194 protein-coding genes, 2 tRNA genes and 4 pseudogenes are annotated in these 230,686 nt (G+C 60.3%); 115 read left to right on the top strand and 85 right to left on the bottom strand.

Annotation, left to right across the window (positions count from 1 at the left end; genetic code table 11):
• Positions 1-184 precede the first annotated feature (184 nt).
• Positions 185-4,138 (top strand): trifunctional transcriptional regulator/proline dehydrogenase/L-glutamate gamma-semialdehyde dehydrogenase, encoded by a 3,954-nt coding sequence (putA, locus tag MRY17_RS02180; RefSeq protein WP_181285853.1) that lies wholly within the window; start codon positions 185-187, stop codon positions 4,136-4,138.
• Positions 4,139-4,357: 219 nt separating this feature from the next.
• Positions 4,358-6,160, top strand: a complete 1,803-nt coding sequence (locus MRY17_RS02175; protein WP_181285852.1) for an acyl-CoA dehydrogenase — start codon at positions 4,358-4,360, stop codon at positions 6,158-6,160.
• Here the strand turns inward: MRY17_RS02175 and MRY17_RS02170 are convergent.
• Positions 6,157-6,447, bottom strand: coding sequence for a cell division protein ZapA (locus MRY17_RS02170; protein ID WP_057724383.1), 291 nt, complete (start codon positions 6,445-6,447; stop codon positions 6,157-6,159). The two genes, MRY17_RS02175 and MRY17_RS02170, sit on opposite strands and share 4 nt — an antisense overlap.
• Positions 6,444-6,674 carry a hypothetical protein gene (locus MRY17_RS02165; protein ID WP_057724384.1) on the bottom strand — a complete coding sequence of 77 codons (231 nt, stop codon included), beginning with the start codon at positions 6,672-6,674 and terminating at the stop codon, positions 6,444-6,446. Before MRY17_RS02165 ends, MRY17_RS02170 begins: the two co-directional genes overlap by 4 nt.
• A gap of 275 nt (positions 6,675-6,949) precedes the next feature.
• On the opposite strand from MRY17_RS02165, the pseudogene MRY17_RS26535 reads away from it, so the two are divergent.
• The 6 genes and pseudogenes from MRY17_RS26535 to trxC all read left to right on the top strand — a co-directional run.
• Positions 6,950-7,720 (top strand): annotated as a pseudogene (locus MRY17_RS26535) (MCP four helix bundle domain-containing protein); the annotation flags it as partial.
• The gene (locus MRY17_RS26530; protein ID WP_375154691.1) at positions 7,703-8,575 is read left to right on the top strand and encodes a methyl-accepting chemotaxis protein; all 873 of its coding nucleotides are present in this window, start codon (positions 7,703-7,705) and stop codon (positions 8,573-8,575) included. The pseudogene MRY17_RS26535 and the gene MRY17_RS26530, both read left to right, overlap by 18 nt.
• Positions 8,576-8,901: 326 nt before the next feature.
• Positions 8,902-10,644 carry a potassium/proton antiporter gene (locus MRY17_RS02155; protein ID WP_181282823.1) on the top strand — a complete coding sequence of 581 codons (1,743 nt, stop codon included), beginning with the start codon at positions 8,902-8,904 and terminating at the stop codon, positions 10,642-10,644.
• A gap of 49 nt (positions 10,645-10,693) precedes the next feature.
• A complete protein-coding gene (gene mscK / locus MRY17_RS02150; RefSeq protein WP_181282824.1) occupies positions 10,694-14,071 on the top strand; it encodes a mechanosensitive channel MscK in 3,378 nt (1,125 codons plus the stop codon).
• A 48-nt stretch (positions 14,072-14,119) separates the two neighbouring features.
• Positions 14,120-15,583: a protein adenylyltransferase SelO gene (selO, locus tag MRY17_RS02145; RefSeq protein ID WP_243353220.1), complete on the top strand. Its 1,464-nt coding sequence runs from the start codon at positions 14,120-14,122 to the stop codon at positions 15,581-15,583.
• 93 nt (positions 15,584-15,676) lie between these two features.
• Positions 15,677-16,111: a thioredoxin TrxC gene (gene trxC / locus MRY17_RS02140; RefSeq protein WP_181282826.1), complete on the top strand. Its 435-nt coding sequence runs from the start codon at positions 15,677-15,679 to the stop codon at positions 16,109-16,111.
• Positions 16,112-16,240: 129 nt separating this feature from the next.
• On the opposite strand, the gene MRY17_RS02135 is transcribed toward trxC, so the two are convergent.
• From MRY17_RS02135 to MRY17_RS02125, 3 genes are all read right to left on the bottom strand, one after another.
• Positions 16,241-16,462, bottom strand: a complete 222-nt coding sequence (locus MRY17_RS02135) for a DUF6124 family protein (RefSeq protein WP_191952727.1) — start codon at positions 16,460-16,462, stop codon at positions 16,241-16,243.
• Positions 16,463-16,911: 449 nt separating this feature from the next.
• On the bottom strand, positions 16,912-17,130 hold the full coding sequence (locus MRY17_RS02130; RefSeq protein ID WP_057724392.1) for a DUF6124 family protein: 219 nt from the start codon (positions 17,128-17,130) through the stop codon (positions 16,912-16,914).
• A gap of 484 nt (positions 17,131-17,614) precedes the next feature.
• Positions 17,615-18,385 (bottom strand): ParA family protein, encoded by a 771-nt coding sequence (locus MRY17_RS02125; protein ID WP_243353219.1) that lies wholly within the window; start codon positions 18,383-18,385, stop codon positions 17,615-17,617.
• Between the two features lie 316 nt (positions 18,386-18,701).
• Between MRY17_RS02125 and MRY17_RS02120 the strand changes: the two genes are divergently transcribed.
• From MRY17_RS02120 to MRY17_RS02025, 20 genes are read left to right on the top strand one after another with little or no spacing between them, the layout of a single operon-like run.
• Positions 18,702-19,421 carry a beta-ketoacyl synthase chain length factor gene (locus MRY17_RS02120; protein ID WP_243353218.1) on the top strand — a complete coding sequence of 240 codons (720 nt, stop codon included), beginning with the start codon at positions 18,702-18,704 and terminating at the stop codon, positions 19,419-19,421.
• On the top strand, positions 19,397-20,209 hold the full coding sequence (locus MRY17_RS02115; protein ID WP_191952725.1) for a lysophospholipid acyltransferase family protein: 813 nt from the start codon (positions 19,397-19,399) through the stop codon (positions 20,207-20,209). Before MRY17_RS02120 ends, MRY17_RS02115 begins: the two co-directional genes overlap by 25 nt.
• Positions 20,187-20,456, top strand: coding sequence for a phosphopantetheine-binding protein (locus MRY17_RS02110; RefSeq protein WP_124422092.1), 270 nt, complete (start codon positions 20,187-20,189; stop codon positions 20,454-20,456). Before MRY17_RS02115 ends, MRY17_RS02110 begins: the two co-directional genes overlap by 23 nt.
• Before the next feature lie 9 nt (positions 20,457-20,465).
• Positions 20,466-20,720, top strand: a complete 255-nt coding sequence (locus MRY17_RS02105; protein ID WP_003209389.1) for an acyl carrier protein — start codon at positions 20,466-20,468, stop codon at positions 20,718-20,720.
• Positions 20,717-21,262 (top strand): hypothetical protein, encoded by a 546-nt coding sequence (locus tag MRY17_RS02100; RefSeq protein WP_191955919.1) that lies wholly within the window; start codon positions 20,717-20,719, stop codon positions 21,260-21,262. The genes MRY17_RS02105 and MRY17_RS02100 overlap by 4 nt, the downstream gene beginning before the upstream one ends.
• Positions 21,259-22,929, top strand: a complete 1,671-nt coding sequence (locus MRY17_RS02095) for an acyl-CoA synthetase family protein (RefSeq protein WP_243353217.1) — start codon at positions 21,259-21,261, stop codon at positions 22,927-22,929. The genes MRY17_RS02100 and MRY17_RS02095 overlap by 4 nt, the downstream gene beginning before the upstream one ends.
• Positions 22,922-23,656, top strand: a complete 735-nt coding sequence (locus tag MRY17_RS02090; RefSeq protein WP_243353216.1) for a glycosyltransferase family 2 protein — start codon at positions 22,922-22,924, stop codon at positions 23,654-23,656. The genes MRY17_RS02095 and MRY17_RS02090 overlap by 8 nt, the downstream gene beginning before the upstream one ends.
• The gene (locus MRY17_RS02085; RefSeq protein WP_181282834.1) at positions 23,653-24,588 is read left to right on the top strand and encodes a glycosyl transferase; all 936 of its coding nucleotides are present in this window, start codon (positions 23,653-23,655) and stop codon (positions 24,586-24,588) included. Before MRY17_RS02090 ends, MRY17_RS02085 begins: the two co-directional genes overlap by 4 nt.
• Positions 24,572-26,113, top strand: coding sequence for an HAL/PAL/TAL family ammonia-lyase (locus MRY17_RS02080; protein WP_243353215.1), 1,542 nt, complete (start codon positions 24,572-24,574; stop codon positions 26,111-26,113). The genes MRY17_RS02085 and MRY17_RS02080 overlap by 17 nt, the downstream gene beginning before the upstream one ends.
• Positions 26,106-26,531: an acyl-CoA thioesterase gene (locus MRY17_RS02075; protein WP_243353214.1), complete on the top strand. Its 426-nt coding sequence runs from the start codon at positions 26,106-26,108 to the stop codon at positions 26,529-26,531. The genes MRY17_RS02080 and MRY17_RS02075 overlap by 8 nt, the downstream gene beginning before the upstream one ends.
• On the top strand, positions 26,528-27,211 hold the full coding sequence (locus MRY17_RS02070; protein ID WP_243353213.1) for an outer membrane lipoprotein carrier protein LolA: 684 nt from the start codon (positions 26,528-26,530) through the stop codon (positions 27,209-27,211). Before MRY17_RS02075 ends, MRY17_RS02070 begins: the two co-directional genes overlap by 4 nt.
• Positions 27,183-29,513 (top strand): MMPL family transporter, encoded by a 2,331-nt coding sequence (locus MRY17_RS02065; RefSeq protein WP_243353212.1) that lies wholly within the window; start codon positions 27,183-27,185, stop codon positions 29,511-29,513. The genes MRY17_RS02070 and MRY17_RS02065 overlap by 29 nt, the downstream gene beginning before the upstream one ends.
• 33 nt (positions 29,514-29,546) lie before the next feature.
• On the top strand, positions 29,547-30,794 hold the full coding sequence (locus tag MRY17_RS02060) for an NAD(P)/FAD-dependent oxidoreductase (RefSeq protein WP_181282839.1): 1,248 nt from the start codon (positions 29,547-29,549) through the stop codon (positions 30,792-30,794).
• Positions 30,791-31,540 carry a class I SAM-dependent methyltransferase gene (locus MRY17_RS02055; RefSeq protein ID WP_243353211.1) on the top strand — a complete coding sequence of 250 codons (750 nt, stop codon included), beginning with the start codon at positions 30,791-30,793 and terminating at the stop codon, positions 31,538-31,540. The genes MRY17_RS02060 and MRY17_RS02055 overlap by 4 nt, the downstream gene beginning before the upstream one ends.
• On the top strand, positions 31,537-32,019 hold the full coding sequence (locus tag MRY17_RS02050) for a hypothetical protein (RefSeq protein ID WP_243353210.1): 483 nt from the start codon (positions 31,537-31,539) through the stop codon (positions 32,017-32,019). The genes MRY17_RS02055 and MRY17_RS02050 overlap by 4 nt, the downstream gene beginning before the upstream one ends.
• Positions 32,016-33,182 carry a beta-ketoacyl-[acyl-carrier-protein] synthase family protein gene (locus MRY17_RS02045; protein ID WP_243353209.1) on the top strand — a complete coding sequence of 389 codons (1,167 nt, stop codon included), beginning with the start codon at positions 32,016-32,018 and terminating at the stop codon, positions 33,180-33,182. The genes MRY17_RS02050 and MRY17_RS02045 overlap by 4 nt, the downstream gene beginning before the upstream one ends.
• Positions 33,179-33,640 (top strand): hotdog family protein, encoded by a 462-nt coding sequence (locus tag MRY17_RS02040; protein ID WP_181282843.1) that lies wholly within the window; start codon positions 33,179-33,181, stop codon positions 33,638-33,640. Before MRY17_RS02045 ends, MRY17_RS02040 begins: the two co-directional genes overlap by 4 nt.
• A complete protein-coding gene (locus MRY17_RS02035; RefSeq protein WP_243353208.1) occupies positions 33,637-34,365 on the top strand; it encodes a 3-ketoacyl-ACP reductase FabG2 in 729 nt (242 codons plus the stop codon). Before MRY17_RS02040 ends, MRY17_RS02035 begins: the two co-directional genes overlap by 4 nt.
• Entirely contained in the window at positions 34,365-35,591 is a 1,227-nt protein-coding gene (locus MRY17_RS02030; protein ID WP_181282845.1) for a beta-ketoacyl-ACP synthase, read from the top strand. The genes MRY17_RS02035 and MRY17_RS02030 overlap by 1 nt, the downstream gene beginning before the upstream one ends.
• Positions 35,592-35,617: 26 nt before the next feature.
• Complete coding sequence (locus MRY17_RS02025) at positions 35,618-36,013, top strand: hypothetical protein (protein WP_243353207.1); 396 nt, start codon at positions 35,618-35,620, stop codon at positions 36,011-36,013.
• A gap of 425 nt (positions 36,014-36,438) precedes the next feature.
• Here the strand turns inward: MRY17_RS02025 and MRY17_RS02020 are convergent, their stop codons facing one another.
• Positions 36,439-37,332: a LysR family transcriptional regulator gene (locus tag MRY17_RS02020; RefSeq protein ID WP_243353206.1), complete on the bottom strand. Its 894-nt coding sequence runs from the start codon at positions 37,330-37,332 to the stop codon at positions 36,439-36,441.
• Between the two features lie 172 nt (positions 37,333-37,504).
• Here MRY17_RS02020 and MRY17_RS02015 point away from each other — a divergent pair, with 172 nt between their 5' ends.
• On the top strand, positions 37,505-38,725 hold the full coding sequence (locus MRY17_RS02015) for an MFS transporter (protein WP_431768383.1): 1,221 nt from the start codon (positions 37,505-37,507) through the stop codon (positions 38,723-38,725).
• A 120-nt stretch (positions 38,726-38,845) separates the two neighbouring features.
• Here the strand turns inward: MRY17_RS02015 and hemE are convergent, their stop codons facing one another.
• From hemE to pilM, 10 genes are all read right to left on the bottom strand, one after another.
• Complete coding sequence (gene hemE, locus MRY17_RS02010) at positions 38,846-39,913, bottom strand: uroporphyrinogen decarboxylase (protein WP_243353204.1); 1,068 nt, start codon at positions 39,911-39,913, stop codon at positions 38,846-38,848.
• A gap of 243 nt (positions 39,914-40,156) precedes the next feature.
• Positions 40,157-41,575, bottom strand: a complete 1,419-nt coding sequence (locus tag MRY17_RS02005) for an FAD-dependent oxidoreductase (protein ID WP_243353203.1) — start codon at positions 41,573-41,575, stop codon at positions 40,157-40,159.
• Between the two features lie 32 nt (positions 41,576-41,607).
• Entirely contained in the window at positions 41,608-46,053 is a 4,446-nt protein-coding gene (gltB, locus tag MRY17_RS02000) for a glutamate synthase large subunit (RefSeq protein ID WP_243353202.1), read from the bottom strand.
• A 350-nt stretch (positions 46,054-46,403) separates the two neighbouring features.
• Positions 46,404-47,978: an SPOR domain-containing protein gene (locus MRY17_RS01995; RefSeq protein WP_191952715.1), complete on the bottom strand. Its 1,575-nt coding sequence runs from the start codon at positions 47,976-47,978 to the stop codon at positions 46,404-46,406.
• Positions 47,979-47,988: 10 nt separating this feature from the next.
• Positions 47,989-49,089 carry a 3-dehydroquinate synthase gene (gene aroB, locus MRY17_RS01990; RefSeq protein WP_191952714.1) on the bottom strand — a complete coding sequence of 367 codons (1,101 nt, stop codon included), beginning with the start codon at positions 49,087-49,089 and terminating at the stop codon, positions 47,989-47,991.
• A 125-nt stretch (positions 49,090-49,214) separates the two neighbouring features.
• Positions 49,215-49,733 carry a shikimate kinase AroK gene (gene aroK / locus MRY17_RS01985; RefSeq protein WP_124356688.1) on the bottom strand — a complete coding sequence of 173 codons (519 nt, stop codon included), beginning with the start codon at positions 49,731-49,733 and terminating at the stop codon, positions 49,215-49,217.
• Between the two features lie 4 nt (positions 49,734-49,737).
• Positions 49,738-51,063 (bottom strand): type IV pilus secretin PilQ, encoded by a 1,326-nt coding sequence (locus MRY17_RS01980; RefSeq protein WP_243353908.1) that lies wholly within the window; start codon positions 51,061-51,063, stop codon positions 49,738-49,740.
• A 69-nt stretch (positions 51,064-51,132) separates the two neighbouring features.
• Entirely contained in the window at positions 51,133-52,104 is a 972-nt protein-coding gene (locus MRY17_RS01975; protein WP_243353201.1) for a pilus assembly protein PilP, read from the bottom strand.
• Positions 52,101-52,652, bottom strand: a complete 552-nt coding sequence (locus MRY17_RS01970) for a PilN domain-containing protein (RefSeq protein WP_181282854.1) — start codon at positions 52,650-52,652, stop codon at positions 52,101-52,103. Before MRY17_RS01970 ends, MRY17_RS01975 begins: the two co-directional genes overlap by 4 nt.
• Positions 52,649-53,305 (bottom strand): type IV pilus biogenesis protein PilM, encoded by a 657-nt coding sequence (gene pilM, locus MRY17_RS01965; RefSeq protein ID WP_243353200.1) that lies wholly within the window; start codon positions 53,303-53,305, stop codon positions 52,649-52,651. The genes MRY17_RS01970 and pilM overlap by 4 nt, the downstream gene beginning before the upstream one ends.
• A gap of 218 nt (positions 53,306-53,523) precedes the next feature.
• Between pilM and MRY17_RS01960 the strand changes: the two genes are divergently transcribed.
• Positions 53,524-55,986 (top strand): penicillin-binding protein 1A, encoded by a 2,463-nt coding sequence (locus MRY17_RS01960; protein ID WP_431768382.1) that lies wholly within the window; start codon positions 53,524-53,526, stop codon positions 55,984-55,986.
• Positions 55,987-56,186: 200 nt separating this feature from the next.
• On the opposite strand, the gene MRY17_RS01955 is transcribed toward MRY17_RS01960, so the two are convergent.
• The 3 genes from MRY17_RS01955 to rpmE all read right to left on the bottom strand — a co-directional run bounded on the left by MRY17_RS01955 (position 56,187) and on the right by rpmE (position 58,690).
• Entirely contained in the window at positions 56,187-57,455 is a 1,269-nt protein-coding gene (locus MRY17_RS01955) for a malic enzyme-like NAD(P)-binding protein (protein WP_243353198.1), read from the bottom strand.
• 177 nt (positions 57,456-57,632) lie between these two features.
• Positions 57,633-58,442 carry a thermonuclease family protein gene (locus MRY17_RS01950; RefSeq protein ID WP_191955927.1) on the bottom strand — a complete coding sequence of 270 codons (810 nt, stop codon included), beginning with the start codon at positions 58,440-58,442 and terminating at the stop codon, positions 57,633-57,635.
• A gap of 14 nt (positions 58,443-58,456) precedes the next feature.
• Positions 58,457-58,690 carry a 50S ribosomal protein L31 gene (gene rpmE, locus MRY17_RS01945; RefSeq protein ID WP_005784030.1) on the bottom strand — a complete coding sequence of 78 codons (234 nt, stop codon included), beginning with the start codon at positions 58,688-58,690 and terminating at the stop codon, positions 58,457-58,459.
• A gap of 212 nt (positions 58,691-58,902) precedes the next feature.
• Here rpmE and MRY17_RS01940 point away from each other — a divergent pair, with 212 nt between their 5' ends.
• Positions 58,903-61,122, top strand: coding sequence for a primosomal protein N' (locus tag MRY17_RS01940; protein ID WP_181282859.1), 2,220 nt, complete (start codon positions 58,903-58,905; stop codon positions 61,120-61,122).
• Between the two features lie 54 nt (positions 61,123-61,176).
• Here MRY17_RS01940 and MRY17_RS01935 read toward each other — a convergent pair whose 3' ends face one another.
• Entirely contained in the window at positions 61,177-61,374 is a 198-nt protein-coding gene (locus MRY17_RS01935) for a hypothetical protein (protein WP_122463934.1), read from the bottom strand.
• On the opposite strand from MRY17_RS01935, the gene argS reads away from it, so the two are divergent.
• From argS to MRY17_RS01890, 9 genes are all read left to right on the top strand, one after another.
• Positions 61,345-63,081 carry an arginine--tRNA ligase gene (gene argS / locus MRY17_RS01930; RefSeq protein WP_243353197.1) on the top strand — a complete coding sequence of 579 codons (1,737 nt, stop codon included), beginning with the start codon at positions 61,345-61,347 and terminating at the stop codon, positions 63,079-63,081. The two genes, MRY17_RS01935 and argS, sit on opposite strands and share 30 nt — an antisense overlap.
• A 1-nt stretch (position 63,082) precedes the next feature.
• Positions 63,083-63,784 (top strand): SPOR domain-containing protein, encoded by a 702-nt coding sequence (locus tag MRY17_RS01925; protein ID WP_124356680.1) that lies wholly within the window; start codon positions 63,083-63,085, stop codon positions 63,782-63,784.
• Between the two features lie 256 nt (positions 63,785-64,040).
• Complete coding sequence (gene hslV, locus MRY17_RS01920; RefSeq protein ID WP_003171209.1) at positions 64,041-64,571, top strand: ATP-dependent protease subunit HslV; 531 nt, start codon at positions 64,041-64,043, stop codon at positions 64,569-64,571.
• 37 nt (positions 64,572-64,608) lie between these two features.
• Entirely contained in the window at positions 64,609-65,946 is a 1,338-nt protein-coding gene (gene hslU, locus MRY17_RS01915) for an ATP-dependent protease ATPase subunit HslU (protein ID WP_181282862.1), read from the top strand.
• 148 nt (positions 65,947-66,094) lie between these two features.
• Complete coding sequence (locus MRY17_RS01910; RefSeq protein WP_243353196.1) at positions 66,095-66,472, top strand: gamma-butyrobetaine hydroxylase-like domain-containing protein; 378 nt, start codon at positions 66,095-66,097, stop codon at positions 66,470-66,472.
• Between the two features lie 247 nt (positions 66,473-66,719).
• Positions 66,720-68,399, top strand: coding sequence for a class II poly(R)-hydroxyalkanoic acid synthase (phaC, locus tag MRY17_RS01905; protein WP_243353195.1), 1,680 nt, complete (start codon positions 66,720-66,722; stop codon positions 68,397-68,399).
• Positions 68,400-68,485: 86 nt separating this feature from the next.
• Complete coding sequence (gene phaZ / locus MRY17_RS01900; protein WP_057724434.1) at positions 68,486-69,331, top strand: poly(3-hydroxyalkanoate) depolymerase; 846 nt, start codon at positions 68,486-68,488, stop codon at positions 69,329-69,331.
• 89 nt (positions 69,332-69,420) lie between these two features.
• Positions 69,421-71,103 (top strand): class II poly(R)-hydroxyalkanoic acid synthase, encoded by a 1,683-nt coding sequence (phaC, locus tag MRY17_RS01895; protein ID WP_191955929.1) that lies wholly within the window; start codon positions 69,421-69,423, stop codon positions 71,101-71,103.
• Positions 71,104-71,130: 27 nt separating this feature from the next.
• A complete protein-coding gene (locus MRY17_RS01890) occupies positions 71,131-71,751 on the top strand; it encodes a TetR/AcrR family transcriptional regulator (RefSeq protein ID WP_181282865.1) in 621 nt (206 codons plus the stop codon).
• Between the two features lie 114 nt (positions 71,752-71,865).
• Here the strand turns inward: MRY17_RS01890 and MRY17_RS01885 are convergent, their stop codons facing one another.
• From MRY17_RS01885 to MRY17_RS01875, 3 genes are all read right to left on the bottom strand, one after another.
• Complete coding sequence (locus MRY17_RS01885; RefSeq protein ID WP_181282866.1) at positions 71,866-72,744, bottom strand: phasin family protein; 879 nt, start codon at positions 72,742-72,744, stop codon at positions 71,866-71,868.
• Between the two features lie 12 nt (positions 72,745-72,756).
• The gene (locus MRY17_RS01880; protein WP_243353194.1) at positions 72,757-73,179 is read right to left on the bottom strand and encodes a phasin family protein; all 423 of its coding nucleotides are present in this window, start codon (positions 73,177-73,179) and stop codon (positions 72,757-72,759) included.
• Between the two features lie 104 nt (positions 73,180-73,283).
• Entirely contained in the window at positions 73,284-73,559 is a 276-nt protein-coding gene (locus tag MRY17_RS01875) for a polyhydroxyalkanoic acid system family protein (protein WP_181282868.1), read from the bottom strand.
• Positions 73,560-73,703: 144 nt separating this feature from the next.
• On the opposite strand from MRY17_RS01875, the gene ubiE reads away from it, so the two are divergent.
• From ubiE to MRY17_RS01820, 12 genes and pseudogenes are all read left to right on the top strand, one after another.
• On the top strand, positions 73,704-74,474 hold the full coding sequence (ubiE, locus tag MRY17_RS01870; protein WP_003171186.1) for a bifunctional demethylmenaquinone methyltransferase/2-methoxy-6-polyprenyl-1,4-benzoquinol methylase UbiE: 771 nt from the start codon (positions 73,704-73,706) through the stop codon (positions 74,472-74,474).
• A complete protein-coding gene (locus MRY17_RS01865) occupies positions 74,474-75,097 on the top strand; it encodes a ubiquinone biosynthesis accessory factor UbiJ (RefSeq protein ID WP_243353193.1) in 624 nt (207 codons plus the stop codon). The genes ubiE and MRY17_RS01865 overlap by 1 nt, the downstream gene beginning before the upstream one ends.
• Positions 75,094-76,698 carry a ubiquinone biosynthesis regulatory protein kinase UbiB gene (ubiB, locus tag MRY17_RS01860; RefSeq protein ID WP_243353192.1) on the top strand — a complete coding sequence of 535 codons (1,605 nt, stop codon included), beginning with the start codon at positions 75,094-75,096 and terminating at the stop codon, positions 76,696-76,698. The genes MRY17_RS01865 and ubiB overlap by 4 nt, the downstream gene beginning before the upstream one ends.
• Positions 76,699-76,739: 41 nt before the next feature.
• Positions 76,740-77,132, top strand: a complete 393-nt coding sequence (gene hisI / locus MRY17_RS01855) for a phosphoribosyl-AMP cyclohydrolase (protein ID WP_057008528.1) — start codon at positions 76,740-76,742, stop codon at positions 77,130-77,132.
• A 2-nt stretch (positions 77,133-77,134) separates the two neighbouring features.
• On the top strand, positions 77,135-77,467 hold the full coding sequence (locus tag MRY17_RS01850) for a phosphoribosyl-ATP diphosphatase (protein WP_057724443.1): 333 nt from the start codon (positions 77,135-77,137) through the stop codon (positions 77,465-77,467).
• 25 nt (positions 77,468-77,492) lie between these two features.
• Positions 77,493-77,771, top strand: coding sequence for a twin-arginine translocase TatA/TatE family subunit (locus tag MRY17_RS01845; RefSeq protein WP_057724444.1), 279 nt, complete (start codon positions 77,493-77,495; stop codon positions 77,769-77,771).
• 10 nt (positions 77,772-77,781) lie between these two features.
• Positions 77,782-78,186, top strand: a complete 405-nt coding sequence (gene tatB, locus MRY17_RS01840; RefSeq protein ID WP_243353191.1) for a Sec-independent protein translocase protein TatB — start codon at positions 77,782-77,784, stop codon at positions 78,184-78,186.
• The gene (gene tatC, locus MRY17_RS01835) at positions 78,183-78,974 is read left to right on the top strand and encodes a twin-arginine translocase subunit TatC (RefSeq protein WP_065885722.1); all 792 of its coding nucleotides are present in this window, start codon (positions 78,183-78,185) and stop codon (positions 78,972-78,974) included. Before tatB ends, tatC begins: the two co-directional genes overlap by 4 nt.
• On the top strand, positions 78,971-79,678 hold the full coding sequence (locus tag MRY17_RS01830; RefSeq protein ID WP_181282872.1) for a 16S rRNA (uracil(1498)-N(3))-methyltransferase: 708 nt from the start codon (positions 78,971-78,973) through the stop codon (positions 79,676-79,678). The genes tatC and MRY17_RS01830 overlap by 4 nt, the downstream gene beginning before the upstream one ends.
• Positions 79,679-79,864: 186 nt before the next feature.
• Positions 79,865-80,923, top strand: a pseudogene (locus tag MRY17_RS26525) (methyl-accepting chemotaxis protein); the annotation flags it as partial.
• On the top strand, positions 80,909-81,781 hold the full coding sequence (locus MRY17_RS26520; RefSeq protein WP_411566707.1) for a methyl-accepting chemotaxis protein: 873 nt from the start codon (positions 80,909-80,911) through the stop codon (positions 81,779-81,781). The pseudogene MRY17_RS26525 and the gene MRY17_RS26520, both read left to right, overlap by 15 nt.
• Positions 81,782-81,914: 133 nt before the next feature.
• Entirely contained in the window at positions 81,915-83,822 is a 1,908-nt protein-coding gene (locus tag MRY17_RS01820; protein WP_243353189.1) for a methyl-accepting chemotaxis protein, read from the top strand.
• 119 nt (positions 83,823-83,941) lie between these two features.
• Here the strand turns inward: MRY17_RS01820 and MRY17_RS01815 are convergent, their stop codons facing one another.
• The 20 genes and pseudogenes from MRY17_RS01815 to hutC all read right to left on the bottom strand — a co-directional run bounded on the left by MRY17_RS01815 (position 83,942) and on the right by hutC (position 108,417).
• Positions 83,942-84,676, bottom strand: a complete 735-nt coding sequence (locus MRY17_RS01815) for an amino acid ABC transporter ATP-binding protein (protein WP_243353188.1) — start codon at positions 84,674-84,676, stop codon at positions 83,942-83,944.
• On the bottom strand, positions 84,669-85,628 hold the full coding sequence (locus MRY17_RS01810) for an amino acid ABC transporter permease (RefSeq protein WP_191955935.1): 960 nt from the start codon (positions 85,626-85,628) through the stop codon (positions 84,669-84,671). The genes MRY17_RS01815 and MRY17_RS01810 overlap by 8 nt, the downstream gene beginning before the upstream one ends.
• Positions 85,629-85,751: 123 nt before the next feature.
• Entirely contained in the window at positions 85,752-86,549 is a 798-nt protein-coding gene (locus MRY17_RS01805) for a transporter substrate-binding domain-containing protein (RefSeq protein ID WP_104501345.1), read from the bottom strand.
• A gap of 218 nt (positions 86,550-86,767) precedes the next feature.
• A complete protein-coding gene (locus MRY17_RS01800) occupies positions 86,768-87,568 on the bottom strand; it encodes a transporter substrate-binding domain-containing protein (protein WP_191952701.1) in 801 nt (266 codons plus the stop codon).
• Between the two features lie 183 nt (positions 87,569-87,751).
• Positions 87,752-90,324: pseudogene (mdoH, locus tag MRY17_RS01795) on the bottom strand (glucans biosynthesis glucosyltransferase MdoH); the annotation flags it as partial.
• On the bottom strand, positions 90,317-92,068 hold the full coding sequence (locus MRY17_RS01790; RefSeq protein WP_057724514.1) for a glucan biosynthesis protein G: 1,752 nt from the start codon (positions 92,066-92,068) through the stop codon (positions 90,317-90,319). The gene MRY17_RS01790 and the pseudogene mdoH, both read right to left, overlap by 8 nt.
• A 267-nt stretch (positions 92,069-92,335) precedes the next feature.
• Positions 92,336-92,773, bottom strand: coding sequence for a D-aminoacyl-tRNA deacylase (dtd, locus tag MRY17_RS01785; protein WP_057724454.1), 438 nt, complete (start codon positions 92,771-92,773; stop codon positions 92,336-92,338).
• Entirely contained in the window at positions 92,770-93,741 is a 972-nt protein-coding gene (gene pip, locus MRY17_RS01780) for a prolyl aminopeptidase (protein WP_181282880.1), read from the bottom strand. Before pip ends, dtd begins: the two co-directional genes overlap by 4 nt.
• Before the next feature lie 121 nt (positions 93,742-93,862).
• Positions 93,863-94,663, bottom strand: coding sequence for an N-formylglutamate deformylase (gene hutG, locus MRY17_RS01775; protein ID WP_243353187.1), 801 nt, complete (start codon positions 94,661-94,663; stop codon positions 93,863-93,865).
• A 39-nt stretch (positions 94,664-94,702) separates the two neighbouring features.
• On the bottom strand, positions 94,703-95,908 hold the full coding sequence (hutI, locus tag MRY17_RS01770; RefSeq protein ID WP_243353186.1) for an imidazolonepropionase: 1,206 nt from the start codon (positions 95,906-95,908) through the stop codon (positions 94,703-94,705).
• Positions 95,909-95,923: 15 nt separating this feature from the next.
• Positions 95,924-97,333 carry an amino acid permease gene (locus tag MRY17_RS01765; protein ID WP_191952697.1) on the bottom strand — a complete coding sequence of 470 codons (1,410 nt, stop codon included), beginning with the start codon at positions 97,331-97,333 and terminating at the stop codon, positions 95,924-95,926.
• Positions 97,334-97,494: 161 nt separating this feature from the next.
• Positions 97,495-99,072 (bottom strand): histidine ammonia-lyase, encoded by a 1,578-nt coding sequence (hutH, locus tag MRY17_RS01755; protein WP_243353185.1) that lies wholly within the window; start codon positions 99,070-99,072, stop codon positions 97,495-97,497.
• On the bottom strand, positions 99,062-100,570 hold the full coding sequence (gene hutH / locus MRY17_RS01750) for a histidine ammonia-lyase (protein WP_243353184.1): 1,509 nt from the start codon (positions 100,568-100,570) through the stop codon (positions 99,062-99,064). The genes hutH (MRY17_RS01755) and hutH (MRY17_RS01750) overlap by 11 nt, the downstream gene beginning before the upstream one ends.
• A 143-nt stretch (positions 100,571-100,713) precedes the next feature.
• The gene (locus MRY17_RS01745) at positions 100,714-101,538 is read right to left on the bottom strand and encodes a quaternary amine ABC transporter ATP-binding protein (protein ID WP_057724461.1); all 825 of its coding nucleotides are present in this window, start codon (positions 101,536-101,538) and stop codon (positions 100,714-100,716) included.
• Positions 101,535-102,386 carry an ABC transporter permease gene (locus tag MRY17_RS01740; protein WP_057724462.1) on the bottom strand — a complete coding sequence of 284 codons (852 nt, stop codon included), beginning with the start codon at positions 102,384-102,386 and terminating at the stop codon, positions 101,535-101,537. The genes MRY17_RS01745 and MRY17_RS01740 overlap by 4 nt, the downstream gene beginning before the upstream one ends.
• Positions 102,387-102,457: 71 nt before the next feature.
• Positions 102,458-103,423 carry an ABC transporter substrate-binding protein gene (locus tag MRY17_RS01735; RefSeq protein WP_065893718.1) on the bottom strand — a complete coding sequence of 322 codons (966 nt, stop codon included), beginning with the start codon at positions 103,421-103,423 and terminating at the stop codon, positions 102,458-102,460.
• 68 nt (positions 103,424-103,491) lie between these two features.
• A complete protein-coding gene (locus MRY17_RS01730) occupies positions 103,492-104,937 on the bottom strand; it encodes a purine-cytosine permease family protein (RefSeq protein WP_243353183.1) in 1,446 nt (481 codons plus the stop codon).
• Positions 104,938-105,059: 122 nt separating this feature from the next.
• Positions 105,060-106,748 (bottom strand): urocanate hydratase, encoded by a 1,689-nt coding sequence (gene hutU / locus MRY17_RS01725; RefSeq protein WP_243353182.1) that lies wholly within the window; start codon positions 106,746-106,748, stop codon positions 105,060-105,062.
• A gap of 401 nt (positions 106,749-107,149) precedes the next feature.
• Positions 107,150-107,710: a HutD/Ves family protein gene (locus tag MRY17_RS01720; protein ID WP_243353181.1), complete on the bottom strand. Its 561-nt coding sequence runs from the start codon at positions 107,708-107,710 to the stop codon at positions 107,150-107,152.
• Complete coding sequence (gene hutC / locus MRY17_RS01715; protein WP_173668614.1) at positions 107,707-108,417, bottom strand: histidine utilization repressor; 711 nt, start codon at positions 108,415-108,417, stop codon at positions 107,707-107,709. The genes MRY17_RS01720 and hutC overlap by 4 nt, the downstream gene beginning before the upstream one ends.
• A 147-nt stretch (positions 108,418-108,564) precedes the next feature.
• Here hutC and MRY17_RS01710 point away from each other — a divergent pair, with 147 nt between their 5' ends.
• Positions 108,565-109,929: a formimidoylglutamate deiminase gene (locus tag MRY17_RS01710; RefSeq protein ID WP_243353180.1), complete on the top strand. Its 1,365-nt coding sequence runs from the start codon at positions 108,565-108,567 to the stop codon at positions 109,927-109,929.
• A gap of 111 nt (positions 109,930-110,040) precedes the next feature.
• Here MRY17_RS01710 and MRY17_RS01705 read toward each other — a convergent pair whose 3' ends face one another.
• From MRY17_RS01705 to MRY17_RS01690, 4 genes are all read right to left on the bottom strand, one after another.
• The gene (locus tag MRY17_RS01705) at positions 110,041-110,610 is read right to left on the bottom strand and encodes a lipocalin family protein (protein WP_065885743.1); all 570 of its coding nucleotides are present in this window, start codon (positions 110,608-110,610) and stop codon (positions 110,041-110,043) included.
• A gap of 30 nt (positions 110,611-110,640) precedes the next feature.
• Positions 110,641-110,895, bottom strand: a complete 255-nt coding sequence (locus MRY17_RS01700) for a lipoprotein (protein ID WP_033897714.1) — start codon at positions 110,893-110,895, stop codon at positions 110,641-110,643.
• Between the two features lie 206 nt (positions 110,896-111,101).
• On the bottom strand, positions 111,102-112,109 hold the full coding sequence (locus MRY17_RS01695) for a class 1 fructose-bisphosphatase (RefSeq protein WP_124422028.1): 1,008 nt from the start codon (positions 112,107-112,109) through the stop codon (positions 111,102-111,104).
• A gap of 248 nt (positions 112,110-112,357) precedes the next feature.
• Positions 112,358-114,808 (bottom strand): glycogen/starch/alpha-glucan phosphorylase, encoded by a 2,451-nt coding sequence (locus MRY17_RS01690; protein WP_181282892.1) that lies wholly within the window; start codon positions 114,806-114,808, stop codon positions 112,358-112,360.
• 228 nt (positions 114,809-115,036) lie between these two features.
• Between MRY17_RS01690 and MRY17_RS01685 the strand changes: the two genes are divergently transcribed.
• On the top strand, positions 115,037-115,471 hold the full coding sequence (locus tag MRY17_RS01685; protein ID WP_003187815.1) for a YkgJ family cysteine cluster protein: 435 nt from the start codon (positions 115,037-115,039) through the stop codon (positions 115,469-115,471).
• A gap of 193 nt (positions 115,472-115,664) precedes the next feature.
• Here the strand turns inward: MRY17_RS01685 and typA are convergent, their stop codons facing one another.
• Complete coding sequence (gene typA, locus MRY17_RS01680; protein ID WP_032890153.1) at positions 115,665-117,485, bottom strand: translational GTPase TypA; 1,821 nt, start codon at positions 117,483-117,485, stop codon at positions 115,665-115,667.
• Between the two features lie 139 nt (positions 117,486-117,624).
• A complete protein-coding gene (gene thiI / locus MRY17_RS01675) occupies positions 117,625-119,079 on the bottom strand; it encodes a tRNA uracil 4-sulfurtransferase ThiI (protein WP_243353179.1) in 1,455 nt (484 codons plus the stop codon).
• Between the two features lie 333 nt (positions 119,080-119,412).
• Between thiI and glnA the strand changes: the two genes are divergently transcribed.
• Positions 119,413-120,819: a type I glutamate--ammonia ligase gene (glnA, locus tag MRY17_RS01670; protein WP_003187811.1), complete on the top strand. Its 1,407-nt coding sequence runs from the start codon at positions 119,413-119,415 to the stop codon at positions 120,817-120,819.
• Between the two features lie 72 nt (positions 120,820-120,891).
• On the opposite strand, the gene MRY17_RS01665 is transcribed toward glnA, so the two are convergent.
• Positions 120,892-121,128, bottom strand: a complete 237-nt coding sequence (locus MRY17_RS01665; RefSeq protein ID WP_243353178.1) for a DUF6124 family protein — start codon at positions 121,126-121,128, stop codon at positions 120,892-120,894.
• A 425-nt stretch (positions 121,129-121,553) separates the two neighbouring features.
• Here MRY17_RS01665 and MRY17_RS01660 point away from each other — a divergent pair, with 425 nt between their 5' ends.
• The 3 genes from MRY17_RS01660 (at position 121,554) to ntrC (ending at position 124,994) form a co-directional block, all read left to right on the top strand.
• The gene (locus tag MRY17_RS01660; protein WP_243353177.1) at positions 121,554-122,090 is read left to right on the top strand and encodes a chorismate mutase; all 537 of its coding nucleotides are present in this window, start codon (positions 121,554-121,556) and stop codon (positions 122,088-122,090) included.
• A gap of 385 nt (positions 122,091-122,475) precedes the next feature.
• Positions 122,476-123,561 (top strand): nitrogen regulation protein NR(II), encoded by a 1,086-nt coding sequence (glnL, locus tag MRY17_RS01655; RefSeq protein ID WP_005783937.1) that lies wholly within the window; start codon positions 122,476-122,478, stop codon positions 123,559-123,561.
• Positions 123,558-124,994, top strand: a complete 1,437-nt coding sequence (ntrC, locus tag MRY17_RS01650) for a nitrogen regulation protein NR(I) (protein WP_181282896.1) — start codon at positions 123,558-123,560, stop codon at positions 124,992-124,994. Before glnL ends, ntrC begins: the two co-directional genes overlap by 4 nt.
• 450 nt (positions 124,995-125,444) lie before the next feature.
• Here ntrC and MRY17_RS01645 read toward each other — a convergent pair whose 3' ends face one another.
• Positions 125,445-125,885: a hypothetical protein gene (locus MRY17_RS01645; protein WP_243353176.1), complete on the bottom strand. Its 441-nt coding sequence runs from the start codon at positions 125,883-125,885 to the stop codon at positions 125,445-125,447.
• Here MRY17_RS01645 and MRY17_RS01640 point away from each other — a divergent pair.
• Positions 125,884-126,339: a tRNA (cytidine(34)-2'-O)-methyltransferase gene (locus MRY17_RS01640; RefSeq protein WP_057724495.1), complete on the top strand. Its 456-nt coding sequence runs from the start codon at positions 125,884-125,886 to the stop codon at positions 126,337-126,339. The two genes, MRY17_RS01645 and MRY17_RS01640, sit on opposite strands and share 2 nt — an antisense overlap.
• 120 nt (positions 126,340-126,459) lie before the next feature.
• Here MRY17_RS01640 and secB read toward each other — a convergent pair whose 3' ends face one another.
• Genes secB through MRY17_RS01625 form a run of 3 tightly spaced genes read right to left on the bottom strand, consistent with a single transcriptional unit; the run spans position 126,460 to position 127,643 of the window.
• On the bottom strand, positions 126,460-126,939 hold the full coding sequence (gene secB / locus MRY17_RS01635) for a protein-export chaperone SecB (protein WP_057724496.1): 480 nt from the start codon (positions 126,937-126,939) through the stop codon (positions 126,460-126,462).
• Between the two features lie 34 nt (positions 126,940-126,973).
• Entirely contained in the window at positions 126,974-127,228 is a 255-nt protein-coding gene (grxC, locus tag MRY17_RS01630; protein WP_181282898.1) for a glutaredoxin 3, read from the bottom strand.
• 1 nt (position 127,229) lies between these two features.
• Entirely contained in the window at positions 127,230-127,643 is a 414-nt protein-coding gene (locus MRY17_RS01625) for a rhodanese-like domain-containing protein (protein WP_124356635.1), read from the bottom strand.
• Positions 127,644-127,794: 151 nt separating this feature from the next.
• Between MRY17_RS01625 and gpmI the strand changes: the two genes are divergently transcribed.
• From gpmI to MRY17_RS01605, 4 genes are all read left to right on the top strand, one after another.
• Complete coding sequence (gene gpmI, locus MRY17_RS01620) at positions 127,795-129,321, top strand: 2,3-bisphosphoglycerate-independent phosphoglycerate mutase (RefSeq protein ID WP_124356634.1); 1,527 nt, start codon at positions 127,795-127,797, stop codon at positions 129,319-129,321.
• A gap of 259 nt (positions 129,322-129,580) precedes the next feature.
• The gene (locus MRY17_RS01615) at positions 129,581-130,876 is read left to right on the top strand and encodes a murein hydrolase activator EnvC family protein (RefSeq protein ID WP_124431144.1); all 1,296 of its coding nucleotides are present in this window, start codon (positions 129,581-129,583) and stop codon (positions 130,874-130,876) included.
• Between the two features lie 30 nt (positions 130,877-130,906).
• Complete coding sequence (locus MRY17_RS01610; RefSeq protein WP_065885757.1) at positions 130,907-132,214, top strand: S41 family peptidase; 1,308 nt, start codon at positions 130,907-130,909, stop codon at positions 132,212-132,214.
• 1 nt (position 132,215) lies between these two features.
• Positions 132,216-132,989: a divergent polysaccharide deacetylase family protein gene (locus MRY17_RS01605; RefSeq protein ID WP_181282900.1), complete on the top strand. Its 774-nt coding sequence runs from the start codon at positions 132,216-132,218 to the stop codon at positions 132,987-132,989.
• A gap of 109 nt (positions 132,990-133,098) precedes the next feature.
• Here the strand turns inward: MRY17_RS01605 and MRY17_RS01600 are convergent, their stop codons facing one another.
• From MRY17_RS01600 to MRY17_RS01570, 7 genes are all read right to left on the bottom strand, one after another.
• Positions 133,099-133,854: a substrate-binding periplasmic protein gene (locus MRY17_RS01600; protein ID WP_191952689.1), complete on the bottom strand. Its 756-nt coding sequence runs from the start codon at positions 133,852-133,854 to the stop codon at positions 133,099-133,101.
• Positions 133,855-133,920: 66 nt separating this feature from the next.
• Positions 133,921-134,691, bottom strand: a complete 771-nt coding sequence (hisF, locus tag MRY17_RS01595; protein ID WP_191952688.1) for an imidazole glycerol phosphate synthase subunit HisF — start codon at positions 134,689-134,691, stop codon at positions 133,921-133,923.
• 9 nt (positions 134,692-134,700) lie between these two features.
• Entirely contained in the window at positions 134,701-135,438 is a 738-nt protein-coding gene (gene hisA / locus MRY17_RS01590; RefSeq protein ID WP_065885760.1) for a 1-(5-phosphoribosyl)-5-[(5-phosphoribosylamino)methylideneamino]imidazole-4-carboxamide isomerase, read from the bottom strand.
• Between the two features lie 39 nt (positions 135,439-135,477).
• The gene (locus MRY17_RS01585) at positions 135,478-135,735 is read right to left on the bottom strand and encodes a DUF2164 domain-containing protein (RefSeq protein WP_191952687.1); all 258 of its coding nucleotides are present in this window, start codon (positions 135,733-135,735) and stop codon (positions 135,478-135,480) included.
• Positions 135,735-136,373: an imidazole glycerol phosphate synthase subunit HisH gene (gene hisH, locus MRY17_RS01580; RefSeq protein WP_181282904.1), complete on the bottom strand. Its 639-nt coding sequence runs from the start codon at positions 136,371-136,373 to the stop codon at positions 135,735-135,737. Before hisH ends, MRY17_RS01585 begins: the two co-directional genes overlap by 1 nt.
• On the bottom strand, positions 136,373-136,966 hold the full coding sequence (hisB, locus tag MRY17_RS01575) for an imidazoleglycerol-phosphate dehydratase HisB (protein ID WP_003237513.1): 594 nt from the start codon (positions 136,964-136,966) through the stop codon (positions 136,373-136,375). The genes hisH and hisB overlap by 1 nt, the downstream gene beginning before the upstream one ends.
• A gap of 268 nt (positions 136,967-137,234) precedes the next feature.
• Positions 137,235-138,896: an OFA family MFS transporter gene (locus tag MRY17_RS01570; RefSeq protein WP_065950073.1), complete on the bottom strand. Its 1,662-nt coding sequence runs from the start codon at positions 138,894-138,896 to the stop codon at positions 137,235-137,237.
• A 325-nt stretch (positions 138,897-139,221) separates the two neighbouring features.
• Between MRY17_RS01570 and MRY17_RS01565 the strand changes: the two genes are divergently transcribed.
• From MRY17_RS01565 to MRY17_RS01520, 10 genes are all read left to right on the top strand, one after another.
• Positions 139,222-141,438 carry an AsmA family protein gene (locus MRY17_RS01565; RefSeq protein ID WP_181282905.1) on the top strand — a complete coding sequence of 739 codons (2,217 nt, stop codon included), beginning with the start codon at positions 139,222-139,224 and terminating at the stop codon, positions 141,436-141,438.
• Complete coding sequence (mutY, locus tag MRY17_RS01560; protein ID WP_243353175.1) at positions 141,435-142,502, top strand: A/G-specific adenine glycosylase; 1,068 nt, start codon at positions 141,435-141,437, stop codon at positions 142,500-142,502. The genes MRY17_RS01565 and mutY overlap by 4 nt, the downstream gene beginning before the upstream one ends.
• Complete coding sequence (locus MRY17_RS01555; RefSeq protein WP_057724507.1) at positions 142,499-142,771, top strand: oxidative damage protection protein; 273 nt, start codon at positions 142,499-142,501, stop codon at positions 142,769-142,771. Before mutY ends, MRY17_RS01555 begins: the two co-directional genes overlap by 4 nt.
• Positions 142,772-142,874: 103 nt before the next feature.
• A tRNA-Phe gene (locus MRY17_RS01550) sits at positions 142,875-142,950 on the top strand.
• 463 nt (positions 142,951-143,413) lie between these two features.
• Positions 143,414-144,781: a TolC family outer membrane protein gene (locus tag MRY17_RS01545; protein WP_191952740.1), complete on the top strand. Its 1,368-nt coding sequence runs from the start codon at positions 143,414-143,416 to the stop codon at positions 144,779-144,781.
• Positions 144,782-144,993: 212 nt separating this feature from the next.
• On the top strand, positions 144,994-147,153 hold the full coding sequence (locus tag MRY17_RS01540; protein WP_191952686.1) for a type I secretion system permease/ATPase: 2,160 nt from the start codon (positions 144,994-144,996) through the stop codon (positions 147,151-147,153).
• A gap of 92 nt (positions 147,154-147,245) precedes the next feature.
• A complete protein-coding gene (locus MRY17_RS01535; RefSeq protein WP_191952685.1) occupies positions 147,246-148,661 on the top strand; it encodes an HlyD family type I secretion periplasmic adaptor subunit in 1,416 nt (471 codons plus the stop codon).
• 99 nt (positions 148,662-148,760) lie between these two features.
• Positions 148,761-149,567: a hypothetical protein gene (locus MRY17_RS01530; protein WP_191952684.1), complete on the top strand. Its 807-nt coding sequence runs from the start codon at positions 148,761-148,763 to the stop codon at positions 149,565-149,567.
• Positions 149,568-149,578: 11 nt separating this feature from the next.
• Positions 149,579-156,184: a S8 family serine peptidase gene (locus MRY17_RS01525; protein ID WP_191955952.1), complete on the top strand. Its 6,606-nt coding sequence runs from the start codon at positions 149,579-149,581 to the stop codon at positions 156,182-156,184.
• 259 nt (positions 156,185-156,443) lie between these two features.
• Positions 156,444-157,115: a hypothetical protein gene (locus tag MRY17_RS01520; protein ID WP_181282906.1), complete on the top strand. Its 672-nt coding sequence runs from the start codon at positions 156,444-156,446 to the stop codon at positions 157,113-157,115.
• Positions 157,116-157,135: 20 nt separating this feature from the next.
• On the opposite strand, the gene MRY17_RS01515 is transcribed toward MRY17_RS01520, so the two are convergent.
• Entirely contained in the window at positions 157,136-158,743 is a 1,608-nt protein-coding gene (locus MRY17_RS01515) for a hypothetical protein (protein ID WP_181282907.1), read from the bottom strand.
• A gap of 86 nt (positions 158,744-158,829) precedes the next feature.
• Positions 158,830-159,795 (bottom strand): arsenic resistance protein, encoded by a 966-nt coding sequence (locus MRY17_RS01510; protein WP_243353173.1) that lies wholly within the window; start codon positions 159,793-159,795, stop codon positions 158,830-158,832.
• Between the two features lie 140 nt (positions 159,796-159,935).
• Between MRY17_RS01510 and MRY17_RS01505 the strand changes: the two genes are divergently transcribed.
• Positions 159,936-160,349: a hypothetical protein gene (locus tag MRY17_RS01505; RefSeq protein ID WP_191955955.1), complete on the top strand. Its 414-nt coding sequence runs from the start codon at positions 159,936-159,938 to the stop codon at positions 160,347-160,349.
• 462 nt (positions 160,350-160,811) lie between these two features.
• Here the strand turns inward: MRY17_RS01505 and gabP are convergent, their stop codons facing one another.
• The gene (gene gabP, locus MRY17_RS01500; RefSeq protein ID WP_124425799.1) at positions 160,812-162,203 is read right to left on the bottom strand and encodes a GABA permease; all 1,392 of its coding nucleotides are present in this window, start codon (positions 162,201-162,203) and stop codon (positions 160,812-160,814) included.
• Positions 162,204-162,758: 555 nt separating this feature from the next.
• On the opposite strand from gabP, the gene MRY17_RS01495 reads away from it, so the two are divergent.
• The 7 genes from MRY17_RS01495 (at position 162,759) to MRY17_RS01465 (ending at position 168,096) form a co-directional block, all read left to right on the top strand.
• Positions 162,759-163,532, top strand: a complete 774-nt coding sequence (locus MRY17_RS01495; protein WP_065932620.1) for an ABC transporter ATP-binding protein — start codon at positions 162,759-162,761, stop codon at positions 163,530-163,532.
• A 13-nt stretch (positions 163,533-163,545) separates the two neighbouring features.
• The gene (locus MRY17_RS01490; RefSeq protein WP_005783892.1) at positions 163,546-164,298 is read left to right on the top strand and encodes an ABC transporter substrate-binding protein; all 753 of its coding nucleotides are present in this window, start codon (positions 163,546-163,548) and stop codon (positions 164,296-164,298) included.
• Positions 164,299-164,372: 74 nt separating this feature from the next.
• Positions 164,373-165,068 (top strand): ABC transporter permease, encoded by a 696-nt coding sequence (locus MRY17_RS01485; protein ID WP_181282910.1) that lies wholly within the window; start codon positions 164,373-164,375, stop codon positions 165,066-165,068.
• A gap of 38 nt (positions 165,069-165,106) precedes the next feature.
• The gene (locus MRY17_RS01480) at positions 165,107-165,796 is read left to right on the top strand and encodes an ABC transporter permease (protein ID WP_057725488.1); all 690 of its coding nucleotides are present in this window, start codon (positions 165,107-165,109) and stop codon (positions 165,794-165,796) included.
• On the top strand, positions 165,777-166,964 hold the full coding sequence (locus MRY17_RS01475; RefSeq protein WP_243353172.1) for a methyltransferase: 1,188 nt from the start codon (positions 165,777-165,779) through the stop codon (positions 166,962-166,964). The genes MRY17_RS01480 and MRY17_RS01475 overlap by 20 nt, the downstream gene beginning before the upstream one ends.
• Before the next feature lie 545 nt (positions 166,965-167,509).
• Positions 167,510-167,585, top strand: a tRNA-Thr gene (locus MRY17_RS01470).
• 22 nt (positions 167,586-167,607) lie between these two features.
• Entirely contained in the window at positions 167,608-168,096 is a 489-nt protein-coding gene (locus MRY17_RS01465) for a hypothetical protein (protein WP_191952678.1), read from the top strand.
• A gap of 52 nt (positions 168,097-168,148) precedes the next feature.
• On the opposite strand, the gene MRY17_RS01460 is transcribed toward MRY17_RS01465, so the two are convergent.
• Positions 168,149-168,913 carry a DNA adenine methylase gene (locus tag MRY17_RS01460; protein WP_243353907.1) on the bottom strand — a complete coding sequence of 255 codons (765 nt, stop codon included), beginning with the start codon at positions 168,911-168,913 and terminating at the stop codon, positions 168,149-168,151.
• 320 nt (positions 168,914-169,233) lie between these two features.
• Here MRY17_RS01460 and MRY17_RS01455 point away from each other — a divergent pair, with 320 nt between their 5' ends.
• From MRY17_RS01455 to MRY17_RS01445, 3 genes are all read left to right on the top strand, one after another.
• Positions 169,234-171,360, top strand: coding sequence for an S-type pyocin domain-containing protein (locus MRY17_RS01455; protein ID WP_191955958.1), 2,127 nt, complete (start codon positions 169,234-169,236; stop codon positions 171,358-171,360).
• Positions 171,360-171,623, top strand: a complete 264-nt coding sequence (locus tag MRY17_RS01450) for a bacteriocin immunity protein (protein WP_124360831.1) — start codon at positions 171,360-171,362, stop codon at positions 171,621-171,623. The genes MRY17_RS01455 and MRY17_RS01450 overlap by 1 nt, the downstream gene beginning before the upstream one ends.
• A 263-nt stretch (positions 171,624-171,886) precedes the next feature.
• Entirely contained in the window at positions 171,887-173,035 is a 1,149-nt protein-coding gene (locus MRY17_RS01445; protein WP_191952676.1) for a site-specific integrase, read from the top strand.
• Between the two features lie 12 nt (positions 173,036-173,047).
• Here MRY17_RS01445 and MRY17_RS01440 read toward each other — a convergent pair whose 3' ends face one another.
• From MRY17_RS01440 to MRY17_RS01430, 3 genes and pseudogenes are all read right to left on the bottom strand, one after another.
• On the bottom strand, positions 173,048-173,365 hold the full coding sequence (locus tag MRY17_RS01440) for a hypothetical protein (RefSeq protein ID WP_110622833.1): 318 nt from the start codon (positions 173,363-173,365) through the stop codon (positions 173,048-173,050).
• Positions 173,366-173,858: 493 nt separating this feature from the next.
• A pseudogene (locus tag MRY17_RS01435) lies at positions 173,859-174,501 on the bottom strand (BRCT domain-containing protein).
• Positions 174,502-174,613: 112 nt separating this feature from the next.
• Complete coding sequence (locus tag MRY17_RS01430) at positions 174,614-175,189, bottom strand: TetR/AcrR family transcriptional regulator (protein WP_124422000.1); 576 nt, start codon at positions 175,187-175,189, stop codon at positions 174,614-174,616.
• Positions 175,190-175,335: 146 nt separating this feature from the next.
• Here MRY17_RS01430 and MRY17_RS01425 point away from each other — a divergent pair, with 146 nt between their 5' ends.
• From MRY17_RS01425 to MRY17_RS01415, 3 genes are read left to right on the top strand one after another with little or no spacing between them, the layout of a single operon-like run.
• Complete coding sequence (locus tag MRY17_RS01425) at positions 175,336-176,436, top strand: alkene reductase (RefSeq protein WP_243353171.1); 1,101 nt, start codon at positions 175,336-175,338, stop codon at positions 176,434-176,436.
• Positions 176,437-176,494: 58 nt separating this feature from the next.
• On the top strand, positions 176,495-177,277 hold the full coding sequence (locus tag MRY17_RS01420; protein WP_243353170.1) for an SDR family NAD(P)-dependent oxidoreductase: 783 nt from the start codon (positions 176,495-176,497) through the stop codon (positions 177,275-177,277).
• Positions 177,274-178,272, top strand: a complete 999-nt coding sequence (locus MRY17_RS01415; protein ID WP_243353169.1) for an NADP-dependent oxidoreductase — start codon at positions 177,274-177,276, stop codon at positions 178,270-178,272. The genes MRY17_RS01420 and MRY17_RS01415 overlap by 4 nt, the downstream gene beginning before the upstream one ends.
• Positions 178,273-178,349: 77 nt before the next feature.
• Here MRY17_RS01415 and MRY17_RS01410 read toward each other — a convergent pair whose 3' ends face one another.
• On the bottom strand, positions 178,350-179,636 hold the full coding sequence (locus tag MRY17_RS01410) for an OprD family porin (RefSeq protein ID WP_065883187.1): 1,287 nt from the start codon (positions 179,634-179,636) through the stop codon (positions 178,350-178,352).
• A 408-nt stretch (positions 179,637-180,044) separates the two neighbouring features.
• Between MRY17_RS01410 and MRY17_RS01405 the strand changes: the two genes are divergently transcribed.
• Positions 180,045-182,132 (top strand): TonB-dependent receptor, encoded by a 2,088-nt coding sequence (locus tag MRY17_RS01405; protein WP_243353168.1) that lies wholly within the window; start codon positions 180,045-180,047, stop codon positions 182,130-182,132.
• Between the two features lie 26 nt (positions 182,133-182,158).
• On the opposite strand, the gene MRY17_RS01400 is transcribed toward MRY17_RS01405, so the two are convergent.
• From MRY17_RS01400 to MRY17_RS01390, 3 genes are all read right to left on the bottom strand, one after another.
• Positions 182,159-182,374, bottom strand: a complete 216-nt coding sequence (locus tag MRY17_RS01400; RefSeq protein WP_181282920.1) for a hypothetical protein — start codon at positions 182,372-182,374, stop codon at positions 182,159-182,161.
• Between the two features lie 235 nt (positions 182,375-182,609).
• A complete protein-coding gene (gene aguA / locus MRY17_RS01395) occupies positions 182,610-183,716 on the bottom strand; it encodes an agmatine deiminase (protein ID WP_181282921.1) in 1,107 nt (368 codons plus the stop codon).
• A 123-nt stretch (positions 183,717-183,839) separates the two neighbouring features.
• Positions 183,840-186,749, bottom strand: coding sequence for an aminotransferase (locus tag MRY17_RS01390; protein ID WP_243353167.1), 2,910 nt, complete (start codon positions 186,747-186,749; stop codon positions 183,840-183,842).
• A 151-nt stretch (positions 186,750-186,900) separates the two neighbouring features.
• Between MRY17_RS01390 and rfbB the strand changes: the two genes are divergently transcribed.
• The 7 genes from rfbB to MRY17_RS01355 are packed head-to-tail and all read left to right on the top strand — an operon-like array spanning position 186,901 to position 193,984.
• Positions 186,901-187,983: a dTDP-glucose 4,6-dehydratase gene (gene rfbB, locus MRY17_RS01385; protein WP_032894082.1), complete on the top strand. Its 1,083-nt coding sequence runs from the start codon at positions 186,901-186,903 to the stop codon at positions 187,981-187,983.
• The gene (gene rfbA, locus MRY17_RS01380) at positions 187,980-188,855 is read left to right on the top strand and encodes a glucose-1-phosphate thymidylyltransferase RfbA (protein ID WP_057725455.1); all 876 of its coding nucleotides are present in this window, start codon (positions 187,980-187,982) and stop codon (positions 188,853-188,855) included. The genes rfbB and rfbA overlap by 4 nt, the downstream gene beginning before the upstream one ends.
• Positions 188,852-189,397, top strand: coding sequence for a dTDP-4-dehydrorhamnose 3,5-epimerase (gene rfbC / locus MRY17_RS01375; protein WP_124421991.1), 546 nt, complete (start codon positions 188,852-188,854; stop codon positions 189,395-189,397). The genes rfbA and rfbC overlap by 4 nt, the downstream gene beginning before the upstream one ends.
• The gene (gene rfbD / locus MRY17_RS01370; protein ID WP_243353166.1) at positions 189,394-190,275 is read left to right on the top strand and encodes a dTDP-4-dehydrorhamnose reductase; all 882 of its coding nucleotides are present in this window, start codon (positions 189,394-189,396) and stop codon (positions 190,273-190,275) included. The genes rfbC and rfbD overlap by 4 nt, the downstream gene beginning before the upstream one ends.
• A gap of 36 nt (positions 190,276-190,311) precedes the next feature.
• Positions 190,312-192,120: a sensor histidine kinase gene (locus tag MRY17_RS01365; protein ID WP_243353165.1), complete on the top strand. Its 1,809-nt coding sequence runs from the start codon at positions 190,312-190,314 to the stop codon at positions 192,118-192,120.
• Positions 192,117-193,502, top strand: coding sequence for a sigma-54-dependent transcriptional regulator (locus MRY17_RS01360; RefSeq protein WP_181282925.1), 1,386 nt, complete (start codon positions 192,117-192,119; stop codon positions 193,500-193,502). Before MRY17_RS01365 ends, MRY17_RS01360 begins: the two co-directional genes overlap by 4 nt.
• A gap of 26 nt (positions 193,503-193,528) precedes the next feature.
• The gene (locus tag MRY17_RS01355; protein ID WP_243353906.1) at positions 193,529-193,984 is read left to right on the top strand and encodes a thioesterase domain-containing protein; all 456 of its coding nucleotides are present in this window, start codon (positions 193,529-193,531) and stop codon (positions 193,982-193,984) included.
• A gap of 129 nt (positions 193,985-194,113) precedes the next feature.
• Here the strand turns inward: MRY17_RS01355 and cysQ are convergent, their stop codons facing one another.
• Positions 194,114-194,950 carry a 3'(2'),5'-bisphosphate nucleotidase CysQ gene (gene cysQ / locus MRY17_RS01350; RefSeq protein WP_181282926.1) on the bottom strand — a complete coding sequence of 279 codons (837 nt, stop codon included), beginning with the start codon at positions 194,948-194,950 and terminating at the stop codon, positions 194,114-194,116.
• Positions 194,947-195,513 carry an ADP compounds hydrolase NudE gene (gene nudE, locus MRY17_RS01345; RefSeq protein ID WP_057725448.1) on the bottom strand — a complete coding sequence of 189 codons (567 nt, stop codon included), beginning with the start codon at positions 195,511-195,513 and terminating at the stop codon, positions 194,947-194,949. The genes cysQ and nudE overlap by 4 nt, the downstream gene beginning before the upstream one ends.
• A gap of 87 nt (positions 195,514-195,600) precedes the next feature.
• Here nudE and yrfG point away from each other — a divergent pair, with 87 nt between their 5' ends.
• Positions 195,601-196,263, top strand: coding sequence for a GMP/IMP nucleotidase (gene yrfG / locus MRY17_RS01340; protein ID WP_181282928.1), 663 nt, complete (start codon positions 195,601-195,603; stop codon positions 196,261-196,263).
• Between the two features lie 170 nt (positions 196,264-196,433).
• Here the strand turns inward: yrfG and lysM are convergent, their stop codons facing one another.
• Positions 196,434-196,874 carry a peptidoglycan-binding protein LysM gene (gene lysM / locus MRY17_RS01335; RefSeq protein ID WP_191952666.1) on the bottom strand — a complete coding sequence of 147 codons (441 nt, stop codon included), beginning with the start codon at positions 196,872-196,874 and terminating at the stop codon, positions 196,434-196,436.
• Between the two features lie 197 nt (positions 196,875-197,071).
• On the opposite strand from lysM, the gene fdhD reads away from it, so the two are divergent.
• From fdhD to MRY17_RS01320, 3 genes are all read left to right on the top strand, one after another.
• A complete protein-coding gene (fdhD, locus tag MRY17_RS01330) occupies positions 197,072-197,911 on the top strand; it encodes a formate dehydrogenase accessory sulfurtransferase FdhD (RefSeq protein ID WP_191952665.1) in 840 nt (279 codons plus the stop codon).
• On the top strand, positions 197,908-200,256 hold the full coding sequence (locus MRY17_RS01325; RefSeq protein WP_124356588.1) for an FdhF/YdeP family oxidoreductase: 2,349 nt from the start codon (positions 197,908-197,910) through the stop codon (positions 200,254-200,256). Before fdhD ends, MRY17_RS01325 begins: the two co-directional genes overlap by 4 nt.
• A 418-nt stretch (positions 200,257-200,674) precedes the next feature.
• Complete coding sequence (locus tag MRY17_RS01320; protein WP_104501295.1) at positions 200,675-201,163, top strand: glycine zipper domain-containing protein; 489 nt, start codon at positions 200,675-200,677, stop codon at positions 201,161-201,163.
• A 113-nt stretch (positions 201,164-201,276) separates the two neighbouring features.
• Here the strand turns inward: MRY17_RS01320 and MRY17_RS01315 are convergent, their stop codons facing one another.
• The 3 genes from MRY17_RS01315 to MRY17_RS01305 form a co-directional block, all read right to left on the bottom strand.
• The gene (locus MRY17_RS01315) at positions 201,277-201,708 is read right to left on the bottom strand and encodes an acyl-CoA thioesterase (protein WP_124356587.1); all 432 of its coding nucleotides are present in this window, start codon (positions 201,706-201,708) and stop codon (positions 201,277-201,279) included.
• A 23-nt stretch (positions 201,709-201,731) separates the two neighbouring features.
• Positions 201,732-203,669, bottom strand: a complete 1,938-nt coding sequence (locus MRY17_RS01310) for a RecQ family ATP-dependent DNA helicase (RefSeq protein WP_243353164.1) — start codon at positions 203,667-203,669, stop codon at positions 201,732-201,734.
• A 286-nt stretch (positions 203,670-203,955) separates the two neighbouring features.
• On the bottom strand, positions 203,956-205,131 hold the full coding sequence (locus tag MRY17_RS01305; RefSeq protein WP_191952663.1) for a tetratricopeptide repeat protein: 1,176 nt from the start codon (positions 205,129-205,131) through the stop codon (positions 203,956-203,958).
• A gap of 286 nt (positions 205,132-205,417) precedes the next feature.
• Between MRY17_RS01305 and MRY17_RS01300 the strand changes: the two genes are divergently transcribed.
• The 3 genes from MRY17_RS01300 to MRY17_RS01290 all read left to right on the top strand — a co-directional run bounded on the left by MRY17_RS01300 (position 205,418) and on the right by MRY17_RS01290 (position 207,118).
• Positions 205,418-205,741, top strand: a complete 324-nt coding sequence (locus MRY17_RS01300; protein WP_181282933.1) for a hypothetical protein — start codon at positions 205,418-205,420, stop codon at positions 205,739-205,741.
• 263 nt (positions 205,742-206,004) lie between these two features.
• On the top strand, positions 206,005-206,487 hold the full coding sequence (locus tag MRY17_RS01295) for a hypothetical protein (RefSeq protein WP_181282934.1): 483 nt from the start codon (positions 206,005-206,007) through the stop codon (positions 206,485-206,487).
• Positions 206,488-206,761: 274 nt separating this feature from the next.
• Entirely contained in the window at positions 206,762-207,118 is a 357-nt protein-coding gene (locus MRY17_RS01290) for a DUF1493 family protein (protein WP_181282935.1), read from the top strand.
• 203 nt (positions 207,119-207,321) lie between these two features.
• On the opposite strand, the gene MRY17_RS01285 is transcribed toward MRY17_RS01290, so the two are convergent.
• Both MRY17_RS01285 and hslO read right to left on the bottom strand, forming a co-directional pair.
• Positions 207,322-208,863 (bottom strand): phosphoenolpyruvate carboxykinase, encoded by a 1,542-nt coding sequence (locus MRY17_RS01285; protein ID WP_104501290.1) that lies wholly within the window; start codon positions 208,861-208,863, stop codon positions 207,322-207,324.
• 179 nt (positions 208,864-209,042) lie between these two features.
• Positions 209,043-209,945: an Hsp33 family molecular chaperone HslO gene (gene hslO / locus MRY17_RS01280; RefSeq protein ID WP_065884633.1), complete on the bottom strand. Its 903-nt coding sequence runs from the start codon at positions 209,943-209,945 to the stop codon at positions 209,043-209,045.
• Positions 209,946-210,068: 123 nt separating this feature from the next.
• Between hslO and MRY17_RS01275 the strand changes: the two genes are divergently transcribed.
• A complete protein-coding gene (locus MRY17_RS01275; RefSeq protein ID WP_191952661.1) occupies positions 210,069-210,872 on the top strand; it encodes a phosphatase PAP2 family protein in 804 nt (267 codons plus the stop codon).
• Positions 210,873-211,008: 136 nt separating this feature from the next.
• Here the strand turns inward: MRY17_RS01275 and MRY17_RS01270 are convergent, their stop codons facing one another.
• Positions 211,009-211,416, bottom strand: coding sequence for an RNA-binding S4 domain-containing protein (locus MRY17_RS01270; RefSeq protein WP_191952660.1), 408 nt, complete (start codon positions 211,414-211,416; stop codon positions 211,009-211,011).
• A gap of 115 nt (positions 211,417-211,531) precedes the next feature.
• Between MRY17_RS01270 and MRY17_RS01265 the strand changes: the two genes are divergently transcribed.
• Genes MRY17_RS01265 through rimK form a run of 3 tightly spaced genes read left to right on the top strand, consistent with a single transcriptional unit; the run spans position 211,532 to position 213,707 of the window.
• Positions 211,532-212,311 carry an EAL domain-containing protein gene (locus tag MRY17_RS01265; protein WP_191952659.1) on the top strand — a complete coding sequence of 260 codons (780 nt, stop codon included), beginning with the start codon at positions 211,532-211,534 and terminating at the stop codon, positions 212,309-212,311.
• 29 nt (positions 212,312-212,340) lie between these two features.
• Positions 212,341-212,805, top strand: coding sequence for an ATP-dependent zinc protease family protein (locus MRY17_RS01260; protein WP_173667503.1), 465 nt, complete (start codon positions 212,341-212,343; stop codon positions 212,803-212,805).
• Complete coding sequence (gene rimK, locus MRY17_RS01255) at positions 212,802-213,707, top strand: 30S ribosomal protein S6--L-glutamate ligase (protein ID WP_007903081.1); 906 nt, start codon at positions 212,802-212,804, stop codon at positions 213,705-213,707. The genes MRY17_RS01260 and rimK overlap by 4 nt, the downstream gene beginning before the upstream one ends.
• Before the next feature lie 138 nt (positions 213,708-213,845).
• On the opposite strand, the gene MRY17_RS01250 is transcribed toward rimK, so the two are convergent.
• Entirely contained in the window at positions 213,846-215,159 is a 1,314-nt protein-coding gene (locus MRY17_RS01250; RefSeq protein ID WP_181282939.1) for an ATP-binding protein, read from the bottom strand.
• A 116-nt stretch (positions 215,160-215,275) separates the two neighbouring features.
• Complete coding sequence (gene ompR, locus MRY17_RS01245) at positions 215,276-216,016, bottom strand: osmolarity response regulator transcription factor OmpR (RefSeq protein WP_015373500.1); 741 nt, start codon at positions 216,014-216,016, stop codon at positions 215,276-215,278.
• A 356-nt stretch (positions 216,017-216,372) separates the two neighbouring features.
• On the opposite strand from ompR, the gene MRY17_RS01240 reads away from it, so the two are divergent.
• The 9 genes from MRY17_RS01240 to MRY17_RS01200 all read left to right on the top strand — a co-directional run bounded on the left by MRY17_RS01240 (position 216,373) and on the right by MRY17_RS01200 (position 227,388).
• A complete protein-coding gene (locus MRY17_RS01240) occupies positions 216,373-218,697 on the top strand; it encodes a Tex family protein (RefSeq protein ID WP_191952658.1) in 2,325 nt (774 codons plus the stop codon).
• Positions 218,697-219,080, top strand: coding sequence for a PaaI family thioesterase (locus tag MRY17_RS01235; protein WP_243353163.1), 384 nt, complete (start codon positions 218,697-218,699; stop codon positions 219,078-219,080). The genes MRY17_RS01240 and MRY17_RS01235 overlap by 1 nt, the downstream gene beginning before the upstream one ends.
• Positions 219,081-219,294: 214 nt before the next feature.
• Positions 219,295-220,878, top strand: coding sequence for a glutamate--cysteine ligase (gene gshA / locus MRY17_RS01230; protein WP_181282942.1), 1,584 nt, complete (start codon positions 219,295-219,297; stop codon positions 220,876-220,878).
• A 234-nt stretch (positions 220,879-221,112) separates the two neighbouring features.
• Positions 221,113-222,090, top strand: a complete 978-nt coding sequence (tauA, locus tag MRY17_RS01225) for a taurine ABC transporter substrate-binding protein (RefSeq protein ID WP_243353162.1) — start codon at positions 221,113-221,115, stop codon at positions 222,088-222,090.
• Between the two features lie 17 nt (positions 222,091-222,107).
• Positions 222,108-222,887 (top strand): taurine ABC transporter ATP-binding subunit, encoded by a 780-nt coding sequence (gene tauB / locus MRY17_RS01220; protein WP_243353161.1) that lies wholly within the window; start codon positions 222,108-222,110, stop codon positions 222,885-222,887.
• Positions 222,884-223,720, top strand: coding sequence for a taurine ABC transporter permease TauC (tauC, locus tag MRY17_RS01215; protein WP_243353160.1), 837 nt, complete (start codon positions 222,884-222,886; stop codon positions 223,718-223,720). Before tauB ends, tauC begins: the two co-directional genes overlap by 4 nt.
• A gap of 14 nt (positions 223,721-223,734) precedes the next feature.
• Positions 223,735-224,571, top strand: a complete 837-nt coding sequence (gene tauD, locus MRY17_RS01210) for a taurine dioxygenase (RefSeq protein WP_191955974.1) — start codon at positions 223,735-223,737, stop codon at positions 224,569-224,571.
• A gap of 231 nt (positions 224,572-224,802) precedes the next feature.
• Positions 224,803-226,434 (top strand): hypothetical protein, encoded by a 1,632-nt coding sequence (locus tag MRY17_RS01205; protein WP_191955975.1) that lies wholly within the window; start codon positions 224,803-224,805, stop codon positions 226,432-226,434.
• A gap of 36 nt (positions 226,435-226,470) precedes the next feature.
• Entirely contained in the window at positions 226,471-227,388 is a 918-nt protein-coding gene (locus MRY17_RS01200; protein WP_191955976.1) for a hypothetical protein, read from the top strand.
• Between the two features lie 64 nt (positions 227,389-227,452).
• On the opposite strand, the gene mgrA is transcribed toward MRY17_RS01200, so the two are convergent.
• Both mgrA and betT read right to left on the bottom strand, forming a co-directional pair.
• A complete protein-coding gene (gene mgrA / locus MRY17_RS01195) occupies positions 227,453-228,490 on the bottom strand; it encodes an L-glyceraldehyde 3-phosphate reductase (RefSeq protein ID WP_181282949.1) in 1,038 nt (345 codons plus the stop codon).
• A gap of 151 nt (positions 228,491-228,641) precedes the next feature.
• The gene (gene betT / locus MRY17_RS01190) at positions 228,642-230,603 is read right to left on the bottom strand and encodes a choline transporter BetT (RefSeq protein ID WP_164484677.1); all 1,962 of its coding nucleotides are present in this window, start codon (positions 230,601-230,603) and stop codon (positions 228,642-228,644) included.
• Between the last annotated feature and the right edge of the window lie 83 nt (positions 230,604-230,686).

Here is a 230,686-nt window from a genome sequence, read left to right as displayed (position 1 = left end):
ACTCAATCTCAGAAGCAAATGCACCGACAAGGGGCCGATTCGGTAGAAGGCCGAATTTTTTCCGATCAAGCGTCAAAAATTTCATGAACAAAAAGGGTTGCACCCGGTTGCACCTCTCCATGGGCAAAGTTAATCTTGCCGCCAGCAGATGCCACTCGGTAGTGGCACCCATGAGGATAAGAATATGGCTACGACCACCCTTGGGGTCAAACTCGACGACCCGACCCGCGAACGCCTCAAGGCCGCCGCGTCCTCCATTGATCGCACGCCGCACTGGCTGATCAAGCAGGCGATTTTCAATTACCTGGAGAAACTCGAGGGTGGTGCAACCCTGTCCGAGCTCAATGGCTTGAGCAGCAAGGAAGCCGACGACGCGGGCGAGGTCCAGGCCGACCACGCGCACCAGTGCTTCCTTGAGTTCGCCGAGAGCATCCTGCCGCAGTCCGTATTGCGCGCCTCGATCACCGCCGCTTACCGTCGCCCCGAGCCGGAAGTGGTGCCGATGCTGATCGAGCAGGCTCGTCTGCCGGCAGACATGGCCGAAGCCACCAACAAGCTGGCCGCCACGATTGCCGAAAAACTGCGCAACCAGAAGAGCGCCGGCGGGCGTGCCGGTATTGTTCAGGGCCTGCTGCAGGAATTTTCCCTGTCGTCCCAGGAAGGCGTGGCGCTGATGTGCCTGGCCGAAGCGCTGCTGCGCATCCCGGACAAAGGCACTCGCGATGCGCTGATCCGCGACAAGATCAGCACCGGCAACTGGCACCCGCACCTGGGTAACAGCCCGTCGCTGTTCGTCAACGCCGCCACTTGGGGTCTGCTGTTGACCGGCAAACTGGTCGCCACCCATAACGAAGCCGGTTTGACCTCGTCCCTGAGCCGCATCATCGGCAAAAGCGGCGAGCCGATGATCCGCAAGGGCGTCGACATGGCCATGCGCCTGATGGGCGAACAGTTCGTCACCGGCGAAACCATCGCCGAAGCCCTGGCCAACGCGAGCAAGTTCGAAGCCAAGGGTTTCCGCTATTCCTACGACATGCTCGGGGAAGCCGCGCTTACCGAACACGATGCGCAGAAGTACCTGGCCTCGTACGAACAAGCCATTCATTCCATCGGCAAGGCGTCCCACGGCCGTGGGATCTATGAAGGCCCGGGCATCTCCATCAAGCTCTCCGCCCTGCACCCGCGCTACAGCCGTGCGCAGTACGAGCGGGTAATGGACGAGTTGTACCCGCGCCTGCTGTCACTGACCTTGCTGGCCAAGCAATACGACATCGGCCTGAACATCGACGCCGAAGAAGCCGACCGCCTGGAATTGTCGCTGGACCTGCTGGAACGTCTGTGTTTCGAACCGCAACTGACCGGCTGGAACGGTATCGGTTTCGTGATCCAGGCCTATCAGAAGCGTTGCCCGTATGTGATCGACTACGTCATCGACCTGGCCCGCCGCAGCCGCCACCGCCTGATGATCCGCCTGGTAAAAGGCGCGTACTGGGACAGCGAAATCAAGCGCGCCCAGGTCGAAGGCCTGGAAGGCTATCCGGTGTACACCCGCAAGGTGTACACCGATGTTTCCTACATTGCCTGCGCACGCAAACTGCTGTCGGTGCCGGAAGTCATCTACCCGCAGTTCGCCACGCACAACGCCCACACGTTGGCAGCCATCTATCATATTGCCGGTCAGAACTATTACCCCGGCCAGTACGAATTCCAGTGCCTGCACGGCATGGGTGAACCGCTGTATGAACAGGTTGTAGGCAAGGTTTCCGAAGGCAAGCTGAACCGTCCGTGCCGCGTGTACGCGCCGGTCGGCACTCACGAAACACTGCTGGCGTACCTGGTGCGCCGCCTGCTGGAAAACGGCGCGAACACCTCGTTCGTCAACCGCATCGCCGACCAATCCATCTCGATCCAGGAGCTGGTGGCCGATCCAGTGGCGAGCATCGAGCAGATGGCGACCGTGGAAGGCGGCTTCGGCCTGCCGCACCCACGCATCCCGCTGCCGCGAGACCTGTATGGCCGCGACCGCGCCAACTCGGCCGGTATCGACCTGGCCAACGAGCATCGCCTGGCATCGCTGTCCTGCGCCCTGCTGGCCACCGCCCACAACAACTGGAAAGCCGCGCCGATGCTGGGTTGCGCCTCCAGCGAACAACCGGCCGCGCCGGTGCTGAACCCGTCGGACCTGCGCGATGTGGTCGGTCATGTTCAGGAAGCCACGGTCGAAGACGTCGACAATGCGATCCAGTGCGCCATCAGTGCCGCGCCGATCTGGCAGGCCACCCCGCCTGCCGAACGCGCCGCGATCCTGGAACGCGCCGCCGACCTGATGGAAGGCGAAATCCAGCCGCTGATGGGCCTGCTGGCCCGCGAGGCCGGCAAGACCTTCGCCAATGCCATCGCCGAAGTGCGCGAAGCCGTGGACTTCCTGCGCTACTACGCAGTGCAGGCACGCAACGATTTCACCAACGACGCCCACCGCCCGTTGGGCCCGGTGGTATGCATCAGTCCATGGAACTTCCCGCTGGCGATCTTCAGCGGCCAGGTCGCTGCTGCATTGGCCGCCGGTAACCCGGTACTGGCCAAGCCTGCCGAACAAACGCCGCTGGTCGCCGCCCAAGCCGTGCGCATCCTGCTCGAAGCCGGTATTCCGCAAGGCGTGCTGCAATTGCTGCCGGGCCAGGGCGAAAGCGTCGGTGCGCGTCTGGTCGGTGACGAGCGCGTCAAAGGCGTAATGTTCACCGGTTCCACCGAGGTTGCACGCTTGCTGCAGCGCAATGTCGCCGGTCGCCTGGACGCCCAGGGGCGTCCGATTCCGCTGATCGCCGAAACCGGTGGTCAGAACGCGATGATCGTCGATTCGTCGGCGCTCACCGAACAAGTGGTCATCGACGTGGTGTCGTCGGCCTTCGACAGCGCCGGCCAACGCTGCTCGGCCCTGCGCGTCCTGTGCCTGCAGGAAGATTCGGCAGACCGCGTCATCGAAATGCTCAAGGGCGCCATGGCCGAATGCCGCCTGGGCAACCCGGAGCGCCTGTCGGTGGATATCGGCCCGGTGATCGACGCCGAAGCCAAGGCCGGCATCGAGAAACACATCCAGGCCATGCGCGACAAAGGCCGCAATGTGTATCAGGTGGCGATTGCCGATGGCGACGAGATCAAGCGCGGCACCTTCGTGATGCCCACCCTGATCGAGCTGGAAAGCTTCGACGAGCTGCAACGGGAAATTTTCGGTCCGGTGCTGCACGTGGTGCGCTACAAGCGCAAAGAGATCGACCAACTCATCGGCCAGATCAACGCATCCGGCTACGGCCTGACCCTGGGCGTGCACACTCGCATCGACGAGACCATCGCCAAGGTGATCGACAACGTCAACGCCGGTAACGTCTACGTCAACCGCAACATCGTCGGCGCCGTGGTCGGCGTGCAACCGTTCGGCGGTGAAGGCCTGTCGGGTACCGGCCCGAAAGCCGGTGGCCCGCTGTACCTGTACCGCCTGCTGTCGACCCGTCCTACCGATGCGATCGAGCAATCGTTCGTACGGGGCGACAAGTTGGCGGCGCCGGATGTGCGTCTGCGCGACGCCATGAGCCAATCGCTGACCGCCCTGAAAACCTGGGCCGACAGCAATAAGTTCAGCGAGCTGAGCGCACTGTGCACACAGTTCGCCGCACAGTCGCAAAGCGGCATCACCCGCCAACTCGCCGGGCCGACCGGCGAGCGCAACAGCTATGCGATCCTGCCGCGCGAACACGTGCTGTGCCTGGCGGAGGTGGAAGGTGACCTGCTGACCCAACTGGCCGCAGTGTTGGCGGTAGGCGGTTCGGCGGTATGGCCGGAAACCGAGCTGACCAAGGCCTTGTTCCCACGCCTGCCCAAAGATATCCAGGCGAAGATCAAGCGCGTGGCCGACTGGACCAAGGACGACGTGGTGTTCGACGCGGTCCTGCATCACGGTGATTCCGACCAACTGCGCGCGGTGTGCCAGCAAGTGGCGCAGCGTGGCGGGGCGATTGTTGGCGTGCATGGTCTGTCCCAGGGCGAAACTGCCATTGCCCTGGAGCGCCTGGTCATCGAGCGCGCATTGAGCGTTAACACCGCTGCGGCGGGCGGCAACGCGAGCCTGATGACCATCGGTTAAACGCGGTAAAAATGTGGGAGGGAGCTTGACCCCGATTGCAGTGGATCAGTCAGCTTATGTTTGGCTGACACACTGCTATCGGGGGCAGGCCCCCTCCCACATTTGGCCTCATTGCAAATCGCAGCCTGCGTTTTGCCCCTCCATCACCCAGATCAATCTTGCTATCCAGCCTCTATTCGCGCACTTAGACTCAGGGCAATTCCTTAAAGGTATGCCGCCATGTCCGAGACGCTGCTCAGTTCCCGCAATCTGGCTTTCGAGCTGTACGAAGTCCTCGATGCCGAGGGCCTGACCCAGCGCGAGCGGTTTGCCGAGCACACTCGCGAAACCTTCGACGCCGCCATCGGCACGGCGCGCACCATCGCCGAAAAGTACTTCGCGCCCCACAACCGCAAGAACGACGAAAACGAACCGCGCTACGAAGACGGCAAGGCGATCCTGATTCCGGAAGTAAAGCCGGCTGTGGACGCGTTTCTCGAAGCGGGTTTCCTCAATGCCGCGCGCAGTTTCGAAGCTGGCGGCATGCAGTTGCCGACCTTGCTGTCCCAAGCCTGCTTCGCGCACTTCCAGTCCGCCAACGCCGCATCCACGTCCTATCCGTTCCTGACCATGGGCGCCGCCAACCTGATTGAAAGCTTCGGCACCGAAGAGCAAAAACAGCGTTTCCTGCAACCGATGATCGACGGACGTTTCTTCGGCACCATGGCCTTGACCGAGCCACACGCCGGCTCATCCCTGTCGGATATTCGTACCCGTGCAGAGCCTGCGGCTGACGGCACCTATCGCCTGAAGGGCAACAAGATCTTTATCTCCGGCGGCGACCACCCGCTGTCGGAAAACATCGTGCACATGGTGCTGGCCAAGCTGCCCGACGCACCGGCCGGGGTGAAGGGTATTTCGCTGTTTATCGTACCCAAGTTCCTGGTCAACGATGACGGCAGCCTGGGTGAGCGCAACGATGTATTGCTGGCCGGGCTGTTTCACAAGATGGGCTGGCGCGGCACCACGTCCACCGCACTTAACTTCGGCGACAACGGTAACTGTGTCGGCTACCTGGTGGGCAAACCGCACCAGGGGCTGAGCTGCATGTTCCAGATGATGAACGAAGCCCGCATCGGTGTGGGCATGGGCGCGGTGATGCTCGGTTACGCGGGCTACCTCTATTCGCTGGAGTACGCCCGCGAACGTCCGCAAGGCCGCCTGCCGGACAGTAAAGACCCTAGCACCGCGCCGGTGTCGATCATCCAGCACGCCGACATCAAGCGCATGCTGCTGACGCAAAAAGCCTACGTGGAAGGTGCCTTCGACCTGGGCCTGTACGCCGCCCACCTGTTCGACGACACCACCACCCTGGCAACCGAGGACGAACGCAAACAGGCCCACGAGCTGCTGGACCTGCTGACCCCCATCGTCAAATCCTGGCCGTCGGAGTTCTGCCTCAAGGCCAACGAACTGGCGATCCAGATCCTGGGTGGCCATGGCTATACCCGTGAATACCCGGTGGAACAGTACTACCGCGATAACCGTTTGAACCCGATCCACGAAGGCACCCATGGCATCCAGTCCCTGGACCTGCTCGGGCGCAAACTGGCGCAGAACGGTGGTGCCGGTTTGAAGCAGTTGATTCGCTTGATCGCCGAGACCGGGGGCCGTGCGCAAAAGTACCCCTCACTCACAGCGCTGCGAGAACCCTTGGAGCAACTGGTCAATCGCCTGCAAAGCGTCACCCTCGGCCTGCTGACCGATCTTGCCCAAGGCAAGGTCAACAGCAGCCTGGCGAACTCGGCGCTGTACCTGAAGGTGTTCGGGCATACGGTGATTGGCTGGCGCTGGCTGGAACAGGCGATTCGCGCCGAAGAAGGGCTGGCCGGGGGCAATGCCGCCGATGTGGCCTTCTATAAAGGCAAGCTCCAGGCCGCCCGGTACTTCCTGACCTGGGAAGTACCAGGCTGCCATCATGAACTGGCGATTCTGGAGGCACGTGACGATACGTGCCTGGGGATGCAGGATGCGTGGTTTTAAGGCTGGATCGCCTTGGAAATCACTTCGACCGTGGCGCTGACTTGCTCTTGGTAACGGTCGAGTTCCTGTTGGTGAGCCTGCTGCATTTCGATCTGCTCGGCGCACAGGTTCAGCGCGGCCAGTACCAATAATTTGTCGCCGATCAGGGTCGGGTACTTTTTCTTGGTGGTGGCCAGGGAGGCCTTGAGCATGGTCACGGCGTGCATCAGGGTCTGGTCTTCCCCGGCCGGCGCCTTGATCGAGTAATCCTCTCCGAGAATCGAAACGACCTTTATCCCTTCGTTCATGCGCTGACAGGCCCTGCGCTCACACGCTCAACCAGTGCCTGGATGCGCGCGGCGGTGGCGCCGTGTTTTTCTTCCTGCTCCATCAGGTTCAGTTGCAGGCTGTCGTTTTCGTCCCTGGCACGGGCAAGCTCCGCCTTGAGGGATTCGTTGCTGCCCAGCAGGTCCTGATTCTGCTGTACCAGATCGCTGACCAGTTGTTCCAGTTGGCTGAGGGATGCTTCTAACATTTTGATTTCTCGAGCTTTTAAAAGGGCGGTGACGATAAAGAAAATTCACCTCGGATGCCAGGGTTATCCCCGGCGCGCAGCCCGATTCCTAAGGGTCGGGCCGCACTTTCGAGCCTTAGTGACTGCAATTACCCGATCTGGTTCCTGAATCGCTGCAACCCCTGGTCAGATGCGACAAAAACGCGCAGCCCCTTAAGACTTTAGTCGAATGGCCGATACGCGATGCACACCCCGTCTCATGGCCGCACGGATCGCGCTCCCCCCAGGATTCCAGCATGTCTCTTCGTAATATGAATATCGCACCGAGGGCCTTCCTCGGCTTCGCGTTTATCGGCGCCTTGATGTTGTTGCTCGGCGTGTTCGCGCTGAACCAGATGAGCAAGATCCGAGCGGCCACCGAAGACATCACCCTGGCCAGCGTACCCAGCATCCGCGCCCTCGACGAGTTCACCCAGCTCACATTGCGCCTGCGTGTGTTGTCGTACCGCTTGCTCACCAACCGCGAGCCGGACGTGCAGCAAAAGACCCTGGAAGCGTTCGATGTGCGCAACCAGCAGATCCGCACCGCCCAGGGCGTGTATGAAAAGCTGATCGAGAGCAGCGAAGAGCGCTCGACCTACAATGAATACGTGCGCTTGCTGGCTCAGTATCATCAGATCGAAGAGCGCATGAAGAGCCTGTCCCGGGCCAATCAGGTCGAAGAGCTGCGTGCCCTGCTCAACACCGAACTGCTGACCAACTCCGAGCAGGTCAACGCGGTACTCAACCGCCTGCTGGAAATCAATAACGCCATGGCCCTGGACACCAATCAGCAGGCCGAAGACCAGTACCACCTGGCCTTCAACATGGTGATAGGCCTGCTGGTGATCGCCACCGCGCTGACCCTGTTGTTCGCCTGGCTGCTGACCCGCAGCATCACCGTGCCGATCTCCCAGGCCCTGGAAGCGGCGGAAGAAGTGGCCGAAGGCAACCTCACGCGTCCGATCAAGGTCGACGGCAACGATGAAGCCGGGCGCCTGCTGGCCGCCATGGCCAAGATGCAGGACAAGCTGCGCGACACCCTGCAACGCATCGCCGGCTCGGCCACGCAACTGGCGTCCGCCGCCGAAGAGCTCAACGCCGTCACCGACGAAAGCGCGCGCGGCCTGACCCAGCAGAACAACGAAATCGAACAAGCCGCCACCGCCGTCAACGAGATGACCAGCGCGGTCGAGGAAGTCGCACGCAATGCCGTGAGCACCTCCGAAGCCTCGCGCAACGCCACCACCTCTGCAGGTGACGGGCGTGACCTGGTGCAGGAAACCGTCAGCGCCATCGAACGCATGAGCGGCGATGTGCAAGCCACCGCGACCTTGATCGGTGAGCTGGCCAATGAATCGCGCGATATCGGCAAGGTGCTGGACGTGATCCGTGGCCTGGCCGACCAGACCAACCTGCTGGCCCTCAACGCGGCGATCGAAGCGGCGCGGGCCGGTGAGGCCGGGCGTGGTTTTGCCGTGGTGGCGGATGAAGTTCGTGCGTTGGCCCATCGCACCCAGCAGTCCACCAGCGAAATTGAACGCATGATCGGCAGCATCCAGACCGGCACCGAGCATGCGGTGGATTCGATGCGCAACAGCACCGAGCGCGCCGAATCGACGCTGAACATCGCCAAGGGCGCGGGGCTGTCGCTGGACACCATCAATACCGCGATTGTCGAGATCAACGAGCGCAACCTGGTGATCGCCAGCGCAGCGGAAGAACAGGCCCAGGTCGCACGGGAAGTCGACCGCAACCTGGTGAATATCCGTGACCTGTCGGTGCAATCGGCGACCGGCGCCAGCCAGACCAGCGCGGCGAGCAGCGAGCTGTCGCGCCTGGCGGTGGACTTGAACGGGATGGTAGGCCGCTTCCGCCTCTGACTGACCACACACTGGCTTGAAAATGTGGGAGGGAGCTTGCCCTGATGCCAGTCTGTAGGAGCGAGCTTGCTCGCGAAAAACGTCAACGATAACGCGTGCTTCCTGACTGACCGCGGCGCCTGTGAGTTTTTCGCGAGCAAGCTCGCTCCTACACTGGCATCAGGGCCTGCCCCCCTCCCACATTTGGAATGGGGTGGAAATCTTTATTATGGGATTCCCCCCACAAAAGCTTTTTGACAGCACAGCAATTCAACAGGTTAGAATCCCTGGCACGCAGACTGCATGGTCAGTTTGCGTCCTGTCTTTCATGCTCTGGAGTACTGCCTTTGAATGCGACGACCATCAACAGCCTGTTCTTGATCGGCGCGTTGCTGGTGAGTGCGAGCATTCTGGTGAGTTCTCTTTCGTCGCGCCTGGGGATTCCGATCCTGGTGATCATCCTGGCCGTGGGCATGCTCGCTGGCGTCGATGGCGGCGGCATCATCTTCGATAACTACCCGACCGCCTACCTGGTGGGCAATCTGGCGCTGGCCGTGATCCTGCTTGATGGCGGTTTGCGCACGCGGGTGGCGAGTTTCCGTGTGGCACTGTGGCCGGCCTTGTCCCTGGCCACGGTGGGCGTGTTGATCACCACCGGCTTCACGGGCATGGCGGCGGCCTGGCTGTTCAACCTCAATATCATCCAGGGCTTGCTGATCGGCGCCATCGTCGGCTCCACGGACGCGGCAGCGGTGTTCTCGCTGCTGGGCGGCAAGGGCCTGAACGAGCGGGTCAGCGCCAGCCTGGAAATCGAATCGGGCAGCAACGACCCGATGGCGGTGTTCCTCACAGTCACCCTGATCGACATGCTCGCCAGCGGCCAGACCGGCCTGCACTGGAGCCTGCTGACCCACCTGATCCGCGAATTCGGCATCGGCGGCCTGGTTGGCCTCGGCGGCGGTTGGCTGATGCTGCAGATGGTCAACCGCATCAACCTGGCCAACGGGCTTTACCCGATCCTGGTGATCGCCGGCGGCCTGTTTGTGTTTGCCCTGACCAACGCCTTGCACGGCAGCGGCTTTCTCGCCGTGTACCTGTGCGGCCTGGTAATCGGCAACCGCCCGGTGCGCAGCCGCCACGGCATCCTGCATATGCTCGACGGCATGGCCTGGCTGGCACAGATCGGCATGTTCCTGGTGCTGGGCCTGCTGGTCACGCCCCATGACTTGCTGCCCATCGCCCTGCCCGCCCTGGGCCTGGCGCTGTGGATGATCCTGTTCGCACGGCCGCTGTCGGTGATGGTCGGCCTGCTGCCGTTCAAGGCCTTCCACGGTCGCGAAAAAGCCTTTATTGCCTGGGTCGGCCTGCGCGGTGCGGTGCCGATCATCCTCGCGGTGTTCCCGCTGATGGCCGGCCTGCCCCATGCGCAGCTGTACTTCAACCTGGCGTTCTTTATCGTGCTGGTCTCGCTGCTGGTGCAGGGCACCAGCCTGCCGTGGGTGGCCAAGTTGCTCAAAGTCACCGTACCGCCGGACCCGGCGCCGATTTCCCGCGCCGCCCTGGAAGTGCACGTCACCAGTGAGTGGGAGCTGTTCGTCTACCGCCTGGGCGCGGAAAAATGGTGCATCGGCGCCGCCCTGCGCGAGCTGAAAATGCCCGAGGGCACGCGGATCGCCGCACTGTTCCGAGGCCAGCAACTGCTCCATCCGTCGGGTAGTACGGTGCTGGAAGTCGATGATCTGCTCTGCGTCATCGGCCATGAACACAACCTGCCGGCCCTCGGCAAACTGTTCAGCCAGGCCCCGCAACGCGGCCTCGACCTGCGCTTCTTCGGCGACTTCGTACTGGAAGGCGACGCCCAGCTGGGCGCGGTGTCGGCGCTGTACGGGCTCAAGCTGGAGGGTATCGACCCGGACATGCCATTGAGCCGCTTCATCACCCAGAAAGTTGGCGGCGCGCCAGTGGTGGGCGACCAGGTGGAATGGAACAACACCATCTGGACCGTCGCAGTCATGGACGGGAACAAGATCGGCAAAGTCGGCGTCAGATTCCCCGAAGGAAGTCGCCCGGGCCCCGGGCTCTTCCTCTAAACTGCGGGGCGACAACGCCCCGATTCTTCACCTTGCTCGACCGGTCTCTATGCCAATCCTGCGCACTTTTCTCGCTACTGCCCTGCTGGGCCTGACCCTTTGTGTCGGCACCGTCCACGCCGCCGACCCGCCCAGCGCCGACGCTGTCCAGCAATCCCTGGACAAACTGCCCGACCGCAAGCTGCCCGACGCCGACATGAAAGCGTTGCAGGGCGTCCTGCAACAGACCCTGACGTTCCTGGCCAGCAAGCAGGATTACGAGCAGCGCCTGGCCGACCTCAAACGCCAGCTTGAGGACGCGCCGCGCCAGACCGTCGAAAACCAGCGCGAGTTGACCCGGCTCAAGGCCACCAAAATCGTCCCGGTGGCCCAACGCTACGCCAGCCTGCCCGTGCCGCAGCTTGAGCAATTGCTGGTGCAGCGCAGCACCCAGCAAGGCGACCTGCAAAAAGAGCTGGCCGATGCCAACAGCCTGACCATCGCCGCCCAGACCCGGCCCGAGCGCGCCCAGACCGAAATCAGCAGCAGCCAGACGCGCATCCAGCAGATCAATGCGACCCTCAAGACTGGCAAAGACAACGGCAAAGCCATCAGCGGCGACCAGCGTAACCAGCTCAACGCCGAACTCGCCGCCCTGAATGCGCTGATCCCCCTGCGCCGCCAGGAACTGGCCGGCAACAGCCAGCTGCAAGATCTGGGCAACAGCCAGCACGACCTGATCCAGGAAAAAACCGCGCGCCTGGAACAGGAAATCCAGGACCTGCAAACCCTGATCAACCAGAAACGCCTGGCCCAGTCCCAGCAGACGGTGACCCAACAGTCCATCGAAGCGCAGAAAGCCGGCGGCAGCAGCCTGCTGGCCACGGAAAGCGCGGCCAACCTGAAGCTCTCCGACTACCTGCTCAAAAGCACCGACCGCCTCAACGACCTGACCCAGAAAAACCTGCAGACCAAGCAGCAACTGGACACCGTCACCCAAAGTGATTCGGCGCTGGACGAGCAGATCAACGTGCTCAAGGGCAGCCTGCTGCTGTCCAAGATCCTCTACAAACAGAAACAGGCGCTGCCGCGTTTGACCGTCGACCGAGATCTCGCCGACGACATCGCCAACATTCGCCTGTACCAGTTCGAGGTCAACCAGCAGCGCGAGCTGATCAGCTCTCCCAGCGCCTATGTGGATAACCTGCTGGCCAACCAGCCGCCGGACGACGTCACCCCGCAATTGCGCCGCACCCTGCTGGAACTGGCGATCACCCGCAGCGACCTGCTGGAGCGCCTGAGCCGTGAATTGAGCGCGCTGCTCAACGAATCCATTACCCTGCAACTGAACCAGAAACAACTGCTCAGCACCGCCACCACGCTGCGCGCCACGCTCGATGAGCAGATGTTCTGGATTCCGAGCAACAAACCGCTGGACACCGAGTGGCTGGAAACCGTACCGGCGCACCTGAGCAAGCAAATCACCACCCTGCCCTGGGCCTCCAGCGTCAGCGAGCTGTATGACGGCCTGACCCAGCGCCCGCTGCTGTTCCTGCCGCTGCTGCTGTTGATTGGCGCGCTGCTGTGGCGGCGCAAGGCGCTGTATCAGCGCCTCAATAAAGTCCATCTGGACATCGGTCACTTCAAGCGCGACAGCCAGTGGCACACGCCGCAGGCGATCCTGATCAATATCCTGCTGGCGATGCCGGTGTCCCTGGGCCTGGCGCTGTGCGGCTATGCACTGCAGATCGACGCCCGTGGGCAAAACGCCAACCTGGGTTCGGCCCTGCTGCAGATCGCCCAGGCCTGGCTGGTGTTCTACACCGCCTACCGCATCCTGGCGCCCGGCGGCGTGGCCGAGTTGCACTTTCGCTGGGAAAAACCCCAGGTGGAATTCCTGCAGGGCTGGGTGCGCAAGCTCGGGCTGGTGGTACTGGCCCTGGTGGCCGTGGTTGCCATCGCCGAACACCAACCGGCGGCACTGGCCGAAGACGTGCTGGGCATCGCCGTGGTGCTCACCTGCTACGCCTTGATGGCGTGGTTGCTCAGTCGCCTGCTGCTGAACAGTCCCACCCATGAAAAAGCCTCGCTGTTTCGCAAGACGATCGGGCTGGTCTTCACCGCCCTGCCCGTCGCATTGTTTATTGCCGTGTGCTTCGGCTACTACTACACCGCCCTGAAACTCAGTGACCGCTTGATCAACACCCTGTACCTGCTGATGTTCTGGCTGGTCATCGAGGCCACCTTCGTGCGCTGGCTGAGCGTGGCCGCCCGGCGCCTGGCCTATGCTCGCGCCCTGGCCAAACGCCAGGCGGCCAAGGACGCCGGTGAAGGCGAAGCCGTGGTGGAAGAGCCGACGCTGGACATCGAAAAGGTCAATGAACAATCCCTGCGCCTGATCCGCCTGGCCCTGCTCGGCGGGTTTATTGCGGCCCTGTACTGGGTATGGTCGGACCTGATCTCGGTATTTTCCTACCTGGATAACGTCACGCTGTACGAATACACCAGCGGCACGGGTGCCAATATCAGCATGGTGCCTATCAGCATCGGCGACCTGCTCGGTGCATCGATCATCATTGGCATCACCTTCGCCCTGGCGCGCAACCTGCCCGGCCTGCTGGAAGTCCTGGTGCTGTCCAAGCTGGACCTGGCCCAAGGCAGTGCCTACGCCACCACCACCTTGCTGTCCTACATCATTGCCGGCGTCGGGTTTGTTACCACGTTGTCCACCCTGGGTGTGAGCTGGGACAAGCTGCAATGGCTGGTCGCGGCGCTGTCGGTAGGCCTGGGCTTCGGCATGCAGGAGATCTTTGCCAACTTCATCTCCGGCATCATGATCCTGTTCGAGCGCCCGGTGCGCATCGGCGACACCATCACGATCGGCAACCTGTCCGGCACGGTGAGCAAGATCCGCATTCGCGCCACCACCATCACCGACTTTGACAACAAAGACATCATCGTCCCGAACAAGACCTTCATCACCGGACAGCTGATCAACTGGTCGCTGACCGACACCATCACTCGCGTCACTCTGAAGCTGGGCGTGGACTACGGCTCCGACCTGGACCTGGTGAAGGAATTGTTACTGAAGGCTGCGCGGGAAAACCCACGGGTACTGAAAGAACCGGAACCTCATGTGTACTTCCTCAACTTCGGTGAAAGCACCCTGGACCACGAACTGCGCATGCATGTGCGCGACCTGGGCGACCGCAACCCGGTGCTGGACGAGGTCAACCGTTTTATCAACCGTGAGTTCAAGAAGCAGCACATCAACATCTCGTTCAGGCAGATGGAGATCTACCTGAAAAACCTCCACGGCCAGGAATACAAATTGGTGCCGGCCGAAGACGAGCGCAAAACCATCGTCGCGCCCGAGCAGGATGCCCCTGAGCCGCCCGCCGGAAAGGTCGAGGATGCGCCTGAACCACCGCCGAGCAAACTCGACTAACGAACTGAGCCCCAGCCAAATGCTGGGGCATCCTGCTGGAGATGCCCGGTGAAAGCTCTCGACGAACTGACCTTCGACAACCGCTTCGCACATCTGGGCGATGCGTTCTCAACCCACGTGTTGCCCGAGCCCCTCGACGAGCCGCGCCTGGTGGTGGCGAGCGCCGCCGCCATGGCCCTGCTCGACCTCGACCCGGCCGTGGCAGAAACACCCGTGTTTGCAGAACTGTTCGGCGGCCATAAGCTGTGGGCCGAAGCGCAGCCGCGGGCGATGGTCTATTCCGGGCACCAGTTCGGCGGCTACACCCCGCAACTGGGCGATGGCCGTGGGTTATTGCTGGGCGAGGTGTATAACCAGGCCGGCGAGCATTGGGACCTGCACCTCAAGGGCGCTGGCATGACGCCCTACTCACGCATGGGCGACGGGCGCGCAGTATTGCGCTCCTCGATCCGTGAATTCCTCGCCTCCGAAACGCTCCATGCACTGGGCATTCCCACCAGCCGCGCCTTGTGCGTGATCGGCTCCAGCACGCCGGTGTGGCGTGAGAAGCAGGAGCGCGGGGCCATGGTGTTGCGCCTGGCGCCCAGCCATATCCGCTTCGGGCATTTCGAGTACTTCTATTACACCCAGAAGCTCGATCAACTGGCCGAGCTGGCCGAACACGTATTGAACCTGCATTACCCCGAGTGCCGCGAACAGCCTGAGCCGTATCTGGCGATGTTCCGGGAAATCGTCGAGCGCAATGCCGAGATGATCGCCAAATGGCAGGCGTATGGTTTCTGCCACGGCGTGATGAACACCGACAACATGTCGATCCTGGGCATCACCTTCGACTTCGGGCCGTTTGCGTTTCTGGACGATTTCGACGCGCACTTCATCTGCAACCATTCCGATCACGAAGGGCGTTACTCCTTCAGCAATCAGGTACCGATCGGGCAGTGGAACCTCAGCGCGCTGGCCCAGGCGCTGACGCCGTTTATCAGCGTTGACGCACTCAAGGAAGCCCTCGGCCTGTACCTGCCCCTGTACCAGGCGCATTACCTGGACCTGATGCGTCGCCGGTTGGGCCTGACCACCGCCGAAGAGGATGATCAGAAGCTGGTGGAGCGCCTGCTCAAACTGATGCAGAACAGCGGCGTGGATTACACGCTGTTCTTCCGGCGCCTGGGCGATGAATCGGCGGCGCTGGCCGTGGCGCGTTTGCGCGACGACTTTGTCGATCTCGCCGGTTTCGATGCCTGGGCCGAGCTGTACAAGGCCCGTGTCGCAAGGGACGGGGACTGCAGCGAAGCGCAGCGCCGTGAGCGGATGCATGCCGTGAATCCGCTGTATATCCTGCGCAATTACCTCGCCCAAAACGCAATCGCCGCCGCCGAGTCCGGGGACTACAGCGAAGTGCGGCGGCTGCATGAAGTGCTGACCAGGCCGTTCGAGGAACAAGCGGGGATGGAGCAGTACGCACAGCGGCCGCCGGATTGGGGCAAGCATCTGGAGATCAGTTGTTCGTCGTAAGTCTTTTATGACAATTAAATTGTTCTGTGATGAGCAGGGTCACCACAAAAGCAAGTTTTGCATGAAGCCAATAGCCGCCCCGAGGAGCCCCTGATGTCCGAATCTCTTGTAATCCCCTGCCCTCATTGCAACGGTCTCAACCGCATCCCCGGCGCACGCCTGGGTGATGCACCCAAATGCGGGCGCTGCAAGCAGCCGGTGCTGTTGAACAAGCCCTTTGAATTGAAACAGGGCGACTACGCCAGCCAGATCAAGGGCGACCTGCCGTTGCTGGTGGATGTGTGGGCCGACTGGTGCGGGCCGTGCAAGTCGTTTGCGCCGGTATTCGAGCAGGCCGCCGGGCAGCTTGAAGGCAAATGCCGGTTGGCCAAGCTGGACAGTGAGGCTAACCAGCAGTTGTCGGCGCAGTTGGGGATTCGCTCGATTCCGAGTTTGATTCTGTTCAAGAACGGCCGGGAAGTGGCGCGCCAGAGTGGGGCCTTTCCGTTGCCGCAGTTGATGAGTTGGTTGCGTAGTCAGGGGGTGTAACCCGATCAGGAAAGCACCACAGGACAGTGTGGGAGGGGGCTTGCCCCCGATAGCAGTGGGTCAGTTGCCAAGTGCATGACTGACACACCGCCATCGGGGGCAAGCCCCCTCCCACATTTTGACCGTGTTTCAGCCTTGGGCCAGCGGGGCTTGGCGGTCCATCATCTGGCTGACCAGCATGACGCCAAGCTCGCTCAGTTGATGGATAGCCAGAGCCACATCGCGGTGTTCACCGGTGAGGTCGTTGGATAGATTGAGCAATAAGGTGCGGACCGAAGAGAAGGTTTCGTAGCTGTTGATGACCAGCGCTTCGGTGGGGAGGTTGGGTGTGACGGTATAGAGGTTAACCATGGATCGTCTCCGGGTAGATGAGCCGCAACCAACGCGCTACTAAACGGAGGGTGGCAGCTGTACGCAGGTTAGTAGACCGGGGAGACGCAACCGGCGCGCTCGAAAGCGCCCTCCGTACAGCCACCATCAATTACTGATAATTTGCCGTACGTCTCACCACGGGCTACTAAACCCGATCACTGAACATTCAGCGACCGGCAAACCTTAGAGACGCCCATCCAGACGCACAAGCCGGCGGATTCTGGCGTAGCTGTAGGCAAGGTTACAAGGCCAATCCCCTGCTGCCAGACGCTTCCTACAGACCCTGTGGGAAAAATCCAAATCCCTCTGCCGGAACGCTATCCAAATGTGGGAGGGGGCTTGCCCCCGATAGCGGTGGGTCAGCTACAAATAAGCTGGCTGACATACCGCCATCGGGGGCAAGCCCCCTCCCACATTTTGTCCGCGTTTCAGCCTTGGGGCAGCGGGGCTTGGCGGTCCATCATCTGGCTGACCAGCATGACGCCAAGCTCGCTCAGTTGATGGATAGCCAGAGCCACATCGCGGTGTTCACCGGTGAGGTCGTTGGATAGATTGAGCAATAAGGTGCGGACCGAGGAGAAGGTTTCGTAGCTGTTGATGACCAGCGCTTCGGTGGGGAGGTTGGGTGTAACGGTGAATAAATTCATATTTTCGTTCTCTGCCAGGGCCATCGCCTGCTTGCTACTAAACAAGGGGCGGCAGCTGTACGCAGGTTAGTAGACCGGTAGAACGAAAGCAAAACCCGGCGCACCCGAAGGTGCCCTGCGCACAGCTACCATCGACAGGCAAAAACGCCATGCTTTTGGAACGGTGCACATGCTTTCGTCTGAGCGGGCTACTAAACCCGATCACTGAACATTCAGCGACCGGCAAACCTTAGAGACGCCCATCCAGACGCACAAGCCGGCGGATTCTGGCGTAGCTGTAGGCAAGGTTACAAGGCCAATCCCCTGCTGCCAGACACTTCCTACAGACCCTGTGGGAAAAATCCAAATCCCTCTGCCGGAACGCTAGCCAAATGTGGGAGAGGGCTTGCCCCCGATAGCGGTGGGTCAGCTACAAATAAGCTGGCTGACATACCGCCATCGGGGGCAAGCCCCCTCCCACATTGAAACTGTGTACCGCTTGAGGTCAGGCATTTTCCAGCAGGTTATGCAGTTCCACAAACTGCTGGGTCAGCTTGTGCCGTGGGTCCAGATGAATCAGCGGCTTGCTCTCCTGATGCGACTCGCGCATGCGCACGGAGCTGGCCAGGTACACCGGCAGCACCGGCAGCCCTTCGGCAATCATTTCATCGAGTATCTGCTGCGGCAGGCTCGCCCGGGCCTGGAACTGGTTGACCACGATGCCTTCGACTTCCAGGCCTTCGTTATGGTCATCCTTCAATTCTTCGATTTCAGCCAACAGCACATACAGGGCCTGGCGCGAGAAGCTGTCGCAATCGAACGGAATCAGCACGCGATCAGCGGCTATCAGCGCCGAAACCGCATAAAAATTCAGAGCCGGCGGTGTGTCCAGGTAGATACGGTCGTAATCCTCGCTCAACTCATCCAGCAGCTTTCGCAGCTTGTTGATCTTGTGCTTGGCCTCGAGCTTGGGCTGCAGATCCGCCAGTTCCGGGGTGGCGGTGATGACGTGCAGGTTGTCGAAGGGCGTCTCGTAGATATCCACCTTGTTCTTCTTGGAAAACGGCCCGGAAGACAGGGTCTGCTTGAAAAAGTCGGCGATCCCCATGGGAATGTCGTCACCGGTAAGCCCGGTGAGGTACTGGGTGGAGTTGCCCTGTGCATCGAGGTCCACCAACAGGGTTCGATAACCTTCGCTGGCGCTGACCGCCGCCAGGTTGCAGGCGATGCTGGACTTGCCCACGCCGCCTTTCTGATTGAACACCACGCGCCGCATGGAAAAGCCTCCGTGTCTCAATGAATAACCCGAGTGTAGAGCGCAAAAGCGCCGGTTAGCTACCTCGTTCATCCATCCCCTGTGTCTGGCTCACAAATGAATGGGAACGCTCCCACAATCCGGTTCGACCCTCAGTCGCACACAGCGCGTAAATTTCAACGACTTATTTGTAATCAATAGCGAACAAATTTTAACCAATATTTGCTAGAACCCCACGGCACCGGGATAATGCGCGCCATTCGGCCTTTGTCCTCTGTCCCGGAATCCGGGGCCATTGGCCGCACATGGAAGCCCGCAGGGGCGGGATAACTTCTCAGTGATCAACTTCAACATCGCCCAATGGCGCGCCTGGGCTCCTGGCCTTGAGAGTGCGCACGACTGGCACGCCTGGTGCCGGGACCCGGTGTTGCTGCCTGTCAGCGACGCGTCTCCCGATGTGTCATTTTTGCCAGCTATGCAGCGCCGGCGCCTGAGCCGTCTGGCGCGTATGGCGTTCAGCGTCGGCTGGCCGCTGGCCGAAGACCTTGAAGAGTTGCCGCTGGTGTTCATTTCCCGCCACGGCGAAACCCCGCGCACCCTCGACATCCTCAGTGACCTGGCCAACGAGCAGCCACTGTCGCCGACCCAGTTCAGCCTGTCGGTGCATAACGCAGTGATTGGCCTGTGGTCGATCCTGCGCAATGAAACCAGCGAAATGACCGCCCTCGCCGCCGCCGGTGATGGCCTCGAACACGGCCTGCTCGAAGCCGCCGCATTGCTCAACGAAGGCGCCCCGACCGTATTGCTGGTGATTACCGAAGAACAACCGCCCGATGCGTATGCCAGTTGGATCACCGACGTGCCCTTCCCCTATGCCCTGGGCCTGTTGCTGACGCCGGGCGACGAGTGGCAACTGGAACTAAACAGCAGCGCTGTCCAACTCACTCACACCCAGTGGCCCCACGCCCTGAACCTGCTGCGCACCCTGCTGACCGAACAGGGCGCCTGCCAACATGCCTGGAAGAACCGAGTATGGAACTGGCGACGCAAGTCCTGAACGACAAACCACGGCAGGCCTATTACTGGCGCCTGTTCGCCACGGCCGCCAGCTTCTTTGTGTTCGGCGTCGGCGGGCTGTGCCTGCGCCTGCTGGTGTTCCCGCTGCTCAGTTGCCTGCCGGGCGACGCCGGGCAGCATCAACGACGTGCGCGCCACACCATCAGTTGTCTGTTCTGGTTCTTCATTCGCCTGATGAAAGGCCTGGGCATCCTCACGTACAGCGTCGAGGGCGCGGAAAAACTCGGTCGCCCTGGCCAGATGATCGTCGCCAACCATCCGTCACTGATCGACGTGGTGTTCCTGATCGGTCTGATGCGCCAGACCAACTGCGTGGTCAAGCAGAGCCTGTTCCAGAACCCGTTCACCCGCGGCCCGGTGCGCGACGCCGGCTACATCAGCAACGATGGCAGCGCCGACATGCTCGATGCCGCCGCCGATGCCCTGCGCGCGGGGCAGACCCTGATCATCTTTCCCGAAGGCACCCGCACCACACCCGGCGCGGCACCGGCCTTTCATCGCGGCGGCGCAGCCATTGCGCTGCGCGGTGCGACCCTCATTACCCCGGTGGTGATCAAGGTCAGCCCCACCACTTTGACCAAGGCCGAGCCCTGGTATCGCATTCCCAAATGCCGATTCCACTTCAGTTTGCGCGTGGGGGCCGATATAGAACCACACGCGTTTGCCGCATTGGGCCCCGCGCCCCAGGCGTCACGCAAGCTCAACGATTACCTGCATCACTATTTCATTAAGGAGCTCGCCGAAGATGAGCGACCAACACCGCCTTGAGCACGACATAAAGCTGCTGATCATCGAGGCCCTGGGCCTTGAAGACATCAGCGCCGATGACATCGGCAGCGACCTGACCCTGTTCGGCGAAGGCCTGGGCCTGGACTCGGTCGACGCCCTGGAACTGGGTCTGGCCATCCAGAAAACGTACGGCATCAAGATCGATGCCGACGCCAAGGACACGCGCAATCACTTCACCAACGTGGCCAGCCTTGCGGCATTCGTCACAGCCAGACAGGCAGCTTGAGACCGGACCATGCAAACTCGTGACGATATTTTCAACACCCTGCGCGACGCTCTGGTGGAACTGTTTGAACTGGAACCCGAGCGCGTCACCCTGGACGCCAACCTGTACCAGGACCTGGAAATCGACAGCATCGATGCCGTGGACCTGATCGACCATATCAAGCGCCAGACCGGCAAGAAAATCGCCGCCGAGGAATTCAAGGCGGTGCGTACCGTCAATGACGTGGTTGAGGCGGTGTACCGTCTGGTCCAGCCCGCCGCATGAGCCGGCTGATCGGCCTTGGCCTGTTGCTGGCGGGGCTGCTGTACCCCTTTGCGGTGTATTACGGCACCGAGCATTTTGCCCCATGGCAATTTGGCCTGCTGCTGGGCAGCCTCTGGCTGCTGCGCGCCTTCACCGCCGCACGACGCCCCGGCAGTCGCTGGATGGCGCTGGTGGTGATTGTGTTTTGCCTGGCCCTGGCCTGGTTCGATAACCCGCAATGGCTGCGCTGGTACCCCAGCCTGGTCAGCGGGTTCATGCTGGCGCTGTTCGGCCTGAGCCTGAAATACGGGCCACCGATGGTCGAGCGCCTGGCACGCATGACTGAGCCGGACCTGCCGTCGAATGCGGTGCTGTATACACGTCAGGTCACCGTGGTATGGAGTGTGTTTTTTCTGTGTAATGGCCTGCTCGCCGGCGCCCTCACCCTGTGGGCGCCGCTGAGCTGGTGGACGTTGTACAACGGCTTGATCGCCTACGGGCTGATGGGGCTGTTGTTTGCCGTGGAATGGCTGGTACGACAAAGGGTTCGAGGCCGCGTATGAAAGGTTTGAAACTTGAGCATCTGCTGCTCGAGCCGCTGGAACAGCGCCGGGTCACCACCGATCCCGCGCTCGATCATGCTCAATTGGTGGAGCAGTCGCTGCGCCTGGCGGCAGGCCTGCAAGCGCGCGGCATCCAGCGCCTGGCGGTGCACCTGGAAGACGCCGGGGTGCTGGCGATTGCCTTGCTCGGCGCCTGGCGTGCCGGGGTCAGCGTATTGCTCCCCGCCGACCTGCAGCCGCAAACCCGTCAGCGCTGGGACGCCGTCGTCGATGCCTGGCTGACGCAAACTGCGGACCTGGAAGCGCTGTACCAGGCACCACTGAGCCCTGCCGCCCTCGACCTCGATAGCTGCCAACTGAGCCTGTGCACCTCCGGCTCCAGCGGGGAACCCAAGCGTATCGACAAGTCCCTGCGCCAGCTGGCCAATGAGGTCCAGGCGCTGGAGGCATTGTGGGGCGCGGACCTGAAAGACGCCTGCATCATCGGCAGTGTCGCCACCCAACATATCTACGGGTTGCTGTTCCGCGTGCTGTGGCCGCTGTGCGCCGGTCGCACTTTCTTGCGCAGGCAACTGGCATTCCCCGAGGACATGCAGCGCGCCAGCCGCGAACACGCGCAATTCGCCTGGGTCGCCAGTCCGGCGCTGCTCAAGCGCATGGGCGACAACCTCGACTGGCCGGCGCTGAGCCAGGTCTCTCGGGTGTTTTCTTCGGGCGGCGCCTTACCTGTCGAAGCCGCCGGCAGCCTCTATGACCGCTTGCAGCAATGGCCGACGGAAATCCTCGGCAGCTCGGAAACCGGCGGCATCGCCTGGCGCCAGGGCGCACAACCGTGGCAGCCGTTTGCCGACGTGCAACTGAGCCAGGATGCCGACGGTGCCCTGCGCATTGCCTCGCCCTACCTGCCCGCCGGGCATATCGAACAGACGGCCGACGCCGCACGCATCCATGCCGATGGCCGTTTTGAGTTGCTGGGCCGCCTGGACCGTATCGTCAAGCTGGAAGAAAAACGCATCGCCCTGCCGATGCTTGAACAGGCGTTGATGAACCATCCATGGGTCGCTGAAACCCGCCTGGGCGTGGTGCAGGAAAACCGCGCTTCACTGGGCGCTCTGGTGGTACTGAGCGCCGAGGGTCTGCAGGCGCTGCGCAATCAGGGCCGGCGTACGGTCACCCAAACCCTGCGCCAGCACCTGAGCCAACATTGCGAAGCCCTGGCGTTGCCCCGCCGCTGGCGTTTACTACGTCAACTGCCGCTCAACAGCCAGGGCAAGCTGCCCCAGGCCGATATCGAAGCCTTGTTGCTCGCGCCCCGCCCCAAGTCGCCGGAGGTGCTGGAGCAGGTCGAAGCCGACGGCGAATGGACTTTGCAACTGAGCGTCCCACCGGACCTGGCCTATTTCAGCGGGCACTTCCCGGTCACACCGGTATTGCCCGGCGTAGTGCAAGTGGAATGGGCGTTCAACCTGGGCCGGCACCTGCTCGACTTGCCGAGTGCCTTTGCCGGTATGGAAGTGCTCAAGTTCCAGCAACTGGTACGCCCCGGTGATCACATCCAACTGCACCTGCGCTTTGATCGGGAGCGTGGCAAGTTGTACTTCGCCTATCGCAATGGGGATGCGGCATGCTCAAGTGGCCGGATAGTACTGGAGGCCGCGCATGCATAATCCCTGCGCCCTGATCCCGGTCTACAACCACGAAGCCGCCGTGCCCGCCGTGGTGCGCAGCCTGCTGGACAGTGGCCTGCCCTGCCTGCTGGTGGACGACGGCAGCAGCCCGGCCTGCGTGGCGGTATTGGCGCAGCTTGCCACCCTCGATAACGTCACCCTGCTGACGCTGCCCCGCAACCAGGGCAAGGGCGCCGCTGTCATGGCGGGCTTTCGCGAAGCCGCGCGCCTGGGCTACAGCCACGCCCTGCAAGTGGACGCCGACGGCCAGCATGACCTGCGCGAAGTCGAGACCTTTATCGACACGTCCCGCAGGCACCCCGACGCAGTGATCTGCGGCTATCCCGAATACGACGAAAGCGTGCCCAAGGGCCGTCTCTACGCACGCTACCTGACCCATGTGTGGGTGTGGATCAACACCCTGTCGTTGCAGATTCGCGACTCGATGTGCGGCTTTCGCGTGTACCCGCTGGCCCCCACGCTGGCGCTGATGAACTCGGCCTACATCGGCACGCGCATGGATTTCGACTCGGACATCCTCGTGCGCCTGGCCTGGCGCAACCAGCCGATGCGCTGGCTGCCGACCCAGGTGCATTACCCCGCCGACGGCCTGTCGCACTTTCGCCTGTTGCGCGACAACGTGCGCATCAGCGCCATGCATACGCGGCTGTTCTTTGGCATGCTGGTGCGCGCGCCCGCCATCCTGTGGCGCCGGTGGCAGGCATGAGCGAGCGCAGCAAACACTGGGCCGACCGCGAGGAGCGCGGCAGCTTCTGGCTGATGAAACTCACGGCGTTCGCGGCAAAGGTCCTTGGCCGGCGCCTGTTGAGCCCGCTGCTCTACAGCATCGTGTTTTACTTCTTCGTGTTCGGCCGCACCGCGCGCCACAGCGCCTGGCAATACCAGCAGCGCCTGGCGCAGTGGAGCGGGCGTGAAGAGCTGCTGCCGACCCACGCCAGGGTCTTCGGCCAGTTCATGGCCTTCGCCGACTCCCTGCTCGACAAGCTCGACGTGTGGAACGGCAAGCTGCGCCTGGAGCAGATCGAAATCAACGACCCTGCGCAATTGCGCGGCCAGTTGCGTGGCGAGCGCGGGCAGATGCTGGTGGGCGCGCACCTGGGCAACCTGGAAGTGTGCCGCGCGCTGGCGGAGATCGGTGAGCAGGTCACCATGAACGTGCTGGTGCACACCAAGCATGCCGAGCGTTTCAACCGCCTGCTGGGCGAAGCCGGCGCGACCCATTTGCGCCTGATCCAGGTCAGCGAGCTGGACCCGGCCACCATGCTGCTGCTCAGCCAGCGCCTGGACGACGGCGAATGGCTGGCGATTGCCGGCGACCGCATTCCGCTGCACGGCGGGCGCACAGTGCGCGTGGATTTCCTCGGGCATCAGGCCGCGTTCCCCCAGGGCCCGTGGCTGCTGGCCGGCCTGCTCAAATGCCCGGTCAACCTGCTGATGTGCCTCAAGCACCAGGGCCGCTATCGCCTGACCATCGAGCCCTTCGCGCCGTTGGTCGAATGGAAGCGCAGCACCCGCGAGCAGGTCATCGCCCTGTGGGCCGCCCGCTACGCCGCCCGCCTGGGCCAGTTCTGCCTGCAAGCGCCGCAACAATGGTTCAACTTTTACCCTTTCTGGAAGACCGATGACCACGTCTCTTGAGCCGATCACCTTTGGCGAACGCCCCCTGCGCATCGAAGACGTCCTGGCCCTGGCCAATCGTCAGGCGCCCACTCGCTTGCAGGACGATGCCGCGTATTGCCGGCGCATCGCCAAGGGCGCGCAGTTTCTTGACTCGCTGCTGGACAAGGAAGGCGTGATCTACGGCGTGACCACCGGTTACGGCGACTCGTGCGTGGTGGCGGTGCCGCTCGAACACGTCGAGGCGTTGCCGCGTCATCTGTACACCTTCCATGGTTGCGGCCTGGGCAAGTTGCTCGACGCCCAAGCCACCCGCGCCGTGCTGGCGGCGCGCTTGCAGTCGCTGTGCCACGGCGTGTCCGGGGTGCGCGTGGAACTGCTGGAGCGTCTGCACGGGTTCCTCGAACATGACGTGCTGCCGCTGATTCCGGAGGAAGGCTCGGTGGGCGCCAGCGGTGATCTGACGCCGCTGTCGTATGTGGCGGCCACCTTGTCCGGCGAGCGTGAAGTGCTGTTTCGTGGCGAACGCCGCCAGGCCGCCGACGTGCACCGCCATCTGGGCTGGGAACCGCTGGTGCTGCGCCCCAAGGAAGCCCTGGCATTGATGAACGGCACGGCGGTAATGACCGGCATTGCCTGCCTGGCCTTCGCCCGCGCCGACTACCTGCTGCAACTGGCCACGCGCATCACCGCGCTGAATGTGGTGGCGTTGCAAGGCAACCCTGAACACTTCGACGAACGCCTGTTCGCCGCCAAGCCCCATCCCGGGCAGATGCAAGTCGCCGCCTGGCTGCGCCAGGACCTGGCCATCGACACACCGACGGCCCCGCTGCACCGCCTGCAGGATCGCTATTCGCTGCGTTGCGCGCCCCACGTGCTCGGCGTGCTGGCCGACAGCCTGAACTGGCTGCGCGCGTTTATCGAGATCGAACTGAACAGCGCCAACGACAACCCGATCATCGACGCCGAAGAAGAACGCGTGCTGCACGGCGGGCACTTCTACGGCGGGCACATTGCCTTTGCCATGGACAGCCTCAAGACCCTGGTAGCCAACGTCGCCGACCTGCTCGACCGCCAGCTCGCGCTGCTGGTGGACGTGCGTTACAACCACGGCCTGCCGAGCAACCTGTCGGGCGCGCCGGCCGACCGCGCAATGCTCAACCATGGCTTCAAGGCCGTGCAGATCGGCACCAGCGCCTGGACCGCCGAAGCGCTGAAAAACACCATGCCGGCCAGCGTGTTCTCGCGCTCGACCGAATGCCATAACCAGGACAAGGTCAGCATGGGCACCATCGCCGCCCGCGATGCGATCCGCGTTCTGGAGCTGACCGAACAGGTCGCCGCCGCCACCCTGCTCGCCGCGAACCAGGGCGTGTGGCTGCGTGCCCAGGCTGACGATGCACGACCGTTGCCACCGGCACTGGCGGCGATGCACGAAGAGCTGGCCCGGGACTTCCCGCCGGTCATCGAAGACCGCGCCCTGGAAGGCGAACTGCGCCTGTGCCTGCAACGCATCGCCGAGCAACACTGGAGGCTGCATGCGTAGCCCCGGCGTGTTGCACTGCGACACTCACATCCTCGTGCCGTTTTTCGACATCGACACCATGCACGTCGTATGGCACGGGCATTACGTGAAGTACCTGGAAGTGGCGCGCTGCGCGTTGCTGGACAAGATCGGTCATAACTACACCGCGATGCTCGACGCCGGCTATGCCTGGCCGGTGATCGACATGCAACTGCGCTACGTGCGCGGCGCCACCTTCGGCCAAACGATCAACGTGCGCGCCAGCCTGGTGGAGTGGGAGAACCGTTTGAAGATCAATTACCTGATTACCGACCTGGCCAGCGGCGAACGCTTGACCCGCGCCAGCACCGTGCAAGTGGCGGTAGAAATCGCCAGCCGCGAAATGCAGCTGGCCTCCCCGACAATATTCACCAACACCGTCGAAAGGGCCCTGAAATGAGATCCCCTGTAGGAGCGAGCTTGCTCGCGAAGATCGCCAACGATAACGCGGGGCGCCTGACACCCCGTGGGGCCCTCAGGTTTTTCGCGAGCAAGCTCGCTCCTACAGTGGCAGCCACATTGCTGAGCTTCAGCGCCCACGCCTTCGACCTGCAACAACTCAGCGATCAACTGGCCAAACCCAGCGTGATCCACGGCAACTTTACCCAGGAAAAACACCTGCGCGCCCTGCCCCAGCCGCTGGTCAGCAAAGGCACCTTCGTGCTCGCCAAGGACCACGGCCTGTTGTGGCTGCTCAAAACCCCGCTGCAACAGGACTATCGCATCACCAGTCAGGGCATCGCCCGGCGTGACGCCAACGGCTGGCAACTGCTGCCGAACAAGAGCGCCGGCGCCGAGCAGAACCGTCTGTTCCTTGCCGTGCTCCAGGGCGACAGCAGCGGCTTGCAACGTGACTTCGATCTGCAGCTGCAAGGCCAGGCGCAAAACTGGACGCTCACGCTGATCCCGCGCTCACTGCTGCTCAAGCAAGTATTCACCCAAATCAATATCGACGGCGGCGCGTTGGTGAACACCATCGAGCTGCTGGAAACCCAGGGCGACAGCACCGTACTGCGCATGCAGGACAGCAGCGCCGACCAACCGTTAAGCGATGCGGAGCAACACGACTTTGCCCAGTGAGCGCCTGCTGCCGCGCCTGTTCCTGATCCTGCTGGTGGCGGTATTGGCCCTGGCCGGCTGGCAGTGGCGCGCGGGTGCGCCGCTGTCGGCCAACCTGATGGAGCTGGTGCCCGGCAGTACGCCGGACGCCCTGGAGCTGCAAGCCGAGCAGCGCATGCAGGAACCGCTGAACCGCGAGATGCTGGTACTGGTGGGGCACGCCGACCGCCAGCAAGCGCTGACCGTGGCGCAGCAACTGGCCGAGCACTGGCAGGCCAGCGGTCTGTTTGAAAAGGTGCAGTGGAACCTGCAGGCCGATTTGCCGGCGCTGCGCGAACAGCTGCTGCGCGGCCGACTGGCGATGCTCTCGCCCAGGGACCGCGAGCAACTGATCGAACACCCCGACGCGTTCATCCAGCAGCGTGTGCAGTCGTTGTTCGACCCCTTCACCGGCTTCAGCCTGGTGCCGAGCCAGGACGATTGGCTGGGCCTGACCGGGCGCATCCAGAACAGCCAGCCGCAACACGGCGCGGTACAGCTGGATATCGGCAGCGGCGCGTTGATCGCCGATGCCGACGGCAAAAGCTGGGTGCTCCTGCGGGCGCGCACCACCGGCAATGCATTCGATATGAAACTGCCGCTGCAAGTGGCGGATCTGCTCCAGGCCGGCCGCGCCGAGGCCGGCGCGCAGGGCGTGCAACTGCTCGCCGCCAGCGGCTTGCTCTACGCGGCCAGCGGGCAGCAGCAAGCCACGCGGGAGATCACCTGGGTCGGCGGCGGCGCAACCCTGGGCATCCTGCTGTTGCTGCTGCTGGCGTTCCGGCGCTGGCGGGTGCTGCTGGCGTTCGTGCCGGTTGTGGTCGGCATGCTGTTTGGCGCAGTGGCCTGTGTGGCGCTGTTCGGCCATATGCATGTAATGACCCTGGTGCTGGGCTCAAGCCTGATCGGCGTGGCGGTGGATTACCCGCTGCACTACCTGTCCAAAAGCTGGAGTCTGCAACCGTGGCGCAGTTGGCCGGCATTGCGCCTGACCCTGCCGGGTTTGAGCCTGAGCCTGGCCACCAGTTGCATCGGCTACCTGGCGCTGGCCTGGACGCCGTTCCCGGCGCTGACGCAAATCGCGGTGTTTTCCGCAGCCGGTCTGGTCGGTGCTTATCTATGCGCCGTGTGCCTGCTGCCGGCCCTGCTCAGCGGTGTCGAACTGCGCCCGGCGCAATGGCCGCTGCACATCGCCGAACGCTTGTGGCAGTGGCGGGCGGCATTGATCAAGCGCGTGCCCGGCGCGGTGTTGCTGGTGTGGGTGTTGTTGTTTTGCACAGGTGGCCTGTGGCAATTGAACAGTAAAAACGATATTCGCCAGTGGATCGGCGCACCGCCGCAATTACTGCAGGAAGCCCAGGCCGTGGCGCGCATTACCGGGTTCCAGCCCACCAGTCAGTTCTTCCTGGTGCGCGCCGACAATCAGCAGCAGTTGCTGGAGCGCCAGGCCGCCCTGGGCCAGCGCCTGGATCAACTGGTAAATATGGACAAGCTGCAGGGTTACCTGGCGCTCAATCAACTGGTCAACCTGCCTGCCGAGCAGCAGCAACTGCGCGATGCGCTCAATAACCTCGCGCAGCATTGGCAACCGTTGCTGGAGCTCGGCGTTCCCGCCGACGCGCTGCGAGCCGAAGTCGCACAGTTGCAGGCGCTGCCCACCGAAGACATCGACGCCGCGCTCAAAGGCCCTCTCGCGGAGCCATGGCGCACGCTGTGGCTGGGCCCGGTAGACGGCGGCGTGGCGGCGATGGTCAGCCTGCAAGGCCTGAACAACCCGGCGCTGCTGCGGGTGCAGGCAGTGGATTTGCCCGGCGTGCAACTGGTGGATCGCCTGGGTGATTTGAACCGTGTGTTTGCCGACACCCAGATCAGCGCGGCCGAATTGAAATTGCTGTCCTGTGGACTGATCGTGCTGCTGTTGATGCTGCCCTTCGGCTTCACCGGCGCCTTGCGCGTCGTCGCGCTGCCCTTGCTGGCGGCGCTGTGCAGCCTGGCCAGCCTCGGTTGGCTGGGCCAGCCGCTGACCCTGTTCAGCCTGTTCGGCCTGCTGCTGGTCACGGCCATCAGCGTCGACTACGCGATCCTGATGCGCGAGCAGATCGGCGGGGCCGCCGTCAGCCTGCTGGGAACCTTGCTGGCCGCGCTGACCACTTGGTTATCGTTCGGCCTGCTGGCTGTCTCCAGTACCCCGGCGGTGAGCAATTTCGGCCTGTCGGTCAGCCTTGGCCTGGCCTTCAGCTTTATGCTGGCGCCCTGGGCCGGACAACAAAAGCACGCCTTATGAATGTGAATATCGCCAAAGTGGCAAGGAGCCTTCGTGCCCACAGTTGAAATGGAACGTCGCCAGGTGGTGGTGATCGGTGCCGGGCCATCCGGAGCCATCGCGGCCGCGCTGCTCAAGCGCAAAGGCCATGATGTATTGATTATCGAGCGCCAGCATTTTCCGCGCTTCTCGATTGGCGAAAGCCTGCTGTCGCACTGCATCGACTTTATCGAAGAAGCCGGCATGCTCGACGCCGTGCTGGCTGCCGGCTTTCAACTGAAAACCGGTGCTGCGTTCGCCTGGGGCGAGCGCTACAGTGCGTTCGATTTCGGTGACACCTTCAGCAACGGCAAACCGACCACCTTCCAGGTGCAGCGTGCCGAGTTCGACAAGCTGCTGGCCGACCAGGCGGCGTTGCAGGGTGTGGAAATCCGCTACGGCGAAAGCATCGTCGGCGTGGACTTTGCCGGCGGGAATCGCTACCTGCACGTACGTCGCGAGAATGGCAGCGAGTACCACCTCAAGACCACCTTCGTGCTCGATGCCAGTGGCTATGGCCGCGTGCTGCCGCGCCTGCTGGACCTTGAATCGCCGTCCGGTTTCCCGCTGCGCCAGGCCGTGTTCACCCATGTGGAAGACCGCATCGAACACCCAGGCTTCGACCGCACCAAGATTCTGGTCACCACCCATCCCGAGAAGCGCGATATCTGGTTCTGGACCATCCCGTTCAGCAATGGCCGCTGCTCGGTCGGCGTGGTCGCGGCCAAGGAACATTTCGACGGCCGTGACCACGATCTGGATGCCTGCCTGCGCAGCTTTATCGAGCAAACCCCAAGCCTGTCCGGCGTACTGCAGAACGCCGTGTGGGACACCCCGGCGCGCAGCATCGGCGGCTATTCGGCCAACGTCAAAACCCTGCATGGCCCGGGCTTTGCGCTGCTGGGCAACGCGGCGGAATTTCTCGATCCGGTGTTCTCCTCCGGCGTCACCATCGCTATGCGCTCGGCAAGCATGGCCGCCGGCGTGCTGCACCGCCAACTGCAAGGCGAAGCGGTGGACTGGCAAACCGAGTTTGCCGAACCGTTGAAGCGCGGCGTCGACACCTTCCGCTGCTACGTCGAAGGCTGGTACGCCGGGACGTTCCAGGACGTGATTTTCCACGCCGGCAGTTCGCCGCAGATTCGCCGCATGATCAGTTCGATCCTCGCCGGCTACGCCTGGGATGAACGCAACCCGTTTGTCAGCGAGCCCAAGCGGCGCCTGCGGATGCTGTCGCAAATCTGTGCGAGTGAGCCGGTATGAGCAGCCCCGCCGCTGAAAAGAACTACCTGAGCAAAAACTACGTCGAAGAAACCCGCTTCGGCTTCTGGTTCCTGCGCAGCCATACCTGGCAGCATCATGTGCTGCGCGTGGCGATCAATGACCTGCGCAGCCTGTTCAGCGAACCGCTGCCGGTGGCGCCGGTCTTGCTCGACGCCGGCTGTGGCCAGGGTAAATCGTTCAAGTTGCTGCAGCAGGTGTTCGCGCCCTCGCGCCTGATCGGCGTGGATGCCGACCCCCACAGCCTGGCACTGAGCCGCGAGGAAGCCACGCGCCAAGGCCTGGCCGTGGAGTTGATCGGCAGCGACTGCGCCACCCTCGAGGTGCCCGACGCCAGCGTCGATATTGTGTTTTGCCACCAGACCTTCCACCACCTGGTCGAGCAGCATCGCGCCCTCAAGGAGTTCTATCGGGTCCTCAAGCCGGGCGGCTATTTGTTGTTTGCCGAATCCACCGAAGCCTATATCGACACCTGGGTGATTCGCTGGCTGTTCCGCCACCCGATGCATGTGCAAAAAAGCGCCGAGCAATACCTGGACATGCTGCGCGAGCAGGGCTTTGAATTCGGCGCGCAGAACGTCTCGTACCCCTATCTGTGGTGGAGCCGCTCCAGCGATTTCGGCCTGCTGGAACGCTGGGGCCTGCGCAGGGCGCCGCCGGTGGGCCAGCGCGAGGAAACCCTGGTCAACTGCGTGGCGCGCAAGCCTATGGAGATCGTGAGTTCATGATCCGCCTGCTGTTAATGGGTTGCCTGTTGCTGCTCGGCGCGTGCGCCAGCCAGGCGCCGTTGCCGCCCACACTTCCGGCCCTGAACTTGCCGATGCAATTGCATGTGCAACGCCTGGAGGGCGACCGCAGCCAGGATTGGTTGCTGGTGATCCAGCGTGAAGGCGTCGCGATTCGCTGGTCGATGATGGACCCGCTGGGCATTCCCCAGGCCCGGCAGAAGTTGATCGACGGCAAGTGGGAGGCCGATGGCTTGCTGCCGCCCAATCCCCAGGCCCGAACGTTGTTCGCCGCGCTATTGTTTGCCCTGGCCTCGGCGGATGACCTGCGTGCGCTGTATCCTGCGGCCCAGGCCAGGGACCTTACGCGAACGCTGCCGGGCCATTGGCAAATCGTCTATCAGTCTTCAGAGGTGTTCAGCGTGAACATGGCGGGCCAACCGTTGAGCTATCGCATTACCCCGCTGGGCGTCGGCCAATGAGCGCCTACCTCAACGCCCTGGGCGTGATCTGTGCCCTCGGCCGCAGCCAGGCCGAGGTCAGCCGCAGCCTGTTTGCCGGTGACTGTCGCGGCATGCGCGCCGAGAGCGGCTGGGTACCGGAGCGCGTGGTGCCGGTGGCGGCGGTGCGTGGCGAACTGGCGCCCCTTCCTGCACAGTTGGCCGGCCAAAGCAGCCGCAATAACCAGTTGCTGCTGGAAGCGGCGTTGCAGATCGAAGACCCGATCCGCCAGGTGATCCACACCTACGGCCCCTCACGGGTTGGCGTTGTGCTGGGCACCAGCACCTCTGGCATCGACGAAGCCAGTCGCGGCATTGCCCACTACCTGCGCGATAACACCTTTCCTGGCGACTACGACTACCAGCAGCAGGAACTCAGCGCCCCGGCGAATTTTCTCGCCGATTGGCTGCAATTGAGCGGCCCGGCCTATGTGATTTCCACCGCCTGCACCTCCAGCGCCCGTGCGCTGATGAGTGCCCGGCGCCTGCTCGACCTGGGCCTGTGCGATGCGGTGATCTGCGGGGGCGTCGACAGCTTGTGCAGGCTGACGCTGAACGGCTTTACCGCCCTGGAGGCGGTGTCTGCCGAGCGCTGCAATCCGTTCTCGGTGAACCGCAACGGCATCAATATCGGCGAAGCGGCGGTGGTGTTCGTGATGAGCCGTGAGCCGGCACCGGTCGCCCTGCTGGGCAGCGGCGCCAGCAGCGACGCGCACCATATCTCCGCACCCGAGCCCACCGGCAAGGGTGCGTTGCAGGCGATGCGCAAGGCCCTGGCCCAGGCGAAACTTGCGCCCGAGCAGATCGGCTACCTGAACCTGCACGGCACCGCCACCCAGCACAACGACGCCATGGAAAGCCTGGCGGTCGCCAGCCTGTTTCCGGGCGGCGTGGCCTGTTCGTCGACCAAACCCATGAGCGGCCACACCCTCGGCGCAGCGGGTGCACTGGAAGCGGCATTCTGCTGGTTGAGCCTGATGCACGGCCGTGTCCCTCCCCATGTGTGGGACGGTCACGTCGACCCGGCGCTGCCCGCCTTGCAGTGGGCACACAAGGACGACACCTTGAAAAAACCTTATTTGATGAGCAACTCGTTTGCCTTTGGCGGCAACAACGTCAGCCTGATTATTGGAGAGGCCTCATGATCGCTTGGCCACTCGCCGAACTGCTGCCCCATGCGGGCGACATGATCCTGATCGACCAGGTGCTGTCGTTCGATGAAGAGCAGGTGCACACACGTCTCACCGTCAAGCCCGGCGGCCTGTTCAGCCAGGCTGACGGCAGCCTGCCGGCCTGGGTCGGTATCGAGCTGATGGCGCAAAGCGTCGCCGCCTATGCCGGGTGCCGCGCGCGCCAGCAAGGCCAGGCGGTGGAACTGGGCTTCCTGCTGGGCACGCGTAAATTCGAGTGCAATGTGGCGCACTTTCCCGCCGGCGCCGAGCTGACTATCCACGGCCTGCGTTCCCTGGAGGACGACAATGGCATGGGGGTGTTCGAATGCCACCTCACCGGCGACGGTATCCAGGCCAGCGCACGCTTGAACGTATTTCGACCGCCCCAGGCGGCCCACTATTTAGATGAATCGAAGGACCAAACGCCATGACTGAATCCGTACTGGTCACCGGCTCCAGCCGTGGCATCGGCCGCGCCATTGCCCTGCGCCTGGCCCAGGCCGGGCATGACATCGTGCTGCATTGCCGCAGTGGCCGTGCCGAAGCCGACGCGGTACAGCTCGAGATCGAGGCCCTGGGCCGCCAGGCGCGTGTGCTGCAATTCGATGTAGCGGATCGCGTGCTGTGCAAGCAGATCCTGGAGACCGACGTCGAGCAACATGGCGCCTATTACGGCGTGGTGCTCAATGCCGGCCTGACCCGCGACGGCGCATTCCCGGCGCTCTCGGAAGACGACTGGGACGTGGTAATGCGCACCAACCTCGACGGGTTCTACAACGTGCTGCACCCGGTGATGATGCCGATGATCCGTCGTCGCGCCGCCGGGCGCATCGTGTGCATCACCTCGGTGTCCGGGCTGATCGGCAACCGTGGCCAGGTCAACTACAGCGCCTCCAAGGCCGGCCTGATCGGTGCCGCCAAGGCACTGGCCATCGAGCTGGGCAAGCGCAGGATCACGGTCAACTGTGTGGCACCGGGTTTGATCGACACCGCCATGCTGGACGAAAACGTGCCGGTCGACGAGCTGATGAAAATGATCCCGGCGCAACGCATGGGCACTCCCGAAGAAGTGGCCGGCGCGGTGAACTTCCTGATGTCGGCCGAAGCCGGCTATATCACGCGCCAGGTGTTGGCCGTGAACGGGGGCCTGTGCTGATGAAGCGCGTTGTCGTCACCGGCATGGCCGGCATGACCTCCCTGGGCAGCGACTGGGACACCATCGCGGCCAACTTTCGCGCCAACCGCAGCGGCATCCGCCGCATGGATGAGTGGGACCGCTTTACCGAATTGAACACGCGCCTGGCCGGGCCGATTGATGATTTCGTGGTGCCCGCGCACTGGACGCGCAAGCAGCTGCGCAGCATGGGCCGCGTCTCGCGCCTGGCGGTATGGGCGGCGGAGCAGGCGCTGCAGGATGCCGGCTTGCTCGGCGACGCGTCGATCAAGGACGGGCGCATGGGCGTGGCCTGTGGCTCGTCCACCGGCAGCACCGATGAGATCAAGGCGTTCGGCAATATGCTGCTGAACTCGGTGGCCGAGGGGCTGAATGCCAACTCCTATGTGCGCATGATGCCGCACACCACGGCGGCGAATATCAGCATCTTCTTTGGCCTGACCGGGCGCCTGATCCCCACCTCCAGCGCCTGCACCAGCGGCAGCCAGGGCATCGGCTATGCCTATGAGGCCATCAAGTTCGGCCGCCTGCCGTTGATGCTTGCCGGCGGCGCCGAAGAACTGTGCCCCACCGAGGCCATGGTGTTCGACGCGCTCTACGCCACCAGCCTGAAAAACGATGCTCCCCAAACCAGCCCCCGCCCCTACGACAGCGGCCGCGATGGCCTGGTGATCGGCGAAGGCGGCGGCATGCTGGTGCTCGAAGAGCTGGAACACGCATTGGCGCGGGGCGCGCATATTCACGCCGAACTGGTCGGCTTCGGCAGCAATGCCGACGGCCAGCACACCACCCGCCCGGAGCAGAAAACCATGCGCCGCGCCATGGAGCTGGCGCTGGAAGACGCCGGGCTTGAGCCGTCCGCCATCGGCTACGTGAACGGCCACGGCACCGCCACCGACCAGGGCGACATCGCCGAAACCCTGGCCACCAGCAGCCTGTTCGGCAGCCATATGCCCATCAGTTCGCAGAAGAGTTTCCTGGGCCACACCCTGGGCGCGTGCGGGGCGCTGGAATCGTGGTTCAGCATCGAGATGATGAACCGCGACCAGTACGTGCACACCTTCAACCTGGACTCGGTCGACCCGCACTGCGGTGAGCTGGACTACCTGCAAGGTGGCTTTCGCCAGATGCACAACGATTACGTGATGAACAACAACTTTGCCTTTGGCGGCGTCAACACTTCGCTGATCTTTCGCCGCTGGTCCTGACTTTTTAATCGATTGGAGAAAACGGAATGTCCTCCCTGCTACGCGCCACCCTGATCGCCCTGGCCCTGTTGACCACCGCCGGTTGCACCAGTAAACCGGTGCTCAACACCCAGCACGAGCTGCCGGCCACAACCCAGCGCAGCGAAGAAACAATGAAACAGGTAATCGTCAGCGCCCTGCAAAAACGCGAGTGGGCGGTACAACGCCTGAGCCCGCAGTTGGTGCAGGCTGACATCACCGTGCGCGGCCAGTTCTATGCGGCCATCGACATCCGCTACACCCGCAACAGCTACGCCATCACCTACCGCGACAGCCGTGAACTGGGCTACAAGGACGGCAAGATCCATCGCAACTACAACCGTTGGGTGAGCATGCTGGACCGGGATATTCTGGCGGGTTTGCGCTCGGCGGGGATGCAGTAGGCCAGAAACGACAAAGGGCGCCTTTCGGCGCCCTCTTCACAAACAGGTTGGCTTGTCATCGCCGCTTCCTGCCTGGCTCTGCAATGGCTGGTTACCCAGGATCCTCAGAGTCTCACAAGCCCCTTTCGGGAACTCGGTCAGTATGCCTGAAAACAGATTGCCTGCAATCAGTGGCAAAACGCCGGCCATTCAGAGCCTGCTTTATCGCAAGCCGAGCGCACTGCGCACCGCCGCTTTTATCGCCACATACTGGTCATGGGTAAGTTCTGCAATTTTGTAAGTTCGTTTGCCATGACGATCTTTACTTTTTATTCGGTCCAATCAGCCCAGACTCACTGTCGCGACAATGTCGCATTTAGCCCAGCACGTCGGACTCGCCCCTGCCAATCACTAAGCTGGTTGCGTTACCTGATATGTGAACATGCCTACGCCCCCGCCCTACGCGTCAACAATTCCACAAACGCCCTCGCCATCGGCGTCTGCGCGCCCTTGCGCTGCACCAGCCATACCGCGGTCACCGCTTCCGGATCCAGCAACGTGCGATACACCACACCATCGATCCGTATCCGTTGATACGACGCCGGCAGCACCGAGACGCCCAACCCCGCCGCCACCAGACCGATGATGGTCATCGCCTCCCCCGCCTCCTGGGCGACATGCGGGCTGAACCCGGCGTCACGGCACAGGCTGAGCAGTTGCGCATAGAGACCGCTGCCGTAGGTGCGCGGGAAAAACACGAACGCCTCTTGCGCCAATTGCGCCAGGTGCAAGCCGCGCTCGCTGTTCTGGGCCAAAGGGTGCCCGGCGTTCAATACCGCCACCAGGGGCTCGCGCATCAGCTCGACCACACACAGTGATTCGGGCAACGGCAAAGGCCGCATCAGCCCGACCTGGATCGATTCATCCAGCAGCGACTCGGCCACCTCGGTGCTGCTCATTTCCTGCAGGCTCAAGTGCACGGCTGGAAAGGCTTGGCGAAACGCAAAGATCGCCTGCGGAATGCTGGCATTGAAGGGCGCCGACGAGGTGAAGCCGATTTTCAGCTCTCCCAGCTCTCCCATCTGCGCCCGCCGTGCGACGTCCGCCGCTTTGTCCACTTGCGCCAGCACCAGGCGCGCCTCATGCAGAAACAGGCGGCCCGCTTCGCTCAGCTCGACCCGACGATTGGTACGCTCAAATAGCCGTGCGCCCACGTGATGTTCCAACGCCTGAATCTGCTGGCTCAACGGTGGTTGCGAAATGCCCAGCACTTGCGCGGCACGGCCAAAGTGCAGCTCCTCGGCGACGGCGATGAAGTACCGCAGATGACGTAATTCCATGCCAGCCTCATTAGGTCGTTAAAGCTATCAAACAGGTCGAACAATATATTGGAAAGAATCATTAGCCAGCTATATTCTTTTTTGCATTGTCGGTCCTGGCAGTCTTTGCTCCCCCGAGGTTCCCGTGAATCCTGCTGTTGCTCCACTTGCCCAACAAACCACGCCGACCGCCATCGATGAAGTGGTGGCGCAGCTCAATGACGCCTACATCGAAAAAGGCACGCCGATGTTCATGCGCACGGTGCTGGCGCTGTTCTCCGGCGGGTTTGCCACCTTTGCCCTGTTGTATTGCGTGCAGCCGATGATGCCGGCCTTGTCCCACGAGTTTTCCATCAATGCGGCGCAGAGCAGCCTGATCCTGTCAGTCGCCACGGCGATGCTTGCCTTCGGCCTGCTGATCACCGGGCCGATTTCCGACCGACTGGGGCGCAAGCCGGTAATGGTCGCCGCACTGTTCTGCGCGGCCCTGGCCACTATTGCCAGTGGTTTGATGCCGAGCTGGGAAGGCATTCTGTTCATGCGTGCACTGGTGGGCTTGTCCTTGAGCGGCCTGGCCGCCGTAGCCATGACCTACCTGAGCGAAGAAATCCACCCGCAGCACATCGGCCTGGCCATGGGCCTCTACATCGGCGGCAACGCGATTGGCGGCATGAGCGGACGGTTGATCATCGGCGTATTGATCGACTTCGTCAGTTGGCACACCGCAATGCTGATCATCGGCGGCCTGGCGCTGATCGCCGCGACCGTATTCTGGAAAATCCTTCCCGAATCGCGCAACTTCCGCGCCAGCAGCCTCAAGCCGCGCAACCTGCTCGATGGCTTCGTGATGCACTTCAAGGACGCGGGCCTGCCGTGGTTGTTCCTTGAAGCCTTCCTACTGATGGGCGCGTTCGTGACGCTGTTCAACTACATCGGCTACCGCCTGCTGGCCGATCCGTATGACCTCAGCCAGGCTGTGGTCGGCCTGCTGTCGCTGGTGTATCTGTCAGGCATCTACAGCTCGGCGAAAATCGGCTCTCTGGCTGACCGCCTGGGCCGCCGTCGCGTGCTGTGGGGCACCATTGTGCTGATGCTCGCCGGCATGACCCTGACCCTGTTCAGCCCGCTATGGCTGGTGGTGCCGGGCATGCTGATCTTTACCTTCGGCTTCTTCGGCGCCCACTCGGTAGCCAGTAGCTGGATCGGCCGGCGTGCGGTGAGGGCCAAGGGACAGGCATCGTCGCTGTATCTGTTTTGCTATTACGCAGGGTCAAGCATTGCCGGGACGGCGGGCGGGTTCTTCTGGCACTTGGGCGGATGGAACGGGATTGGCGGGTTTATCGTGGCGCTGTTGATTGGCGCGTTGCTGGTGGCGTTGAAGCTGGCGAAGCTGCCGCCGCTGGGGCAGGTCTGAAGGTTTCTGGCTTTTAATGTGGGAGGGGGCTTGCCCCCGATAGCGGTGATCCAGTCAATGAATCTGTTGACTGACACTCTGCTATCGGGGGCAAGCCCCCTCCCACATTGGTTTTGTGTTTTATTCGTGATACTGGGCGGACAGTTCATGCACCGCGCGCAGGAAGGCGCCTGCGTGCTCGGGGTTCACTTCCGGGGTGATGCCATGGCCGAGGTTGAACACGTGCCCGGTGCCCTTGCCGTAGCTGGCGAGGATGCGGCCGACTTCGGTGCGGATCGCTTCCGGCTTGGCGTACAGCACGGTCGGGTCCATGTTGCCTTGCAGTGCAACCTGGCCGCCAACGCGACGGCGGGCTTCGCCGATATCGCAGGTCCAGTCCAGGCCCAGTGCGTCGGCGCCCGCGTCGGCGATGCTTTCCAGCCACAGGCCGCCGCCTTTGGTGAACAGGATCACCGGCACCTTGCGGCCTTCCTGTTCGCGAATCAGGCCGCTGACGATCTTGCGCATGTAGGCCAGGGAGAACTCCTGGTAGGCCGCCGCCGAGAGGTTGCCGCCCCAGGTGTCAAAAATCTGCACCGCTTGCGCGCCGGCCATGATCTGGCCATTGAGGTAGGCGGTGACCGACTGCGCCAGCTTGTCCAACAGCAGGTGCATCGCTTGCGGGTTGTCGTAGAGCATGGCCTTGGTCTTGCGGAAGTCTTTCGACGAGCCGCCTTCGACCATGTAGGTAGCCAGGGTCCACGGGCTGCCAGAGAAGCCGATCAGCGGCACGCGACCATTGAGTTCGCGGCGGATGGTGCTGACGGCATCCATCACATAACCGAGGTCTTTGTGCGGATCGGGGATCGGCAGGGCTTCGATATCGGCCAGGGTGCTGACGACCTTCCTGAAGCGCGGGCCCTCGCCGGTTTCGAAATACAGGCCCTGGCCCATGGCGTCGGGGATAGTGAGGATGTCGGAGAAGAGGATGGCCGCGTCCAGTTGGGGGTAGCGGTCCAGCGGCTGCATCGTGACTTCGCAGGCGAACGCAGGATTCATGCACAGGCTCATGAAGTCGCCGGCGTGAGCGCGGCTGGCGCGGTATTCCGGCAGGTAGCGACCGGCCTGGCGCATCATCCACACGGGGGTGACGTCCACGGGTTGCTTGAGCAGGGCACGCAGGAAACGGTCGTTCTTGAGGGCAGTCATGTCGGCATCCGCAAAAAAAGTGCGGGCATTTTCTCAGAGCGCGACGCAAAAGGCACGGAGTGAGCCGTGCCTTTTGTCTATCGGGTCAATTTGTCGCGGACTTAAAAGCGCTGCAAAACAAATGTGGGAGGGGGCTTGCCCCCGATGGCGGTGGGTCAGTCAATGAATCTGGTGACTGATACACCGCTATCGGGGGCAAGCCCCCTCCCACAGTTTGATCCCGTTTCAACTCGGGATTTGCGGTCAGACCTGCAGGTAATCCAGGATGCCTTCGGCGGCGTTGCGGCCTTCGAAGATCGCGGTTACCACCAAATCAGAACCGCGCACCATATCGCCACCGGCGAAGATCTTCGGGTTGCTGGTCTGGTGTTTGTACCGGCCCTGTTCCGGGGCGACGACGCGGCCCTGGCTGTCGGTCTGGATCTGGAACTGCTCGAACCACGGCGCCGGGCTTGGGCGGAAGCCGAAAGCGATGACCACGGCGTCGGCCGGGATGATCTCTTCGGAACCCGGGATCGGCTCGGGGCTGCGACGGCCACGGGCATCCGGTTCGCCGAGACGGGTCTCGACCACCTTCACGCCTTCGACGCGGTCTTCACCGACAATCGCGATCGGCTGGCGGTTGTAGAGGAATTTCACGCCTTCTTCCTTGGCGTTCTTCACCTCTTTGCGCGAGCCCGGCATGTTGGCTTCGTCACGACGATAAGCACAGGTCACCGACTTGGCGCCCTGGCGGATCGAGGTGCGGTTGCAGTCCATCGCGGTGTCGCCACCGCCGAGCACTACGACCTTCTTGCCTTTCATGTCGACGAAATCTTCCGGCGACTTTTCAAAGCCCAGGTTGCGGTTGACGTTGGCGATCAGGAAATCCAGCGCGTCGTACACGCCCGGCAAATCCTCACCGGCAAAGCCGCCCTTCATGTAGGTGTAGGTGCCCATGCCCATGAACACGGCGTCGTATTCAGCGAGCAGTTGCTCCATGGTGATGTCTTTGCCGATCTCGGTGTTCAGGCGGAACTCGATGCCCATGCCGGTGAAGACTTCGCGGCGATTGCTCAACACGCTCTTTTCCAGCTTGAACTCGGGGATGCCGAAGGTCAGCAGGCCGCCGATTTCCGGGTTCTTGTCGAACACCACCGGGGTCACCCCGCCGCGTACCAGCACGTCGGCACAGCCCAGGCCCGCCGGGCCCGCGCCAATGATCGCGACACGCTTGCCGGTCGGCTTGACCTTGGACATGTCCGGGCGCCAGCCCATGGCGAACGCGGTGTCGGTGATGTACTTCTCCACCGAACCGATGGTTACCGCGCCGAAGCCGTCGTTAAGGGTGCAGGCACCCTCGCACAGACGATCCTGGGGGCACACCCGGCCGCAGACTTCCGGCAGGGTGTTGGTCTGGTGCGACAGCTCGGCGGCGGCGAGGATGTTGCCCTCGGCCACCAGCTTGAGCCAGTTGGGAATGAAGTTGTGCACCGGGCACTTCCATTCGCAATACGGGTTACCGCACCCCAGGCAGCGGTGGGCCTGGTCGGCCGAGTGCTGGGGCTTGAAGGGTTCGTAGATTTCCACGAACTCTTTCTTGCGTTGACGCAACAGTTTCTTCTTCGGATCTTTGCGCCCGACATCGATGAACTGGAAGTCGTTATTCAGACGTTCAGCCATGTTAAAACCTCATCAAACTCTTCAGGCGCATATCACTGCGGGTTGGCACGGATGCTGGAAAGCAACGATTTCAGGTTGGCAGCCTTGGGCTTGACCAGCCAGAAACGACGCAGGTAATCATCCAGGTTTTCGGCGAGGTTACGACCCCATTCGCTGCCGGTCTCCTCGACATACTCGTCCAGCACGTGCTGCAAGTGGTTGCGGTAGGATTCCATGGCTTCGCCGCTGATCCGCTGGATCTCGACCAACTCGTGGTTGACCTTGTCGACGAAGGTGTTGTCCTGGTCGAGCACGTAGGCGAAACCGCCGGTCATGCCCGAACCGAAGTTGTAACCGGTCTTGCCCAGTACCGCGACAAAGCCCCCAGTCATGTACTCGCAGCAGTGATCGCCGGTGCCTTCCACAACCGTGTGGGCCCCGGAGTTACGCACGGCGAAACGCTCACCGGCGGTACCGGCGGCGAACAGCTTGCCACCGGTGGCGCCGTACAGGCAGGTGTTGCCGATGATGGCACTGTCCTGGCTCTTGTACACGCTGCCTTCAGGCGGAACGATCACCAGCTTGCCGCCGGTCATGCCCTTGCCCACGTAGTCGTTGGCGTCGCCTTCCAGGTACATATGCAGGCCGCCGGCGTTCCACACGCCGAAGCTCTGGCCCGCAGTGCCCTTGAAGCGGAAGGTGATCGGCGCTTTCGCCATGCCCTGGTTGCCGTGCTTGCGCGCGATTTCCCCGGAGACGCGGGCGCCGATGGAACGGTCGCAGTTGCAGATATCCAGGGCGAATTCGCCACCGCTGGCATCGTTGATCGAGGAACCGGCCATCTCGACCATCTTCTCGGCCAACAGGCCTTTGTCGAACGGTGGGTTGCGGTCCACCTGGCAGAATTGTGGCTTGTCTGCCGGGATGTGGTCGCTGCCCAACAGAGGCGTCAGGTCCAGATGTTGCTGCTTGGCGGTCTGGCCTTCGAGGATTTCCAGCAGATCGGTGCGCCCGATCAGCTCTTCCAACGAACGCACACCCAACTTGGCCAACCACTCACGGGTCTCTTCGGCGACGTAGGTGAAGAAATTCACCACCATGTCGACGGTGCCGATGTAGTGATCCTTGCGCAGCTTCTCGTTCTGAGTCGCCACGCCGGTGGCGCAGTTGTTCAGGTGACAGATGCGCAGGTATTTGCAGCCCAGGGCAATCATCGGCGCAGTGCCGAAGCCGAAGCTCTCGGCGCCGAGGATCGCAGCCTTGATCACATCGAGGCCGGTTTTCAGGCCGCCGTCGGTCTGTACCCGCACTTTGCCGCGCAGGTCGTTGCCGCGCAGGGTCTGGTGGGTTTCGGCCAGGCCGAGTTCCCACGGCGCACCCGCGTACTTGATCGAAGTCAGCGGCGAAGCGCCGGTGCCGCCGTCGTAGCCGGAGATGGTGATCAGGTCAGCATAGGCCTTGGCCACACCGGCGGCGATGGTGCCCACGCCGGCTTCCGCCACCAGTTTCACCGAGACCAGCGCCTGCGGGTTGACTTGCTTGAGGTCGAAAATCAGCTGCGACAAGTCTTCGATCGAATAAATGTCGTGGTGCGGCGGTGGCGAAATCAGGGTCACGCCCGGCACTGCATAACGCAGCTTGGCGATCAGGCCGTTGACCTTGCCGCCTGGCAGCTGGCCGCCTTCGCCGGGCTTGGCGCCCTGGGCCACCTTGATCTGCAGCACTTCGGCATTGACCAGGTATTCAGGGGTCACACCGAAACGGCCGGTGGCCACCTGCTTGATTTTCGAGCTCTTGAGCGTGCCGTAGCGCGCCGGGTCTTCACCGCCTTCGCCGGAGTTGGAACGCGCGCCCAGGCGGTTCATGGCTTCGGCCAGGGCTTCGTGAGCCTCGGGCGACAAGGCGCCCAGGGAAATACCGGCGGAGTCGAAGCGCTTGAGGATGGATTCCAGCGGCTCGATTTCGCTGATGGCCAATGGCGTGTCCAGGGTTTTCACCTTGAACAGGTCACGGATCATCGACACCGGGCGGTTATCCACCAGCGCGGTATAGAGCTTGAACTTGGCGTAGTCGCCCTGCTGCACAGCGGCTTGCAGAGTGCTGACCACGTCCGGGTTGTACGCATGGTATTCGCCACCGTGCACGAACTTGAGCAGGCCGCCTTGCTGGATCGGCTTGCGCGCGCTCCAGGCTTCGGCCGCCAGGGCTTTCTGTTCGGCTTCGATATCGACGAAACGCGCGCCCTTGATGCGGCTCGGCACGCCACGAAAGCTCAGCTCGCAGACTTCTTCGGACAGGCCGATGGCTTCGAACAATTGCGCGCCGCGATACGAGGTGACGGTGGAGATGCCCATCTTCGACAGGATCTTCAGCAAGCCCTTGGTGATGCCCTTACGGTAGTTCTTGAACACCTCGTAGAGGTCGCCCAGCACTTCACCGGTGCGGATCAGGTCACCCAGCACTTCGTACGCGAGGAACGGATAAACAGCCGACGCGCCGAAACCGATCAACACCGCGAAGTGGTGCGGATCGCGGGCCGTGGCGGTTTCCACGAGGATGTTGGAGTCGCAGCGCAGGCCTTTCTCGGTCAGGCGATGGTGCACCGCGCCGGTGGCCAGCGAGGCGTGGATCGGCAACTTGCCTGGCGCAATGTGGCGGTCGGTCAGCACGATCTGGGTACGACCGGCGCGCACGGCTTCTTCGGCCTGGTCGGCGACATTGCGCACAGCGGCTTCAAGGCCCAGGCTCTCGTCGTAGTTCAGGTCGATGATCTGGCGTTCGAAGCCCGGCCGCTCCAGGGTCATCAGCGAGCGCCACTTGGCCGGGGAAACGACCGGCGAGCTGAGGATCACGCGGGAGGCATGCTCCGGCGATTCCTGGAAGATATTGCGCTCGGCACCGAGGCACACTTCCAGCGACATCACGATGGCTTCGCGCAGCGGGTCGATCGGTGGGTTGGTCACCTGGGCGAACTGCTGGCGGAAGTAGTCGTACGGCGTGCGCACGCGCTGGGACAGCACGGCCATCGGCGTGTCGTCGCCCATGGAGCCGACGGCCTCGTAGCCTTGCTCGCCGAGCGGGCGCAGCACCTGGTCGCGCTCTTCGAACGTGACCTGGTACATCTTCATGTATTGCTTGAGCTGATCGACGTCGTAGAACGCCGAACCGTGGTCGTTGTCTTCCATGGTCGCCTGGATGCGCAGGGCGTTCTTGCGCAACCATTGCTTGTACGGGTGGCGGGACTTCAAACGGTTGTCGATGGCGTCGGTGTCAAGGATCTGCCCGGTTTCGGTGTCCACGGCGAGGATCTGGCCAGGGCCGACACGGCCTTTGGCGATCACGTCCTCGGGCTTGTAGTCCCACACACCGATTTCCGAGGCGAGGGTGATAAAGCCGTTGGTGGTGGTCACCCAACGCGCCGGGCGCAGGCCGTTACGGTCGAGCAGGCAGACGGCGTAGCGACCGTCGGTCATGACCACGCCGGCCGGGCCGTCCCACGGTTCCATGTGCATCGAGTTGTATTCGTAGAACGCCCGCAGGTCCGGGTCCATGGTCTCGACGTTCTGCCACGCAGGCGGAATGATCATGCGCACGCCACGGAACAGGTCGATGCCGCCGGTGACCATCAGTTCGAGCATGTTGTCCATGCTCGAGGAGTCGGAGCCGACGCGGTTGACCAGCGGGCCGAGCTCTTCGAGGTCCATCAGGTCGTTGGCGAACTTGGTGCGACGGGCCACGGCCCAGTTGCGGTTGCCGGTGATGGTGTTGATCTCGCCGTTGTGGGCGAGGAAGCGGAACGGCTGGGCCAGCGGCCATTTCGGCAGGGTGTTGGTGGAGAAGCGCTGGTGGAACACGCAGATGGCGGTTTGCAGGCGCTCATCGCTCAGGTCCGGATAGAAGGCGGTGAGGTCCGCCGGCATCATCAGGCCTTTGTAAATGATGGTCTTGTGGGAAAAGCTGCAGATGTAGTGGTCGGTGTCGGCGGCGTTGAGCACCGACGAACGACGACGCGAGGTGAACAGCTTGATCGCCATGTCCTGGTCGCTCAGGCCGTCGCCGGCGATGAACACTTGTTCGATCTGCGGCAAGCGCTCGTTGGCCAGGCGGCCGAGCACGCTGGTGTCGATCGGCACTTTGCGCCAGCCGATCAGTTGCAGGCCGGCGGCGATGATCTCGCGGTTCATGTTCTCGCGAGCGGCTTGGGCTTTGACCGGGTCCTGGTGGAAGAACACCATGCCCACGGCGTACTGCTTGGGCAGTTCGACGGCGAAATGCTCTTTGGCGACAGCGCGCAGGAACAGGTCGGGCTTTTGAATCAGCAAGCCGCAACCATCACCGGTCTTGCCATCGGCGTTGATCCCACCGCGGTGGGTCATGCAGGTCAGGGCCTCGATGGCCGTTTGCAAAAGGGTATGACTGGGCTCGCCCTGCATGTGGGCTATCAGGCCGAAACCGCAGTTATCCTTGAATTCATCGGGTTGGTACAGACCTGCTTTCATAGACACTTTCTCACCAGGCTGCCTCTTTTCTCGAGGCAAATTTCTTTTCAATTCAACCGGTTACCTTCCACGCCGAACGTACGCCGGCTTAGCGGGGGCAAAAGGGAGGTCATTGTACACACCGACACAGACGCTCACAAATTTAGCGACGAAATGTCGCAAATCTATGTCGCATTTATGAAAGGTTTAAAGCGATATGCTGTGCTAGTCAAAACTTTTTTAATTCTGACCGCTACGACTCAAAAGCTACCGTGACGCAGACACCACAAAGCGCGCGGCCTTCAGGGCTGCACGCTGTTGTAGTTTTTTGAGGTGCCGGGAGGGGCGGCCTGGGTAAGGCCGCCGGATCTTCAGCGAGCAGTTGCGAGTTCTTGTTGAACGCTGGCAACAGTGCGAGGCCAAGGTTTACCAGCCTGAACCTTCGCTGGCAAGGCCTTGATGGCAGAATCGGCTGCGGCGCGGCTTGGGAAGCTGCCGTAGGTGATCACGTAGAGCGGCTTGCCGTTGAGCACTTTCTTGAAATAACGGTACTGGCCGCCCTGCTCTTTGACGAACGCCTGGGCGTTGGCCTCGGAGCTGGTGCCGAGGATCTGCACCACGAAGTTACCGGTGGGCTGGCTGCTGTACCAGCTGCTGCCGGCGGCGCCGGTCTTGGCGACGGTGGCGGCAGGTTTTTCAGCAGGCTTGGCCGCGGGCGTAGGCGCCGGAGTTGGTTTGGCAACCGGTGCAGGCTTGGCCGTGGCAACCGTCGGCGCTGGCGTCGGCTTGGCGGCCGGGGCAACGGGTGTGGCGGGCGTCACTGGGGTAGCTGGCGTGCCGGCCGGTACGCCAGCAGGCGGCGCAGTGGTGGTCACGGTTGGCGGCGTGGCGCTGGAGCCTTCCACCGGCACACCGTCGTCACCTTCGGAGATACCACCGGCTTCTTCGGCCAGCGGGCCGCGCATGACAGGTTGGCCGACCATCGGCAGGTTGGTCGGTTGGCCGGAATTGGCGAATTCGACATTCGGCGTGGGCTTGCCCAGTGGCAACTGCGCCTGTTCGGTTGGCGCGCCGGCGGTGGTCGGCGCCTTGCTGCGACCTGGAATCAACCAGGCGGCGGCAACAGCGACCACGACAACGGCGGAAATAGCCAATACGTGCTTCTTAGGCATAGTAAACCCCATCTTTGGACGCTTGACCGCGGAGCGGCTGGCAATCATGGCTTCGATCATTGCATCGCGGGCAACCTGATTGATGTTGCCAGGCCAGCCATCGGAGCTTTCGTGAATATCAGAGATCTGCGCAGCGGAGAAAAGTTCGATACCGGCCCCCGCGCCCTCGAGGCGCTGAGCCAGGTATTCGCGGGTTTCTTCTTCTTCGTACGGCTGCAATTCGATGACGTGAAACAGTTCCTGATCACCGCTGATCTGTTCCAGATCGGCGATCAGCGACGACTCGCCGAACAGAAACACATGGGGACGCCCTTCCGGCGTACCCGCCGCCAGCGCCAGCAACGCTTCCAGGGCGGACTCGTCGAGTTGCTCGGCGTCATCCACCAGCAGATAGACTTCCTGGCCGGTCAGGCCCAGTTGCACCACCTGCTTGAGGATCGCGTTCGGCTCAGCGTTGGCGACATCCAGCGCCTGCGCCACCTGGCGCAGCACGCCGGCCGCATCACCGGCACCACGGGCCGAGACCACGACACTCTGCACCGATTGTTTGTTGGTACTGGCGACCAGCGCCTGGCGCAGCAAGGTCTTGCCGCTGCCCAACGGCCCCGTGACCACCAGCAGCAACTGGCTGTAGCGCGCGAGATGGTGCAATTGTCCCAGTACCGGCTTGCGCTGGGCAGGGAAGAATTTGAAGCCAGGCACCCGTGGAGCGAAAGGGTCATGGCTCAAGTGATAATGGCCGAGGAACGCCTCGTCGGCATGCAAACTAGTCATCGGGATCTTATTAACCTTTAAGCTGGGCCAGGGCGCGGTAATCCGCTCCCAGCGTGGCCTGTAAAATCTCTTTCGGATAATCGTCGGTCACCACCGCTTCGCCCATGTGGCGCAACAGCACCAGCCGCAGCCGACCGTCGATCACTTTCTTGTCTATTGCCATGTGCTCCAGGAAATCCGCCTCGGTCATTTCAGACGGCGGGATCACCGGCAGACCGGCGCGCTGGAACAGACGGATACCGCGATCACGCTCCTGGGCGCTGATCCAGCCCAGGCGCTGCGACATGTCCAATGCCATCACAGTGCCAGCCGCGACGGCTTCCCCATGCAGCCACACACCATAGCCCATGTGGGTTTCGATCGCATGGCCGAAGGTATGGCCCAGGTTCAGGGTAGCCCGCACCCCGGACTCCCGTTCGTCGGCATTCACCACCAGGGCCTTGGCCGCGCAGGAGCGGGAAATGGCTTCGGTGAGTGCCACCTGGTCGAGGGCGCGCAGGGCGTCCATGTGTTCTTCCAGCCAGGTCAGAAAGGGCTCGTCGCAGATCAGCCCGTATTTGATGACTTCCGCCAGCCCTGCCGACAGTTCGCGCGGTGGCAGGGTGTTGAGGGTCGCGGTGTCGATCAGCACGGCCTGGGGCTGATAGAACGCGCCGACCATGTTCTTGCCCAGCGGATGGTTGATGCCGGTCTTGCCGCCCACCGACGAATCGACCTGGGACAGCAGCGTGGTCGGCACCTGGATGAAGTCCACGCCACGCTGGTAACAGGCGGCCGCAAAGCCGGCCATGTCGCCGATCACACCGCCGCCCAGGGCGACCACGGTGGTGCGGCGGTCATGCCGTGCGCTCAGCAAGCCATCGAAGATCAGTTGCAGGGTTTCCCAGTTCTTGTGAGCTTCGCCGTCGGGCAGGATAACGGAGATCACCGAGTACGCCGCCAGGCTGCGGCTCAGACGCTCAAGATACAGCGGCGCCACTGTTTCGTTGGAGATGATCGCCACTTGCCGACCGGCAATATGCGGCGCAAGCAGCTCGGGCAGGTCCAACAGACCTTCGCCAATATGAATCGGGTAGCTGCGCTCGCCTAGATCGACCTTAAGTGTCTGCATGTGTCCCCGCGTTGAAGATGTAGTGACAACCGGTAACGCCTGAATCAGACGTTGCCTGATAACTCTACGCCACACCTCGCAAGGTCATGGCGCGCCGCCGAGAATAGCGCATTTGCGGCCAGGCTTTAACGGGGCGGTAGCCGTTGCAGGCGCTCAAGAATATCGAGTACCACCATTCGAGGTGGCCGTTCATCGGTTTCCACCACCAGATCGGCGATCTCCCGATACAGCGGATCGCGCAGCGAAAGCAGGTCCCGCAGGGTTTTCTCCGGGTTGGCCGTGCGCAGCAGCGGGCGATTGCGATCACGGGCGGTGCGGCCCACCTGCTGCTCAACCGAGGCATGCAGATACACCACCCGACCGCCGGCATGCAGAGCGCGGCGATTTTCGTCGCGCATCACCGCGCCACCACCGGTGGCCAATACCACGCCATCGCAGCCGCACAGTTCGGCAATCATTGCCTGCTCGCGGTCGCGAAAGCCCAGTTCACCTTCCTTATCGAAGATCCATGGGATATTGGCACCCGTGCGCAATTCAATTTCCTTATCGGAATCTTTGAACGGCAGGCGCAGCTCTTTGGCCAGCAAACGGCCGATGGTGCTTTTTCCAGCCCCCATCGGCCCTACAAGAATCAAATTTCGCACAGAATCAACGACTCGCAGCAATCGCCTGGTTATTCATGATACGCGGAGTCAGGAATACCAGCAGCTCGGATTTTTTCTCCGCCCGCACATCGCGCCGGAAAAGGCGGCCAAGATACGGCACATCGCCCAAAAATGGCACTTTATCTACCACTTTGCTTTGGGTATTGGAGAAAACCCCGCCGATGACAATGGTCTCGCCATTCTTGACCAGGACCTTGGCGTTGACCTCGTTTTTCTTGATCGGCGGAACGTCGTTGAGTTTGTTCAGGTAGTCGGGCTCGTCCTTGGTGACTTTGACCACCATGATCACATGATCGTCGGGGGTGATCTGCGGTGTAACCTCCAATGACAGCGAGGCTTCCTTGAACGACACCGAGGTGGCGCCCTGGGACGTGGATTCCTGATAGGGAATCTCGGTGCCCTTGAGGATGCGCGCGGTTTCCTTGTCCGAGGTGACCACCTTGGGCTGTGAGACGATTTCGCCGTTGCCGGACTTTTCCATGGCGGTCAGCTCAAGGTCCAGCAACAGGTTGTCGGTGATAAAGGCCAGACCCAGGCCGGAGGTGCCGGTCAGCGAGCCCAGGTCGACAAAGGGTGAGCTGGGCGGGCCCTGTGCGGGCTGAGCACCGTCTGCCAATGGTTTGGAAATTCCCCCGGCGCCCCAATTGCCGCGATGGAGCCGGCCGCCCCAACGCACCCCCAGGCTTTTGTCGTAATCGACATTGGCCTCTACAATGCGCGCCTCGATCATCACCTGGCGTACCGGGACGTCCAGTTGCGCCACGATCCGCCGCAGTTCTTCCAGGCGCTCTGCGGTCTGGTAGGCGATGATATTGTTGGTACGGTCATCCACCGCCACCGAGCCGCGCTCGTCGGTCGCGCCTTCAAAGCCGGTCACGGACTGGAACAGCTTGGCCAGGTCCGCCGCCTTGGCGTAATTGACCTGCAGCAACTCACGGCGTAACGGCGCCAGCTCAGCCATCTGCTTGCGCGCCTCCAGCGTCAGCAATTCGCGTGCGGCCAATTCATCGGCGGGGGCCACCAGCAAGACGCCGGCCTTCACCCGCTTGTCCAGCCCCTTGGCTTGCAACACCAGGTCCAGTGCCTGGTCCCAGGGCACGTCCTTGAGCCGCAGGGTGATCGAACCCTGTACCTCGTCACCGGCCACCAGGTTCAGGCCCGCGACGTCGGCGATTTGCTGCAATGCCGCGCGCAATTCGATGTTCTGGAAATTAAGGTTCAGTTTGTCGCCCGTATAGCTGGCCAATGGCTTACTTTCGGGCGGCGGCAGATGGATAAGGTCGACGCGATTGGGTACAGCGGCAGCCATCGGTGCCGTGAACGCTATCCATAGCGCCACACCGAAGGACGAGAAAATCCTTTTCATTGTTTGATTCCGTTATGAGTTGACGTTCAATACCAGGGTTCGCGGGCGCTCCAGCCAGATGCCCCTTTCATCGGGAAAGCGCTCGAGCAGTTCCACATGACTGTCTTGAATGGACGTGACCTGACCGTGATCCGGCCCGAGGTAGTCGCCGACCGCCAGCCGATACACCGTTGATCCGGCACGCAACAATGCGAAGCTTTGCCCGCCGCCCGACAGCGTACCAACCATGTCGAACCGGTCGATTGCGATGCCCTCCAGCACCCCACGGGGCCGCGTGGGATCCGGAGCAAGGGCGGGCCGCCCAGGCGTGTGCTCCGGCTGCAAGGCCTTGAGTTGAAACGGGTCGCGCAAGGACGCTGAGTCATAAACAAAGCGCGGCCCCTGGACGACCGTCTGTGGCGCGCGGGCCTCGCGGGACGCACTTCGATAGGTCTTGGCAAGCAGGTCAAGACGCAACAAAGCCCCCTCGGGCCGCAACGCCAGGTCATGCACCGTGACGATAGGCCGCAAGCTACCCAGGGCACTGACGAACGCCGCCAGGTCGTGATAGGCCCCTGTCACGTCAATCTTCAAAGGTTGCTCGATATGGAACGACTGCGGCGCCTCATCCAACACTGCGATGCCTTCGACCCATACGCCCTTGGCAACCGCCAGCCGGGCGATGTCTTCGAGCAAGGCCGGCACTGCCGAGTCACCGGACAACTGTCCCTGGAGATCCGCGACGGTCTCTTCCAGCACCCTGACGTGCTCGGCGTAAACCTCAAGGTCGGCGGCCACACGGGCTTTCTCTTCAAGCTGCTCGCGCAGTACCTGTTCCCGCGCCTCCAACCCGTGCAGTCGCTCCCGCGCAGTCCCAAGGTACGACACCTCCCCTACCAACAGCACCAGGCCGCCCAGCGCGCAGCCAAGCAGGACCCTTGCAGGCCAGGGCCATTTTGCAGCGTTGTAGGAGAGTGCGGAAAAGTCGAGCCTGGACAGGCTCACGGCTGCGCCTCGATGGTTTCCCCCTGGCGCACCATCAACTGAAACTGATGATCGCCGCGCTCACCGCCTGTCTGAACACGTTCGAGCCGCGCGGAATGGCCGCCTTGCGACGCCTCCAACCCACGCATCAACTGGGCGATATCCTGGTTGCTGTCCGCACTGCCACGGATGCTGAGCGTATCGCCGTTCGCGACCACCTCATGCAGGTGAACGCCATCGGGCATCGCGCGAGCCAACTGATCGAACAGCCTGGCGCCGGAAGAGCGAGCGTCGTGCAGATCCTGCATCACCTTCATGCGCTGCGCCAATTGCTGGCTTCGTTCCTGCAGGTCGTCGATGGTCTTGATCCGTGAGTCATGCTCGGCGACATTCCCGTCCAGGCGCACGTTGCGGGTTACCTGCCGGTCTATCGCCTGGTCGATCACTTGATCGGCCAGCCACACCGCCGCGAGCGCGAGGCAGGCGAACGCCAGCAGAAGCCCAAGGAAATACTTGCGACGCCGCTCCGCCAGCGCCCGGCGCCAGGGCATAAGATTGATTCGTGTCATCCAGCGAAACTCCTCAGGGCCAAACCGCAAGCCACTCCCATCCCGTGGGCATCGACGGCCCATTGTGCGCCATCGACTCGATGACCTGGCGTGAAGCTGGCAAAATCCTGACGGCAAGCGCGCTCCAATGCAAATGCTTCGACATCCACCACCCGCGTCACCAGCCCCGCCAGGCCCAGGACCGCCTCGCGCGCCTCGACCTGCTGGCGCAGGCACGCGGCCAACGATACCTCGACCCGCCCCGCTCCCTGGGGTGACGGGCCGCGCACCTGGAAATCGATGGCGACCTCATCCAAAGGGTATGGAATGTACTGGTCGGCCTCCATTTGTATCTGCCAGGCCATTTCCTCGTCGCTGAGGCCTGCATCCATTTCAATCACCCGCGTAATCACCGATGGGCCGGATACCGCCACGGCTGCCTGCCTGGCGCGGCTACGCAGCCGCGACAATGCCTGCTGCAGCGCCCGCCCCGCGCCTTCGAGGTCGAGCACTGTGCCGTCGACCACCGCCTGCGCCGGCAGGCACTGCGTGACACAGCCCTCAATGCTGAAACCCTGCGCCGAACGGCCCAGTTCGATCAGTTTGATACCTTGGTCGTTGATGTCAACGCCGAGGAGGATGTCGTGTTTGCGCCTGAAAAATCCCTTTTCCATAAAACTCCCTGAAGCTTTGCCTGTCTGACCGCCTGGTTGCCTGCGGGCCATGCATTCGGTCGACTTGTTTGAGCCGTGCGAATGACGCCCGGAGGCGAAAATGCTTTAATGCCCAGCGTTTTTTCCCGCTTTTTATCTGCCGCCCGGGTCGATCCATCATTTGCCATGCATGCCCCGACGCGTAACTCTTTCTTTTCTCTGGAAATCCAAAAGCCTTGATTCGTCTGCTGAAGTTTTTCGGGTACTCCATTGTCGCGATCGTCTGCGGGCTGCTGCTCGTACTCAGCGGGGCCTACCTCTACCTTAGTCCGGGTTTGCCGTCGGTAGAGGCCCTCAGAAGTATCCAGTTGCAGATTCCTTTGCGGGTCTACAGCAGCGATGAAAAACTGATCGCGGAGTTCGGCGAAATGCGCCGTACACCGATCCGTTTCGCCGACATTCCGCCCAATTTCATTAACGCATTGCTGTCGGCCGAAGACGATAATTTCGCCAACCACTATGGCGTCGACCCCAGCAGTCTGGTGCGCGCAGCCACGCAGTTGGTAAAAAGCGGACACATTCAATCCGGCGGCAGCACCATCACCATGCAGGTGGCGAAGAACTTCTTCCTCACCAGCGAGCGCAGTTTTTCGCGTAAAGCCACCGAAATCCTGCTGGCGCTGCAGATCGAACGCCAGTTGACCAAGGACGAAATCCTTGAGCTCTACGTCAACAAGATTTACCTGGGCAACCGCGCCTACGGGATCGAGGCGGCGTCGCAGGTGTACTACGGCAAGTCGATTCGTGATGCGAGCCTTGCGCAAATGGCGATGATTGCCGGCCTGCCCAAGGCGCCGTCGCGCTTCAACCCGCTGGCCAACCCGGCGCGCAGCAAGGAGCGTCGCGACTGGATCCTGGGGCGCATGTACAAGCTCGGCAAGATCGACCAGACCGCCTACGAGAGCGCCGTGGCCGAACCACTGAATGCCAGCTATCACGTGCCAACGCCGGAAGTGAATGCACCCTATATCGCCGAAATGGCCCGCGCTGAAATGGTTGGCCGGTATGGCAGCGAGGCCTACACCGAAGGTTTCCGCGTTACCACCACCGTTCCAAGCAACTTGCAGGAAATTGCCAATCATTCGCTGCACGATGGCCTGGTCACCTATGACCAGCGTCACGGCTATCGCGGCCCTGAATCGCGTCTGCCGGGCAAGACCCTGAGCGCCTGGACCACCGAGTTGGGCAAACAACGCTCGATCAGTGGCCTGGAGCCGGCTATCGTCACCCAGGTCAACAAAGATGGCGTGCAAGTACTGACCCGCACCGGCGAGGCGCATGTGGCGTGGGACAGCATGAAATGGGCACGTCCATTCCTGAATACCAACAGCATGGGCCCGATGCCCAAGCAACCGTCCGACGTGGCACAGGTGGGTGATTTGATCCGCGTGCAACGCCAGGCCGATGACAACCTGAAATTCAGCCAGGTACCGGTCGCCCAGGGCGCACTGGTGTCCCTCGACCCGCAAAATGGTGCAATCCGCGCCCTGGTCGGCGGCTTCGCCTTCGAGCAGAGCAACTACAACCGCGCCACCCAGGCCAAGCGCCAGCCGGGCTCGAGCTTCAAGCCGTTCGTCTACAGCGCCGCGCTGGATAACGGCTATACCGCCGCCAGCCTGGTCAACGATGCGCCGATCGTGTTCGTCGATGAGTACCTGGACAAGGTCTGGCGTCCGAAGAACGACACCAACACCTTCCTCGGTCCGATCCGCATCCGCGAGGCGCTGTACAAATCGCGCAACCTGGTGTCGATCCGCCTGCTGCAGGCGATGGGCGTGGGCAAGACCATCGACTACATGACCCGCTTCGGCTTCGCCAAGTCTGATCTGCCGCCGAATCTGTCCCTGGCCTTGGGCACTGCGACCCTCACGCCGATGGAAATTGCCACTGGCTGGAGCACCTTTGCCAACGGCGGCTACAAGATCTCTCCGTACCTGATCGACAAGATTGAAAGCCGCAACGGCGACACACTGTTCACCGCCAACCCGCCACGGGTACCCGGCGATGTGGTCAATGGCGTGGCGGCAACCGATGGCCTCGCCGCGCCGAGTAACGGCGGCATCACCATCGAGCCGACGCCAGGCGCAACGCCTGCCGCAAACGCTCCGGCTCCGGGCGAGCCACAGGCACCGGCGGTGGCCGAGCGCATCGTGGATGGGCGCACCACCTATATCCTCAACAGCATCCTGCAAGACGTGATCAAGAAGGGCACCGGCCGGCGCGCATTGGCCCTGGGCCGTGCGGACATAGCAGGCAAGACCGGTACCACCAACGAATCCAAGGATGCCTGGTTCTCCGGCTACAACGGCGACTACGTGACCACCGTATGGACCGGTTACGACCAGCCGGAAAGCCTGGGTCGTCGCGAATTCGGCGGCACCGTGGCGCTGCCGATCTGGATGAGCTACATGGGCGCGGCATTGAAGGACAAGCCATTGCACACCCAGCCGGAACCGGAAGGCATCCTCAGCCTGCGCATCGACCCGGTCAGTGGCCGCGCGGCCTCGCCAAGCACGCCAAACGCGTACTTCGAGCTGTTCAAGAGCGAAGACACGCCGCCGTCGGTCAACGAGCTGGGCAACGGAGCTGTACCGGGCAGCCCGCTGCCGGCGGATGAAGGCGCGCCGATCGACCTCTTCTAAGTCGCAACACAGTTCCAATGTGGGAGGGGGCTTGCCCCCGATTGCGGGCTGTCAGCCAATGAATCTGGTGGCTGGTACACCGCTATCGGGGGCAAGCCCCCCTCCCACATTTAGAGCTCCACAAGGCTCAATTTAAACGCCGGACACAAAAAAGCCCCGACTCGCGAGAGCCGGGGCTTTTGTTGGTGCGCTACGCAGGCTTAGCCGTTGAACACATCATCCACGCTTTGCAGCGGGTAGTTCTTCGGGTAAGGCTGGGTTGCGACGCCGGTCTCGATGGCAGCCTTGGCCACGGCATCGGAGATCAGGGTGATCAGGCGCTTGTCCATTGGTTTCGGGATGATGTACTCACGACCGAATTCCAGCTTGGCGCCACCGTAGGCGTCGCAGACATCCTGCGGCACCGGCAGCTTGGCCAGTTCACGCAGGGCGTTGGCGGCCGCGACTTTCATCTCTTCGTTGATGCGCTTGGCGCGAACGTCCAGGGCACCACGGAAGATGAACGGGAAACCCAGCACGTTGTTGACCTGGTTCGGGTAGTCCGAACGGCCGGTGGCCATGATCACGTCGCTGCGGGTGGCGTGCGCCAGCTCAGGCGAGATTTCCGGGTCCGGGTTGGAGCAGGCGAACACGATAGGGTTCGGCGCCATCGACTTCAGGCCTTCGGCGCTCAGCAGGTTCGGGCCGGACAGGCCGACGAACACGTCGGCGCCGTCGAGGGCGTCAGCCAGGGTGCGCTTGGAGGACGGGTGGGCGAACATCGCCTTGTACTGGTTCAGGTCGGTACGCTCGGACTGAATCACGCCCTTGCTGTCGACCATGTAGATGTTTTCCAGCTTGGCGCCCATGCTGATGATCAGCTTCATGCAGGAAATGGCCGCGGCGCCGGCGCCCAGGCAGACGATCTTCGCCTCGCCCAGGGTTTTGCCGGCGATTTCCAGGGCGTTGATCATGCCGGCCGCGGTAACGATTGCGGTGCCGTGCTGGTCATCGTGGAATACCGGGATGTCGCACTGTTCGATCAGGGCCTTTTCGATCTCGAAGCACTCGGGTGCCTTGATGTCTTCCAGGTTGATGCCACCGAAAGTGATGGAAATGCGTTTGACGGTGTCGATGAAAGCCTGCGGGCTTTCGGAGTCGACTTCGATGTCGAAAACGTCGATGCCAGCAAAGCGCTTGAACAGCACGCCCTTGCCTTCCATGACCGGCTTGGACGCCAGCGGGCCGAGGTTACCCAGGCCCAGGATTGCGGTGCCATCAGAAATCACTGCAACCAGGTTGCCCTTGCCGGTGTACTTGTACGCCAGCTCGGGGTCGCGGGCGATTTCACGTACGGGCTCGGCAACGCCAGGGCTGTAGGCCAGCGACAGGTCACGGGCAGTGGCAGTGGCTTTGGTGAGCTCTACACTCAGCTTTCCTGGACGAGGATTGGCATGATATTCGAGAGCGGCAGTTTTCAAATCAGACATATCGGCATTCCGCTTTTACTGTTGGTCGACGGACCGCCGAGGATACGCGTGTCGTAAAGCCCCTACAAGACTGGTCAGTCACAGGTGTCAAGGCCCTGCGGCGGCGTACTTTAGTCTAAAGCCACGGGATACAAGGGCTGGAGTGTTCACAATCGCATTAAAAAATGTCTACAATTTTTATTGTTGCGCGGATCCAAGCATGCTCGGATCGGTGATCGGCACCAGCCAACGGGCCTGAGCTTTTTTCACCCCGCCGCGCCTGGCGCGTTCCTGCACCCAGCCACGCGCCTCGATTGTCTTGCCTTGCAGACCATTTAGCATGGCGGCATCGAATAGACGCACCAGATCGGGCGCAATGCGTAATACCAGTGAGCCTTGCAATTCGATCCAGACCCCACCGCGATTGCGTTCGATCTTGCTGACCCGTCCGCTGACCAGAGCGAACCCGGACCGCTTGAGTTGCGCCACGCCGTGTACCGGCGATTGCCGCCAAAGCCCCAACCGCGCCTTACGCGCACTGTTTTCAGCAGCCTGCTGACAGGTGACCAGTTCGACATTGGGCGCGACGCCCACCTGAAACCCCAGGCCCTCAGCCAGCAATTGCGCCTCGAGGTTGTTGCCGTCGGCGCCATACAGGTGGGCCAGGGTTCTGCCGTAGCGATCTTTACGCTCGCGCCCCGGCACCAGCCCGAGACGCCCGTCACTGGCGTCGACCAAAGCCTGCAGACGCTGGCGCGCGGCGACCGCAAACGGCTCGTCGGAGCGGCCCTTTTTACCAGTCTCCGGCGCGTTGATACCGATCATCCGAACGCTGCGGCCGTCCTTGAGGCGCACGGTGTCGCCATCCACCACGCGCTGCACGTGCACGGGCGCCACTGAAGCTGGCGCGGGGCAGAACACCCGGGCCTGGGCGGCGGAAAACCAAATCGCAGGCACAAAAAAGGCGCCCGCAAGGGACGCCTTTTTCAACAGCTGGCAAAAGCCCATAAGGCTTTTGAGCCTTACTCTGCTGGAGTAGCAGCAGGCTTCTTGCCGAAAGCACCAAAGCGATCTGCGAAGCGCTGTACACGGCCGCCGGTGTCCAGAGTTTTCTGCTTACCGGTGTAGAACGGGTGGCACTCGTTGCATACGTCAGTACCCAGTGGCTTGCACAGGTTCGAACGGGTTTCGAACTTGTTACCGCAGCTGCAGGTGACTTCGATGGTTTCGTACGCTGGATGGATATCGGCTTTCATGGCACTTCCTCGGGCTAGCGTGCCGCCACTCGACACTATTGTCGAATACCGCACGTAATTAGGCCGCGAATTCTAACAGACCTTTTCAATCACGCAAGCCGCACATCCGACTGGAAACCGCCTTTCATCAGAAAACCATGGCATACCCAAGCCCTCCCCTGTCTGCTAGGCTCGCGCCCCTGCGCCACCACCTGCCTGAATGAGACCCCCGCGTGCCCGACGCCATTTTGCGCCTAGCCCTGCCCTCGCCCCTGCGCCGTCTGTTCGATTACCGGGCGCCGGCCGGTGTGCCGCGTGCGCAGTTGGAACCCGGCATGCGCGTGCGCGTGCCGTTCGGGCGCAGGGAAATGATCGGCATCCTGGTGGAAGTCACCGACCACAGCGAAGTGCCCGCTGAAAAGCTCAAGCCGGCCATCGCCATCCTCGACGCCACTGCGCCGCTGCCGCCCGCGCTGTTCAAGCTGTGCCTGTGGACCGCGCAGTATTACCAGCACAGCCTGGGCGACACGTTGAGTTGGGCGCTGCCGGTGCTGCTGCGCCAGGGCGAACTGGCCGAAGCGCGCCAGGAGCGCTTCTGGTCGATGGTGCCCGGCGCGCGCCTGGACGACCCGCGCATCGCCCGCGCTCCGCGCCAGCGTGAAGCCCTGGCCACCCTGGCGCAGCATCCCCACGGCGTGGCCCATCAGCTGTTGAGCAAGCTGATGCTGAGCAAGGACAGCCTCGACCTGTTGCTCGCCAAAGGCCTGGTGCAGGTGGAAATTCGCAAGCACGCCCCCGACCCGCGCCATGAACACTGGCTGGCCCAGCCGGAGCTGCCACTGAATCCCGAGCAACGCGCCGCGTATGAAGCGATCCGCGCAGGGTTCGACAGTTTCCATGCGTTCCTGCTGGCCGGCGTCACTGGCAGCGGCAAGACGGAAGTGTATTTGCAGTTGATCCGCGAGACGTTGCAAGCTGGCAAACAGGCGCTGGTGCTGATCCCCGAGATCAACCTCGGCCCGCAGACCCTGGCGCGTTTCGAACAGCGTTTCAACGCACGCATCGCCCTGGTGCACTCGGCCGTCAACGACCGTGAGCGCCTGGAGTCGTGGCTGGCGGCGCGGGACGGCGAAGCCGACATTATTATCGGCACGCGCTCGGCGCTGTTCACCCCGATGAAAAATCCGGGGCTGATCATCATCGACGAAGAACACGACGGCTCTTACAAACAGCAGGAAGGCCTGCGTTACCACGCCCGCGACCTGGCGCTGGTGCGCGCGCGCCAGGAGGACATCCCGATTGTGCTGGGTTCGGCCACGCCGTCCCTGGAAAGCCTGCATAACGCCTACACCGGCCGTTATGGCCTGCTACGCCTGAATGAGCGCGCAGGCGGCGCCAAGCAACCGCGCTTCCTGCGCCTGGATGTAAAAAGCCGACCGCTGGACAGCGGTATTTCCGGCCCGATGCAGCAAGCCATCGGCCAGACCCTCGCCGCCGGCCAGCAAGTCCTGGTGTTCCTCAACCGTCGCGGTTTTGCGCCGACGCTTTTGTGTCATGACTGTGGCTGGATGTCCGAATGCGAGCGTTGCGATGCGCGCATGACCGTGCATCAGCGCTACGGCGAACTGCGCTGCCATCACTGCGGCCATGTCGAGCCTGTACCGCGCCACTGCCCGCAGTGCGGCAAGGTCGACCTGCGCCCGGTCGGTGCGGGTACCGAGCGCGCCGAAGAGCGCCTGGGCATCCTGTTCCCGGATTACCCGGTGCTGCGAGTGGACCGTGACAGCACGTCGCGCAAAGACGCAATGAACCAATTGTTTGCCACGATCCAGAAAGGCCAGCCGTGCATTCTGGTCGGCACGCAGATGCTCGCCAAAGGGCACCACTTCCCTCGGGTGACCCTGGTGTCGATCCTGGATGCCGACGGCGGTTTATTCTCCGGCGACTTTCGCGCCAGCGAGCGCATGGCGCAGTTGATCGTGCAGGTCGCCGGCCGCGCAGGTCGGGCCGAAGAGCCGGGCCGAGTGATTATCCAGACGCACTTGGCCGACCACCCACTGCTGATTCAACTGACCGAACAAGGTTACTTTGCCTTCGCCGAACAGGCGTTGAGCGAGCGCCGCGCCGCCGGGTTGCCGCCGTTTGCGCACCTGGCGCTGCTGCGCGCCGAGGCGCATAAACCGGGGCAGGCCGAAGGTTTTCTGGACGAAGCCTGCAGCGCCGCTGAACGTTTGCTGGTAGAGCTGGGTCTGAGCGGCATCGAACTGCTCGGCCCGGTGCCCGCGCCCATGGAACGCCGCGCCGGGCGCTATCGCGCCCAGCTACTGTTGCAGGCAACGTCCCGTGCACCGCTGCATCGGCTATTAAGCAGCTGGTTGCTTGCCCTGGAGCAAATGCCCGGCGGCCGGCAGGTGCGATGGTCACTGGATGTGGACCCGGTAGACCTGTACTGATCCAGCCACCACTGTAGGAGCCAGCTTGCTCGCGAAAAACTCAAGAACACCGCGTTAAATCAGGAAGCCCGAGTTATCGTTGACGATTTTCGCGAGCAAGCTCGCTCCTACAAAATGCTCCACAGGTCCGGAACGGTTGGCAAGCCCGCCCTCGCCACGGATAATGCCCAGTTTTTCCACCTGCGCATCGCGCGCCGCCGCTTGCGGTCGAAAGAGAACACCATGAAAGACACCATTCGCCAGCTGATCCAACAAGCCCTCACCCAACTCGTCAACGAAGGTGTGTTGCCTGAAGGCCTGTCGCCGGCGATCCAGGTGGAGAACACCCGCGACAAGACCCACGGCGACTTCGCCAGCAACATCGCGATGATGCTATCCAAGCCGGCCGGCATGAAGCCCCGCGACCTGGCGGAAAAAATCATCGCCGCGCTGCCGGCCGACGCCAGTGTCACCAAGGCCGAAATCGCCGGCCCGGGCTTTATCAACTTCTTCCAGAACACCCAGGCCCTGGCCGCGCGCCTGGATGCCGCCCTGGCCGATGCCCACATCGGCGCACGCAAGGCCGGCGACAGCCAGCGCGTGGTCATCGACCTGTCGGCGCCCAACCTCGCCAAGGAGATGCACGTCGGCCACCTGCGCTCGACCATCATCGGCGACGGTGTGGCGCGGGTCCTGGAATTTCTCGGCGACACCGTCATCCGTCAGAACCACGTGGGCGACTGGGGCACCCAGTTCGGCATGCTGATGGCCTACCTGCAGGAAAACCCGATCACCAGCAACGAGCTGGCCGACCTGGAAAACTTCTACCGCGCCGCCAAGAAGCGCTTCGACGAATCCGAAGAATTTGCTGACCGCGCGCGCAGCCTGGTGGTCAAGCTGCAAGCCGGGGATCAGGAATGCCTGGAACTGTGGAGTCGGTTCCGCGACATCTCCCTGTCCCACTGCCAGGAAATCTATGAGCTGCTCAACGTCAAGCTGACCATGGCCGACGTGATGGGCGAAAGCGCCTATAACGACGACCTGATCAACGTAGTCAACGACCTCAAGGCCGCGGGCCTGCTGGTCGAGAGCAACGGTGCGCAGTGCGTATTCCTTGAAGAATTCAAGACCGCCGATGGCGAGCCGCTGCCGGTGATCATCGTCAAGGCCGATGGCGGCTATCTCTACGCCACCACCGACCTGGCCGCCGTACGCTACCGCAGCGGCGTGCTCAAGGCCGATCGCGCGCTGTATTTCGTCGATCAGCGCCAGGCCCTGCACTTCCAGCAGGTATTCGAAGTGGCGCGCCGCGCCAGTTTCGTCACCCACCCGATGCACATGGAACACATGGGTTTCGGCACCATGAACGGCGCCGATGGCCGCCCGTTCAAGACCCGCGATGGCGGCACCGTGAAGCTGGTCGACCTGCTGACCGAAGCCCAGGAGCGCGCCTACAGCCTGGTCAAGGAAAAGAACCCGGAACTGGCCGAGGCCGATCTGCGAAATATCGCCCGCGTGGTCGGCATTGGCGCGGTGAAATACGCCGACCTGTCCAAGCACCGCACCAGCGACTACAGCTTCAACTTCGACCTGATGCTCAACTTCGAAGGCAACACCGCCCCCTACCTGCTGTACGCCTACACCCGTGTGGCCGGTGTGTTCCGCAAGCTGGGCAAAGACTTCAGCGAGGTCGAAGGCCACATCGTGCTGGATGCACCTCATGAGCAGGAACTGGCCGCCAAGCTTGCGCAGTTCGGCGAAGTGCTCAACAGCGTCGGCGAGAAAGGCACGCCGCATATCCTCTGCACCTACCTGTACGAAGTGGCCGGCCTGTTTTCCAGCTTCTACGAGAACTGCCCGATCCTCAGCGCCGACGATGAAGCCCAGAAGCAGAGTCGCCTGCGCCTTGCCGCATTGGCTGGACGGACCCTAAAGCAAGGCCTGGAGCTGTTGGGCCTGGAAACTCTGGAGCGCATGTAAGTTGGCCGCCAAGAAAAAACCTGCACCCAAGCGCGGCGCCAGCCGCTACCAGGCCCCGGCCAAGCAGCCGATTCCGGGTTGGCTGTGGATGGCGATCGGCCTCACGGTCGGCGCATTCGTTGTCTTTCTGATGAAGCTGGAGCCCGGCCAGGGCGATGACGTCAAGCGCGTCAAACAGGAGCAGCAGAAAGCCACGAAAATCGCCGAGGCCAACAAGACGGCGCCGAGCCCGACGGTTCCGGTGAAACCCAAGTACGACTTCTATACGCTGCTGCCGGAATCAGAAGTAATCGTGCCGCCCGACGCCGTGCCGGAGAAAACCCTGCCGACGCCGCAAGTGCCGACCACGCCGGTAACCCCAGCCGAAGCGGCGAAGATCGACACCGCTCGCGCCCAGGCCGCACTGGCGGGCATTACTCCGCCTCCGGCGCCCCCAGTGGCAGAGACCAAGGCGGCGCCGGTGACCAAGTTCTTCCTGCAGGCGGGCTCGTTCCCCAAACAGGCGGACGCGGACCGGGTACGCGCACAGATCATTCTGCTGGGCCAGGCGGTGACGGTGGAATCCGGCACCGTGAAGGAGGCGACCTGGTATCGCGTGCTGGTCGGCCCGTTCAGCAACCGTGAACAACTGACGGTGGCGCAGAAACAATTGGCTGGCGCCGGGTTTAGCAACCTGCTGTTACAACAACGCCAGAGCCGCTGATCTCGAAGACATAGCAGGGCTAATGTGGGAGGGGGCTTGCCCCCGATGGCGGTAGACCAGTCAATATATTCAGCGACTGATACACCGCTATCGGGGGCAAGCCCCCTCCCACATTTGATTTTCATCGGTCTGAAGATCATGCCTGGCCTATAACTGCCACTCGTCCGCCCTGCCGTCCTACGGTTGAAATCCCCCCCGCCACCCCCATATGAGTTCCATCAGGGCATTTTCGCCCCGCTGCGTGGAGACTCTCCCCTTGACCACCATCGTTTCAGTACGTCGCCACGGCAAAGTCGTCATGGGCGGCGACGGCCAGGTTTCCTTGGGTAATACCGTGATGAAAGGCAACGCCAAGAAAGTGCGTCGCCTGTACCACGGCCAGGTTCTCGCCGGGTTCGCCGGTGCTACCGCCGACGCTTTCACCCTGTTCGAACGTTTTGAGGGCCAGCTCGAAAAGCACCAGGGCCACCTGGTGCGCGCCGCCGTCGAACTCGCCAAGGAATGGCGCACCGACCGCTCCCTCAGCCGCCTCGAAGCCATGCTGGCGGTCGCCAACAAAGACGCTTCCCTGATCATTACCGGCAACGGCGATGTGGTTGAACCTGAACATGGCCTGATCGCCATGGGTTCCGGTGGCGGCTATGCACAAGCCGCAGCCAGCGCACTCTTGAAGAAGACCGACCTGTCGGCGCGTGAAATTGTCGAGACCGCCCTGGGTATCGCTGGCGATATCTGCGTGTTCACCAACCACAACCAGACCATTGAGGAGCAGGACCTCGCCGAATAAGCCGCTGGCTTATTCGCGCTTGAGGCCGCCAAACACTATGTCAATGACTCCCCGCGAAATCGTCCATGAACTCAATCGCCATATCATCGGCCAGGACGATGCCAAGCGCGCCGTTGCCATTGCGCTGCGTAACCGCTGGCGCCGGATGCAACTGCCCGAAGAACTGCGCGTTGAAGTGACGCCCAAGAACATCCTGATGATCGGCCCGACCGGCGTCGGCAAAACCGAAATCGCCCGGCGCCTGGCCAAATTGGCCAATGCTCCGTTCATCAAGGTCGAAGCCACCAAGTTCACCGAAGTCGGCTATGTGGGCCGCGATGTCGAGTCGATCATCCGCGACCTGGCCGACGCCGCCCTGAAAATGCTGCGCGAACAGGAAGTGACCAAGGTCAGCCATCGCGCCGAAGACGCCGCCGAAGAACGTATCCTCGACGCGCTGTTGCCACCGGCCCGCATGGGTTTCAACGAAGACGCCGCGCCGTCATCGGATTCCAACACCCGCCAGCTGTTCCGCAAGCGTCTGCGTGAAGGCCAGCTGGACGACAAGGAAATCGAGATCGAAGTGGCCGAAGTGTCCGGGGTCGATATTTCCGCGCCACCTGGCATGGAAGAAATGACCAGCCAGTTGCAGAATCTGTTTGCCAACATGGGCAAGGGCAAGAAGAAAAGCCGCAAGCTCAAGGTGAAGGAAGCACTGAAACTGGTGCGCGACGAAGAAGCCGGACGCCTGGTCAATGAAGAAGAACTCAAGGCCAAGGCCCTGGAAGCGGTCGAGCAGCACGGCATCGTGTTTATCGATGAGATCGACAAGGTGGCCAAGCGCGGCAATTCCGGCGGTGTCGATGTGTCCCGCGAAGGCGTACAGCGCGACCTGCTGCCGCTGATCGAAGGCTGCACCGTGAACACCAAGCTGGGCATGGTCAAGACCGACCACATTCTGTTTATCGCGTCCGGTGCTTTCCACCTGAGCAAGCCGAGCGACCTGGTACCTGAGCTGCAAGGCCGCCTGCCGATCCGCGTGGAACTCAAGGCGCTGACCCCGGGCGATTTCGAGCGCATTCTCAGCGAGCCGCATGCTTCGCTTACCGAGCAGTACCGGGAATTGCTGAAAACCGAAGGCCTGGGCATCGAATTCCAGCCGGACGGGATCAAGCGCCTGGCGGAGATTGCCTGGCAGGTCAACGAGAAGACCGAGAACATCGGTGCACGTCGCCTGCACACCTTGCTTGAGCGCCTGCTCGAAGAGGTGTCCTTCAGTGCCGGCGACATGGCCGGTGCGCAGAATGGCGAAGCGATCAGGATCGACGCGGATTACGTCAACAGCCATCTGGGCGAACTGGCGCAGAACGAAGACTTGTCGCGCTATATTCTGTAAGCCTCACACAGAACTGCTTCGCTTCAATGTGGGAGGGGGCTTGCCCCCGATAGCGGTCTGTCAGACAGATGTATGCTGACTGACACACGGCTATCGGGGGCAAGCCCCCTCCCACATTGTTCAAGCCGGTTCCTTCAGGGTTATCTCCATGTCGAAATTTCCTACTGCTGTAAACCTGCATAAAGCCTCCAATACCCTGGGTCTCACCTACGGGCCGGACGAAACCTACCAACTGCCCGCCGAATTCCTGCGCGTGCACTCGCCTTCCGCCGAGGTCCAGGGCCACGGCAAGCCCATCCTGCAATTCGGCAAGCTCAACGTTAAATTGATCAAGCTGGAACCGGCCGGCCAGTACGCCCTCAAATTGACCTTCGACGACGGTCATGACAGCGGACTGTTCACCTGGGACTATCTTTATCAACTGGCCGTGCGTCAGAACGCGCTGTGGGCCGATTACCTCGCTGAACTCAAAGCTGCCGGGAAAACCCGCGACCCGAGTCAGTCGGTCGTGCGGCTGATGCTCTAGTCCAGGCCTCTTGCTCTTTAGAGGGCATTTTCTAATTTCATCTGCTTGAATGCCCTGTCGCGTGGTCAACGATTGGCCCGCTTGCGAAAAAAATTAAACTCGGGTAACCAATGGAACTGGCAAGTTCCCTGCATTTGACGATGCGGTATCAACGGTCACCCGAGCGCAGTACCAGGCTGGTGTCGTGTATCGAAATGGGTGCGCGGAAATCGCCGGTACTCGTCTTTCGGACAATGGAGCGTCGTAGATGAGTAACAAGAATAACGATGATTTGAAACGCCAGGCCTCGGAAAACACCCTGGGGTTGAACCCGATCATCGCGTTACGCAAAAAGGATCTATTGGCCTCGGCGAAGATGGTGCTGACCCAAGCCATCAAGCAACCGTTGCACAGCGTCAAACATGTCGCCCATTTCGGGGTGGAGCTCAAGAACGTCATGTTCGGCAGATCGGCGCTGGTGCCGGAGAGCGATGACCGGCGCTTCCATGACCCGGCCTGGAGCCAGAACCCGCTCTACAAACGTTATCTGCAGACTTACCTGGCGTGGCGCAAGGAACTGCATGACTGGATCGGCGACAGCAATCTATCGGAACAGGACATCAGTCGCGGCCACTTCGTGATCAACCTGATGACTGAAGCCATGGCGCCCACCAACAGCGCAGCCAACCCGGCGGCGGTCAAACGCTTCTTTGAAACCGGCGGCAAAAGCCTGCTCGATGGCCTGTCCCACCTGGCCAAGGACATGGTGCACAACGGCGGGATGCCAAGCCAGGTCAACATGGGTGCCTTTGAAGTGGGCAAGAGCCTGGGTATCACCGAAGGCGCGGTGGTATTTCGCAACGATGTGCTGGAGCTGATCCAGTACAGGCCCATCACCGAGCAGGTGCACGAACGCCCGCTGCTGGTGGTGCCGCCGCAGATCAACAAATTCTATGTCTTCGACCTGAGCCCGGATAAGAGCCTGGCGCGCTTCTGCCTGCGCAATGGGCAGCAGACCTTTATCGTCAGCTGGCGCAACCCGACCAAGGCGCAGCGCGAGTGGGGCCTGTCGACCTATATCGAGGCGCTCAAGGAAGCGGTCGATGCGGTCACGGCGATCACCGGCAGCAAAGATATCAACATGCTCGGCGCCTGCTCCGGCGGCATCACCTGCACGGCGCTGCTGGGCCACTACGCGGCGCTGGGGGAGAAAAAAGTCAACGCCCTGACGTTGCTGGTGAGTGTGCTGGATACCACGCTGGATACCCAGGTGGCGCTGTTCGTCGATGAACAGACGCTCGAAGCGGCGAAGCGCCATTCCTACCAGGCCGGCGTACTGGAAGGCCGTGACATGGCCAAGGTGTTCGCGTGGATGCGACCCAACGACCTGATCTGGAATTACTGGGTGAACAACTACCTGCTGGGCAATGAGCCACCGGTGTTCGACATCCTGTTCTGGAATAACGACACCACGCGTCTGCCGGCCGCCTTCCATGGCGACCTGATCGAACTGTTCAAGAACAACCCGCTGGTGCGCGCCAATGCCCTGGAAGTGTGCGGCACGCCCATCGACCTCAAACAGGTCACCGCCGATATCTATTCATTGGCCGGCACCAACGACCACATCACCCCCTGGCAGTCCTGCTACAAGTCGGCGCAATTGTTTGGCGGCAAAGTGGAGTTCGTGCTGTCCAGCAGCGGGCATATCCAGAGCATCCTCAACCCGCCGGGCAATCCCAAGTCGCGATATCAGACCAGTGAGGGCCTGGCGGGCACTGCGCTGCAATGGCAGGAAAACGCGACCAAGCATACCGATTCGTGGTGGCTGCACTGGCAGGCGTGGCAGGCGGAGCGGGCGGGTAAGTTGAAAAAAGCCCCTACAAGCCTGGGTAACAAGACGTACGCAGCGGCGGAAGCTGCACCAGGCACCTATGTACACGAACGCTAAATTGAAATGCGGTCAATGTGGGAGGGGGCTTGCCCCCTCCCACATTTTGACCGCATTTCTCCTGTAACACTTCACAGGGCTTGAGCATGCCGCAACCGTTCATCTTCCGCACCATCGACCTGGATGGCCAGGCCATCCGCACGGCGGTGCGCCCGGGCAAGCCGCACTTGACGCCGCTGCTGATCTTCAACGGCATCGGCGCCAACCTGGAGCTGGTGTTCCCGTTCGTCCACGCCCTGGACCCGGACCTGGAAGTGATCGCCTTCGATGTGCCAGGCGTGGGCGGTTCCTCCACGCCCAACCGGCCCTATCGCTTCCCCGGCCTGGCCAAGCTGACGGCGCGCATGCTCGATTACCTGGATTACGGCCAGGTGAATGCGGTGGGGGTGTCCTGGGGTGGCGCGCTGGCGCAGCAGTTCGCCTATGACTACCCCGAGCGCTGCAAGAAGCTGATCCTGGCGGCCACGGCTGCCGGAGCCTTTATGGTGCCGGGCAAGCCCAAGGTGTTGTGGCTGATGGCCAGCCCCCGGCGCTATATCCAGCCGTCCCACGTGGTGCGCATCGCGCCGATGATTTACGGCGGTTCGTTCCGCCGCGACCCCAAGCTGGCCGCCGAACATGCCAGCAAAGTGCGTTCGGCCGGCAAGCTGGGCTACTACTGGCAGCTGTTCGCTGGGCTGGGCTGGACCAGCATCCATTGGCTGCACAAGATCCGTCAGCCCACCCTGGTGTTGGCCGGGGACGACGACCCGCTGATTCCGCTGATCAACATGCGCATGCTCGCCTGGCGCATCCCCAATGCACAGTTGCATATCATCGACGATGGCCATTTATTCCTGATCACCCGGGCCGAAGCCGTGGCGCCGATCATCATGAAATTTCTCGAGGAAGAGCGCCTGCGCGCCGTGATACATCCGCGACCGGCGGTGTGAAGGACCCCACCGCCGCGCAACTTGCCAGGAACCGACTATGGTTCTGAGTTGGCGTGCCTCTTGATGGCTTGACGAAGGAGTGTTGGCTCATGCGTGAACGACCCGTGACGAACCCGGCGCCCATCCCCGCTGCGTTCATCAACGCGCAAAACGCGATCACCGGCCTGCGTGGTCGAGACCTGCTGTCGACCCTGCGTACCGTGGCGGCCCATGGCCTGCGCAACCCGGTGCACACCGCACGCCACGCCCTGGCCCTGGGCGGCCAACTGGGCCGCGTGTTGCTGGGGGACACGGTGCATGAGCCCAACCCCAACGACAACCGCTTCAAAGACCCCACCTGGACGCTCAACCCGCTGTACCGGCGCAGCCTGCAAGCCTACTTGAGCTGGCAAAAACACACGCGCAACTGGATCGATGACAGCGCCCTCGACGCAGGCGACCGTGCACGCGCGCAGTTCGCGTTCGCCTTGTTCAACGACGCCGTATCGCCATCCAACACGCTGCTCAACCCGCTGGCGATCAAGGAGTTGCTCAACTCCGGCGGCAACAGTGTGGTGCGTGGCGTGAGCCATTTGTTCGAGGACCTGCTGCACAACAATGGCCTGCCGCGTCAGGTCAGCAAGCATGCCTTCGAAGTCGGCAAGACCGTTGCCACCACTCCAGGCTCAGTGGTGTTTCGCAATGAGCTGCTGGAACTGATCCAGTACAAGCCCATGAGCGAAAAACAATACGCCAAGCCTTTGCTGGTGGTGCCGCCGCAAATCAACAAGTACTACATATTCGACCTGAGTCCGGCCAACAGCTTTGTGCAATACGCGCTGAAAAACGGGCTGCAGACCTTTATGGTCAGCTGGCGCAACCCCGATGTGCGGCATCGCGAATGGGGCCTGTCGACTTACGTGGCGGCGCTGGAAGAAGCCCTCAACGCCTGCCGGGCGATCACCGGCGCGCGCGAGGTCAACCTGATGGGCGCCTGCGCCGGCGGCCTGACCATCGCCGCGCTGCAAGGCCATCTTCAAGCCAAGCGCCAGTTGCGGCGCATCGCCAGCGCCAGTTACCTGGTGAGCTTGCTCGACAGTCAGATCGACGGCCCGGCCATGTTGTTCGCCGATGAACAAACCCTTGAAGCCGCCAAGCGCCGTTCTTACCAGCAAGGTGTGCTGGACGGTCGCGACATGGCCAAGGTGTTCGCCTGGATGCGCCCCAACGATCTGATCTGGAACTATTGGGTCAACAACTACCTGCTGGGCAAGGAACCGCCGGCCTTCGACATCCTGTACTGGAATAACGACAACACGCGCCTGCCCGCCGCGCTGCACGGCGACCTGCTGGATTTTTTCAAGCACAACCCACTGAGCCATCCGGGAGGCCTGGAGGTGTGCGGCACCCCCATCGACTTGCGCAAGGTCACGGTAGACAGCTTCAGCGTGGCCGGCATCAACGACCACATCACACCCTGGGACGCGGTGTATCGCTCCGCCCAACTGCTGGGCGGCGAGCGGCGCTTCGTGCTGTCCAACAGCGGGCATATCCAGAGCATCCTCAACCCGCCGGGCAACCCCAAGGCCAACTACGTCGAGAACCCCAGGCTGAGCAGCGACCCGCGCGCCTGGTACTACGACGCCAGTCACGTCGAAGGCAGCTGGTGGCCGCAGTGGCTGGAGTGGGTCCAGCAACGCTCGGGCGCGCAACGCGAAACCCTCACCGCCCTGGGCAACCAGAACTACCCACCGATGGAAGCGGCGCCAGGCACCTACGTGCGCATACGCTGAGCTCAACGATCAGACCAAGAAGGCTGAATGAAGACCCGCGACCGTATCCTCGAATGTGCCCTGCAGTTGTTCAACCACAAGGGCGAGCCGAATGTATCGACGATGGAAGTGGCCAATGAGATGGGGATCAGCCCCGGCAATCTCTACTACCACTTCCATGGCAAGGAGCCTTTGGTGCTGGGACTGTTCGAGCGCTTTCAGTGCGAGTTGGCGCCGCTGCTCGATCCACCTGCCGATGCACAACTGCAAGCCGAGGATTATTGGCTATTCCTGCACCTGATCGTCGAGCGCATGGCCCATTACCGTTTTCTGTTCCAGGACCTGTCGAACCTGGCCGGGCGTCTGCCGAAGCTGGCCAAGGGCATTCGCAACCTGCTCACGGCGCTCAAGCGAACACTGGCTTCTTTGCTCGCGCGATTGAAGACGGCCGGGCAACTGGTCAGTGATACCCAGGCGTTGGGGCAACTGGTGGAGCAGATCACCATGACGCTGCTGTTTTCCCTGGACTACCAGCGAATCCTGGATCGTAAGGGCGAGGTGCGAGTGGTGGTGTACCAAGTCATGATGCTGGTTGCGCCGCATCTGCTGCTGCCGGCACGGCAGGCGACCGAGAGGTTCGCATTGAAATACCTGGATGACCTGGATTGAAGCCCGCTGACCGTGATCGTTCCCACGCGGGAGCATAGGAATGATCTGTGAACGCGGCGTTATAAAAAATGCCCGACCTTTGCAGGTCGGGCATTTTTTGTGTCCTGGGAAGAATCAGGACTGACTGGATGGCGTCGAGGTTGTCGACGTGGCAGTCGGAGTCGCAGCAGCGGGGGTCGGTGCGGACACCGAGTTGGCTGTGGAAGCGGTTGTCGCCGCAGTTGCAGGCTTGGCTGCCGCTGGTTTTTTCGCTACCGCCGGCTTCTTCGTGGCGGCGGGCTTTGCCGCTGGTTTGGTGGCGGCTGGTTTGGCTGCGGGTTTTACAACTGCAGGTTTGGCGACGGCCTTGGCGGCAGGCTTGGCCGCTACAGCTTTTGCGGCTGGCTTGGCGGCGGCAGTCTTCGCCGCCGGCTTGGCGGCGGGTTTTGCAGCAGCTTTGGCGGGCGCCTTGGCCGCAGATTTTGCAGCCGGTTTGGCAGCCGCTTTAACCAGAGGCTTGGCGGCAGCTTTCGCGGCCGGTTTTGCCGCTGCGGTTTTAGCCGCAGGTTTGGCGGCCGGTTTTGCTGCAGGCTTGGCCGCAGCAGTCTTGGCTGGCGCCACTTTGGCGCCTGTGAGCTTTTCGATTTGCTTGGTCAGCGTATCGACCTTGCTGTGCAGCGTTTTCAGCTCAGCCTTGCTCGGCACGCCCAGTCGCGAAATAGCACTGTTGAGGCGCTTGTCGAAAGTTTCTTCCAACTTGTTCCAGGTGTCGGAAATGCTCGACTTGGCCGAACCTGCGCTCACCTTGGCCGCGTCCACTTTTTTACCCACAGTGCTCTTGGTCAACTTCTCGGCCTTCTCACCGTCCTTGACCAGCGTCTCGAAGTATTTGCCGCCGTCACTGCTCACTTTCGAGTAAACGCCTAAACCAGCAAGCCAGATCTTTCGGGAATATTTTTCAACTTCCCCGACCCACGAGCTGCTTTCTTTCTGAGTAGTTTTTTTAACAGCCATCCCGATGTCTCCTTAGTGTTTACGCGCGACACGTTCGAGCAATGCCGTCAGCTCTTCGAGCTTAGCAGAGAGTGTCTCCACGTCATGTTTAGACGCAATGCCGATTCGATTCAAGGCACTTGCAACACGTGAGTCAAAAGCTTTTTCAACTTTATCCAGTTGAACTTCAACTCGGTGGCCGATGCTGGAGACGTTACTCCTTACTTGGTCAATCTGACTGTTGGCGGCATCAAGTTGTTCAATGGCAACTTTTTTGCTTTTACTTTCAATATGTTGACCGCTCTTAACCAGCTCTTTGAAGTATTCGCCACCCTCGCTGCCGACCTTGGCATAAACACCAAGACCCGCCAGCCAGATCTTGCGGGCATAGCGTTTAACCTCATTCAGAGCGGTGGTCTGACTGTCGATTTTTTTCTGCAAAATAACGTTGGCCATGGTGCACCTCACGTAGAAACGGGTGGAGGAACCGCCCGCCGGAGTTGGGGGCTTGGGCACAACGTAGGGTGAAAAATTAGAATCGGCACCCTAAGAGCGTCGAATCAGGCCAGCGCCTTATCCAGGGCTTTTTCGATTTCGGACTTGAGGGGACCACTCATGGCCGACATCAACAGGCCCAGCTTCACATCGATACGCAATGAATCATCAAAGACCTGAACCGTGCCTTCAACACCCGACCGCTTGAGATTCAAGGTATCGCCGGACCACGACGACTCCACGCCATACTTATCCTTGAGTTTCTGCGCCAGCGTGTCGGCTTTCGCCCGTGCGCCTGCTTTACCCAGGGAATGCTCACGCTCAACGGTGATGCGGGCCATTGCAATGACTCCTTTCTATAGAGGCTTGGAAACCTTCCATGCGGCAAAAGGTCTCGATAAGCACCTATCTTACCTTCAGCCTTGCCAAGACAAAGCAGGCCCCGGGGATTATCATGTCCCGCATTCTCTTTTGGTGACAGCGATATGACTGATCAGCGCAAAGGCAGCGATGCCGAACCCACCACTCACTTCGGCTTCAAGAACGTCCCGGAAAGCCAGAAAGCGGAAAAAGTCGCTGAGGTGTTCCACTCCGTAGCCGCCAAGTACGACTTGATGAACGACGTGCTGTCCGGTGGCATGCACCGCCTATGGAAGCGTTTTACCATCGAACTGTCGGGCGTACGCACCGGCAATCGCGTGCTCGATATCGCCGGTGGCACGGGCGATCTGGCAGCCAAATTTTCCAAGCTGGTAGGGCCTACCGGCCAGGTGGTACTGGCCGATATCAACGGCTCGATGCTCAAGGTCGGTCGCGACCGTCTGCTCGACAAGGGCGTGGCCGGCAATATCGAATTCGTTCAGGCCGATGCGGAAAAACTGCCGTTCCCGGACAACCACTTCGATTGCGTGACCATCGCCTTCGGCCTGCGCAACGTCACCCACAAGGAGGACGCGATCCGCTCGATGCTGCGCGTGCTCAAGCCGGGTGGCCGCCTGCTGGTGCTGGAATTCTCCAAGCCGACCAACGCGCTGATGTCCAAGGTGTACGACACCTATTCGTTTGCCTTCATGCCGTTGATGGGCAAGCTGATCACCAATGATGCCGAGAGCTATCGCTACCTGGCTGAATCGATCCGCATGCACCCCGACCAGGAAACCCTGAAGTCCATGATGGTGGAGGCCGGTTTCGACCGCGTGACCTACCACAACATGACCTCGGGCATCGTTGCCCTGCACCGCGGCATCAAGCCCTGATGCTGCTCGCAGGCCTTGTCGCCAGCGTCGAACACGGGCTCAACCGTGTTTTGCGCCTGGACAGCACCGCCCTGGCGCGGCTTGCGCACCTGACCGGCAACGTCATCGCCGTCGATTGCCGCAGCCCCGCCTTGCAGCTGTTTATCCTGCCCAGCGATGAAGGCCTGCTGCTCGCCACGCAATGGGCCGCCGAGGCCGACTGCACCTTGCGTGCGCCGGCCTCCAGCCTGTTGCACCTGGCGTTGAGCCGCAACAAGACCGCTATCCTGCACAGCCCCGAAGTGGCGCTGGAAGGCGACAGCGCGGTGCTGATGGACCTGGCCGCCGTGTTGCAGGACCTGGACCTGGACTGGGAATTCGAACTCTCGCGCTGGATCGGCCCCGTCGCCACCCAGCTGCTCAGTGGGCACCTGCGCAGCCGTTCGCGCTGGTACCAGCAAGGGTTCGCCAGCCTCAACCAGAACCTCGCCGAATACCTGAGCGAAGAATCGCGCACCCTGGTCGGGCAACGAGAAGCGCAAGCGCGCTTTCGTGAGCTCGACAAGGCCAAAATCGACCTGGAACGCCTCGAGGCCCGCTTCGAGCGCCTGAGCCGTTCCCTTGATCCAAGCGATAACGCATGAAGCTGCTCGCCGTCCGCCGTTTGTTTCGTATCCAGCGCGTCGTAATCCGCTACCGCCTCGATGACCTGCTGTTTGCCCTGCCCCTGCCCTGGTTCCTGCTGGCAGTGCGTTATGTGCTGCCGTGGCGCTGGTTGCCGCGCAGAAAACTGGAGCTGAGCCGAGGTGCTCGCGTGCGCCTGGCGTTGCAGGACCTGGGGCCGATCTTTATCAAGTTCGGGCAGATCTTGTCGACGCGCCGCGACTTGTTGCCCGAAGACATCGCCGATGAGCTGATGCTGCTGCAGGACCGCGTGCCGCCGTTCGATTCGCAGTTGTCGATGAAACTCATCGAAGAGCAGTTGGGCAGGAAAATCAGCGAGGTGTTCAGCCGCTTCGATGTCGAGCCGCTGGCTTCGGCCTCAGTCGCACAGGTGCATGCCGCGCAGCTCAAGAGCGGCGAAGAAGTGGTGGTGAAAGTCATCCGCCCGGGCCTCAAGCCGATCATCGGCCAGGACCTGGCGTGGCTGTTCATCCTGGCCCGCGCTGCCGAGCGGTTCTCCGCCGATGCGCGCCTGCTGCATCCGGTGGATGTGGTGGCCGACTACGAAAAAACCATCTACGACGAACTCGACCTGCTGCGCGAAGCGGCCAACGCCAGCCAGCTGCGCCGCAATTTCGAAGGCTCGCAGCTGCTGTACGTGCCGCAAGTGTATTGGGACTGGTGCCGCCCCAAAGTGCTGGTGATGGAGCGCATCTACGGCGTGCAAGTCACCGACCTCGCCACACTGGCCGACCAGCGCACCGACATGAAAATGCTCGCCGAGCGCGGCGTGGAAATTTTCTTCACCCAGGTGTTCCGCGACAGTTTCTTCCACGCCGACATGCACCCGGGCAACATCTTCGTCAGCACCGTGAATCCGTGGAGTCCGCAGTACATCGCAATCGACTGCGGCATCGTCGGCAGCCTCACACCCGAAGACCAGGACTACCTGGCGCGTAACCTGTTCGCCTTTTTCAAGCGTGACTACCGCCGCGTGGCGCAACTGCACATCGACTCGGGCTGGGTGCCGGCGGAAACCAAGCTGAATGAATTCGAAGCGGCAATCCGCACCGTGTGCGAGCCGATCTTTGAAAAACCGTTAAAGGATATTTCCTTCGGTCAGGTGCTGATGCGTCTGTTCCAGACGGCGCGGCGCTTCAATATGGAAGTGCAGCCGCAGTTGGTGCTGCTGCAAAAAACCCTGCTCAACATTGAAGGCCTGGGTCGCCAGCTGTATCCGGACCTCGATCTCTGGAACACCGCGCAGCCGTTCCTGGAGCGCTGGATGCGTGAGCGAATGAGCCCGAAAACCATGCTGGGCAACCTGCACAGCCAGATGGAACAGTTGCCGCACCTGGCCAATATGACCCGTGACCTGCTCGAACGCATGTCCCAGCCTCACGCCAGGGACCCGGAGCCGCCATGGCGCAAGCGCAGGGACGACTGGTTCCTGCGCCTGCTCGGCGCCGCACATCTGGTGGGTGGAGTCATGCTGGCGATTGGCGGACCGTTGAATCAACTGAGCTACTGGCCGGCCGCGATCATGGTCGCCGTGGGCGTTTATCTGATCGTGCGTCGATAACCCATCCGGTTATACACTGTCGCAAATTGCCGGAGCCGAACATGAAAGACTGGCTGGACGAGATCAAGTGGGACAGTGACGGCCTGGTGCCGGCCATTGCCCAGGACTACAAGACCGGGCGCGTGCTGATGATGGCCTGGATGAACCGCGAGGCCCTGAGCCTCACCGCCGCCGAGCAGCGCGCCATCTACTGGTCACGTTCGCGTGGCAAACTGTGGCGCAAGGGCGAGGAGTCCGGGCATGTGCAAACGCTGCATGAGCTGCGCCTGGACTGCGATGGCGACGTGGTGATCCTCAAGGTCGAACAGATCGGCGGCATCGCCTGCCATACCGGCCGTCACAGCTGCTTCTATCGTGTGTTCGAGAACGGCGAGTGGAAGGTGGTGGAACCGGTGCTCAAAGACCCGCACGCCATTTATTCGGCAGGACACTGATCATGAGCGATACCCTCAACCGCGTGGCCCAGGTGCTGGAAGAGCGCAAGGGCGCGGATGCCGACAGCTCCTACGTCGCCAGCCTGTATCACAAGGGCTTGAACAAGATTCTGGAAAAACTCGGCGAAGAATCCGTCGAGACGATCATTGCCGCCAAGGATGCGCAGATCAGCGGCGATTGCAGCGATGTCATCTACGAGACCGCCGACCTGTGGTTCCATAGCCTGGTCATGCTCGCCCAACTGGGGCAGCATCCACAGGCCGTGCTGGATGAACTGGACCGGCGCTTCGGCCTGTCGGGGCACGCCGAGAAGGCTGCACGCCCGTCCACCTGAATAACTTTTATCGAGGATTTGCAGCATGGGTATTTTTGACTGGAAACACTGGATCGTCATTCTGGTGGTCGTGGTACTGGTGTTCGGCACCAAGAAACTCAAGAACCTGGGTACCGATGTCGGCGAGTCGATCAAGGGTTTTCGTAAAGCCATGAACGACGATGAAAAGCCGGCCGAACCCAGTGCAAACCCGGTTCCACCGGCCCAGCCGGTGCATCCGCAGGCCGCCCAGCCGATCACCGAGCGTCGCACCTTCGACGTGCAGGCTGAAAAAGTCGAAGAGCCGACCCGCAAAGACTCGTGAGCACTGACTAATGTTTGGTATCAGCTTCTCTGAACTGCTGCTCGTCGGCCTCGTGGCCCTGCTGGTATTGGGGCCCGAACGCCTGCCCGGTGCAGCACGCACGGCCGGCCTGTGGATCGGGCGCCTGAAGCGCAGTTTCAACGCGATCAAACAGGAAGTTGAACGGGAAATCGGTGCCGACGAGATCCGTCGGCAACTGCATAACGAACACATCCTGTCGCTGGAGCAGGAGGCGCGCAAGATTCTGTCGCCGGTGCAGGAGCCCGCCAAGCCGGTGGAACCAGCGGCCCACAACAGTATCGCGCCTGCGGCGCAAGCCGCCCCCCCGGCACCGACCGCGCCGACCGAGCCTGCGCCGACGCCCGTTGCGTCGCCCGCACCCCATGACCCTACATTGCCGCCGCGAGCCCCATGAGCGCTGATAAACCGGAAAACGACCAGCACATGCCGCTGGTCTCGCACCTCACCGAGCTGCGTACCCGCCTGCTGCGTTGCGTAGCGGCCATCTTCATCATCTTTGCCGGGCTGTTTGCCTTCACCCAGCAGATCTATACCTTCGTCTCCACGCCGCTGCGCCAGTATCTGCCGGCCGGCGCGACGATGATCGCCACCGACGTGTCGTCGCCGTTCCTGACGCCGTTGAAGCTGACCATGATGGTCTCGCTGTTCCTGGCGATCCCGGTGATCCTGCATCAGATCTGGGGCTTCATCGCGCCGGGGTTGTACAAGCATGAGAAGCGCATCGCCGTGCCGTTGCTGGTGTCGAGCATCCTGCTGTTCTATACCGGCATGGCCTTCGCCTACTTCCTGGTGTTTCCGCTGATCTTCAAGTTCTTCGCCGCCGCCACCCCGGCCGGCGTGGAAATGATGACCGACATCACCAGCTACCTCGACTTCGTGATGACGCTGTTCTTCGCCTTTGGCGTGGCCTTCGAAATTCCGGTGGCGGTGGTGTTGCTGGTGTGGATCGGCGTGGTCAATGTGGCTTACCTGAAGAAGATCCGACCGTACGTGATCATCGGCTGCTTCGTGGTCGGCATGATCCTTACCCCGCCGGACATCTTCTCCCAGACCCTGCTGGCCGTGCCGATGTGGATGCTGTTCGAGATCGGCATCCTGTTCAGCGGCTTGATCAGCAAGCGTGGCGAACACCCGGATGACCAGACCGCCGACGACGACCAGCCGCCAGCGACCCAGCCGTGAACCTGCTGCTGCTGGAAGAGGCCGATTTTATCGCGGCCGACCGGGTGGTGCTGCGTGATCGGCGCCTGGTGCATATGCAGGAGGTCCACCGCGCCGTAGTGGGCGACAACCTGCGCGTGGGCCGCATTGGCGGGCTGATGGGTAATGCTCAACTGCTGCGCCTGGAAACTGGGGAAGCGGAGCTGCACGTCAGCTTCGACCAGACGCCGCCGAGCAAACTGCCGCTGACCCTGCTGCTGGCCCTGCCGCGCCCGAAGATGCTGCGTCGGGTCCTGCAAACGGTGGCGGCCATGGGCGTGCCGAAGGTGGTGCTGGTCAACAGCTACCGCGTAGAAAAAAGCTTCTGGCAGACCCCGTTCCTGGAGCCTGAAGCGATTCGCGAGCAATTCATCCTTGGCCTGGAACAGGCGCGGGACACGGTATTGCCCGAGATCATTATCGAGAAGCGCTTCAAGCCGTTCGTTGAGGATCGCTTGCCGGCCATGGCCGCGGGCACCCTGGGCCTGATCGGCCACCCCGGCGATTACCCACCTTGCCCCCGTGGCCTGGATGAAGCGGTGACCCTGGCCATCGGGCCGGAAGGTGGCTGGATCCCCTATGAAGTCGAATTGCTGAGCAAGGCCGGCCTGCAGCCGGTGCAACTGGGCGCGCGCATCCTGCGGGTTGAAACCGCCGTCACCGCCCTGCTTGCCCGCTTGTTCTGACAATGATCCAGTGTGGGAGGGGGGCTTGCCCCCGATGGCAGAGTATCAGTCACCACATTTAGTGGCTGATACACCGCTATCGGGGGCAAGCCCCCTCCCACAGGGGTACTGCGTCGCTTCAGAATTTCATACACATGCCGATAACCCCGGAATAAGTCCAAGCCTTGCTCCAGGGGAGTTCGCAGCATGTATCGTTGGTTAGCCGAAAAGCTGGGGAATGTCAGCGTCAAAACCAAGCTGGGCGTCGGCTTCGGCCTGGTGTTGCTGCTTACATTAATTATCACACTCACCGGCTGGGCCGGGCTTTCAGGTGTGATCAGCCGTGGCGACAAACTGGGCTACATCGCCAGCCTCAACGACTTGAGCAAGGACCTGCGCATCGCGCGCCTGGACTTTGAAATGCGCCGTGGCGAACAGGGCCCGGCGGCGGTCAATGGTTTTCTGGACCAACTGGAAAGCGGCCTGAAAACCGCGCGGACGCTGATTGAACAGCCCGCCGATATCGCGTTGATCGATGACCAGCTCGCCGCCGTGGATCAGTACAAGCGCGCCTTCGACACCATGGTCCAGGCGGGCGCCAATCGCGAAAATGCGCGCAGCAAGCTTGGCGATACCGCTGACAACGCGGTGCTCAAAGTCCGTGAAGTGGAAACGAGCCTGCTACAGGGCGACAGCGTCAGCCAATTCAACAGCATCGTCGACCTGAGCAAGCTGATCCAGCAGGCGCGGTTCCAGGTGCGCGGTTACACCTACAGCGGCAAAGTCGAGGCCGAGCAGCCCGCGCTGGATGCCATCGATAACGCCCTGAAGAAAGTCGCCGCGCTCAACGGCCAGCTACCTGATCAATTTTCGACCAACCTGCAACAGGCCGGCGTTTCACTGCAAGCCTACCGCGCCGCTGTCAGCCAGTACCGCGACTCACAGGTGGCCAGCGCCGCCGCGCTGAAAATCATGAGCGCCCAGGGCGACATCTTGCTGGACCGCAGCAACAAGCTCACCGCCTCGCAAACCGTGGTCCGCGACAGCGACGCCGCCCAAGCCAAACAGCTGTTGCTGCTGGCTACCCTGCTGGCACTGCTGTTTGGCCTCTTCGCCGCCTGGGCCATCACTCGCCAGATCATCATTCCGCTCAATCAAACCCTCCAGGTCGCCGAACGCGTGGCCTCGGGCGACCTGAGCCACAATCTGGAGTCCGCCCGCCAGGATGAACTGGGCCAACTGCAACGCGCCATGCAAAGCATGACCGTGGGCCTGCGCACGTTGATTGGCGGTATCAGCGACGGCGTCACCCAGATCGCCAGCGCCGCCGAGCAGCTGTCGGCAGTCACCGAACAGACCAGCGCCGGGGTCAACAGTCAGAAGATCGAGACCGACCAGGTGGCCACGGCCATGAACGAAATGGCCGCCACTGTGCAGGAAGTGGCGCGCAATGCCGAAGAAGCGTCGGAAGCCGCCGTGGCCGCCGACCTGCAGGCCCGTGAAGGCGACAAGGTGGTCGGCGAAGCCATCGCCCAGATCGAGCGCCTGGCCACTGAAGTCGGCAACTCGACGATCGCCATGGGTGATCTGAAGCGCGAAAGCGACAAGATCGGCAGCGTGCTCGACGTCATCAAGTCCGTGGCCCAGCAAACCAACCTGCTGGCGCTCAACGCGGCCATTGAAGCGGCGCGTGCCGGTGAAGCCGGACGTGGCTTCGCCGTGGTGGCCGACGAAGTGCGCAGCCTGGCCCAGCGCACACAGAAGTCCACCGAAGAGATCGAGGAACTGATCGTCGGCCTGCAAAACGGTACCCAGCAGGTGGCGACCATCATGGACAACAGTCGCGGCCTGACCGACAGCAGTGTCGAACTGACCCGCCGGGCCGGCAGCGCGCTGGAAAGCATCACCCGCACCGTGTCGACCATCCAGGCGATGAACTCGCAGATCGCCACGGCCGCCGAACAGCAAAGCGCCGTCGCCGAGGAGATCAACCGCAGCGTGTTGAATGTGCGCGATGTTTCCGAACAAACCTCTTCGGCCAGCGAAGAAACGGCGGCGTCCAGTGCCGAGCTGGCCCGCCTGGGCATCTACTTGCAAACCCTGGTCGGACGCTTCCGTATCTGACAGACCTGCGCGGCGGTCGATTGCGGCTGCCGCATCTTGTGAAATTTCCTACACGGTTATCAGCCCGCCCTCACTCCAATTCGAATTAGCGTTCATCTGTCGCGAAACGCTTTTTCTGAATGGGAGGTGCGCCATGTTATCTCGGCTGACCCGCATGCTGGTGAACGCCAGCGTACGCCTCAAGCTCGCGCTGGGTTTTGGCCAAGTGCTGATGCTCAGCTTCATCATCGCTGCAACGGGCTGGCAGGCCCTGAACGCCGTGCTTTATCGCTCCGACAGCTTGACGAGCCTGGGCCAGCTGGCCGTATATGCCGAGGCCATGCGCGCCGATCGCATCGTATACCGCACCCTGGCGGACAAAGCCAGCCTTGGCCAGATGGCGCAGAAGATCGAAAAAATCGACCAGCATCTGGCAGAGCTTTCACATCGTCTGATAGACCCGGTGGACGTGCAACGTAATGAAGAGGCGGTACGCCTGGTCGCCGATTTCAAGACCGCGCTGGCGCAGCTACCCGCCTTGATCGAACAGCGCGAGAATATACGCCCGGCGCTGAAGACGTCCGCCCTGCAAGCCAGTGACACCCTGGCCGAATTCGCCAGCGACCTGCCCGACCAGAATGACGAAAAGGCGCTCGATACCATCGAGCAACTGCGCCAAGCCATGGAGCAGGCTGAGGATCGCGCCCAGAACCCGGCCTGGGCGGCCGAATCGTTACAGGCCTATGCCGAGGCCGCCAGCCAGACGCTGGACGCCTTGGATATCGCACAGGCCGCCGTGACCACACTGCCGGTGGATTCGGCGCTGCTCAAAGCCGACCTGGCCAATTATCGGGCACAACTGGTCAAGCTCAAGGAAGCCCAGCTCAACGTCGAGACCGTGCAAAACCGCTTCGAGCAGCAGCTCAACGCGTTGCGTGAGAAAAGTAACCTGTTGAGCCAGAGCCAGAACACCAAGCGCAATGAAGAGGCCAACCAGACGCGCACCTTGATGATCGGCGTCACGCTGGCTGCGCTCGTGCTGGGCGCCCTGGCCGCGTGGTGGATTGCCCGGCAGATCGCTTCGCCGCTGCGTGAAATCCTTATCGCCGCCAACCGTGTTGCCCAGGGCGACTTGAGCCACGATACCCAGGTAGAGCGCCGCGACGAACTGGGCCAACTGCAACACAGCATCGGGCAAATGACCCGCAGCCTGCGCAGCCTGATCAGCAGCATCGGTGACAGCGCCCGCCAGATCGCCGGTGCGGCGACACAGTTGTCCACCGTGACTGAACAGACGCGCAACGGGCTCAACGACCAGAAAGATGAAACCGACCAGGTGGCCACGGCGATGAATGAAATGCTCGCTACCGCCCAGGAAGTCGCACGCCATGCCGAACGCGCGTCCGTTGCCGCCAACGAAGCAGACCAGCAGGCCGGCGCCGGCGAGCAGGTGGTCACTCAAGCGGTTGAGCAGATCGGCAACCTGGCCAGTGAAATGGCTTTGTCCGGTCGTGCCATGCTGACCCTGCAACAGGAAAGCCAGAAGATCGCCAGCGTGCTCGACGTTATCAAGTCCTTGTCCCAACAGACCAACCTGCTGGCCCTGAACGCCGCCATCGAAGCGGCGCGCGCGGGCAGTGCCGGCCAAGGGTTCGCCGTAGTCGCCGACGAGGTACGCAGCCTGGCCCAGCGAACACAGGAATCAGCCGAAGAAATCGAAGGATTGATCCTGGGCCTGCATAACGGCACCCAGCAGGTAGCGGACATCATGGACAGCAGCCGCAGCCTGACCGACAACAGCGTTGCCCTGACCCGCGACGCCGGCGAGGCCCTGGCGGCGATTGCCCGCACGGTATCGGTGATCCAGGAAATGAACCCGCAGATTGCCGCCGCCGCCGAACAGCAAAGCGCGGTGGCCGAGGAGATCAATCGCAGTGTGTTGAAGGTACGGGATGTATCGGAACAGACCGCCGCCGCCAGCGAGGAAACGGCCGCAGCGAGTGTTCAATTGACGCGGTTGAGCGTGGATCTGCAGACGCTGGTCGCCAAATTCAAGCTCTGAAACATCAATTGCAAGCGATGGAAATCCAATGTGGGAGGGGGCTTGCCCCCGATGGCGGAGTGTCAGTCCCTAATGTATTGACTGTTACACCGCTATCGGGGGCAAGCCCCCTCCCACATTTATAAAACCTGGCGCAGGAAAGCCTGGGCCCGCGGGTCTTTGGGTGCTTCGAAGAACTCGGCCGGCGCCGCGTCTTCCAGCAATTTGCCATGATCGAAGAACAGCACCCGGTCCGCCACCTCGCGGGCAAAGCCCATCTCGTGGGTGACGCAGACCATGGTCATGCCTTCCAGGGCCAGGGTCTTCATGACGTCGAGCACTTCGCCGACCATTTCCGGGTCCAGCGCCGAGGTCGGTTCGTCAAACAGCATCACCTTGGGCTCCATTGCCAGCGCTCGGGCAATCGCCACCCGCTGCTGCTGGCCTCCGGAAAGGCGCGACGGAAATTCATTGGCTTTCTGGGCGATACCCACCTTCTCCAGCAACGCCAGGGCCTTCGCTTCTCGTTCTCGCTTGCCGCGCTTGCGCACGACCTTTTGCGCCAGGCACAGGTTTTCCAGAACGGTCATGTGGGGGAACAGGTTGAAATGCTGGAACACCATGCCGACTTCACGGCGGTAGGCGTTCACATCGGTCTTCGGATCGGCCAGCTGCAAACCGTCGATGCTGACCGAGCCTGAATCGAATTCCTCCAGCCCGTTAAGACAGCGCAGAAAGGTAGACTTGCCGGAACCGGACGGGCCGATCACCACCAGCACTTCACCCTTGGCTACCTGAGTGGTGACATGGTCCACGGCGCGCACTACGTGGCCACGGGTGTCGAAGACTTTTACCAGATCGCGGACTTCAATCACTTTGCGCGAGCCTCCGCTCAAGCCGGCTGGCCATTTTCGACAGCGGCAGGTTGATCAGCAGGTAAAGGCCTGCCACACAGAACAGAATTTCAAAGGGTGAAAACGAGGTAGTGATCACTTCGCGCCCGCTCTTGAGCAGCTCGGTGATTGCGATCACCGAGACCAGCGAGGTGTCTTTGACCAGGCTGATGAACTGACCGGCAAGCGGCGGCAGGACGCGTTTGAAGGCCTGCGGCAGCACCACATGCCGCATCGACTGGCTGGCGCTCAAGCCCAGGGAGCGCGCTGCCTCGTTCTGGCCACGGGTGATCGATTGCACACCGGCACGTACGATTTCCGCCACGTAGGCACCGGTGAACAGCGACAGCGCCGCGATCCCGGCAAACTCCCGGGACAGGTTGAGCACCGTGCCGATAAAGAAATAGAAAATGAAGATTTGCACCAGCAGCGGCGTACCGCGCACCAGTTCGACGTAGATCGTCGACAGGTCGCGCAAGGTCGGGTTGCGGGACAGCCGGCACAAGCCAGTGGCCAGGCCGATCGCCAGGCCCAGGATACCGGACACCACCGACAACCACAGCGTGGTCCACAAGCCCCACATCAGCGGGCCCAATGCCCAATGACGGTTGACACCGATGACGTCACCTTCAGCCACATCATCGCCGCGCGCCACTTGCAGGCTGTTGTCGGCGACCGTCACCTTTTGCTCGGCTCCGGCATCGTTGCGCAAAGTCACCTCGGCCACATCGCCTTGGCGTACCAGCTCAATGACGGTGGAAACATCGGCTGCACGCTGCGCCTCTTCGGCCTGATAGGCGAAGTACTGTGGTACGCGATTCCAGCGCCATTCATAAGACATCAACGAGGTGGCGTAGTACAAGGCGCCCGCCAGGCCGACCAGCACGACCACGGTCAGCAGGTGCCAGGGCCATTGGGCTTTTTTCTGTTTCATTTCACTGTCCGCATAGGTGTTGCCTGGTAGGCCGCCATCGGGGGCAAGCCCCCTCCCACATTTGGAATGCGTTTCCCTGTGGGAGGGGGCTTGCCCCCGATACAGGCAACTCGGTCTTAAGCCTTATTCCATGTCCTTGAGCCACTCGGAGCTCTTGAACCACTTGTCATGGATGCGATCGTAGGTGCCGTCGTTCTTGATCTGGTGCAGGAAGTTGTTGATGAAGTTGACGCTGTCGTAGTCGCCTTTCTTCAAGCCGAACGCCAGGGGCTCAAAGGTAAAGGGTTCGTCGAGGAACACCAGCTTGCCATTGCCGACTTTCTTCTCGGCCACTACGTTGTACGGCGCGTCGTAGACAAAGGCGTCCGCCTTGCCGTTGACCACGTCCAGCACCCCTTCCTGCTCGTTGTCATAGCCGTGGTACTTGGCTTTGGCGATCAGCTTTTTGGCAACCATCTCACCAGTGGTGCCCAGTTTGGAGGTCAGGCGGTATTTTTCGTCGTTCAGGTCTTTGTAGGACTTGATGGTGCCTTCCAGCTCCTTGCGAATCAGCAGGGTCTGGCCCACCACGATGAAGGGTTCGCTGAAGTTCAGGCGCAGGTTGCGCTCCTGGGTCAGGGTCATGCCGCTGCCGATCATATCGAACTTGCCGGTCAGGAAGGCCGGGATGATGCCGTCGTAGCCGGTGGACACCAGCTCCAGCTTGACGCCCATGGACTTGGCCATGGCCTTGAGGATGTCGACTTCGAAGCCGATGATTTCGCCACGTTTGTCAGTCATTTCGAACGGCATGTAGGTCGGGTCCATGCCGACTTTCAGCGTGCCGCGCTTGACCGCATCATCGATGGCGCCGGCCTGTGCCGCAGTGGCCGCCACCAGCGCGGTGACGCCGAGCATCAGCATCGAAAGATACTTTTTCATCATCAAGTCCCCTGAACGGTTTTTATAAGGTTGGCGCGCTATGGGCTGCGCTATTTCGGGGTGCGATCCTAACCCACTCGTTGCCCGTCACAAAGGTTTCACGACTAAATGTTATTGACGCCGGCAAGAGAGACCCTACCGCACGGCGCCTGACTAAAGACCTAGACAGGTCGCTGCACGGACTCGCTAATGAGTTGATGTGTAAGTAGTTATGACGATCATTCAATCTCCGCGAGCCAGGCAGTGTCCCTGAACCACTTGTCGTGCAATTGATCGTAGGTGCCGTCCTGGGCCACTTGATTGAGGAAGTGATTGATCCAGTTGACGCTGTCGTAATCACCCTTTTTCAGGCCGAACGCCAGGGGTTCGAAGGTAAAAGGTTGCTCAAGCGTCAGTAATGCGCTGTTCTCGGGCCGGGTCATGGCGATCAGGTTGTAGGGCGCATCATAAATAAAGGCGTCGGCCTTGCCCTCCACCACCTGGCGCACGCCGTCCTCCGGCGCAGTGAAACGCTGGAGCCGGGCCGCCCCCAGGAAGCGCTGCGCCGCGGCCTCGCCGGTGGTGCCTTCGGCGACCGCGATTCGATAACCCGCCTCGTCCAGGTCTTCGATACTCGATACCCTGCCGGCCAGGCGCGAATTCAGCAGGACGGATTGGCCCACCACGATAAAGGAATCACTGAAGTTGAGCTGCAGGTTGCGCTCCTGGGTGACCGTCATGCCGCTGCCGATCAAGTCGAACTTATTCGCCATCAGCCCCGACAGCAACTGCGTGTAGGGCACCGCGACCAGTTCGAGTTCAACCCCCAGCGCGCGGCTCATCGCCTGGAGCAAGTCAATCTCAAAGCCTATGATGCGCCCCTGCTTGTCCGTCATTTCGAACGGTACGTAAGTCGGCGTGGTGCCCACTTTCAGCACGCCACGGCGCACAGCGTCGTCAATCGCCCCGGCAGAGAGCAAGCCGGTGTGCAGCAACGCGGCAACACTTATCAACAGTGCCGAACAATACCTTTTGAACATCTGTGCCCCCGTGGCGCGTCAAATTTGGGGGCGATGCTACCCCAGCCACAGGCACGGCAATACGCTTCGAACGAAGGTCTTTTGTTTCGAAATAACAAGGAGTTAGCGAGGAAAGGAAGAGGCGCCAAACGCTGTAGGACCAGCGCTTGAAACGCCCCCGAGGTGAACCCTCGGGGGCGTCTGAATCAGGCCGGTTGAGCCTGGGACGACAGCGGTTGCAGCGGTAGCAATGGCGCGTGCGGATCAGCCTTGATCGATGCACGCCACGCGTCCAGCCACTCGGCGTGGCCTTCGCTCCAGACCTGTTCGTGCAAGCGGGCCAGGGCCACCGGATCGCTGAGCAGGGCCAGGCGTTCGCTGTTGTTGAGGCCAGCCGGGCCGACTTTCAACGCGTGGCGAACACGCTCCACACGCAAGTACTCGATCGGCTCCGCCTCGCGGTGACGCGAGGTCGCCAGGGCACAGGCCAGGGCGTTCTGCTGTGGGTCGACCACCGAACGCACAAACCCGTCATTGAGCGCATGCCAACGGTTTTCGTGAGTGTACTTCTCGGTCGACAGCAGCGCCTGCGGCGGATTGTATTCCTCAGGGATCAGGAACAGGCTCTCGTCACGGGACTTGAGGCCCAGCTTGACTCGGCTGGAAATCACCGACACCGGGATCGACAGCATCAGCGAGCCGACGATCGGGATCAGCCACCACAAAAAGCTCGGGTTCAGCCACACCACCAGCAACGCCCACAAAAAGCCCAGCAAGGTCTGCGGACCGTGACGCTTGACCGCTTCGCTCCAGGGTGTGGAGTCGTCGTCGCGCTGCGGCGAGTTCCAGGTCGCGGCCCAGCCGAGGAACGCGGCCAGTACGAAGCGGGTGTGGAAGATCATGCGCACCGGCGCCAGCAGCATGGAGAACAGCATCTCCAGCAGCATCGACAGGGTCACCTTGAACTTGCCGCCGAACTCTTTAGCGCCCTTGGCCCAGATCAGGATGATGCTGAGCAGCTTGGGCAGGAACAGCAGCACGATGGTGGTGGAGAACAGTGCCACCGCCTTGTCCGGATGCCATTGCGGCCACAGCGGGTACAACTGGCGCGGCGCCATGAAGTACTGCGGCTCCATCAGGGTATTGACCGCCAGCAACGCCGTGGACAACACCAGGAAGAAGAACCACAACGGCGCCGACAGGTAGGACATCACGCCGGTCAGGAACACCGCACGGTGCACCGGGTGCATGCCCTTGACCAGGAACAGGCGGAAGTTCATCAGGTTACCGTGGCACCAGCGACGGTCACGCTTGAGTTCGTCGAGCAGGTTGGGCGGCAGCTCTTCGTAGCTGCCCGGCAGGTCGTAGGCAATCCACACGCCCCAGCCGGCACGGCGCATCAGCGCTGCTTCAACGAAGTCGTGGGAAAGGATCGCACCGGCAAACGCGCCTTTACCCGGCAACGGCGCCAGGGCGCAGTGCTCGATAAACGGCTTCATGCGGATGATCGCGTTGTGGCCCCAATAGTGGGATTCACCCAACTGCCAGAAGTGCAGGCCGGCGGTGAACAGCGGGCCGTAGACGCGGGTGGCGAACTGCTGCATGCGCGCATACAGGGTGTCCATGCCCGACGCACGCGGCGCGGTCTGGATAATCCCGGCATCCGGCGTGGCTTCCATCAGGCGTACCAGGCTGGTCAGGCATTCGCCGCTCATCACGCTGTCAGCGTCGAGCACCACCATGTACTTATAGTCACCGCCCCAGCGACGGCAGAAGTCGTCGAGGTTGCCACTCTTGCGCTTGACGCGACGGCGACGGCGGCGATAGAAAATCTTGCCGAAACCACCGGCTTCGCGGCACACGTCGAGCCAGGCTTGTTGTTCGGCAATGCAGATATCCGCTTCGTTACTGTCGCTGAGCACGAAGAAGTCGAAACGGTCCAGGTCACCGGTCGCGGCGACCGATTCGAACGTGGCGCGCAAACCGGCGAATACTCGCGGCACGTCTTCGTTACAGATCGGCATCACCAGCGCGGTGCGCGCATCCTTCGGAATCGGCTCGTTGCCAGCACTCTTACCGGAGATACGGTATTTATCGTGACCAGTCAGCAGCTCGAGGAAGCCCATCAGCGCGGTCCAGAAACCGGCCGACACCCAGCAGAACAGAATCCCGAACATGATCAGGATGCTGGTCTGCAGTGCGTAAGGCAGTACCTGGGTAGCGGTTTGCAGCAGGGTCTGGTTGCGGATCTCGTCGAAGTCGACCAGCGACCAGCCCTGGTACGGCATGATGCCTTTCATGTACCAGCCGGCCACGATGGTCTGGCCCAGCATCAGCACCAACAGGATATAGCGGCGGATCGAACCCACGGTACGCCAGCGCGCGGCGGGCAATACCCGTTCGTCTTTCGGCGGCTTCGGCGGATTGGTGCGCCCGGTCATCCGGCGCCAGCCACGTACCAGGATGTTGGTGCGCCAAGGCTCGGGCACCACTTTGGTCCGACGGATCGGCGGGGTGGCCTTCAGGCAGACGCGACCGCTGGCGTCGAGCGCCAGCATCTCGGCGTCCTGCAGCTCTTCAGCGGTGCTCAGGGTCAGCCGGCGGCCCACCGACGCCTGGGCGGCATCGGTGGGTGCGTCGAAGGTGGCGGACGACAGGCGTTCGTGCAGCTCGCTGAAGGAGCTGCAGCCCGCCAGCTCGGCGCGCTGCTCAGCCGTCATGGGGAGATGCGCCAGGTACTCGGTCAGAGTTTCTGGCTTGACTTGTGAATTACTCATCGGCAGGCAACTGGTAGCTCCAGGTTTCGGTCAGGACTTGTTCGGTCTTGGCCGGCTCCGGCGTGACAGGGGCCGGGGCAGCTTCGGGCTGCTTGGCGTCCTTGTCCTTCGCCTCTTTGGCGTCTTTCTTGGCCTGTTTCTCGTGTTGCTTGGCCAGGACCTTGTCAGCCTTGAGCACGTGAGTCGACACCTGCTCGGGCTCAGCCTGTGCGATCTCTTGCACCAGCGCCGCACGCATTTCAGTCGGCTTGCTCGCGTCCTTGATCTTCATGCGCAGGGTCAGGCGCCAGCCTTTGGTGTGCTCGTTGTAGCGCACGCTGTTTTCGACCAGTTCGGCGTTGTCGCCAACGCTCACCTGGCTGCGCACCGGAGCGTCGGGCAGCAGCTTCTTCAGGGCCGGGCCTTCGAAGTCCACCAGATAAGCGACGGTGCCGTCCGGTTGACGGATCAGGTTGGATTGCTTCACGTCACCGGTGGAACGCAGGGTCTGCTTGACCCAGGCGCTGTCCGGCGAATGGAAGGCGGCATCGTCCAGCGTCCAGTGCAGGCGGTAGGACACATCCAGCGGCTTGCCGACTTCCGGCAGTTCGGCCGGGCTCCAGAAGGCAACGATGTTGTCGTTGGTTTCGTCAGCGGTCGGAATTTCTACCAGGTCGACGGTGCCTTTGCCCCAGTCGCCCTCAGGTTCGATCCAGGCGCTTGGGCGCTTGTCGTAGTTGTCGTCCAGGTCTTCGTAGTGGCTGAAGTTGCGGCCGCGTTGCAGCAGGCCGAACCCACGCGGGTTTTCCACGCTGAAGTTGCTGACCGACAGGTGTTTAGGATTGTTCAGCGGGCGCCAGATCCACTCGCCATTGCCGGCATGGATCGACAGGCCGCTGGAATCGTGCAGCTCACGACGGTAGTTGAGGACCTTGGACGGCTGGTTGGCGCCAAACAGGAACATCGAGGTCAGCGGGGCCACGCCCAGCTTGCTCACCTTGTCGCGCAGGTACATCTGGGATTTGACGTCGACCACGGTGTCGGTGCCCGGACGCAGAATCAGACGGTAGGCGCCGGTCGCACGCGGCGAATCCAGCAGGGCGAAGATCACCAGGTGCTTGTCGCCCGGCTTCGGACGCTCGATCCAGAACTCGGTGAAACGCGGGAATTCTTCGCCGGACGGCAGCGCAGTGTCGATCGCCAGACCACGGGCGGACAGGCCATACACCTGGTCCTTGCCGACGACGCGGAAATAGCTGGCGCCGAGCATGGTCATGATTTCGTCTTGCTTGTCGGCCTTGTTGATCGGGAACAGCACCCGGAAGCCGGCATAACCCAACTGTTCGGTGGCTTTCGGATCAAATTTCACGTCGCCGAAATCGAAGCGATTGGGGTCGTACTTGATTTCCTGGACACTGTCAGCGGTGACTTCATTGATTTTCACCGGCGTATCGAAGTGCATACCCTGGTGATAGAAGGACAGCTTGAACGGGGTGTTCTGATCGGCCCACTCGGCTTTTTCATTGCGGAAACGAATTTTCTGGTAATCAGCGAATTTCATTTCGCGGAATTCGTTCGGCAGATTGCTGCGCGGAGCTTCGTATTTCTGCCCAGCCAGCTCTTTTGCCTTGGCCGATACATCGTCCAGACTGAATGCCCACAGTTGACCCGCGCCGAACAGGCAGAACAGGGCAGAGCCCGTCACCAGTGCGTTTCGTAACCGTTTGGCAGACAATTTTGGTGCATTACAGGGACTAACAATCACGAGCAACCCTCGCCGAAAACAGATCAAAAAACCAACGGCCAGCTATCTATATGCCAGGTTGGCGAGCATTGTTCCGACTCCTCAGGGGCAAAATGATTCCCCACTGGTTTGTCGGACAAGTCTCTACCTAAGTCAAAAATGGACCAAACAACGCTGATCCCCGTAGCGCGCGATTATCTAGCAGCCCGCGAGACAACGCATCAGGGACAACGAAGTATTTGTAGCGAAACCCTGCGTTTTTAGGCATTAACGTCGTTTTTCATACATTCAGGTCTGTAAGAGAAAGGTCACAGGGCCATCATTGACCAAATGCACCTGCATATCCGCGCCAAAACGCCCTGATGCCACCTTGCCATGCAATTGTTGCGCTTGTAACAACAAGTGATCAAAAAGCGCCGCTCCCAGGGCCGGCGGGGCCGCCGTGGAGAAGCTCGGCCGCAGCCCGCTTTTGGTGTCCGCCGCCAGGGTGAACTGCGACACCAGCAGCAAACCACCGCCGATATCCTTCAACGACAGGTTCATCTTGCCCTCATCGTCACTGAACACTCGATAGTTAAGCAGTTTGTGCAGCAGTTTATCGGCGCTCTCGGGCGTATCTGAAGGTTCGACGGCCACCAGCACCAGCAAACCCTGGTCAATCGCCCCAACTATTTCGCCAGCCACCTCGACGCGGGCGCCTCGCACCCGTTGCAACAGGCCCTTCATGCTTCTTCTGGCGGCAAATCAAGCAGGCGCCGTGCCATTTCGCCGGTTGCGCGGACCAACGCGTCGGTAATGCCAGGCTCGGACGCGGCATGCCCCGCCTCGCGGATCACCTGCAATTCACTGTTCGGCCAGGCCTGATGCAGATCCCAGGCGTTATCCAGCGGGCAAATCATATCGTAGCGGCCGTGAATGATGACCCCGGGCAGATGGGCGATCTTGTGCATATCGCGAATCAGCTGGTCTGGCTCCAGGAACGAGTTATTGGTGAAGTAATGGCATTCGATACGGGCAATGGACAAGGCACGCTGCGGCTCGGAGAAGCGCTCGACATGCTGCGGACTCGGACACAGGCCCAGCATGCGCCCTTCCCAGCCGGACCAGGCCTTGGCCGCGTGCATCTGGGCGATCTGATCGTTGCCGGTCAGACGCTTGTGATACGCCGCGATCATGTCGTGACGCTCTTCCAACGGGATCGGGGCCAGGTAATCCTGCCAGTAATCCGGGAACAGTCGGCTCGCGCCCTCCTGGTAGAACCAGCGAATGTCCTGAGGACGCGCCAGGAAAATTCCGCGCACGATCAAGCCATGCACGCGCTCTGGGTGGGTTTGTGCGTAGGCCAGGGACAGCGTCGATCCCCAGGAGCCGCCGAACAGCACCCACTTGTCGATGCCCAGGTGCTCGCGGATGCGCTCAAGGTCGGCGACCAGGTCCCAGGTGGTGTTGTTTTCAAGGCTCGCGCGGGGTGTGGAGCGCCCGCAACCGCGCTGGTCGAAGGTGACAATACGGTACAGGTTCGGATCGAAGTAGCAACGGCTCTGCGCGTCGCAACCGGAGCCGGGGCCGCCGTGGATGAACACCACAGGCAGGCCCTCGGGGGAGCCGCTTTCATCGACGTACAGCGTGTGAACATCATCGACTGCCAGATCGTGCCGGGCATAGGGTTTGATCTGCGGGTACCAAGTCTGCATTGCGCGCTCCGTGGGGTGTCGGGTCCATCCCTGGGGGGACGTCTATTATTCTGCTGTCTGGCATCATAAACCCGAATTGTGCAATGAGCATGTCCTTGAACGCCTGGACCCGCGTCAGCCTTTATCGATAGTGCGTTTGCCCCCACGCCAGCAAGGCTTTGAGCAATTGCTTCAACACCACCTGGGTCGGCTCGGCCAGGTCGGGGCGATACCGGAACGGCTCGACCTCTTCCATATACGTGCTCTGGCACAACTCCAACTGCACCGCATGAATATCCTGCGCCGGATTACCGTAGTGGCGGGTAATGTGACCGCCCTTGAAACGTCCGTTCAGCACGTGGGTGTACTGAGGATGCTGAGCACAGATGGCTTCCAGCTGGCCGGCCAGTTCGGGATCGCACGCGGCGCCATTGAAGGTGCCGAGGTTGAAGTCCGGCAATTTGCCGTCGAACAGGTGCGGGATCACGGAGCGGATCGAGTGCGCGTCGAACAGCAACGCATAGCCGAATTCGGCCTTGAGGCGCGCCAGTTCTTCTTGCAGCGTGCGGTGATACGGGCCCCAGATTTTCTGCAGGTAGGTGGCGCGCTCGGCTTCGGACGGCGTTTGCCCTTCTCGGAACAACGGCACGCCATCGAACAGCGTCTCCGGGTACAGGCCGGTGGTGGCGCCCGCATAGAGCGGCTTGTTATCGGATGGTCGGTTCAGGTCGATGACAAACCGCGAATACTCGGCCGCCAGGGTGCTGGCGCCCAGCTCTTCGGCAAAGTCATACAACAAGGGAATATGCCAGTCGGTGTCCGGCAGGCTTTGCGCCTCGGGGATCAACCCGGCCTCGACCGCAGGCGTCAGAAGCAGGCCGGCGTGGGGCATGCTGATCAGCAGCGGTACGCGGCCTTGCTTGAATGTCAGAACCTTATCCACAACGATGCTCCCTATTTACAAATGCAGTCACAAACGCAGTTAAACAGTGACATCGACGCCATGGCGTACGATGCGTTTATCCAGCTCGCCGCCCAGCCAATAGGCCAGGTCGGCGGGGCGATCGATCTGCCAGGCGACAAAATCCGCAACCTTGCCCACTTCCAGCGAACCATGGGTGTCGCCCATGCCCAGCGCGGCAGCCGCGTGCTGCGTGGCGCCGGCCAGGGCTTCTTCGGGGGTCATGCGGAACAGGGTGCAGGCCATGTTCAGCATCAGGCGCACTGACAGGGCCGGCGAGGTGCCAGGGTTGAGGTCGCTGGCGATGGCAATCTTCACGCCGTGCTTGCGCAGGGCGTCCATCGGCGGCAATTGGGTTTCGCGCAGGAAGTAGAAGGCGCCTGGCAGCAACACGGCAACGGTGCCTGCAGCGGCCATGGCGATGGCATCCTCTTCGGTCATGAATTCCAGGTGATCCGCCGACAACGCCTGATAACGCGCCGCGAGGCTGGAACCGTGCAGCGAAGAGAGTTGCTCGGCGTGCAGCTTCACCGGCAAGCCAAGTTGCCGGGCAACCTTGAACACGCGCTCGACCTGCTCGGTGGAGAACGCCAGGTATTCACAGAACGCGTCCACCGCATCCACCAGGCCTTCTGCCGCCAGGGCCGGCAGCATCTCGCTGCAGATGTGCTCGATGTAGTCATCGGCACGGTCTTTGTACTCAGGCGGCAGCGCGTGGGCCGCCAGACAGGTAGCGCGCACGCTCACCGGAAGCGATTCGCCAAGGCGCCGCGCCACGCGCAGCATCTTGCGTTCGTTGGCCAGATCCAGGCCGTAGCCGGACTTGATTTCTACCGTGGTCACACCATCGCGCAAAAGACTGCGCAGGCGCTTTTCAGCACTGGCAAACAATTCATCTTCCGTCGCTGCACGGGTGGCCCGCACGGTGCTGGCAATGCCACCGCCCTGGGCCGCGATTTCAGCGTAGCTGACGCCTTCTAGGCGCTGCTCGAACTCGCCGCTGCGGTTGCCGCCGAACACGGTGTGGGTGTGGCAGTCGACCAGGCCGGGGGTGACCCACGCGCCTTGCAGGTCATGCACCTGGGCGTAATCCGCCGTTGGCGCCTGGCTGCGCGGGCCGATCCACTCGATCAGCGAACCCGCAGTCACCATGGCAGCATCCTCGATGATCGAGTATTTGCCCTGGGCCATCGTTGCTACGTGGCAGTGTTGCCAAAGGGTTTTCATCAACGCCTCCCTAAGTTATCGATGAGACAAAGCCTGTTCGTAATGAACCTTGGCCGCTTGCCCGGCAGCGGGCCTGACCCACAGCAGATAGGCAACGATCAGCAACACGATCCATACCGCTCCGACCATCAAGGCCGCCTGAGTGTCGGGGAAGTAACCGAGCACGCCAAACACAAACAGCATGAACACAATGGCTGCTGCCGGCGCATACGGCCAGAACGGCACCGGGAATTTCAGCTCTGCCACCTGCTCCTTGCTCATCGAGCGGCGCATGGCGACCTGGGTAAACAGGATCATCAGCCACACCCACACGGTGGCAAAGGTGGCAATCGAGGCGATCAGCAGGAACACGTTTTCCGGGATCAGGTAGTTGAGCACCACGCCGCCCAGCAGCGCCGCCCCCATCACCACCACGGTCATCCACGGTACGCCCTGTTTGGACAATTGCGCGAAGCCCTTGGGCGCCTGCCCTTGCTGGGCCAGGCCGTACATCATGCGGCCGGCGCCGAAGATGTCACTGTTGATGGCCGATACCGCTGCCGAGATCACTACGATATTGAGGATGGTCGCCGCCGAGCCGATTCCCAGGTTGCTGAAAATCTGCACGAACGGGCTGCCCTGGCTGCCGATCTGCGGCCACGGGTAGATCGCCATCAGCACAAACAGGGTCAGCACGTAGAACAGCAGGATGCGCAGCGGTACGGCGTTGATCGCCTTGGGGATCACGCGCTGCGGGTCCTTGGCTTCCCCGGCGGTGATGCCGATGATTTCGATACCGCCGAAGGCAAACATCACCACGGCGAAGGACGCGATCAGGCCGCCGATGCCGTTGGGCATGAAGCCGCCATGGGCCCACAGGTTGCTCAAGCCGGCAGCCTGGGTTTCACCGGCCGAATGAATACCGAACAGCATGATGCCGAAGCCGCCGAGGATCATCGCGACAATGGCGCCGACCTTGAGCAGTGACAGCCAGAACTCCATCTCGCCAAACACTTTGACGTTGCACAGGTTCAGGCCGCCGATCAAAAACACGATGCCCAGCACCCAGACCCAACGCGCGACCTCGGGAAACCAGAAGCCCATGTAGATGCCGAACGCGGTGACGTCGGCGAGGCAGACGATGATCATTTCAAAGGCGTAGGTCCAGCCGAGGATAAACCCGGCCATGGGCCCCAGGTAAGTGCTGGCGTAGTGGCCGAACGAGCCGGACACCGGGTTGTGCACGGCCATTTCGCCGAGGGCGCGCATCACCATGAAGACGGCGGCGCCGCCGATCAGGTAGGCCAGCAGTACGGCGGGGCCGGCCATCTGGATGGCGGAGGCGGAGCCGTAGAACAGCCCGGTGCCGATCGCGGAACCGAGTGCCATGAAGCGAATATGTCGGGCGTTGAGCCCGCGTTTCAAACCTTTTTCTGGCGGGTGCATTTCTCTTCCCTAGTTATTTTTATCCCGAGAAAAAACGACCTCACCTGTAGGAGCGAGCTTGCTCGCGAAAAACCTGAGAACGCCCAGGGGTGTCAGGTTTCCCGCGTCATCGTTGGCGATTTTCGCGAGCAAGCTCGCTCCTACAGTAGGGCGGCGGTGGGTTACAGGCTCGGCAGCAACCTGGCCGGCACCAGCTCGTTCAGGCAGCGGCTGGCGAGCAGTTCGCTGGCGGCGATGATGTCCGGGGCGAAGAAGCGGTCCTTGTCGTAGAACGCCACTTTGTCGCGCAGCAGGCCACGGGCTTTTTCAAGGGCAGGTGAGGTTTTCAAGCCGTCGCGCAGGTCAAGGCCCTGGCAGGCGGCGAGCCATTCCACCGCAAGAATGCCACGAGTGTTCTCGGCCATTTCCCACAGACGCTTGCCCGCAGCCGGGGCCATGGAGACGTGGTCTTCCTGGTTGGCCGAGGTCGGCAGGCTGTCGACGCTGTGCGGGTGGGCCAGCGCCTTGTTCTCGCTGGCGAGCGCAGCGGCGGTGACCTGGGCGATCATGAAGCCGGAGTTGACCCCGCCATTGCCCACCAGGAACGGCGGCAGTTGCGACATGTGCTTGTCCATCATCAACGAGATACGCCGCTCGCTCAGGGAGCCGATCTCTGCGATGGCCAACGCCATGTTGTCGGCGGCCATGGCCACCGGTTCCGCGTGGAAGTTACCGCCGGAAATCACATCGCCCTCGGCCGCGAACACCAGCGGGTTGTCCGATACCGCGTTGGCCTCCACCACCAGCACCTCGGCGGCCTGGCGGAACTGGGTCAGGCACGCGCCCATGACCTGCGGCTGGCAGCGCAGGGAATAAGGGTCTTGCACCTTGTCGCAGTTCTGGTGCGATTGGGACACCTGGCTGCTTTCGCCGAGCAAGTTGCGATAGGCCGCAGCGGCGTCGATCTGCCCACGCTGGCCGCGTGCGGCATGAATCCGTGCGTCGAACGGCGAGCGCGAGCCAAGCACCGCTTCCACGGTCAGGCCGCCGCAAGCGAGGGCGCCGGCAAACAGGTCTTCGCCTTCGAACAGACCGCGCAAGGCATAGGCGGTGGACACCTGGGTGCCGTTGAGCAGGGCCAGGCCTTCCTTGGCGGCGAGGGTCAGCGGCGTCAGGCCGGCGACTTTCAGTGCCTCGGGCGCCTCCAGCCATTCGCCCTTGTAGCGCGCCTTGCCTTCGCCGAGCAGCACCAGGGACATATGGGCCAGGGGCGCCAAGTCACCGGATGCACCGACCGAACCTTTAAGCGGAATGTGCGGGTACACCTCAGCGTTGATCAGCGCGATCAGCGCGTCGATTACCTGCCGACGAATCCCGGAGAACCCGCGGCTCAGGCTGTTGACCTTGAGCACCATGACCAGCCGCACCAGCGCATCGCTGATCGGCTCACCCACACCGGCGGCATGGGACAGCACCAGCGAACGCTGAAGGTTTTCCAGGTCTTCACTGGCGATGCGGGTCGAGGCCAGCAGGCCAAAACCGGTGTTGATGCCATACGCCGTGCGGTTCTCGGCGAGAATCTGCTCCACGCAGGCCACACTGGCTTCGATCTGCGCCGTGGCGCTGTCATCCAGGCTGAGGGTTACCGGCTGCTGGTAGATGGCCCGCAGTTGGGCGAGGCTCAGTTGGCCTGGAATCAGGTTTAGCGCAGTCACATTCGTTCTCCTTGTGAATTGTTCTTCTAGGTATTCAGTGCACATTCGGTAAAGCGGTGTCTTTGATCAGGTTGGCGGCTGCTGCAATATCCGGTGCCAGCCAGCGGTCCTGCTCATAGGCCGGCACGACCTCGCGCAGCAGGCGCCAGGCGCGGTCGGTGCCGGCGCCGAAGCGCTGGCCCTTGAGGAACTCGAACGCCTGGGCCGCCAGCAGGTATTCGATGGCGAGGATCTGATTCACGTTGGCCAGCACTTGATGCAGCTTGAGCGCGGCATTGGTGCCCATGCTCAAGTGGTCTTCCTGCAGGCCCGAGGTGACGAAGTTGTCGAGTACCGCCGGTTGCGCCAATTGGCGGTTTTGCCCGCACAGGGACGCGGCGACGTACTGCACGATCATCATTCCGGAGTTGACCCCGGGATTGCTCACCAGGAACGCCGGCAGGCCGCTGACATGCGGGTTGATCAGGCGATCCAGGCGGCGCTCGGCCACCGAGCCGATTTCGGCCATGGCGATGGCCAGCAGGTCGGCCGCCAGCGCCACGGACTGGCCATGGGGGTTGGCCTGGGACACCACGCGGTAGTTGTCGGGCGTGCCGAGCACCAGCGGGTTGTCCGTGGCGCTGTTGAGTTCGGTCTCGATCTGGCGGGTCGCGTGCTCCACCTGATCGCGCGCCGCGCCGTGGATCTGCGGGATCGAGCGGATGCTCAGGGCGTCCTGGGTGCGGATGCCTTTGCTGCTGGCGATCACCTCGCTGCCGTCAAGCAACGCACGCAGATTGTTGCCCACTTGCTGCATACCTGGGTGCGGCTTGAGGGCAATGATCTCTGCGTCGAACGCATCGATCTGGCCCCTCTGGGCTTCGAAACTCATGGCGCCGATCACATCGGCCCATTGCAGCAAGTGATGCGCATCGGCCAGGGCCAGGCAGCTCAGGCCGGTCATGCAGGGTGTGCCGTTGACCAGGCACAGGCCGTCCTTGGCGCCGAGTACCACCGGCTGCAAGCCTTCAGCGGCCAGGGCCTCTTGCGCTGTCACAACCTGGCCGCGATAACTGACGTTGCCGACGCCGAGCAGCGCCACGCCGACATGGGCCATGTGGGTCAGGTAACCCACCGAGCCCTGGGACGGTACTTGTGGGGTGATGCCGTGGTTGAGCAGCGCCAGCAGCGCCTGCACCACTTGCCGATGCAGGCCGGATTTGCCGTGGCTGTAGTTGATGATGGCGGCGCAGATGATCGCGCGGGTCTGCTCATCGCTGAGCACCGGGCCGACGCCGCAGGCGTGGCTGAGCAAGGTGTTGCGCGACAACTGGCTCAGTTGCTCGCCCTCCAGCGACACGTTGCACAGCGCGCCCAGGCCGGTGTTGACGCCATACGCGCGTTCGCCGCTGGCAACGATGCGCTGCACGATGGCTTGGGCATTGTCGATGCGTGCCCAGGCCTGGCTTGAGAGTTCGAGCACTGCGCCGTGGCGGGCGACGGCGGTGACGTCCTGCCAGTGCATTGGGGCGTCGGCGATGATGATTGTTGTTGCCTGGGGCATCTTTGTACCTTCTTCAATTCTTTTGCAGCCTTACCGGCCCTATCGGGGGCAAGCCCCCTCCCACATTTTGATCTGTGAATACTTTCAAGTGTGGGAGGGGGCTTGCCCCCGATGAGGCCAGTAACCTCACCACCAAACCAGGATCAGACCACCGCAGCCCGCCGCTGAACAAACCGGTCCACATACTCATCCGCCGGTGAATGCAAAATCTCCCGCGGCGTACCCACCTGGATCAGCTTGCCGTCCTTGAGGATCGCAATGCGGTTACCGATGCGCACCGCCTCGTCGAGGTCATGGGTGATAAACACGATGGTCTTGTGCAGGGTCTTTTGCAGCTCGAGCAACTGGTCCTGCATTTCGGCGCGGATCAGCGGGTCGAGGGCGCTGAAGGCTTCGTCCATCAGGATGATGTCGGTGTCTGCAGCCAAGGCGCGGGCCAGGCCGACACGTTGACGCATGCCGCCGGAGAGCTGGTGCGGGTATTTGTTTTCGTATCCCTTCAGGCCCACGGTTTCGATCCAGTGCAGGGCGCGTTCGGCGCAGACCTGCTTGGTTTCACCACGCACTTTCAGGCCATAGGCGACATTGTCGAGCACGCTCTTGTGGGGCAGCAGGCCGAAGCTCTGGAACACCATGCTGATCTTGTGGCGACGGAATTGACGCAGGGCCTCCATGTCCAGTTGCAGGATGTCTTCGCCATCCACCAGGATCGCACCGCTGGTGGGATCGATCAGGCGGTTGAAGTGACGCACCAGAGTGGATTTGCCGGAGCCCGACAAGCCCATGATCACAAAGATTTCACCGGTGGCGATGCTCAGGGACAGATCGTTCACGCCGACCACGCAACCGGTCTCGGCCAGCACCTGATCCTTGGTCTTGCCCTGGCCAATCAGCGCCAGCGCTTCCCTGGAGCGGTTGCCGAAGATCTTGAAGACGTTTTTGACTTCGATTTTGCTGACGCTAGTCATTTGCTCGCCTCATGCCGTGGACGACCATAGGCCTGGGTAATGCGGTCGATGACCACTGCAAGAATCACGATTGCCAGCCCGGCTTCCAGGCCTCGCCCAACGTTGAGGGTCTGGATGCCGACGAGCACGTCCTCACCCAGGCCACGAGCGCCGATCATCGAGGCGATCACCACCATCGACAAGGCCATCATGGTGGTCTGGTTGATACCCGCCATGATGCTTGGCAGCGCCAGCGGCAGTTGCACGCCGAACAGTTGTTGCCAGCGGTTGGCGCCAAAGGCGTTGATGGCCTCCATGACCTCGCCATCGACCTGGCGGATACCCAGGTCAGTCAGGCGGATCAGCGGCGGCGCGGCGTAAATGACCGTGGCGAAAATCGCCGGCACCTTGCCCAGGCCAAACAGCATCAGCACCGGGATCAGGTACACGAAGCTGGGCATGGTTTGCATGATGTCCAGCAGCGGCATCAGTACCGAGCGCAGGCGATTGCTGCGCGCGGAAAGGATACCCAGGGGAATGCCGATCAGCACCGAGATCACCGTGGCGACCATCATCAGCGCCAGGGTCTGCATCAGTTTGTCCCACAAGCCAACCGCGCCGACGAGGAACAACAAGCCGACGATCACCACCGTGGTCACCACCTTGCGCGTGGCATGCCAGGCGATGACGCCAACGATGGCCAGCATCAGCCACCAGGGCGCCGCGCGCAGCAGCCCTTCCAGATTGACGATGGCCCACAGCAGGGTGTCGGAGATGTGCCGGAACACATCGCCGTAGTTGGTGACCAGCGAGTCCACCCAACCATTGACCCAGTCGGCGATGGAAAACGTAAAACTCTCGGGAAACATAGCGTGCTCTCGATCCAGTGGGTTGAGGCCAGGCGCCCGGCTGCCCCTCAGGGTAGCCGGACACGCTTTACCTACAAGGCCGCGTCGATTTTCCTGGCGGCGTCTTCGCTCACCCAGGCGTGCCAGACTTCAGGATGTTCCTTGAGGAAAATTTTCGCCAGTTTCGGCGATTCGATCCGCTCCTTGGCCATGCGGCCCAGGTTCTGATTCAGCAGGTCGATGGGCAAGTTGACCTTTTCCAGCACGGCCACCAGCTCAGGCGCTTGCTCGTGGAACGTCTTGGACAGGCCGACCTTGATGCTCACGCGCTTATCCACGCCCGGCTTTTCTTCCAGCTTGACCAGGTCGACCTGGCCCATCAGCGGCGTGGGCGACCAGTAGTAGAACAGGATCGGCTCGCCGCGCTTGTAGCTCGACAGTACCGCCGCATCCAGCGCCGGGCCGGTGCCCGGGCGGAAGTTGGTGTAGGTGCTTTCCAGGCCGTAGCTCTTGAGCATTTCGCTATTGTCCAGCTCACAGGTCCAGCCGGCCGGGCAGTTGTAGAAACGGCCCTTGGACGGTTCTTCCTGGTCCTTGAACACGGCGGCGTATTTGGCCAGATCAGCGATATTCTTGAGGTCCGGGGCCTTCGCTTCCAACTTGCGCTTGGCGTCGCCTTCGATCACATAGCGCGGCACGTACCAGCCTTCAACAGCGCCAACCACCGGTGCGCCGACGCCGACGACCTTGCCGGCCTTCTCGGCCTTGTTCCAGACTTCGCTGCGGCCCACCCACTCTTCGGCAAACACTTGGATGTCGTTGCTGCTCAGGGCGTTTTCCATGGTGATGGAATTGCCCGGCAGGCTGTCGGTTTTGCAGTCGTAGCCTTTCTCCAGCACGGTTTGCAGGATGTCGGTGAGCAACATGCCGCTTTCCCAGTTCAGCCCGGCGAATTTCACCGGCTTGCCGGATTCACACCAGCCGGCCGCCTGGGCGCCGGCGCTTGCCAGCAAGCCCGCAGACAGCAACGTGGTCAGCAGGGTCTTATGCATTTTCATTGTGTGACGCTCCCAATCATGAAATGGATTACGGCAGTCAAAAGGCGTCCTGCCTTGTCCACGTCCCATCAGGCCTGCGCAGCCAGCCCGTCTGTTGTGAGTAAAGCGCCCTGCTCTTTTGGCAGGATCAGATGATCGGGCACCGTGCCGTGCCATTTTTTCGCACACACGTAATACAGGGCCGCCGGCAGCACCAGGCCGATGATCCAGGAGATATCCACGTCACCCAGCGCAGCCACCAGGGGACCGGTGTAGAACTTGGTGGAGATGAACGGCAACTGCACCAGCACGCCGAACACATACACGCTGATCCCCAACAGGTTCCAGCGACCGTAGCGAGCGTTCGGATCGGCCAGCGCCGGCACGTCATAGCGCTCGCGGGTGATGCAGTAGTAATCCACCAGGTTGATCGCGCTCCAGGGCGTGAAGAACGCCAGCAGGAACAGGATGAACGACTTGAACGCACCGAGGAACGAGTGCTGACCGAGCAGCGCGATCAGGGTTGCCGTGCCGACGATGACCAGCACGAACACCAGGCGCTGCAGACGCGTGACCTCCAGGCGGCCACGGAAACCACTGATGATGGTCGCGATGCACATGAAGCTGCCGTAGGAATTGAGCGTGGAGATGGTGACCTTGCCGAACGCGATGCTGAAGTACAGCAACGCAGCGGTGGCTCCCGTACCGCTCAAGCCAACGATATAGGCCACCTCGTGCCCGGCAAACTGGCCGTTGGACATGGCGGCTGCGAACACGCCAAGGACCATCGCTACCTGCGCACCAATGACCGAGCCCGCGCCCGCGGCGAAGAAGGTTTTCACCGATGACGTCTGGCTCGGCAGGTAACGCGAGTAGTCCGCCACGTAGGGGCCGAAGGCGATCTGCCAGGAGGCCGCGAGTGACACGGCCAGCAGAAAGCTGCTCCAGCTGAAGTGACGGATCTGCAGGAGCGCGCCAACATCGGTCTGGCTCATCAGGCGGCTGAACAGGTAAACAAAGGCAATCACGCCGATGACGCTGGCAACACGCCCGATGAAATGGATCACCCGGTAACCCAGCACCGTGACCAGCACGATGACACTGGCAAAAATCAGGATGCCGACGCTGTCGCTGACCCCGAACAACTGGCCCAGCGCCTGCCCCGACAACACCGTGCCGGTGGCGGTGAAACCCAGGTACATCAGGCACACCAGCACGATCGGAATAGCCGCGCCATACACACCGAACTGTACCTGGCTGGAGATCATCTGCGGCAGGCCAAGCTTGGGCCCTTGCGCCGCATGCAACGCCATGACGCCACCGCCGATCAGTTGACCGATCAGCAGACCGATCAACGACCAGAACACATCACCGCCCAGCACCAAGGCCAGGGCCCCGGTGACAATCGCGGTGATTTGCAGGTTGGCGCCCATCCACAGGGTGAACTGGCTCAGTAGACGACCATGTCTTTCCGCTTCGGGGATGTAGTCGATCGAACGCCTTTCGATCAACGGGGTGGTGTCGTTCGCAGCCATGCTGTTCAACCTCTGATGGATTGTTTGATGCAGGAGCGAGCTTGCTCGCGAAAAACGTACATTCAATGCAGCGATGTGCCTGGAATACCTTCGCGAGCAAGCTCGCTCCTACAGTGAGTGCGTCAGCCGTTGATCATCGGCAGATTCAGGCCCTGTTCCCTGGCGCAATCGATAGCGATCTGGTAGCCCGCATCCGCGTGACGCATCACCCCGGTCGCCGGGTCGTTATGCAGTACGCGCGCAATACGTTCGGCCGCTTCGTCGGTGCCGTCACACACGATCACCATGCCCGAGTGCTGCGAGAAGCCCATGCCGACGCCGCCACCGTGGTGCAACGAAACCCAGGTCGCGCCGCTGGCGGTGTTGAGCAAGGCGTTGAGCAGCGGCCAGTCGGACACGGCGTCGGAACCGTCCTGCATGGATTCGGTTTCACGGTTCGGGCTGGCCACGGAGCCGGAGTCGAGGTGATCGCGACCGATCACCACAGGGGCGGACAACTCACCGCTGCGCACCATCTCGTTGAACGCCAGGCCGAGCTTGGCGCGCTGGCCCAGGCCGACCCAGCAGATACGCGCCGGCAGGCCCTGGAAGCTGATGCGCTCGCGGGCCATGTCCAACCAGTTGTGCAGATGGGCGTCGTCAGGGATCAGCTCTTTGACTTTGGCGTCGGTCTTGTAGATGTCCTGCGGGTCACCGGACAGCGCCGCCCAACGGAACGGGCCGATGCCACGACAGAACAGCGGGCGGATGTAGGCCGGTACGAAACCCGGGAAGTCGAAGGCATTTTCCACGCCTTCTTCCTGGGCCATCTGACGGATGTTGTTGCCGTAGTCGAACGTCGGGATGCCTTGTTTCTGGAACTCGAGCATGGCTTTGACGTGCACGGCCATCGACTGCTTGGCAGCCTTGATCACGGCGGCGGGTTCGGTCTTGGCGCGGGCGCGGTATTCGTCCCAGGTCCAGCCGGCCGGCAGGTAGCCGTTGAGCGGGTCGTGGGCGCTGGTCTGGTCGGTGACCATGTCCGGGCGCACACCGCGCTTGACCAGCTCAGGCAAAATTTCGGCGGCGTTGCCCAGCAGGGCGATGGAGATGGCTTTGCCTTCCCCGGTGTATTTGGCGATGCGCGCCAGAGCGTCGTCGAGGTCGGTGGCTTGCTCGTCGACGTAGCGGCTGTTCAGGCGGAAGTCGATGCTGACTTGCTGGCACTCGATGTTCAGCGAGCAGGCGCCGGCCAGGGTCGCGGCCAATGGCTGCGCACCGCCCATGCCGCCGAGACCGGCGGTGAGCACCCAACGACCTTTGAGATTCGAATCGTAATGCTGGCGGCCGGCTTCGACGAAGGTTTCATAAGTGCCCTGAACGATGCCCTGGCTGCCGATATAGATCCAGCTGCCGGCGGTCATCTGGCCGTACATGGCCAAGCCCTTGGCATCCAGTTCGTTGAAGTGTTCCCAACTGGCCCAGTGCGGCACCAGGTTGGAGTTGGCGATCAACACGCGCGGGGCGTTGCTGTGGGTCTTGAACACGCCAACCGGCTTGCCGGATTGCACCAGCAGGGTTTCGTCATCGTTCAGATGGGTAAGGCTCTCGACGATCTGGTCGTAGCACTCCCAGTTGCGCGCCGCACGACCAATACCGCCGTACACCACCAGTTCTTTGGGGTTCTCGGCCACTTGCGGGTCAAGGTTGTTCATCAACATGCGCAGCGGCGCTTCGGTCAGCCAGCTTTTGGCGGTGAGCGTGTTACCGCGGGCGGCGCGAATTTCGACGTCACGGTATTTTGTAGGCCTTGCTTTCGAAAAATCGGTCACTGCTGGACTCCTCGGCATGATGCGTGAACATGGATGGTGCGAAGGAGACTCTTACGCACACATCTTTACTTGTATGTACAAGCATATGCAATCGAGCGGCCAACTTTGCGGGCCCATGCCTTGGATTTTTTGGCACAGGGCGTGTGAGCCCTGGAAATTAAGGCCTCCAGGCTTGATGAAATTTCTTACGAAGGAATTTACGACGGAGCAATGTAGTCACGACAGCATGGCTTTGCATCACGCTGGGGCATTCGGTAACAAATTGGTGCGCAACCTGGAAACAGATCTATGAGCAACACAAAACAAAATGTGGGAGGGGGCTTGCCCCCGATAGCGGCGTATCAGCCAAATATCCGATGGCTGACACTCTGCAATCGGGGGCAAGCCCCCTCCCACATTTTTTAACCGCGTGCGGTCAGTTCGATCAGGCAGCAGCGGCCACTGACTGAGATATCCAGCAAGCCAATGTTCCCGTCGACTTGCAGGCAATCGTGATGGCCGAGCTTCTGGTCCAATACCTTCACCTCATCGGCCACGCTGAACACCAGCACCGTCTGCGCGGTACTGAAAAACCGCTGCACACCATCCACCCACTGCAACCGCGCATGATAATGCCGGGGTGAATAGATCAGGTTGAAATCGCGGATCGGCCCGGTGATCAAGCGGCACGATACCTGGCTGTCACCGGCGAAGGCAAACGGCTGCAGCGGTAACAAACCGCGCTGCTCCTCACCGTCGACGGTCAACACCATACCCGCGCCCTTGATCACAGTAATCACGCGCTGGTAACCGGCAAAGGTGGAAAACCCGCCCGACTCGGCAATGTCGGCAATCGACAGGCGCCAGCCGAAACCATCCAGCCCGGTGCCCGCGTCGCGGGTGATTTCTTCGGTACTGCCGCCGCCGTTTTTCCACGGCATGCGCACATAGTCGGCGGCGCGCCAGACGTTGATTGAACTCATTTGCTGAAGCGTCCTTCCAGGCTATGACGGGAACCGGGGTGGATCAAACGCGCGGCGGTGACGGGCTGGCGACCCGACCAGGTCCGCCGGCGAATCAACAGGCAGGGCTCGCTCGGCTCGATCTGCAGCAGCTTGCATTCGGCGGCATCGGCGAGGATCGCTTCAACCACGTGCTCGCCTTCGGTCAGCGGGGCGACCTGGTTGAGGTAGGCGTAGGGCGTTTGCTGGGTGAAATCCTGCTGCAAGTATTCCGGGGCGACCAGGGCGTTGACGAAACGGTCTTCGATCTGCACCGGAATGTCGTTTTCGAAATGCACGATCAGCGAGTGAAACACCCGTCCGCCTTCGCGCATTTCCAGAGCGACGGCACGTTCGGAACCGGCGGCTTCCTCGCCCAGGGTGATGACCTGGCACGTATGGCGATGGCCGCGTGAGGCGATCTCATCGGCAATGTTGTGCACTTCAAACAGCGCCGACTGGCTCTTGGGCTCGGCGACGAACGTCCCCACACCTTGCATACGCACCAGCAGCCCTTCGGCCGTCAGCTCGCGCAACGCGCGGTTGATGGTCATGCGGCTGAAGCCGAGCTGGCTGACCAGCTCGCTCTCCGACGGCACGCGGTAATGGGGCGGCCAGTTGCCGTTGAGGATCTGCTGGCTGATCATCTGTTTGACGCGGGCATACAAGGGCGCCGGACTTTCGTCCATGTGGGCAGCCAGCGAAGACTTGGCAGGCGGAGTCGGCACAGGGAATCCTTGCAGGGGAAAAAGATGCATAGATTGCCGGAGTTTACCGAGCAGGCAAACGTCTGTATATGTATATACAAATAAACACACGACCGGGGTGCCTTGATCATGTCCGCTTTCTTTGCCGAACGCGCGCTGCTGCCTGATGGATGGGCCAATGATGTACGTCTTGAAGTCAGCGCCGATGGGCGGCTGACGAAGGTCGAGGCCAATGCCACGGCTGACGGAGCGGAGCGGCTCAGAGGCCCGGTATTGGCGGGCATGCCGAACCTGCATTCCCACGCCTTCCAGCGCGCCATGGCGGGTTTGGCCGAAGTGGCGGGCAATCCGAACGACAGTTTCTGGACCTGGCGGGACCTGATGTACCGCATGGTCGGCAGGATCAACCCGGACCAACTGCAGGTCATTGCCCGCCAGCTGTACATCGAAATGCTCAAGGCCGGCTACACCTCGGTCGCCGAGTTTCACTATGTACACCACGACGTCAGCGGCCAGCCCTACGCCGACCGTACCGAGCTGTCGCGCCAGATCAGCCAGGCAGCCGCCAGCAGCGGCATCGGCCTGACGCTGTTGCCAGTGCTTTACACGCATTCGGGGTTCGGCGGCCAGGCAGCCAACGACGGGCAGCGCCGGTTCATCAACAGCACCGAAAACTACCTGGATTTGCAGGCGCGCTTGCAGCCGATACTCGTCGCACAACCTGCGCAACAATTGGGCCTGTGTTTCCACTCCCTGCGGGCGGTCTTGCCCGAGCAGATCAAGGACGTGCTGGCCGCCAGCGACAAGGCGTGCCCGGTGCACATCCACATTGCCGAGCAGCAAAAGGAAGTCGATGACTGCCTGGCCTGGAGCGGCAAACGCCCGTTGCAGTGGCTGTACGATAATGTTGACGTCGATGAGCGCTGGTGCCTGGTGCATGCCACTCACGCCAATCCCGACGAAGTGACGCGCATGGCCAGGAGTCGGGCGATTGCCGGTTTGTGCCTGACCACCGAGGCCAACCTGGGCGACGGCATTTTCCCGGCAGTGGATTTTCTGGCCCAGGGTGGGCGCATGGGTATCGGCTCGGACAGCCATGTGTCACTGAGTGTGGTGGAGGAATTGCGTTGGCTGGAATACGGCCAGCGCCTGCGCGATCAGCGGCGCAACCGTCTGTATCGCAACGACCAGCCGATGGTGGGCCGCACGCTGTTCGATGCGGCGCTGGACGGTGGCGCACAAGCGTTGGGCCAGCCGGTTGGCCGACTGGAAGTGGGCAAGCGTGCGGACTGGATTGTGCTGGACGGTAACGATCCGTACCTGGCCACGGCCAGCGGAGACGGGATTCTCAATCGCTGGCTGTTTGCCGGTGGTGATCGGCAGGTGCGTGATGTACTGGTCAACGGCCAGTGGGTGGTGCGCGATGGACATCATGCTGGCGAAGAAGACAGCAGCCGGGCATTCACCCAGGTCTTGAAAGATTTGTTGGGCTGACAAGCGACACATAACAAATGTGGGAGGGGCTTGCCCCCGATTGCTGTGCGCCAGCCAGCTCATCTGATACTGACACACCGCTATCGGGGGCAAGCCCCCTCCCACATTTGATTACTGCGAACTCTTGGCCATCTGCTTATCTGGAGTACGGAAGATCAACCGCGTGGTGTCATAACCCTGCTGCCGCGCCCTGCTCAGCAAGTCTTCACGGGTTTCGGCGCTCACCGTCGGCGTACGCGACAGGATCCACATATAACGCCGGCTCGGGCTGCCGACGATGGCCGTCTTGTAGTCATCGCTGACATACAGCACCCAGTAATCGCCCTTGGCGACGCCGGGCAGCAACGACGTAAACCAGTTATCGAATTCCACCCAGAGTTTGTCGGTCTTGCCCGGCACTTGCGGCGTGGCCGTGCCTTTGGCTTCCTGCCATTTCCATTCAGGCGTCAGGCAGCGGTTGAACACCGACATGTCGCCATCGGGCAGCAAGGTGTAGCGCGCTTCGGACTGCGCGCAGTTGCGCTGGAAGTACATCGGCAAGCGAGCCAACTCGTACCAGGTGCCCTGGTAACGCTTGAGGTTGACGTGACTCGCGGTCTTGGGTTGCAGATCATCGCCAGAATGGCTGGCGCAGCCCGCCAAAAACAGGCTGGCGCAAAGGAACACAACAAAACGCATCATTCTTCTTCTCCCGCAGGCTCGCGCCCCGGTTTACTTCAGGCCTTGCCCGGAAAACATCAGAACCTTGTCACCGGCATACTGCACGCTGATAAAGCTGTTTTTATCGCCCCAGGTGCAGCTGGACATGCCCAGTGCGCCGGAACAATCAGTCGGCTTGCCCAGCAACGACTCCACCTCGGCCTTGGCCATGCCGGCCGACAGCTTCTGGTAATTTTCTTGGTTGACCTTGCTGCAAGCGGCCAACAGCACGCAAAAAGCCAGCAGGGCGAGACGGCGTAAAGACATGGAAAAGCTCCTGGAGAGACAAAGCAGCTGGGGTATCTGCCAGAAGCTTAGAAGGGAAAAGAGGTGTCTGGTTCCCGACGAGCGAAAACAAAAAAGCCCCGAAAACGCTGAAACGTTTCGGGGCTTTTTCAAGAAGAACGTTAATGATGACGCGGGCTGTCTGGATGCCCGCGTTGCCTGTCAGCTTTTCGCGAGCAAGCTCGCTCCTACTTGTGATAAGCCGTCACACGCTCAACTTCTTCCTTCGAACCCAGGAACACCGCCACACGCTGGTGCAGGCCTTCGGGCTGGATGTCGAGGATGCGCTGGTGGCCGTCAGTGGACGCACCGCCCGCCTGTTCAACCAGGAACGACATCGGGTTGGCTTCGTACATCAGGCGCAGCTTGCCCGGCTTGGAGGGCTCGCGGCTGTCGCGTGGGTACATGAACAAGCCACCACGGGTCAGGATGCGGTGCACGTCGGCTACCATCGCGGCGACCCAGCGCATGTTGAAGTTTTTCTTCAACGGGCCTTCTTCGCCAGCCATCAGCTCGCCCACGTAGCGGGTGACGGGTTCTTCCCAATGACGTTGGTTGGACATGTTGATCGCGAATTCCTGGGTGGACGCAGGAATGGTGATGTCTTCGTGGGTCAACACGAAGCTTCCCATTTCACGGTCCAGGGTGAAGCCCTTGACGCCGTCGCCCAGGGTCAGCACCAGCATGGTCTGCGGGCCGTAGATCGCGTAGCCGGCAGCGACCTGCTCGGTGCCTGGCTGTAAAAAGGCCTTTTCGTTGAGGGCTTCGTTCTGGCTCAGGTATTCGTTCGGGCAACGCAGTACCGAGAAAATGGTGCCGACCGGGGCGTTGATGTCGATGTTGGACGAACCGTCCAGTGGGTCGAATACCAGCAGGTAGGCGCCTTTGGGGTATTTGCCCGGAATCTGGTAGGCATTGTCCATTTCTTCGGACGCCATGCCGGCCAGGTGACCGCCCCATTCGTTGGCTTCGAGCAGGATCTCGTTGGAGATCACGTCGAGCTTCTTCTGCACTTCGCCCTGCACGTTTTCAGTGCCCATGCTGCCCAGGACACCACCCAGTGCGCCTTTGGACACGGCGTGGCTGATTTCCTTGCAGGCACGCGCCACCACTTCGATAAGGAAGCGCAGATCGGCAGGCGTGTTGTTGCTGCGGGTCTGCTCGATCAAATAGCGACTCAAGGTAACGCGGGACATGGAAGGCTCCGGAGAATGGGGGGGCTGAAAACCCGCGCAGTTTAACGCGAGTCGGGGCGTATTTCCTCTAATCAGAGGATTTAACGCCAATAGAGTTCACGGCTTGGCACAACGGGCCGCGCTGTATTTACGCAGAACCCAATGTGGGAGGGGGCTTGCCCCCGATAGCGGTGTGCCAGTCGACACCTCTGTAAACTGACACTGCGCAATCGGGGGCAAGCCCCCTCCCACATGTTGGACTGCGGTGGTTAGTCGAGGGCTTTCCAGATCTCGGTGGCGTATTCGCGGATGGTACGGTCCGAAGAGAACCAGCCCATCCGTGCCGTGTTCAATACCGCCGAGCGCCACCAGGCCTTGGAGTCATGCCAATGCGCTTCGACCTTGGCCTGGGCGTCCCAGTACGAATCGAAGTCGGCACACACCAGGAACCGGTCGTAGTCGATCAGTCCGTCGATCAGCCCCACGTAGCGGCCCGGATCATCCGGTGAGAACACCCCGCCACGGATCGCTTGCAGTACATCGTTCAATCGATGGGACGCCGCAATATCCGGCCCGGCATTGAACTCGCCGGCATGCTTGCGGGCTTCTACCTGCTGGGCACTGAGGCCGAAGATGAACATGTGCTCGGCGCCCACGCGCTCGTGCATTTCCACGTTCGCGCCGTCCATGGTGCCGATGGTCAGCGCGCCGTTGAGGCCGAACTTCATGTTACTGGTACCCGACGCCTCGAAACCGGCGGTAGAAATCTGCTCCGACAGGTCCGCCGCCGGAATGATGCTTTCGGCCAGGCTGACGTTGTAGTTGGGCAGGAACACCACCTTGAGCAAGCCGCGCACGGTCGGGTCGTTGTTGACGGTACGGGCGATGTCGTTGGTCAGCTTGATGATCAGCTTGGCCTGGTGATAACTCGCCGCCGCCTTGCCGGCAAAGATTTTCACCCGCGGCACCCAATCGACTTCCGGCTCGGCACGGATCGCCTGATACAGCGCCACGGTGTGCAGCAGGTTGAGCAACTGGCGCTTGTACTCGTGGATCCGCTTGACCTGCACGTCGAACATTGCTGCAGGGTTCACCGAAATGCCCAGGCGCTCATGAATGATTTCGGCCAGCGCCCGCTTGCTGTGCAGGCGTTGGTCGGCAAAGGCTTTGCGGAAGGTCTGTTTCTCGGCGAAGGTTTCCAGCTCGCCCAGGCGAGTTTCCATGGTATCGAGAATGTCCGGGCCCAGCGCGTCCACCAACATATTGGTGAGCTGGGGGTTGGCCTGGTACAGCCAGCGGCGGAAGGTGATGCCGTTGGTTTTGTTGTTGATGCGCTCCGGGTAGAGCTTATGCAGTTCGGAAAACACCGTACTGCGCATCAGTTGGGTATGCAGGCCGGACACGCCGTTGACACTGTGGGAACCGAGGAACGCCAGGTTGCCCATGCGCACGCGACGGCCGTTGTCTTCTTCGATCAATGACACCGCGCGCAGCACGTCGAAGTCATGAACGCCCTTGGCGCGCAGCGAGTCGATGTGCTGGGCGTTGATCAGGTAGATGATCTGCATGTGCCGGGGCAGCATGCGTTCCATCAGGCCGACAGGCCAGGTTTCCAACGCCTCGGGCAGCAAGGTGTGGTTGGTGTAGGAAAGCGTTTCGACGGTAACGTCCCACGCGGCTTCCCAGGGAATGTCGTGCAGGTCGACCAATTGGCGCATCAACTCGGCCACGGCGATGGACGGGTGGGTGTCGTTGAGCTGGATCGCCGCGTGTTCGCCCAGGCTCAGCACCGAGCCGTGCATGTTCTTGTGGCGGCGCAGCAAGTCCTGCAACGAGGCGGACACGAAGAAGTATTCCTGGCGCAGGCGCAGCTCCTGCCCCGCTTCGGTGCTGTCGGCCGGGTAGAGCACGCGGGAGATACTTTCGGCGCGGGCCACCTCGGCCACGGCGCCCAAGTGGTCACCGGCGTTGAAGCGTTCCAGATGCAGGTCTTCCACCGCGCGGGCACGCCACAGGCGTAGCGTGTTGACGCTGGCGCCACGCCAGCCGACCACCGGGGTGTCATAGGCCACCGCGCGTACGGTTTCGCTGGGCGACCACACCTGAATCATTTTGCCGGACGCGTCCGCCAGGGTTTCCACGCTGCCGCCGAAACCGATCGGGTAGATCACTTCGGCGCGCTCGAACTCCCACGGGTTGCCGAAATCCAGCCAGCGCTCGGTCTGTTCCTGCTGCCAGCCATCGACAATCGCCTGGCGGAACAAGCCGTGCTCGTAACGGATGCCATAACCGTGACCGGCAATGCCCAGGGTCGACATACTTTCCATGAAGCACGCCGCCAGACGACCCAGGCCACCGTTGCCAAGCGCCGCGTCGGGTTCGAGCAGGCGGATGCGTTCAAGGTCGACGCCAAGCTCGGACAGGGCTTCGCGAGCGATCTCCAACACGCCGAGATTACTCAGGCTGTCGTAGAGCAAGCGGCCGATCAGAAATTCCAGCGAGAGGTAATAGACCCGCTTCTGGCCTTTGCGGTAGATGCGCCGCGTATGGTCCATCCAGTGGTCGACCATCTGGTCGCGCGCGGCCAGGGCAATGGCTTCGAACCAATCGTGGTCGAAGGCGTGGTCGGGGTCCTTGCCCACCGCGTAGGTGAGTTTGGTCAAGACGGCATCGCGAAATGCGGCTACCTCTGCTTCTCGTGCAAGTGGTTCCTGAGACATCAAATGCGACCTCGGGCGAGATAGAAGGAGTTGCTAGAGCCTAGACGGTCTGACAGACGGTGGAGGCTCTGGTTCGTCAATTTTTTAACTCATTCACGGTGACGTGAATGTGATGCAGAGGTCGTGCCCGATCGCCATTCGCGCAGAAACCCTGAAAAGATTGTTCAAAAAACCACCAATCCCGGTATGATCGCGCGCCCGGATACAGCCCCACCTTTTGGAACCCCGATGAAGCCTCAACTGATCGCCGCCGCGGAACTCGACCGTCTCGAGACCTGGCAGAAATATTCCGCCCACATGTGCGGCGGCTGCGTGTCCAGCTGCTGCACGCTGCCGGTCGAAGTGAAGATCAAGGACCTGATCCGCATCGGCATCGTCGATGAGTTCGAGCGCGGCGACCCGCCAAAGAACATCGCCAAGCGTTTGCAGAAGGAAGGCATCGTCGAGCGCTACAACAACAAATCCGAGATTTTTACCCTGCAGCGCATGAGCAACAATGATTGCCTGTACCTGGATCGTAAGACGCGCTTTTGCACTATTTATGACAAGCGCCCGGATACCTGCCGCAATCACCCCAAGATCGGACCACGGCCGGGGTATTGCGCGTACAAGCCCAAGGAAGTGGTGCGCGAGACCAACTTCAAGACCCTCGATAAGTTCTGATCCAGGGTTTGTGGGGCTCTCAAGGGCCTCATCGGGGGCAAGCCCCCTCCCACACTTGAATGTGTTCACAGATCGAAATGTGGGAGGGGGCTTGCCCCCGATAGAGCCGGCACAGCCACCACACAAACAGCAGGCATAAAAAAACGCCCCCGGCCTTTCGACCGGGGGCGTTTTTCATTCAGCCTGAGTTAACTCAGTTCTTGGCTTTCTTGGCAGCGCGGGTACGCTCGCCTTCGTCCAGGATCTTCTTACGCAGGCGGATCGACTTAGGCGTCACTTCGCACAACTCATCGTCCTGGATGAATTCCAGGGCCTGTTCCAGGGTGAAGCGAACAGGTGGAACCAGAGCGATGGTTTCGTCTTTGCCCGAAGCACGCATGTTGTCGAGCTTCTTGCCTTTGGTTGGGTTGACGCCCATGTCGTTGTCACGGCTGTTCAGACCAACGATCTGACCGTTGTAGATCTCTTGACCGTGCTCTACGAACAGCTTGCCACGTGCCTGGAGGGTTTCCAGGGAGTAGGTCAGCGCCTTGCCGGTTTCAACCGATACCAGAACACCGTTCTGACGGCCGGACATGTCGCCGGACTTCATGGTGTCGTAGCGATCGAAGATCGAGGTCAGGATGCCAGCACCGTTGGTCAGGGTCAGGAACTGGTTACGGAAACCGATCAGACCACGCGCAGGGATGTTGTATTCCAGACGTACACGGCCCTTGCCATCCGGCACCATGTTGGTCAGGTCGCCCTTACGCAGGCCCATCTCTTCCATGACCTTGCCCTGGGATTCTTCAGGGGTGTCGATGGTGACATTTTCGAACGGTTCCTGCTTCACGCCGTCAACCTGACGGATGATCACTTCCGGACGACCAACACCCATTTCGAAGCCTTCGCGACGCATGGTTTCGATCAGTACCGAGAGGTGCAGCTCACCACGGCCGGAGACCTTGAACTTGTCGGCCGAGTCGCCTTCTTCAACGCGCAGTGCAACGTTGTACAGCAGCTCTTTGTCCAGACGCTCCTTGATGTTACGGGACGTCACGAACTTGCCTTCCTTACCGCAGAACGGCGAGTCGTTCACCTGGAAGGTCATGGAAACGGTTGGCTCGTCAACGGTCAGAGGCTTCATCGCCTCGACGTTGTCCGGTTGGCAGAGGGTGTCGGAGATGAACAGCGAGTCCATACCGCTCACGCACACGATGTCGCCGGCGAAAGCTTCTTCAACGTCGATGCGGTGCAGACCGTGGTGACCCATCAGCTTCAGGATACGACCGTTGCGCTTCTTGCCGTCGGCGCCGATAGCGACAACCGGGGTGTTCGGCTTGACGCTGCCGCGAGCAATACGGCCAACGCCGATAACACCCAGGAAGCTGTTGTAGTCCAGTGCCGAGATTTGCATCTGGAACGGGCCGTCACGGTCAACTTTTGGAGCCGGTACGTTGTCGACGATCGACTGGTACAGCGGGGTCATGTCTTCAGCCATGTCGGTGTGTTCCAGACCGGCAATGCCGTTCAGGGCCGAGGCGTAGACGACTTTGAAGTCCAGCTGTTCTTCGGTGGCACCCAGGTTGTCGAACAGGTCGAAGATCTGGTCCAGAACCCAGTCCGGACGCGCGCCTGGACGGTCAACCTTGTTGATGCACACGATCGGACGCAGGCCGGCTTCGAAAGCCTTCTTGGTCACGAAACGGGTTTGCGGCATAGGGCCGTCTTGAGCGTCAACCAGCAGCAGAACGGAGTCGACCATCGACATTACGCGTTCTACTTCGCCGCCGAAGTCGGCGTGGCCCGGGGTATCCACGATGTTGATGTGGTAGCCGTTCCAGTTGATAGCGGTGTTTTTTGCCAGGATGGTAATACCGCGCTCTTTTTCCTGGTCGTTGGAGTCCATCACGCGCTCGTCGTTGAGCTCGTTGCGCTCCAGGGTGCCGGATTGACGCAGGAGTTTGTCTACCAGGGTGGTTTTACCATGGTCAACGTGAGCAATGATGGCGATGTTACGTAGATTTTCGATCACTTGTGTATCTCGATCAGAGGATTCGGTGTGCTGACAGGTCGTGGCAGCGATTAACAGTAGAGTCAGGCCTTGCCGTTACAGCTTGACGGCAGAGTCGGGGGGCCGGTGACGCAGGCCACAGGCAAACAGCCCCGGGCTCTTAGCTCGGTCGATAAACGCGCACATTGGCATGCCCCTCACTGAGCAAATGGTGGGCATGCAGGCGACTCATCACGCCTTTGTCGCAATACAGCAGGTACTGACGGCTGTCATCCAGTTCCTTGAAACGCGCGTTCAATGCATAAAACGGCAGCGTTTGTACGTCGATGCCAGCAATCTCCAGCGGCTCGTCTTCAGCGGCATCCGGATGACGGATGTCGATGATGATCTGGCCGGCCAGGGCTTCACTGACTTCTTCGATCTGCACATCCTGGCCCAGTTCGTCGATGACGCGATCGATCGGGACCATTTTGGCGTTCTCAAGCGCACGCTCAAGAATCGCCATGTCGAACTGTTGTTCTTCGTACTCCACGCGGTTGCGCTTGGCGTGGGTCTTGGGGTTCACCGAGATGACCCCGCAATACTCAGGCATATGCTTGGCAAAGTCGGCGGTGCCGATTTCTTCTGCCAGGTCGATGATGTCCTGTTTATGGCTGGCGATCAGAGGGCGCAGCACCAGTTTCTCGGTCACGCAGTCGATCAGCGACAGGTTCGGCAGCGTCTGGCTGGACACCTGGGAGATCGCTTCACCGGTTACCAGCGCATCGATCTGCAATTGATCGGCGATCCGGGATGCGGCGCGCAACATCATACGCTTCAAAACCACGCCCATATGACTGTTATCGACTTTGCCGAGAATTTCGCCCAATACTTCTTCGAACGGCACGCTTACAAATAGCACGCGTTGGGAGCTGCCGTACTTCTTCCAGATAAAGTGCGCCACTTCCATCACGCCCAATTCGTGTGCACGCCCGCCCAGGTTGAAGAAGCAGAAGTGGCTCATCAGGCCGCGCCGCATGATCTGGTAGGCCGCGACCGTGGAATCGAAACCGCCGGACATCAACACCAGGGTCTGTTCCAAAGCGCCCAGCGGGTAGCCGCCGATGCTGTCGTGCTGGCTGTGGATCACAAACAACCGTTGGTCGCGAATTTCCATGCGCACTTCAATTTGCGGTGCTTTGAGGGAAATTCCGGCGGCGCCGCACTCGCGACGCAGCTTGCTGCCGACGTATTTCTCCACATCCATGGAGCTGAACGGGTGCTTGCCGGCGCGCTTGCAACGCACCGAAAAAATCTTGCCTTCCAGACTGTCGCCGAAGTGCAATTTGCATTTTTCGGTGATGTAGTCGAAATCGCCCAGCGCGTACTCATCTACCTGCAGGAAATGCGCGATGCCCGGCATGCAGCTCAGGCGCTCGGTCATGTCCTTCAAGGCTTTGGCGTCGGTCAGGCGGGTTTCCAGCTCGAGATTGTCCCACACGCCATTCACCACCACAGCCGGGTCCAGATCGCGGAGCACGGCACGGATGTTCTTGGCCAACTGACGGATGAAACGCATCCGTACCGGTCGGCTCTTGATGGTGATTTCGGGGAAGACTTTAACGATTAATTTCATGGAAACAGCGCGCGCCGGGCCTGCTGAAAAAGGGGGGCGCGGATTATAGCGGAAATCGCTCAAGGTTTAACCAGTTAATATGCATCGCATGTCCAGCGCACCAAAACGGGTCATCTACGCCAAATAACGCTACATTGCGGTGCGCTATTTATCGCCCGTTGGCCGTTTGCACCGTTATAGGGGCCACTTTGAAGCAAAAAGGCCATGTTGGCGCACTGGCATGCAATTTGCTCTCTTGTGAGGCAGGTTGCCTTGGCGGAGTATCCGCGCCGGCATCACCCAAATTCTAAGGGCTAACTCCACTACCAAGCCCGAAGCCACCCGGAGGACACCATGTCGAAGTCGGTTCAACTCATCAAAGATCATGACGTTAAATGGATTGATCTGCGCTTCACGGACACCAAAGGTACTCAGCACCACGTGACCATGCCGGCTCGCGATGCGCTGGAAGATGACTTCTTCGAAGTCGGCAAAATGTTCGACGGTTCCTCCATCGCCGGCTGGAAAGGCATTGAAGCCTCCGACATGATCCTGCTGCCAGACGACAGCACCGCCGTACTCGACCCGTTCACCGAAGAGCCGACCCTGATCCTGGTGTGCGACATCATCGAGCCTTCGACCATGCAAGGCTATGACCGCGACCCACGCGCCATCGCCCACCGTGCCGAGGAATACCTGAAGTCCACCGGTATCGGCGACACCGCATTCTTCGGCCCGGAGCCAGAATTCTTCATCTTCGACTCGGTGAAGTTCAAATCCGACATCTCGGGCTCCATGTTCAAGATTTTCTCCGAGCAAGGCTCGTGGATGTCCGACCAGGACGTGGAAGGCGGCAACAAAGGCCACCGTCCAGGCGTGAAAGGCGGCTACTTCCCGGTTCCACCGTTCGACTTCGACCACGAAATCCGTACCTCCATGTGCAACGCACTGGAAGAAATGGGCCAGACCGTTGAAGTTCACCACCATGAGGTGGCGACTGCCGGCCAGAACGAAATCGGCGTGAAATTCAACACCCTGGTGAAGAAAGCCGACGAAGTTCAGACCCTGAAATACTGTGTGCACAACGTTGCCGACGCCTATGGCCGCACCGCCACTTTCATGCCTAAGCCGCTGTACGGCGATAACGGCTCGGGCATGCACGTTCACGTATCGATTTCCAAAGACGGCAAGAACACCTTCGCCGGCGAAGGTTATGCCGGCCTGTCCGACACCGCTCTGTACTTCATCGGCGGCATCATCAAGCACGGCAAGGCCCTGAACGGCTTCACCAACCCATCGACCAACTCCTACAAGCGTCTGGTCCCTGGTTTTGAAGCGCCGGTGATGCTGGCCTACTCGGCACGCAACCGCTCCGCCTCGATCCGCATTCCTTACGTCAACAGCCCTAAGGGCCGTCGTATCGAAGCGCGTTTCCCGGATCCGGCCGCCAACCCTTACCTGGCCTTCGCCGCCCTGATGATGGCCGGCCTGGACGGTATCCAGAACAAGATCCACCCTGGCGACGCCGCCGACAAAAACTTGTACGACCTGCCGCCTGAAGAGGCCAAAGAGATCCCACAAGTGTGCGGCAGCCTGAAAGAAGCCCTGGAAGAGCTGGACAAGGGCCGTGCGTTCCTGACCAAAGGCGGCGTGTTCAGCGACGACTTCATCGACGCTTACATCGCCCTGAAAAGCGAAGAAGAAATCAAGGTGCGCACCTTCGTACACCCACTGGAATACGAGCTGTACTACAGCTGCTGATCCGGTAGCGCTGCTTGACGTAGCGTGATGAAAAGGACCTCCTTCGGGAGGTCTTTTTTTGCCTGTGGATTGTCAGATGGCCGCTTGGCGGTCAAGCATACGGCTGACCATCAGCGTCCCCATGGCGCTCAGTTGGTGAATGGCCAGTGCGATATCGCGGTGCTTGCCATCCAGGTCTTCGCAAAGGTCCAGCAACAAGGTACTGACCGAGGAGAAGGTTTCGAAGCTGTTGACCAGCAGGGATTCGTCGTCGCTGTCGGGATCGATGGCGATAACGGATGGGGGTGGATTTGGGGTTGGCTTGAACATGTCTTAACTTCCTCGAATGAGGCCGCCATCGACTCGCTACTAAACGATTGGGTGGCAGTTGGGCGCAGGTTAGTAGACCGGGGAAGTTAAGCAAAAACCGGCGCATCCGAAGATGCCCTGCACACAGCCGCCATAAAGAACGGTGCGGTACACGCTTAACTTGACCCTCAGGCTACTAAACCTGATCGCTGATGAGCAGCGACCGAGCAACCTTAGAGACGACAAGCCAGCCGTACAAGCCGGCGGATTCTGGCGCAACTGTAGGCAAGCGCGCAAGGTAAGGTAGCCTGCGCCTGACGCCCTACGCAGCCACTGTAGGAGCGAGCTTGCTCGCGAAAAACGCCAGGACACCACATCTCTTCAACATTTACGCGTTATCGTTAACGACCTTCGCGAGCAAGCTCGCTCCTACAAGGAGATCTCCATTGAAACGTCGATTTGTGTTCGCTCTGTTATTTGTCAGCGCCAGTGCCAGCGCCGCGCCGCCGACGCTTGAACCCTTGCTAAACAGCATCGCCGAACGCCTGGAGATCGCCGACCAGGTGGCCCTGAGCAAATGGGACAGCAAAAAGCCCGTAGAAGATAAAAAGCGCGAGCAGGAAGTGATCGCCAGCGTCGTCGCCCAAGCCCCGAGCTACAAACTGGACCCCGCCGTCGCCGAGCAGTTTTTCTCAGCGCAGATCGAGGCGAACAAACTGGTGCAATACACCCACCTGTCCGACTGGCAGTTCCAGGGCAAGGCGCCGGACGATCCGCGCCCGGACCTGGTCAAGCAGATTCGCCCGCAGCTGGATGAACTGCAAAAGCGCCTGTTGCAGCAGTTGGCCGACTTCACCCCACAGCGCACCGACCCGCAGTGTCCGCAGTGGCTGGCCGAGGCGGTGCATGAGCCACTCAATGACCCGCTGCGCCAACTGGCGATGATCCGCGCCACGGCCGAGCTGTGTATCTACAAAGGCTAGGCCTGGAAACCGATTAAAAAATGTGGGAGGGGGCTTGCCCCCGATGGCGGAGTGTCAGTGGACATTTATGTGACTGACCCACCGCAATCGGGGGCAAGCCCCCTCCCACACTTGGACTGTATGCATTCAGGGCCGTCTCTGGCACCTTCCTGAACAACCTTCACAAAACCGCACTATATTGGTGCGATAGCCTGCACCCTGCGCAGTTGTCCAGCCCATTTTGGTTCGAAACTTCCCGCTTAAGCTGGCAGAACGCCACAGTTTCGTGCCAAAACTCCCTATTTCAGGGCTTTAACGCTTCTTTTCGGAGCCTTGGTTTGGTTTTTGCATTTTCCTTGTATCAGCGTGTGCCTCAAGCCTGCGCCTTGCTCCAAAAGAGGTCCCGATGACCATCAGCGATGCACTGCACCGTTTGTTACTCGACAACCTGACCACCGCGACCATCCTGCTCAATGCCGACCTGCGCCTTGAGTACATGAACCCGGCGGCGGAAATGCTCCTGGCCATCAGCGGTCAGCGCAGCCATGGGCAGTTCATCAGCGAATTGTTCACCGAGTCGGCCGAAGCCTTGAGTTCGTTGCGCCAGGCCGTGGAGCAGGCGCACCCGTTCACCAAGCGCGAAGCGATGCTCACCGCCCTGACCGGTCAGACGTTGACCGTCGACTACGCGGTGACGCCGATCCTGAGCAATGGCGCCACCCTGCTGCTGCTTGAAGTGCACCCGCGCGACCGCCTGCTGCGCATCACCAAGGAAGAAGCGCAGCTGTCCAAGCAGGAAACCAGCAAGATGCTGGTGCGCGGCCTGGCCCATGAGATCAAGAACCCCCTGGGCGGCATTCGCGGCGCGGCGCAGTTGCTGGCCCGCGAACTGCCGGAGGAGCATCTCAAGGACTACACCAACGTCATCATCGAAGAGGCCGACCGCCTGCGCAACCTGGTGGACCGCATGCTCGGCTCCAACAAGCTGCCGTCCCTGGCCATGACCAACGTGCACGAAGTGCTGGAGCGCGTCTGCCAACTGGTCGAGGCCGAAAGCCAGGGCTGCATCACCCTGGTGCGCGACTACGACCCGAGCATTCCCGACGTGTTGATCGACCGCGAGCAGATGATCCAGGCGGTGCTCAATATCGTGCGCAACGCCATGCAGGCCATCAGCAGCCAGAACGAGTTGCGCCTGGGCCGCATCAGTCTGCGCACCCGCGCCCTGCGCCAGTTCACCATCGGCCATGTACGCCATCGCCTGGTGACCAAGGTCGAGATCATCGACAACGGCCCGGGCATCCCGGCCGAACTGCAGGAAACCATCTTCTTCCCCATGGTCAGCGGCCGCCCGGACGGTACCGGGCTGGGCCTGGCCATTACCCAGAACATCATCAGCCAGCACCAGGGCCTGATCGAATGTGAGAGCCATCCCGGCCACACCACGTTCTCGATCTTCCTGCCATTGGAACAAGGAGCCCCCACGACATGAGCCGTAGTGAAACTGTCTGGATCGTCGATGACGACCGTTCTATCCGCTGGGTCCTGGAGAAAGCCTTGCAACAGGAAGGCATGACCACCCAGAGCTTCGACAGCGCCGACGGCGTGATGAGCCGCCTGGCGCGCCAGCAGCCGGACGTAATCATCTCCGATATCCGCATGCCCGGCGCCAGCGGCCTGGACCTTTTGGCGCGGATCCGTGAACAGCACCCGCGCCTGCCGGTGATCATCATGACGGCGCACTCGGACCTGGACAGCGCTGTCGCGTCCTACCAGGGCGGCGCCTTTGAGTACCTGCCCAAGCCGTTCGACGTGGATGAGGCGGTGGCGCTGGTCAAGCGCGCCAACCAGCACGCCCAGGAGCAACAGAACCAGGAAGCCCCGCCGGCCCTGACCCGTACCCCGGAAATCATCGGCGAAGCGCCAGCGATGCAGGAAGTGTTTCGCGCCATCGGGCGCTTGAGCCACTCCAACATCACCGTGCTGATCAACGGCGAGTCGGGTACCGGCAAGGAGTTGGTGGCGCACGCCCTGCACCGTCACAGCCCTCGTGCAGCCTCGCCGTTCATCGCGCTGAACATGGCCGCAATCCCCAAGGACTTGATGGAGTCCGAGCTGTTCGGCCATGAAAAAGGCGCGTTCACCGGCGCGGCCAATCTGCGTCGCGGGCGCTTTGAACAGGCCGACGGCGGCACCCTGTTCCTCGATGAAATCGGCGACATGCCGGCCGATACCCAGACCCGCTTGCTGCGCGTGCTGGCCGACGGCGAGTTCTATCGCGTCGGTGGGCATACACCGGTCAAGGTGGATGTACGCATCATCGCGGCCACGCACCAGAACCTGGAAACCCTGGTGCAGGCCGGCAAATTCCGTGAAGACTTGTTCCACCGCCTCAACGTGATCCGCATCCACATCCCGCGCATGTCGGACCGCCGCGAAGACATCCCCACCCTCGCCCGCCACTTCCTCAGCCGCGCCGCCCTGGAGCTGGCCGTGGAGCCCAAGCTGCTCAAGAGCGAGACCGAGGAATACCTCAAGAACCTGCCGTGGCCGGGCAATGTGCGCCAGCTGGAGAACACCTGCCGCTGGATCACGGTAATGGCGTCCGGGCGCGAAGTGCATATCAGTGACTTGCCGCCGGAGCTGCTGAGCCTGCCGCAGGACTCGGCCCCGGTGACCAACTGGGAACAGGCGCTGCGCCAATGGGCCGACCAGGCCCTGGCACGCGGCCAGTCAAACCTGCTCGACAGCGCCGTGCCGGCGTTCGAGCGGATCATGATCGAGACCGCGCTCAAGCACACCGCCGGCCGCCGTCGCGATGCCGCCGTGCTGCTGGGCTGGGGGCGCAATACCCTGACGCGCAAGATCAAGGAGCTGGGGATGAAGGTGGATGGCGGGGATGACGACGAAGGCGACGACGCCTGATCACCGCTTTCTAATTCACTGAAAACCAATGTGGGAGGGGGCTTGCCCCCGATTGCGGTGGGTCAGCTACAGATAGGCTGGCTGATACACCGCTATCGGGGGCAAGCCCCCTCCCACATTTGGATCGTCACAAAATTTGAAGGTTGTGCACTGCTTCAATGCACCATGAACCGGCATTGGGCACTGACTTGAAACCTGAAAGATCGCTATTGCTAAAAAATTCTTGAAAGTTGAAACCACCAAAGCCCCGGATTCCGCGGCTTTGCGCTTTCTTGCAATCTTTTACCGCGCCAATTGCAAACTCTGGCACGCGCCCTGCAATAACCCAGGCACAACCCAGTTTCGGGGACCTTGGTACAGGCAGGCCGAGAATCCCCTCTTTAACACCGAAGCCTCTGGCTTCACCCCGTTTTGGGAGCCCTGGTACAGGCAGGCCGGGAACTCCCTCTTTTATTGCTCCTGGAGATGGACCTCCAGCCGCCAGCGGTCATCGACCTCCTGGCCTTTCCACTCCCCACGCAATGGCCGCGCCGCCACCAGGTTGAGCAGCAAACCGCCGTCGGTCTTGCGCACGCGCCAGTTCACAACCTTGTCATTGACCTTGAGCTGCCCGCCAGCGGCCTTGCCCTGCGCATCGAACAGCAGCGCCACGGTGCCGTCGATATGCTCGCCGTGCAACTTGGGCTCGCGGTTGAACCACGCCACCAGACCATCCGCAGCAGGCTCTACCTGCTGCAGCTCGACCGGTTCCGCAGTGGTCAGGCGACCAATCATCAAGCCCACCATCAAGCCGACGATCGCCAAAGAGCCCAATACCCTGGGCAATAGCTTCGGCCTCGGGTCGTCTTCGGGGGTAGAATGCAGCGCATCTTTGCCTTCGGAGCCGTGCATGTTTCACGTCATCCTTTTTCAACCAGAAATTCCGCCGAATACCGGCAACGTTATCAGGCTGTGCGCCAACAGTGGCTGCCACCTGCATTTGATCGAACCGCTGGGCTTCGACATGGACGACAAACGCCTGCGCCGCGCCGGGTTGGACTACCACGAGTACGCTACCCTGCAGCGCCATGCCGACCTGGCCAGCTGCCTGGAAAGCCTGGGCCAGCCACGCCTGTTCGCCTTCACCACCAAGGGCTCGCGGCCGTTTCATGATGCCAGCTTTGCCGAGGGCGACGCGTTTCTGTTCGGCCCGGAGAGCCGCGGCCTGCCGGCCGACGTCCTCGACGCCCTGCCGGATGGCCATCGCCTGCGCTTGCCGATGCGCGAGGGCTGCCGCAGCCTGAACCTGTCCAACACCGTAGCCGTCGCCGTCTACGAAGGCTGGCGCCAACTTGGCTTCAAATAACACCAGATAGCAAATGTGGGAGGGGGCTTGCCCCCGATTGCGGTGGGTCAGCTACAGATATGCTGGCTGATACACCGCTATCGGGGGCAAGCCCCCTCCCACATTTTTTACCGCATCGACTTACTGAACCGTCGACGAGCCTTCCTGTTGCATGCGCTGCAGCTCTTGGGCGTACAGGGCATCGAAGTTCACCGGTGCCAGCATCAGTGCCGGGAACGAGCCACGGGTGACCAGGCTGTCCAGGGTCTCGCGGGCATACGGGAACAGGATGTTCGGGCAGAACGCGCCCAGGGTGTGGCTCATGGACGCTTCGTCCAGGCCCTGGATCAGGAAGATGCCGGCCTGCTGCACTTCAGCGATGAAGGCTACTTCTTCGCCATTCTTGACGGTGACCGACAGGGTCAGCACGACTTCGTGGAAGTCGCCTTCCAGGGCTTTCTGGCGGGTGTTCAGGTCGAGCGCGACGCTTGGGGTCCATTCCTGGCGAAAGATCGCCGGGCTTTTCGGCGCTTCGAACGACAGGTCGCGCACATAGATGCGCTGCAGCGAAAACTGTGGGCCTTGGTCTTGCGCTGCTTCGGTGTTCGGTTGATCAGTCATCGCAGATCCTTCTTTATCTTGGGGTCTTTAGGGGTTAGGCGGACAGCAGCCCATCGAGTTTACCGGCGCGCTCCAAAGCCATCAGGTCGTCGCAGCCACCGATATGCCTGGCGCCGATCCAGATCTGCGGCACCGATGTGCGGCCGGCTTTCTGGGCCATTTCGGCGCGCACTTGAGGCTTGCCGTCGACCTTGATCTCTTCGAAGGCGACCTTCTTGCTCTGGAGCAACTGCTTGGCTCGAATGCAATAAGGGCAATAATCGCTGGAATACACGACAACCTGGCTCATATCACTTCACCAACGGCAGGTTATCGCCACGCCAGCTGCTGATGCCACCGGACAGCTTGGCGGCGGTGAAACCGGACTTGAGCATCTCGCGGGCGTGCGTGCCGGAGTGCTGGCCTTGGGCGTCGACCAGGATAATGGTCTTGGCCTTGTATTTTTCCAGTTCGGCCAGGCGCGCGATCAGCTTGTCCTGGGGAATGTTCAAGGCACCGACGATATGGCCGGTGGCGAAATCCTTGGCCGGGCGAATATCCACGACAACGGCTTCATCCTTGTTGACCAGCGCGGTCAGCTCCGATGTGCTCAGGCTGCGGCCACCACGGCTCAATTCGTGAGCGATCAGCAGCGCCAGCAGGATGACGAAGGCACCCACGAGCAGATAGTGGGCAGTGGCAAATGCAATCAGGTGATCAACCATCAAGGAGGTTCCAGGGCGTTAAAATGGCGGTAAGTATACACAGCCGCCGGGGGCGGCCAACCCCCGTAAAGCGGTGACGCGGTTGGAACTTCGCTTTAAACTGCCACTCACTTTTCCATTGCCTTCCTTTATTACCGCCGCGAGAGGATCTATGACTACCACGCCTAAACCTTTGGTCCTGATAATTCTCGATGGCTTCGGACACAGTGAAAGCCACCACGACAACGCGGTGTACGCTGCTCGCAAGCCTGTGCTGGACCGCCTCACCGCCACCGTGCCCAACGGTTTGATTTCCGGTTCCGGCATGGACGTGGGCCTGCCGGACGGCCAAATGGGTAACTCGGAAGTCGGCCACATGAATCTCGGCGCCGGACGAGTGGTCTATCAGGACTTCACCCGCGTGACCAAAGCGATCCGCGATGGCGAGTTTTTCGAAAACCCGACCATCTGCGCAGCGGTAGATAAAGCCGTCGCCGCCGGCAAGGCCGTGCACTTCATGGGCCTGCTCTCGGATGGCGGCGTACACAGCCATCAGGACCACCTGATCGCCATGGCCGAACTGGCCTTCAAGCGCGGCGCCGACAAGATTTACCTGCATGCCTTCCTTGACGGTCGCGACACCCCGCCCAAAAGCGCGCAGTCGTCCATCGAACTGCTGGACGCCACCTTCGCCGCCCTGGGCAAAGGCCGCATCGCCAGCCTGGTGGGCCGTTACTTTGCGATGGACCGCGACAACCGCTGGGACCGCGTGGCCCAGGCCTACAACCTGATCGTCGACGGCCAGGCCGAATTCAACGCCCCTACCGCCCAGCAAGGCCTGGAAGCCGCCTACGCCCGTGGCGAGAGCGATGAATTCGTCAAGGCCACCACCATCGGTGAACCGGTGAAAGTCGAAGACGGCGACGCCATGGTGTTCATGAACTTCCGCGCCGACCGTGCCCGCGAGCTGAGCCATGTATTTGTCGATGACGGCTTCAAGGACTTCGAACGCGCACGCCAGCCGAAAGTCGAGTTTGTGATGCTCACCCAATACGCCGCCAACATCCCGGCCCCGTCGGCGTTCGCCCCGGGCAGCCTGGAAAACGTGCTGGGCGATTACCTGGCGAAAAACGGCAAGACACAACTGCGCATCGCCGAAACCGAAAAATATGCCCACGTGACCTTCTTCTTCTCCGGTGGGCGTGAGGAACCGTTCCCCGGCGAAGAGCGCATCCTGATCCCATCGCCAAAAGTCGCCACCTACGACCTGCAACCGGAAATGAGCGCACCGGAAGTCACCGACAAGATCGTCGACGCCATCGAGCACCAGCGTTATGACGTGATCGTGGTCAACTACGCCAACGGCGACATGGTCGGCCACAGCGGCAACCTGGAAGCGGCCACCCAGGCCGTGGAATGCCTGGACCTGTGCGTGGGCCGCATCGTCGACGCCCTGGACAAAGTCGGTGGCGAAGCGCTGATCACCGCCGACCACGGCAACTGCGAGCAGATGTCCGACGAGTCCACCGGCCAGGCCCACACAGCCCACACCACCGAGCCGGTGCCGTTCATCTACGTCGGCAAGCGCGATTTCAAAGTGCGTAACGGCGGCGTACTGGCGGATGTGGCGCCGACCATGCTGATGCTGATGGGGCTGGAAAAGCCGAAGGAAATGACCGGGACCTCAATTCTGGTCTGATCTGAACAACACGGTAGATCCAATGTGGGAGGGGGCTTGCCCCCGATGACGGAGTGTCAGTCAACACTTATGTGACTGGTCCATCGCTATCGGGGGCAAGCCCCCTCCCACATTGGCCCTTCGGTGTTTGGAAGATATCTTTTTGCCATACCACCGCCACTCGGCACCTATCTTGCTCGCCAGCGCCAATTGGACGTTTTTTTTGCAGCGCTTGGCGGGCATACTAGGCCGTCCCTTTCCCCTGGTGTCGCCCGCCTCTATGCTTCGCGCCTTGATTACCCTCGCTCTTGTCTGCCTGCTCCAACCGGCATTTGCCGATGAGCGCGCACAAACCCAACAACAGTTGGACGCTACGCGTCAGGACATTACCGAGCTGAAAAAACTGCTCGGCAAGCTCCAGGAAGAAAAATCCGGCGTGCAGAAAGACCTGCGCGGCACGGAAACCGAAATGGGCAAGCTGGAGAAGCAGGTCCAGGAGCTGCAAAAAGAATTAAAGAAGAGCGAGTCGGAACTGGAGCGACTCGACGCTGAGAAAAAAAAACTCCAGAGCGCACGCGTTGAGCAGCAACGCCTGATCGCGATCCAGGCCCGTGCCGCCTACCAAAGCGGCCGCCAGGAATACCTCAAGCTGCTGCTCAACCAGCAGAACCCGGAAAAATTCGCCCGCACCCTCACCTATTACGACTACCTGAGCCAGGCGCGCCTGGCGCAGTTGAAGGGCTTTAACGAAACGCTGCGCCAATTGGCCAATGTCGAGCAGGAGATCAATGATCAGCAGGCACAGTTGCTCGACCAGAAGACTGCGCTCGACACCCAGCGCAACGAACTCGACAAGGTCCGCAAGGAACGCCAGCAAGCCCTGGCCAAGCTCAACGATGACGTAAAAGCCCGCGACGCCAAGCTGCAAGCCCGCGAGCAGGACCAGGCCGACCTGGCCAAAGTGCTCAAGACCATCGAAGAAACCCTGGCGCGCCAGGCACGCGAGGCCGAAGAAGCGCGGCAAAAAGCGCTGATCGCCCAGCAGGAAGCCGAAAAAAAGCGCCAGCGTGAGGCCGAACTGGCTGCCACCAGCGATGCGCCAGCCCCGCGCAAACCGGCGCATGCAGCGCCTGGCCCGCTGGTTTCCAGCAGCGGCGAGTCGTTCGGCGGGCCCTTTGCTTCAGCACGGGGCAAACTTCCATGGCCGGTTGATGGTCGATTACTTGCACGCTTTGGAGAAGCCCGTGGCGATGACACCCGTGCCAAGTGGGACGGTGTGATGATCAGCGCCTCTGCGGGCAGCCAGGTGCACGCCGTGCACGGCGGGCGCGTGGTGTTTGCCGATTGGCTGCGCGGGGCCGGTCTGCTGGTGATTCTTGACCACGGTAATGGCTATTTGAGCCTTTACGGCCACAATCAGACGTTACTCAAGTCGGCAGGTGATGTGGTAAAAGCCGGTGAATCCATCTCCACTGTCGGTAACAGTGGTGGCCAGGACACCCCGGCGCTGTACTTCGCTATTCGTCAGCAGGGTCGCCCGAGCGACCCTGCACAATGGTGCCGATCCCAAGGATAGGATTGCATCTACATTAGGAGTTCGTTCGACATGCTGCATTTGTCCCGCCTCACTTCGCTGGCCCTGACGATCGCCCTGGTGATCGGCGCGCCTCTGGCTTTTGCCGACCAGGCCGTTCCCGCCGCGACCGCTGCGACCACCAAGGCGCCTTTGCCGCTGGACGAGCTGCGCACCTTTGCCGAGGTCATGGACCGGATCAAGGCAGCCTATGTCGAACCCGTAGACGACAAGACCCTGCTGGAAAATGCCATCAAGGGCATGCTCAGCAACCTCGACCCGCACTCTGCCTACCTGGGCCCGGAAGATTTCGCCGAACTGCAGGAAAGCACCAGCGGCGAGTTCGGTGGCCTGGGCATTGAGGTCGGCTCCGAAGACGGCAATATTAAGGTTGTATCGCCAATCGACGACACCCCGGCATCCAAGGCCGGCATCCAGGCCGGTGACTTTATCGTCAAGATCAACGGCCAGCCGACTCGCGGCCAGACCATGACCGAAGCCGTCGACAAGATGCGCGGCAAGATCGGCCAGAAAATCACCCTGACACTGGTGCGCGACGGCGGCAATCCGTTCGACGTGACGCTGACCCGCTCCACCATCGTGGTCAAGAGCGTGAAGAGCCAGTTGCTGGAGTCGGGCTACGGCTACATCCGTATCACCCAGTTCCAGGTCAAGACCGGCGACGAAGTGGCCAAGGCCCTGGCCAAGCTGCGCAAGGACAACGGCAAGAAGCTCAACGGCATCGTGCTCGACCTGCGTAACAACCCGGGCGGTGTGTTGCAGTCGGCGGTGGAGGTGGTCGACCACTTCATCACCAAGGGCCTGATCGTCTACACCAAGGGCCGTATCGCCAATTCCGAGCTGCGCTTCTCGGCCACCGGCAACGATCTGAGCGAGAACGTGCCGCTGGCTGTGCTGATCAACGGCGGCAGCGCCTCGGCGTCGGAGATCGTCGCCGGCGCCCTGCAGGACCAGAAGCGCGGTGTGCTGATGGGCACCACGACTTTCGGTAAAGGCTCGGTGCAAACCGTATTGCCGCTCAATAACGAGCGTGCGCTGAAGATCACGACGGCGTTGTACTACACGCCCAATGGTCGCTCGATCCAGGCCCAGGGCATTGTGCCGGACATCGAAGTGCGCAAGGCCAAGATCACCAACGAGATCGACAGCGAGTACTACAAGGAAGCGGATCTGCAAGGCCACCTGGGCAATGGCAACGGCGGCGCCGACCAGCCGACCGGCAGCGGCGCCAAAGCCAAGCCGATGCCGCAGGACGACGATTACCAGTTGGCCCAGGCGCTGAGCCTGCTCAAGGGCCTGAGCATCACGCGCAGCCGTTGATATGCGTGTCGCGCTGATTGTCGCTGTGTTGTGCAGCCTGGCCGGATTCGCGCACGCGACGCCGGCCGGCGAGCCGCACAAGGCCTATCTCACCCTGATCATCGACGACCTGGGACAAAACCTGCCCAGGGATCGTCGCGTGCTGGCCCTGCCTGGGCCGGTCACCACCGCGATCATGCCCGACACACCCCACGCCGCCGAATTCGCCCGCGAGGCCCACAAGGCCGGAAAGATCGTGATCCTGCACATGCCCATGGACCCGGCCACCGGCCCGTTCGCCTGGCACCCCGAGCTGTCCATCGAAGAACTGGGCAAGCGCCTGGACGCCGCCTTCGAGGCCGTGCCCTACACCGCCGGCATCAATAACCATATGGGCAGCCGCATGACCGCCCAGCCGCAGGCGATGGCGTGGTTAATGGGCGAGCTGCAGAGGCGTCACAAGTTCTTTGTGGACAGCCGTACCAGTGCGCAAACGGTCGCTGCGGCCGAGGCGCAGAAGATCGGTTTGGCGCATGTTTCGCGGGATGTGTTCCTGGATGACGAACGCACCGAGGCAGCGATTACCACGCAGTTGCAAACCGCCATCAAGCTGGCGCATAAGCAGGGTTCGGCGGTGATGATCGGGCACCCTTACCCTCAGACCCTGGCGGTGCTGGAGCGCGAATTGCCCAAGCTCAAGGCGCAGGGTGTGGAGTGGATCGATATCAAGTTGATGATCAGTGTGCGCAGCAATCAGGCCATGAGTGCCCACGGCAAAAACGGCATCTATCGCTGACGATATCCCCATCCTGTAGGAGCGAGCTCGCTCGCGAAAAACCTGAGAACGCCGCGCGTACCCAAGATGCTCGCGTTATCGTTGACGTTTTTCGCGAGCAAGCTCGCTCCTACAAATAGTTGGCCATGATCTGGTCGATACGGCCTTCTTTGCGTAACTCATCCAGCGCAGCCTGGAGCCTGGCAACCACCTCATCCGGCACATCCCTGTTCAACGCCAGGTACAGCTGCGCACTGTTGAAGCGCAGTACGGTCTTGAGTCCGTTCACCCCCACCTGCCGCGCCAGATAACGACCGGCAGGATCTCCGGTGGCCCACAGGTCGATCTGGCCCTCCATGAGCTTTTGCGCATTGTCCTGGTCGCGCAAGGCGACAATCGGCTTGAGCCCTTGCTTGTCCAGGCTCTCGGCAATGGCATCACCTTTGTAGGCGCCAATCCTGTAGCGGCGCGCCTGCTCCAGGCCATCCAACTGGATCTTGCTGTCAGCCTTGGCCAACAGCACCCAGTCGTCAGGACCGATAGGGCCGACCCATTTGAATAGCGCTTCACGGTCGGGTAAACGCGCCATGACGAATACGCCATAGCCTGGCTTTTCCAGGGCGAGCTTGTAGATTCGTTCCCAAGGGAAACGCAGGGTAAGGTTGTAGGAGATGCCGGCGCGCTTGAACGTCTCGCGCATGATATCCACGGCGATGCCTTCGATATTCTCGTCCCTGGCGAAGTTTTTGCCGTTTTTCGCCATGTTGTAGGGCGGAAAATTTTCCGTCAGCAGCACCAGGGGGGTGTCAGACGATTCGTCGGCGTGCGCCGTAGCCACCATGAGCATGGAGGAACTGGCGAGGGCGAGCAGCAGGTGTTTGAACATGAAGGCTACCGGAATCCATGGCAAGCGCAGAGAGTGCCGCGAGCCTGCCATGCTGTCCAGCGGCGTTTAGCGCACGACGATACCGCGCGCGGCCATGTAGGCCTTTGCCTCGGGCACGGTGTATTCGCCGAAGTGGAAAATACTTGCCGCCAGTACCGCGCTGGCATGCCCTTCGATGACGCCATCGGCCAAATGCTGCAGGTTGCCGACACCACCGGAGGCGATCACCGGGATGCCCAGGGCATCGCTGATGGCGCGGGTTACGCCCAGGTCGAAGCCGTTTTTCATGCCGTCCTGATCCATGCTGGTCAGCAGGATTTCACCGGCGCCGAGGGCTTCCATCTTCATCGCCCACGCCACCGCGTCCAGCCCGGTCGGTTTGCGCCCGCCGTGGGTGAAGATCTCCCAGCGCGGGGTTTCGCCCGGACCTGAGACTTTCTTGGCGTCGATGGCCACCACGATGCATTGCGAGCCGAAGTGCTGCGCCGCTTCGCCGACGAACTCGGGGTTGAACACCGCGGCGGTGTTGATGGAGACCTTGTCCGCGCCGGCATTGAGCAGGTTGCGGATGTCCTGCACAGTGCGCACGCCGCCGCCCACGGTCAGCGGGATAAACACCTGGCTGGCCATGCGCTCGACCGTGTGCAAGGTGGTGTCGCGGCCGTCGACGCTGGCAGTGATGTCGAGAAAGGTAATCTCGTCGGCACCCTGCTCATCGTAGCGACGGGCGATTTCCACCGGATCGCCGGCATCACGGATGTTCTCGAACTTGACGCCCTTGACCACGCGACCGTTGTCGACGTCCAGGCAAGGGATGATGCGTTTGGCCAGCGCCATGGTCAGTCCTCAGCCGTTGTAGGCGTCGCAGTAAGCCTGGGCTTCGGCGACGTCCAGGGTACCTTCATAGATTGCGCGGCCGGTGATGGCACCGATGATGCCGGGGGCCTTGGCGTCCAACAGTGACTTGATGTCACCCAGGTTGTGAATGCCGCCGGAAGCGATCACCGGGATCTTCGTCGCAGCGGCCAGCGCGGCGGTGAACGGTACGTTGCAGCCCTGCATCATGCCGTCTTTGGCGATGTCGGTATAAACGATGGCGGACACGCCGTCGGCTTCGAACTGTTTGGCCAGGTCGATCACCTGCACGGTGCTGATCTCGGCCCAGCCGTCGGTGGCGACGAAGCCGTCCTTGGCATCCAGGCCGACGATCACCTTGCCAGGGAATGCGCGGCAGGCTTCGGCGACGAAGGCCGGGTCTTTCACGGCCTTGGTGCCGATGATCACGTAGCTCACGCCGGCTTTGACGTAATGCTCGATGGTTTCCAGGGAGCGGATACCGCCACCAATCTGGATCGGCAGGTTCGGGTAGCGCCTGGCAATGGCCGTGACCACTTCGCCGTTGACCGGCTGGCCTTCGAAGGCGCCGTTCAAGTCCACCAGATGCAGACGACGACAGCCCCCTTCCACCCATTTGGCGGCCATGCTCACCGGGTCATCGGAGAACACCGTGGAATCTTCCATGCGGCCCTGGCGCAGACGGACGCAGGCGCCGTCCTTGAGATCGATAGCGGGGATAATCAGCATCTGGCAAACCTTATTCGATATTCAGCAATGCTTGGGAAATCAGGGTTTCTCAAGCGACCACAGGTCGCTTTCGATGCTTTCGAACCTTTCTTTGAGGAGCGTCTGCGTATCGAAAATCGCCCTGTTGTAATAGTGCGGCGCCACTTCGGTGGTGAACAGCTCAAGAATCTCGGCGACCTCGAACGAGCCCAGCCTGAGCTCGAAGCGGTCTTCCATGAATCGCTTGATCTTTTCGGTGGCCTCACGCTCCTGCTCGGGCGTGAGGTTCAAGATCGGCGGCTTCGGCTTCTTGGCCATTACCAACGACCGTCCCACGCGGCGAAGTTCTGCAGCAATTGCAGGCCATGGGTATGGCTCTTCTCCGGGTGAAACTGCACGGCAAAACGCGAACCGTCGGCCAGCGCGGCGGCAAAATCGACGCCGTAATGCCCGCCACCCACCACTTGGCGCCGATTACCGGCGGCGATGTAATAGCTGTGCACAAAGTAGAAGCGCGCCATGTCCGGAATCTCGTGCCACAGCGGGTGATCCACCGCGCGACGTACTTCGTTCCAGCCCATGTGCGGCACCTTGAGGTGCTCGCCGTCTTCATGCAGGTCTTTGCCGAAGAACTTCACCTGGCCGGGAAACAGACCGATGCAGTCGACACCGCCGTTCTCTTCACTGCTGTCGAGCAGGGCTTGCATGCCCACGCAGATGCCGAGGAACGGACGGTCCTGGCTGACTTCGCGCACCAGGCTGTCAAAGCCCAGGCGACGGATCTCGGCCATGCAATCGCGAATCGCGCCAACGCCTGGAAACACCACGCGGTCGGCTTCGCGAATCACATTGGCATCGCTGGTGATCAGCACCTTGCCGGCACCTACGTGTTCGAGCGCCTTGGCCACCGAGTGCAGGTTGCCCATGCCGTAATCGATAACCGCGACCGTCTGCATTACAGGACGCCCTTGGTCGACGGCATTTGCCCGGCCATGCGGTCATCCAGCTCGACGGCCATGCGCAGCGCGCGGCCGAATGCCTTGAACACGGTTTCGATCTGGTGGTGAGTGTTGGTGCCGCGCAGGTTGTCGATGTGCAGGCTGACCAGGGCGTGGTTGACGAAACCCTGGAAGAATTCCTGGAACAGGTCGACATCGAAGCCGCCCACGGTGGCGCGGGTGTAGGGCACGTGCATCTGCAGGCCCGGGCGGCCGGAGAAGTCGATGACGACGCGCGACAGCGCTTCGTCCAGCGGGACATAGGCGTGGCCGTAGCGACGGATGCCTTTTTTGTCACCGATGGCCTTGGCAAAGGCTTGGCCGAGGGTGATGCCCACGTCTTCCACCGTGTGGTGGTCGTCGATGTGCAGGTCGCCCTTGCTGACGATATCCAGGTCGATCAGCCCGTGACGGGCGATCTGGTCCAGCATGTGCTCAAGAAAAGGTACACCGATATCGAATCGGGCCTTTCCGGTGCCATCCAGGTTGATCGAGGCTTTGATCTGGGTTTCCAGAGTGTCGCGCTCGACGGACGCCATACGTTCGACCATCACCAGCTCCGCAAATCATTGGGCGAAAAAGGCAGCCATTATAGGGGCGCGGGCGCTAAACAGAAACATCGGAGGGGATAAGACTGACGAGTTGAAGCGGGGAATGTCGGGGATAGACATGTGCATACATGTGGGACCCAGCCCACCGGAACACTGGACAACCAATGTGGGAGGGGGCTTGCCCCCGATAGCAGTGGGTCAGTCAACAATGCATTGACTGATGCGCCGCTATCGGGGGCAAGCCCCCTCCCACAAGGGTTTTGCAATGTTAGTGGAACAGTACTGCGGTCTTCTGCAGGGTCACCCACACACCCCACGCCAACGGAATGCCCACTACCAGCCAGGCGGCGACCGCCAATGGCTTGCTGCCAGGGGAGGCTTTCCACTCCAGCACGGTGCTGGCATCGGCGCCTTTGTCATGGCCCAGCGCCTGCTCGGCGGCGAGTTCGGCGTCGGTCATGAAGTACTTGTCGGCCACAGGACGCACCAGCAGGTTGCAGATGAAGCCCAGCACCAGCAGGCCTGCGAGGATGTACAAGGTGATGTCATAGGCCGCAGCGCGTTCGACGCCGATGCTCAACTGATATTCACGCAGGTAGTTCACCAGCACGGGGCCCAATACGCCGGCAGCGGCCCAGGCGGTCAGCAGGCGGCCGTGGATAGCGCCGACCATTTGCGTACCGAACAGGTCGGCCAGGTAAGCCGGGACCGTCGCAAAACCACCGCCGTACATCGACAGGATGATGCAGAACGCCGCGACGAACAGTGCCACGTTGCCCAGGTGCCCCAGGTTCGGGATCAGCGCGTACAGGGCAAAGCCCAGGGCGAAGAACACGAAGTAGGTATTTTTGCGCCCCAGATAGTCGGAGAACGACGCCCAGAAGAACCGGCCACCGATGTTGAACAGGCTCAACAGGCCGGTAAAGCCTGCCGCGATGGCGGCAATCGATGCGAGTTGCCCGGCATCCAGCTGACCGAACGGTACGTCCAGCCCCAGCAACTTGCCACCGAACACTTCCTGCAGCAGCGGCGAAGCCATGCCTAGGATGCCGATACCGGCCGACACGTTCAGGCACAGCACCAGCCATACCAGACGGAATTGCGGGGTTTTCCACGCCACGTTCACATGCACATGACGGTGAGTGATCATCGCATTGCTGGCTTTTTTCGCCGGCGCGGTCCAGCCCTCAGGCTTCCAGCCGGTCGGCGGAACACGATAGGACAATGCGCCACCGATCATGAACACGAAGTAGATCGCAGCCATCACCAGGAAGCTCTGCCATACGCCCACGCTGGTCGGCGAAGCGAAGTGGCCCATCAGTGCTGCCGCCAGCGGTGCACCGACCATCGCGCCGCCACCGAAGCCCATGATCGCCATGCCGGTCGCCATGCCGCGTTTGTCCGGGAACCACTTGATCAGCGTGGACACGGGCGAGATATAGCCCAGGCCCAGGCCGATACCGCCAATGACCCCGGAGCCGATCCACATCAGCCAGATCTGGTGGGTATAGATACCCAACGCCGAGATCAGCAGGCCACCGCACCAGCACAGCGCCGAGACAACACCGGCCTTGCGTGGCCCGGCATGTTCCAGCCAGCCGCCCCAGATTGCAGCCGAGCAACCCAGGAAGATGAAGAACAGGGTGTAGATCCAGCCCAGCATGGAGATGGGCCAATCGCATTGGGACGAGAAGACCTGAGCGATAAAGCTCATATCCGGCGCACAGGCGACCGGTGCGGTGATGCCCAGCGCCTTGGACAGCGGCAGCCAGAACACCGAGAAGCCGTAGGCCATGCCGATGCACAGGTGGATGGCCAGGGCGGCCGGCGGAACCAGCCAGCGGTTGAAGCCGGGCTTGGCGATAATGCGTTCCTTGGACAGGAACGCAGGCGGTGCGGCGTTGATACCGGCCGCAGTGCTAGTGCTCATTGGTGTTTCCCCCAGTTATTGGTATGCGTCCGTCAGGCGCGCTTCCCCCTCGACCTTGCACGCAATGCGTGGCCGTTTTTTTGAGCGAAACTCCATTTTGGCGCGACGATACGTCGCAGAAGGCAGACGAACGCGCAGAGATTAGCACTTGCAGATGGGAGAAAAACCAAATTGACATCACTTTTTTCAGCCCATCTGTTTTATTTGACGCCAAAATCCCGTTTCGCTGGTCGTAGATACAATGTAACGATCCACGAACTGATGCACGCCGTCGGGCGTTATACTCTGCGGCTAAATTTTGAAATCGACATACAAGGACTCGCCCATGAAAGCGTTCGGCAAAATCCTGGGTCTGGTATTTCTCGGGCTGTTGCTGATCATTGTGGCTCTCGGCTTTGCCCTGACCCATCTCTTCGATCCCAACGACTACAAAGAAGAAATTCGCCAGATTGCCCGCGACAAGGCCCACATCGAGCTGACGCTCAATGGCGACATCGGCTGGAGCCTGTTCCCCTGGCTGGGCCTGGAGCTGCACGAAGCCGGTGTGGCGACTTTGACCAATCCGACCCAACCGTTCGCCGACCTGCAGATGCTCGGCCTCTCGGTACGCGTGCTGCCGCTGTTGCGCCGCGAAGTACAGATGAGCGATGTGCGGGTCGAAGGCCTGAACCTGCGCCTGACCCGCGACAAGAACGGCCACGGCAACTGGGAAGACATCGGCAAGAACCTGCCCGACGAAACCCCGGATGCCGCCGCCCCCGCGCCGGCCGAACCGGTGGCCCAAGCCAAGCCGGAAAAACCGCCGCAGCCGATCCGCCTGGACATCGACAGCCTGACCATCAACAACGCCCGCGTTGAATACAACGATGAACAGACCGGCAAGCAATTGAGCGCCGAAAGCATCCAGCTCAGTGCCGGCGCCATCCACGAAGGCGCCAACATTCCGCTGAAACTCACCGCTTTCCTGGGCAGCAACCAGCCGGTGATGCGCCTCAAGACCGAGCTGAACGGCAACTTGCGCATCCAGCGCGCCCTCAAGCGCTACCAGTTCGAAGACATGCGCCTGAGCGGCGAAGCCACTGGCGAACCCCTGCAAGGCAAGACCCTGACCTTCTCCACCCAGGGTCAATTGCTGGTCGACCTTGCCGCCAACATCGCCGAATGGACCAACCTGAAACTCTCGGCCAACCAATTGCGCGCACTGGGCGAACTCAGGGTCACCGACCTGACCAACACCCCGCAGCTCAGCGGCGCGCTGTCGGTCGCCCAGTTTGACCTGGCCAAGTTTCTCGAAAGCGTCGGCCACCCTCTGCCGCCCATGGCACCGGGCAGCCTGAGCAAAGTCGAACTGGTCAGCCGCCTCAAAGGCACGCCGACCAATGTCGCGCTGGAGGATTTGAACCTGAAACTCGATGGCAGCACCTTCACCGGTCGTGTTGCCGTGGATGATTTCGCCAGGCAGTCCCTGCGCGTGCAGCTCAAGGGCGACACGTTCAATGTCGACAATTACCTGCCGGCCAAATCCGACGCAGCCAAAGGCACGGCGGCCGCACGCCAGGCCGAAGTGCAGAGCAGCGAGGCCGGTGCGATGGCCGCCGGCGGTAACAGCCCGCTGCCGGAAGCGCCGACCAAAGCCGCCTGGAGCAGTGACAAACTGCTGCCGCTTACCCGCCTGCGCAGCCTGGATATCAACGCGGACCTTGCGTTCGGCCAACTTACCTTGAGCCAGCTGCCGATCCAGAACGCGGTACTGAAAGCCTCGGGCATCGATGGCCAGCTCAAGCTCGACGCGCTGAGCGGTGGCCTCTACAACGGCACGTTCCAGGCCAATGGCAGCCTCGATGTGCGCCAGGACATCCCGCTCCTGGCGCTGCAAACCCATATCAGGCAGGTACCGGTAGAAAAAATCCTGCAGGCCCAGGGGAAAACCCCACCAGTCAAAGGCCTGGTCACCCTGGACAGCAACCTGACCGGGCGTGGCAACAGCCAGAAGGCCTTGATCGACGGCCTTAATGGCACCGCCGGCATCGTCATCAACAACGGTGTGCTGCTCAACGCCAACATCGAGCAACAACTGTGTACCGGTATCGCCCTGCTCAACCGAAAAACCCTGAGCACCACGCCACAAGGCAAGGACACGCCCTTCCAGGAACTGCGCGGCAACCTGACGTTGCGCAACGGCGTGGCCAGCAACCCTGACCTGAAAGTGCGCATTCCGGGGCTGACCCTCAACGGCGATGGCGATGTCGACCTGCGCGTGCTGGGCATGGACTACCGGGTGGGCATCATTGTCGAAGGCGACCAGCGCGATGTGCCGGACCCGGCCTGCCAGGTCGGAGCCAACTTCCAGGGTATCGAAGTGCCGCTGCGTTGCCGTGGTCCGCTGGAACTGGGTGCCAAGGCCTGCCGCCTGGACAAGGACGGCCTCGGCCAGGTCGCCATCAAAGCGGCGGGCAATCGCCTCAACGAGAAGCTCGAAGAAAAGCTCGACAAGGTCAATCCCAAGCTCAAAGACGCATTGAAAGGCCTGTTCAACCGATGAGAAACGAGCAGTTTTCACAGGCGGTGCTGGACTGGTACGACCGCCACGGCCGCCACGACCTGCCCTGGCAACAGGGCATCACGCCGTATCGGGTGTGGGTGTCGGAGATCATGCTGCAACAGACCCAGGTCAGCACCGTGCTCAACTACTTCGACCGGTTCATGGCGTCCTTGCCGACAGTGCAGGCGCTGGCCGCCGCGCCGGAAGACGAAGTGCTGCACCTGTGGACCGGCCTGGGTTACTACACCCGGGCGCGCAACCTGCAAAAGACTGCAAAGATCGTGGTCGCCGAATACGGCGGCGAGTTTCCCAGGGATGTCGAAAAGCTTACCGAGCTGCCCGGCATCGGCCTGTCCACCGCCGGCGCAATCGCCAGCCTGAGCATGGGCCTGCGCGCGCCGATCCTCGACGGCAACGTCAAGCGCGTGCTGGCACGCTTTACCGCGCAAGAGGGCTACCCGGGCGAACCCAAGGTCGCCAAGCAGCTGTGGGCGACCGCAGAGCGCTTTACGCCACACGACCGCGTCAACGCCTACACCCAGGCGATGATGGACATGGGTGCCACGCTGTGTACCCGCAGCAAACCCAGCTGTCTGCTGTGCCCGCTGGAAAAAGGCTGCGAAGCCCACATGCTCGGCCTGGAGACGCGCTACCCGATCCCCAAGCCGCGCAAGACCATCCCCCAGAAACGCACGCTGATGCCGATGCTGGCCAATGCCGAGGGCGCGATCCTGCTTTACCGTCGCCCCTCCACCGGCCTGTGGGGCGGCTTATGGAGCCTGCCCGAGCTGGACGACCTGGAAGACCTGGATCATCTGGCCAACCAGCACGCACTGGCCTTGGGCAAGCATCAGGAATTGCCGGGGCTGATCCACACCTTCAGCCACTTCCAGCTGGCCATCGAACCCTGGCTGGTCCAGGTCGAGGAAAGCGCCCATCACGTGGCCGAGGCCGACTGGCTCTGGTATAACCTCGCCACCCCACCGCGCCTGGGCCTTGCCGCCCCGGTAAAGAAACTGCTGAAGCGCGCGGCTGAAGTATTGAACGCAGGAGAGCCGTCATGACCCGCACCATCATGTGCCGCAAGTACCACGAAGAACTGCCCGCCCTCGAACGCGCCCCTTTTCCGGGTGCCAAAGGCCAGGACATCTACGATAACGTCTCCGCCCAGGCCTGGGCCGACTGGCAAAAACACCAGACCCTGCTCATCAACGAAAAGCGCTTGAACATGATGAACGCCGAAGACCGCAAATACCTGCAGGGCGAAATGGACAAGTTCTTTTCCGGCGAGGATTACGCCAAGGCCGACGGCTACGTACCACCTGCTCAATAATTGATCAAAAACCGGGGTCGGCACGTAAGCGACGGTAATAATTAAATATTTTTTGAAAACTTGCTTGACGACCCCCTGAAAAACCCGTTTAATGCGCCCCGTTGCCCAGATAGCTCAGTCGGTAGAGCAGGGGATTGAAAATCCCCGTGTCGGCGGTTCGATTCCGTCTCTGGGCACCAAAATACCGAGAAACCCCAAGGAACAATGTGTTCCTTGGGGTTTTTTATTGTCTGCGATTTTATGGTCTCTGGACCATTTCTGGACCAGGGCGCTTTGGCAGTGGGGTTGAAAGGTGTCCAAGGGATTTATGGAACCGAAATCAAAACTGAATAGTTTTAACCTGATTTAAATTGTCAGGTTGAGAGCCTCCCTCAGGCAAGCTGAGGTGCCGGCAATACAGTCCGCCCCAGCGCAGCGCTTTCGTTATCCCCGGCACACCACAGAGCCTCTGAGCACCCTGTATCATTTCGCACTCTGGTCACTTACAAGTCACGCGGTATGCGCGGTGCGTAACCGGCTTGTAAAATAAGCGAGCATTTGACCTCGGAAAATCACTCCTGAATTCGGGGTCAATTATTAACAACACGGAATGTTATGTCTTTGATTAACAAGATACCCAATAGCTTTTTTCTATTCTTTTTGATGACCTCTGCTGTTGCTAGTGCTGACGATTTCGATAAGCGAGCAGACCTTATGGGAGTTTATCAGCAAGCAGTTATCAACGATGCCAAGCTTTCAGCTGCTCGTCATGAGTATCAGGCTCTTCGCGAAGCTGTTCCGCAGGCCAGGGCCGGTTTATTGCCGACTCTCAGTGCCGGTGGATCCGTTGAGTCTGTTCGTTTACAGCGTGATGAGCCGAGCTTGACACGAACGCGAAGCCAGTCTGTTTTTCAAGCGAATTTGAACCAGCCGTTGTTTCGCCTTGATCGTTGGTTTCAGCTGGAAGCGGCACAAGCCAGTACGGAACAAGCTGCGCTGGAGCTATCCTCGAAGGAACAATCGCTGATTCTCAGTGCTGCACAAGCCTATTTCGAAACACTGCGTGCATTGGACTTGTTGGCGGCCTCTAAGGCAGAGGAAGCAGCATTAAAGCGCCAACAGCAGCAAGCTCAGGGACGCCTTGAAAATGGTGCATCCAGTATAACGGATGTGCTGGATGCTCAGGCGGCTTACGATAATGCTAATGCCAACCGCAAGCTGGCTGAGCGCAAAGTTGACGATGCTTATGAAACCCTTGCTCGCCTCACCAAACAGGACTATTCATCGATCGAGGGCATTCAGCATCAACTACCAGTCGAAGCACCAGTACCCAATGATGCAAAAGCTTGGGTAAGCCAGGCGGTACAACAAAACCTCTCGTTGCTCGCCAGCAATTTCGCGGTGACAGCCGCCGAGAAAACTAATCATCAACGCAAGGCTGGTTTTGCTCCAACCTTGGATGCAGTTGCATCCTATCGTAAGGGGGACAACGACAACTTTGGATATAGCAACCCCACCGATTTTGGCCGCTCTGGATATCAGGGAGATGTTGAGCAGCGAAGTATTGGACTGGAACTCAATATTCCACTGTATTCGGGAGGTATGACGCGCTCGCAAGTGCGTGAGGCCACAGAGCGCCTCGCTCAGAGTGAAGATGAGCGAGATGATCGGCGTCGAGAAGTCGTACAAAACACTCGAAACTTTCATCGGGCTGTTAATTCTGATGTTGAGCAAGTGAGTGCTCGACGGCAAACGATCCTATCGAGCCAAGCGTCGGTCAAAGCAAACACGGTGGGTCGAGAGCTGGGGTCTCGAAACACCGCCGATGTACTCAATGCTCAGCGACAACTCTACAACGCTGTTCGGGAGTACAACAATGCTCGTTACGATTACATCATCGACACGCTCAAGCTAAAAGAAGCAGCAGGCTCATTGAGTCCTGCTGATTTGATAGATCTGGCCATGTACCTAATCAAAAATTACGACCCAGATCGCGATTTTCTTCCCCCAGATGCTCGTAGGCCAATCTGAGTTCCACTCAAGCTTTGATTGCGCCGCTTTGCTGATGGAGTGGCACCTCTTTTTAACGTAGTATGCGCACGATTTTTCCTACAGTCGGTGCGTTTTTGTGCGTTCAAACCTTGAAGGGGATGAAGTAATGCACATTACAAGCATGTTATAAAGTATCAATACCGACGTATTAATTTCCCCTTAACAAAGGGGAGCAAGGACGCAATGGCAATATGAGTACACAAGCTCCGGGCGTCGAGACGCCTGCACCCCCCTCTACTGCTCCAATCATGGATACTGGCTTAGCCTGTTTGATCATGCTGGCTCGGTTTCATAATATCGCTGCGTCTGCTGAACAGCTTTCCCATGAGTTTTCAGCAGACAAACAAGTCTTTTCTCAGGCTGAGTTGCTGCTCGGCGCTAGAAAACTTGGCCTGAAAGCAAAAGCGGTGAAGACCTCGATTGCCCGTCTTGGAAGCACCCCTCTACCTGCAATAGCGATTGATCGCGAAGGACGTTTTTTCATTATCGCCAGGCTGGATCAGGGCAAGGCTCTTATCCAAGATCCGCGTGCTGAACGAGCGGAAATTATTAGCAACGAAGTACTGCAAGCGCGATGGAATGGCCAATTGATTTTGGTTCGTTCTGAAACCGGAAGTCCTGGTGAAACCTCTCGATTCGACTTCACCTGGTTTATTCCTGCCATCGTGAAGTACAGAAAGCTGCTGGGTGAAGTCCTGCTGGTTTCCTTTGTACTGCAAATATTTGCACTGCTGACACCACTATTCTTTCAAGTGGTGATGGATAAAGTGCTCGTACACCACGGTCTGACCACTCTGGATGTTGTAGCCATAGGCCTTTTGGGGATCATGCTGTTCGAGTCGGCACTGAGCGGCTTGCGCACCTATGTTTTCGCCCACACTGCCAGTCGTATTGATGTGGAGTTGGGTTCGCGGCTTTTTCGGCACCTGGTCAATTTACCCTTGGCTTACTTCCAGGCTCGTAGGGTTGGCGATTCGGTCGCCCGCGTCCGAGAGCTGGAAAACATACGAAGCTTCTTGACCGGCAATGCAATCACTCTCGTGCTGGACGTTATGTTCTCCGTCGTCTTTATCGCTGTGATGTTTTACTACAGCGCTTGGTTGACCCTGATTGTGTTGCTGTCATTACCGCTCTATGTATTGGTCTCCGCGCTTATCACGCCCCTGCTGCGAGCCCGGCTACAAGACAGTTTTTCCCGTGGCGCTGAGAACCAGGCATTCCTTGTCGAAACGGTGAACGGCATTGATACGGTCAAGTCCATGGCCGTTGAGCCGCAAGCCATTCGTAAGTGGGACAACCAAATAGCCGCTTACGTCGCTGCTGGCTTCAAAACACAAAACCTCTCGACGATCGCTAACGAAAGTGTCGGCCTTATCGGTAAGTTGGTAACGGTCGCGACACTGTGGATGGGCGCCCGACTGGTGATCGACGGCAGTCTTACGGTAGGTCAGTTGATTGCCTTTAACATGCTGGCCGGAAGAGTCTCACAGCCCATCATGCGTCTGGCTCAACTCTGGACCAGCTTTCAGCAAACGGGTGTGTCTGTTCAACGCTTAGGCGACATCCTCAATACTCGTACTGAGCTGTCCCAAGCCAACAGAAGCGCCTTGCCGCCACTGAAAGGGCATATCGAATTTGACCAGGTACACTTTCGCTATCGAACTGATGGTTCTGAAGTGCTGCGTGGTATCAGCGTGCAAATGGCGGCAGGCGAAGTCATCGGCGTGGTAGGTCGCTCCGGTTCCGGAAAAAGCACACTCACTAGGCTGCTTCAGCGCCTGTATATCCCGGAGCGAGGACGTGTTTTGGTGGATGGCATGGATTTGGCGCTGGCTGACGTTTCATCACTGCGCCGCCAGATTGGTGTAGTGCTCCAAGACAACATGTTGTTCAACCGCAGTATCCGCGAAAACATTGCGCTGGCCGATCCCGGTACTCCCCTTGATGCAGTTATGCACGCGGCGCAAATGGCTGGAGCCCATGAGTTCATTCTGGAATTGCCGGAGGGTTACGACACCATGGTCGGCGAGCATGGTGCTTCACTTTCAGGCGGTCAGCGTCAACGTGTAGCGATCGCTCGTGCCTTGATTGGGAACCCACGGATTCTTATTTTTGATGAAGCGACCAGTGCCTTGGACTATGAGTCTGAACGGATCATTCAGCAGAACATGCAAAGCATTTGCAAAGGTCGCACGGTGATTATTATTGCTCACCGGTTGTCGGCAGTAAGGGATGCCAACCGTATTCTGGTCATTGATCGCGGACAAATAGTCGAGCAAGGCACACATTCAGAGTTATTAGCCCACCAAGCGGGGCACTACTCGCGATTACATCGAATGCAGCAAGGTTGAACCGTTTAGTTGCGTGATGTGTGTTCCGACTTCGCTTCATTTTTCAGATGCGACACGGATGTGTATTGTTTTTTTCATAGGACGATAATCGTATGAGCGCCCGCTCCGATTTGTTTCAACGCTACCGTCATGCCTGGCGTGAGTCATGGCGTCGCCGAAAAACCATGGATGCCCCCAAGCGCCTTCCCCATGAGGTTCAATTCTTACCTGCCGCATTAGAGTTGCAGGATAAACCTGTACACCCGGCACCCCGTATTTTCATGTGGAGCATTATCGCCTTCGCAACGTTAGCTTTGCTCTGGGCTTTCCTCGGAAAAATCGAAGTGGTCGCCGTAGCTCCGGGGAAAATTGTTCCCAGCGGTAAAACCAAGTTGATTCAACCCAGCGAAACAGCCGTTGTTACGGCGATTCATGTGACTGATGGTCAGGTGGTCAAAGCAGGGGAAGTCCTGGTCGAATTAGACCCAACCTCGGCAGATGCCGAGGTTCGGCGTATTCAGAGCGACCTTTTAGCGGCCCGAATTGACAGTGTTCGTGGTGGGGCAATGCTGGATGCGATCAATCATCAGAAAGAACCTCAACCTCTAATTGGGTTGATTCAGGGAGCTACTCCCGACCAGGTGCTGACTGCGCAGCGCTGGTTACAGGGGCAATATCAGGAGTATCGGAGCAGTCTTGATCTTGTCGAGGCCGAAATTCTCCAACGGGACGCGGATATACAAGCCGCCAAAGCCCAAGTTTCCAGTTTGCTGAAAACGTTACCGATCGCCAGCCAGTTAGCCGAAGACTATCAGCGGTTACTGGCTCAACAGTACGTTGCCCGGCACGAATACCTGGAAAAAGAGCAGGCTCGTCTAGACCTTAAACGCCAACTTAGCATCCAGCAAGCGAGCGTGTTGCAAGCAACTGCTGCTCAAAGTGAAGCCAAACGCCGGCGCGAGGGTGTGGTGGCCCAAACCCGCCGGACAATGCTTGATTTGCAGCAAGAAGCTAATCAGAAAGAAGCCAGCTTGGTTCAAGAACTGTCTAAAGCCCAGTACCAAGAGACCTTGACCCTTCTTCGAGCCTCCGTTGATGGCACGGTTCAACAGCTAGCTATCCATACCGTCGGCGGGGTTGTGACGCCAGCGCAACAGCTCATGGTCATTGTGCCTAGAGATCAGCCCGTAGAGGTTGAGGCGATGTTTGAAAACAAGGACGTGGGATTTGTTCGAACCGGCCAATCGGTCACGGTCAAAGTGGAAACCTTCACGTTTACCAAATACGGCACGGTTGAAGGTGAGGTTGTCAGCATTTCAAATGATGCCATTGAGGATGAGAAGCGAGGGCCTATTTACAGCAGCCGTATCCGTCTTAAATCCAACAGCCTAATGATCAAAGGGCAACGTGTTGCGCTAACACCGGGAATGTCTGTCACGGCAGAAGTTAAAACAGATCAGCGCCGAGTTATTGATTACTTCCTAAGCCCGCTGCAGCAGCATATTGATGAGAGTTTGCGAGAGCGATGAGGCTAGGTTTTAGATTTGCGGGCTGTTAAATTTTGGCTATTGGGTATCCCTGTACGATTCGGCATCTTCCAGATCGATATAAATAGAGTTGGACGCTATATGAACGAGAAGCGCAAGGGGTGGAGAATCGTGGCTAGACTCTATGTAGCTGTATGGCAACTATTGAGAGGTGGGGCGGCAATTCTTTTGTTAGTGCTTTTTGCTCCTCTATTGATAGCTGGTTATTATGGGATTTTTAACACGAAAAACACACCAGATACCGATAAGGTGCGACAAACAGTGGATCCTAGAGTGGTGTGCGGGACATTATCAAATACCACAATAGAAATCCCAAGAGAATACGTTGTTTTCTGGCCTGAGTACGAGGGAAAAAGCTCTTGGGAGAAAGGGTTCACCTCCAACATAAAAGGGTGTGACGCCAAGCTGCTTTCATTATATATGTCTGTTTCTTGGCCTGACTTTCAACCATTGTCGATCAATAAGAATCTTGTAAATAACTCTAAATTTTCAGGCCTAGAGATTACGATATCTCCAGTGATTCGAAAGACTGATAATATGCAGTTTTTTCTTGATAATCTCCTGAAACCTGGAAAGACGACTTCAGATAGTTATCATTATAAATATTACGATGAATCGCTTGGGCTGTTTTACATAGACAGCAACGACGCTATCGTGCCAGAAGTAATGAATCGATACTATTGGGCTGACAACAACGGTTCGGTATCGGTTGTGTTCGAATGTTACCGCACTCGCCAAAGCACTGACATATATAGTTGCGCAGGATATTTCCTTATGAGGGACTTTGATTATCTTGTAAAGCTGAGATTTCCATCTGGCGAGCTTAGCCATTGGCGAGAAATAGTTGAAAAAACTAGCGCTTTTATTTCATCTAAAGTTAACAAATAGGGAGTTTCTATATGCCTCAACAATTAACCGCCGTTGACTTGGAACAGGCCAAACGGATTTTAGACTCGTCCGGCCCATCGGCTGCTTATGATTTTTTATCAGGGAAAGGTTATAAGTACGCTACTCTTGCGAATGGAGTGGCGAAGGGTAATTCTTTGTCAGGCGAAGCTGCAATTAACTTCATGAAAGTAACTGCGGACGCGTCGGGGCATCCGCTTTCTGATGTTGATGTGAATCGTATACGCAAGGATATGGCTAACGGATACATAGAAGCATTAAGGGCAAAATTGAATAATGCCTCTGGAGTTTTGAATTCCGATATAAACTATGACGAGGCATGGAATTTTCACAGAAACGTCTTTAATACAAACGGTCTCAGTGTGGATGCCTGGACGCTAAATTCAGTATTTTCGGTTATTACCGAAAGTACGAGAGAAGCCTATTGGCAAACTGTTTTAGAATCGGCAGGCGACGTTTCTAAGGAACTCATTTTAGCGGCCAATACGGATAAAATGATGTCGCTGGCCACGACTATAAGTACTGATGATAATAAAAAACTCGCCAAGGGCTGGATTGATAGGGTTGACTCTCCCTCAGGAGCTTATACGGTTACGAAAAGCTTATTCAGTCAAATGTATAATATGATTATAGGAGGCTTTGCTGAAGAGTCAAATATACCTCCTTCTGCATCGACCTCTAGTCTTATCGATATTAATATCACGCCAGATCCACAACCTCAGCAGAATATTCAAGGCGAAAACAAAGCTCGGCAAGATGTAAGCAATGGTTATGTTGTAAACTCGCCTACCCACAGCATTGTATTTAAAGATGACACCCTAAATAAAACAGATTTTACTTCAACGCAAATTGGTAGTTTGACAACAGGCGGAATACGCCCAGGGGAAATTCAACTCGACCCTAACGCTCGCCCCAATACTTATCTTTCACAATTCTACCAGACCCCAGACAGCACTAGGCCGGATTTCAGTTTACGCAATGCCGTAACCCTGAATGGCCTTTCGGCGATGACAACGGTCAATACCTATGTCGACCCCTTGCTGCTGGACTTGGGCGGCAATGGCGTTCGCATGACCGATATCCGGGATGGCGTATTGTTTGACACCGATCATAGTGGCACGCTCAAGCGCACGGGTTGGGCTGACCGCAATACCGGTATGTTGGTCATTGACGACGGCAGTGGCCAGATCAAAGACGTCAGTCAGATGTTCTCAGAATACTATGCTGGCAAGGCTGGGGTTGGCGGTGCCGCAGGGGAGGTACGATTCAAAGACGGCTTCGCTGCGCTCGCCAGTGAAGATGCCAATGCTGATGGTGTGATTGACCAGAACGACCCGATCTGGAGCAAGCTACGTGTATGGGTTGATGCCTCTCATGATGCTCAATCCGATGCCGGAGAGCTCAAGTCCCTGGCCGAACTGGGTATCACCCAAATCAATGTACGAGCCACGACGGCCAGTAGTGAAGTCCGTGATGGGAATAGAGTGCTTGCCCAAGGCACTTTTACAATTAACGGTAAAACCCAAGAAGCTCTCGCGGTTGATTTTTTGGGGGATCCGGTAAGCAGCACACTCCTTGATCAGGGCGCCGGAACTAAGGTGACTTCCACCTCTGAAGGAGTGACAACGACTGCTTATGCAAGTAAGAGCACTACCGGTGAAACACTGGATGCTGCTCAGTTAGGCGTTAGCAATCTATATGGTGGTATCGGTAATGATACCCTCATTGCCGCGCCAACAGGTAGTTGGCTCGTGGGTGGAGGGGGAAGCAATACCTACACAGGCTCTGCTGGTAACGATGTCTTTGTGATCAGTGCATCAGACCGCATGGAAAATATCCACGGTAACGGCGGACGCGATACGGCCATTATCGTCGGCGATGAGGGTGTCGCTTTAAACATGGCGCGAGCTGGACTGACAATTGCTCAGGGCGGCCGTGGTAACGATGTTATTGCCAGTGGTGGTACCTCTAGCGCATTCATCAAAGGAGGTTCCGGAGATTCGACGCTGATCGGTGGTGCGGGCAATGACGTCTTGGTCGGAGGAACAGGCCGCAACACCATATTGGGAGGCAGTGGTAAGGCTGTTATTTATGCGGGTCCGAAAGGCGACACAATCTACGCCTCAGAAGGCGGCAGCATCATTCACGCGGGTGGTGGTGCAGACATTATCTACGGAAGTGTGGGTAATGATGTCGTTGAGGTCGGAGGTGGCAATGCCATTATTGACGGTGACGGCGGAATCAACATCGTTACCCTGCATGGCAACCATGGGGACTATAAGATCACACGCACTGCCACGGGCTACGAAGTGGCCGATACGGTTGCTGGGCGAGATGGTACCGTCACACTGAAAAACATCCAAAAGCTGAGTTTTTCTGATATTTCAGCTGTGGACCTGGATTTGCCCAACGCAATGCCGGTGGGAGATGTTTTAACTGTCGATCAGGCTGGCAAGGCGTTTGACCGGACACAAGCCCATTTGATCTCAGCAGCCAGCCTGCTCGCCAATGATCAGCACCTCAATAGTACAGGCACTCTGCGTATCGCAAGTGTGGACGAGGCCGTTGGCGGCACTGTCAGCCTCACCCAACAGGGGGATGTACTGTTTACCCCAGACCCACGCTTCACTGGATTGCTCAGCTTTAAGTATGGTGTGGTTAATGAAGCGGGTAACCCTTCTGCTACGGTAGTCAACCTGGGGACGGGGCAAACGGCTCCGATGCGAGCCAACGTTACACTGCTGACACCAGAAGTGCCGCTGGACCCGCTTACGGCACAAGAGTGGTATCTCAGCGACATCAACGTTCTTCCTGTATGGAAGGATTACACCGGTAAAGGTGTACGGATAGGTCAATTTGAACCAGGTGGAGAGTTTGCCACCCACCCTGAAATTTTCGACATCAAGCATCCAGATCTAGCGCCCAATGTTGATAAAGCTTGGCTGCGGACTCAGCAGACCAGTGGAACATTGCCAGACGTGGTGTCTAATCACGCGACAATGGTTGCCGGTGTCATGGTCGGTGCGAAGAATGGTATCGGTGGTGTCGGGGTTGCATATGATGCAACGCTGGGAGGCTATTACCTAGCTAACAAAGGTGATGATCTGACTGGTCTTGGCCATATGGTCAGCTATGATATTGCCAACAATAGCTGGGGGTTTCAGAATGACTTTGCCATCAGTAATATGCAGCAAGGTCAAATCAACACCGCCAGTTCGTTAACCTCGAATGCCCAATATGCTGCAAATAATGGCCGAGGCGGGTTAGGGACAATTATTGTTGCTGCCGGAGGCAACAGTCGTGCTACTGGCGGCAATGCCCAAGGATCGCTGACCAATAACAATCGATACTCGATTGAGGTCGGAGCCATCAATGCGCAGGGTGATCTGTCGACTTTACAAATAGGCTCAGCACCGTTCTCTAATCCAGGCGCAAGCCTATTGGTCTCGGCGCCAGGCAGCAATGTCGTGTCCACCAGTCATATGCTGGAAACTGATCGAGGCTCGACTTTCGGCAATAGCTACAGCGCCATGCAAGGCACCAGTTTTGCGGCGCCTATTGTTTCAGGTGTTGTTGCGCTGATGCTTCAAGCCAACCCTAATTTGGGTTACCGAGATGTCCAGCAAATCCTGGCGCTATCGGCACGCAAGATTAACGATCCGTCTACAGTATGGAGCGACAACGGCGCCCGCAACTGGAACGGGGGCGGTATGCACACCAGTAATGACTACGGTTTCGGTGAAGTCGATGCCCGTGCCGCTGTGCGGCTGTCTGAAGCCTGGATGACTCAGAGCACTGGCGCCAACGAGTCAGTGTTCAGTGCTTCCAGTGGTGTTGTTGGTAAAACGTTGGCTGCGGGTGAAACCTTCTCATCAAGTTTGGCAATGAATGCTGTCTCGTACGTGGAGCATGCCGAAATCGACTTTGATGCTCAGGTCGGCCGTTTGGGAGATGTGACCCTCAAGCTTATTTCTCCAGATGGTACACAAAGCGTATTGCTTAACCGACAGGGAAAGGTGCCAGTTGGTACGGCAGGGGCAAGCGATGCTGACGTGGGCAGCACACAGTCAGGTGCTTTCAAGTATACCTTCATGAGTACTCATCACTGGGGCGAGCTCACGGCAGGTGAATGGAAGCTTGAGGTGACCGACTCCGCCACTGGGCTTCCTGTAACGCTGAACAGTTGGTCGTTGCGTCTGTACGGTAGCAAGATGAGTGCTGACGACACGTTCTTTTATACAGATGAGTACATCAAAGCGGTAGCTGCGCAGGCTAACCGTGGTGTATTGGACGATGCCGCAAGTGGAACTGCTGGTGGGCGTAATACGCTCAATGCCGCGGCAGTTTCCGGTGATACTTCTATCAATTTGGTAACGGGCGTTGCAAACATCGGAGGGGCGGCCCTCACGATCAACAGTCGCTCACCTATCCAAAACATTGTGACTGGCGATGGTAATGACACTCTGGTCGCAGGTCCGGCAGATGCATTGCTTGATGGCGGCCGAGGTAACAACACTCTGGAGGGTGGCACGGGTAAGGACTTTTTTGTGGTTCATCGTCGGGGTGGTGGTAACGATACCGTGGTGAATTACGATGTCGCCCGTGGTGAGATCATTGACCTGGTTGGTTTCACCGGCAAGACCTTCGCAAATCTGGTCATCACACAGCTCGGCGCTGATGTTAGTGTCGATCTGGGAGATGCTCAGTCAATTTTGCTGAAGAATCAAACGGCGTCGGCAATTACAGCCGCTCAGTTCAAGTTTCAGGATACATTTGTTGCGCCAGTGGAATACGTCAACAGCGACGTTTCTGCGGTTCCCTCACAAGAGGGGCTGGGGACTGTCGTGTTAAACGGTGGCTCCAAGGGTGTGAGTATCACAACGGGGGCTGACGGTCAGTTTGTTGCGTCTCTAGCCGGAACGGTGTACAGCCATGATAGTGCCACTTCAGATACCTTCGTTGTATCTCGACAGCCAGGGGTTGCGGACTATCAAAATGCGCTAAGAGGGTTTAGGCAGGGCACCGACAAAATTGATTTAAGCCAGACAGGTATCACTAGCTTTGAACAACTCACAATCAGCAAAAACAATCGCGGTACGATAAACGGGCTGTCGCAAATTCACGGTGTAAATATTTCGACTATGGCACTTGATCCTGCCGGGGGTAAGGTCGAGCTGCTTTACTTGGATGCACTTGATGTCACTCAATTGAGTCAGTCAGACTTCATATTCGCTACCCATGCGCTGGATCTAGTCCCTATTACTCCTTCGGTAGTCCCTCCGGTTGTGACTACCCCTGATCCATTGCATCCGACGATTACCGTGCCGGGCACACTGGAGCCCTCTATCGAACGTCCAATAATTGATATACCGGCTGTTGTTCTACCTCCTATTCCACCAATCGATACTCCTAAAAGACCAACTGTCGAAGAGCTTTTGGCGGGTCGAGATCGTCTTCCAACGGATACAAAAGTAAAAACTGCCGAAGAAATTTTAGCAGAACGAGGTATTGATCCTACCAAACCGGTTGATATGACTACCCCCACGCCAATAGTCGGCGGTAGAGACGTTGGCGGTGGTATTGATACCAGACCAACAGAAGTAAAAATAAAATCGGTTGACGAAATTTTGGCAGAGCGAGGTATTGATCGAACTAAACCGGGTGAAATGACTACTCCTAAGCCAACAGATCTTACTGACCTGGTGGTGCCAACTCCCCCGGTCACAGGTGGAGCTGTAACCCCTTCGCCCGTTGTTGTAGATAAACCAACACAGATTGCACCAGTCAAAACTACTACCGTACCCGTGAACACTCCGTTTGCGATCGTTAATTTGCCTGATCTAGCTGATAACGATCTTGCCGTCACTGGATTTAGCGCGAAAGTCACATTGGGTAATGGGGATAATACAGTTAGGCTCAATGGTATGATGGGAACATTAGTCGCTGGCGATGGTAAGAACACTATTGACTCGACTGATAATACCTCTAGCGCTACTGTTGGTAACGGGAAAAACATTATAACGGGTATTTATCAAAAACTGTCAGTCGGTAATGGTGACAATATAATAACTGTCGCAAGTCGGACGAGAGCGGTTACCGTTGGAGATGGAAAGAACATCATCCAAGGTGCAATTCAAGAGCTGACTGTCGGCAATGGCGAAAATACCATTGTCAATACGGAGTCAATGGCAAAAGTAAAACTTGGAGATGGTACAAATACAGCGACTGTCAGTGGTGTTATGGCTACGGTGGAAGTCGGGCACGGTAGTTACGATCTTGGATTCCGTGGGTCTATGAGTACCTTGGTATTTGGCAAGGATATTACGCCTGATAAGCTATGGTTTGAGCATGCTGGACAGGATTTGCAAATTTCTGTGCTTGGTTCTAAGGAAGAAGTAACGGTACTCAATTGGTATGCTAGTGCGCCACAGCGCCCCAGCACTATCAGCACGGGTGATGGTAAAAGCCTATCTGATCGGAATGTTGAGCTTTTAGTGCAGGCTATGGCTGCGTTCTCACCTCCCGCCGCTGGTTTAACAAGTCTTGCAACATCAGAGCAGCAGGCCCTTCAGCCAGTCCTTGCGGCCAATTGGCATTAAGGTCGTAGCATCTGATCAACACCTAGCTCCCTGCAGAGAGTAGTTTGCAGGGAGCTATCTTTAAATAGATAACAGATCTACACGACATAATCCGGTCGGCTCGTGTCATTTTTTGACTATCCTGCTCAGACAATACTAGAAATTCGGTCTCTGCCGGCATGCCTGCGGCCCTGATGTCGCAGCAGCACGATTGAGGGTTGTTTTTCGCTGGACTCAATCGTCCAGCCTTTACCCAATTCCCAGTTGTAAGGTTTTTTCCATGACCCGCTTCTTGCTCTGCACGCTCTTGCTACTGACCGCAATGCTCAGTGGGTGCGCCACGCAAATGGACGTAGCGCTCAACGCAACGCCTGATCCCGACTACCACTTCGACCGCCAGGCCACGGTACTGGTGACGTCCACCGGCGGCAGCGATGAAAACGCGCTCAACGCTCGCTACTACCTGCGCGACATGGTCAGCGCCATGAAGGACCAGGGCTTTCGCAATGTCTTCACCGACACCACCCTGCCCAAAGACCATGCACCGATCAAAATGACCGTCACCCTGGACGTCGACAGCAAGCAGGTCACCTACCGCTATACCGCCACCGAATACGGCCAAGTGGCAAACAGCACCACCACGCAGTGCAAGAAGAACAAAAAGAAAACCGACCAGCTGACCTGCACCAGCACCCCAAACACCACCTACGGCCCCGTAGGCACCTCTGAGCGCACCGGCTACACCACCCTCACCACGTTCAGGGCCACCGCCCGGGATGAGACGAGCAAGCGCGCGGTGTACGTGCTGCGGGCATCGTCGTACAACGACGACTGCCAGGCCGCGAAGGTAGAAGCCTTTTTGGTGGAACAGGGGCTGCGCAATCTGAATTTCCAGGATCGGGTGCAGCGTAATTACACGGTTACGATGCCGGAGGGGTTTCGTTGTAAGTAAGTGCTTTCCAAAGAGCCATCTCAATTGAGCAAAAACACCATCAACGCATTGTCATTCAACCGCCCCTGAAAGCTCGGCGCCAGCGGCTCGAGGGGCGAGTCCTTCAACAACGCCGCGTCCTTGCGCGGCACAATCACCCAGGATGGCCGGGGCAATGCAGCGAGCTTTTCCAGTTCATTACGCCCGACGAAAAACGGTTGCTCGTCGTGATCCAGATTCATCATGTAGCGCACCGCCCAGGTGTCCCGGCCCAGGTCGACAAAGACCAGAGGGCCCGGTTGCGCATCCCGTAACGCCTCTACTTGCCCGACAAACTGCCGGGTATCGAACTGAAGATCCTTGGCCGGTTCGACCACGGCAACCAGCAAAGACCACTGCGCCGCCAGGGCGATCCCACTGAGCCAAATCAACCGCCCGGGCCGACGCCACGCCAGCAGCGCCGCCACTTGCATCAGTACCAGCACACCGATCAATAACGGCATCGAAACATCAGGCCAGTAGCCATGCTTGTGCCAGGCATGCCGGCAGGCAAACAGCACCACCACGCCCAGCGCCGGCAGCGCCACGACCAGCCCCTCGTAGCAGCGGCGCACGCCAACCAGCCAGCCTTGCGCCTGGAGCAGGCCATAGGCCGCGACAGCGGCAAACATCGGCACCATGGGCAGGATGTAATAGGCACGCTTGAAATGCGGCACTGACAGGCCGAGCAAAATCATCAAGCCGCACGCGCCGAGGCGCATCAGCAATTGCACATCATCACTGGCCCAGCGCTGCGCCCAGCGATGACGTAGCGCTACCAACGTCGCCAGGGCCAACGGCACCACCGGGAAGTACCGGTACAAACTCAGCTGAAAGTAGAAGTAAAACGGCTCGCCGGACTCATCCAGCCGCCCGCCGACCTGCATCTTGAACACCTCATCGGCAAAGGCATCACCACCGCTGATTCGGGCGAGCTTCATCAGCACCCACCAGCACGCCGCCAGCAACACCAACCCGACAACGCCGTAAACCAGCACCTGCCGGACCCGCTCCCCCGGCCGGCCCAGCGCCCAGTACATACATGTCACGCCACACACCTCGATCAACCCCAGCGGCCCACGAATCGCGAAGGCCAGGATAAACAAAGGGAAAACCGCGAGCTGCCTGAACCGCGAGCCCAGCCGTTCACCACTGTGCAACAGGTAGAAACTGCCGACACACAGCAGCGCAACCATCTGGTCCAGGCACACCGAGCGCGACTTTTCGAGCAGTTGGGTGGTGAGCAATGTCAGCAGCACCGTCAGTAAAGCCCAAGGCCGGCTGGACGGGGCCAGCAGGCGATAGATCAACGCAACCACCCCGGCCGAAGCGAGCGCGGTGGGCAGCACATTCGCCAGATGGTTCGGCGCGTCAAACAACCGGGCGAAAACAAAACTGAAGAACGTCGCGGTGCCGGGATAATCCGCGTACGGCTGGCCGTAAGTGGTGGGAAAAAGACTCGCGCCGTGGCGAAACATTTCCTGCAGGAACAACGCCCATCGCCCGTCGAAGCCCTGAGGCTGCTGATCCCAGATACCCAGGGTGAACAGCAACAAGGCGATCAGAAAGATGCCCAGTGACTCCAGGCGAAAGCGGTTGCGATGATCCATCAGGTGACCTGTCAGGTGGGAAGCGCGGGCTTATGGTGCCGACCGCCCCCCTGAACAGCGTCTGAACAAACCTGCAAATTCACGCATTACCGACTGGCGGGCCATACCAGGGCCGGGATCAGGCGGATGTAGATCAACTGCGCAACCAGTTCGACCAATGTTTGCAGGATGACCGCCGTCGCGGCCAACCCGCGCACGCCTTCAGGCAACGCCAGCGCCAGGGGCAGCACCACCAGTGAATTGCGGGTGGATGCGCTGAACGTCACCGCACGCGCCGTTGCCGCCGGCAACGCGAACAGCCGCGCGGCCAACATCCCCATCAGCGGCGCCAGCAGTGCGAAGCCTGCGTAGATGGGGAGCACTGGCAGCAATGCGCTGATATCCCGAATCACTGATGTAATCTGCGACCCGATCACTACAAACAGCACGAGGGCCATCGCCGGCACCGGCAACCAGGCCCAGGCGCTGTTCCACCGACTGATCAACAGTGACCGTCGCGCGAACAATGCAGTCAACGCGGCCAGCACCATTGGCAGCGCAATCAACAACAGGAACGCTTCGATAAACGGCGCGACCGCGATCACCACCGCCGATTGCGCTCCCAGCATCAACCCCAGGTACACCGGCAGCAGTGCCAATTGCACGAGTAACAGTAACGGCGTAGCGGCCAGCATCAACCGCGAGTCACCTTTGCCAATGTGGGTAAACACCACCACGTAATCGATACAGGGCGTCAGCAATACCAGCAACGCGCCCACCAGCAGCGCGGGATGCCCCAGCAGGCCCCGGGTCAGCGCCCATACCAACAAGGGCACCAGGAGGAAATTGGCCAGCAGCAACGCCAGCATAAAGCGCTTGCTGCCCCAGCCCCGGCGCAGGTCGAGGAAAGGGATTTGCAGGAACATCGCGTACATCAACATCGCGATGGCGGGGGTGATCAGTACGCTGAGGCCCTGAGCAAACGACGGCGCAAATACACCCCAGAGCGCGGCCAGCAGGATGGCTGCAAAGTAGAGGGGAATCTGGTTGTGCTCAAGGGTGTCGCGGGTCATGAGGACGCTCTGGCAAGTTGCAAAGGCCAAGCCTATTCATGTATTGCCCGGTGGTCGAGTTGGATGCGCGAGCAAACCTGCTTGGGATTTCACCCAACCTGCGCTTCAATACCTGCCCCAAACCCAAGGACGTTACGCCCATGGCCTCGCCAAACAAGCAGCAAAAACGCGCCCAGCGTGCAAAAACCAAGGCCAAGCAAAACCGTACCCAGCGTGCCGTCGCCACAAAGCCGGATGCATTTGCCGGCGACGACAGCCGTATCGACCTTGAGTCAGTGGACTTGACCGAGTTGTTCGTGGAGATGCGCACAGCGGGCGAAACCAGCCAGCAGGCGCTGTGTGCGGTATTCCTGGCGCACCCGCTGCTGGCGCTGGTGCTGGAGCAGGAAGGCGAAGAGGAAGCGACCAACTTTATCCTGGCGGCGCTGATTGAATATCGGCAATGGGCCACTGACAGCGATGACGAGGCCGCTGCGTTGGCGTGGATCGAATCGCCGCAGTTCCAGGCAGACTACGTAGCCGCATCCCAAGCGCTGACAAATTCAGCAGACTGACACAGATCAAATGTGGGAGGGGGGCTTGCCCCCGATGGCAGTGGGTCAGTCACCTATTTGTCAACTGACCCACCGCTATCGGGGGCAAGCCCCCTCCCACATTTTGATCTGCATTTTGTCAGTTCAGTACGGGAGCGCCGGCTCTCTGGGCCTTGCGACGACTGGCTACAAACAGCCCCGCCAACACCACCAGCAAGCTCAGAACGCCCGTCGCGATGATTTCGACACGATGGGCTTCCTGGAACAGCTCACCCGCCGCCGTACATTGGCGTGGATCGAATCGCCGCAGTTCCAGGCAGACTACGTAGACGCATCCCAAGCGCTGACAAATTCAGCAGACTGACACATACCAAATGTGGGAGGGGGCTTGCCCCCGATAGCGGTGGGTCAGTCAGCTTGTTTGCAGCTGATCCACCGCCATCGGGGGCAAGCCCCCTCCCACATTTTTTGATCTGCATTTTGTCAGTTCAGTACGGGGGCGCCCACTCTCTGGGCCTTGCGACGACTGGCAACAAACAGCCCCGCCAACACCACCAGCAAGCTCAGAATGCCCGTCGCGATGATTTCGACCCGATGGGCTTCCTGGAACAGCATGATGGTCAATGTACCGACGATAAACACCATCACCGCGTAGGTCAGGCCCGGGAACAGCCACATCTTGAAGACGATCTTCTCACCCGCCGCCGTACGCTTCTGACGCATGCGCAGCTGCGACACGGCAATCACCAGGTACACCAGCAAGGCAATCGCGCCGGAACTGGCCAGCAGAAATTCAAACACCGCCGCCGGTGCCACATAGTTGGCAAATACCGCCAGGAACGCAGCGCCGGTGGACAGCAACACCGCCCAGTAAGGCGTACCGCTTTTATTGGTGCGCTTGGCCACAGCCGGCGCATCACCACGACGGCCCAGGGAGAACAGCATGCGCGAGGCGGTGTACAGCGCCGAGTTGAGGCAACTGGTCACGGCCACCAATACCACTAGGTCGACGATCAGCTTGGCATTCGGAATGCCCATGCGCTCGAGCACGGTCTGGTAGGAACCTACGGCAGCCAGTGTCGGATCATTCCAAGGCACCAGGGACACAACGATGAAGATCGACAAGAGATAGAACAAACCAATCCGCCAGATCACCGAGTTGGTGGCCTTGGTGATTTGCTGGCCGGGGTTCTTCGACTCCGCGGCGGCAATGGTGACGATCTCAGTGCCCATGAACGAGAACATGGTGGTCAGGATCGCCGCCAGCACCGCGCCCATGCCGTTAGGCATAAAGCCCTGGGTGTCGAACAGGTGCGATACGCCGCTGACCTGGCTGGTGGGCAGAAAGCCGAAAATCGCCGCCAGGCCAAGGATGACGAAGCCCACGATCGCCACGACCTTGATCAGCGCAAACCAGAACTCGAACTCACCGTAGTTCTTCACGCTGAACAGGTTGGTTGCGGTCAGCAGCAGGGTAATGATCAGGGTAAAGGCCCAGATCGCCACGTCGGGGAACCAGGCATGCAGGATGGTCGCCGCCGCGTTGGCTTCCAGCGGAATCACCAGCACCCAGAACCACCAGTACAACCAGCCGATAGTGAAACCGGCCCAGTGGCCGATTGCGCGGTCGGCGTACGTGGAGAACGAGCCTGTGTCCGGCGACGCAACCGCCATTTCGGCGAGCATGCGCATCACCAGTACCACCAGCGTACCGGCAGCCGCATAGGCCAACAGCACGGCCGGGCCGGCGGCGGCAATCGCGTGGCCGGAGCCGACAAACAAACCGGCGCCGATGACGCCGGCAATCGACAGCATGGTGACATGCCGCGGTTTGAGCCCCTGTTCGAGGTCATTGGAGCTTTGCGTACTACTCATTGACACACCTTTGCGAGGAATTGCGAAAACGGTTCGCCTGGCCTGCGATCTTTCTCGTGAAAAGAAACCAACAGGGCGTTCTTTATTTTTTACGCAAGATTTGCGCCAAAATGTAACAGAGGCACAGGTGGCGAGGGCTGTAGGAAAATTCAGCAGTGACCGCAAGTCTTTGAGAACAATGGCATTTCGCTATAGCGTTACCGTGCGACTCACCTTGCAGACGAAAAGGCGCACCAAAAACACACACAAAAAGTGCGTGACGCTCCATAAAAGCGCTGATACGCGCCGTTTGCCCGGTTAACCCTTCCAACCCCTGCCCAAAGCTGGCACCATCGCGCCCTTTTTACGCGAAGCCTGTGGATGCCCCGGGTTCAAACGTCTGTTCGGTTGTTGATGGCGCGACACGCCGCTGTGCCGATGCGACACCCTGCCGCAGACCACCCATTAACCGTCCGCAGCGCTGTTGGCTGTCATCCAAACGCTATGCTAGCTTGGCGCCTCGCCAGGAAGGCGGCCCAACAGCGAAGATCGCAACGAACACAATGAGGACCGCACATGGCCGAGGCCACGCCCGCGCTTGAAATCCGCAACTTGCATAAACGCTATGGTGAGCTGGAGGTACTCAAGGGTATCTCGCTGACCGCTCGCGACGGCGATGTGATCTCGATCCTGGGCTCCTCAGGTTCCGGCAAGTCTACCTTCCTGCGCTGCATCAACCTGCTGGAAAACCCGCATCAGGGGCAGATCCTGGTGGCCGGTGAAGAACTCAAGCTCAAGGCCGCAAAAAACGGCGAATTGTTTGCCGCCGACGGCAAGCAGATCAACCGCCTGCGCAGCGAAATCGGTTTTGTGTTTCAAAACTTTAACCTGTGGCCGCACATGAGCATCCTCGACAACATCATCGAGGCCCCCCGCCGTGTACTCGGCCAGAGCAAGGCCGAGGCAATAGAAGTGGCGGAGGCCCTGCTGGCCAAGGTGGGCATCGCTGACAAGCGCCACGCCTACCCGGCGCAACTGTCCGGTGGTCAGCAACAACGCGCCGCCATTGCGCGTACGTTGGCCATGCAGCCTAAAGTCATTCTGTTCGATGAACCGACGTCGGCGCTTGACCCGGAAATGGTCCAGGAAGTACTTAATGTGATCCGCGCGCTGGCCGAAGAAGGCCGCACCATGCTGCTGGTCACCCACGAAATGGGCTTCGCCCGCCAAGTGTCCAGCGAAGTGGTGTTTCTGCACCAGGGCCTGGTCGAAGAGCAAGGATCGCCACAGCAGGTGTTCGACAACCCGCTTTCGGCGCGCTGCAAACAATTCATGTCCAGCAACCGCTAACGGAGCAACATGCATGCAGACCTATAAAAAATTCCTTCTGGCCGCGGCCGTCTCGATGGCGTTCAGCGCCACGGCCATGGCAGAAACCTTGAAGATGGGGATCGAAGCGGCCTACCCGCCCTTCAACAATAAAGACGCCAGCGGCAATGTCGTCGGTTTCGACAAGGACATCGGCGACGCCCTGTGCGCCAAGATGAAAGTCGAGAAGTGCGAAGTGTATGTGTCCGACTGGGACGGCATCATCCCGGCTCTGAACGCCAAGAAGTTCGACTTCCTGGTGTCCTCGCTGTCCATCACCGATGAGCGCAAGCAGGCCGTCGACTTTACCGACCCGTACTACTCCAACAAGCTGCAGTTCATTGCGCCCAAAGCCACGGCGGATTTCAAGACCGACGCCGCCTACCTCAAGGGCAAGGTGATCGGTGCACAACGTGCAACGCTGGCCGGTACCTACCTGGAAGACAAGCTGCCCGACACCGAGGCCAAGCTGTATGACACCCAGGAAAACGCCTACCTCGACCTGACGTCCGGCCGCCTCGACGGCATCCTGGCCGACAAGTACGTGCAGTACGAATGGCTCAAGAGCAAAGACGGTTCGGCCTATGAATTCAAGGGCGACCCGGTGGTAGAGAGCGACAAGATCGGCATCGCCGTACGCAAGGGCGACCCGCTGCGCGAGCGCCTGAACAAAGCCCTGGCAGAGATCAAGGCAGACGGCACCTACAAGAAGATCAACGACAAGTACTTCCCGTTCAGCATCGAATGATCTGAACGGCCTGCCCGGCGCGCTCACCTGAGCGCGTCGGCTTTCAGCAATGCCTGCCGCGATATGAAAACACCATGAATTTCGATCTCTACGGATTCGGCCCGGCGCTTGCCGCCGGCGCGCTGATGACCGTCAAACTGGCGCTCACGGCCTTGTGCCTGGGACTGGTGCTGGGCCTGGCCGGCGCCTTGGCCAAGACTTCGCCGTACAAGCCGCTGCAATGGCTGGGCGGTGCTTATTCGACCATCGTTCGCGGTATTCCCGAATTGCTGTGGGTGCTGCTGATTTATTTCGGCACCGTCAACCTGATGCGTGCCCTCGGGGAGTTCTTCGGTAACCCTGACCTGTCCCTGAGCGCCTTTGCCGCCGGGGTGATCGCCCTGGGCCTGTGCTTTGGCGCCTACGCCACGGAAGTGTTTCGCGGCGCGATCCTCGCCATTCCCAAGGGTCACCGCGAAGCCGGTGTGGCATTGGGGCTGTCGAAAATCCGGATTTTCACGCGGCTGATCATGCCGCAGATGTGGCGCATCGCCCTGCCGGGCCTGGGCAACCTGTTCATGATCCTGATGAAGGACACTGCGCTGGTATCAGTGATCGGCCTGGAAGAAATCATGCGCCACGCGCAGATCGGCGTGACCGTGACCAAGCAGCCGTTCACCTTCTTCATGGTCGCCGCATTCATGTACCTGGGCTTGACCGTACTGGCCATGACCAGCATGCACTTCCTGGAAAAACGCGCCGCCCGCGGCTTTGCAAGGAGCGCCCAATGAGCGGTGACTACAGCTGGCTGTCGCATTTCGACCTGGGCCTGAACTGGGCCGTGATCATCAAGTGGCTGCCTAAACTGGCCCAGGGCGCAACCCTGACCCTGGAGCTGGTGGCGATTGCCGTGATTGCCGGCCTGCTGCTGGCGATCCCGCTCGGCATCGCGCGCTCGTCGCGCCGCTGGTACGTGAGCGCCCTGCCCTATGCCTACATTTTCTTCTTCCGTGGCACGCCGCTGCTGGTGCAGTTGTTCCTGGTCTATTACGGCCTGGCGCAGTTCGACGCCGTGCGCCACAGCTTCATGTGGCCCTACCTGCGCGATCCGTTCTGGTGCGCCACCGCCACCATGACCCTGCACACCGCCGCCTATATCGCTGAAATCCTGCGCGGTGCGATCCAGGCCATTCCCCCGGGCGAGATCGAAGCCGCTCGCGCCTTGGGCATGTCCAGGCCCAAGACGCTGTTTTACATCATCCTGCCCCGCGCCTCGCGAATCGGCCTGCCGGCCTATAGCAACGAAGTGATCCTGATGCTCAAGGCCAGCGCTCTGGCCAGTACCGTGACCTTGCTGGAACTGACCGGCATGGCCCGGACCATCATCGCCCGCACCTACCTGCCCGTGGAGATCTTCTTCGCGGCCGGACTGTTCTACCTGTTGATGGCCTACGTGCTGGTGCGCGGTTTCAAACTGCTGGAGAAATGGCTGCGCGTCGATGCGTGCCAGGGACGTTGAGGCACGCTTCCAGGCACTGGATGCGTTTCTGATCGAGCACCAGGGGCTGTGGCGACCACGGCCCTTTACCCATCTGCAATTACCCTGGGAAACCGAGCATCCCGCGTTATCGCAATGGCTACGCCAGCGCTCGCTGGACGACGCCGAGACCAGTCACAATCGTCCCCACGACCTGCTGGCTCCCGCGCCTTTTCCACAACTGGCGGCCCAGGCCCTGCGCCTCAGTGCTGTGGATAAGTTGCCGACCCACGCACTCGCCCCCGCAATCCATCGTCTGAACGTCGACGTTCCGGGCCGCAAGTGGCAACAGATCGAAGCCTTCGGCGCCGCCCTGACTTTTGCCGCAAAGCCCAACCACTGGCTGGACTGGTGCGCCGGCAAAGGCCACCTGGGCCGCCGCCTGCTGCAACCCGGCCAACAACTGACCTGCCTGGAATATGACCCGGCCCTGATTGCCTCAGGTAAAGCCTTGAGCGATCACCACGGCTTGCCCGTCACCCATAGCCTGCAGGACGTGATGGCAGAGGTGGCGATCAGTCCCGAACACACGCCAGTTGCCCTGCATGCCTGCGGCGACCTCCACGTGCGCATGCTCCAACTGGCCAGCGCTGCCGGCTGCAAACAACTGGCGCTGGCGCCCTGCTGCTATAACCGCATCAACGCCGATCGCTACCAAGCGCTGTCGGCGAACGCGCGCGCCTCCGCCCTGCAATTGTCGATCGATGACCTGGGCCTGCCGCTGAGCGAAACCGTCACCGCCGGCAACCGCGTACGCCGGCAACGCGATACCTCCATGGCCCGGCGCCTGGGCTTCGACCGCCTGCAACGGCAACTACGTGGTTGCGACGACTACCTGCCCACGCCATCCCTGCCCGCCAAATGGCTGGATAAATCTTTCGCTGAATATTGCCGGGAACTGGCGGGCCTCAAGGGCTTATCCACCGGTGAACAGAATTGGGCAGTGCTGGAAGCCCATGGCTGGCGTCGACTGGCCGAAGTACGAAACCTGGAGTTGGTCAGAGGCCTGTTTCGTCGCCCGCTGGAATTGTGGCTGGTGCTGGATCGGGCCCTGTTCCTGATGGAGCAAGGCTACAACGTCGAGTTGGGCAGCTTCTGTGAACCGACACTCACGCCACGCAACTTGATGGTGCTGGCAGAGCGCGATTAAGGGGCAAAAACTCCTACAGCGCCCTGTGGATAACTCTGTTGATGAATTCTTTACGAAGGCTGTAACTATCAGCGCTACAGACTAAAAGCAGCACTGGTCATTTTTTGTTCACACAATAAAACGCACGCAAAACAGGCAGTTGCAGCGTGTTGAGAACGGCTCAACAAATTGCCTGTGGCGTGAGCACTGTTACCAACCGATTGTGCATAAGCATCTGGGCTAAACCGTATAAACCGCGCTTTCATGCAGTTTTTTTCGGCGCCTTCAACAGTAGGCATAGCGCATTGAAATCATCACTGGCGAGCCGCTTTGTCACGTTAACCAAACAGGCTGCCGCAAAGACCAACCCCTGCTGGCGAGAAATTTTGGGTGACCGGCGATTAGTCAATTTTACGACCTTTCGACGTACCTCTTCTGTGTGGCTTTCAAGCGGTGAAAATGTGGAAAAACTACGGTGATCACAAAAAACCGCCGTGTTTGCAAAAATAGTCAGAATTCAGGGGTTTACAGAACCTTTTCAATCGCTATAATCGTCGCCCTAACACGCCGGTATAGCTCAGTTGGTAGAGCAACTGACTTGTAATCAGTAGGTCCCGGGTTCGACTCCTGGTGCCGGCACCATACAAAACAAGGGCTTGCAGCGATGCAGGCCCTTGTTGTTTCTGCAATACGTACAATCACACGTACATTAGGCAACGGGCCGCATTCAACCCGCTATGCTTTCGGCCATTTATCCACAGCCATTTCCCGACATGCGGTCAGGGACAGGAAAGGGACGACGATGCTCTCCGGAAAGATCAAAGTGACGTTTGAAGTTCCTGACGAGAGCGAAGCAGAAGACGGCGTCCGTCCTTTCATTTCGCTTGATACAATGGACCTTGTGGACGCGGCCATCGAGTCGGGTCTTCCAGACCACTCCCCTCTGGTCGGCCTCATACACGAAGCAGGGGACGACCTGGACTTTCAGGAGTTGCTAGAAGCACATCTGTTGTCGTGGGTGCCAGAGGACCGCCCAGCTGCGGCCGATGCAATCGCGGATTGGCTGGAATATCTGGCCAGATTGATCCGTAAACAGAACGAGCATTTGTCGCTGGACTTGAAGCCAAGACCGTCTCCAGGCCCTCGGTACTGATCAAGTTCAGCGACCACTGCCGATGCTGTTGCTCAGCTGATAGCGACCGCTACTAGTTCATGATCGCCAGCTCACCTGTTTTTGCGGCTACTCCCTTCCGAGGGTTGGCCGTGCTGTAACGAATATCCATCGCCTCCATGCGAAACCCCTCAAACACCCGCCGGATATCGGGATGATCGTTGATGCTTACCATCACCTTGCCCTGGCAAGCGCGCATGAATTCGGCCATTCGCTCGTACTGGTCAAAGCCGAAGTCGGTGCCGTAGCCTTCGGTTTTCCAGTACGGAGGGTCCATATAGTGGCAGGGGTGGGGCCGATCGTACTTTTCAGCGCACTTCAACCACGGCAGGTTCTCCACGTAGGTTCCCGATAGCCTCTGCCAAGCCAGCGATAGGTTTTCCTCAATCCGCAGCAAGTTGATGGCCCGGCCGGTAGTAGCGGTTCCGAATGTCTGTCCTGTGGCCTTTGCACCGAACGCGTGGTGTTGGAGGTAGAAAAACCTGGCCGCCTTCTGGATATCCGTCAGCGTCTCGGCCACTGTCATCTTTTGCCACTCGAAGATCTGACGGGAGCTGAGTGCCCACTTGAACTGACGAACGAATCCCTCCAGGTGGTGCTGGACGACGCGGTACAGGTTTACCAGATCGCTGTTGAGATCATTCAAGACCTCGACCCTTGCGGGCTGCTCTCGCTTGAAGTACAGCGCAGCGCCGCCGGCAAACACTTCGACGTAGCACTCGTGGTCTGGGAACAGCGCCAGCAGGCGCTTCGAAAGACGGCGCTTGCCGCCCATCCATGGAACGATTGGGTTTGTCATTTGCAATCCTTTGCAATGGGTTTTGGTGATGGTGCTTATTTGCAGCTGATCGTCCATAGCTGATCAAGCCGCGTTGTATAGCATCACTTCAGTAAAGGCTTGATCGTGGGGCTCGTTTGGTTTCGAGTGATGGCCAATCGAAATCAATACCGTCCGCCCAATATTTATGCATTTGTGCATATTTTGGCTTGGTGCGATAGCTGTGCTTATGTACAGTGGTTTCGCGAACATTCTGTTTGCACATTAAGTGTTTGCTTGCCCATGCTATCGATAGCCACTGGAAGGCATTCTTAAGGGAACTAAACATCAAGGAGAAACACATGTCACCACCAGATATTACTCTGCCTCCCATTATCGTGACCCCTGATCCACCATTGCCCAATCCACCAGGGCCTCTGCCAGGGGGCGGGGTCATTGCTAAACCACTACCATGGGACGGCAAGTTCGCTTCTGGCCCTGAAGTTGATGCATTTTTCAATCAGGAACGAATTACGAGCGATCGGTACACAATGTCTGTGATTGTAACCGTCGCTAGCGCTCAACGAAGTATGGAGCAATCCTATACGGCCTACTTGCCCCAATTGCCGGCTGATGTTGAAGCAGAGATCGCGGCAGGTGTAGGACCTAACCCTCTCTCCGAACTTGAGAAGGCCAACAAGGAAAAATCCGTTGTAGACGGCCTGATTGCGCAGAACACCGCAGAATTGGCTACCGCTAACGCAGCTGCTACCGCTTTTTTTGGTAGAAATGTGCTCGCGGTTGAAATGAAAAAAAGTGCGGTTTATTTTGTAAATATCTTTCAATCACCTAAAAACCCAAACAGTCCCCTTGATACTTATAAAAACTGGGAAGCGTCAGCTACGGCAGCGTATTCGGCAAAAATACTTGAGGAAAAAATACGAATTCTTACAGAAAAGTCGGCATTACTGACCCAGAATGTTGCTACGGCCCAGGCAGCAGAAGACGTACGTCTCGCGGCGGAGGCCGAAGCCAAGCGCATTGCCGATGAAGCGGCAGCCGCTGAAGCCGCCAGAATCGCCGCTGAGGTCGAAGCCAAGCGTGTTGCCGATGAAGCGGCTGCAGTTGAGGCAGCCAGGGTCGCTGCTGAGGCCGAGGCCAAGCGCATTGCCGATGAAGCGGCAGCCGCTGAAGCCGCCAGAATCGCCGCTGAGGTTGAAGCAAAACGCGTGGCTGATGAAGCTGCCGCTGCTGAAGCGGCGAGAGTCGCGGCAGAGGCTGAAGCTAAGCGGATCGCGGATGAAGCGGCAGCAGCGGAGGCAGCGGAGGCAGCCAGGATCGCCGCCGAAGCAGCTGAGCAAGCCCGCTTAGCTGCAGAGGCTATTCGCGTTGCCAATACGTTTCGTGCTCCAGGCCCAGCGTCAGCGGCTGCACCGTTTGTTATAACCTCGGCGGGAACCATAGCTGTCATTGAAGCGGCGGCAGTGACCTTGCAAACAGCTATCCGCTCTGCAATTGCCGCCTTGACCAGTTTGGCAGCTGGCACCGCCTCAGGTCTTCTGGTTGGGGTTTCTGCTTTAATCTATTCGCCCAAACTGGCTAATGGGGAGTTGCCTGAACGTTATACGTTTAGTACCCCTGTGTCGGATCTTACCCCTGAGCTAAGCCAAGATTTGCCAGCCATTGCCGCCGCCGGTGGTACCGTTGATTTGCCTGTTCGGCTTAGCTCGAAAACAGCTGCAGATGGGCAGTCAGAAGTCATTGTGGTAAAGACTGATGGTGTGACGATTCCTTCGAAAGTCAGGGTGGTGGCTGCTACTTATAACGCCGAACAGAACCTGTACAGTGTGACGACAGGAGACGCCCCACCAAGGACTTTGACTTGGACACCGATTGTCGACCCTGGTAACAGCTCGACCACCCTACCTGCCGAACAACCTGCTCCACCGGTCTACACTGGAGCTAGTGTAACGCCGGTTGAAGGAAGGATTGACACTTTCCCAGGGGTTGCAGACGCTGGTTTTGATGACTTCGTCACCGTGTTCCCGGCAGACTCGGGTCTGCCTCCAATCTATGTGATGTTCAGGGACCGGCGAGAGGATCCAGGCGTGGCGACAGGTGTTGGCCAACCTGTGTCGGGGACTTGGTTAGGCGCTGCATCACAAGGTGAGGGTGCACCCATCCCGTCGCAGATTGCCGATCAACTTAGAGGGAAGGAATTTAAGAACTTCAGAGAGTTTCGAGAAACCTTCTGGAAAGCCGTAGCTAGTGACCCAGAACTTGCGAAACAATTTATTTTGACAAACAGAGACCGCATGATCACTGGTAAAGCTGCAAAGTCCAGAAAAGCTGATGCTGTAGGTAAACGATCATCTTTTGAACTTCATCATATTGACGAAGTTGCGAAAGGCGGAGATATTTACAATATCGAGAACATGCGTGTTTTGACACCTAAGCGTCACATAGATATCCATAAGGAAGTAAAATAATGGAACTTAAAAGCAGTATTTCAGAATATACAGAAGCTGAGTTTTTGGAGTTTATGAAGGAGATATTTAAAGAGAATATCGCCAAGACCGATGATCAGCTAGATATACTTTTGGAGCATTTCGAAAGAATCACCGAACATCCTGAAAGCACAGACCTTATTTATTATGCAGCGACGGACGCAGAGAGCACGCCCGAGGCAATAACTAATAAGGTTAAAGAATGGCGGGCCGCCAATGGCAAGCCAGGCTTCAAAACAGCTTAATCAAAGCTAACCAAGCCTAGTCGCCAAGAAAAGGCGACTGGGCTTTTCGCTATTTGCAGACCTTTGACATTTTATTTGCCGCACCGTCAGCCATGAGTGTATAAGCGCAAAATCGTTACTTTACGTCGAGGCGCTGTGATCGATGCCAGTCGTGTTTTTTGACCCAAGAGCAACGCGATGGTTTTGGGCGTTACGTCGAACCCCCAAAACCAGGCGGGCGACCTCAAGCCAATCGATCAAGAAAAGTATGACGCGGACATTGTATGAAGCGAGGAAGGAAGCGCCAGCACAACCCGAACATCCCTGGCCATATTGACCAGGCTGCCCTGCCACGCTCGGTGTATTTTGACCACCGCGGGGCGGGGTGCTGGTACATCCTGTATTTCAACGAAGCCGGCCGGCGCCAGCGGCAGAACCTGTGCGCGGGCAATGTGACGCTTTCGGAGCTTCACCGACTGATCGAGGAGCGCAACGGCGTGGACCGAGACAGCCTGCACTATCTCTGCGACGAGTTCCACAAAAGCGATCAGTACAAGGCTCTCAGCGAGAAAACCCACGACGACTACGTCTATTCCCGCGACGTGCTTCTGGCATTCCCGACAAAGCTCGGCAAGCCGCTGGGAGAGCTGGCGGTGCTCAAGTTCACGCCGGCGCTTATCCAGCGGATCATCGACAAGATCGCCCAGGAGGGCAAGCCATCAAAGGCCGCGCACGCCTTGCGTTACCTGCGCCGCGTGATGCAGTGGGGCCGCAATCGTGGTTTCGTGAAAGACAACCCGGCCAAGGGCATCGAGTCGCCGAAAGAGCGCAAACAGCGCCGGCTGCCCGACGACACCGTCATGGCCAACCTGATCAGGTTCGCGCAGCAGCAAGGTCAGCTCAAGAGCGGCCAGCCTGGGGCCTGCTCGCCCTACCTCTGGTATGTGATGGAGATCGGCTACCTCTGCCGTCTACGCGGTATCGAGACAATCACCCTAACCGACGAAAATGAGCTCGCCGAGGGCGTGCTGACCAACCGCCGGAAGGGTAGCCGGGACAATATCGTTCGCTGGACGCCTCGGCTACGCGCCGCATGGGATGCAGCCAAGGCCGTCAGGTCGGAGACGTGGGAGCGAAAACGTGTGCCTGTACCAATCCGAGCAGACCAGCGCTTCCTGATTATTGCTGCCACCGGCAGACAGCTGTCGAAGTCGGGGCTTGATACAGCCTTCCAGCGGCTGATCGTTCAGGCGATCGAGAAAGGTGTACTCACCGAGGAGCAGCGGTTCGGGATGCACGACTTCAAACGCAAGGGCATCACTGACACTGTGGGCACTCGGGCGGATAAGCAACAGGCGTCGGGGCACAAAGACGAATCAATGATGGATGTTTATGACTTGAGCGTGCCGACAGTTAACCCATCGGCGGAATAATTTACACTCCGGCTACGCGTCAAAGTCGAAGAAAATTGCCCGGTAGCTGATGTTCTTCGCCGGTTGTCGCAGGGAACTGTCAAATGCCCACGCTTCGACCATGCTGTAATGCTTCGGCTCCTGAGCGCCGACAATGGCGATCTGCCGATATTTGCCAAGCAACCGCCCCGACTTGCTGCCCACGACCTCAATTGTCTCGTCTCTATCGAGGTAGAAGTCGGCAAGCTCGTACACACGATATTCGTTTGTAACGAGGACCGGCTCCCGTTTAAATTTCCCGTAAAACGCTTGCCCATCACCCTGGGCGTCGATTGCAATCGTGCCTTTCATAACGTCCTCAAGCCCCTAAAAATTGACTATTTCTGCGCAGATCAATCTGAGTTATCCACAGATAGCTGTCGATTGGGTAGAGAAAAGTAGCATGATTTTCCGCGTACAATGAATGCCTTGATGCGGGAATCAAAGGGCATACGACCAATGCTCAACGTACAAATAAACGCCGCAAAGTTAAGGCTTGATTGACTACGGTGCATGACTTGTAATCAGTAGGTCCCGGGTTCGACTCCTGATGCCAGCACCATACGCAACATCGAAAGAGGCTCACCGTAAGGTGGGCCTTTTTTGTGCGCGTTTGGTTTTTGCAGGAGCGGTCAAAAGCTACGAAGGCTTCATCCAATACAGCGGCACCGCCAGCGATACTCACTCTGTAGGAATCGAGCTTGCTCGCGATAACAATATCAAGACAAATCGAGCAACAACTGGCATGAACGCCGTTGCAGCATCCAACCAGGCGCGTTCAAATCTCGGTGAAAGCAACGACGCCTCAACCAAACAGCATTTGCTGCCAATGACTCTCACCAACAATGGCTATCGGCGCCCCCCGCTTCGCGAAGCTCCACCGCCTTCATGATTTTGGTGCCATAACTGCTGTGGCGCCATTGCTCGTTACCGACGCTGCCAACGACTAGATAATGCACTTTCTTGCTCACCCCTCCAGCAATCAGCGCCCCGCGCTCTTCTATCAGCGCTTGGCAATCCTTGCGAGGTCCGTAAGCCATGATCCCGGTGAAAACGAACATCTTGCCGTCCCAGATCAGATCAGGCGCAGGTGCATTGAAAGGCAAATCGTTAGGCGCGACAAAACCCGACTCAACACCCTTAGGACTTTGTAAAGGCAGGCCAGAGAAACTGCGCAAAAGACTAAGCAGCTCTTGGGACTCGTCAGCGTCCAAGACGTTGTCTTCAAGCATGCTCGATAAGCGGGAGTACAGAAGATTTATCACTGGATCATCAAGATGAACCAGATTGGTGTCCAGCCACTGTTTTAGAAATAGAGCTTCGCCAGTGGTCACTACACCATCAGCCGTCAAACCAGCGGCCAAGCCGACCAATGCGTCGGCAGAGCGGCGGTCGATCCGAGCGCTATGAAAGAATTTACTTTTTTCGAACTCGTTGTGTAGATCCATTACGACCTTCCTTGTCATACAGTTGCTGATATCTCCAATACTAGCCTAGAGACATCAACCGATATAGGCGCTGTAGTAACCATTACCGTCCGCCTCCGCAGCGCCTCCCACTCTACGACTCAATCGACAACGCCCCACCCATCCGCGCCCGACACACCTCCAAAATCTCATCCGCCAACGCCGAATCATCCGGACAAGCCCGCGACAACATAATCGCGCCCACCGCACGCGCGAGCAGATCAATCATTTTCCCCCTCGCCTCTTCCGGCGCCTCATCCGAACCAGTCGGGCATTTTTCGCCGAGCGTCTGCAACATGTGCTCGATGCCCTGCGCAAAGGCCGATTTCAACTCCCCCGACTGACGCGCCGCATCACCGCATAACGCCGCCATGGTGCACCCCGTCGCGCGACCGTCGCGATGGTCCCTGGACACATATAGATCGATGAAGTCCTTCACGCTCAATTTTTCGGCGCTGGCCAACGATTGCGCGAGGCTGTTGGCCGAAGCTTCGGCCATCAGGTCGGCCTTGGAGCCGAAATGTTTGTAGAAGCCGCCATGGGTGAAGCCGGCGGCGGCCATCAGGTCGGCCACGCCGACGCCGTCAAAGCCGCGCTCGCGAAACACGACTGAAGCCGTTTCGACGATGTGCTCCCGGTTTGCCTGGGCCTGGGCCTTGGATACGCGCATGTTCGATAACCTCGCTACCGCTGAAATTCATTGACCAATGATACATAGATGTCATTCATAATCAAAACCGTTGACAGTTTAGATTTCGATCATCATCCTAATCCCAAGCGCTATGACTTTCACCCACGGGCACGGAACAAACACCCATGAGCGATCTGAATCTGTTTACTCTCTACACACTGGGCAACCTGACGCTGTCTAACCGTATGGTTCTCGCGCCACTGACGCGCAATCGCGCCGGCAAGGGTCTGGTGCCGAGTGAGTTCGCGGCTGCCTATTACAGCCAGCGGGCCAGCGCGGGCTTGCTGATTTCCGAAGCCTCGCAGATCTCGCAGCAAGGCCAGGGTTATCAAGACACGCCAGGCATTTACACGCAGGCGCAGATAGAAGGCTGGCGCAAGGTGACCGATGCCGTGCATGCCAAGGGTGGGAAAATGTTCCTGCAGCTGTGGCATGTGGGCCGTGTGTCCCACGTGGATCTGCAGCCCCAAGGCGCGGCGCCGGTTGCGCCCTCCGCGCTTCGGCCCGCGACCAAGGTGTTCGTCAACAATCGCTTCGAGGACGTTTCCGAGCCGCGAGCACTGGAGGCTGACGAACTGCCGGGCATCGTCAATGATTTCCGCCAAGCAGCGGCAAACGCCATCGCCGCAGGCTTCGATGGCGTGGAGATCCACGGTGCGAACGGCTATTTGCTGGACCAGTTCATCAAGGACGGCGCCAACCAGCGTACGGATGCCTACGGCGGTTCGATCGCCAACCGTGCACGGTTGTTGCTGGAAGTGACGGCGGCGGTGGTCGCCGAGATTGGCGCCGATCGTACGGGGATTCGCCTTTCGCCGGTGTCGCCGGCTAACGGTGTGTCGAGCAGCGATCCGCAGGCGCAGTTCGATTACATCGCCGATCAACTCAATGCGCTGGACATCGTTTATCTGCACCTCGTCGAAGGCGCGACCGGTGGGCCACGTGACGTGGCGCCCTTTGATTTCGACGCCTTGCGCCAACGCTTCAGGAATACCTACATCGCCAACAACGGCTATGACCTGGACCTGGCCGAGGCGCGCCTTGCGCATGACAAGGCCGACCTGATCGCCTTTGGTCGCCCATTTATCGCCAATCCCGATCTGGTGGAGCGGTTCAAGGCCGGCGCGTCACTGTCCGCCTTCGACCCCGCCACGCTCTACGGCGGCGGTGCGACGGGCTACATCGACTACCCGACGCTGGCCGAATCAAGCGCTGCCGCGAACTGACCGAGCCTGTTTTATCTGCATCCATCCCACTCCCTGTCCCTGATAAAGAGCTGACATCATGACCACTCGCCCTACCGTTCTCATCACTGGCGCTTCCACCGGCATCGGCGCAGTTTATGCCGAGCGTTTCGCCCAACGCGGGCATGACCTGGTGTTGGTCGCCCGCGATCACGCACGTCTGGAAACGCTCGCCGCCACCTTGCGCGACAAACACAACGTCGCCATCGAAGTGCTCCAGGCCGACCTGACGCAACTCAGCGACCTGCACACCGTCGAAGCGCGCCTGCGTGATGACGCGCATATCGGCATCCTCGTCAACAATGCCGGCGCCGCACAATCGGGCACCTTTATCGAGCAAAGCACTGACAGTGTTGCGCAACTGGTGGCCCTCAACACCACCGCGCTGGTGCGGCTCGCAAGCGCCATCGCACCGCGCTTGGCCAATGCTGGTGAAGGCGCAATCATCAACATCGGTTCGGTGGTGGGGCTGGCGCCTGAGTTCGGCATGTCGGTTTACGGGGCGACCAAGGCGTTTGTGCTGTTCCTGTCCCAGGGCCTGAGCCTGGAACTGTCGCCTCGGGGTGTCTACGTGCAAGCCGTACTGCCCGCCGCGACCCGCACGGAGATCTGGGATCGCGCCGGTATCGACATCAACACCTTGAGCGAAATCATGGAAGTGGATGCGCTGGTGGACGCCGCACTGCTCGGCTTCGACCGTCGCGAACCGGTGACCATTCCCGCGCTCCAGGACGGCGAGCGTTGGGATGCGCTGCAAACCGCGCGCCAGGGGCTTTTGGCGCAGATCAAGCAGTCCACCGTGGCGCAGCGCTATCTACCATGAAGGCATTTTTCATCGACCGCTACGGCAAACAGGACGGAAGGATTGGCCAAGTGCCCGACCCTGCGGTCGGTGTGCATGACGTGCTGATCCAGGTGCATGCAGCGAGCGTGAACCCGCTGGACTCGAAGATCAGCACGGGGGAATTCAAACTGATCCTGCCCTACAGGTTTCCGTTGATATTGGGCAATGATCTGGCCGGGGTGGTGGTTCGCACAGGTGCGGCGGTCACGCGATTCAAGCCGGGAGACGAGGTCTATGCGCGTCCTCCCGAGTCGCGGATCGGGACCTTTGCCGAGTTGATCGCCGTGAATGAAAATGCGCTGGCATTCAAATCCGCGAACCTGAGCATGGCCGAAGCGGCCGCCATGCCCTTGGCCGCCTTGACGGCCTGGCAGGTGCTGGTTGAAACCGCTCAGGTGAAAAGAGGCCAGAAGGTGTTGATCCATGCCGGTTCCGGCGGTGTCGGCACGCTCGCCATCCAGCTCGCCAAGCACCTCGGCGCCTTCGTTGCGACCACCACCAGTACGGCGAATGTCGAATGGGTGAAAGCACTTGGGGCGGATGTGGTCATCGATTACAAACAGCAGGACTTTGCCAGCGAGTTGCGCGATTTCGACGTAGTGTTGAACAGCCTCGGCAGTGATGTACTGGAGAAATCGCTCAAGGTGCTCAAGCCTGGCGGCCAGCTTATTTCCCTTTCTGGGCCGCCGACTGCGCAATTTGCCCAGGCGCAAGGCTTGTCCTGGGTGCTGGGGCAGGTCATGCGCCTGCTGAGCAGCGGCATTCGCAGAAAAGCCCGCAAGCGCGGAGTGAGCTATGCATTTTTGTTTATGCATGCCGACGGCAGGCAATTGCAGCACGTCACCGCGCTGATCGAGGCAGGCGTTATCAAACCGGTCATCGATCGCTCTTTCCCGTTCGAATCGACCGCAGAGGCGTTGCGGTACGTCGATCAGGGCAGGGCAAAAGGCAAAGTCACCATCACCCTCCAATAATCTTATTTCAACCATAAAAAAACCCCGAACCAGTCGGGGTTTTTTATTGCCTGGTATCAGGCGCGACGCGCGATCAATCAGAAAACATTGATCGGGTAGTCGGCGAACAGGCGCAGCTCGTTACCGCCTACGTTGTAGTTGCTGGCGTTGTTGGAAACGCGCAACCACGAGGCACGGGCACGCAGGCTCAGGTCTTTGGCCGGGCCGCTCTGGACCACGTACTTGAACTGGTTCCAGATTTCACGCTCGGTGCCATCGCCACGGCCGGTGCCGTCGTCGATGTTGGTACCGCGCACGTAGGCAACGTTGTAGGTCAGGCCCGGTACACCGAAGGTGGTGAAGTCGATGCCGTAGCCGGCCTGCCAGGAGCGCTCGTCCTTGCCGTTGAAGTCGGACCAGTAGGAGTTGGCCAGCAGGATGGTATTGCCGCCATCGCCGATGCCGCCAGCGTTGCGGTAGCCGCCGTACAGGTAGCCGGTGTCGCCGGTGCTGCGCTGGTGGGCGACGGTGAAGCTGTGCGGGCCAACAGCCCAGGTAGCGCCCAGGCTCCAGATCTTGTTGTCGCGCGCGTCCGCATCACCTTGGTTTTCCAGGGCGAAGCTGCGGTCCAGCTTGGTCTTGTAGCCGTTGAAGTCAAAGGTCAGCGACTGTTTCTCTGGCAGCGCCAGCACGTAGTTGACGTTGACGTATTGCTTCTTCAGCACGTCCTGCATATCGGAGGCGTACAAGGCAGCCGACAGGCTTTCGGTGAATTTGTAGCTGCCACCGATGTAGTTGATGCTCTTCAGGCGGCCGCTGTCGCTGCCTTCAGCGCTCTTGCGGGCTTCCTTGGTGAAGTGACCGGCGTCCAGTTGCAGGCCGGCGATTTCCTTGGAAACGATCGAGGTGCCCTCGTAGGTTTCCGACAACAGGCGCGAGTTGTCGTACTGCAGGACCGGCACGGCCGGCATCTGCTGACCGTATTTGATCACGGTGTTGGAAATACGCGCCTTGACGGCTGCGCCGCCTTTGGCCAGGTCGTTGGCCGCTTCGCCGCTGTCGCCTTGCTTGAAGAAGTCGATACCGCCGGCGCCGCTGCGACCTTTACCGCCGTCCAGACGGATAGCGTATTGGCCGATCACGTCCACACCCACCCCGACAGTGCCCTGGGTGAAGCCGGACTCGAATTTGCCGATGAACCCCTGGCCCCACTCGGCCTTGTCCTGCTTGCCGTTTTTGTAGTCACGGCTGATGTAGGCGTTGCGTGCTGCGATGTTCAGGTGACTGTCTTCAACGAAGCCCTTGGATTGCTCCTGGTCGTTCGCCATGGCTGCCGATGCGCTCAAAATCCCCAGAGCGATCAGACTCATCCGTTGCTTCAACATGTTCTTATATTCCTTATTACTGGTTGAGTACGCGCTATGACACCAGGCCCCTATCACTTTCCGGTGTCGACTTTCTCCAGAAAAAACAAGGCCCGCGGACGACTGAACAGCCGCGGGCCTTTTCTTATTGGATGAGTCATGGCTGTCAGCCACAGGCGTTGGACGCAATCCTATGCGCGGGTTGAACTATGTGTCAATTTCGTGAACCACCTGTATTTAGGCTAAATAATTCTAAGCACAGACCCGTAGAGCTGGGGTAACCGCCCGGGAAACCCGTCACCAGCCCCGAAAAAACACACTAAGTAACAAATTAACCAGCGGTACGTTTGGGAATAGATCCCGCGAGCAAATGCAAAGCATTACCATTCGCGCACTTTACCCTCCCTGACAATTCGGACACTTTCGCCCATGCCCGCCCCTCGCCTGACGCCCATTTTCCTCGGGCTTTCTGCTGTGCTGTCTGCCGGTTTTGCCTCTGCCACCACGGTGTTACCCGCCACCTCGATCAGCGCGGAACTCGACGAAGATGACCCACGCATCAAGCAAAGCAACACCGCCACGCGCACAGCGACTGCCATACGTTATGTGCCCCAGGCAATCGATTCGGTGAAAACCGATAGCCTGCGCGCCTATGGCACCAACGATCTGGGCCAGGCGTTGAGCGGTATTCCCAACGTCAGCAGCGGTGCCGATACACGCTTCGACAGCCTGCGTATCCGCGGTTTTGACGCGAGCAATGACTTCTACCTGGACGGCATCCGCGACGACAGCCAATACGTGCGCGACCTGCATAACATCGAACGTATCGAAGTGCTGAAGGGCCCGGCAGCCGTGCTCTACGGGCGCGGCGGCCAGGGCGGCATCGTCAACCGCGTAAGCAAACTGCCGACCCCCGGGCGCACATCCAGCCTCGAAGCCCAGGGCGGCAGCAACGACCTGCGCAGCCTGTATGCCGATCTGAGTACCGACCCCAGCGATAACATCAGCCTGCGCCTGAACATGGGCAACCAGGACAACAACAGTTTCCGCGATGGCGTCAGTGGCAACCGCCAGCTGTTCGCGCCGTCGATGAGCTGGCAACTCACGCCCGAGCTGAACTGGCTGGTGCAATACGAATACAGCCGCTACAACCGCACGCCGGACCGCGGCGTTCCCGGGGTCAATGGGCGCCCTGCGGACGTGAGTCGCAGCACCACCTATTTCTCCAGCGGCGACTACATCGATGACACCTCCCAGTCCCTGCGCTCCAAACTGGCCTATGAGCTCAACGACAACTGGCAGCTGCGCCACACTCTGGGCGTATTCAAGCTCGACAGCGATTTCGACAACACTTACCAGACCGGCTACGACGCGAGAACCAACACCGTCAGCCGCCAGCACTGGCAGCAGGACCTGACCACCCGCAATGTGTTCAACAACCTCGAGCTGGAAGGGGGTTTCGATACCTTCGGGCTTGAGCACCGCCTGCTCACCGGGATTGAACTGGGCAGCCAGCGCCGCGACCCGAAACTCTACACGGCCACCGCGCCCAATCGGGGCGGCCAGGCTGTACCCAGCCTTGATCTGAACCAACCCAACCGTCACCTCAGCCACACCGGGCGGATGAGCGTTTCGAGCGACAACCACACTGAAGTCGAAAGCCGCGCCCTGTACGTACAGGATCAACTGCGTCTGAACGATCAGTGGCAACTGCTGGGCGGGCTGCGTTATGACCGCTTCGACGTCGACACCACCAACAAGCTGCTCAACACTCAACAGGACGTCGAAAGCCACAGCACCAGCCCCCGCGTCGGCCTGGTGTGGACGCCGCTGGAGCATCACTCCTTCTATGCCTCCTGGAGCAAAACGTTCTCCCCGGCAGGCGGCGGTTTGATCGGTATCACGCCGAACGCCGCCGGCAGCGTCAACGACCTGAGCCCCGAGCTGACCAAACAGAAGGAAATCGGGGTGAAAAGCGATTGGCTCGACGACCGCTTGAGCACCACCCTGGCTGTGTACGAACTCGAACTCTACAACCGCCGCACCAGCGACCCGCTGGACCGCACCGTCACCCTGCTGACGGGCAAGCAACGTTCGCGCGGCATCGAGCTGACCGCCACCGGCAAGCTCGTCGGCAATTGGTACGTGCGCGGCGGCGTCGGCCTGCAGGATGCCAAGGTCGAGGAGGACAACAATGGTTTCGAAGGCAAGCGCATCAGCGACGTGGCCAAGCGCAATGCCAGCGTGTTCATCACCTGGAAACCGCAGATGGGTTGGTATGCCGAAACCGGCCTGACCCTGGTCGGTGACCGTTATGCCGACAACCTCAATACCGTGGTATTACCCGGTTACGGTCGCTGGGACGCGCTTGCCGGGTTCCGTCAGAAAGAATGGGATGTCAGGGCAGCGCTGAACAATATCGCCGACAAACATTATTACGCCTCGGCTACCAGCGTCGCGCAGATTCAGCCGGGTGAGCCGCGTAGTGTGGTGGTGACAGGCACCTACAGCTTCTAAAGCGTCTCCAGCGATGTGGAAGCTGCTCAGTGACTCATCAGCTCGCACAACACCTGCACCTCATCCTCCGTGAACAAACCCGCCGGGTAGCGTTCGCTCATCACGCTGCGCAAGTCAGGCTGCTGCCTGACTTGCCGCGAGCCGTTTTCCTTCAACCAGAGCCCCAGCGCGTGGATGGCATCGCCATCGACCCGCACCGGGTGGAACGTGCGCGTGTACATCAGGTTGATTTCGGCATTCATTTCAGCGCTCTCTCCTGCTGCGTGAGCGGCTAACTTACTCAAGGTATGTGACAGAACTATGCGGTCATGACTTGGGACTCTGTCGTTTCTCTGCGATACAAGAGCTATGCCAATATCCCGTATTCACAGGTATTCAGGCGCAAAAAAGCCCGCGACCTTGACGGGCTGCGGGCTTGCCTGGAACACCGCTATCGCGCGGTACTCACTCGCCATCAAGGCGCTGTTACAACTGCACTCAATTTCTCAGCGGGGCGGGTTGCTGCTGGGTCAGGCAGTGAATATTGCCGCCCCCCAGTAACAGTTCGCGACCCGGCACCATTACCACTTCGTGTTGCGGGAACAGGTTCTGCAGGATCTGCTCGGCCTGGTGGTCCAGCGGGTCATCGAAGCTCGGCGCGATGATGCCGCCGTTGACAATCAGGAAGTTGACGTAGGAACCGGCCAACCTCACGCTCGGATTACGTTCCTGGCTGCCGTCCACCGGATCGACACCAGCGCATTCTTCCTCGGTGGCATACAGCGGCCCCGGAATCGGCATCTTGTGCACCGTGAACGAGCGACCCTGGGCGTCCGTGCTGCTTTGCAGCACGTCCATGGCGGCGTGGCAGCGTGCGTAGTTCGGATCCTGCGGGTCATCGGTCCAGGCCAGCAGCACTTCACCTGGGCGTACGTAGCAGCAGAAGTTATCCACATGGCCGTCGGTTTCGTCGTTGAACAGGCCATCCGGCAACCAGATGATCTTATCCACAGCCAGGTTGGCGCTGAGTACCGCTTCAATGGCCGCGCGATCCAGGTGCGGGTTGCGATTGCGGTTCAGGAGGCACTCTTCGGTGGTGATCAGGGTGCCTTCGCCGTCGACATGAATCGAACCGCCTTCCAGCACGAAGCCTTCGGTGCGGTAACGTGAGGCGCGCTCGATCTCGAGAATCTTGCCGCCCACCTGCGAGTCGCGGTTCCACGGCGCATACAGACCGCCATCAAAACCGCCCCAGGCGTTGAAATCCCAGTTCACACCGCGCACTTCGCCGCTGTCGTTGATCACGAACGTCGGCCCGGTATCCCGTACCCAGGCGTCGTCGCTGGACATCTCCACCACGCGGATATTCGGCACGTCGAGGCGGCTGCGGGCGTTTTCGTACTGGCCGGCGGAAACCGCGACGGTCACCGGTTCGAACCGTGCGATGGCCTTGGCCACGGCCACATGGGCCGCCTGCGCCGGCTTGCCGCCCAGGCGCCAGTTGTCCGGACGCTCGGGCCAGATCATCCAGGTCTGGGTCTGTGGCGCCCATTCGGCGGGCATATGAAAGCCATCGGCGCGAGGCGTGCTGTGCAGGGTGGTCATGACGATCAGGACTCCGAATGGGGGGTGAAAGCCGACTTTATAACGGATAAATATCGGCTTTAGTAGCTAAAAAACAGGGCGGAAAATAAATTTCATCAAATGCAGTCGATAACAATCGACTTGTTACAACTGTTCGTCGAGCACCTTCGACAGCATGTCGACGAAAAAATCCACACTGCGCCGGGTAGTCACCATCGGCGGCTTGATCTTGAGGATGTTCAGATAGTCGCCGGTCGGCTGCATGAAAACCCCCAGTTCGCGCAGACGGTCACATAACAGCGCCGTCTCCTGCGTCGCAGGTTCCAGGGTTTGGCGGTCACGCACCAGCTCCAGCCCCAGATAGAAGCCGGAACCGTGCACCGCACCGACTAACGGATGGTGCTCGATCAACGCTTGCAGGCGGGCCTTGAAATATCCCCCTACTACCTGGGCGTTTTCCCACAGTTTTTCTTCCTCCATCACATCCAGTACCGCCATGCCGATACGGCAACTGACCGGGCTACCGCCCGATGAGGAGAAAAAATAACCCTCGGCTTCCAGGGCCTCGGCAATTTCGCGACGGGTGATCACCGCCCCCAGCGGCTGCCCGTTGCCCATGCCTTTGGCCATGGTAATGATGTCCGGCACCACGCCTTGCTCTTCAAAGCCCCAGAAAAAATGCCCCATGCGGCCATAGCCCACCTGCACCTCATCGGCGATACACACGCCGCCCTGGGCGCGGACCAACCCATAAACCTGCTGCAAGTAGCCCGGCGGCAATGAAATACCACCGGCGTTGCCATACACCGGCTCGCAGATGAAACCTGCCAGTTGACGTTGGCTCGCCGCGATTTTCGCCAGGTTGTGCTCCACGCTTCGTACATAGTCAGGCGCACTGTCCGGCCCGCGAAACTCACCACGGTAGGTATTCGGCGCCGTCACCGGGTGCACCCAGTCCGGGCGGCTGCTCAACGCCTGGGGATTATCGGCAATCGAGGTCGACACCGCGTCCGCCGCCACCGACCAGCCGTGATAAGCCTCCAGCACACTGAGCATGTCGCGCCCGCCGCTGTAGGCCCAGGCCAGGCGGATCGCCAGGTCATTGGCCTCGGTGCCGCTGTTGACCAGAAACACCCGATCCATGCCCTCCGGCGCCAGCGCCAGCAGGCGCTCGGAAAACTCGGCAATCGCCGCGTAGTGAAATCGCGAGTTGGTGTTGAGCAATGACCACTGCCGCGCCGCCACCGCCGCCATGCGCGGGTGGCCGTGGCCCAGCACGGCCACGTTGTTGAGCATGTCCAGGTAGGAGCGGCCCTGCATGTCGATCAGGTGATTGCGCCAGCCGCGCTCGATACGCGGCGGGTCAACGTAGTAATGCTTCTGCGAGCGGGCGAAGCTGGCGTCGCGCCGGGCCAGCAGCGCCTCGGGGTCCAGCTCCGGTTCGGCGTCGCAGGCCAGCCCAAGCAGCGCCGCAGGTGACGGGCACAACGCTTGCCAGGCCGGCGCCTTGGAGGGGGCACAGAACAGCGGTGCCTCAAGGTCGGTACGACACAGTTGCACGATCAACGGCCCGTGGACTTCACCGAGTACCTGCCCTTTCACGACCACTGCACCGGGATCGAGCGGCGTTTTCACGCCCCATACGCGCAGACTCAGGCGCTCGTCATGCACACACAGCAAGCCGTCAGCCCCCTCGCGCAAGGTCCCTGCGAAAGGGGCTTCAACCACTGTGCCAGGGGGCAGATGCAATTCGACGTGAAGGGGAAACGTGTCCGGCTCCACAGCGCTGTCCGGACGGGTGCGCGACAACCGGTATTGCCCATAACGGCTGGCCGCCAGTCCATGCACAGCCGCCGCTTCGTCCAGCAATCGTTGATCGATGCCAGGCGTCTCCCAGTTGCCCGCCTCGAAATGCGGGCTGAGTACGCCCAGGTCGATCAATGCGAATTCCCGCCCGACCAGCCCTGGCAGCAATGGGGCAAATTCCTGGGTGGTCAACTCTGCCAACGTCTCACCGACACCCGTGAGGATCGCCGCCTCCATCAATTCGAACGGCACCGATGTCGCGACGTGGAAAATTTCCCACTCGTGCTCGGCGTTCTTCAACAGGTAGGCGTTATCAGGGTCCAGGCGTTGCTGCTGCTCGCTGCTCAGTACCAGCACCGCTGCGCGGGCCACGATCAGCGGCCACAGCGCGCGCAACTCTGCATGCTGCAACGGCGTGACCGCGTGGCAAGCGCGGATCGCTGGCAGGATGGCAAACGGGTCGCCCTCGGCATGGTGCAGCAGCGCGGCGCAGGTGACTGACAGGTCGGCAATGCGCCAGGTATGCACCAGGTCGCCGAAATCGATTACACCCTGGACCTGCCAGTGCCGCTGAGCATCACGCTGCCACACCACATTGTCGTCGGTGATGTCCATGTGCACGGCCTGCCAGGGCAAGTGCGCAGCCAAAGGCCCCATATGCGCCTCGACCTGTAAGGCGACCTGTTCCAGCGCGGCGCGATGGGCGAGGTCGGGCAAAGTCGCCAGCAAATGCTTGATCAGCGCTTGCGCGTGGCGCGGGTCCCATTGCAGGGTGCGGTCCAGGCCGGGATGGGTGAACGTTGCCAGCGCCAGGCTCATGCGCCCGCACAGGTCGCCGAAGCCTGCGATCACGTCGCGGCCCAGATGAGGCAAATGAGTCAGGGGCTGGCCGTCGATGTAGTCCAGTAGCCGCAGATGCAGGGGTTGTCCGTCGACGGTGACGCTCAGCAGCTCATCGCCATTGAGGGCCTTGATCACCCTGGGCACGCGTACCTGCACGTTTGCCTGCAGCGCGTTGAGGGCCGCATGCTGGGCCTGGAGCTCAATGGCCGCGTAGTCACCCCGGCAGATTTTCAGAACGAAGCGGCCCTGGGCGCTGTCAATCCTGAAGTTAAGGTCTTGTTGACTGCCCAATGATTGCAATGTGCCGCTAAGGCCATAATGCTGCTCAAGCAGATGGGCCGCCTGTTCAAGGCTCAACTGGGGGCACGGCAAGCTGGCACGATGGATCAATGTGGCAAGCAACATTGTGACGACCTCGGTTTTATCAGGCGTCTATATCGCCATTGTTCGGGGGCGTTAATCAACCCCTCCCGCTCGCCGCGCTTGCGCCCGCTCGATTCACAACTCAAGCTATGCTTCTTTCGCTTAATGTCCGTCTAAGGAAAAGGCCCTCGACATGCGCATTCTCATCACCGGCGGTGCCGGATTTATTGGCTCGGCCCTGATCCGGCATCTGATCCAGCACACTGAGCATGAAGTGCTCAACCTGGACAAGCTCACGTACGCCGGCAACCTTGAGTCGCTGGCCAGCATTGCGTCCAACAGCCGCTATGAGTTCGTCCAGGCCGATATCATCGACCAGGCCACCGTCAGCGCCGTACTGGCGCGCTTTGAGCCGGACGCGATCATGCACCTGGCGGCCGAGTCCCATGTGGACCGTTCCATCGACGGCCCGTCGGATTTTATCCAGACCAACATTGTCGGCACCTACAGCCTGCTGGAAGCCACCCGTGCCTATTGGCAGAAGCTGGCAGAACCTGCGAAAAGCGCGTTCCGTTTCCACCACATCTCCACCGACGAGGTGTACGGCGACCTGCACGGAGTGGACGATCTGTTCACCGAAACCACGCCCTACGCCCCCAGCTCGCCGTACTCGGCCAGCAAGGCCGCCTCCGACCATCTGGTCCGCGCCTGGCAGCGTACCTACGGCCTGCCGGTGCTGTTGACCAACTGCTCGAACAACTACGGGCCGTTCCACTTCCCTGAAAAGCTCATCCCGCTGGTGATTCTCAACGCCCTCGCAGGCAAGCCGCTGCCGGTGTATGGCGATGGTTTGCAAGTGCGCGACTGGCTGTTCGTCGAGGATCACGCCCGTGCACTGCTCAAGGTGGTGACGACGGGTGTGGTGGGCGAGACCTACAACATCGGCGGCCACAACGAACAAAAGAACATCGACGTCGTGCGCGGCATCTGCGCGCTGCTGGAAGAGCTGGCGCCACAGCGTCCGGCCGGCGTGGAAAAATTCACCGACCTGATCACTTTCGTCAAGGACCGTCCGGGCCACGACCAGCGCTATGCGATCGACGCCAGCAAAATCGAGCGCGAGCTGGGCTGGGTCCCGGAAGAAACCTTTGAGACCGGCCTGCGCAAGACCGTGCAGTGGTACCTCGATAACCTGGAATGGTGCCGCAGGGTCCAGGATGGCAGTTATCAGGGTGAACGACTTGGCAATACTGACGTAAAGGATCTGATCGCATGATGAAGGGAATTGTATTGGCCGGCGGTTCCGGCACCCGTTTGCACCCCATTACCCTGGGCGTGTCCAAACAACTGTTGCCGGTGTATGACAAGCCGATGATCTACTACCCGATCTCGGTGCTGATGCTGGCGGGGATCAAGGACATCCTGGTGATCTCAACGCCAGTGGACCTGCCGCAATACCGCAACCTCCTGGGTGACGGCAGCCAGTTCGGCGTACGCTTCAGCTATGCGGAACAGCCTTCGCCCGATGGTTTGGCCCAGGCGTTCATCATTGGCGAAGAGTTCATCGGTGATGACCCGGTGTGCCTGATCCTGGGGGACAACATCTTCCACGGTCAGCACTTCGGCGATCAGTTGCGCAATGCCGCAAAACGCCCGTCCGGCGCCACGGTGTTCGGCTACTGGGTCAAGGACCCGGAGCGTTTCGGCGTGATCGATTTCGACAAGGAAGGCCGTGCCCTGTCGATCGAGGAAAAACCGACGCAGCCTAAATCCAGCTATGCGGTGACTGGCCTGTATTTCTATGACAACGACGTGATCAAGATCGCCAAGGCCGTCCAGCCTTCGCCACGCGGCGAACTGGAAATTACCGACGTCAACAATGCCTACCTCAAGCGCGGCGACCTGCACGTTGAACGTTTCGGTCGCGGCTTTGCCTGGCTCGACACCGGCACCCATGACAGCCTGCTGGAAGCGTCCACTTACGTGCAGACCATCGAGCACCGCCAGGGCTTGAAAGTCGCCTGCCTGGAAGAAATCGCTTACGAAAACGGCTGGATTGATCGTGACTATTTGCTGGAACGCGCCAAATATTTCGGCAAAACCGGCTATGGTCAGTATTTGTACACGCTGGCCGGGAACCCTAAATGAATGTAAGCGCCACTGAGCTGCCTGGTGTATTGGTCATCGAACCGAAGGTGTTCGGCGATGACCGCGGCTTTTTTTATGAGAGCTTCAATGCCCGCGAGTTTGAAAAGGCCAGCGGTTTGAAACTCCAGTTTGTGCAGGACAACCACTCACGCTCGCTGAAAGGCGTGCTGCGTGGCCTGCACTACCAGGTCGAACACGCCCAGGGAAAACTGGTGCGTGTGACGGCTGGGGAAGTGCTGGATGTGGCGGTGGATATCCGCCGCAGCTCTGCTCATTTCGGTAAATGGGCCAGCGTGCGCCTGTCTGCCGAAAACAATCGGCAGCTGTGGATACCACCGGGTTTTGCCCACGGTTTCCTTGTGCTGAGTGATTACGCCGAATTCCTCTACAAGACGACGGATTACTACACGCCGTCGGCAGAGCGTTGTATCCGCTGGGACGACACGGACCTCAATATCGATTGGCAGCTCGACGGCCCACCGACCCTGTCCGCCAAGGATCAGGTCGGAAAAAGCCTGAGGGATGCGGACCTGTTCCCGTGACAGCGCCCCTGAAGATATTGATCACCGGTCAGCACGGCCAGGTCTCCCAGGCGCTGCAACAACGCCTTCAGGGCCTGGGCGAGCTCGTCGTGCTGGGCCGCGACCCACTTGATCTGGCTAACGCCGAGCAGATTCGCCGACACGTGCGCGCTCAGCGTCCCGACCTGATCATCAACGCCGCCGCCCACACGGCGGTCGATCAGGCCGAAAGCGAGCCGGACGCAGCCTTCGCCATCAACGCCATCGCTCCCGGCATTCTCGCCGAAGAAGCCAAGGCACTTGGCGTCCCGCTGATTCATTACTCCACCGACTACGTGTTCGATGGCGGCAAACCTGCTCCCTACACCGAAAATGACCCGCCCAACCCTCTGGGTGTTTACGGCCAGAGCAAACTGGCGGGAGAACAGGCAATTGCAGCCGTGGGCGGCAAGTACCTGATTCTGCGCACCAGCTGGGTATATTCGAGCCACGGCAAGAACTTCCTGCTGACCATGCAGCGTCTGCTGCAGGAGAAACCGCAGATGCGTATCGTCGCCGACCAGATCGGCGCGCCGACGTGGGCCGGGACCATCGCCGACAGTACGCGTGCACTGATCGAGCGCTGGCAAGCCGGTGACGCCGGGGATTGGGGCGTTTATCACCTGACTGCCCAAGGTGAAACGTCATGGTTCGGCTTTGCCCAGGCCATTGGCGAAGCCCTGCGCGCGGCAGGCAAACCCTGCGCCGAACTGGAAGCGATCCCGTCGAGCGCCTATCCGACACCCGCCCGGCGCCCGCTGAACTCGCGCCTCGATTGCAGCCGCCTGCAGCAGCAGTGGCACGTCAGCCAGCCGCACTGGCAGGACGCATTGCACGAGTGTCTTGCCAGGCAGCACTAGGCATAATGCGCCTGTACCCACAGGCGCACGATTCCCATGACCCCACCTCTTCCGCGAAGACCCCGCTGGCGCAGCCTGGCCCTGCTGGCGCTGTGCCTGGCGCCGCTGCTATGGCCGCTGGAGCACTTGGCCGAGCGCTACTACCGCAGCGAGCTGGCCGGGCAGAACCGTCAGACCCTCGACCTGTACGTCGCCAACCTGCTGGGCACCCTGCATCGCTATGAAGTGCTGCCGCAGATCCTCGGCGACCTGCCAGCGTTGCGCACCGCGCTGGATGCGCCGCACGTCAGTACCAATCTGGTCAACGCCAACCTGCTGCTCAAGGACGTCGCCGCCCAGGCCGGGGTGGAGGTGATGTACCTGATGGACACCACCGGCAAGACCCTCGCCGCGTCCAACTGGGATAAACAGGACAGCTTTGTCGGGCGCAATTTTTCCTTTCGCCCCTATTTCAGCGAAGCCATGGCCGGGCGCCTGGGGCGCTTTTTCGGGCTGGGCACCACCTCGGCCAAGCGCGGCTATTTCTTCGCCGCCGCCGTGCGCGATGACGAAAAAATCATTGGCGTGCTGGTGGTCAAGGTCGACCTGGACCACACCGAGAGCCTGTGGGGAAACACCCCGGAACAACTGCTGGTGACCGACCACAATGGCGTGGTGATCCTCACCTCGCGCCCGCAATGGCGGTTCCGCGCCACGCGCCCGCTGAGCGCCGAAGAACGCCAGGCCATTATTGCCATCCAGCCCTATCCGACCCGTGATCCGCAGCCACTGAACCTCAGCAGCAGCGCCTGGCTGCGCCAATCCACCGCCATCGCCGAAACCGGCTGGAACGTGGAAATTCTTGCCCCCCGATCCTTGATCAACCGCCCGGTGCGTACCGTGGTGGCCGTCGGTGGCGCGACGTTGCTGGTGCTGATGCTGCTGCTCGGCTTGATGATGCAGCGCCGTCGCCATTACCTGGAGCGCATCGCCTTCGAAGCCAAGGCCCGCCGCGAACTGGAAATGCGCGTGGCCGAGCGCACCAGCGACCTGGAGGGCCTGAACCGGCGCTTGAGACAGGAAGTGCTGGAGCGCGAACACGCCCAGCAGGAACTGGTACGCGCCCAGGACGACCTGGTGCAGGCCGGCAAGCTCTCGGCGCTGGGCACCATGTCCGCCAGCATCAGCCATGAACTGAACCAACCCCTGGCAGCGATTCGCAGCTACGCGGAGAATGCTGAAGTGCTGCTCGACCATGAACGCACCGCCGATGCCCGCGGCAACCTCAAATTGATCAGCGAACTGACCGGGCGCATGGCGTCGATCATCGCGCACTTGCGCGCGTTCGCCCGCCGTGACCGCCACGCGCCGGAAAGCGTGGCGTTGCAACCGGCGCTGGACGATGCGCTGGCCTTGCTGGGCAAGCGGCGGCGCTCGATGGAAGTGGAATTGATCCGCGACTTACCCGAGGCGACCCTGTGGGTACAAGCCGGTGAAACCCGTCTGCGCCAGGTGCTGGGCAACCTGCTGGCCAATGCCCTCGATGCCCTCACCGAAAAAGGCCCGCCACGCAAACTATGGCTGAGTGCCCAAGCCACCGAGCAGGGCGTCAACCTGTATATCCGCGACAACGGCCCCGGCTTTTGCATGGAAGCCCTGGGCCGCGCCAGCGAGCCGTTCTACACCACCAAGACGCGCACCCAGGGCCTGGGCCTGGGCCTGGCGATCTGCGACACCCTGATGCGTGCCTTCGGCGGCGAACTGCTGTTCGCCAACCACAAGGAAGGCGGCGCGCTGTTAACCCTGAAACTGCGCGCCGGCTCGCCGGGCGTCAGTGTGCAACCGTCCGAGGACCGCAGTGTATGAGTATCGATAACCAGATTCAGGTGGTGCTGATCGACGACGATCCCCACTTGCGTCAGGCGCTATGCCAGACCCTCGACCTGGCCGGGCTGAAAGTGCTGCCCCTGGGTGAAGCCAGCGGCCTCACCGCGCGCCTGTCGCGAGACTGGCCCGGCGTAGTGGTCAGTGATATCCGCATGCCGGGCATGGACGGCCTGGAGCTGCTCGCCGAGCTGCACGGCCAGGACCCGGACCTGCCCGTGCTGCTGATCACCGGCCACGGCGACGTGCCGCTGGCGGTGCAGGCCATGCGCGCCGGCGCCTACGACTTCCTTGAAAAACCCTTCGCCAGCGACGCCCTGCTCGACAGCGTACGCCGCGCCCTGGCCCTGCGCCGCCTGGTGCTGGACAACCGCAGCCTGCGCCTGGCGCTCAGCGATCGCCAGCAACTGAGCACCCGCCTGGTCGGGCATTCGCCGCAGATGCTGCGCCTGCGCGAGCAAATCGGTGCGCTGGCGGCGACCAGGGCCGATGTGCTGATCCTCGGCGAAACCGGCGCCGGCAAGGAGGTCGTCGCCCGCGCCCTGCACGATCTTTCGAACCGGCGCAGCGGCCCGTTCGTGGCGATCAACGCCGGCGCGCTGGCCGAGTCAGTCGTGGAAAGCGAACTGTTCGGCCATGAACCGGGCGCGTTTACCGGCGCGCAGAAGCGCCGTATCGGCAAGTTCGAATTCGCCAACGGCGGCACGCTGTTTCTCGATGAAATCGAAAGCATGAGCCTGGACGTGCAGGTCAAGCTGCTACGCCTGTTACAGGAACGCGTGGTGGAGCGCCTGGGCGGCAACCAGTTGATCCCTCTGGACATCCGCATCATCGCCGCCACCAAGGAAGATCTGCGCCAGGCCGCCGACCAGGGCCGTTTCCGCGCCGACTTGTACTACCGTCTCAACGTCGCGCCGCTGCGCATTCCGCCGTTGCGCGAACGGGGCGAAGACGCGTTGATGCTGTTCCAGCATTTTGCCGACGAAGCCAGCAGCCGCCACGGCCTGCCGCTGCACGAACTGCAACCGGGGCAACGTGCCCTGCTGTTACGTCACAGTTGGCCAGGCAATGTGCGTGAGCTGCAAAACGCCGCCGAACGCTTTGCCCTGGGCCTGGAACTGGCCCTGGACAGTTCGCCGGACAATCCATCCGCCAGCACACTGACGTCCACGCCTGGCGGTTTGAGCGAGCAAGTCGAACAGTTCGAAAAAAGCCTGATCGCCGCCGAACTGACCCGGCCCCACAGCTCCCTGCGCAGCCTCGCCGAAGCCCTCGGCGTGCCACGCAAAACCCTGCACGACAAACTGCGCAAGCACGGCCTGAACTTCGCCGACAGCGCCAGCCACAGCGCAGACGACGAATGACCCTGTCCACCCGCCAAGAGACCGCCATGAGCCGCGACAGCCGTTACCTGGAATCCGTCCTCCACCACGACATCCCCCTCACCCGCGAAATGGGGCTCAAGGTGCTCGACTGGCAACACGGCCAGCTGCAACTGCATCTACCCTTGCAAGCCAATATCAACCACAAGAGCACCATGTTTGGCGGCAGCCTCTACTGCGGCGCCGTACTGGCAGGCTGGGGCTGGTTGCACCTGAAATTGCGCGAAGACGGCATTGAAGACGGGCATATTGTGATTCAGGAAGGGCAGATCAGTTATCCGTTGCCGGTGACCCAGGACGCGACGGTGATTTGCGCAGCGCCGGAGGAAAAGGTGTGGACGCGCTTTGTGGCCACCTACAAACGCCATGGCCGAGCGCGCCTGGCGCTGCAGACGTGGATTGTGAATAAGGGCATTGAAGACCGCGCAGTAACCTTCACCGGCCAATACGTCCTCCACCGCTAGCCGCCATCACACAAATCAAAATGTGGGAGGGGGCTTGCGCCCGATAGCAGTGTGTCAGACAACCCGCTTCTGACTGTTACACCGCAATCGGGGGCAAGCCCCCTCCCACATTTTTAATTTGCGCAGGTCTTAAGATCTGGCCAGGCTCAACAAGCGCTCCCGCCATTCAGCCTTGGCCGGCAACGCAAGAAAGAACGGGTTCAACAACGATTCCCGCGCCGGGTAGCTGAACGGCTTGCCACTCAACTCCAGCACCTCGCCCCCCGCCCCTTCCAGCACGCCTTGCGCCGCTGCGGTGTCCCACTGCGACGTCGGCGCCAGACGCGGATAGCAATCGGCGCTGCCCTCGGCCAACAGGCAGAACTTCAAGGAGCTGCCGATATTCGCCAGTTTCAGCTCGCCCAAACCCTGGCTCAGCCCCTCCAGCAAACGCTCCTGCTCCGGGCTGGTATGACGGCGGCTGGCAACCACGGTAAAGGCTTCACCCGCAGCCGGAGTCTGGCGCACCTGAATCTGCCTGGGCGCCGCATCCACGTCCGAACGCCAAGCCCCCAGGCCCGCGCCGCCGAAATAGCAACGGCCGCTGGTGGGCATCGAGACCACGCCGAACACAACGCGGCCCTGCTCGATCAAGGCAATATTGACCGTGAACTCTTCACTGCCGCTGATGAACTCCTTGGTGCCGTCCAGCGGGTCCACCAGCCACCAACGCTGCCAGCCGGCGCGTACGCTCTGGTCGATATCGGCGTCTTCTTCGGACAGCACCGGAATGCTCGGGTCCAGCGCCGTGAGCCCCGCGAGAATCAGATGATGGGCGGCCAGATCGGCGGCCGTCACCGGCGAATCATCCGCCTTGGAGGTCACCGCTACATCGGCACGCCAGTACGGCAGGATGGCTTCACCGGCCTGGCGCGCCAATTCAATGACCGGCGCGATAAACGGGTGGCCCAGGAACAGCTCGCTCATACGCTGAACACTCCACGCTGGGTCAGCAGGTCCCGCACCAGGTACAGCGCGGCAAGCGCCCGGCCCTCGCTGAACTGCTCATTCTGCGCCAGCGCCGACAGCTCACGCAGGTTGACCCGCTCCACGCGCATCGGCTCAGGCTCATCGCCTTCCAGGCGCTCTTCATAAAGATCGGTGGCCAGCACCACCTGGATTTTCTGGCTCATATAGCCGGGCGACAGCGACAGCTCGGTGATATGTTCCAACTGACGCGCGCCATAGCCGGCCTCTTCCTTGAGTTCGCGGTCCGCCGCCGCCAGCACATCCTCGCCAGGCTCGATCAAGCCCTTGGGCAAGGACAACTCATATTCATCGGTGCCACCGCAGTACTCTTCCACCAGCAATGCATGATCTTCGTCGATCATCGCCACGATCATCACTGCGCCGTAACCGGCACCACGGCCCACCAGACGTTCGTAGGTCCGCTCAACGCCATTGGAAAAGCGCAATTGCACCTCCTCCACGCGGAACAAACGGCTACTGGCGACTATTTCGCGGGCGAGGACGGTGGGTTTCTGGCGCATAAACGGCTCCTTGGCGTGATCGGGTTACTATACCGTGGCTTTTCCGATTGTCTGTGTCGGATATCTTTACTTACATGAGAACGCCCCATGCCCTCTTTGCCCTGGCACGCCATCGACACCGTCCTGCTGGACATGGACGGCACCTTGCTCGACCTGCATTACGACAACCACTTCTGGATGGAGCACCTGCCGCAACGCTACGCCGAGCTGCACGGCGTGAGCCTGGCCATGGCGCACCTGGAATTGCAGCCGCTGTTCGAGCGTAACGCCGGACAGTTGCAATGGTATTGCCTGGACTTCTGGAGCGCCGAGCTTGCAATCCCGGTGCGCGAACTCAAGCTGGAAACCGCCCACCTGATCGCCCTGCGCCCGGACGCCGATACGTTCCTGGCGGCGATCAAACAGGCCGGCAAGCGCGTGATCATGATCACCAATGCGCATCGCGATTCATTGTCATTGAAATTGGAGCGCATCGAGTTGGCGCCCTATTTCGAACAACTGATCAGTTCCCACGATTACGGCTTCCCCAAGGAAAACCGGCAGTTCTGGGAAGCGCTGCAAGCCGATATCCAGTTCGACCCGGCCCGTAGCCTGTTTATCGACGACACCTTGCCGATTCTGCGCAGTGCCAGGGATTTCGGCGTGGGGCATCTGCTGGCAGTCAAAGAACCTGACAGCAAAAAGGGGCCAAAGGACACTGCAGAGTTCGCAGCCGTCGGGAATTATCGAGAACTTATTACCGGGCTTTGAGCGAGTATGGGAGGGAGGACACGCCCTAATACCAAACTGTAGGAGCGAGCTTGCTCGCGAAAAACGTCAACGATAACGCGTATTTCCTGCATAAACGCGGTGCCTGTGAGTTTTTCGCGAGCAAGCTCGCTCCTACAAAAAGGGCGAGCTTCCTCATTTTATCCTGCGTATTACTCAGGGATACGCAGGGTCTGGCCTGGGTAGATCTTGTCCGGGTGCGACAACATCGGCTCGTTAGCCTCGAAAATCTTGTTGTACTGGTTGGCATTGCCGTACACCGCCAGGGAAATCGCGCTGAGGGTGTCGCCTTTTTTCACCACCACGAAACGCGCAGCGGCAACCACCGGGCCGGAGACGGTGAGCTTGTCTTCAACACTGCCGACACCTTCGATATTGCCGGTCGCCAGGATGATTTTTTCTTTCTCTTCCTGAGTCGCGACTTCACCCGTCAGCGTGACTTTGTCACCCTCAACGGTCGCCTGCACATTCGGATTTCCAAGGCCAACCTTGGAGATGTGGTCCTTCAACTGCTCACTGGCGTTTGCATTACCCGGCGTCAGCAGATCAATCAATTTCGCGCCTGCTTCCTTAACAAAACTGAAAATACTCATGGTGCGCTCTCCTTGGGTTTAAGTGCCTGATGCCCAAGACTAGACCAGTCCCGGGGGTTTGGGTTCCAGGTCCACTCCTGGACGAAAAACCGAACCTTGATCGACGCTATCTATCAATACATCAATACTGGCGATTAGACGCGACCCTTTGTCGCGCCTAGTCTGAACACTGATCAATCCGCCGGTGGTACTGCCCCATGAACGCCAAGCGCCCCACCTGCGCGGCGCCCGCCCTTGAAACGCCCGCGCCCGCCGCCAGCCACAGCTACCAGTACAGCAATCTGGAACACACCGAAGTCGGCAGCACTGCGCTGGCCGAAGAGGTGGCGCTGGCGATTGCGTATAACGACATCAGCCAGGCCGTCATGCTGGTGACGCCGACTGACCTGGAAGATTTCATCGTCGGCTTCAGCATTGGCAGCGGCATTATCACCGACGTCAGCGACATCTATGACCTGAAGATCAGCGGTTCCGGCTCCGCCCAGTACGCCCAGGTACAGATTTCCAGCCGTGCGTTCTGGAACCTCAAGCAGCAGCGCCGCCAATTGGCAGGTACCAGCGGCTGCGGCCTGTGCGGCGTAGAAGCTGTGGAGCAAGCCTTGCCTGATCTTCAGGTGCTGCCCGGCGCGCCCTTGCCACCGGCCGATTGGCTTGATGGCCTGCGCCAGCGCATCAGTGCGTTTCAACCCCTGGGCCAATACAGCGGCGCCGTGCATGCGGCGATCTTTATGAACAATCAGGGCGAATTGCTGATGGGCCGCGAAGACATCGGTCGGCATAACGCCCTGGATAAATTGATTGGCGCACTGATTCGCCAAGAAATTCCGACCGACGGCGGCCTGGCGATTGTCACCAGCCGCTGCAGTCTCGAATTGATCCAGAAAGTCCTGCGCGCGGGCATCCAGACCCTGATCAGCCTGTCGTCGCCCACCGGCCTGGCCCTGCAATGGGCGCGCCGGCATAACCTCAATCTCATCCACCTGCCGCAGAAAAGCGCGCCGCGGGTTTACAGCCCTGCGATGGAGTACCAGCCATGAGCCTTCACCACCAAGCCGACCAGACCCCGACCCCACGCTACAAGCCCTATAAAGGCCCGGCCGGCGGCTGGGGTGCGTTGATCAGCGTGGCGCAAGCCTGGCTGACCAGCGACAACGCGCTGAAAAACCTGCGCATGATGCTCAAGACCAACCAGAACGGCGGCTTCGACTGCCCGGGCTGCGCCTGGGGCGACTCGCCGGAAAGCGGCATGGTCAAGTTCTGCGAAAACGGCGCCAAGGCGGTCAACTGGGAGGCCACCAAGCGCCGCGTGGACGCCGCATTCTTCGCCAAGCACAGCGTTACCGCGCTGCTGGAGCAAAGCGATTACTGGCTGGAATATCAGGGCCGTCTCACCGAGCCGATGCGCTACAACGCCGAGACCGACCGCTATCAGCCCATCAGTTGGGAAGCCGCGTTCGACCTGGTCGGCAAGCACCTCAATGCTCTGCCCAGCCCGGACATGGCCGAGTTCTACACCTCTGGCCGCGCCAGCAACGAAGCCGCCTACCTGTATCAGCTGTTCGTGCGCGCCTACGGCACCAACAACTTCCCCGACTGCTCGAATATGTGCCACGAAGCCAGCGGCGTCGCCCTGGCACAGAGTGTGGGCGTGGGCAAAGGCACCGTAACCTTTGATGACTTCGAACATGCCGACGCGATTTTCGTCTGGGGCCAGAACCCCGGCACCAATCACCCGCGCATGCTTGAGCCGCTGCGCGAAGCGGTGAAACGCGGCGCCCAGGTGGTATGTATCAACCCCCTGAAGGAACGTGGCCTGGAACGCTTCCAGCACCCGCAACATCCCCTGGAAATGCTCACCAACGGCGACAAGCCGACCAATACAGCCTATTTCCGCCCGGCGCTGGGCGGCGACATGGCCATCCTGCGCGGCATGGCCAAATTCCTGCTGCTATGGGAGCGCCAGGCCCTGGCCGAAGGCAAGGAAGCCGTGTTCGATCATGACTTCCTCAACGAACACACCGTGAACGTACTGGACTATCTGGGCCAGATCGATGACACCTCATGGGAGGAAATCGTCGAGCAGTCCGGCCTGACGCTGGTGGAGATCGAGCAAGCCGCACGCATGTACGCCAAAGGCAAGAACGTGATCATGTGCTGGGCGATGGGCATCACCCAGCACCGTCACTCGGTGCCGACCATCCAGGAAATCGCCAACCTGATGTTGCTGCGCGGCAACATTGGCCGCCCGGGCGCGGGCCTGTGCCCTGTACGCGGCCACAGCAACGTGCAGGGCGACCGCACCATGGGCATCAACGAGCGCCCACCGGTGGCGTTCCTCGACTCGCTGGAGCGTCGCTTCCAGTTCCAGGTGCCGCGTACCAATGGGCACAACGTGGTCGAAGCCATCCATGCAATGCTCGAAGGCCGCGCCAAGGTGTTTATCGGGCTGGGCGGCAACTTCGCCCAGGCCACGCCCGACAGTACCCGCACTTTCGAGGCGCTGCGCAACTGCGACCTGACCGTGCAGATCAGCACCAAGCTCAACCGCAGCCATCTGATGCACGGTAAAGACGCCCTGATCCTGCCGTGCCTGGGCCGTACCGACATCGACATTCAGGCCGACGGCCCGCAAGCGGTGACGGTGGAAGACTCGTTCAGCATGGTCCACGGCTCCAACGGCCAATTGCAGCCACTGTCGAAGCTGATGAAATCCGAGCCTGCGATCCTGGCCGGCATCGCCGCCGCGACCCTGGGCAGCAAACCCGTGGACTGGAACTGGCTGGTCGCCGACTACGGACGCATCCGCGACCTGATCGCCGATACCATTCCAGGCTTCAAGGACTTCAACGAGAAGATCAAACATCCCGGCGGCTTCTACTTGGGCAATTCGGCCGGTGCACGCCGCTGGAACACCCCGTCGGGCCGCGCCAACTTCCGGCCGAACGTGCTGCCCAAGGACCTGATTCATGAGCGCACCCATGCCACAGGTCGGGTGCCGGACCTGATCATGCAGTCGATGCGTTCCCACGATCAGTACAACACCACCATCTATGGCCTGGACGATCGGTATCGCGGGGTCAAAGGGCAGCGGGACGTGCTGTTCGTCAACGAAGCCGACATCATCCGCCTGGGCTTCAAGCCGGGGCAGAAGGCCGACATCATTTCGTTGTGGGAAGATGGCCGTGAGCGCCGTGTGAAAGGCTTTACCTTGCTGGCATTTGATATTCCGGCCGGGCAGGCAGCGGCTTACTATCCGGAAGTGAACCCTCTGGTGCCGCTGGAAAGCACGGGCGACGGTAGCCATACGCCAACGTCGAAGTTCGTCGCGATTCGTCTGGAAGCGGCCAGTGACAATGGGCTGATCATGGCACGCTCGGCCTGACTTGCCCTAATGCCAGTCAGTTAAGCGTAGACCGCCCTCTGTAGGAGCGAGCTTGCTCGCGAAAAACGTCGACGATAACGCGTGCTTCCTGAATGAACGCGGTGCCTGTGAGTTTTTCGCGAGCAAGAGCTAGGCGCCCCCCTCGCTCCTACAAAAAGCCTTAACTGACAAGCATTGGGGCTAGCCCCGCGAAGAGGCCAGCATTTTCAGCGCACATTTTATGGGCACAAAAAAGGCCGCTTTTACATAAAAGCGGCCATTCCGAAGTAACTAAAGACTCGTAAAAACAACTTAAGTTCCCCATACAAAACAGTAACTTAGCAAATTGTATACAACTGCTGCCGCCGGTCGGATTTCGATTGTCAGCGTCTCGATACAACCTCAGGATCGCGCCGTCATCCCCTTGAGGTTTCCCTGAATGAAGTTCTCCTCGATTCTCTTGTTGTCCCTTGGCCTGGTCAGTGGCGCAGCCATGGCCGGTGGCACCACCGAAGCCGGTGTGGGCGGCGCATTGGGCGGGGTTCTAGGTTCGGTAGTCGGCCAGCAGTTGGGCGGCAACACCGGTTCCACCATTGGCGCCGCGCTGGGTGGCGCGGGCGGTAGCGCGGTCGGCGCCGACAAGCGCAGCCGTGGCGAAGCCGCCATTGGCGGTGCACTGGGCGCAGCCGGCGGCAACGTGGTAGGCCGCAGTGTCGGCGGCGGCACCGGTGCACTGATCGGCTCGGCGGCCGGCGGTGGCGCAGGTGGCGCGCTGGGCAACTACATGGGCAACAAGAGCGATGACGATGACCGCCGTTATCGTGGCCGTGACGACCGTCGCTACTATCGCGATGACCACCCAGGTCGCGGTCATGCCTATGGGCATCGCAAGAACAAGCACAAGCGCCATCATCGCTATGATGACTAAGACCTGACGAAAATCCCATGTGAGAGGGGGCTTGCCCCCGATAGCGGTAGATCAGTCACTGTATATATTGACTGATCTGCTGCAATCGGGAGCAAGCCCCCTCCCACATTTGGTCAGGCTACCAACCGCTGCAACGCCTCGCGCAACAGCCCCGCAATCGCCACCGGCTGGTTCGACGCTCTATCCACAAACACATGCACAAAGCGCCCCGCCGCGCAGGCCTCTTCCTCGCCGGCCTTGAACACCGCCAACTCATACTGCACCGAACTGTTGCCCAACTTGCCCACCCGCAAGCCGATTTCGATGCGCTCGGGAAAAGCGATCGACGCGAAATAATCACACGCCGAACTCACCACAAACCCAACCACTTCACCGTCATGGATATCCAGCCCGCCCTGTTCGATCAGGTAGGTATTCACTGCCGTGTCGAAGAAGCTGTAGTAGGTCACATTGTTCACATGGCCATACACATCATTATCGTGCCAGCGCGTGATGATCGGCTGGAAATGAGGGTAATCGGCACGTTGTGGCACTGAGTCAGGCATGGGCACCTCGGGTGAAAGTAGGTTTACAGATCATTCAAATGGGTCTCGGCCCACTCGCGTACCTCGGCGTAGGGGTACTCCTCCAGCGCGGCGAAACCGGGAATACCCCGCGCCTTCAACTTGGTGAACAACGGCACGCTGATGCCGCCCGAAAAGCGCGTCAGGCGTTCGGCACCCGGTAACTGGCCGGAGTGCTCATGATGCCTGTGGATAAAATCACCGCACAGTCCCATGAAGTTTTTATCCACAAGCGGCGGCAAGCTCGGTGGCGCCGGCAAGTGCGCTATATGCCCGTGGCACACTGAGCAGTGCCCGCAACGCAGCGGCGCGTTGGCATCGCCAAAATACCGCGCCAGACGTTGCCCAAGGCAGTGCTCGGTGGCGAACAGATCGAGCATGGCGTGAATGCGCGCCACTTCGGTCACCTCATGTTGCTTGAAGCCTGTGTATAACTCGGTGCTCAGCACCTGCGCATCGAAATCGGTATTCAGCAGGCTGTAGACCTCGGTCATCTGTTTGCTTTCAAGCTCTATCAGGCCCTGCTCCTGGAAGTAATCCAGCGCCTTCACCACCCGGTTGCGCTCGGCATTGTGCTGCTGATACAGCGCGTCGAAATCCACCGTGGCCCAGGTTTTTGCACGCTTGCACGCCTGGATGATCGCCGCGACAAATTGCTGCCGCTCGCCGGAGAAACGGGCGAGCAAGGCCTCGGGTTCGACCAGGTACTTGAAACGGTATTCGGCATAAAACGCGTAGCGCGGCGCGATCACACCTTTGAGCTCCAATTGCACCAGCAACGTCTTCAATGGCAGCTCGCGAATATTGCTGTGATCCGACAAAGACCTCAGCAAAAACTCCCACTGGCCCTCGCCCCGCGCGGCCTGCAACTCTTCCAATACCCGACGAATACCCTCCTGCTCCGGCGTGTCGCCGTACACAAAGTTCTCCAGCACATTGAGGCTGTCGCGGTTGGCCAGCACCAGGCAGTCAGACGGCTGCCCATCCCGCCCCGCACGGCCGATTTCCTGGCTGTAGTTCTCGATGGATTTGGGCAGGTCGAAGTGCACCACATTGCGGATGTCACTTTTATCGATGCCCTTGCCAAACGCGATGGTGGCCACGATGCAATTGGAGCGTCCGCCCATGAAACGCTGCTGGATGCCCTCGCGCTTATCGTGGGGCAACCCGGCGTGATACGCCTCGGCCTGGATGCCATTGCGGCTCAGGTGTTCGGCAATCTGCTCGGCGGTTTTCTGCAGGGTGACGTAGACGATGCTCGGCTGGTCGGCTCGCTCGTTCATCCACTGCACAAGACGGCGGCGCTTGTCCGCGCCGCTCACCGGTTCCACCAGCAAGTTGAGGTTGGGCCGGTAAAAGCCGGTGGTGACGACATCGTCCGCAGCAATGGCGAACTTCGCCTGCATGTCGGCAATCACCTTGGGCGTCGCCGTAGCCGTCAGCAGCAATGCTTGCGGGATATTGAACTGACGCTGATAGTCCGGCAGTTTCAGGTAGTCCGGGCGGAAGTTATGGCCCCACTCGGAAATACAGTGCGCCTCGTCCACCACCAGCAGCGAGATCTGCACACTTTGCAGGAAGTTTCGAAAGCGCTCGTTCTTCAAGCGCTCCACGGAAATCATTAGGATTTTCAGCTCACCGGAACGCGCGCGCGCCATCACGCCATTGGCGTCTTCGCGGCTTTGGGCCGAATCGATACTGCCGGCTGAAATGCCGTGGCGCTTGAGGAAACCCAACTGGTCCTGCATCAACGCCAACAGCGGCGACACCACCAGCGTGAGGTGCGGCAGCAGCACGGCTGAAAGTTGATAACACAGCGACTTGCCAGACCCGGTCGGGAAAATCGCCGCCGCCGAGCGACCGGCCAGTACGGCGCTGACCGTTTCTTCCTGGCCCGCACGAAACTGCGGATAACCGAAGACCTGCTGGAGGGTGTCGTGCATAGGCTGTCACTCCATTGACCGTTGAACATGGCTTGAAAACGTAGCCCATGAAGTTCAGCGAATCGAGAAAGGGCGCATGGAAAAAAGAGACAGGATGATACACAGGCTGGGGGGTGGCCTAGGGCCGAAGTAGGAATATTCCAAAGTAATCGCAGGAAAAACACAGATCCAAATGTGGGAGCGGGCTTGCTCGCGAAGACGGTGTATCAGTCAGCATATTTGATACTGACGGACCGCATTCGCGAGCAAGCCCGCTCCCACAGTTTAGAGTTTCACTCAGGCAGAATCAGCGGTTCTGCACCCGCTCGATTGCCGTGTCGTACACCGGATTGGCCTTCTGTTCCTTGGCCAACTGGTAGTGACGCAACGCATCGGCAAACTGCCCCGCCGCTTCGTAGATGCGCGCGATGTTGTAGTAGGCGCCGGCCCGTACAGTCGCGGCATTCGCGCCAGTCGCCAGGGCGATGGCCTTGCGGTTGGCCCAGATCGACTCGGCGGTATTGCCTGCCTTCTGATATGCCAGGCCCAGGTTGCCGTAGGCCTTGCCGAAGCCATTGTCCAGCTCGATGGCCTGGCGGAACAGGTCGATGGCCTGGTCAAGGTTACCCGCCTGGTAGGCCGCTTCGCCTTGAACGTTCAGACGCTTGGCATCGGTTTGGGCCGAAGAGCTGACCGCGACAGCCGTCACCGCAACACTGTCATCCAGCAACGGTTTGACTTCATTGAGCACATTCGCGGCATCCACCGTCACACCGTTGAAGGTGTTGATGTCCTGGAAATCGCCGCTGCCGGTCATGCGAAACACGGTCCACAGGTTACCGCTGCGGTTTTTCGGCACGTAGTAGGTGCGCACCAGGGACTGGCCCATGTACACGAACACCTTGGCTTCGCTGTTGGACAGTTGGCGCGAACCTGGATTGTCACCGTTGCTGTAGTCATGCACGGCGTAGACATAGCTTTCGCCGTAGTGCTTTTTCTGCAGGGTGATGGTTTCCGGGCCGTAGCTGTCGGTGTCATCCACGTCCAGCTCGGCGTCGTCGCCCTTTTGACTATCGAAGTAGATGTTGTTACCGGGGAAAATCATATGGGAGTCGAGGTCTGCCGGGGTTTTGCCCCAGCTCAGCACCACGCGCAGGCCATCGAGGTTTTCCATGACCGGGCTGACGGCGTAGGTCATGCCCTTGCACGGGCATTTCACCACCAGGTTGGAGTAGCCCGGTTTCTTGATGATCAATAGATTGCTGGCGTCGTCAGCCGCCTCGCTGGTCAGCGTCACCTGCCCCTGGGCGTTGGTGCGGCCTACAACGTTCTGCGCACCGTTGCGTTGCAACAGCACCTCGGCGTCGGCGATTTTCTGGTCCTTGACCACCGCGCTGAGCACCTCAATCGGCAATTGCTCGGCCTGGACCGAAAAAGCCACCGCACACAATGACATCGCCGAAGCGATACGCAGCAAACCCATGCTCAACTCCCTTTAAGTAACGGGCGGAATCGCCCTACAAGATTTTGCGGTGAAACATACGCTGAATTCAGCGCGCTGGCGGATTTTTTATAAGGAATGTGACGTGGTTATAGGGACGCTGATCGCAGACAGGTAAACCATCTGTTTATTGCCCGAGAACAAACTCACTTCTAAGGTTCGTTCCGTCGCTGCCAAAATCAGCGGCCGGGTTTGGCCACCCGAAAACAGCAGAGACAAGCGTGCCAATTCGTTGGCGTATTCTTTGAATCTGTACTGGAACTCTGCAATGACAAAGCCTAACTTCCCTTCTGAACGCTATCGCCTCTTGCGCACAAACTTCACCGACACCCACCCACTTCTCATCGACACCGAAGCCAAAGCCGAAGACATCCAGTCCGCCGCCCACCAACGCATCCGCGCAGCCACGGACTTGCTCGAAACTTTCTCCTGCCTGACTTTCGAACACGCCGACGTCAAAGACATTTCACACATCATCAACGCCTTGTACCTGCTGGTTCAGGACGGCTGTGATTTGCTGGAAGCCACGCAACACGTACAGCTGCAACCGGCGGCCGATAATCCAACACAAACTAACCAGACATACAGCTAACCCTGTGGGAGCTGGCTTGCCTGCGATAGCGGAGCGTCAGGCGACATTTTCATACCTGACACACCGCCATCGCGGGCAAGCCCGGCTCCCACATTTTTGCCGGTTCAGCCTTCCAAATCAGCATCAAGCCGTAAAACTGTAAGAAGCCGCCAGACGGCACGTCGTCCATTTCTGAAACGGCCTAAAACACTCGTCCAGCCCTCTACAAATCCACGTTTTCCTGGCCGAGACTGGACCCCCTTCAACTGCCCCGACAAAAAAACTTGAACATCGAAAGGACTCAATATATCGGCCACTACGGCATCACTTTCACAGTGATTCGACTCACCGTGATGCCAAACAATCGACAGGAGCTAGCCACTCTTTGCTTGCTGGAAGCAAAAGCATCAGCGATAGAGGTCCGCTTGCGACTTCAGAAGTTGTACGAAAAGATGCTCGCCCGAGATCTACCTTGCGTCATGACAGTGACCGTCTCAAAGCCATTGACCAGGAAGCAGGCAGATAGCTTGAACAATCGAAACAACCTCATCAAAGAAATCATTTCTGGCGCAATTGCATCCCCTGTCGGGGTCATATCCAGCAAAGCAGAATCGATCGTCGAGAATGCTGTCAGCGATTTGATTTCTCGCGCGCTTCGCAACTTTCATAGCGCAGACATCATCATTGGCCTGGATGCCCAGGTCAGTGGTGGCATAGGCCCGCAGCGCTCAAGCGTCTCAATGCATGTGTACTCAAATGAACCTTGATCGATGGCTTTATCTGCAAGCAGCGCTGTTATTCGCTCTCCATCTACTGCTGTATTACAAAATCACTGACTGCACATTAAGAAGGCGTTTCGCCGTTACCTTCATCGTAACGGGACTGGCTCTGTTGCTCTGGCTGCCCTACGTCGCCATCATCCTGAACATTCAACTCCTTCCCCTGGCCCTGTTCTTGATAGGCTTGGCACTTTTCATCAGCCGAAACAAATACCGCCTAAAACGCAAAAGCCCCCCTCACCCACTCCTGCGTGCCCCCACCATGAACCTCGCCTCCCACTTCCCCGATGACCCCGTCATGCAGCAACTCCTGCAACTGCTGCACGAAGAAATCGGTCTGCCGAAACACAGGACCATCCGCCTGCAAACTTCGCTGAACTTCGACCTCGGGTGCGATGGCGTTGAGGCCAAGCAACTGATGGAAGCGCTGGAGCAGGAGTTCGCGCTCGACCTGGGCGACTTCGACACTTACCGTTACTTCAACCCGCCGGTGTTTGATGTGTTTCTCAAACGTCGGGCCAAGGGGCGTGGCGAAAAAGTGCCGCTGACTATCGGCATGCTCTACCTGGCGATCAAGACCCACAGCTGGGATACGCAAACACTGGAAAACCTGAGCTGAGCTGAAGTACACCGAGAATCAAATGTGGGAGGGGGCTTGCCCCCGATAGCAGTGTGTCAGGCGGCCCACCTTTGACTGGTACACCGCAATCGGGGGCAAGCCCCCTCCCACATTGGATCTGCGCAAGTGCAGGGAGTGGGATACAACCTGTCGCGCACAAAAAAGCCGCCCACAAGGGGCGGCTTTTTCACACCATACGAATCTTACAACTTAGGCCCTGCAGCCTTGATTGCATCGCTCACTTCAAACTTCTTGAAGTTCTCGATGAACAACCCGGCCAGCGCCTTCGCTGCTTCATCGTAGGCAGCCTGGTCAGCCCAGGTGTTGCGTGGGTTCAACAGGCCGGTCTCAACGCCCGGTACGGCCAATGGCACGTCCAGATTGATGGTATCAAGGTGCTCAGTCTCGGCACCGATCAACGCGCCGCTCTGGATCGCTGCGATGACGCCGCGAGTGGTCGGGATGTTGAAGCGTTTGCCGACACCGTAGCCGCCGCCGGTCCAGCCGGTGTTGACCAGGTAGACCTTGGAGCCGAAGCCACGGATGCGCTTGATCAACAGCTCAGCGTATTCACCGGCAGGGCGTGGGAAGAACGGTGCGCCGAAGCAGGTGGAGAAGGTCGACTTGATGCCGCTGCCCGAACCCATTTCGGTCGAGCCCACCAGTGCGGTGTAGCCGGACAGGAAGTGGTAGGCCGCTTGTTCTTCGCTGAGGATCGACACGGGCGGCAGTACGCCGGTCAGGTCGCAGGTCAGGAAGATCACCGCGTTGGGTTCGCCGCCCAGGTTCTTCTCGGAGCGCTTGGCAACGTGCTCCAGCGGGTAGGCGGCGCGGCTGTTCTGGGTCAGGCTGACATTGGTGTAGTCAGCATGCCCGGCCTCGTCGATAACGACGTTTTCCAGCACGGCGCCGTGCTTGATGGCCTTCCAGATAACCGGCTCGTTCTTCTCGGACAGGTCGATGCACTTGGCATAGCAACCGCCTTCGATGTTGAACACCACGCCTTCGCCCCAACCGTGTTCGTCGTCACCGATCAGGTAACGGCTTTCGTCAGCGGACAGGGTGGTTTTACCGGTACCCGACAGGCCGAAGAACAGGGTCACGTCGCCTGCTTCGCCAATGTTGGCGGCGCAGTGCATCGGCAACACGTCGGAGGCCGGCAGCAGGAAGTTCTGCACCGAGAACATGGCTTTCTTCATTTCACCGGCGTAACGCATGCCGGCGATCAGCACTTTTTTCTGGGCGAAATTGAGGATCACGCAACCGTCGGAGTTGGTGCCGTCACGCTCTGGCACGCACTCGAAGTTGGCCACGTTGAGCACTTGCCACTCGTCACGACCGGCCGGGTTGTACTGGGCCGGGTTGATGAACAGGCAACGACCGAACAGGTTCTGCCAGGCAGTCTGGGTGGTCATTTTCACGGCCAGGTAGTGGTCTTCGGAAGCCCCTACGTGAACGTGGGAAACAAAGTGTTCCTGCGCGTTGTTGAAGGCTTCTACGCGGTTCCACAGGGCATCGAACTTGTCGGCCGGGAACTTGCGGTTGATCGGGCCCCAGGCGATTGCGTCCTGGGTAGTGGGCTCTTCAACGATGAAGCGGTCGACCGGCGAACGGCCAGTGCGGTGACCCGTTTCTACGACCAGCGCGCCAGTATCGGCAAGCACGCCTTCACCGCGCTGCAGGGCTTCTTTGACCAGATCGTCAACACTCAGATCGGTGTATACGGCGTTATTGGCTTGCGTCATGAGGTTCCCCGTCGGCCTGTGGCCGAGTGCTCCAAACGTTTTGTAGTAGAAAGTTGCGCACTACTACCGCGAAAAAAGTGGGCCGGATTATGCCAGAAAAGCCCAAAAAGAGTAGGGCCCTCCCGTCAGAACGCCTCTAATCCGGCATTTGGCAGGTGATTTACCTGTGCTTAAACGTTTTAGTGACGGGTGTCGGAAGGAGTGTCGCTGCCTGCGCCGGCGAATAATTGAGCAACATCGGCGGCATCGAACAGATAACGCTCATTGCAGAACTGGCAGTCGATCTCGATATGACCACCGTGTTCCACCACCAGGTTTTGCGCATCTTCCAGGCCAAGGCTGACCAGGGCATTGGCTGAACGCTCGCGCGAGCAACTGCAATTGAAGCGCAGGGACTGTTCGTCGAACAGGCGCACCGCTTCTTCGTGGTACAGGCGGTGCAGGATGGTCTCGTTGTCCAGGCCCAGCAATTCTTCAGCAGTCAGGGTGCCGGCCAGGGCGGTCAGCTTGCGCCAGCTATCGGTGCGCTCATCCTCGTCCTTGATACGGTCAGCCGGCAATTGCTGCAACAACAGGCCGCGAGCGCGCTTGCCGTTGGCATTGAGCCAGAACTTGGTGCCGACCTGCTGGGACATGACGAAATAGTTGGTAAAGCAGTCCGACAGGGTCTCGCCGTCCAGATCAACGATGCCCTGGTAGCGCTGACCCTCGGTGGGGTCAACGGTGATGGCCAGCACGCCATCGGCCATCAGCTCGGAGAACGTGGCATCCGGGGTAATCCGGTCGACGTCATAGCGGGCCAGGCCACGGATTTCGCGCTCGCTGGAACACTCGATCATCAACATCGGGATCGGACCTTCGGAACGCGCCTGCAGGATCAGCAAGCCATCGAATTTCATCGTGCCCACCAGCAGCGCAGCCGCCGCCATCAACTCACCGAGCAATTGCGCGACCGGCTCCGGATACGCATGTTTGGCAAGGACTTCGGCATAGCTGAGCTCCAACGAGACCAGTTCGCCGCGGGCGTCGTTCTCGTCAAAGATGAAGCGTTGGGTGAAGTCGGTATCCGGTAGATCAGTCATAGGTCTGGGTATCTGAAGTGATGACAAAATGATTACAACGTTTATAAAATTAAACGCTTTAGCACCACATTGGTGCGATTTCTCCTGAAAACAAGGAGCTTGAAGAGCGATGAGGGACAGTTTATGAACAATCCGGGTTTGTTCCAAGCGAACTGGAACCTCCGGCGATGGGCTCTTTGCAATTTGGTCGCTATCGGACTGCTGTGTTTCTGGCTGTGGCCCACGGGGCAGATGCTGTGCGTGATTTTCGACGAGTGGCTGTTTCACCTGCTCAATGGCCCGCTGGCGAGCAACTCCACCTGGTTGCACGTGTGGGCCGTGGCGAGCCTGCGGCCCTTCGATGCGATCGTCGGGGTGATTCTGCTGGCCCTGTTGATTCGCGGCGACTGGGTATTCAAGGCCGTGCAGGTACGCCAGGCGTTCTTTGGCTTCCTCGGTATTCTGCTGCTGTTGCTGTTTATCCGCATGCTGTTTTCCAAGCTCGCGGCGCACATGGGTTGGCAGCACAGCAGCCCGTCAATGGTGATCAACGGCGCGATTCAGATGAGTGATTTTTTCCCTGGGCTTGAGAAAACCTGGGAATTGAAAGACCGTTCGAGCCAGAGCTTCCCGGGCGATCATGCTTCGGTGTTGTTGATCTGGGCGATGTTCATGACCGTGTTCGCCAAGCGCATCGGCCAGGTGCTGGTGATCTGGGGCCTGGCGCTGTTGTTCATGATGCCGCGCCTGGTGGCGGGCGCGCATTGGGGACAGGATGATTACATCGGCGGAGTATTGCTGGCGCTGTTGGCATTGGCCTGGGGTTACTACACGCCGTTTGCGGCGAAGGTGTCGGGGTTCCTGTTGCGAGTAACCGCGCCGGTGTTCGGGGTGCTTGGCAAACTGCCAGTGATTGGGCGCTTGAGTGTCATGCGCACAATCCCTTAACGACGCGAGCTAACTGTGGGAGGGGGCTTGCCCCCGATAGCGGCAGGTCAGCTACATATAAGTTGACTGATTCACCGCCATCGGGGGCAAGCCCCCTCCCACATTTTTGATCTCCTGCAGCGTGGAGATTGTGCAATCAATCATCACTGCCGCTGCCGCGAAACTTGAATAGGTCGCGGCGCTGCTTCTTGCTCGGCTTGCCGTCGGTGGTCAGGCCTGAAGCCCCTGCCTTGCGCAGGGCCGCGGCATTTTCCCGCTTGGCGATACTGGCTTCGGTTTCGGCGTACAACGCCTGCGCTTCAGGCGCGCCCCGGCGCACGATGGAGAGCGCTTGCACCACGACAGTCTTTTCATCAAAGCCTGTACGAATCTGAAACTCATCGCCGACGCGCGGTTCCTTTCCCGGCTTGCAGCGCTCGCCGCGATGGTGCACCTTGCCGCTCTCGATGGCGGCCTTGGCCAGGGCACGGGTTTTGTAGAAGCGCGCGGCCCACAGCCACTTGTCCAAACGGACCTTTTCTTCCTCTTCCTGCTTTTGAGCCACTTGAATTCCTCGCTCTGAAAAATGTCGCAACCTTACCGTTGAAACCCTTCGACGCATAAACCCCAAGGCTCACCTAAGATACGCCAGGTAGCACCTGTTTTCGCGAGGATACGCCGTGACCGACTTTCCCGTTTCACTCACCTCGCCCAACCAGCGGTGCGTGGGTTGCCAGCAAAGCGAGCCGCTGGGATTCGATTTTGCTTTCGCCTACCAGCCTATCGTCGACCTGCGTGACCGTTCGATATTTGCCAATGAAGCCCTGGTGCGCGGCACACAGGGTGAAGGCGCGCTATCGGTGCTGGCGCAAGTCAACGAAACCAATCGCTACCGCTTCGACCAGCGCTGCCGCACCCTGGCAATTGCCGGCGCTGCCGCCCTGGGCATGCAGACTCACCTTTCCATCAACTTCATGCCTAACGCCGTATACCGTCCCGAATTGTGTATTCGCAGCACCCTTGAGGCCGCCCGCGCGCACAATTTCCCACTGGACCGCCTGATTTTCGAGACCCTGGAAAGCGAGCATGTAGATAACTATCGCCATTTGACGAATATTCTGCGTGAATACCGCGAATTCGGCTTCAAGACCGCCATCGATGATTTCGGCGCCGGCTATTCGGGGCTGAATCTGCTGGCCGATTTCCAACCTGACCTGATCAAGCTCGACATGGCGCTGATACGCGATGTCGACCAGGACCGTGTCCGCCAGGTGATCGTGCGGGGGATTGTCACAATCTGTGAGCAGTTGGGGGTTACTGTCATCGCCGAAGGCATCGAAAGTGCCGGCGAGCGGGACTTCCTCTCCGACTGTGGAATATTTCTGATGCAGGGCTACTGGTTCGCCAAGCCCGCATTCAATGCCCTGGCCAAGGTCTCCCCTCAAGCCTGGGCAAATTGACGGTACCCATATTGAAGACATTTGACCATTTGACCGTTGTGGGTCTGCGTGAGTGGGTGGCCCTTCCCGACCTGGGAGTGGCTGGCCTGCGCGCCAAGATCGACACCGGTGCCAGCACCTCAAGCCTGCACGCCACCGACATCGAGCCGTTCGAGCGCGACGGCGAGAAGTGGGTGCGCTTCACCGCGCATCTGGGCAGCGTGGTGCAACTGCGTCACCGGCGCTGCGAAGCGCCCCTGGTAACAATGAAAACCATCAAGAGCTCCAACGGCCATGCGCAGGTGCGCTACGTGATCAGCACCACCCTGGCGTTGGGCGATCGGGTGTGGCGAGTGGAGTTCACCCTGGCCTGCCGCAAAGCCATGCGTTATCGCCTGTTGCTGGGCTCCAAGGCGCTGATTGACGGCCAGTTGGTGGTCAGCCCAGCCGTAAAATATGTACAAGACAAGCCGGTGTTCCCGGTCTCCACTATTTCTGCCCCAGGTGCTGCATGAAGATTGCTGTGCTGTCGCGAAACCCGCGTCTGTATTCCACCCGCCGCCTGGTCGAGGCCGGCATCGAACGTGGCCATGAAATGGTGGTAATCGACACGTTGCGGGCCTACATGAACATTGCCAGCCACAAGCCGCAGATCCACTACCGTGGCAAACCGCTGGAAGGCTTTGATGCGGTGATCCCACGCATCGGCGCCTCGGTGACCTTCTATGGCTGCGCGGTGCTGCGCCAGTTTGAAATGATGGGCGTGTTCCCGCTGAACGAGTCCGTGGCCATCGCCCGCTCGCGGGACAAGCTGCGCTCGCTGCAACTGCTGTCGCGCCGGGGTATCGGCCTGCCGGTTACGGGCTTTGCCCACTCTCCGGATGACATCCCCGACCTGATCGAAATGGTCAACGGCGCGCCGCTGGTGATCAAGGTGCTGGAAGGCACCCAGGGCATCGGCGTGGTGTTGTGCGAGACGGCAACGGCTGCGGAGTCGGTGATCGAGGCGTTCATGGGTCTCAAGCAGAACATCATGGTGCAGGAGTACATCAAGGAAGCGGGCGGCGCGGACATTCGCTGCTTCGTGGTGGGCGACAAGGTTATCGCGGCCATGAAGCGCCAGGCCAAGCCGGGTGAGTTCCGCTCCAACCTGCACCGTGGCGGCAGCGCCAGCCTGATCAAGATCACCCCGGAGGAGCGCATGACCGCGCTGCGAGCGGCCAAGGTCATGGGGTTGGCTGTGGCAGGTGTGGATATCCTGCGCTCCAATCATGGCCCTCTGGTCATGGAGGTGAACTCATCGCCGGGACTGGAAGGGATCGAGACCACCACCGGCAAGAACGTGGCGGGGATCATCATTGAACATCTGGAAAAAAATGGTGGACCGAATATGACTCGGACCAAGGGCAAGGGCTAAAAGCTCTGCCCCTGACACAACATCAAACCAAATGTGGGAGGGGGCTTGCCCCCGATAACGGTATGTCAGTCCGCACATCGGTGACTGACAATCCGCAATCGGGGCAAGCCCCCTCCCACATTTGATCCATGTTGTTTGTCAGACTGCGTCTCTGGGCAACATCAGCCCAAGCGGCAAGCGCACCCGAGCTTCCAGTCCGCCCCCTTCACGGTTGCGCAGTTCAACATTGCCGCCATGCATCGAAGCAATGCGCCGCACAATCGCCAACCCCAAACCGGTCCCCTTGCCGCCACGGGCGCGGTCGCCACGGGTAAACGGGTTGAAGATGGCTTCCAGTTCAGCCGGGTCGATACCGGTGCCGCGATCCATCACGCTCAGCACGACATAGGGCGCAGCGCTGTCACCCGACACGTACGCCGCCACCTCCACATCCGAACCGGCATGATGCAAGGCATTGCCGATCAGGTTGTTGAGCAGACGCTTCATCGACACCCTGCGCAAGGCAAACGGCTGAATCGGCTCCAGGCGCATGCGTACCTGCTCACCGCTCTGGTTGTAGGGCGCGACCACTTCACGCACCAGATCGGTCAGGTCAACCTCCTCCACGACCTCGTCACGCCCATCACGGATGAACGCAAGGAACTGGTCCAGAATCGCGTCCATGTCCTCGATGTCACGCACCATGTCATCGGTGAGGTCGGTATGGTTGCCCATCAATTCCAGGGACAGGCGCAATCGCGTCAACGGTGTGCGCAGGTCATGGGACACCCCCGCCAGCATCAGCTCGCGCTCGCGCCCGGCCTGCTCGACATCTTCCGCCATCTGGTTGAATGCGCCGTACACCTCGGTCATCTCACTGGGCGTATCGCTGACCGGCAGGCGCACGCTGCGCCCCTGGCCCAGTTGGCGAGCGGCAAATACCAGGCGCTTGAGCGGTTGGTTGAGCTGGCGCACGAAAATCCAGGCGGACGCGGTTGAAAGCAGGCCGATGGCGAGGAACCAGCCCAATACATTCCAGATTTTTTGCCCGCGCAGCGGATGCGGATACAGCGGAACCTTGATCCAGGCATCGCCCAGGCTGGGCGCCCTCACCCACAGCGCAGGCGAAACGTGCATGCGCAGCCGCACCTCGGTGTCCTCGCCCAGCTCCGCCTGCATCTGGCGCTGGTAGATCTCACTGTAGGGCCAATGCTGCTCGCCCTCGGGCACGCCGGCACCGTCGACCCGGATCAGCGTGGAGGCCTTGGCCACCTTTTCACGGTTCTCGGGGTCTACGGCCCAGTAGGCACGCAACGTCAAGGCGACGCCGTGGCTGTACTGCCGATCCACCAGCACGTCCTCGTTCATCAACAAATAAACCAGCGTAAGTGCCTTGGAAAACAGAACGACGATCAGCACCAGCCAAAGGGTGCGGGAGAAGAAACTTTGCGGGAACCACAGCGGGGTTTTCATAGGAGACAGCTAGACACCTTGCAGGAACGAGCGGCGCTCGCAGAATTGCAGACGCCGGGCACCTCGTCGATCCTCATGGAATCAAACGCCGGATGCCCGTCCCTGCAAATCATCGGTCACTTGGTTGCGGTGCCATCCGGCACAAACACATAACCCACACCCCACACCGTCTGGATATACCGCGGCTTGGAAGGGTCCGGCTCGATCATCCGGCGCAGTCGGGAGATCTGCACGTCGATGGAGCGCTCCAGGGCATCCCATTCGCGGCCACGGGCCAGGTTCATCAGCTTGTCGCGGGTCAGCGGCTGGCGAGCGTTCATCACCAAGGCTTTGAGCACCGCGAATTCGCCGGTGGTCAGCATATGCACTTCGTCGCCGCGCTTGAGCTCGCGGGTGGCGAGGGACAACTCGTAGTCGCCGAAGGTGACGCTTTCGTCTTCGCTGCCCGGCGCACCCGGTACCGGCGGTGCCTGGCGACGCAAGACGGCCTTGACCCGTGCCATCAACTCGTCAGGGTTGAACGGCTTGGCCAGGTAGTCATCGGCGCCCAGTTCGAGGCCCTTGATGCGACTCAGCTCATCGCCCTTGGCAGTGAGCATGATGATCGGGATCTGGTTGTTCGCGCCGCGCAGACGCTTGCAGGCGGTCAGGCCATCCTCGCCGGGCAGCATCAGGTCGAGCACGACCAGATTGAACACTTCGCGCCCCAACAGGCGGTCCATCTGCTCGGTGTTCGGCACCGCGCGCGCCCGGTAGCCTTTGGAGTTGAAAAAACGCTCCAGCAGGCTGCTCAGCCCTGGATCGTCGTCAACGATGAGAATTTTTTCGCCTTCAGCAGTTTGTGCAGTGCTGCTCATTAGATGCTCCTCTTATCTCGGCGCGCATTATGGCCTAGCTGCCGTTATACGCACCGTGTGCATTGTTAGCAGATTTTTCCTCTACTACCAGCCAAGCCGTGTCCTACAAGCACTGGTCAGTAGCCCCCAAGAGTAGAACGCTGGTTATAATGCGGCGCCTTCGCGCAGGGCAACGTCAGATCGTTACCGTTTACTGCCGGGCTTTTTTTACCCGTATGTGGTGTTTTTTCGATTTCGAGGGTCAACAGGCTGCCTCTTGGCCCAGGCAGCGGCGCCGGTCGGGGCCGCTCAACCAGCTTCGCAAGGCCTTGTTTTCCGGGCCCGCGAGCCGCTTTTTCAGAATTTCAGGTGGTTTTATGGACAGCATCAACAGCCGCATCGCCGAGGAACTCGGTGTACGCCCACAACAGGTCGAAGCGGCCGTCGCGCTACTGGATGAAGGCTCCACGGTGCCCTTCATCGCCCGTTACCGAAAAGAAGTGACCGGCAGCCTCGACGACATCCAACTGCGGCACCTGGAAGAGCGCCTGCGCTACCTGCGAGAACTCGACGAACGGCGTATCAGTATCCTTGCCAGCATCGAGGAACAAGGCAAATTGACCCCGCAGCTGGAACGCGACATCAAGCTGGCCGACACCAAGACCCGCCTCGAAGACCTTTACCTGCCGTATAAACAGAAACGTCGTACAAAGGGCCAGATCGCTTTGGAAGCCGGCCTGGGCGGCTTGGCCGACGGCCTGTTCAACGACCCGTCGCTGACGCCTGAAACCGAAGCCGCGCGTTTTATCGACGCGGAAAAAGGCGTCGCCGACGTCAAGGCCGCCCTTGACGGCGCCAAGTACATCCTGATGGAACGCTTCGCGGAAAACGCCAGCCTGCTGGAAAAGCTGCGCACTTACCTGAAGCAGGAAGCCATCCTCAGCGCCCGCGTCATCGCCGGCAAGGAGGAAGAAGGCGCCAAGTTCCGCGATTACTTCGAACACGACGAACCGCTCAAAAGCATGCCGTCCCACCGCGCCCTGGCGATCTTCCGTGGCCGCAACGAGGGCATTCTCAGCTCTGCGTTGAAAGTCGGTGACGAGCTGCCGGGCACCATGCACCCGTGCGAAGGCATGATCGGTCAACAATTCGGCATTCAGAATCAGAATCGTCCTGCGGACAAGTGGCTCAGCGAAGTCGTGCGCTGGACCTGGAAGGTCAAGCTCTACACCCACCTGGAAACCGATCTGCTCGGCGAGCTGCGTGAAGGCGCCGAAACCGAGGCGATCAACGTATTCGCCCACAACCTGCATGACCTGCTGCTGGCCGCACCGGCGGGTCCACGCGCCACCCTGGGCCTGGACCCGGGCCTGCGCACCGGGTGCAAGGTTGCGGTGGTCGATGCCACCGGCAAGCTGCTGGATCACGCCACCGTCTACCCGCACGTGCCGCACAACAAGTGGGACCAGACCCTGGCGATCCTGGCCGCCTTGTGCGCCAAACACAGCGTGGACCTGATCGCCATCGGCAACGGCACCGCCAGCCGCGAAACCGATAAGCTGGCCGCCGAGCTGATCAAAAAGTACCCGGCGATGAAAATGACCAAGGTCATGGTCTCCGAGGCGGGGGCTTCGGTGTACTCGGCCTCGGAGCTGGCGTCCAAGGAGTTCCCGGACCTCGACGTGTCCATCCGTGGCGCCGTGTCCATTGCCCGTCGCCTGCAGGACCCGCTGGCCGAGCTGGTGAAGATCGATCCCAAATCCATCGGCGTCGGCCAGTACCAGCACGACGTGTCGCAGCTCAAGCTGGCGCGTGGCCTGGATGCGGTGGTGGAAGACTGCGTGAACGCCGTGGGTGTGGACGTGAACACCGCGTCCGTGGCGCTGCTGGCACGTATCTCCGGCCTGAACGCTACCCTCGCGCAGAATATCGTCAATCACCGCGACGAGAACGGCGCCTTCAAAACCCGCGCCGCGCTGAAAAAAGTCGCGCGCCTGGGCGAAAAAACCTTCGAGCAAGCTGCAGGTTTCCTGCGCGTAATGAACGGTGATAACCCGCTGGACGCCTCGGCGGTGCACCCGGAAGCGTATCCGCTGGTCCAGCGCATTGCTGCCGAAACCGATCGCGACATCCGCTCGCTGATCGGCGATGCCGCGTTCCTCAAGCGCCTTGACCCGAAAAAGTACACCGACGAAACCTTCGGCGTGCCCACCATTACCGACATCCTGCAAGAGCTGGAAAAGCCCGGTCGCGACCCGCGCCCGGAATTCAAGACCGCCGAGTTCCAGGACGGTGTCGAGGACCTGAAGGACCTGCAACCGGGCATGATCCTCGAGGGCGTGGTCACCAACGTGACCAACTTCGGCGCGTTTGTGGATATCGGCGTGCATCAGGACGGCCTGGTGCATATCTCCGCGCTTTCGGAGAAATTCATCAAGGACCCGCGCGAAGCGGTGAAGGCCGGTGACGTGGTCAAGGTCAAGGTGATGGAAGTCGACATCCCGCGCAAACGCGTTGGCCTGTCGATGCGCATGAGCGACACCCCCGGCGAGAAAGTCGACGGCGCCCGTGGCGCTCGCCCTGGCTCGGCACCGCGCCCGTCGCAGAACACTGCGCCGCGCAAGGAAACCGCGACCGCCGCACCGAGCAACAACGCCATGGCCTCGCTGTTCGCCAACGCCAAGCAGTTGAAGAAGCGCTGATGGATATTCCGGCCGGTTTGACCCAGAGCGCGTTCAGCGAACTGATCGGCTGCCGCCTGCAGCGCCTGGACGCAGGCGTGGCCGAGGTGGCCCTGAGCCTGGCCCCGCAGTTGCGCAATCGCGGGGGCAAGCTGCACGGCGGCGCGATTTTCAGCCTGGTGGACATCACCATGGGTCTGGCCTGCTCCAGCACCCATGGGTTCGACCAGCAGAGCGCCACCATCGAATGCAAGATCAACTATATCCGCGCTGTTGAAGACGGTGACGTGCTGTGCACCAGCCGGGTGATCCACGCCGGCAGGCGCACCCTGGTGGTCGAGGCCGACGTGTACCAGGACGAAAGACTTGTCGCAAAAGCACAGGGCACGTTCGCTGTCCTATAGCTCCCTGCCCCTGATTTGAGTTAATTTCGGCGCTGTGACAACAGCGTCGGAATTTTCTCGCTGCGCTGTAGCCCAATTCATGGAGTGAAGTAGGCATATTCAGAGCGGGTCATATCGACTCAGAACCAGGCGATCACGCCAGTTTCAACTTCACCCTTGTAGACCGTCTTGCCCACCCCCATATTGGGGCGACTGACGCGTGAAGGAATCCAACTTGAGCGAACTTCTCAACCGCCGCCTGGCTCTGCTCGGCAAGCGCGAACACCTCTCCCTGCTAGAGCACTGCCTGCATGGCATCGAGCGTGAATGCCTGCGCGTCACCGGTGAGGGTCGCCTGGCCCAGACGCCGCATCCGGAAGCCCTGGGCGCCGCGTTGACGCACGAACAGATCACCACCGACTACTCGGAATCGCTGCTGGAGTTCATCACTCCCGCGCTGCCCAACCCGGCCGATACCCTGAGCAGCCTGGACAAGATCCATCGCTTTGCCTACACCAAACTGGGCAGCGAATACCTGTGGAGCCCCTCGATGCCGTGCCCGCTGCCGGCCGAGGAAGATATTCCGATTGCCTACTACGGCACCTCCAATATCGGGCAGCTCAAGTACGTTTACCGCAAGGGCCTGGCCCTGCGCTATGGCAAGAGCATGCAGTGCATCGCCGGCATTCATTACAACTTTTCGCTGCCGGAACAGCTGTGGCCGTTGCTCAAGGAAGCCGAAGGCTTTGTCGGCACAGACCGCGACTATCAATCCACCGCCTATATCGCGCTGATCCGCAACTTCCGGCGCTACAGCTGGCTGTTGATGTACCTGTTCGGCGCCTCGCCGGCCCTGGATGCAGGCTTCCTGCGCGGCCGTTCGCACCAGCTTGAAGTGCTCGACGCCGACACCTTGTACCTGCCGTACGCCACGAGTCTGCGCATGAGCGACCTGGGTTACCAGAGCAACGCCCAGGCCGGCCTGACGCCGTGCTACAACGACCTGGCCAGCTACACCGACAGCCTGCGCGAAGCGGTAGCAACGCCCTACGCGCCCTATGTCGAAGTCGGCACGCACAAGGACGGTGAATGGGTGCAGCTCAATACCAATATCCTGCAGATCGAAAACGAGTACTACTCCAACATCCGCCCCAAGCGCGTGACCTATACCGGCGAGCGGCCGATTCAGGCGCTGATGGCGCGCGGCATCCAGTACATCGAAGTGCGCTGTCTGGACATCAACCCGTTCCTGCCGATGGGTATCGATCTGCCGGAGTCGCGCTTTCTCGACGCGTTCCTGCTGTACTGCGCGCTGAACGACAGTCCGCTGTTTGCCAATAACGAGTGCGGCAATGCCACCTCCAACTTCCTCAGCGTGGTCAAGGAGGGTCGCCGTCCGGGCCTGCAATTGCAGCGTGACGGCCAGGCGGTGGATATGAAGGAATGGGCGGCGGAGCTATTGGAGAAGATCGCCCCTCTGGCAGCCCTGCTCGATGAGAGTCACGGCATCACCGAACACAGTGAAGCACTGGACGCCCAGTTGGCCAAGGTCAAAGACCCGTCCCTGACGCCCTCGGCCCAGGTGCTGGCGACAATGGCCGAACGCAAGGAAAGCTTTGCGCAATTCTCGCTGCATCAGAGCGAGGTGCATGCCGAGTACTTCCGCAAGGAACCGCTGCCGGCCGAGGAACAAGCGCGCTTTGAAGAACTGGCGCGTACGTCGCTGGCTCAGCAGGCCGAACTAGAGCAGAACGAAGTGGGCGATTTCGATGTATTTGTCGGGTCGTACCAGGCGAGCATTCTAGCCATCAGCAACTGAGCTTTATGTGGGAGGGGGCTTGCCCCCGATAGCAGTGTGTCAGCCACTCAGTCAGTGACTGAACCACCGCCATCGGGGGCAAGCCCCCTCCCACATTTGATATCCATCAGGCTTGAGACTCGCTTCACATTGTTCTCATAAGCTAATTCGAAAATGTTATTTATTTTCGGATTCTTAGATCATTTAGTCTCCTCACACGCCGCCCCCCTGGCCGCCTGACTGAGGAGCTTCCCCTTGAAACTGTCTTCCCCACTGCGCTTGCTGGCGGCGTTGTCCCTGGCCGGTGCCAGCCTGTTTGCCCAGGCGGCGGATGTGACCGTTGCATACCAGACCACCGTGGACCCGGCGAAAGTCGCCCAAGCCGACGGTGCTTATGAAAAAGCCACCCACGCCAGCATCGACTGGCGCAAATTCGACAATGGCGCCGATATCATTGCCGCCATCGCCTCGGGTGACGTGCAGATCGGCTACCTCGGTTCCAGCCCACTGACCGCTGCGATCACGCGCAACGTGCCGGTGCAGACCTTCCTGATCGCCACCCAGATCGGCGGCGCCGAAGCCCTGGTGGCGCGCGACGGTTCCGGGATCAACAGCCCTCAGGACCTGGTCGGCAAGAAGATCGCCGTGCCGTTCGTGTCCACCGGTCACTACAGCCTGCTCGCCGCGCTGAAGCACTGGAACATCGATCCCTCGAAAGTCACCATCCTCAACCTCGCACCGCCGGCCATCATCGCCGCCTGGAAGCGCGGCGATATCGACGCGACCTATGTGTGGGACCCGGCCCTGGGCGTGGCCAAGGAAAACGGCAAGGTGCTGATCACCTCCGGCGAACTGGCCAAGTTCGGCGCGCCGACCTTCGATGCCTGGATTGTGCGCAAGGACTTCGCCGAGAAGCATCCGGAAATCGTCACAGCCTTCGCCAAAGTCACGCTGGATGCCTATGCCGCCTACCGCAAAGACCCACAAGCCTGGCTCGCCGACAAAACCAACATCGACAAGCTGGTGAAGCTCTCCGGCGCCAAGGCCAGCGACATTCCGCTGTTGCTGCAAGGCAATGTCTACCCGCTGGCCGCTGACCAGGTCACCCTGCTGGGCGCACCGACCACCCAGGCTGTCACCGATACCGCCGCGTTCCTCAAGGAGCAAGGCAAGGTCGACGCGGTGCTGCCGGACTACGCCCCTTACGTCAGCGCCAAGTTCATCACTCACTGATCAAGGAGTTCATTGCGATGGCCTTGCTACAACTGGAGCGCATCAGCGCACAGTACCCAGGCGCCCCGGAACCGGTACTGGCGGATATTTCACTCGAGCTTGGCCCCCGGCAATTGCTGGTGGCCCTGGGCCCCTCCGGCAGTGGCAAGACTTCGCTGTTGAACCTGATTGCCGGCTTTGTCGAGCCCAGCGCCGGGCGCATTACCCTGGATGGCGTACCGGTCAAAGGCCCGAGCGCCGAACGCGGCGTGGTGTTTCAGGACGATGCCCTGCTGCCCTGGCAGGACGTGCTGGCCAACGTCGCCTTCGGCCTGGAACTGGCCGGCGTGCCGAAGGCGCAACGTGAAGCGCGCGCCCGGGAAATGCTTGCGCTGGTGGACTTGAGCGGTTTCGACAGCCGCCGCATCTGGCAACTCTCCGGCGGCCAGAAGCAACGCGTCGGCCTCGCCCGCGCCCTGGCGGCCGACCCGCGCGTATTGCTGATGGACGAACCCTTCGGCGCCCTCGATGCCTTCACCCGCGAACAGATGCAGGAACTGCTGCTGCAAGTCTGGCGACGCACGGCCAAGCCGGTGTTCCTGATCACCCACGACATCGAAGAAGCGGTGTTTCTCGCCACGGACCTGATTCTGCTGGCGCCCAACCCCGGCCAGATCGTCGAGCGCCTGTCGCTGGATTTTGGCCAACGCTACGCGGCCGGCGAATCGGCACGGGCAATCAAGTCTGACCCGCGTTTTATCGAAACCCGCGAACACGTACTCGGTAAAGTGTTCTCGCAACGGCAGGTGTCCGCATGAGCAGCTATGAACTTCCCGCCACAGCGACCAAGCCGCTGGCGCATGGGGTGATTCCGCAACGCAGCAGCCTGAGCACACGGTGGATCAGCGTACTGACTCTGGCGGCCTTGCTCGCTGTCTGGTGGACGGTAACCGCCACCGGCCTGATCGAGCCACTGTTCCTGCCGCCGCCATCGGCCGTACTGCAAAAAGGCTGGTTGCTGGCAACAGCCGGCTACATGGATTCGACCCTTTGGCAGCATCTGGGCGCGAGCCTCAGCCGCATCGGTCTGGGCCTGGGCTTTGCAGTGCTGACCGCCGTGCCGGTGGGGATTGCCATCGGCGCCAACCGTATCGCCCGCGGCATTCTCGACCCGCTGATCGAGTTTTACCGGCCAATCCCGCCACTGGCCTATCTGCCGCTGATCGTGATCTGGTGCGGCATCGGCGAGCTGTCCAAGGTGCTGCTGATTTACCTGGCGATTTTTGCGCCGATTGCCATCGCCACCGCCACCGGCGTACGCACGGTCGACCCGGCCAAGTTGCGCGCTGCGCAGTCGCTGGGCGCCACCCGTGCCCAACTGATCCGTCATGTAATCCTGCCCAGCGCCCTGCCCGACATTCTCACCGGGGTACGCATCGGCCTGGGCGTGGGTTGGTCGACCCTGGTTGCCGCCGAACTGATCGCCGCCACCAGCGGCCTGGGCTTCATGGTGCAGTCGGCGGCGCAGTTCCTGGTCACCGACGTCGTGGTCCTGGGCATTCTGGTGATCGCGCTGATTGCCTTCGCCATGGAAATGGGCCTGCGCGCCCTGCAGCGTAAATTAGTGCCGTGGCATGGCCAGGCACACTGAGTGATGAACACACAATGAGCAGCCTGACCGTTACCCCAATAAGCACCGCGCTCGGCGCCCAGATCAGTGGCGTGGATATCACCCGGGCGCTGAATTCTGAGGAGCGCGAAGCCATCGAACACGCGCTCCTCAAGCATTCGGTGCTGTTCTTCCGTGACCAGCCGATCACCCCGCAGCAGCAGGCACGGTTCGCGGCGAACTTCGGTGACCTGCACATCCATCCGATCTACCCCAACGTGCCGGAACAGCCCGAAGTGCTGATCCTCGACACCGCCGTCACCGATGTGCGTGACAACGCCGTGTGGCACACCGACGTGACCTTCCTGCCCACCCCGGCCCTCGGCGCGGTGCTCAGTGCCAAGCTGTTGCCTGCATTCGGAGGGGATACCTTGTGGGCCAGTGGTATCGCGGCGTACGACGCGTTGTCCGAGCCGTTGAAGGCGCTGCTCGACGGCCTCACCGCGACCCACGACTTCACCAAGTCCTTTCCACTGGAGCGCTTCGGCAATACCGCCGAAGACCTGGCGCGCTGGGAAGAAACCCGTCGGAAAAACCCGCCGCTGTCACATCCTGTGATACGCACACACCCCATCAGCGGCCGCAAATCGCTGTTCGTCAACGATGGCTTCACCATCCGAATCAATGAACTGGAACTGGCCGAAAGCGAGGCGATTCTCAAGCTGCTGTTTGCTCACGCCACCCGCCCGGAGTTCACTATTCGCTGGCGCTGGCAGGAAAATGACGTGGCGTTCTGGGATAACCGCGTGACCCAGCATTACGCGGTGGATGACTACCGTCCACAGCGCCGCGTCATGCACCGGGCCACCATCCTGGGCGATGTGCCGTTTTAATCCAATCGCCTCAAATGGCGATTCCCGTCTGCACTGCCCCGCTGCGTTTGAATGGAGAAAAACCCGTTGATTTCAAGATTTTTCCTATGGAAAAAATGCGGCTCACGACACGCTCTGTAACTCGTCAAGTGCTCACTTTCAGGAACGCACAAGGTAAGGCTCACCACTGACATCGTGCGTCTGAAACGCCTGCGCAGTGAACCCTTAACGTGAATCCATTGAGTGCTTGAAATGAATATCTCAACCGTATCGCCGTGGCTGACAGCTTTTGCGTCACAGCCTGCTGAATTTCCCATTAAACCGCCTGAATCCGCCCCTTCAGCCACAGGCACAACCCCTGAAACACTGACATCGTCCACCGCCGACCCCTATAGCCGCGAAAATTTGCTCGCCATGTTAAGCGAGCTCAAACGTTTGATGGATACGCTCCAGAAGGGCATGGACGCCGAACCCGTCACGCCTGAAACGCCAGCAACCGTTGCAACGACGCCCCCCTCAGCCGTGCGCACTGATGGTACGCAATACCTTTCAAATAAAAGGAACAAACAAAAACCCGACGACGTGTTGGGTGGCCTGTTTTTCTCCCCCCAAGTCACTTTTCGCTCACTCACCACGCCGCACAGTTCCCATGTAGCGGGGATCAAGTTGGCCATGCAGCACTTTGGTCAAAGCCCAACCGATATCTATGCTCAAGTTACCCCCCTGAGTACCGGTTTCAATGTGACGATGAGAGATGGCTTCAAATTATTCATCACGCATAAAGAGCTGGACCTCGCGAGGGAAAGTTCGCAACTTTTGGGCAACGAGGACATGTTGAAAGACGCCAACTTTCTGTATGCGACCCTGACCAAGCGAAAACAGCTCGAAAGCAACGATCCCGCAGAACAGGCGAGTTATCCCATGACCCTGCGCAATACAAACAATGGCGAACATGCCAGCAACGTATTGAAGCTCATGGGTCTGGAAAAGCACATGCAAGAGGTTAAGTCCGAGTCACTTGGCACTGGCCAAAGACCGGGTATAACGGTTGTCTCGAACGGGGAATCCATGCTGGTTGTCGATGGTCGCGAGGACTTCCATGGGACACCTTCCAGGTTAAGGCTGAAAAAGCAGGCCTACGTACTGTCGGATTTACCCGCAACCACCAGGCTGGACGGCAGGAAGGAACCGTCCATTGACTCACGCCCTGCGCCGGTAGCACCTCTCCCCCCGCAAACCAACGTCATACCCCTGCCAACTCCGCCGGGCCCTCCCTCCCCCGGCGCGATGCCGGATCTCTCTTCAAAGAGAGGCGGTGAGCGTCCAGTCAATATAATGACCGCCTTCAATGACACACCCCGTCGCTTTGGCGAATTTCGCGAAACGGCAGCCTACGTTGACGCAATAAAATTGATGATGATGAAGTTCGGGCAAAGCCCTACCGATTGCTTCCAACGGGTTGCCGCTGCAGGTGACGGCTATGACGTGACGATGAAAGATGGGTATGAAGTGCATATTTCTCGCCAGGAGATACAGCGGGCCGGGCAAGCCTTGAAGTTGTCCGGTGACGACAGCGAGATGATAAAGGATGCCAACTTCATATTTGCGGCTTTTACGAAACGTCACCAGCTGGAACATGAAGATCCGGTGACAAAATCCGACTTCGAGACGGCCCTCAGTGATGCGATCCAGAATGGCCGGCACATAAAACCTATCCTGGAAAACATCGGCATGATCGGTCATATGCGCCATGTCCATGTGAGTGAACTGGAGGGCCAGGATACCGTCGGGTTTCTATACGGGTTTGGCTTGGTTCTGGGCAATGAAAAGGCGCATCAATACCTGCCTTATGACGGGCACGGCTACGTGCTCGATGTGCACTGAATCGTTCACTCACACTTATTGAATACGAGGTGACCTATGTTACTCAACACTGCCAGCGGCACCACAGCGCTTAATACTTCAATACTTCCCAGTCTGCGCGACGGCGCAGGCGTAAAGCCGAACGCCAAGACCCCGATGGAAATACCCCTCGCGATCGGCCCGGAAAACACACAAAACCTTTACACGTCCATTGTTCAACAACTGAACTCACTGAACACCCTTCTCAAAACCCTCACACAGCGTGCCAGCCCTGTTGCACCTACGGTTGACGCGGTACCTCAGCAGGTTGATCGCGATTCGCCAGCCCCGTTTACCAACATCAACCCCATGAACAAGCCCCAGTCTGACGAGAGCCCCTTTATCTCTTCGGTGCCGATCGGCACCAGGCCCAAGGATATCTGGCGCGGTTTCTGGCAGGGCACTCAAGGCAATTGTGTCACGGTGTCGGCGATCAAGCTGGCGATGATGAAATACGGCCATCATCCACAGGGCATTTTCAAACTGATAACCCCTACAAAAACGGGGTTCGACGTGACCATGCAAGACATGTTCAAACTGCATATATCGCATGAAGAGTTAACGCTGGCGAGGACCGGCAGCGGCTTTCAGGGCGATGACCCGGACGTGCTCAAGGACGCCGTATTCCTGTATGCCGCCAGCGCCAAGCGAGCTCAGCTGAGAAATCACGAAGGCACCGCCAGGCGCAGCTTCGAAGATGCCATGGCCTCATTGAATAACGGCGAGATGCCGGGGGATGCCACCCAGCGCTTGGGCTTATATGCCAGACGGCGCTGGACCAACCCGGCTCAACTGGCCAAGGAAGGCCTGGGTACCGCAGCAGACGGGACACATTCGGTCGCCGTGATTGACGGATATGCAGACCTTTATGGAAACAAGGTCAAGCTGTCCGAGTCGGGCTTCCAGCATGCCCGGCGAGTGCTAACCCTGCGCTGAGCAGAACGCCGCAGCGTGCCTGCCACGATAAAAGTCAGCCTCCTATCGAGCAGGCACACTGCCGTTACTCAGCCATTGACGGTTTTTCCCACAGATTGATCCCGCCTTCCTGCGCGAACCGATCGATCTGCGCCAGTTCTTCAGCGCTGAAGCTCAGGTTCTTCAACGCCCCGACGTTCTCGATGATCTGCTCCGGCCGGCTGGCACCGATCAGCGCGCTGGTCACCCGCGGATCACGCAGGGTCCAGGCCAACGCCAATTGCGCCAGGCTCTGGCCGCGACGCTGGGCGATCTCATTCAGGGCGCGAACATGGGCAATGTTCTCCTCGGACAGGTGTTGGGCCTGCAGCGAGCCTCCCCCCGGCCGATTCACCCGGGCATCGGCAGGAATCCCGTTGAGGTATTTATCGGTGAGCAAGCCCTGAGCCAGCGGCGTGAAGGCAATCACGCCGGCGCCGAGTTCGTCAGTGGTGTCGAGCAGGTCTTTTTCCACCCAGCGGTTGAGCAGGTTGTAGGCCGGCTGGTGAATCAGCAACGGTACTTTCCACTCGTTGAGCAGCGCCGCCATCTCACGGGTTTTTACCCCGGAGTATGACGAGATACCGATGTACAACGCCTTGCCCTGCTGCACAGCGGTGGCCAGCGCACTGGCGGTTTCTTCCAGTGGCGTGTCGGCATCGAAACGGTGGGAGTAGAAAATATCCACATAGTCGACACCCAGACGTTGCAGGCTCTGGTCCAGGCTCGCCAGGACGTACTTACGCGAACCACCACCCTGGCCGTACGGGCCGGGCCACATGTCCCAGCCGGCCTTGCTGGAGATGATCAATTCGTCGCGATAGTGCTTGAAGTCTTCGCGCAGCAAACGACCGAAATTGATCTCGGCGCTGCCGTAGGGAGGGCCGTAGTTATTGGCCAGGTCGAAGTGATTGATGCCCAGGTCGAACGCGGTGCGCAGCAGGGCGCGCTGGGTGGCGATCGGGGTGCTGTCGCCAAAGTTGTGCCACAGCCCGAGGGACAGTGCCGGCAGCACCAGTCCACTGCGGCCTACGCGGCGGTAAGGAATAGATTCATAGCGGTTTTCGGCAGCAATGTACGTCATCGAATCCTCTCTGGGCGTTGGGGCAAAGAAGGCCTGGGAATAAGGTTATTCCCAGGCCTTTGAACCCGCTGAATCGCTTAAGTCTGCCTTTCCCTTTTACAGCAAAGACCCACTTGAGAGGAACGCAATTACGTGCATTTATGCACGCGAATCAACGCACCAGATGCAGGAACTGCAGGTGCCGCTCGTACTGGTCGAGGATGTCGTTGATGATCTGCTCCTTGGTGTAGCCCACCAGGTCGTAGTCCTGGCTGCCCTCACGCAAGTGCACTTCGGCGCGATAGTAACGGCGGTTGTTGATCTCTTTGGAACCCATGCCGCCACGGGCAAACGATGGCGTGAAATAGCCGCGCATCTGCACCTGGTAGATGAACGGATGCTCCTCGCCATGGCCGATTTCCAGGCTGACGCTGTCGTTGGCCGGGTCTGGCTGGGTGACCACGTTCAAGCCCTTCTCGACAAATACGGCGGTCACTTCTTCAATGGCCGGGCGCACCGTCGACTCGAGGAAGCGGTATACCTCGTCGCGCGACGGAAAATGCACGGCCTGGCTCAGACGCTGGCGCCAGCCACCACGGCCTTTGCGCGACGCCGAAATCGGCGCCAGCGAATGCAACTGCGCGATCTGCTTTTGCGATTCCAGATAGAACGCCTTGTGCAGCCCCCACATCATCAGCAACAGGATCAGCGAGAACGGCAGCGAGGTCAGCACGACCGCTGATTTCAGCGAATCGATACTGCCGGCAAACAGCAAGGCGCTGGTGACCAGGGCGGTCATCGCGCCCCAGAACACGCGCAGCCATTTCGGCCCGTCTTCATCGGCGTTGCCGCCTTTGGACGACAGGGTCGACAGCACCACCGTGCCTGAGTCCGCCGAGGTCACGAAAAATACGAAGCTGATAAACACCGTGACCGCAATCACGGTTTTACTCCACGGGTAGGTTTCCAGCAGCAGATAGAGGCTCATCGACGGCTCATCAATGGCCGACTGGCCCAACGCGGTCATGCCATGGTTGAGCACCTGGTCGATGGCGCTGTTACCGAAGATCGACATCCACGCCAGGGTGAAACCCAGCGGGATCAGCAGCACGCCAAACACGAATTCGCGGATGGTGCGGCCACGGGAAATCCGCGCGATGAACAGGCCCACAAACGGCGACCATGCGATCCACCAGGCCCAGTAGAACACCGTCCAACCGCCCAGCCAGTCGCTGGGTTTGTCGTAGGCGTATACGTCGAAACTCTTGGTCGGCAACGCGCCAAGGTAGTCGCCGATGTTCTGGATCAAGGTGTTGAGCAGGTGCTGGGTGGGGCCGGCAAACAACACAAACAGCAGCAGCGCGCAGGCCAGCAGCATGTTGATGTCGGACATCACCCGCACACCCTTGTCGACACCGGCCACGGCGACGATGATCGCCGCGCCCATCATCAAGGTGATCAAGCCCACCTGAATCCACTGCGTATGGGCAATACCGAACAGGTAATCCAGGCCGGAATTGAGGTGCAGCACGCCGAAGCCCATGTCGGCGCCCAGGCCGAACACCGTGGCGATGATGCCGAAGCCATCCACCGCGTAACCGATCGGGCCGTTGATGCGCTTGCCGATCAGCGGATAAAGCGCCGAGCGCAACGCCAGCGGCAGGTTATGCCGGTAGGCGAAGTACGCCAGTGCCATGCCGACAAAAGCGAACACGCCCCAGCCGTGCAAGCCCCAGTGCAGGAACAGGATCTGCATGGCCTGGCGCGCCGCATCGGCGTTCATTGCCTCGCCCTGGGGCGGTTGCACCAGGTGCGTCAGCGGTTCGGACACACAGAAGAAAAACAGTGTGATGCTGATCCCGGCGGCGAACAGCATGCCGGCCCAGGACAGGTAACTGAATTCGGGCTCGTCGTGGTCGGCACCGAGTTTTATCTTGCCGTAGCCCGATAGCGCGGTGACCACCACGAAGACCAGATACAGGGTCATCGCCAGCATGTAGTACCAGCCGACCGTGTTGGCCGCCCAGTTTTGCGCCGCCAGCAGCCAGGCACCGGCCTGTTGCGGGATCGCGATGACGGTAATGCCGAACAGCAGGATGGCCGTGGCGGCAAAGTAGAAAACGGGCGCATTCATGCGCACCAGACCGCTGGATGGGGTAGACGACGCACTCATGAGCGATGCACCCCCGGGGTGTGAAATGTGGCTGTGTATAACGG

It is taken from the genome of Pseudomonas orientalis (assembly GCF_022807995.1).
GTDB lineage: Bacteria > Pseudomonadota > Gammaproteobacteria > Pseudomonadales > Pseudomonadaceae > Aquipseudomonas > Aquipseudomonas orientalis_B.
This window is presented reverse-complemented; position numbering and strand designations above follow the sequence as displayed.

Excerpts from the sequence above, each read along its gene's own strand:
- MRY17_RS01400 (WP_181282920.1), bottom strand. The coding sequence starts at position 182,374 with ATGAATGCCGAAATCAACCTGATGTACACGCGCACGTTCCACCCGGTG.
- MRY17_RS01600 (WP_191952689.1), bottom strand. The coding sequence starts at position 133,854 with ATGTTCAAACACCTGCTGCTCGCCCTCGCCAGTTCCTCCATGCTCATG.
- mutY (WP_243353175.1), top strand. The coding sequence starts at position 141,435 with ATGAGAAACGAGCAGTTTTCACAGGCGGTGCTGGACTGGTACGACCGC.
- MRY17_RS02020 (WP_243353206.1), bottom strand. The coding sequence starts at position 37,332 with ATGGAATTACGTCATCTGCGGTACTTCATCGCCGTCGCCGAGGAGCTG.
- MRY17_RS01475 (WP_243353172.1), top strand. The coding sequence starts at position 165,777 with ATGCGTGCCAGGGACGTTGAGGCACGCTTCCAGGCACTGGATGCGTTT.
- MRY17_RS01700 (WP_033897714.1), bottom strand. The coding sequence starts at position 110,895 with ATGTCTTTACGCCGTCTCGCCCTGCTGGCTTTTTGCGTGCTGTTGGCC.
- mscK (WP_181282824.1), top strand. The coding sequence starts at position 10,694 with ATGCCAATCCTGCGCACTTTTCTCGCTACTGCCCTGCTGGGCCTGACC.
- MRY17_RS01315 (WP_124356587.1), bottom strand. The coding sequence starts at position 201,708 with ATGCCTGACTCAGTGCCACAACGTGCCGATTACCCTCATTTCCAGCCG.
- trxC (WP_181282826.1), top strand. The coding sequence starts at position 15,677 with ATGTCCGAATCTCTTGTAATCCCCTGCCCTCATTGCAACGGTCTCAAC.
- MRY17_RS01505 (WP_191955955.1), top strand. The coding sequence starts at position 159,936 with ATGGCCTCGCCAAACAAGCAGCAAAAACGCGCCCAGCGTGCAAAAACC.
- MRY17_RS02045 (WP_243353209.1), top strand. The coding sequence starts at position 32,016 with ATGAGCGCCTACCTCAACGCCCTGGGCGTGATCTGTGCCCTCGGCCGC.
- pip (WP_181282880.1), bottom strand. The coding sequence starts at position 93,741 with ATGCAGACTTGGTACCCGCAGATCAAACCCTATGCCCGGCACGATCTG.
- MRY17_RS01805 (WP_104501345.1), bottom strand. The coding sequence starts at position 86,549 with ATGAAAAAGTATCTTTCGATGCTGATGCTCGGCGTCACCGCGCTGGTG.
- MRY17_RS01570 (WP_065950073.1), bottom strand. The coding sequence starts at position 138,896 with ATGAGCACTAGCACTGCGGCCGGTATCAACGCCGCACCGCCTGCGTTC.
- MRY17_RS01445 (WP_191952676.1), top strand. The coding sequence starts at position 171,887 with ATGAAGCGAGGAAGGAAGCGCCAGCACAACCCGAACATCCCTGGCCAT.
- MRY17_RS02035 (WP_243353208.1), top strand. The coding sequence starts at position 33,637 with ATGACTGAATCCGTACTGGTCACCGGCTCCAGCCGTGGCATCGGCCGC.
- MRY17_RS01325 (WP_124356588.1), top strand. The coding sequence starts at position 197,908 with ATGAGCCTTCACCACCAAGCCGACCAGACCCCGACCCCACGCTACAAG.
- MRY17_RS01510 (WP_243353173.1), bottom strand. The coding sequence starts at position 159,795 with ATGACCCGCGACACCCTTGAGCACAACCAGATTCCCCTCTACTTTGCA.
- MRY17_RS01355 (WP_243353906.1), top strand. The coding sequence starts at position 193,529 with ATGAGCCGCGACAGCCGTTACCTGGAATCCGTCCTCCACCACGACATC.
- MRY17_RS01360 (WP_181282925.1), top strand. The coding sequence starts at position 192,117 with ATGAGTATCGATAACCAGATTCAGGTGGTGCTGATCGACGACGATCCC.
- MRY17_RS02005 (WP_243353203.1), bottom strand. The coding sequence starts at position 41,575 with ATGGCTGAACGTCTGAATAACGACTTCCAGTTCATCGATGTCGGGCGC.
- MRY17_RS01320 (WP_104501295.1), top strand. The coding sequence starts at position 200,675 with ATGAAGTTCTCCTCGATTCTCTTGTTGTCCCTTGGCCTGGTCAGTGGC.
- gltB (WP_243353202.1), bottom strand. The coding sequence starts at position 46,053 with ATGAAAGCAGGTCTGTACCAACCCGATGAATTCAAGGATAACTGCGGT.
- MRY17_RS02075 (WP_243353214.1), top strand. The coding sequence starts at position 26,106 with ATGCGTAGCCCCGGCGTGTTGCACTGCGACACTCACATCCTCGTGCCG.
- MRY17_RS26520 (WP_411566707.1), top strand. The coding sequence starts at position 80,909 with ATGCAAAGCATGACCGTGGGCCTGCGCACGTTGATTGGCGGTATCAGC.
- MRY17_RS02175 (WP_181285852.1), top strand. The coding sequence starts at position 4,358 with ATGTCCGAGACGCTGCTCAGTTCCCGCAATCTGGCTTTCGAGCTGTAC.
- lysM (WP_191952666.1), bottom strand. The coding sequence starts at position 196,874 with ATGAGTATTTTCAGTTTTGTTAAGGAAGCAGGCGCGAAATTGATTGAT.
- hutI (WP_243353186.1), bottom strand. The coding sequence starts at position 95,908 with ATGAAAACCCTTTGGCAACACTGCCACGTAGCAACGATGGCCCAGGGC.
- MRY17_RS02130 (WP_057724392.1), bottom strand. The coding sequence starts at position 17,130 with ATGAATTTATTCACCGTTACACCCAACCTCCCCACCGAAGCGCTGGTC.
- MRY17_RS01405 (WP_243353168.1), top strand. The coding sequence starts at position 180,045 with ATGCCCGCCCCTCGCCTGACGCCCATTTTCCTCGGGCTTTCTGCTGTG.
- MRY17_RS01820 (WP_243353189.1), top strand. The coding sequence starts at position 81,915 with ATGTTATCTCGGCTGACCCGCATGCTGGTGAACGCCAGCGTACGCCTC.
- MRY17_RS01465 (WP_191952678.1), top strand. The coding sequence starts at position 167,608 with ATGCAGGCCCTTGTTGTTTCTGCAATACGTACAATCACACGTACATTA.
- MRY17_RS01880 (WP_243353194.1), bottom strand. The coding sequence starts at position 73,179 with ATGGCCAACGTTATTTTGCAGAAAAAAATCGACAGTCAGACCACCGCT.
- MRY17_RS01485 (WP_181282910.1), top strand. The coding sequence starts at position 164,373 with ATGAATTTCGATCTCTACGGATTCGGCCCGGCGCTTGCCGCCGGCGCG.
- MRY17_RS01520 (WP_181282906.1), top strand. The coding sequence starts at position 156,444 with ATGACCCGCTTCTTGCTCTGCACGCTCTTGCTACTGACCGCAATGCTC.
- hutH (WP_243353184.1), bottom strand. The coding sequence starts at position 100,570 with ATGCCCCAGGCAACAACAATCATCATCGCCGACGCCCCAATGCACTGG.
- MRY17_RS01430 (WP_124422000.1), bottom strand. The coding sequence starts at position 175,189 with ATGCGCGTATCCAAGGCCCAGGCCCAGGCAAACCGGGAGCACATCGTC.
- MRY17_RS01495 (WP_065932620.1), top strand. The coding sequence starts at position 162,759 with ATGGCCGAGGCCACGCCCGCGCTTGAAATCCGCAACTTGCATAAACGC.
- MRY17_RS01240 (WP_191952658.1), top strand. The coding sequence starts at position 216,373 with ATGGACAGCATCAACAGCCGCATCGCCGAGGAACTCGGTGTACGCCCA.
- MRY17_RS01205 (WP_191955975.1), top strand. The coding sequence starts at position 224,803 with ATGAATATCTCAACCGTATCGCCGTGGCTGACAGCTTTTGCGTCACAG.
- MRY17_RS01980 (WP_243353908.1), bottom strand. The coding sequence starts at position 51,063 with ATGGCTGCCGCTGTACCCAATCGCGTCGACCTTATCCATCTGCCGCCG.
- hutC (WP_173668614.1), bottom strand. The coding sequence starts at position 108,417 with ATGGACGAAAGTCCGGCGCCCTTGTATGCCCGCGTCAAACAGATGATC.
- MRY17_RS02115 (WP_191952725.1), top strand. The coding sequence starts at position 19,397 with ATGGAACTGGCGACGCAAGTCCTGAACGACAAACCACGGCAGGCCTAT.
- MRY17_RS01885 (WP_181282866.1), bottom strand. The coding sequence starts at position 72,744 with ATGGCTGTTAAAAAAACTACTCAGAAAGAAAGCAGCTCGTGGGTCGGG.
- MRY17_RS26530 (WP_375154691.1), top strand. The coding sequence starts at position 7,703 with ATGGCCAAGATGCAGGACAAGCTGCGCGACACCCTGCAACGCATCGCC.
- MRY17_RS01875 (WP_181282868.1), bottom strand. The coding sequence starts at position 73,559 with ATGGCCCGCATCACCGTTGAGCGTGAGCATTCCCTGGGTAAAGCAGGC.
- MRY17_RS02070 (WP_243353213.1), top strand. The coding sequence starts at position 26,528 with ATGAGATCCCCTGTAGGAGCGAGCTTGCTCGCGAAGATCGCCAACGAT.
- MRY17_RS02135 (WP_191952727.1), bottom strand. The coding sequence starts at position 16,462 with ATGGTTAACCTCTATACCGTCACACCCAACCTCCCCACCGAAGCGCTG.
- MRY17_RS01300 (WP_181282933.1), top strand. The coding sequence starts at position 205,418 with ATGACAAAGCCTAACTTCCCTTCTGAACGCTATCGCCTCTTGCGCACA.
- ubiE (WP_003171186.1), top strand. The coding sequence starts at position 73,704 with ATGACTGATCAGCGCAAAGGCAGCGATGCCGAACCCACCACTCACTTC.
- thiI (WP_243353179.1), bottom strand. The coding sequence starts at position 119,079 with ATGAAATTAATCGTTAAAGTCTTCCCCGAAATCACCATCAAGAGCCGA.
- hisF (WP_191952688.1), bottom strand. The coding sequence starts at position 134,691 with ATGGCGCTGGCCAAACGCATCATCCCTTGCCTGGACGTCGACAACGGT.
- MRY17_RS01525 (WP_191955952.1), top strand. The coding sequence starts at position 149,579 with ATGCCTCAACAATTAACCGCCGTTGACTTGGAACAGGCCAAACGGATT.
- phaC (WP_243353195.1), top strand. The coding sequence starts at position 66,720 with ATGAGTAACAAGAATAACGATGATTTGAAACGCCAGGCCTCGGAAAAC.
- pilM (WP_243353200.1), bottom strand. The coding sequence starts at position 53,305 with ATGGAAAAGGGATTTTTCAGGCGCAAACACGACATCCTCCTCGGCGTT.
- tatB (WP_243353191.1), top strand. The coding sequence starts at position 77,782 with ATGTTTGGTATCAGCTTCTCTGAACTGCTGCTCGTCGGCCTCGTGGCC.
- argS (WP_243353197.1), top strand. The coding sequence starts at position 61,345 with ATGAAAGACACCATTCGCCAGCTGATCCAACAAGCCCTCACCCAACTC.
- MRY17_RS01845 (WP_057724444.1), top strand. The coding sequence starts at position 77,493 with ATGGGTATTTTTGACTGGAAACACTGGATCGTCATTCTGGTGGTCGTG.
- mgrA (WP_181282949.1), bottom strand. The coding sequence starts at position 228,490 with ATGACGTACATTGCTGCCGAAAACCGCTATGAATCTATTCCTTACCGC.
- MRY17_RS01515 (WP_181282907.1), bottom strand. The coding sequence starts at position 158,743 with ATGGATCATCGCAACCGCTTTCGCCTGGAGTCACTGGGCATCTTTCTG.
- nudE (WP_057725448.1), bottom strand. The coding sequence starts at position 195,513 with ATGCGCCAGAAACCCACCGTCCTCGCCCGCGAAATAGTCGCCAGTAGC.
- MRY17_RS01740 (WP_057724462.1), bottom strand. The coding sequence starts at position 102,386 with ATGTTTCCCGAGAGTTTTACGTTTTCCATCGCCGACTGGGTCAATGGT.
- MRY17_RS01800 (WP_191952701.1), bottom strand. The coding sequence starts at position 87,568 with ATGTTCAAAAGGTATTGTTCGGCACTGTTGATAAGTGTTGCCGCGTTG.
- MRY17_RS01765 (WP_191952697.1), bottom strand. The coding sequence starts at position 97,333 with ATGCACCCGCCAGAAAAAGGTTTGAAACGCGGGCTCAACGCCCGACAT.
- hisA (WP_065885760.1), bottom strand. The coding sequence starts at position 135,438 with ATGCTGATTATCCCCGCTATCGATCTCAAGGACGGCGCCTGCGTCCGT.
- ompR (WP_015373500.1), bottom strand. The coding sequence starts at position 216,016 with ATGAGCAGCACTGCACAAACTGCTGAAGGCGAAAAAATTCTCATCGTT.
- rfbC (WP_124421991.1), top strand. The coding sequence starts at position 188,852 with ATGAATGTAAGCGCCACTGAGCTGCCTGGTGTATTGGTCATCGAACCG.
- yrfG (WP_181282928.1), top strand. The coding sequence starts at position 195,601 with ATGCCCTCTTTGCCCTGGCACGCCATCGACACCGTCCTGCTGGACATG.
- MRY17_RS01665 (WP_243353178.1), bottom strand. The coding sequence starts at position 121,128 with ATGTTCAAGCCAACCCCAAATCCACCCCCATCCGTTATCGCCATCGAT.
- ntrC (WP_181282896.1), top strand. The coding sequence starts at position 123,558 with ATGAGCCGTAGTGAAACTGTCTGGATCGTCGATGACGACCGTTCTATC.
- MRY17_RS01285 (WP_104501290.1), bottom strand. The coding sequence starts at position 208,863 with ATGACGCAAGCCAATAACGCCGTATACACCGATCTGAGTGTTGACGAT.
- MRY17_RS01420 (WP_243353170.1), top strand. The coding sequence starts at position 176,495 with ATGACCACTCGCCCTACCGTTCTCATCACTGGCGCTTCCACCGGCATC.
- MRY17_RS01555 (WP_057724507.1), top strand. The coding sequence starts at position 142,499 with ATGACCCGCACCATCATGTGCCGCAAGTACCACGAAGAACTGCCCGCC.
- MRY17_RS01565 (WP_181282905.1), top strand. The coding sequence starts at position 139,222 with ATGAAAGCGTTCGGCAAAATCCTGGGTCTGGTATTTCTCGGGCTGTTG.
- MRY17_RS02110 (WP_124422092.1), top strand. The coding sequence starts at position 20,187 with ATGAGCGACCAACACCGCCTTGAGCACGACATAAAGCTGCTGATCATC.
- MRY17_RS01305 (WP_191952663.1), bottom strand. The coding sequence starts at position 205,131 with ATGGGTTTGCTGCGTATCGCTTCGGCGATGTCATTGTGTGCGGTGGCT.
- MRY17_RS01950 (WP_191955927.1), bottom strand. The coding sequence starts at position 58,442 with ATGGGCTTTTGCCAGCTGTTGAAAAAGGCGTCCCTTGCGGGCGCCTTT.
- MRY17_RS01865 (WP_243353193.1), top strand. The coding sequence starts at position 74,474 with ATGCTGCTCGCAGGCCTTGTCGCCAGCGTCGAACACGGGCTCAACCGT.
- secB (WP_057724496.1), bottom strand. The coding sequence starts at position 126,939 with ATGACTGATCAACCGAACACCGAAGCAGCGCAAGACCAAGGCCCACAG.
- hisI (WP_057008528.1), top strand. The coding sequence starts at position 76,740 with ATGAAAGACTGGCTGGACGAGATCAAGTGGGACAGTGACGGCCTGGTG.
- MRY17_RS02095 (WP_243353217.1), top strand. The coding sequence starts at position 21,259 with ATGAAAGGTTTGAAACTTGAGCATCTGCTGCTCGAGCCGCTGGAACAG.
- tatC (WP_065885722.1), top strand. The coding sequence starts at position 78,183 with ATGAGCGCTGATAAACCGGAAAACGACCAGCACATGCCGCTGGTCTCG.
- hisB (WP_003237513.1), bottom strand. The coding sequence starts at position 136,966 with ATGGTCGAACGTATGGCGTCCGTCGAGCGCGACACTCTGGAAACCCAG.
- MRY17_RS02085 (WP_181282834.1), top strand. The coding sequence starts at position 23,653 with ATGAGCGAGCGCAGCAAACACTGGGCCGACCGCGAGGAGCGCGGCAGC.
- MRY17_RS01995 (WP_191952715.1), bottom strand. The coding sequence starts at position 47,978 with ATGACTAGTTTGCATGCCGACGAGGCGTTCCTCGGCCATTATCACTTG.
- aroB (WP_191952714.1), bottom strand. The coding sequence starts at position 49,089 with ATGCAGACACTTAAGGTCGATCTAGGCGAGCGCAGCTACCCGATTCAT.
- MRY17_RS01605 (WP_181282900.1), top strand. The coding sequence starts at position 132,216 with ATGCGTGTCGCGCTGATTGTCGCTGTGTTGTGCAGCCTGGCCGGATTC.
- MRY17_RS02105 (WP_003209389.1), top strand. The coding sequence starts at position 20,466 with ATGCAAACTCGTGACGATATTTTCAACACCCTGCGCGACGCTCTGGTG.
- fdhD (WP_191952665.1), top strand. The coding sequence starts at position 197,072 with ATGAACGCCAAGCGCCCCACCTGCGCGGCGCCCGCCCTTGAAACGCCC.
- MRY17_RS02100 (WP_191955919.1), top strand. The coding sequence starts at position 20,717 with ATGAGCCGGCTGATCGGCCTTGGCCTGTTGCTGGCGGGGCTGCTGTAC.
- cysQ (WP_181282926.1), bottom strand. The coding sequence starts at position 194,950 with ATGAGCGAGCTGTTCCTGGGCCACCCGTTTATCGCGCCGGTCATTGAA.
- rimK (WP_007903081.1), top strand. The coding sequence starts at position 212,802 with ATGAAGATTGCTGTGCTGTCGCGAAACCCGCGTCTGTATTCCACCCGC.
- MRY17_RS01955 (WP_243353198.1), bottom strand. The coding sequence starts at position 57,455 with ATGTCTGATTTGAAAACTGCCGCTCTCGAATATCATGCCAATCCTCGT.
- MRY17_RS01275 (WP_191952661.1), top strand. The coding sequence starts at position 210,069 with ATGAACAATCCGGGTTTGTTCCAAGCGAACTGGAACCTCCGGCGATGG.
- MRY17_RS01460 (WP_243353907.1), bottom strand. The coding sequence starts at position 168,913 with ATGACAAACCCAATCGTTCCATGGATGGGCGGCAAGCGCCGTCTTTCG.
- MRY17_RS01710 (WP_243353180.1), top strand. The coding sequence starts at position 108,565 with ATGTCCGCTTTCTTTGCCGAACGCGCGCTGCTGCCTGATGGATGGGCC.
- MRY17_RS01890 (WP_181282865.1), top strand. The coding sequence starts at position 71,131 with ATGAAGACCCGCGACCGTATCCTCGAATGTGCCCTGCAGTTGTTCAAC.
- glnL (WP_005783937.1), top strand. The coding sequence starts at position 122,476 with ATGACCATCAGCGATGCACTGCACCGTTTGTTACTCGACAACCTGACC.
- MRY17_RS01810 (WP_191955935.1), bottom strand. The coding sequence starts at position 85,628 with ATGAAACAGAAAAAAGCCCAATGGCCCTGGCACCTGCTGACCGTGGTC.
- hslU (WP_181282862.1), top strand. The coding sequence starts at position 64,609 with ATGTCAATGACTCCCCGCGAAATCGTCCATGAACTCAATCGCCATATC.
- putA (WP_181285853.1), top strand. The coding sequence starts at position 185 with ATGGCTACGACCACCCTTGGGGTCAAACTCGACGACCCGACCCGCGAA.
- MRY17_RS01910 (WP_243353196.1), top strand. The coding sequence starts at position 66,095 with ATGTCGAAATTTCCTACTGCTGTAAACCTGCATAAAGCCTCCAATACC.
- MRY17_RS01200 (WP_191955976.1), top strand. The coding sequence starts at position 226,471 with ATGTTACTCAACACTGCCAGCGGCACCACAGCGCTTAATACTTCAATA.
- MRY17_RS01735 (WP_065893718.1), bottom strand. The coding sequence starts at position 103,423 with ATGAAAATGCATAAGACCCTGCTGACCACGTTGCTGTCTGCGGGCTTG.
- MRY17_RS01410 (WP_065883187.1), bottom strand. The coding sequence starts at position 179,636 with ATGTTGAAGCAACGGATGAGTCTGATCGCTCTGGGGATTTTGAGCGCA.
- MRY17_RS01390 (WP_243353167.1), bottom strand. The coding sequence starts at position 186,749 with ATGTTGCTTGCCACATTGATCCATCGTGCCAGCTTGCCGTGCCCCCAG.
- MRY17_RS01425 (WP_243353171.1), top strand. The coding sequence starts at position 175,336 with ATGAGCGATCTGAATCTGTTTACTCTCTACACACTGGGCAACCTGACG.
- MRY17_RS01695 (WP_124422028.1), bottom strand. The coding sequence starts at position 112,109 with ATGTCCCGCGTTACCTTGAGTCGCTATTTGATCGAGCAGACCCGCAGC.
- hisH (WP_181282904.1), bottom strand. The coding sequence starts at position 136,373 with ATGCAGACGGTCGCGGTTATCGATTACGGCATGGGCAACCTGCACTCG.
- MRY17_RS01450 (WP_124360831.1), top strand. The coding sequence starts at position 171,360 with ATGGAACTTAAAAGCAGTATTTCAGAATATACAGAAGCTGAGTTTTTG.
- MRY17_RS01585 (WP_191952687.1), bottom strand. The coding sequence starts at position 135,735 with ATGGCCAAGAAGCCGAAGCCGCCGATCTTGAACCTCACGCCCGAGCAG.
- MRY17_RS01535 (WP_191952685.1), top strand. The coding sequence starts at position 147,246 with ATGAGCGCCCGCTCCGATTTGTTTCAACGCTACCGTCATGCCTGGCGT.
- rfbB (WP_032894082.1), top strand. The coding sequence starts at position 186,901 with ATGCGCATTCTCATCACCGGCGGTGCCGGATTTATTGGCTCGGCCCTG.
- MRY17_RS01455 (WP_191955958.1), top strand. The coding sequence starts at position 169,234 with ATGTCACCACCAGATATTACTCTGCCTCCCATTATCGTGACCCCTGAT.
- MRY17_RS01610 (WP_065885757.1), top strand. The coding sequence starts at position 130,907 with ATGCTGCATTTGTCCCGCCTCACTTCGCTGGCCCTGACGATCGCCCTG.
- MRY17_RS02080 (WP_243353215.1), top strand. The coding sequence starts at position 24,572 with ATGACCACGTCTCTTGAGCCGATCACCTTTGGCGAACGCCCCCTGCGC.
- MRY17_RS01745 (WP_057724461.1), bottom strand. The coding sequence starts at position 101,538 with ATGACTAGCGTCAGCAAAATCGAAGTCAAAAACGTCTTCAAGATCTTC.
- tauD (WP_191955974.1), top strand. The coding sequence starts at position 223,735 with ATGAGCAGCCTGACCGTTACCCCAATAAGCACCGCGCTCGGCGCCCAG.
- MRY17_RS01640 (WP_057724495.1), top strand. The coding sequence starts at position 125,884 with ATGTTTCACGTCATCCTTTTTCAACCAGAAATTCCGCCGAATACCGGC.
- MRY17_RS01490 (WP_005783892.1), top strand. The coding sequence starts at position 163,546 with ATGCAGACCTATAAAAAATTCCTTCTGGCCGCGGCCGTCTCGATGGCG.
- MRY17_RS01720 (WP_243353181.1), bottom strand. The coding sequence starts at position 107,710 with ATGAGTTCAATCAACGTCTGGCGCGCCGCCGACTATGTGCGCATGCCG.
- MRY17_RS01235 (WP_243353163.1), top strand. The coding sequence starts at position 218,697 with ATGGATATTCCGGCCGGTTTGACCCAGAGCGCGTTCAGCGAACTGATC.
- MRY17_RS01685 (WP_003187815.1), top strand. The coding sequence starts at position 115,037 with ATGAAGCCTCAACTGATCGCCGCCGCGGAACTCGACCGTCTCGAGACC.
- MRY17_RS02065 (WP_243353212.1), top strand. The coding sequence starts at position 27,183 with ATGCGGAGCAACACGACTTTGCCCAGTGAGCGCCTGCTGCCGCGCCTG.
- MRY17_RS01970 (WP_181282854.1), bottom strand. The coding sequence starts at position 52,652 with ATGACACGAATCAATCTTATGCCCTGGCGCCGGGCGCTGGCGGAGCGG.
- MRY17_RS01530 (WP_191952684.1), top strand. The coding sequence starts at position 148,761 with ATGAACGAGAAGCGCAAGGGGTGGAGAATCGTGGCTAGACTCTATGTA.
- MRY17_RS02040 (WP_181282843.1), top strand. The coding sequence starts at position 33,179 with ATGATCGCTTGGCCACTCGCCGAACTGCTGCCCCATGCGGGCGACATG.
- MRY17_RS02165 (WP_057724384.1), bottom strand. The coding sequence starts at position 6,674 with ATGTTAGAAGCATCCCTCAGCCAACTGGAACAACTGGTCAGCGATCTG.
- MRY17_RS01365 (WP_243353165.1), top strand. The coding sequence starts at position 190,312 with ATGACCCCACCTCTTCCGCGAAGACCCCGCTGGCGCAGCCTGGCCCTG.
- MRY17_RS01615 (WP_124431144.1), top strand. The coding sequence starts at position 129,581 with ATGCTTCGCGCCTTGATTACCCTCGCTCTTGTCTGCCTGCTCCAACCG.
- MRY17_RS01290 (WP_181282935.1), top strand. The coding sequence starts at position 206,762 with ATGAACCTCGCCTCCCACTTCCCCGATGACCCCGTCATGCAGCAACTC.
- MRY17_RS02125 (WP_243353219.1), bottom strand. The coding sequence starts at position 18,385 with ATGCGGCGCGTGGTGTTCAATCAGAAAGGCGGCGTGGGCAAGTCCAGC.
- MRY17_RS01540 (WP_191952686.1), top strand. The coding sequence starts at position 144,994 with ATGAGTACACAAGCTCCGGGCGTCGAGACGCCTGCACCCCCCTCTACT.
- MRY17_RS01645 (WP_243353176.1), bottom strand. The coding sequence starts at position 125,885 with ATGCACGGCTCCGAAGGCAAAGATGCGCTGCATTCTACCCCCGAAGAC.
- MRY17_RS01310 (WP_243353164.1), bottom strand. The coding sequence starts at position 203,669 with ATGCACGACACCCTCCAGCAGGTCTTCGGTTATCCGCAGTTTCGTGCG.
- MRY17_RS02170 (WP_057724383.1), bottom strand. The coding sequence starts at position 6,447 with ATGAACGAAGGGATAAAGGTCGTTTCGATTCTCGGAGAGGATTACTCG.
- grxC (WP_181282898.1), bottom strand. The coding sequence starts at position 127,228 with ATGAGCCAGGTTGTCGTGTATTCCAGCGATTATTGCCCTTATTGCATT.
- hslO (WP_065884633.1), bottom strand. The coding sequence starts at position 209,945 with ATGACTGATCTACCGGATACCGACTTCACCCAACGCTTCATCTTTGAC.
- ubiB (WP_243353192.1), top strand. The coding sequence starts at position 75,094 with ATGAAGCTGCTCGCCGTCCGCCGTTTGTTTCGTATCCAGCGCGTCGTA.
- MRY17_RS01850 (WP_057724443.1), top strand. The coding sequence starts at position 77,135 with ATGAGCGATACCCTCAACCGCGTGGCCCAGGTGCTGGAAGAGCGCAAG.
- MRY17_RS01415 (WP_243353169.1), top strand. The coding sequence starts at position 177,274 with ATGAAGGCATTTTTCATCGACCGCTACGGCAAACAGGACGGAAGGATT.
- MRY17_RS02025 (WP_243353207.1), top strand. The coding sequence starts at position 35,618 with ATGTCCTCCCTGCTACGCGCCACCCTGATCGCCCTGGCCCTGTTGACC.
- tauB (WP_243353161.1), top strand. The coding sequence starts at position 222,108 with ATGGCCTTGCTACAACTGGAGCGCATCAGCGCACAGTACCCAGGCGCC.
- MRY17_RS01545 (WP_191952740.1), top strand. The coding sequence starts at position 143,414 with ATGACCTCTGCTGTTGCTAGTGCTGACGATTTCGATAAGCGAGCAGAC.
- phaZ (WP_057724434.1), top strand. The coding sequence starts at position 68,486 with ATGCCGCAACCGTTCATCTTCCGCACCATCGACCTGGATGGCCAGGCC.
- hutH (WP_243353185.1), bottom strand. The coding sequence starts at position 99,072 with ATGTGCACTGAATACCTAGAAGAACAATTCACAAGGAGAACGAATGTG.
- MRY17_RS01730 (WP_243353183.1), bottom strand. The coding sequence starts at position 104,937 with ATGGCTGCGAACGACACCACCCCGTTGATCGAAAGGCGTTCGATCGAC.
- rfbA (WP_057725455.1), top strand. The coding sequence starts at position 187,980 with ATGATGAAGGGAATTGTATTGGCCGGCGGTTCCGGCACCCGTTTGCAC.
- aguA (WP_181282921.1), bottom strand. The coding sequence starts at position 183,716 with ATGACCACCCTGCACAGCACGCCTCGCGCCGATGGCTTTCATATGCCC.
- betT (WP_164484677.1), bottom strand. The coding sequence starts at position 230,603 with ATGAATGCGCCCGTTTTCTACTTTGCCGCCACGGCCATCCTGCTGTTC.
- MRY17_RS01705 (WP_065885743.1), bottom strand. The coding sequence starts at position 110,610 with ATGATGCGTTTTGTTGTGTTCCTTTGCGCCAGCCTGTTTTTGGCGGGC.
- gabP (WP_124425799.1), bottom strand. The coding sequence starts at position 162,203 with ATGAGTAGTACGCAAAGCTCCAATGACCTCGAACAGGGGCTCAAACCG.
- MRY17_RS02050 (WP_243353210.1), top strand. The coding sequence starts at position 31,537 with ATGATCCGCCTGCTGTTAATGGGTTGCCTGTTGCTGCTCGGCGCGTGC.
- gpmI (WP_124356634.1), top strand. The coding sequence starts at position 127,795 with ATGACTACCACGCCTAAACCTTTGGTCCTGATAATTCTCGATGGCTTC.
- hemE (WP_243353204.1), bottom strand. The coding sequence starts at position 39,913 with ATGACTGCCCTCAAGAACGACCGTTTCCTGCGTGCCCTGCTCAAGCAA.
- MRY17_RS02030 (WP_181282845.1), top strand. The coding sequence starts at position 34,365 with ATGAAGCGCGTTGTCGTCACCGGCATGGCCGGCATGACCTCCCTGGGC.
- rpmE (WP_005784030.1), bottom strand. The coding sequence starts at position 58,690 with ATGAAAGCCGATATCCATCCAGCGTACGAAACCATCGAAGTCACCTGC.
- tauC (WP_243353160.1), top strand. The coding sequence starts at position 222,884 with ATGAGCAGCTATGAACTTCCCGCCACAGCGACCAAGCCGCTGGCGCAT.
- MRY17_RS01250 (WP_181282939.1), bottom strand. The coding sequence starts at position 215,159 with ATGAAAACCCCGCTGTGGTTCCCGCAAAGTTTCTTCTCCCGCACCCTT.
- MRY17_RS02090 (WP_243353216.1), top strand. The coding sequence starts at position 22,922 with ATGCATAATCCCTGCGCCCTGATCCCGGTCTACAACCACGAAGCCGCC.
- phaC (WP_191955929.1), top strand. The coding sequence starts at position 69,421 with ATGCGTGAACGACCCGTGACGAACCCGGCGCCCATCCCCGCTGCGTTC.
- MRY17_RS01625 (WP_124356635.1), bottom strand. The coding sequence starts at position 127,643 with ATGGTTGATCACCTGATTGCATTTGCCACTGCCCACTATCTGCTCGTG.
- MRY17_RS02055 (WP_243353211.1), top strand. The coding sequence starts at position 30,791 with ATGAGCAGCCCCGCCGCTGAAAAGAACTACCTGAGCAAAAACTACGTC.
- dtd (WP_057724454.1), bottom strand. The coding sequence starts at position 92,773 with ATGAAGGGCCTGTTGCAACGGGTGCGAGGCGCCCGCGTCGAGGTGGCT.
- glnA (WP_003187811.1), top strand. The coding sequence starts at position 119,413 with ATGTCGAAGTCGGTTCAACTCATCAAAGATCATGACGTTAAATGGATT.
- MRY17_RS01690 (WP_181282892.1), bottom strand. The coding sequence starts at position 114,808 with ATGTCTCAGGAACCACTTGCACGAGAAGCAGAGGTAGCCGCATTTCGC.
- MRY17_RS01440 (WP_110622833.1), bottom strand. The coding sequence starts at position 173,365 with ATGAAAGGCACGATTGCAATCGACGCCCAGGGTGATGGGCAAGCGTTT.